Raw genomic sequence first — 230,686 nt, 5'->3', positions numbered from 1 at the left:
GCGTCAGGTCTTTACCGGCAATCACTTCACTGCCGTGAACCCGGAGTTGTTCTCCCGCGTTGAGCGTTACATTGCCCTGGCTGCTGCCGACCGTACTGCCTTTGCTGAGCTGGCTGTCGCTGTCGATGGTGACTTTCTGGCTGGCCTTGCCTAATGTGAAGCCAATCCCTCCGGTCCCCATCAGGCCCGATTTTTTCTCCTGCCGCAAATGGGTTTCACCGTGAGATTCTGCGGCGGTGGCGACGGTAAGCTGATGACCGGCGTTCAGGCTGACATCCTGCGTGCCCGCCACATTGCTGCCGCTGATATGCAGGTCTTTACCGGCCTGTAAAGTCACTTTATCACCGCTAAATGTGGTACTGAGCGCCTGCCGGTCGTGCACTTCATCGTGGGTTTCCACCGACGACTTGGACAGCCAGCCTTTGCTGGTTTGCTTACTGTGCTCCACTAAGTCGGATGAGGCGGTACCGGTTGTCAATGTCAGGTTATGCCCGGCCTGCGCCGTCAGGTGTTGACCGGCATTGACGTGAGCGGCGGCGGCGGTCAAATCCTGCCCGGCTTGCAGGGTCACATCACCGGCGCCGGTTATCTGGCTGCCGATATCTTGTTGTTGATTCAGATGGCGATAGTTATCTTTCCCCCAGTCGCCCTGTTCTGTACGGCGCGTGCTTAGGGTATCCAGCGTCAGGTTATGGCCTGCGGTTATCTCGGTGTGACCGTCTTTACCGGCGTTTTTGACGTCACTGGCGGTTAATTGCACATTATTGATGGCGCTCAGCGATAAGGCGCCTTTATCGTTCTGCACATAAATCCCCGCCGGACGGTCCAGCCAGCGGTTAGCCTCATCCCCGCGTAACGTAGACGCGCTGGTGATATCGCGACCTTTCAACGTTACCCGGTCATCCCCCTGAATCTGGCCGCCCCGGTTGGCGAGCGTCTGTTGGGCCGTCACATCCACTTTGCCGCCGCGAATAAAGCCGCTGTTGGTCAGGTTACTGGCCGTCAGTTGAGTGACGTCACGCCCGCTAATCGTGCCGCTGTTGGTAATATCGCCCTGATTGTTGAGCGCCACGGCATTACCGGCGAGTAAGGCGCCATCACTGCTCAGGTCGCCCTGACGGACACGCGCATACACCTGCGGCACGGTCACCACTTCAGTAGTCCCATCCGGCAAGGTCACGGTTTGGTTAGTCAGCCAGATAATGTCTGAGGTGAGCAGCGCCATCTGCGCCGGACTTAAGGCGACGCCCGGCGTTAATTGTTGCTGTTGGCCAAAGGCGATACCGGCATCCATCAGCGCTTTAAACTGCGCTTCGTCGTTATTGTAGCCGGGCAGATAGCGCCGACCGGTCAGTTGGGTGATTTGGTCCCGCACCAGTCGCTGTTCATAGAACCCATCGCCCAGGCGTTTGTGAACCAGCGCCGGGTCGTGCGTTAACTGTTGCCGCATATAATCCGAGCCTAACCACTGTTTATACTGGGTGAATTTCGGGTCGGTTTCGACCAGATAGTGGCTGTCGCTGCCCGGTTGCACGGTATACAGGCTGTTATCCGGCAGGCGGGTGTTGGGGGTCACTACACGTATCACCGGGTCGATTGTTTGCCCTTTCACCGTTTCCGGGGGCAAACTCAGTTCAAATGGCTGACCGGGGGGCAAAACCAGAGGCTGGTCGTTTATCCCGCTCACCGGTTTGACCGCCGTGGGAGCCGCGTGTATCTGACCGGTCTGTCGGTCCGTAATCGTGATATCGGTGTTCTGTGGACGGGTATGGTCCTGCCAGGCCAGCGTTTTCAGGTCAATCGTTTCTACCACCGGCGCCGGGTTATAACCACTGCGGCTTTTCCCCTGCGAGGTTTTGGTGCCGCGGAATCTGGGCTTAAGTCGTTTCTTTTTCGCATACCAGTGAGTCTGGCGACCTTTATCGGTGGTAATGCGTTCGCCCTGAGTCGCTATATTGTGCAGTTCACCGATTTCGCCGTTCAGCTCGCCGCCGGCGACAATTTGGCTGTCGTGATTAGTGACTTTCGCACTGTTGAGCGTGATATTGCCGCCGGCCAGAATTTTACCCGGGTCACTCTGTTTAACCTGCGTTTCCTTCACGGTGCGGGTGTACTGATATTCGTAAAAGTCATTACTGCGGCTGCCGTCCGGCATGATGGCATCGTGCACGCCGTATGAGTTGTGGCGGGAAGTGTCCACTTGCGACCAGTCATAGCGGGTGGTCCGGCCGCTCAGTACCGCGTCGTGATGTGGCGACTTTTCTGTTTCGACGACCTGCGTCACCAGACCGGCGTTGGTGTTATTAATCCGGTCGGCCTGAATTTTCAGGTTGTTCCCGGCCTCAATTGTCGCCGCGTGGTTATTGAGCTCACAGGCCTGACCAGTCGCCGTCAGGCTGTTGTCCAACTGGCCGCCAATGTGCATATCGCCCACGCTGTAAATCTGGGCATGGTGACTGTTGTTCAGTATCCCGGCGCCGATATCCAGCCGGTCACGCGCGGCAATCACGGCGGCTTTGCCGTCCTGTGCGCTGTTATTCAGGGTCCCCGTCTGGAGGGCAAGTTGGTCGCCGTAAATGCGCCCGGTGCCGGTATTGTTCAGGGTGTTGGCCGTGAGATGGGTCAGACCGCCGTCAATCAATCCGGTATTGTTCAGCGTATCGTGGACCTGGATTTGCGTTTGTCCGGCGCTGATTTCACCGGCGGCGCTGTTAGTAAGATTTTGCGCCCCAAGATGCAGCGCCCGACCGGCTTTTATCTGGCGGTCATTACGGAGATTGCCGGTGGTTTTCAGGGTCAGATTGCCATTGGCTGCGGTGTTGCCGGTATGGTGAAAATCCCCGGTTAAAGTGACTGCCATATCGCCCTGCGATAACAGTTGGCCGTCACCGCTGAGAGCTTCGGCGTTAATATCCACCTGTTTCCCGGCAATCAAGGTGCCCTGTTGGTTGTTAATCCTCAGATGCGGTTGCTGAGTCTCGCGGTTGATGGTGAGCTGTTTGCCTGCGGAGACCAGCCCCTGGGTATTATCCAGAGTCTGACGGATGTTCGCTTGCAGGTGGTCGGCTGCCCGTAAAGCGCCCTGACTGTTGTCCACCTGTTGGGCGTTGACCGTCAGGTTTTGCGCTTCCAGTCCTTTATCCGTCTGCGCCGTGTCGTGGTTAATCAGGTGAGCGGTATTCAGGGTCAGTTGCGCGCCACCACGGATAAGGCCGCCGGTGTTATCGGTTTGGGTTTTGACATTGAGTGTGGTGTCGCCCACGGCTTGCACCTGCCCGTGTCGATTATCGAGCCGCTGGGTTTTCAGGTTGAATGTACCGGCCGACAACAATTTGCCGTCCCGGTTATCGGTTTGCGCCTGTCGGGTGTCGATAACCAACTGTCCGCCTTGAAGATGGCCGTGGCGATTATCCAGCGGGCCGCTGGTGACGGTGGTTTTGCCCTCGCCAATAATCTGGCCCTGCTGGTTATCCAGTAACTGCCCGTCGGTATCCAGATTCAGGGCGTCTGCGGATTGTAAGGTCCCGTTGCGGTTAGTGAGTTGCTGACTGTGAATGTCTAGCCCGCCATTCCCGGCTATCTGTCCCTGAGTATTGTTGAGCGCGGTGCTGGTTAGCACAGTTTTGCCGTCCGCCGCTATCATGCCGCCAGTGTTATCGATGTCGCCGGTACGCAGGGTTAACTGCCCGCCGCTTAACAACCGGCCTGCTTTTTGGTCGGCATTGCGGGTATTAATGAGCCCATGCCCGTGGGTATCAACGGCCATCTCCCGGCCGGATTGTAACCGCCCCGCCGTATTATCCAGTTCACCACTGTTTAAGGTCAGGGTGTCCCCGGCTATCACCTGTCCCGCGGTATTGGTGAAGGGATGGCCGGTGGTCTGGCTGTTGATATGCTGCGCCAGCAACACCCCCTGAGTGTTATCCAGGGTCTGGCTGGTTGTAGTCAGTCGGGTTTTGGCTTCAAGATGGCCGTTAGCGTTTTGAATGGCTTTGTCAATGGTCAGGGTGGCGCTGTCCCCAGCGGCGACAAGGCTACCCCGGCGATTATCCAGTTGGGCGGCGCTGAGCCGGAGCGCATTGCCCGCTTCCAGCCGGCCCGCCTGATTGTCCAGCGTGTCTTTGACCGTCAGTGTCAGCGAGCCCTTGTCGGCAGCCACAAGGTTGCCATGACGATTATCGACGGTCGTTGCCTTAAGGTTCAGGTTACCGTTACCGGCAAGGGTGCCGTTCTGGTTATTTAGGGTGTTCACCGTCAGAGACAGCGTATCTTTGCCGCGTTGTTGCATCACACCGTGTTGATGGCTCAGGGTGTCAGCATTGAGGGTAATCTGCCCGGCCTGCGTCTCGGCCTGGTTGAGTTGCAGTTCCCCGGCCTGTATCGTCAGGGCACCGTTGGTGAGCAGTTTGCCTTTATCACCCAGCCAGTGTTGGCTGCTGAGTGCCAGTTTCCCGTTGCCTGCCAGTTGCACCGTGCCCTGAGTGTTATCTGCGTGACGCGCAATGAGATGCAGGTCCTCGCCCTGACTGGCAATGTTGCCCTGCTGGTTATTCAGTGTGTCTGTGGTAATCGTGAGTTGTTTGCTCTGGCTGAACAGGGTCCCGCCACGGTTATTCAGGGTGCGAGTATTGAGCGCCAGTTCACCGGTACCGGTCTGGTTAATTTTTCCCTGCTGGTTGGCGATATCCGGGGTCGTGAGGTGGATTTCCCGCGCCACTAACTGGCCGCCGTTGTTGTTAAACTGGCCCGGCGTTTTCGCAGTCAAACGGTTTGCGTTAACGGTGGCGCGAGCGGTACTTATCCCCGATTGGCCGGCGGTGAGTTGAATCTGGCTAGCGGCGGTCTGGCTGTCGCTCAGGTCAATGTGTTGACTGTGGATCGCCAGTGTGTCGGTCGCCAGATTTTTGCCATTGGCCTGAACGTGCTGCGCCGTCAGGGTCAATGAACCGGGGCGGGTGGTGTTGCCCTTATCATCCAGTCCGGCGGCCCAGACGCTGTCATGGCTGCTGTGTATGGTGCCTGCGGTAACGGTGGTATCGCCGCGGGCTTCCACCCGGCCCTGATTCTTTAACGCCCCGTTGGCTTGTAAATTCACCGTTGATTGTGACAGCAATTTGCCCGCGTTAGTGACATCGGCAGACGACGTTAATTGCAGCCCGTCACGGCTGCTGATGGCGCCGCGGTTTTCTATCCAGCCATCGGCGGTAATATGCACGTCCCCGGCTGAGGCCCCGATATTGCCGGCATTATGGACGCCCACCCCCGTTTCGGTGCCTATTAGCCTAATTTTATGGGCATACATGCCGCCCAGTGCCGCCACATCCAACGCAAACTCCGGCTGGTCAGTGGCCTCAGCGGATTTTTTCTCAATCTTCTGGTGTGCCGCATCCACCCGATTGCGCCCGGTGGTCACTTTCAGGTCTTGCGCGTGTAATTTGGCGTTAATCGCCACCGAACGGGCGATAATATCGGTGTAACTTTGCTGGGTGCTGTCCATGCCGTGCCCGTCAATCCGCACTTCCCCCTGATTGACATCAAACCCTTTCAATCGGCCCCGCTCCATCAGGGCTTGTCCGGTGGTGAGCGTGGTGCGATGCGCGTTAATAAACCCGCAACCGTTACAAGTAATACCGGCCGGGTTGGCAATAATCACCTCGGCTTTATGCCCGGCTACTTCAATCCAGCCGTTGAGGTGACTGCGGTCGTGGCTGTTGACTTCATTGAGGATAACGCTGGCGTCCCCTTTGGCTAACCACGGATTACCCGCCACCATACCACCGAGTTGCGTCTGCGTGGCCTGATGGCTGTTATTAAGGATAACCCCTTGTTTATCCACATCAAACTGACGGTAGCTGTTGTGGGAAACGCCATCAGAACCGGGCGTCTGAATATTCACCTGCGGCGTGCCGTTGGCGCTGCGGATAATTGTGGGTTGCTGACGTCCCGGCGCCTGTCCATCGGCCACAATCGCCGCCTGTGCGGTGAGTGAAATCCCGCCAAGGGCGAATAACACCCCAAACCGTAGCGCAGTAAGCCGACAACAACGTTGCGGTGAAGAGGGGCGACGAGTACGACGTCCGGTTCGTCCCTGTCCGGCACACACTATCTCGGCCACTACCATCCACATCTGACGGGCCTGATTAAAGATAATACGATATAACTGCGTGTTCATGATTTTTGCTCCACACAACACTACCCACTGGCAGTTTTGCTATTTGAATTAATACTGCCAATACAGGTTGAATCCGGCCGTGACCGGGGAGGTTTGGAAACCGGCGGGTTTCGGGGACAGACAGGTGAACCTCCGCAGGGGGTGGCGTTAACTGGGCTTCCAGGGCTTGCTGGCGGGTCTGTTGATGAATGAGTTGTTGATCTGCGATGTCGGCAGCTTGACTGCCTGAAACCATGCTACAAAAAACTGTTAATACTAAAATACTTCTTTTCATTGACTTTCTATTCCACAATGCCAGAGCGGTATTAACCACGAATTTAGCTTAGCAATCAATATTTAGGATTGATGATCAACTGGGCATCTAAAATAGGGAGGTTGGTTAAGATAGCAGCAAAAACAAGGGGTTATATTGCAGGCAAAAAACAGGCCAATGTGATTATTTTGTGGCAATATTGTATAAAAAACAGATTAATATTAGTCATTTAATAACCAATTCTAATAATTTCAAATCAATTTCATTTTTTGTGTTAATTATGTGATGTGTATCACATTTATAATGTTTGATTTTAGAATTGAATCACTGACAAAGTGATGCTTATCGTAAATTGGTGATGAAATATTATCTTTTCTGATGAGGTTAGATAATGACTTTTAGCTCAATTGGCAGAAACGCAAGCCGCCGTGAAAGTGTTATACGGGTTAAAGCAAAAGGTTAGGATTATCACATTCAACAACGGTTTGGTGTTTGCAGAGCATGAACTCATCAGTGAAAAATTAGAGGCACAAATTTACTTTTATCACACCCCTACTTACCTCTGGAAAAGAGGGGATCAATGGGTTAATCAGGCAATACTTTCCAAAGGAACCAAACTTAATGAAGTCTCTGAGCCGGAAATAAATTTCGTGGTAAACCGATTCAATAATCGCTACCGAAAAATTCGAGGGTAAAACACCCAATGAATTATTTAAAGGAATGCGGATATGTTTACTTCTAGAGTAACGATATTGTACTTATTATGTGAATATGCCAATTATTTTAAAATATATTAATTCTATTTTTACATAAAAATAATATATTTTTGTTATCGTATTAATAAAGGTATTAATAATGATTGGATATAAATGGATAGGTTATGTTTATAACGATATGTGATATCTTATAATATAGATAAAATGAGAGTGGGCATGTAAGCCAAGTACTGGCTTAATAGTGATATTTTAAATTAAGCATTGTCAACTGCATTAGGTATTAGTATAGTGAATCTAATTAAATTGCCTGAATAATCTATCGTTGAATTTTATTTTTAATAATATATTTATTCTAGCTTTAAAAATATGTTGTACAGTAAGGGATAATATTTTCATGTTAATATTGCAAGACAATAAATATGATAAAGAGATAATCATTTTATGTTGAAAAATTAACGGTTATCAGAGGGGTGGTAATTTGTGATCTACTTATAAAAATGTGACGATATAATGGCTTTTCATTATTTTATTGATGTACGTCAATGCTATTGTTACCCGTATCGTTTAATAGAAGTATTACGTCAACAAAACTAATGGATATGCCATGTCATTAAAAATAACTGTACTCCTGGAAAATAAAACATCTGATTCATATTTGATAGCCAAGCCTGGTTTGAGTCTTTTACTTGAGGATGGTGAAGAGAAGATAATTTTTGATACCGGTCCAGATGGTAGCTATATTGAGAATGCGAATAGGATGGGAATATCTATTGATGATATATCCAAAATTGTTATCTCTCATGGGCATTCTGACCATATAGGCGGCGTTAATTATTTTCCGCATAATGCTAAATTAATATGTCATCCTGATGCATTAAGTGAGAAGTATTACGGTGTTATGTTCAATAAAAAGAGTGTATTAAAGTTCAAAAAAATATCGGGTAAAATTAATAAAAGAGTTAAGAAGCGAGTTTTTTTTCGCTTAACCAAATCGCATATGAAAATAAGCGATCGATTTATTTTCTCAGGCGAAATAGCAAACAGTCATCGAAAATCCTATGGGTTAATTAGAAAAAGCTCTTGGGCTAATGACTATATACTTGATGATAGTGCATTAATTTGGAAGAGCGATAATGGACTGGTGATTATCATTGGCTGTGGTCATTCTGGTATTTGTGAAATTATTAACCACGCTAAAATGATTACTGGTGTAGACAAAGTATATGCGGTAATAGGCGGATTGCATTTAAGGAGAGCGTTACCGACAGAGTTATTGAAGATTAGAGAATTTTTCATAAAAGAAGATATAAAACAAGTTTATGGGTGTCATTGCACTGGTAGCTGGGGAAGACTTTGGTTACCGAATATCAAACAACTGAAAACAGGGCAAGTATTGTTAGTTGAATAACATAATGAAAATTATTGAGAAAACGGATGTTCATCGAATCATTACCCCATTTGCGACAGCGTTGGGGTTAATATTTTTTTCTGTTTTAAATAATTGGGATTATAATAACGATAGGTTAATATTTTTATTGCTAAATTTATTCGCATTTTTCGTTGCATTTTTTCATCATAGAGGATTTTATTCATATTTTATAAAAAATAATTTGTATAGCCAGTGTTTCACGCAAATAATTATTGCCACTTTTGGTAAGAAAGTGGCACCTCATATCAGTATATTATTATTTGCTTTAATATCAATTTATTGAATTTTAACTTTTTAATTCTGTTGGGTAAATTTGCGATATCTATATGTTTTGAAAGTTATGTGTTTATATATTCTTTATTGCTGAATTTGTTTTTTAGTTAAATGTGGAATTGAAAATTAGGTATGGTGCTAATTTTTAGGAAATGAGTTTTTGATTAAATTAAATAATGGTTAATAATATTGGTTAATTAATGGTGATTCTTGTATAAGAGGTTAAATGTGTTTGGTCTTATTTTTATTTATATGTTTTTTTACTGTTATCTAATTGAGATGGTGATTAATTAAGATAATTGTTAATGATGAGGAAAATAAAGGGTTAAATATAACGCCATTAAGATTGTTTATTGTTTTTCTTGATTAAAATAATTAATCCATAAAGGGTGTAAATAATGAGAATAAACTATGAGATAATTATCGATATTGTTTGGTTTATAATTTTATCTCCCTATTTTATTAGGGTAAATAATAACATATTGAGACCGAATACATTTAATCCGATAATGATAATTTCCTGTTTATTCGATTTATTTTAATAATCTATCTTAGATTGTTTTATTTCTTGTAATTCATCGAGTAATTAACATAGTAAAGGGATATTTCCGGTAACTGAGGAAAATGATAATAAGGTCTTTATTCTAATACATAGAGTTCTTAATGGAAAATTGAGTCGATGAATTTAGATTTATTTATCGTCTTGATGATGTTTAATTCATTAAAATAACAGGCTATTATATAAACCAAATGTTTGTATGTTGCCTGTATAAATAGGCGGTATGTAGTTGATCAATAGGTATGTGGTTGATCAATAGATATATAGTTGATTATGTCCGTTTGGTTTGAATTCAATATATTGATTTATACCCAATGGATTTCAAGAGGCATCGCGACGGCAAGGGAGCGAATCCCCGGGAGCATAGCGAACTATGTGACCGGGGTGAGTGAGCGCAGCCAACAAAGAGGCAACTTGAAAGATAACGGGTATATAGCGGGTATATAAAGTTATTCATTAAATCCTGCCACTAGTTGGTTGGAGTTAAGACAGAGGTTATGGTTATGAATCAAGGTCAATTCTGGCAACGACTAGGAAAAAACAAGCGTTATTTGGCGGTGATTTTGGCTTCTTTGTTGATGCTTTCTGGTTGTGACCAGTCTGATAGCACTGATAGTAAGCAAGCTGCTCAATCACAATCCTCAGAAATTCAAAGCGAAAAAGTACCTCAGCAATCAAATATTCCACCAAAATCAGCAAAACAGAAAGACACAGCATCACTGGCTGAATTAGCAAAACGTTATGCCGGGAAACAGGTGAGGATTTTGGATGCTTCTGAAGTTCAGCTTGATGGCGCTAGCGCAATGGTGGTGACATTTTCTGTTCCTTTAGATCCGAATCAGGATTTTGCGCAGAATGTCCGTTTGGTGGATGTCAAAGAGGGCAAACTTGATGGGGAGTGGGAACTGTCAGATAACATGATGGAGCTTCGCTTGCGCCATTTGCCGCCATCTCGTGAGTTGCAATTGACCGTAGATAAGGGTGTTAAAGGTATCAATGACCGTCAACTCGAAACGGTTTATGAGAAAACCCTGACGACCGCTACGATTTCCCCGTCTGTCGGTTTTGCCAGTAAAGGCTCCTTGTTACCCAGTAAGGTCGCTGAAGGTTTGCCGGTATTGGCTCTGAATGTTAATCGTGTCGATGTTAATTTTTTCAGGATAAAAGAGGCGGAGTTACCCGCTTTTATTGCACAGTGGCAATATCGCAACAATATGGGTTCTTGGGAATCTGAAGAGCTGCTCAAAGGTGCGGAACTGGTGTATACCGGCCGTTTCGATTTGAATCCAACACGGAATACTCGCGAAAAATTACTGCTGCCATTAAATAATATTAAAGAGTTACAGAAAGATGGCGTTTATCTGGCGGTGATGCAACAAGCGGGTAAATACACTGACACTAATCCAGCCACAATGTTTACCTTAAGCGACATTGGTGTTTCTATGCACAGTTATCTGGATAAAATGGATGTGTTTACCCAATCTTTGGCGCAAGGTAGCGGCCTGAAAGGGGTGGAAATACGTCTGTTGGATGAGAAAGGGCAGTTATTGTCGAAGGCGACAACAGACGATGATGGGCATGTCAGCTTGGCGAAAAATGCGAAAGCGAAACTGTTGCTCGCTACGCGCGACCAGCAAACCAGTATGATTGATTTGGTCTCGCCGGCGTTGGATCTGTCTGAATTTGATATCTCTGGCCCGCAAGGATACGGCAAACAGTTTTTTGTTTTTGGGCCTCGTGATCTCTATCGTCCAGGTGAGACGTTGATTGTCAATGGCTTGTTGCGTGATGGCGATGGCCGCGCAATAAAAAGTCAGCCAGTTAAAGTGGATGTATTGAAAACCGATGGTCAGGTCGTGCGTAGTTTTGTCTGGCAACCTGACAATGGATTGTATCAGTATCGTTATGCGATCCCTCAGTCAGCGGCTACCGGACTCTGGTCGTTACGTTTTGATCTGGGCGATAACAAACCTCGTTATTACAAATTTAATGTCGAAGATTTTATGCCGGAGCGCTTGGCGCTGGAGATTAGCAGTGAGTCGCAACCGGTGATGAAAGACCACAGTGTGGATTTCGCGATTAACGGCCGTTATCTGTATGGCGCGCCTGCTGCATATAATCGTCTGCAAGGGCAGTTATTCTTGCGTCCGGCCCGTAATGCGGTAGCAAAATTGCCCGGCTATGAGTTTGGCGCGGCTACGGAGGACAACCTTAGCCGTACATTGGATGAGTTTGACTTGGTTTTAGATAATGGCGGTAAAGCCGCGCTTAATGTCAGCGCCGACAACTGGAGTTCAGTCTCTTCGCCGGTAAACGTCATTGTACAGGCCAGTTTGCTTGAATCGGGCGGCCGTCCGGTGACTCGTCGGGTTGAACAGGCCGTTTGGCCGACAGAAAAGCTGGTTGGTATTCGTCCGCTGTTTAATCAGAAAGAGATTTATGACTATCGTATAGGTCGTTACCAAAGCCGTTACAATGTGGATGAAAATTCACTGGCGCAATTTGCGGTAGTGTATGCCGATGCTAATGGAAAAAAATATGCTGCGAAAGATTTAACTGCCCGTTTGGTTTATGAACGCCGCGACTATTATTGGCGTTGGTCGGATAGTGAAGGTTGGCAATCAGGCTATGACCAGAAAGATTTGGTGATGGCGGATGAACATATCCAGATTGCTCAAGATGGTACGGCAAAGATCAGTTTTCCGGTTGATTGGGGGTCGTACCGTATTGAAGTGGTTAATCCAGAAAATCAATTAGTGACCAGCGTTAATTTCTGGGCGGGTTACTCATGGCAGGATAATACCGGCGGCACAGGAGCTGTTCGTCCTGATCAGGTGAAGTTATCTCTGGATAAGCCCGCTTATCAAGTAGGTGAGAAGATAAAATTGCATATGGTCGCGCCACAGGCCGGTAAAGGTTATCTGTTGGTGGAATCCAGCGAAGGGCCGCTTTGGTGGCAAAAAATTGATGTGCCAGAGCAAGGTTTGGATGTGGAAGTGCCGGTAAATAAAGAGTGGCGTCGTCATGACCTTTATTTAACCGCTGTGGTAGTGCGTCCAGAGGATAAATCTCGTCAGGCGACGCCGAAACGTGCCATTGGCGTGTTGCACCTGCCGTTGGTTGATGAAAATCGTAAGCTGGATTTGACATTATCCGCACCGGAAAAGATGCGTCCGAATCAGAATTTGACCGTTAAAGTCAAGGCGGCGCCACAACAAGGGCGGAAATTACCCAAGCAGGTTAATGTGCTGCTTTCTGCGGTTGATACAGGGGTATTGAATGTCACGAATTTTAAAACCCCGGACCCCTATCAGGCTTTCTTTGGTCGTAAGCGCTACAGCGTCGATCAATATGATGTGTATGGTCAGTTGATTGAAGGTGAAGGCCGGCTGGCGAATCTGCGTTTTGGCGGTGATGGTGATGATAGCGCCCTTGATCGTGGCGGTAGGAAACCATTAACCGAAGTTAAGATTATCGCTGAACAAGCACAGCCAGTGACATTGGATGAGAATGGGGAAGGGCAGATAGTTTTGCCAATTCCTGATTTCAATGGTGAATTGAGGCTGATGGCTCAAGCGTGGAGTGACGATGAGTTCGGCCACGGTGAAAGTAAAATTGTCGTTGCTGCGCCGGTGGTTGCACAGATGGCATTACCTCGCTTTATGGCCGATGGTGATAGTGCATTGTTGTCGTTGGATTTAACTAACTTAACTGAACAGAGACAAGACTTGATCTTGAACTTTACCGCTAATGACTTGATTAAGTTAGAGGATGATGTCCGTCTAGAGATAACACTGGAAAAAGGCAAACGTACCACAGTAGATATTCCGGTCACGGCGCAGCATGGTGTTGGTCAAGGAGAGATTTCCCTGACGGTTGATGGTCTGAATTTACCCGGTGAGAATCTGAAACAGTATAAAAATAGTTGGCAGATTGGCGTGCGTCCGGCACAGCCAGCGGAAACGGTTCTGTTCGCTAATGTGATTCATCCGGGAGAGGAGTGGCAGTTGCCGTCAGATGCCTTATCGGGTTTATCACCAGAAGGGGCCGAGGGGCAGTTGTTACTGAGCAGCCGTCCGCCGTTACAGATTTCACGCTATATTCGTGAATTGTACGCCTATCCGTATGGCTGCCTTGAGCAGACGATCAGCGGGCTTTACCCGTCTCTCTATTCGAACAAAGCAGAGCTAAATAGTTTGGGGATCATGGCGGAAGATGATAATAAACGCCGGACAAGCATTGATGAGGGAATTATTCACCTGTTGAGTATGCAGCGTCATGACGGTAGCTTTGCTTTATGGGATAAAACCGGTGATGAAGAGTATTGGTTAACGGCTTATGCCACTGATTTTCTATTCCGTGCAAGTCAACGAGGTTATAGCGTACCGAAAGAGGTGTTGATTTCTGCCAATAATCGCCTGTTACGTTATTTACAGGATAAGAGTGTTATTAACTATCCCTACAGTCAGAATCAGGAAGCAATGCGATTCTCAGTTCAGGCTTATGCCGGGCTGGTGCTTGCCAATCAACAGAAAGCGCCATTGGGTGCTTTGAGACAAGTTTATGAACGCCGTCAGCAAGCCGGCAATGGTTTGTCACTGGTACAACTGGGCGTTGCACTGAAACTGATGGGGGATAATACCCGAGCAGATGAAGCGGTTCGTTTGGGGATCAGTAAAAACCGTAGTGATGATTTAGATTTAGGCGATTATGGCAGTGCCATTCGTGACAACGCAATGATTGTTGCTCTGTTGACTGAAAATAATATGCAGATAAAGGAACGTGACGAAAAATTGCTGGCGCTGTCGGATGAATTGACATCCCGCAATTATTTCTCAACACAGGAGAGTAATTCGCTCTATCTGGCGGGACGTTTCTTTATTGATACATCGGTGCAACCGTGGGAGGCTGTGATTAATCAGCGGACTTCACCAATAAGTAGAGACAAGCCTTATAGTGAGATGTTGTCTCCACAGGATATTCAGCAAGATGTGAGTATCAGTAATCTTGGTGACAGCACGCTCTATTCACGAGTCAATGTGGTGGGCTACCCGCTGCGCTCTCCAAAACCTTACGCTAATGTGCTGCAAATTCAGCGTAGCTACCTGGATATGCAGGGTAATCCGGTTTCCATTGACCATCTGAAAAGCGGTGAAATGGTGGTTGTGAAGCTGCTGGTAAGCTCAGATAAGCCCGTACAGGATGCTTTGGTTGTTGATTTATTGCCCGCTGGTTTGGAGCTGGAAAACCAGAATTTGGCTAACAGCAGCGCCAAGTTGAGTGAGAGTGCCGCTAATCTTCAGGAGTTGATTGGCGATATGCAGCAGGCGACGATTCGTCATATTGAATATCGTGATGATCGATATGCGGCGGCAGTCGCGGTTGATCCGTCTCAGCCGGTGACGTTGCTCTATCTGGCTCGTGCGGTGACGCCAGGAATCTACACAATTCCTGCGCCACAGGTGGAATCTATGTATGTGCCTTACTGGCGTGCGGTTGGTTCTACGCCTGAAAAACTGGAAGTTGTCCGCTAAATTTGTCAGCCCTTATGCTCAGGTGTAAGGGCTGATTTCTCATCAGGTATTCATCAATGAAGAAAACGCATCGCCTTATATGGCTGATTGTGCTGTTGTTGTTTCTGATCCCGGCGGGTTTATGGTTGGCGGATAAAATCTGGCCTTTGCCACTGCGTGAAATCAAGATGGCGCGTATTGTCGTGAGTGAGGATGGTACGCCGCTTTGGCGTTTTGCCGATGATGAAGGCGTTTGGCGTTATCCGGTGACGTTGGATCAAGTGTCGCCAGAATATATTCAAGCTTTGCTAACTTATGAAGATCGTTGGTTCTACCGGCATCCAGGGGTTAACCCGATTTCTCTGGTCAGGGCTGCCTGGCAGGATATTCGGGCAGGTAAAATTTTGTCCGGCGGCAGTACTCTGTCGATGCAGGTAGCTCGGTTGATTGACCCACATTCACGTACTTTAGGCGGGAAGCTGAAACAGATCTGGCGTACTTTGCAGCTTGAATGGCACTATTCTAAAGGTGAAATTCTTGAGATGTATCTAAACCGTGCGCCGTTTGGGGGCACGTTACAAGGCGTCGGCGCGGCGAGTTGGGCATATTTGGCTAAACCGCCGTCTGAACTCTCTGCGGGAGAAGCGGCTTTATTGGCTGTTTTGCCGCAAGCCCCTAGTCGTTTAAGGCCAGATCGTTATCCTGAACGAGCGCAGGTTGCTCGTGATAAGGTGTTGCAACGGTTGGCACACTATAAAATCTGGCCGGAACAGACAATTGCTGATATTCGGCAAGAGACGTTGTGGTTGGCTCCCCGGCAGGTGCCACAGCTTGCCCCGCTTTTTGCCAGACGAATGGCGAAAGGTACACGTCAGGAGATCATCAAAACAACCCTTGATGTGGGATTACAGCGCCAGCTTGAAGATATGGCGGTGAATTGGAAGTACCAGTTACCAGAAAAGACTTCGATTGGCGTGTTAGTGGTTGATCACACCGATATGGCGGTGAAAGCCTATATCGGTTCGCTGGATCTACGGGATGATAGCCGTTTTGGTCATGTCGATATGATAAGTTCATGGCGTTCGCCGGGATCAACCCTGAAACCGTTTCTGTATGCAATGGCGCTGGATGATGGGCTAATTCATGGGGAATCACTGTTACAGGATGTGCCTCGCCGCTTTGATTATTATCGTCCGGGAAATTTTGACAGCGGCTTTCATGGGCCGGTCAGCGCCAGTGAAGCGTTGGTGCGTTCACTGAATTTACCCGCCGTGCAACTGCTTGAAGCTTACGGCGCTAAGCGGTTTACCGCTAATATGCGTAATGTAGGAACCGTATTGCGTTTTCCTCCCGGTAGTGAACCCAATTTATCATTGATTCTTGGCGGCACGGCAACCCGGATGGATCAACTAGTGGCGGCTTACACGGCGTTTGCCCGTCAGGGGAAGGTTTCTCCCTTGAGATTCACTCCACAGCAAAAATTGCGTGATCGGCAACTTTTTTCCCCCGGCGCTGCATGGATAGTGAGGCGAATTATGGCTGGGGAAGCTCTGCCGCAACCTGATGATGTTTTATCGGCACAAGTGCCGCTGGCATGGAAAACCGGTACCAGCTATGGTTATCGTGATGCTTGGGCTATCGGTTTAAATGCGCGTTATACCATCGGTGTTTGGGTTGGTCGGCCTGACGGTACGCCGGTTGTTGGGCAATTTGGCTACGCTACGGCGATTCCCATCATGAATCAGATCAATAATCTGTTACTTGCCAATATGCGAAATGGGGCTAAACGTATCCCGGTTGATCCACGTCCGGCAAGTGTTAGTCAGGCGATTATCTGTTGGCCCGGAGGGCAAAGTTTGCCGAAAGGAGAGGATAATTGCCGTCAGCGGCGTCTGAGCTGGATATTGAATAACACTATTCCGCCCACGCTGCCCGCAGTGGGGCAAGAGGCCATTTCAGGCATCAATGAACAGGTATGGTTGGATAAAAACGGTTTGCGTGTGGCTCCTGATTGTCCCGGCGCTCATGCTAGAAATATCGCTTTGTGGCCGATTACCCTCGAATCATGGTTACCAGCACAAGAGCGACGGGCACAGCGTCTGCCGCCGGTTAATCCTCAATGTCCACCGTTAAAATCAGATGAAGCGCCGTTGTTGATCGTGGGTATTCACAACGGAGATGTATTGAAACGGCTCCCCGGTTTTGACAGCCTTGATTTACGTGTTACCACTCAGGGCGGTAGTGGCAGGCAACAGTGGTGGTTTCTGAATGGAGAACAGGTAATGACTACAGAAAAGAATCAGGGATTTGTTCAGACATTGACTCAACCGGGTAAATATCAGCTTAGTGTTTTGGATTTAGGTGGACAGGTTGATGCTGTCAATTTTACCTTGAAGTAAACGATTCAGGTAAAAATGTGATTTGTACGAAAAAATGGTAATTTTCGCTAAGAAAAATTTAATGGAATGTTATGTTTTCTGTAGGCAACTGCTATTCATGCCCCTATAATCAACGCCGTTTTTGTCTCCGCTAAGGTTGCGGAATGAGTATTAACCGATTAATTTATCGGGAATAGAAAATTAAAATTATCAGTTGCTGAAAGAAGAGCCAAGAGGTTATCCATGACGGTTGAACGTACTTTTTCTATTATTAAGCCTAACGCGGTAAAGAAAAATGCCATTGGGGCGATTTATGCTCGTTTTGAAAGCGCCGGGTTTAAAATTATTGCCGCCAAAATGCTTCACCTGACCCGTGAACAGGCTGAGGGCTTCTATGCGGAGCACAAAGGCCGTCCTTTCTTTGATGGTTTGGTGGAATTTATGACTTCTGGTCCGATTATGGTTCAGGTATTGGAAGGCGAGAATGCAGTACAGCGTCACCGCGACCTGATGGGGGCAACTAATCCTGATAATGCATTGGCAGGTACTCTGCGCGCTGATTACGCAGACAGCTTCACTGAAAACGCGGTTCACGGCTCTGATGCGGTTGAATCTGCAAACCGTGAAATTGCCTATTTCTTCACAGAAGATGAAATCTGCCCACGTTAATTGATTTGCGTTACCCGTAGCATCATTGCATTAAAGTTTGTACAATGCGGCGCCCCGTTGTTAATTCAACGGGGCGTTTATTATTTGTCACTATGCTAAACTGATAGTGATACCCGAATTGAAACTTCGCGTTGAATTCATCAACGCAGAGCCGAAAGTGTTACAACGAGGCGATATAAAAAAATGTCCCAACCAAATACTGCGGCACAGTTTGCTGCTTCTGTCGTGTCTGAAACTCCAGAAAAGAAAGGCGGTAAAATTAACCTGCTTGATCTGAATCGCAAGCAAATGCGCCAGTTTTTCCTTGATATGGGTGAAAAACCATTCCGCGCTGATCAGGTGATGAAGTGGATGTATCACTACTGTTACGACGATTTTGAGCAGATGACAGATATTAATAAAATTCTGCGAGCAAAATTGCAACAAGTTGCAGAGATCCGTGCGCCGGAAGTAGCAGAAGAGCAACGTTCAGCCGATGGTACGATTAAATGGGCGATCACTGTTGGCGATCAGCAGGTTGAAACGGTTTATATCCCGGAAGATGATCGAGCAACCTTGTGTGTCTCTTCTCAGGTAGGTTGCGCACTGGAGTGTAAATTCTGTTCTACTGCTCAGCAAGGGTTTAACCGTAATTTGCGGGTTTCTGAAATTATTGGTCAGGTTTGGCGCGCGGCAAAAATTATTGGTTCATTGAAATCTAGTGGTCGCCGCCCGATTACCAATGTGGTCATGATGGGCATGGGAGAACCTCTTCTTAATCTGAATAACGTGGTTCCTGCAATGGAAATCATGATGGATGATTTTGGTTTCGGTTTGTCAAAACGCCGCGTGACGTTATCCACATCCGGTGTGGTGCCAGCCTTGGATAAACTTGGCGATATGATCGATGTTGCTTTGGCGATTTCCCTGCATGCGCCGACAGATGATGTGCGGGATGACATCGTTCCTATCAACCGTAAATATAATATCGAGCAGTTCCTTGCCGGTGTGCGCCGCTATTTAACTAAATCCAATGCCAATCAGGGGCGTGTAACTGTGGAATATGTCATGCTGGATCATATTAATGACAGCGTGGAACAGGCGCATCAATTAGCTGAATGTTTGAAAGATACACCAAGTAAGATCAATTTAATTCCGTGGAACCCGTTTCCGGGGGCGCCATATGGCCGTAGTTCCAACAGCCGGATTGATCGCTTTGCGAAGGTGTTGATGGAATATGGTTTCACCACGATTGTCCGTAAGACGCGCGGTGATGATATCGATGCCGCATGTGGTCAGCTTGCCGGTGATGTGATTGATCGTACCAAACGTACATTGAAAAAACGTCAGGCCGGTGAACCTATTCAGGTAAGGGCAGTCTGATATAGGAATGTTGGTATATCCTGTCGTGCAGTAACTGAATTGATTGTTACAATTGCATATCTTTGGTCGGTGGGGATGGAATGATAAGGAAATCGTTATCGGAAATGATGGTTGTTGCCGTGGTGGTTGCTATGTTGTCGGCGGGATGTTCCAATCAACTAACAAACAGCAATCAACAGCGAAAAGTCGCGGCAGAAACCCGGATTCAATTGGGAATGGCCTATCTGGCTAAAGGTAATTTGCCTGCCGCCAGATATCACTTTGATAAGGTTTTACTGGCAAAGCCAGACCATTATCAGGCTCAATTAGGTATGGCGTTGTATGAGCAATATTCTGGTCAGCCGGAAGCAGCTCGTCAACGTTACAAAATGGCGATGCAGTACGAGCCAGGAAATGATACGGTATTGTATCATTACAGCGTTTTTCTCTGTGAGCAGGGGCAGTATGAAGAAGTCAAAACTCTGTTTGCTGGGAGCCATGTTAACAGGCGTGTTTGTTATCAGTGATTTGCCGCTAGTAAAATAGCAAATCTATTTCGCCGCGCAGGCTATTGTGTAATTTAAATATTATAGCAGGAGCCAGCGCGAAGTTTTTCACAACCTGAACAGAACCGCGTCTTCTTGCTAATGAATACAGAAACGACTCCAGAACAAGCTTATTTAACCGCAGGTCAGCTCCTGCGTCAGGCTCGTGAACAACACGGGCTAACCCAGCAGACTGTAGCTGATCGCTTGTGTTTAAAACTTTCTACTATCCGTGATATTGAAGAGGACAATATTCCAGCCACGATGGTACCGGCTTTCCTGCGTGGTTATGTTCGCTCTTATGCTAAGTTGGTACAAATTCCAGAAGCAGAAATTCTGGCGATTCTGGATAAGCATACCCCGGCAAAAACAGCGAAAGTTTCACCAATGCAGAGTTTTTCGTTGGGTAAAAAACGTAAAAAACGCGAAAGTTGGTTGATGTGGATTACGTGGTTGATTATTTTAGTTGTAATTAGTTTGACGGGAGCATGGTGGTGGCAAAACCACATAGCTCAACAGAAAGAATTGATTTCGATGGCTGATCATTCTGCGGCTAAAATTGCCCAGAAGAAAGCGAGTTCAGTGGATTCGTCCACTGAAAGTCACGATCAGGTGGTACGGTTACCAACCAGCGAGCAGGCAGTCAGTGGGCCGTCATCATCTGCTGCTGTAACCGGAAGCGCAGTGGGAGCGAATAATGCCAGTAGCCATCATGAGGAAGCTACTCAATCTGTGACATCAACTCAAAATCAGGTGGCGAAAACACCTGAAACTCAATTAGCTGGTAACGGGCCACAAACTCAGACTGCTCCTGCTCCGTTGCCAGCTAATCAAGGGACAGCTCAAGTACCGAGTGTGTCTGAAAATAATTTAACGGCAGTTGCTGACAGTGATAAGCTGATGATGAATTTTAAAGCCTCCTGTTGGTTGCAAGTTGTTGATGCAAATGGAAAAAAACTATTTAGTGGAACTAAATATAAGGGTGACCATCTGAGTCTCTCTGGCTCATTACCTTATGAGTTAACTATCGGTGCTCCGGCTGTTGTGGATGTACAGTTCCGGGGGCAAGTTGTCGATTTAAGCCGCTTTATTAAAGAGAGTCGTATCGCGCGTCTTAAAGTGCCATCAGCACAATAAAAGCCTGTTCTAGTAAGGGCATAGTTGTAGTTTTATCAGTAAGCACATGGAAGTATGGGAGAAATACCAATATGCATAATGAATCGCCGATAAAAAGACGCAAATCTACGCGTGTTTATGTAGGCAATGTGCCAGTCGGGGATGGCGCACCCATTTCGGTGCAGTCAATGACAAACACACGTACTACAGATGTGGACGCAACTGTTAAACAAATTAAATCGCTTGAGCGTGTTGGCGTTGATATTGTTCGCGTATCAATACCAACGATGGACGCCGCAGAAGCATTTAAGTTGATTAAGCAGCAAGTGAGTGTTCCTTTGGTTGCAGATATCCATTTTGATTACCGTATTGCGCTTAAAGTTGCAGAGTATGGTGTCGATTGTCTGCGTATTAACCCTGGCAATATCGGTAATGAAGCACGTATCCGCGAGGTTGTGGCTTCTGCCCGTGATAAAAATATCCCAATCCGCATTGGTGTAAATGGCGGATCATTGGAAAAGGATCTTCAGGAAAAATATGGCGAGCCAACCCCAGAAGCGTTGGTGGAATCGGCTATGCGCCATGTGGATATTCTTGACAGACTTAATTTTGACCAGTTTAAAATCAGTGTAAAAGCGTCGGATGTCTTTCTGGCGGTTGGCGCCTATCGCTTGTTAGCTCAGAAGATTGATCAGCCATTGCATCTTGGGATTACCGAGGCGGGCGGCGCCCGTGCAGGTTCTGTAAAATCAGCTATTGGCTTGGGTATCCTCCTGTCAGAAGGTATCGGCGATACCTTGCGTATTTCTCTGGCTGCTGATCCTGTCGAAGAAGTTAAAGTGGGTTTCGACATTCTGAAAGCATTACGTATTCGTTCCCGTGGTATAAACTTTATCGCTTGTCCAACCTGTTCTCGTCAGGAATTTGATGTTATTGGCACAGTTAATGCCTTGGAACAGCGCTTGGAAGATTTACTCACACCGATGGATGTTTCTATTATTGGTTGTGTGGTTAACGGACCCGGTGAGGCGGAGGTTTCTACTTTAGGTGTCACCGGCGCCAGAACGAAAAGTGGTTTTTATGAAGATGGCGTGCGGCAGAAAGAGCGTCTCGATAATGCTGATATGATTGATCAGCTTGAGGCGAAGATCCGTGCTAAAGCATCAATGCTGGATGAAAATAAGCGCATTGGCATAAGTCAACTGGACAAATAATGTACCTGACGCTGGCTCATCATAACGATGAGCCAGCGTTGTTTTGTTTGTTAATTGAAGCTCGTCGGTATTCGCTTCTATAATCAACATCATTTTTGAATCATTAACTAGAGATAAGACGTGGCAAAAAATATCCAAGCTATTCGAGGCATGAATGACTACTTGCCGGCAGATACGGTTATCTGGCAGCGTATCGAAACTATTTTGAAACGGGTACTGGCGGGTTATGGTTATAGTGAGATCCGCACACCGATTGTAGAGCAGACCCCGTTATTTAAACGAGCTATTGGGGAAGTCACTGATGTGGTTGAAAAGGAGATGTATACCTTTGATGATCGCAATGGTGAAAGTGTGACCCTACGCCCTGAAAATACCGCAGGTTGTGTGCGTGCCGGTATTGAACATGGTCTGCTGTACAATCAGGAACAGCGCGTATGGTATTTAGGGCCAATGTTCCGTTATGAACGACCACAAAAAGGCCGTTACCGCCAATTTTATCAGTTAGGCGCTGAAGTTTTTGGTCTTCAAGGGCCTGATATTGATGCTGAACTTATTTTATTGACTGCCCGCTGGTGGCGTGAGCTCGGTATTTATGAGCATGTGACGCTTGAACTCAATTCCATTGGTTCGTTGGCGGCACGCGCTAATTACCGTGAGGCGTTAGTGGCTTTTCTTGAGCAGCACAAAGATAAGCTGGATGAAGATTGCAAACGCCGTATGTACAGCAATCCATTGCGTGTTCTGGATTCAAAAAATCCTGAAGTTCAGCAACTTCTTAATGATGCGCCGGAACTGGTTGATTATCTTGATGCGGAATCAAAGGAACATTTTGATAGCCTGTGTGCGCTTCTTGATGGGGTGGGTATCAAGTATCGGATTAATCAGCGTTTAGTTCGTGGTCTGGATTATTATAACCGCACGGTATTTGAATGGGTAACGACGGCACTTGGGGCGCAAGGGACGGTTTGTGCTGGTGGTCGGTACGATGGGCTGGTTGAGCAACTGGGGGGCCGACCGACGCCTGCGGTGGGTTTTGCTATGGGGATGGAGCGTCTGGTTTTGCTGGTGCAGGAAATTAATCCAGCATTTGCCGCGGAGCGGTCAGTTGCAGATGTTTATCTCGCTTCTTTTGGTGAAGGTAGTCAGCAAGCAGCATTGGTTTTGGCTGAACAGGTACGTGATACGTTGCCCCAATTGCGTTTAATGATGAACCACGGGGGAGGGAACTTTAAGAAGCAACTGGGGCGTGCGGACAAACAAGGCGCCAAAATTGCACTGATCCTCGGTGAGGATGAAGTTCGTTCTGGTCAGGTAGCCATTAAAGATTTACGTACAGGTGAACAACAAACGTTGCCGCAAAGCGAAATTGCTGCTCATTTGGCTGAACTGTTAGGTTAAGGAGAGACTCTGTGGAAGTCTATACCAATGAAAACGAACAAGTAGACGCGATCCGTCGCTTTTTTGCCAATAATGGTAAGGCCCTGGTTTTTGGGCTGGTATTGGGTGCCGGGGCGCTGATTGGCTGGCGTTACTGGCAATCTCATCAGACAAATCAGTTGCAGGAAAGCGCAGAAGCTTTTGAACGGGTAGATCGAGGATTAATTGCCAGTACAAAAGAGAGTCATGTCGCTGCTGAAAAATTTGCCAGTGAAACTAATAACAGTTATGGCGTGATGACGCATATGCATTTGGCTCAACTTGCTGTTGAAAAGAATGAGTTAACTAAAGCAGATCAGTTTTTATCTGCGGCTGCTGGTCAGGCAAAAAATGAGGATTTGCAGGCTCTGGTGAATATTCGCTTAGCCAGGGTTCAATTGGCGGAAGATAAAGCGGATGCCGCGCTGAAAACATTGGAACAGGTCAAAGGTTCCGGTTGGGTTGCCGTCGCAGAGGATATCCGCGGTGATGCGCTGTTGAAAAAAGGTGATATTGCCGGTGCCCGTGCAGCGTATACCAAAGGTTTGAGCTCAGATTCGCCACAAGCGATCAAATCGATGTTAAATCTTAAATTGAATAACTTATCTAGCTAAGGGGATTCTTTCAATGCAACTGCGTAAAACACTCTTGGTTGGTTTGGTGGCTTCCGTTCTGCTAGCCGGTTGTTCAAGTGAGCAAGACACGGTAACGATGTCGCCATTGCCACAGGTCGAAAATCAATTTAATCCAAGCGAGGTTTGGGATAAATCTGTAGGTGATGGTGTAGGCCGTTATTATTCTCACTTGACGCCAACTTGGCAAGGCTCCGCTGTTTATGTTGCTGATCGTCATGGCATCGTTAAGGCGTTGGACATTGATAGCGGTAAAGAGATATGGTCGGTGAATCTGGCTGAAAAAGCGGGTTTCCTCTCTTCTCGTATACCTGCATTGCTCTCTGGTGGTCTGACCGTTGCTGGAGATCATCTCTATGTCGGTACTGAACGTGCCAAAGTTATTGCATTGAATACCAAAGACGGCCAAGTTGCTTGGCAATCTGACGTTGCCGGTGAAGCGTTGTCGCGTCCTGTGGTGAGTGATGGTCTGGTACTGATTCATACTAGCAATGGGATGTTGCAGGCATTAAGTGAGTCGGATGGTAAAGTGCAGTGGTCCGTTAATTTGGATACGCCATCATTATCATTGCGTGGTGAATCGGCTCCTGCTGTAGCTTACGGTGCTGCCGTCGTGGGGGGGGATAATGGTCGTGTCAACGCCGTCTTGATTTCTCAGGGGCAGTTGATTTGGCAACAACGTATTTCTCAGGTAACCAGTTCTACAGAAATCGGTCGTCTTAATGATGTTGATATGACACCGGTTATTTCTGAAGGCGTGATATACGCAATAGCTTATAACGGTAATCTGGTAGCGCTTGATATGCGTTCAGGTCAGATCCTCTGGAAGCGCGATTTGGGTTCAGTGAACGAGATGGTTGTTTCTGGTGATAATATCTATATTGTTGACCAAAACGATCGTGTTATGGGGCTGCGTCAAAGTGATGGCGTCACTTTGTGGACTCAGACAAAATTGCAACACCGTAATTTGACCGCGCCTGAAATGTATAATGGCTATCTGGTTGTCGGTGACAGTGAAGGTTATCTGCACTGGCTGAATATGGATGATGGCAAGTTCGTTGCCCAGCATAAAGTCGATAGTTCCGGTTTAATGAGCCGTCCGGTTGTCGCCAGTGATAAATTGATGGTACAGGCGAAAGACGGTACGGTTTATCTGTTTACCCGTTGAGTTTTGCTTACTGTCTGTTTACCGGAATATAGAGTAAAGCGTTAGTATAGTATTAGTTATAGTACAGTCCTACGGCTCCTGGAGAGAACAGGAGCCGTTTCGTCTTTTTAGTGTTCTATTGTGATTAACGCTGTATGAACAGTGGAATGCTAATTTCAAATTAAGTCATGAGGCATCAACAAATGATACCTGTCGTCGCTCTGGTAGGGCGCCCCAATGTGGGTAAGTCCACATTATTTAACCGTTTAACCCGTACAAGAGATGCGCTGGTAGCGGATTTTCCAGGTCTGACTCGCGACCGCAAATATGGTCGAGCTGAGGTTGAAGGGCAGGAGTTTATCATCATTGATACCGGTGGTATCGACGGCGCCGAAGAGGGTGTAGAAACCCATATGGCCGCTCAATCTTTGATGGCGATTGAAGAGGCCGATATTGTTCTGTTTATGGTAGATGCTCGTGCCGGACTGATGCCGGCAGATCACGCGATAGCAAAACATCTACGTAGTCGTGAAAGAGCCACTTTTTTGGTCGCAAATAAAACCGACGGTGTTGATATTGATACCGCTGTTGCTGAATTTTATTCCCTCGGATTGGGGGATATCTACTCTATCGCTGCTTCTCATGGTCGTGGAGTCACCCAACTTATTGAACGAGTACTGTTACCTTTTTCTGGTAAAGGCGAAGAAGAAGAGGTTGAGCTGACTGAGGAAGAAGCCAATGCAGCTTATTGGGCAGAGCAGGAACAGAATGAAATTGAGATGGTAGAAGAAGAGGAGGATTTTGATCCATCAACTTTGCCATTGAAATTAGCCATTGTCGGTAAACCAAATGTGGGTAAGTCTACGTTGACTAACCGTATCTTGGGTGAAGAGAGGGTTGTGGTTTACGACATGCCTGGCACGACCCGCGACAGTATTTATATTCCAATGGAGCGCAATGGCCGTGAATATATCCTTATTGATACCGCAGGGGTACGTAAGCGAGGTAAGATCACTGAAACGGTTGAAAAATTTTCAGTCATCAAAACCCTTCAAGCGATTGAAGATGCTAACGTTGTATTGCTAGTGATCGATGCGCGAGAGGGCATTTCCGATCAAGATTTGTCGTTATTGGGTTTTATTCTTAATAGTGGGCGCTCATTGGTCATTGCGGTCAATAAGTGGGATGGCATGTCGCAAGAAGATAAAGAGCGTGTGAAAGAGATGCTGGATTATCGTCTTGGTTTTGTTGACTTTGCCAGAGTACATTTTATCTCTGCTCTACATGGTAGTGGGGTGGGTAATCTGTTTGACTCGATTCTTGAGGCTTATGATTGCGCTACTCGTCGTGTCAATACTTCACTGCTAACCCGTATTATGCATATGGCTGAAGAAGATCATCAACCGCCGATGATCCGTGGTCGCAGGGTGAAAATGAAATATGCTCATGCTGGTGGTTATAATCCACCAATCGTTGTGATCCACGGTAATCAGGTAACCGATTTGCCTGATTCTTATAAGCGTTACCTGATGAACTATTTCCGTCGATCTCTGAAAGTGATGGGGACGCCGATTCGGATTCAGTTTAAAGAAGGGGCAAATCCTTATGCCGATAAACGTAATACGTTGACGCCAAATCAAATGCGTAAGCGTAAACGTCTGATGGCGCATCTGAAAAAGCGTTAATGTTAATTGTAAAGAAAAAGGGTGGTGATTAACCACCCTTGTTGTTGTCATTCCATATCTCAGTAATGATTTCTGGTGCATCTGGCTCTGGAAGGGTGAAGTGGTATTCTTCATTTCCATTGGCAATACTGAGCAGATAATACTGTTGATCGGGATATGGTGATGGTGGCATAGAATCAGAAAAATCTTGTTCTATGGCTTGAAGAAATAATTGCTGTTGGTGCGGAGACAATGATTTTAAATTCACTGTTTTATCTTGGTTAAGGTTAGGTGTAGTGACAAATCCTCCTTGTAGAGAAATTGTGATTTTACTATCAGTTGTGAGTTTCAGAGTTTTATTATTCATGATATACCAATTTTTTACGGTTATTTTTAGGTCTCTTTAGTATAGCGTGAAATTCGGCGTTAACAATTTTGGCATCTTCTATTAGATATATTTTTTACAAGTCAGGTATTACAAATAATAAAATATCGCTGGCGTTAAACCAGCGATATATTTATATATTAATCTTCAGTTTTGTCCTTATTCGCCGCCTTTTTCTTCCTTATCGCCGCCTTTATCCCCCTTATCGCCGCCTTTATCTTCCTTATCGCCGCCTTTATCGTCTTTGTCGCCGCCTTTATCTCCCTTATCGCCGCCTTTATCTCCCTTATCGCCGCCTTTATCGCCCTTGTCGCCGCCTTTATCATCCTTGTCACCGCCCTTATCGTCTTTATCTTCCTTCACTTTAACGCCCACTTCTGTCCAGCTATCAATTGTCGCTTTTTCAACATCCTCATCAAATAACTCACGAGCATGTTTAATTGTTAATTTAGCGAAGGATACGAAGTTAGCATCACGTGCAAGATCTTTATCCAACAATGTGTTGTACCATATTTTTCCTGCTTTCTCCCAGGAATATCCACCTAATTTTGTCGCCAGATTATAGAAGGCTTTATTAGGAATACCTGAATTAATATGAACGCCACCATTGTCTCTATAAATCGGCAGATCTTTATAATTATCCATATGACCAGGCTGTGGATCTTTACCGAGAGCTTCATCATCATATGCGCTGCCGGGGTTTTTCATTGAACGAATCCCTACACCTTTAATATCTTTGCCCAGTAACCCACTACCTATAATCCAATCTGCTTCGTCAGCTTTTTGTTTTAGATAATGTTGTTTTACTAATGAGCCAAAAACATCTGCTATTGATTCATTTAATGCTCCAGACTGGAAGAAATAGACCAGATCTGCTGTTTTCTCAATAACGCCATGAGATAATTCATGTCCTATCACATCAATAGATGTCGTGAAATCATTGAAGGTTTTGCCATCTCCGTCGCCAAATACCATTTGTCCATTGCCCCAGAATGCATTCATATATTCTTCGCCATAATGCACTGAGGCAATCAATTTCATTCCTTTATCATCTAATGAGTTACGATTAAATACTTCTTTATAGAAATTGTAAGTTGCTTCTAAATATCTATATGCGTTATCAACTGATTTATCTCCGTTATCTGGATCTCCTTCATCTCGTACTAATTTTCCTGGCAACTTGCGTTTATTTTCTGCATCGTGAATAGAACGATGTATAGTTGTATTGGTAACTTTATCGTCATCGCCGGAATCATCGGAAGATTCTCTAATAACATTGTCCAACATTAAACTCTGAGTGTGATTTAATGTCATTAATACTTTCTTCTTTTCATTGTCATTATTATAAATATTTTGAAGAATGTACGGCGGTATTACGCCTCTGTAGTTATTGTTTTGTATTTGCATAAAATATCTCCTGGAATAAATTTTTAGTTATTAATTAGAGGTACTCTTTAGGTACGGATTCATATTAAACACGTTTCCAGCAGATAGTCATCAGGTCCAACCTGCTTCTTTTATGTTAAGGGGTTGTTAACAATTTGTTAATGTTTTTTATGTGAGGGATTCTTGCATTGGCTGTAATAAAAATATAAATAGTTAGGAATAGTTTTTTATAATATTCCTAACATGATAAAAAATCATATCCAGTTTTTTACTGGTAGAAAGTCGATATATAAAGCGGCTTCCGCAGAGCCAGGTTCAGGGTGATAATCATATTCCCAGCGTACTAATGGCGGCATGGACATTAAGATAGATTCTGTGCGTCCTCCACTTTGTAATCCAAATAGGGTTCCCCTGTCCCAAACGAGGTTAAATTCTACATAGCGACCACGGCGATATAATTGAAATTGCCGTTCACGTTCACCCCATAATATTTCTTTCCTTTTTTCCACAATAGGTAGATAGGCTGAAAGGAAACCTTTACCTATATCTTGAGTAAAATTAAAACAATGTTCAAAGTCAGGCGTATTTAAGTCGTCATAGAATAAGCCACCAATTCCACGGGCTTCATTACGATGTTTAATATAGAAATAATTATCACACCATTCTTTATATTTTGGGTAAACATCTTCTCCATAGGGGCGACATATATCTCTGGCGGTGGTGTGCCAATGAATAGCATCTTCCTTAAAACCATAATAAGGCGTTAAATCAAAACCCCCGCCGAACCACCATACTGGCGCTTCACCTTCTTTTTCTGCAATAAAGAACCGAACGTTAGCATGACTGGTTGGTATATAGGGATTCAACGGATGAATAACCAGAGAGACGCCCATTGCCTGATAATGACGTCCGGCCAATTCAGGACGGTGAGCTGTTGCTGATAAGGGAAGCATGTCTCCTGATACATGAGAAAAATTAGCGCCTGCTTGCTCGAATATCGTGCCTTCTTTCATAATTCGACTACGGCCTCCGCCGCCTTCTTCTCGTTGCCAGCACTGCTCAGTAAATTTCGCTTTGCTATCTGCCTGTTCCAGTTGTTGGCAAATTTCATCCTGTAGTGAAAGGAAAAAAGACTTAATCTGATTAATGTTTGGTGTATTCATGATTCTTTTCCCATTATGGTATGGTGAGCGTTATATTATAGCTATTAGTGGAAGAGAATAGTGGAAGAGAACGCATTTTCGTATTGATTCCGGTGTTAAAGCAGAGATAATGAGAAAATAGTTATTTCAATAAAAACAGGTTGGTTAGGGATGGAAATTCGGGTATTTCGACAAGATGATTTTGAAGAAGTGATCACCTTATGGGAACGCTGCGATTTACTTAATCCTGGTGTTGATCCTGAAGTGGATATCGAGCGTAAATTGACTCATGATCCTGACCTGTTTTTAGTCGCGGAAGTGGCTGGTGAAGTGGTTGGGACGATTATGGGGGGCTATGATGGTCATCGTGGTTCAGCTTATTATTTGGGAGTTCACCCTGAATTTCGCGGTAGGGGGATTGCGAACGCATTAATTGCCCGATTGGAGAAGAAATTAATTGCCCGTGGTTGTCCAAAAATAGTTCTTATTGTTCCTGAAGATAATGATGCCACTATTTATATGTGTGAAAAACTGGAATATGAAGATCGTTATCAAGAGAGCGTTATTTTCAGTAAACGTTTGATTGGTGATCAGGAATATTGAGTTTAGATATGGCTGAGTGAAAGAATACCACTCAGCCACAAACGATTAGTTCAGCTTGGTGACTTTTTTCACATCAACTGTCATACCATTCCACTCTTTATCGACTTCACCTTCAAGACGGACTCTATCTTGAGGCGTTATCGTTTGACCATTCCAGTATTTATGATCAACTTCGACTTCAACAATTCCTGCATTATCGCGGAATATGAAGTGATCACTATGGATACGGGATTCAATATATCCTTCCAGCACGACCCAACTGTCATCTCTCATATTTTTAACTTGCTGGGTGGTGGAAACTCTTGCATTGTGATCGACAAAACCGCCTTGTGGTGCTGCTTGGACGGGAGGCTGCGCTGAATCAGGACCAGAAAAACCACCAAATTGCGTCTGTGAGGTTTGAGCCAGTGATGGCATACTGAACAAAGCAATCAAAGCGGTGGTTATAAGTGTTTTTTTCATCATATTGACCTTAATAATAGTGATGATTTTTAGGGGGGATAATGATACCGCTAAGTGGTATTTTATCAATAAAATATTAATCTAAAGTAATTAATTTAAGTATTCTCTGAAACTAACAATCAGATGTGATGTCTCAGCACCTATCTCTATATTGAGTTGAAGGGAGCTAATTATGCAGGAGTATAGTACGTTGTCAGGATTACGTTTTGTCACAATAGGCTGTGTGTTGTTACTGGCTGGTTGTGCGGGTTCATCGGGTTTTTCATGGTCGAATTTGTCTCCTTTTAGCTGGTTTGGCAGCTCCTTAAAAATCTCAGCTCAGGGCGTGGGCGAAATAGATGGTCTGACTGCAATGAATAAAGATGCAATAGAGAAGGGGTTGGATGGAAAGTACCGCTTACGCAGTGGCATGGAAACAGAAAATGGTCAATTGGTGACGGTATTTCAAGCAATGGATGGCGATCAATTGAAGATAGCGCTATTTGGTCAGGCCGATGGAAAAGTTAGCCGCATTGAAGTGTTGGATGAAGATATTGAAACCGTCTGGGGAACAAAGGTCGGCATGCCATTCTCGGAGCTTTATAGCAGGGCATTTGGTGCTTGCCAAAATACGGTGAGTGAGTCAGAGAAGAGCGCTATTGTTTGTGTATCCCCGCAGAGCAAACATGTTAGTTATCTGTTTACCGGTAATTGGAATGGCCCGGAAGGTTTGGTTCCTTCTGATGATGTGCTGAAAAACTGGAAAGTGGAACGTATTATTTGGAAGCGATGAGCGTTTCTGATTAGAACATAAACCGAGTCGGTTTGGTGAATTTGATGTTTCTCTTGCGGAGCCGTAACAGGCCCGCATTTTTCATTTAAAAACCTTACTGTTCCTGCCAGCTTATTGCGTTTCATGCTTTCTAATTGCAATTTGGTATATTAAACGGCGATAGTTATCTACCCTGTTATAAATAAACTGGATACATTAGTCACTGGCGCGTTATTTGATGAAATAACGGATAAGGTGAGAAATGAGAAAGTATTCAGTAAAAAACACGATACTAAATGGACTGGTAGTAGTGACTTTATTAGGCAGTAGTCATGCCTTTGCGGTAGAGCTGTTAAACAGCTCTTATGATGTTGCGCGTGAATTATTTTCTGCACTGAATCCTGAATTTGAAAAACAGTGGAATGAGCAGTATCCACAAGACAAATTGGTAATTAAACAATCCCACGCCGGTTCCTCCAAACAAGCACTGGCAATTCTCCAGGGATTACGGGCTGATGTGGTGACTTACAATCAGGTAACGGATGTGCAAATTTTGCACGATAGCGGCAGGCTGATCCCGGCTGATTGGCAGAACCGTCTGCCAAATAGCAGCTCACCTTACTATTCCACGATGGCGTTTCTTGTGCGTAAAGGTAACCCCAAAAATATTCATCATTGGGATGACTTAGTGCGTCAGGATGTCAAATTAGTCTTCCCAAACCCTAAAACCTCCGGTAATGGCCGTTATACTTATTTGGCCGCTTGGGGAGCTATTCAGCAGGAAAATGGTGGAGATCAGGGAAAAACTCGCGAGTGGATGGCACGTTTCCTGAAAAATGTCTCTGTGTTTGATACTGGCGGTCGCGGGGCAACAACTTCATTTATTGAACGTGGTTTGGGTGATGTACTGATCAGTTTCGAATCTGAAGTGAACAACATTCGCAAACAGTATGGTGATGATAAATATGAAGTGATCGTTCCATCGGTAGGTATTCTGGCAGAATTCCCTGTGGCTTGGGTTGATAAGCATGTTGCGAAAAACGGTACAGAAAAAGTGGCTAAAGCTTATCTAAATTATCTTTATAGCCCACAGGCACAGCAGATCATTACCAGCTTTAATTATCGTGTCAGTGATAAAAACGTGATGGCTCAACAGGGAACCCGTTTTCCAGAAACTAAGTTGTTTCGATTGGAAGATCAATTTGGTGGTTGGCCGCAAGTGATGAAAACTCACTTCAATACTGGCGGCATACTGGATCAATTGCTGGCCGAGGGGCATAAGTAATGTTTTCGAGATCCAGTAAGCGAGTATTGCCTGGTTTCGGATTAAGCTTAGGCAGTAGTTTGTTCTATACCTGCTTGATCTTATTGTTACCTCTGAGTGCATTAGTTGTGCAGCTTTCCAGTATGACTTGGGAACAGTATTGGCTGGTGGTTGCTAATCCCCAAGTTGTGGCGGCTTACAAAGTGACTTTGCTGGCGGCGGCGGTTGCCAGCTTGTTTAACGCGGTATTTGGTATGCTGATGGCATGGGTTTTAACCCGCTATCGTTTCCCTGGCCGTAGCTTATTAGATGGTTTAATGGATCTCCCTTTTGCGTTACCTACTGCGGTAGCGGGATTGACATTGGCAACGCTATTCTCTGTTAGTGGTTGGTATGGCTCTTTGCTTGGGCACTTTGATGTGAAAGTCGTGAATACTTGGTTGGGTATCGCAGTGGCAATGGCGTTCACAAGCTTGCCGTTTGTAGTGCGAACTATTCAGCCAGTACTTGAAGAGCTAGGGCCAGAATATGAAGAAGCAGCTCAAACATTAGGCGCTAATCGTTGGCAAACTTTCTGGCGGGTTGTATTGCCAGAATTATCTCCCGCTTTAATTGCCGGCACAGCACTCTCTTTTACTCGCAGCTTGGGGGAATTTGGCGCAGTGATCTTTATTGCTGGCAATATTGCATGGCAAACAGAAGTGGTATCGCTGATGATTTTCATCCGTTTACAGGAGTTTGATTATCCCGCGGCCAGTGCCATCGCATCAGTTATATTGGCAATATCCCTGATATTACTATTTAGCATTAATACTCTGCAAAGCCGCTTTGGTAAGCGGATTGGAGGGCATTAATGGTTGAGTTATCTGAATCTCATGTAGCGCAACGACCACCTATAAGCTGGGGTAAATGGACGTTGATCATGACAGGCGTATTGTTTTCAATCTTACTGTTAGTGATCCCCATTGTCTGGATATTTATGACTGCTTTTTCTAAAGGGATTGAGGTAGTCACTCAGAATCTTTTCGATCCTGATATGTTGCATGCCATCTGGTTAACGATACTGATTGCATTAATTACTGTTCCGGTAAACCTAATTTTTGGCGTCATGATCGCTTGGTTGGTAACGCGCTTTCAGTTTCCGGGGCGACAATGTTTATTGACGTTGATCGATATTCCGTTTGCTGTTTCGCCGGTCGTAGCGGGTTTGCTCTACTTACTGTTTTATGGTTCGAATGGTTGGGCAGGAAGTTTGCTGGAACCCTATGATATCCAATTGATGTTTTCCTGGCCGGGGATGGCCTTGGTGACGATATTTGTGACTTGTCCGTTTGTTGTTCGAGAGCTGGTGCCGATGATGCTTAGTCAGGGGAGCCAAGAGGATGAAGCTGCAATTTTATTGGGGGCGTCTGGCTGGAAAATGTTTTGGCGGGTGACGTTACCTAATATCCGTTGGGCGTTGTTATACGGTGTGGTTTTAACCAATGCTCGGGCTATTGGTGAATTTGGCGCTGTTTCAGTGGTATCCGGCGCTATTCGTGGTGAAACTTACACATTGCCGTTGCAGGTTGAACTACTGCATCAAGATTACAACACCGTAGGGGCATTTACTGCGGCGGCATTGTTGGCATTGATGGCAATTATCACTTTGATTGTTAAAAGTGCTTTGCAGTGGCGGTTAAGTCGCCAACATGGTTAAGGTAGGAGCAGAATATGAGTATTGAAATTAACAATATCAGTAAATATTTTGGTCGGACTCAGGTTCTGAGCGATGTCACTCTGAATATTTTTTCTGGAGAAATGGTTGCTCTGCTTGGTCCATCGGGCTCTGGTAAAACAACCTTGTTGAGGATTATTGCTGGTCTGGAACAACAAACCGAGGGGGAACTGAGTTTCCACGGGCAAGATGTTAGCCGTATGCATGCTAAAGATCGGCAAGTCGGATTCGTATTTCAGCATTATGCCCTGTTCCGGCATATGACCGTGTTTGATAATGTTGCTTTTGGATTAACAGTACTGCCACGACGTAAGCGTCCGAATATGGCGGCTATTCGCCGTAAGGTTATGGAGTTGCTGGAGATGGTGCAATTGACGCATTTTGCTGAACGCTATCCATCGCAACTTTCTGGTGGGCAGAAACAGCGGGTCGCGTTGGCAAGAGCATTGGCTGTTGAACCACAAATTCTATTACTTGATGAGCCATTTGGCGCCCTGGATGCTCAGGTAAGAATGGAATTACGCCGTTGGCTACGTCAGCTCCATGAAGAACTTAAATTTACCAGTGTCTTTGTCACTCACGATCAGGAAGAAGCGATGGAAGTGGCTGACCGGGTTGTTGTCATGAGACAAGGGAATATTGAACAGGTTGGTACGCCGCAAGAAGTATGGCGCTATCCGGCAAGCCGTTTTGTAATGGAGTTTCTGGGTGAGGTCAATCATTTTAGTGGTGAAATTAAAGGTTCTCAGCTATTGATTGGCGGGCAGCACTTGCCTCTTAATGTGACGCCAATCCATCAGGGGAATGTAGATGTCTTCTTACGTCCGTGGGATATCATGATGAACTCGCAACCGACACTTTCCAGTCCATTACCAGTACAGGTGACTGAGGTCAGTCCTAGAGGGCATTTCTGGCAGCTTTCGGTTCAGCCTCTAGGCTGGCATCATGAATCGGTTGCTGTTGTTTGGTTTAATGAGGCTTCAGTACCCACAAGAGGAAGCCGTTATTTTATTGGCGGCACTGAAGCGCGTTTATATGCGGGCGATAAACAATTGCAAACACTGAGTTTAGCCCAAACTGCCTGATAATTATTTAAATTTGGTTGGTACCATTTTGCTCATCTCCTTACCGCCAGGGATGGGCATTTTTTATTTAAAGTCTTGCGATATATTCCTGAATATGGTTATTTCGCATTTCTATTAAATAAAATTTGGGTAATAGCTGTGGCAAGCTTGGAACATTTTATAGGAAACACCCCGCTAGTAAAATTACAACGAATGACTGATGAGCTAGGTGTAGAAATATGGGTAAAACTTGAAGGTAATAATCCGGCAGGCTCGATAAAAGACAGAACAGCGTTATCAATGATTCAGCAAGCTGAATTGCGCGGTGAGATTTCTCCCGGTGATGTATTGATTGAAGCCACTAGCGGAAATACGGGAATTGCATTGGCAATGATTGCCGCAGTAAAAGGTTATCATCTTAAGTTACTGATGCCTGATAATATGAGCCTTGAGCGTCAGGCTTCTATGCGAGCTTATGGCGCAGAACTGATTTTGGTGAGTAAAAAGATGGGTATGGAAGGTGCGCGTGATTTAGCTCAACAAATGGAACGTAATGGTGAAGGTAAAGTTCTTGATCAGTTCAATAACCCGGATAATCCTTTAGCGCATTTTACGACGACAGGGCCGGAAATTTGGCAACAGACGCAAGGGCGTATTACGCATTTTGTTTCTAGTATGGGAACGACGGGAACCATTACCGGTGTTAGCCGCTATTTAAAAAGCCAATCTAACAATGTGCAGGTTATTGGTTTACAACCAGCGGAGAACAGCCATATTCCCGGTATTCGTCGCTGGTCGCCGGCTTATTTGCCAGGTATTTTCCGCAAGGAGTTAGTCGATCAAGTGCTGGATATCACTCAGAAAGAAGCTGAAGATACCATGCGTTTGTTGGCTCAGAAAGAAGGCATTTTCTGTGGGGTCAGTTCCGGCGGCGCTGTTGCCGGAGCATTAAGTGTTGCAGCACGAAATCCAGGTTCTGTTATTGTTGCTATTATCTGTGACCGTGGTGACAGATATCTTTCTACCGGAGTATTCAATTAATCTGGTTACATATTTAGCGTGAGTAGAGTAAAAGAGGCGATAAGCTCTGCTCACATTAGCCAATTTCTAATAGGGAAAATGGTGTAAATCGAAGATAAGGGATAAAAAAACAGCCGTGATTGTCGGCCGTTTTTTAAGATGAAAATGGTATTGTGACAGTTAAAGTGTTGCTACTTTTTAATACGCATAATGGGGGTTTCACCAACAGTGACGGAACCACTCAACTTGGATAACTCTTTAATTTCATCCATGTTGGAAATAACAACAGGCGTCAAGGTCGATTTTGCTCTTTCTTCAAGGAGTTTAAGATCGAATTCCAAAACTAAATCACCTTTTTGTACACGCTGACCTTCTTCAGCAATACGCTTAAAGCCTTCGCCTTTAAGCTCAACCGTATCAATCCCAAAATGGACAAATAGCTCAATACCGCTGTCCGATTCGATAGAAAATGCATGGTTGGTTTCAAATATTTTACCGATTGTTCCATCAACTGGTGCAACTATCTTGTTGCCGGCGGGTTTTATAGCGATACCGTCGCCGACAATTTTCTCGGCGAAAACAACATCTGGAACATCTTCAATATTGACAATCTCACCAGATAAAGGTGCGATAATTTCAATAGTGCCGCTGTTTTTTTTATCATCTGAAACTAGAGATTTCAGTTTATCAAACAGACCCATGAATCTTCTCCTAATTGTTTATACTGGACCGCGTTTTAACCGATATTGTTAGCAAAGTGTTTTTTCTTTGATGAAGGTATCAACCAATTCTATCAACCCCTGAGCGGTAGACTGAGACAGGGCTTGCTCAGCTAGCGCTTTTGCATCTTCGTAACGAGTATTACGAATGATTTTCTTGATGCGGGGAATAGAAATCGCACTCATACTAAACTCATCCAGCCCCATGCCTAATAGCAACAACGTAGCACGTTCATCACCTGCAAGCTCGCCACACATCCCCGTCCATTTACCTTCAGCGTGTGAAGCATCAATGGTTTGCTTAATCAGGCTCAATACTGCTGGTAGCATCGGGTTATAAAGATGAGAAATCAACTCGTTACCGCGGTCTACAGCAAGAGTATACTGAGTTAGATCGTTTGTCCCAATACTGAAAAAGTCAACTTCTTTTGCCAGGTGATGAGCAATAACTGCGGAAGCTGGTGTTTCTACCATCACCCCTACTTCGATCGCCTCATCGAATTTTTTACCTTCTTCGCGAAGCTGACCTTTCAGCAATTCAAGTTCTGCTTTCAGTGCCTGTACTTCTTCTACAGAAATAATCATTGGAAACATAACACGTAGTTTACCGAAAGCAGATGCACGTAAGATAGCACGTAACTGAGAATGTAAGATCTCTTTTCGATCAAGGCAAATACGAATTGCACGCCAACCAAGGAATGGATTCTCTTCTTTCGGTAGATTCATATAGGGCAGATTTTTATCACCACCGATATCCATTGTACGTATAATAACCGCCTGGCTGCCCATTGCTTCGGCGACGGCTTTGTAAGCTTGGAATTGTTCTTCCTCTGTTGGCAGCGCATCACGATCCATAAACAGAAATTCTGTACGGTATAAACCGACACCTTCGGCGCCATTGCGCTCAGCACCGATTACATCACGGACGGTACCGATATTGGCACAGACTTCAACCTGATGACCATCAAGAGTTATTGCTGGGAGATCTTTCAGCTTTGCAAGTTCAGCTTTTTCTGCCAGATATTCGTTTTTGGTCTTTTTTAGTTGTTCAATTTCTGCATCAGATGGATTGATATAAATATGGTTATTTACCGCGTCCAGGATTAGATAATCACCATTTTGGATTGTCGCCGTCGCTTGGGTGGTACCTACGATCGCTGGCAGTTCAAGAGAGCGGGCCATGATTGACGTGTGGGAGGTTCGGCCGCCTAAATTGGTAATAAAACCGAGTACTTTTTCCAGATTGAGTTGTGCGGTTTCCGATGGAGTCAGATCGTTGGCAACCAGAATAACTTCCTCTGAAATTGAGCCAAGATCAACGATGGGTATACCTAGAATGTTTTTCAGCAAGCGTTTACCGATATCACGCACGTCTGTGGCACGTTCTTTCAGGTATTCATCATCTAATTCTTCAAGGGCTTGGGCCTGAGTTTCAATAACGGAATAGACCGCGGCATCCGCAGTTTTGAAATCATTTTTGATTAACGAAATAATTTCTTGCTCAAGCTCTTCATCTTCCAATAGCATGATATGCCCTTCGAAGATTTCAGCTTTTTCTTCTCCGAGGTTTTTTGCTGCTATATTCTTGATGATTTCTAGCTGAGATGAGGCTTTTTCACGGCCTTGTTTGAAATAGGAAATTTCTTGTTCGACTTGCTCTTGGCTGATTTTTTTCTGATTGACAATAATTGGGTCTTCTTTCAGTAATAGTGCTTTACCGAAAGCGATGCCTGGTGATACTAATATGCCTGAAATCATGATGTTACCTAACTACTAATAATTATTCTTTAAAGAGCCAGCCCGCAGATGGTTTGCTGTTTTAGGACATACATTTAAACTGATATCCCCAGATAAAAGTTTATCCGGGGATGAGGAACGGCTAAGTGAATACCTGTTTATACCCGTTATCTTGCAAGTTGCCTCTTTGTTGGCTGCGCTCACTCACCTCGGTCACATAGTTCGCTATGCTTCCGGGGATTCGCTCCCTTGCCGTCGCGATGCACCTTGAAATCCATAGGGTATATTCACAATCTCTGAATCTTGACTGGCTTTGCGGTCAACGGAAAATTATTCCAGTTCTGCCATTAACTTAACCAGATGTTCGATTGCTTTTTGCTCATCTTCACCTTCAGCAGAAATGGTCACTACAGTGCCTTGAGTGAGTCCCAAAGTTTGTAGCTTAAACAGGCTTTTAGCACTGGCAGTTTTACCACCGGAAGTCAGTGTAATGTCGGAGGAGAAACTTTTGGCTTCTTTAACAAACTGTGCAGCGGGACGGGTGTGTAGGCCATTTGGCGCAGTAATAGTGACTTCTTGCTGGAACATAACGTTTCCTCAATAACTTAGATTTTTGCTGTGTAAGTTAAGAACTTGTAATGGACAAATTTTAACTTGAGTGTTTATTTACTGCCTATCCCATTCAAGACGATTTTTTTACCTAAAGAGTGAACTGGGTAATATTCTGGCAAAAGCGATAAATAGCTCCTGAACGCTCTTTAGTACGGCCCATAACTTCCGGGTCATGTGTGTGCTGCCTGTTTCACTTTTACTGATAAGAATGAACAGCGTTAACTACGTCTACTGAGATAGACTCTCAGGTCGATAATGTAATAAAAATTTTTATTCATTATCAAAAAAATTGTTCTTTTCGATGCTTCTGGTTGATAGTTTGAAGTAAAGATAGATCGCGGAACTACTTAACTGAAACTACTACTCCTGTTAATTAATTTCGAGCATCGAAATAATTATTATTGGTTAAATACTAGACCCATTGTAATAAATCATCTGGCAAAGTGTAAAAATTTGATCTACCACACAGAAAAAGCACCATTTAGGTGCTTTTTTATCAATAAATCTAAGTAACTTACTTAAAAACTTTTATTCATCAGACAAGTCAGTAAACAGTACGCTGCTTAGATAGCGCTCACCTGATGAAGCCAGAATGACGACAATATTTTTGTCTTTATATTCCGGTTCCTGAGAAAGTTTTACCGCTGCTGCAACGGCGGCGCCAGAGGAGATACCTGCCAGAATGCCCTCTTTTACCATAATTTCTCGCGCGGTTTTAATCGCTTCCTCATTGCTGATTTTGAAAACCCGATCAACCAGTGTCAAATCAAGGTTATCTGGAATAAAACCCGCGCCAATACCTTGGATCTTATGGGGGCCAGGTTTCACTTCTTCACCGGCTAGAGTCTGACTGATAACTGGCGAATCTTCAGGTTCTACAGCAACCGCAGTAATATTTTTACCTTTGGTATTTTTCAGGTAACGAGCAACGCCTGTTAATGTACCGCCAGTCCCTACACCGGCAACAAATACATCCACTTCGCCGTCAGTGTCTTCCCAAATTTCTGGGCCTGTGGTTTTTTCATGGATTTCTGGGTTTGCCGGATTGCTGAACTGTTGCAGGATAATATAACGATCGGGATCGCTAGCCTTAATTTCGTCAGCTTTCTCAATGGCGCCTTTCATGCCTTTAGCGCCTTCCGTCAGCACCAGTTGCGCTCCCAATGCTTTTAATAGCTTGCGGCGCTCAATACTCATGGTTTCTGGCATAGTCAGCGTTAATTTGTAGCCCCGAGCGGCGGCAACATAAGCAAGAGCTATCCCGGTATTACCGCTGGTAGGTTCTACCAACTCTTTCCCCGGTTGTAGGATACCGCGTTGTTCGGCATCCCAAATCATGTTGGAACCAATGCGACATTTTACACTAAAACTTGGGTTACGGGATTCTACTTTTGCCAGAATACGCCCATTGCCAAAGTGTTTTAGGCGAATTAACGGGGTACGACCAATAGTCAAAGAATTATCTTCGTAAATTTTACTCATACTCGTCTTTCAACTCCCTTTAGTGATATCCGGTCAACAATACGCCAACAACCGGTTAATGGAAATATAACTTAAATATATTTTTATTGTCTAAAAGAATAACTTAAATGAATATCATGGCATAATCCGGGGAACATGTTGGTCTCGATAGTGATCGACCCACATTGCCGTCGCTGCACATACGGCAATAGGCATGATCACCAAATTGACAATGGGTATCATGGTTAAAATACTTACTGTTGCGCCAAATTGCAGATTAATTATTTTGTTTTGGCGAAGGGCGTTACGCATTGTTGGAAAACTGACTTTGTGGTTATCAAAAGGATAATCACAATACTGAATCGATAGCATCCAGGCACTGAAAATAAACCAGAGCACAGGTGCGACAGTCTGTCCGATAACAGGAATAAAATAGAGTAGCAATAACACCAAAGCGCGTGGAATATAGTAGCACAGCTTGGCTAATTCCCGTTTCAGGACACGTGGGACATCTTTGAAGAGTGCTATAACACCGGTATCCGGTGCGGGGGTTCCTGTTAAATCCGCTTCCAGTTTCTCTGCCAGCAGGCCATTGAATGGCGCTGCGATGAAATTCGCTATCGTGCTGAAGAAGTAAGTAAAAATCAGCAAAACAGAGATCACGGCCAATGGCCATAAAATATAGCTGAGCCACTGCATCCAATCCGGTGTTTTGCTCACTATCCAATGAATCCAGTTCTCCAGTTTCTGATAGAGCCACCAAAATGAACCGCCGAGAAACAAAATATTTGCCAACAAAGGCAATAGGACAAATCGTTTAATGCCTGGGCGAGTAATTAATTTGCAACCTTGCATCAAATACTGAAAGCCGCTCAAATTTTTTGGCGATTTTGTCAAATTCAGCATACTTCCTATTCTCTCTTGTGTGATTGAAACGCTATCATATAGGGAGGATTTTCGACTGACTAGTATTGTTCTGTATAAAAAGAACGCAAAAGAGGCTTATTAGGCATCTTTCTGATAAGAAAAGCGTGTATAAGCTTGCACTTGTGTTATTTGACAAATACAGTTAATACAGAAAATATTCCGCCGTGGTGGCATACTTAATTAAACAACAGAGATAGCAATGATGCAGGATTTGCGTCTGATATTAATCATTGTTGGTGCGATAGCAATAATAGCTTTGCTGTTACATGGGTTGTGGACCAGCCGTAAAGAGCGTTCTTCGCTTTTTCGTGATCGCCCAGTTAAACGTCATAAACATGATCGTCAGAATAGTTTCATCGATGACAGTGATGATGAAGCGTTCGACAATCAGCAAAAGCCTTATGCCCATAAGCAGGTGAAATCTCATCATAATAAAGCTGAGCCAGCTATCGAGCGCCGTCAACAAAAGTTGACTGAAATTGATGCTGCAACATCTGAAGAAAGCGATGATCCATTGCTGACGGGCCGCCAGCCTGAGACGACAGCGAGAAGGGCAGTCATAGAAGAGCAGGAACCCCAACTCGGTCTGTTTGAATTCGAAGAGCAGAATGAGCCTGAAAAAGACAGATCTGCACTTGAAGAAAAGCCTCAGGAGGCGGTTGGCGAAAAAGAAGCTCAGACTAAAGTGAAAGAAATTGTTTTGGTTCTTCACGTAGCAGCACACCACGGCCAGGAATTGAATGGTGAACCTTTGCTGCAAAGTATTCTACAATCTGGCTTCCAGTTTGGAGAAATGCAGATTTTTCATCGTCACGTGAACCCATCAGGTAGCGGCCCGATACTATTTAGCTTGGCAAATATGGTGAAACCGGGTTCATTTAATCCTGAAACAATGGCTGATTTTACGACGCCAGGGGTTTCTATGTTTATGGTGGTTCCTTCTTACGGAGAATCTAGCCAGAATTTTAAGCTGATGTTGCAGGCGGCCCAACGTATTGCTTCTGATGTTGGAGGCGTGGTGCTTGATGATGAGCGAAAAATGTTGACGCCGCAAAAAATCGAATTATATAAAGCACGCATTCGCAGCACACTTGGTGTTCAGGTATAATCAATTTATCGAATGTTCAAGCCTCCGCCAGTCGGGGGCTTTTTATCGCTGGTTATAAGTCATGAAATCAACTGCTCAACAAATAGAAAAACTCAGAACAACACTACGTCATCATGAATATCTGTATCACGTTATGGATGCGCCGGAAATCCCTGATGCAGAATATGATCGGTTAATGCAGGAATTAAAAGATTTTGAAGAACAATACCCTGAGTTAATTACATCGGATTCGCCAACGCAGCGGGTTGGGGCTGCTCCTCTGACGGCTTTTGAGCAAGTCCGCCATGAAATTCCTATGTTGTCACTGGATAACGTATTTGATGAAGAGAGTTATCTGGCGTTTGATAAGCGGGTGCGTGACCGCTTGAAAGAAACTCAGAATTTAGAAGTGTGCTGCGAGCTGAAATTGGATGGTTTGGCGGTCAGCCTGTTGTATGAAAGTGGTGAATTAGTACGGGCTGCAACCCGTGGCGATGGTACAACAGGGGAAAATATTACATCAAATATACGGACTATATGTGCAATTCCACTGCGTCTATTCGGTGAAAATATTCCAGCTCGTATTGAAATTCGTGGTGAAGTTTTCATGCCGCAAAAAGGGTTTGAGAAACTGAATGAAGAGGCACGTCGCACGGGTGCAAAAGTATTTGCTAACCCACGTAATGCTGCGGCTGGCTCGTTACGTCAACTCGATCCCCGTATTACGGCTAAACGTCCATTGGCTTTCTTCTGTTATGGTGTTGGTGTATTGGAAGGGGGAGAGTTACCGACCAGTCACTATGAGCGATTGATACAGTTTAAGAAATGGGGATTGCCGGTCAGCGATAAAGTTAAAGTTTGTACCGATAGTCAACAGGTCATTGATTTTTATCATGATATTGTAAACCAGCGTTCTGCATTGGGATTTGATATCGATGGTGTCGTTGTCAAAGTCAATTCGCTGGAATTACAGGAAACATTAGGCTTTGTTGCCCGTGCGCCACGTTGGGCGACGGCATTCAAATTTCCTGCACAGGAGCAAATGACGATTGTTCGTGATGTTGAATTTCAGGTCGGTCGTACTGGCGCGATCACACCGGTAGCACGTCTGGAGCCAGTATTGGTCTCTGGTGTGACTGTCAGTAATGCAACATTGCACAATGCGGATGAGATTGAACGCTTAGGTTTGCGCATTGGCGATACGGTTATTATTCGCCGTGCTGGTGATGTGATTCCACAAGTTGTCGGTGTTTTGGAAGACAGAAGGCCACAGGACAGTAATGAAGTTGTTTTCCCTGAACATTGTCCGGTATGCGGGGCAGATATTGAAAGGATTGAAGGGGAAGCTGTAGCGCGTTGTACGGGGGGATTGGTGTGTGGCGCTCAGCGTAAAGAAGCACTGAGACATTTTGTTTCCCGTCGGGCGATGGATGTTGACGGCATGGGAGAAAAGATTATCGATCAGTTGGTGGATAAAGAGTATGTCGAAACTCCGGCCGATCTTTTCAGGCTGACGGCAGGCAAGTTGACTGGGCTTGATCGTATGGGGCCAAAATCTGCCCAGAATGTGGTAGATGCGTTGGAAAAAGCGAAAAAAACCACCTTTGCCCGTTTCCTTTATGCGTTGGGTATCCGTGAAGTGGGGGAAACGACCGCCGCTAATCTGGCAGCTCACTTTGGCGAACTGGGTAAATTACGTTCCGCTGATGAGGAAGCATTGAAAGAGGTTCAGGATGTTGGCGAAGTGGTGGCAAAACATGTTGTTAACTTCTTCAGTGAACCTCATAACCAAGCAGTCATTAATGATCTAATTGATAATATCGGTATCAACTGGGAGCCGGTTGTCGTAACCAAGGCTGAGAAGATTGACAGCCCGTTTTCGGGTAAAACAGTTGTGTTGACAGGTTCATTGCATCAGTTATCTAGAGATGAAGCCAAAGCTAAACTTGCTGCACTTGGGGCAAAAGTGACAGGTAGCGTTTCTAAGAAAACAGATTTGGTGATTGCGGGTGAAGCTGCCGGTTCAAAGTTAGCTAAAGCTAACGAGTTGAATATTCCGGTTATTGATGAAGAAGAAATGATCCGTTTATTGGGTGAATAATTTTTTGTTTACATACTGATTATTGAGAGTTTTGCTCAATAATCAGCTATGCGCGATTAAGGTGTTTTAAAATCTGGCTTTGTACGATTCAGCTAAAAATGTGATCGGACACATTAAGTAAAGATTTACAGTAAGAATTATTTCAGTTTAATGTGATACTTATCCTCATTTACTCACCTTTTATTACATAGAATGCATTTATAAAAACTCGCTTTCTATCGTGTTTGGAGTAGATATGTCTCAAATCTTGCATTTCTTTTTAGCTTTAATTGTCATTGGCGGCCTTGCTATTTTGGCGAGTAGTGACCGTAAAAGTATTCGGCCTCGCTATGTTATTCAATTGCTTGTTATTGAACTTATCTTGGCTTGGTTTTTCCTGAATTCTGGTATTGGTCAGGAATTTGTCATGGGATTTGCTGGCTTGTTTGAGCATTTACTGAAATATGCGGGTGAAGGGACTGAATTCATTTTTGGCGGCATGATGGATGCAAAACTGGCATTCTTCTTTCTGAATGTATTGTGTCCGATTATCTTTATTTCCGCGTTGATTGGTATTTTGCAGCATATCAAACTATTGCCAATCATCATCCGGGTTATTGGTACCCTGCTGTCTAAAGTCAACGGCATGGGGAAACTGGAATCATTTAACGCAGTCAGTTCTCTGATACTTGGGCAGTCTGAAAACTTTATTGCTTATAAAGATGTACTGGGAAAAATGTCTGAGCGTCGCATGTACACGATGGCTGCGACTGCAATGTCAACGGTTTCTATGTCGATCGTTGGGGCTTACATGACAATTTTAGCGCCTAAATATGTTGTAGCGGCATTGGTGCTTAATATGTTCAGTACCTTTATCATCCTATCACTGATTAATCCGTATGCTGTTGACAGTGAAGAAGATATTCAGATGAGCAATCTTCACGAAGGTCAAAGTTTTTTCGAAATGCTAGGTGAATATATTTTGGCGGGTTTCAAGGTAGCCCTCATTGTTGCTGCTATGTTGATTGGTTTCATTGCCTTGATTGCGGCTGTTAACGCGTTATTCAGCATGGTATTTGAGAAGAGCTTCCAGGAAATACTCGGCTATGTGTTTTATCCATTTGCTTGGGTAATTGGGATCCCTACAGATGAAGCATTGAAGGTTGGTAGCGTCATGGCAACCAAATTAGTTGCTAACGAATTTGTGGCAATGCACAGCTTACAGTCAATTGTGACGGAACTTTCTCCTCGTTCACAGGGTATTTTGTCGGTATTCTTGGTTTCTTTTGCTAACTTCTCTTCCATTGGGATTGTGGCAGGTGCGATTAAAGGTTTGAATGAGAAACAGGGTAATATCGTTTCCCGATTTGGTTTGAAACTACTATTTGGTTCAACGCTTGTCAGTTTCTTGTCTGCGGCTATTGCAGGTTTAGTACTGTAAAAGATATACCCTATGGATTTCAAGATGCATCGCGACGGCAAAGGAACGAATCCCCGGGAGCATAGATAACTATGTGACCGGGGTGAGTGAGTGTAGCCAACAAAGAGGCAACTTGAAAGATGACGGGTATAATGTTTTATCGTGGAATATTGCATCATGGATGATGCAGTTTCCCTTTCACATATTTCTCCTTATTAGACGTGTAAATTATGGAAAAAGAAAACCTGATAGAAATTGCTAATACTGCAATGCCGTTCGGTAAATACAAAGGGCGTATGCTTATTGACTTACCGGAAGAGTATTTATTGTGGTTCGCTCGTAAGGGGGAATTTCCACAAGGTAAATTGGGTTCGTTGATGGAGATGACTTTAGCAATAAAATTAGAGGGATTAAATTCGTTGGTGAAACCGTTGAAAAAAGGTTAACCAAGGAAAGAGTTTGTTTTTTATTCGATAATGGTGGTTAGATATGGTAACAACCAAAAGGCCCTGAAAGCATGGCTTTCAGGGCCTGATAATTTTGGTGGAGCTAAGCGGGATCGAACCGCTGACCTCTTGCATGCCATGCAAGCGCTCTCCCAGCTGAGCTATAGCCCCACGAGTGCGGTTTTCCTAATTTTAATACCAAACACCTTTCTTTAATAAGGATTTGGTGGAGCTAAGCGGGATCGAACCGCTGACCTCTTGCATGCCATGCAAGCGCTCTCCCAGCTGAGCTATAGCCCCAATCAAAATTAATGGAACGGGGCGCATAATATGAAACCCTGCAAATACTGTCAACGGCTAACTTATCATTCTCACAACAAGCGTTGAAAAAGCCATCAGTTTCATCATGAATTAACAAAAATAGAGGCTGAGCAATGGGTTGAAGTGAAATAGAGGGTGTTTGGAAAAGTAGTAAAAAGGTAGAGATTAAATGAGATTTTTTGAAAACAAAAAGGCATCACTTGTGATAAGTGACGCCTTTGATGCATTAATTAAGACTGAGTTTCACGTTGAGCAATGAATTCCAGCGCTTGATTAATACGGGATAGAGTACGAGTTTGCCCGATAGCGTGAATAGTGACATCCACACCTGGGGATTGACCTGCGCCGGTAGCAGCGACACGTAATGGCATACCGATTTTACCCATACCGACTTCCAGCTCATCAGCGGTGGATTGAATGGCATGATGAACATTTTCTGGTGTCCAGTCAGTAATTGAAGCTAGCTTTGCACGGACAACTTCAAGAGGTTGACGGGCAACTGGGCGTAAATGTTTCTTCGCCGCATCGGCATCAAATTCAGCAAAATCTTCATAGAAGTAACGGCAGGATTCAGCCATCTCTTTTAGAGTCTTACAGCGTTCGCCCAATAATTTAATCAGCTCAACCAACTGTGGACCATTACGGGTGTCGATGCCTTGTTGTTCCATGTGCCATGCCAGATGGACAGCCACTTTCTCTGGTGGAAGAGTATTAATATAGTGATGGTTCAGCCATTGCAGTTTTTCTGTATTGAACGCGCTGGCAGATTTATTAATAGCATCCAGGCTGAACAACTCAGTCATTTCTTCAATGCTGAAAATTTCTTGGTCACCGTGCGACCAACCCAGACGAACCAGATAATTCAGCAGTGCTTCTGGCAGGTAGCCATCATCACGGTATTGCATAACGCTCACTGCGCCGTGACGTTTGGACAATTTTTTACCGTCATCGCCCAGGATCATCGAAACGTGAGCATATTCTGGCACTGGAGCGCCTAGTGCTTTCAGAATATTAATTTGGCGAGGTGTATTATTGATATGGTCTTCACCGCGGATAACATGAGTGATCTCCATATCCCAGTCATCGATAACAACACAGAAATTATACGTTGGTGAGCCATCGGTACGACGGATAATCAGATCATCAAGTTCCTGATTGCTGAACTCAATTGGGCCCCGGATCTGATCATTAAAAACAACAGAACCTTCTTGTGGATTGCGGAAACGGACGACATGGGGTTGATCTGGGTTATGTTGACATAGATTGTCACGGCAATGGCCGTTATAGCGAGGTTTCTCGCCATTTGCCATTTGAGTTTCCCGCAATTCTTCCAGACGCTCTTTAGAACAATAGCAGCGATAAGCACTCCCTTGTTCTAACATTTGATCTATCGCCTGATTATAACGATCAAAGCGTTTCGTCTGATAATAAGGGCCTTCATCCCAATTCAGATTTAACCAGTTCATACCGTCCATAATGGCATTGATAGCTTCCTGAGTTGAGCGTTCAAGGTCAGTATCTTCGATACGCAATACAAATTCGCCTTTGTTATGGCGGCTATACAACCAGGAATAAAGTGCGGTACGAGCACCGCCAACATGGAGATAGCCAGTTGGGCTTGGTGCGAAACGGGTTTTGATTTTACTCATTGGGGATTGCCTTAATTACGTTTCACTTTTCAATGAACGTTATTGGTGATTTAAAGTAATAAAAGTGGGGGTTATTTTATCACTGCACCTTAATTCCTCAATGCTATTAACGGGAAGTTGTTGAGAAAAGTCAGAGTATTTGTCTAAACTGTACCCTATAGTGACGATAATTATCTCACCCTTGTTTAATTTTGAGACGAACGATATTTTTCTCTAGAAAAAGCGTTGACTCATTCTGAACTATCCCTATAATGCGACCCCATCACGACGGGGCGATTAGCTCAGTTGGTAGAGCATCTCCCTTACAAGGAGGGGGTCATCAGTTCGAATCTGGTATCGCCCACCATCTCGTTGTGATAAAAATGATTTTATGATTGGGCGATTAGCTCAGTTGGTAGAGCATCTCCCTTACAAGGAGGGGGTCATCAGTTCGAATCTGGTATCGCCCACCAATCATAAGCTCAGTGGTATAGATGCAGTAATAGTCATCATGAAGTGGGCGATTAGCTCAGTTGGTAGAGCATCTCCCTTACAAGGAGGGGGTCATCAGTTCGAATCTGGTATCGCCCACCACTTCATTAAGATTGTTTCAGGCGGTATCACTATCTTTGGTGCGGGTCGTTAGCTCAGTCGGTAGAGCAGTTGACTTTTAATCAATTGGTCGCAGGTTCGAATCCTGCACGACCCACCACTCCAAAAGATACAATTAGAGTAATTCTCCTATAGATGGGTCGTTAGCTCAGTCGGTAGAGCAGTTGACTTTTAATCAATTGGTCGCAGGTTCGAATCCTGCACGACCCACCATTCCAAAAGACATAATTAGAGTAATTCTCCTATAGATGGGTTGTTAGCTCAGTCGGTAGAGCAGTTGACTTTTAATCAATGGGTCGCAGGTTCGAGCCGAGCGAAGCGAGACAACAGCGCGTGAGCGCTGGCCCGAAGGGCGAGGCCATAGGCCGAGTCATCCTGCACGACCCACCATTCCAAAAGACATAATTAGAGTAATTCTCCTATAGATGGGTCGTTAGCTCAGTCGGTAGAGCAGTTGACTTTTAATCAATTGGTCGCAGGTTCGAGCCGAGCGAAGCGAGACAACAGCGCGTGAGCGCTGGCCCGAAGGGCGAGGCCATAGGCCGAGTCATCCTGCACGACCCACCATTCCAAAAGACATAATTAGAGTAATTCTCCTATAGATGGGTTGTTAGCTCAGTCGGTAGAGCAGTTGACTTTTAATCAATGGGTCGCAGGTTCGAGCCGAGCGAAGCGAGACAACAGAGCGTGAGCGCTGGCCCGAAGGGCGAGGCCATAGGCCGAGTCATCCTGCACGACCCACCATTCCAAAAGATATAATTAGAGTAATTCTCCTATAGATGGGTTGTTAGCTCAGTCGGTAGAGCAGTTGACTTTTAATCAATGGGTCGCAGGTTCGAGCCGAGCGAAGCGAGACAACAGCGCGTGAGCGCTGGCCCGAAAGGCGAGGCCATAGGCCGAGTCATCCTGCACGACCCACCATCTCAGAAGACAAAATTCAAATAATCTCCATTAAGATGAATCGTTAGCTCAGTTGTGAGATGATTAATAATTGCTCTTTGTGCATCTGATTGTAGTTTTATGGGAGTAATTAATTGAAAAAATAAAATAATTATCCTAGGATATGAATATTAAAGGCCATCGGGTGGTTAATCCGATGGCCTTAGCTACGTTTCCGTTATCTATTTCAGAAATGCACGGATCAATTCTAAAAGCGCAACTAACGCTTTGAGAACGATGATTGCAGTATCAATAAAGGCTTTGAATGCTTTCATCCGTTTTGCTCCTATTAGGGAGCGCGATTTACCCAACCATTGCCTTTACACTGCCTGTCCGGTTGGTTCTCATCAATGTTAGTTGAAGAGTAACGCGCTCTGACTGAGGCACTGAATCAGCACCACCTGTACTTCAGTCAGGGCTTAAGAAAACTTGCGTAGTAGATACACAGTCAGAACGCTACCCCTAAACTAACAGCCGTTGATTATAAGTTTATTTTGGTATGATTCAATGGATTAGAGCATGAATAGATAAAAACAAAAAAACCAACTGGTGGGGTTGGTTTTTTTGCATTTACCCTAAATAGTAGGGTAATTTGTCTTCAATGCTATTCGCAAGGTTGGTAGCCTCGGTTTTAGCGCGTTACTCTTCAACTAACATAGTTAGTCTACTTCCTAAAGCACAAAATATCAACATGAGGAGTGTTTATACTAAATGGATGATATTATCAGATAGATAAACTGCTAACTCAGTTGCTAGATGCAGTTAACTTTCAATTAACTGCTTGCCAGTCATTCACGGTTAAACGATCTATACCAATAATGCCAGATGGGATAAGCTTTACCTAATTGTTGTACTAGTCAATTATTAGGATATAAAAATGAATCTCTATGGATTAGTTGCTGATATTGGCGGCACCAATGCCAGATTAGCACTTTGCAATTTGGAAAATGGGGCTATTGAGCGGATTGAAACATATAGTGCGAAACAACACGCCGGATTAGAATCTATTATCCGTCACTATTTGGCGGAGCAAAAAACAGTAGTGACTTACGCATGTATTGCTATTGCTTGCCCGATAAATGGTGATTGGGTAGAAATGACCAATCATCAATGGGCATTTTCTATTAGTGAGCTGAAACAGACGCTTGGGCTAGAAAAATTAGATGTGATCAATGATTTCACGGCTGTATCTATGGCTATTCCAATGCTAACAGAAGAACACAAAGTTCAGTTGGGTGGAGGAGAAGCGGTTAAAGATAAACCGATAGCGGTTTACGGCGCAGGCACTGGCCTTGGCGTAGCTCATTTGATCAAGGTAGACAAGCAATGGGTCAGTTTACCGGGTGAAGGCGGTCATGTAGATTTTGCAGCGAATAGTGAAGAACAAGATGCAATATTGGCTGTTTTGCGGCGCAAATTTGGGCATGTTTCGGTAGAAAGAATCTTGTCCGGTAGCGGGTTGGTAAACCTTTATCAGGCCATTGCCATTTTGGATAATTGTCAGCCAGAAGATTTAGCACCAGAAACAGTGACGCAACGAGCATTGGATGAAAGTTGCCAATATTGCCATCGTGCGCTGACACTATTTTGTGAAATTATGGGGCGATTGGGCGGAAATTTAGCGTTAAATATGGGGACTTTTGGTGGTGTGTATATCGCTGGTGGTATAGTGCCGCGGTTTCTTGATTTCTTTAAGCAATCGAACTTTCTTCATGGATTTGAAGATAAAGGGCGCTTTAAACCGTTATTACAACAGATTCCTATTTATTTGATTACTCATCCGCAACCAGGATTATTAGGTTCAGGTACCTATTTACGGCAACAGCTTTCACTTATTGATTAAATTACAAATTCAGATATATACATATACATTTCGAAATTAATGGTTGTATATATCTGATTGGAATTTTTTATTGCAACTATGTATTAATATTGAAAGCAATGAAAATCTATTTTATTTATATGGTGTCTGGATTTCATAATAATGAAGCTGCTAATTTTTCCATAAAATTTATATGGTTGCGATTTTTTCTGGTAAATCATGAATATTATATGTAAATAAAAGGTGTGTAATTTATTAAAGCGCATTTTCTGTCAAGATTTACTAGTAACAAGCATACATCTCCATGAATTTAAACTATTTTACTGTCTATAATCAATCTTCCTGTGCGCTGCTTAATCTCCCTTGATTGAATTTATTATCGGCAATATTCCAACCAAGTTTTATGATTATTTGGATGTAATATCAGAATAAATTATTATGTGATTATCAACGCCTAAATAAGTGGTATTAAAAGATCGACATGACATGTGACAATGAGATTTATATTCACAATATTTATGTAACTGATTGATTTGTTTTAGATGAAAAGCGGATATTTTGTTATGTTGTTTTTCATATTTAAATACTTTTAAGTTATTGAAATTTTAATTGTTTTGTTTTCTCTTTTTATACTTTATAATCTGCAAAAATTTTTTATTTAGAACAGTACTGGATAGAAATGAAAACGATAGAAGTTGATGAAGACCTTTACCGCTATATTGCCAGCCATACACAACATATTGGTGAAAGTGCATCTGATATTTTGCGGCGAATGCTGAAATTTAACGCCGAGCAGCCAGTACAAAATGCGCAGCCTATCAGCGCTGCGGAGAAAGCGCCAGTAGCCCGCCAGCGTGATTCTGTTCGCGTGATACGAGAATTGTTGCTTTCAGATGACTATTCTGACAAGAAAAAATCTGTTGAGCGCTTTATGCTGATCTTATCTACGTTATACAGCTTGAATAGTGAAAGCTTTTCCCGGACGACTGATGCGATGCATGGTCGTACCCGTGTTTATTTTGCTGGTGATGAGCAGACATTGCTCGCCAGCGGTAAACAAACTAAACCTCGCCACATTCCGGGCACACCTTTTTGGGTAATTACTAACACCAATACTGACCGTAAGCGTAGTATGGTTGAGCAAATTATGCAGGATATGAAATTCACCGCCAATTTTATCGACAAAGTGTGTGGCACAATTTAACTGATTAAGGCTGTGCTGGCAGACAAAGTACAGCGCAGCTCTTGTCCAGGGGAGATTTAAAGTGGTAAATCATCCGCGCGCGGGACAGATTGCCCGCCAAAGTGATCTGATAAATGTAGCGCAGCTTACATCGCAGTATTACACCTTACATCCTCAGCCGGAAAACTCAGAGCATAAGGTTAAATTTGGTACATCCGGTCATCGTGGCAGCTCTCAGCGTCACAGCTTTAATGAAGCGCATATTCTGGCAATTACTCAGGCTGTTGCGGAAGTTCGCAAGCAGCAGGGAATCAATGGCCCTTGTTATGTGGGGAAAGATACCCATGCTTTATCGGAAGCCGCATTTATTTCCGTATTGGAGGTTTTAACGGCTAACAGCGTGAATGTGATTGTGCAGGAGAATAATGGGTTTACGCCGACACCTGCGATTTCTCATGCCATCCTTTGTTATAACCGCTTGGGGAAAGCGTTGGCTGATGGGATTGTGATTACCCCTTCCCATAATCCACCGGAAGACGGCGGGATTAAATATAATCCGCCTGATGGCGGCCCCGCAGATACGGATTTGACAGCAATTATAGAACGTCGTGCCAATGAGTTGCTGGCAGAAGGTTTGAAAGGTGTTAAGCGTTTGCCGTTTGTTCAGGTATTGAACAGCGAATATTTGCATCAGCAGGATTTAGTCGAACCGTATGTTAGCGCGTTGGGTGATGTGGTTGATATGGCTGCTATCCAGCGGGCCGGGTTGAAAATCGGCATTGATCCTTTGGGTGGTTCCGGCATTGCATTTTGGCAGCGTATCGGCGAGCGCTACAATTTGGATCTGACATTGGTTAATGATCAAATCGATCAAACATTCCGGTTTATGCACTTGGATCATGATGGCGTCATTCGTATGGATTGCTCGTCCCCTTGGGCAATGGCGGGTTTGTTAGCCATGCGCGATAAGTTTGATTTGGCTTTTGCCAACGATCCTGATTATGACCGCCACGGTATTGTTACCCCTGCCGGTTTGATGAATCCGAACCACTATCTGGCGACTGCGATAAATTACCTGTTCCGCCATCGTCCGCAATGGTCAGAAAGTGTTGCGATAGGTAAGACATTGGTATCCAGTGCCATGATTGATCGGGTCGTCGCGGATCTTGGCCGTAAATTGGTGGAAGTACCCGTAGGTTTTAAGTGGTTTGTTGATGGGTTACATAAAGGTGAGCTAGGCTTTGGCGGAGAGGAGAGTGCAGGGGCTTCTTTCTTACGTTTTGATGGAACGCCGTGGTCTACAGATAAGGATGGGATTATCTTGTGTTTGCTGGCGGCGGAAATGACCGCAGTAACAGGGGAAAATCCGCAGCAACATTACGATAAGTTGGCAGCCCGCTTCGGCACACCAAGTTACAGCCGTATTCAAGCGCCGGCAACTTACCAGCAGAAGGCATTATTAGCCAAGTTATCACCAGAAATGGTGAAAGCGGATAAGCTTGCTGGTGATTCAATCACAGCTCGGTTGACAAAAGCTTCGGGTAACGGAGCGTCAATCGGCGGTTTAAAAGTAATAACAGAAAACGGTTGGTTTGCTGCTCGCCCATCGGGGACAGAAGAAGCCTACAAGATTTATTGTGAAAGTCTCCTTGGTCCTGAGCACCGGCAGAAAATTGAGCAGGAAGCACTGGATATCGTTAACCAGGTTTTTGCCGCTGGTTGATCTTTTTGGCCGATTAAAAAGAATCCGCAATAGTGATAACAGCTTTTGCGGATTTTTTATTTTTCAGCCTAGAGCAACCATTAATGCACCGGCAGTAATTAATACAACACCGCCTGCGGCCATCAGTGATATTTTTTCACCGAATAAGATAACGGCCAAGATGACAGCAAACACGACACTGAGTTTATCAATCGGTGCAACCTGAGAAACATTGCCGTTTTTAATTGCCAGAAAGTAAAACAGCCATGACAATGCTCCCGCCACACCGCTTAAAACGATAAAAAGCAGCGCCTTGCGGTTTACCAGTATTTCACTAACCAGATTTAATTTTCCCTGCACTACAACCACGCCGACAAGAAACAGCGCCATAATGACTGCGCGTATCGCTGTTGCTGTGTTGGCATCAAGATTTTGCAAACCGATTTTACCGAAGATAGCGACCAAAGCGGCAGTAAACGCTGATAATAAGGCATAGATAAGCCAAGAACTCATACTCATCGCGAATAAATCCTGTTGTTATACCCGTTATCTTTCAAGTTGCCTCTTTGTTGGCTGCACTCACTCACCCCAGTCACATAGTTATCTATGCTCCCGGGGATTCGCTCTCTTGCCGTCGCGATGCATCTTGAAATCCATAGGGTATCGTATTAAATGAGTTGAGATGATAAGACAGTTCTCTTTGTTTGAATATACCATTACTCTCATTAAGGAAATTAAAGAATAAACTCATTACTAATCCTAATTTTAGTTGGTGAATATTTTGGGCCCGTGAAATAGTTTCCAGTTTTAATCTCAGATGGCTTCATATAAATCTATAAATAATAATTATCCCTACCGGAGTTTAGCTATTAAACTAAGATCCAGTTTTATTTATATATTTCACTTTGAATATAATATTACAGTTTATTTTAGGGTGAGATTAAGCTGAATTTCTCAGTTGATTGATGACTATTTGAATAGATAAATATTGAACTGAAAGGTTTTTATCTGAGATTAAAGGCCCTTTTTACCTGCGTTTTTGCCTGTTAAAGTACAAGGTACTTATGTCATTATGTTGCTTACTAACATCACTAGCATTTGCTCTACGTTTAACATGTAACAAAAATGTCATATTCTGTTTGCAATTAACATCTGTTTTGATAATATATTAAAGATAAATTATATACCATTGGGTTTACTTTATCGTACAGATCGTCCTAGTGCTTTCCTCTACATTTTATTTTTGTAGGGGCGAGTGGGTTTTATGTGATTCCATAAATATCTCAAATGATTGGTTTAAAAGATATCAATATAAATAATATAAGAACATAGCAATGAAAAATTTTTCTCTTAATAATTATACATCCATACCGGCATGTATATGGGGTCTATTCCTGGGGACTTTTGTAACAAGATCAACATCAATGATGGTATGGCCTTTTATATCCATCATATTATATACAAAGTTCAATTTTACTGCATCGATGATTGGATTAGTTCTCTCTTTATCCATTGCGATCTCATCAATATTAAGTTTTTATGCAGGTTACTTCTCTGATAAAGTCGGCCGGGCTAAAATAATTGTCATTGGATGTCTTATATCTTCATTGGCATATTTAATATTATGGTTATCTGAACATCAGTCTGGTTTTATTATTGGCACTTTATTAGCGAATATCTCCTGGGCGCTTGTAAATAATCCAATAAAAGCAGTTATCGGTGATATTATCGAGGAAAAGCAGGTAAGGGAGAATGCCATGTACTTAAGGTATTTATTTCTAAATGCTGGGGCGGTAGTCGGGCCTTATTTAGGAATAAAATTAAGTCTGGACATTAATTCTATTTCTTTTCTGATTGTTTCGGTATCCTATGTGATTTTTATGATCCCTGTCTATCTGTTTGGTAAGAAAATAAAAATAAACTTAACAAATAATGATGATTTTAAAGGAACGATAAAGGTTTTATTGAATGATCGTGTGTTTTTAATGCTGGTCATAAATAATATTCTCATGATGTTTGTTTTTGGTCATTTTGATTCAACTTTGCCACAGTTAATTACTTCATTAGGGTTTAATGGGTATACTGAGTTTATTGCTTCGCTTATTATGTTACATGCGATAACCATCGTCGTTATGCAGTTACCGTTTTCCATGTTAACCCAAAAAATGGAGTTGGAAACTAAAATAAATATAGGGTCTGTATTACTCATTTTATCTGAATTAATGTTCTTTATTTCATTCAAGTATTATGATGTTTATTTATTGTGGTATATAGCCGCGTTCACCATGAGTATCAGTCAAACTATTTTATTTCCATGTGTGAATGTTTTTATCGATCGTTTGGCGCCAAATGATTTACGTGGCGCATATTTTGGTGCAGCGTCACTTTATAGTATTGGCTTTTCTATATCTCCATTGGTTGGTGGTACTATTATTCAATTATTTAATGGTGGAGTGTTATTTCAATTATTAGCTATATTAAGTGTGTTGATGTTGGTAATTTTCTGTCGGATGTTTAAACTAAGGGATAAACATGAAATTAATATTAGAAGAAGTCTCAAATCTTAGACCAACTGAATTACATTGTCCTGTTCGTGTTGAGCAGTTAATAAAGAAAGTTAAACTTGAAGGTTTTTGGACTCAACCAATCTGGATTGATGAAGCAACGAATGTGGTTATTGATGGTCATCATAGACTTGAATTAGCCAAAACACTAAAATTAAGTTGTATTCCTTGTTTAGCATTTGATTATGAGAAGGAACTATTGGTTTATTCCCGCAATGAGGATAAAACAATTAATCACAGTGATGTTATTAAGGCGGGTTTGGATGGGCAACCTCTTGGTTATAAACAGACTCGTCATGAGTTTGCCGGGAATGTTATTGAAACACAAATTTCGTTAAAAATGTTAGGGTTTGTCAATGAATAAGCAGTTTTATGATGTGGTAATGTGTGGTGCGGGGCCTGCAAATATTTCATTAATCCCGGATTTATTAAAAGATGAAGCCATAAATAATTGCCTGATTTTAGAAAAAACAGAGATGGTTGGTTCTGGGTCATTAAAAAAATATAAGATTACCGCGAACTCTTTAGGTAGTGTATTTTTAGAGAAATTTGACGGCTGTGATGATGAACTGAGTCAATATATAAGATCAACATCAGAGTGGGAATATTTTAGCGCCAATAAAGATAAACCAGTAGAATTGAGATTTGTCGGCCAATATTTGGAGAGAATTGCACGCTTTATTCAGGAAAATAAATATGGTGATCGGTTTGACGTTTTAACTGGTGCGGAAGTAAAAAAGATTAAACAGAATGAAGATGGTAACTATGATATAACTTATCATAAAAATAATGAAGATTATATTGTATCAGCGCGAAAAGTACTGTTTAATATTGGTGGAAGTCCAAATAAATCCAGATTATTACATAATAGCAAGAATATTACATCAGGTGATTTCATTAAAGGTGTTTATGATGAGGCCATTAATAGCGATAGTGTAAGAAGTATATCAATATTGGGTTCGTCACACAGTTCTGTTTCTTGTTTGATTAGGCTTATAGAGCAATTAGAATTTGCAGGAAAAATAAATGTTTTTGTGAATAAAGATTTCAAGTTGTTTTTTGATTCACCTTTAAGTGCAGAATCTTATGATTATGACTTCACGCAGGAAGATATTTGTCCTTTAAGTGGTCGGGTTAATCGATATTCAGGTCTGAGATATGATTCTTTTGCTTTTGCACAAGAAATTAAAGAAAGAAAATATAACAATATTTCTATCTTGAATATTTCAGAAATTTCTGATGATGAAATTATTAAACTCATTAACTGTGATGATTTACTTATTCATTGCACAGGGTATCATTCTAAACTTGTTGAAATAATTGATGAAAATAATATTCCCATTGAATTTAAAAGTGATAGATATGGTTTGCTAACTAATGAAAAGTTAAATCCTATATCAACTTCTGGTGCAGCACTCAATGATTTTCACACATTCGGTCTGGGATCTGGTGTAAAGACTGGCGGTGAAAATGGTGGAGAGGCAAGTTTTCATGGAAGAATTGACGGGGTTTGGGTATATCAGCATGTTATATATGACATCGTATTTAATTGATATTTAATTCAATATCAATTTTATATCATTAACGGACTACATTTTAGGTTAATTCCTATTTAACAATAAAAATAACCTTTTAACAGCCATTTAAAATAATCAATTAAGACTGACTATGAATATAAAAACCGTAATACTTCTCTGTGCCGGAAGAGGCAGTAGATTATCAACTAGAACATCAAATAAACCAAAACCTTTGGTAGAAACAAATCAGATATCATTTATCGATAATGCGCTGAGGAATATCGAATCTGTCGGTATTGAAAAAGTTATTATTGTGGTAGGTTATAAGAGCGATGTTTTAATGTCTCATATTAAACAAAACGCATATAACTTGCATATTGAATTTGTTAATAGTGATAAGTGGGAATCGACGAATAATATCTATTCTTTATATCTCGCTAGAAATTGGATTAAGCAGGATACCCTGATTCTTGAAGGCGATATCTTCTTTACTAAGAAATGCTTAGAAAGTGTAATGTCAAAAGCGGGAGATCTTAATGTACTTGTTTCTCCTCTTAGCCCAAATATGGAAGGAACTTATGCAAAAGTCGATAATGATAAAATCGTTGCGCTAAATTCCACGAAAGATAACAACTATCAGGTTGAAGAAGGTCAATATAAGACGGTAAATATTTATAATATTTGCACCGCTAATTTTGCTGAATATGTTACTAAAGCGTTAGAAAGTTACGTTAATAGTGGAGCGACTGGGTTATATTATGAAGATATATTTAAACAGTCTTTGCTGAATAATGTGGCTGAATTTAAAGCCAGTATTGTTGATAATTCTCAATGGTATGAAGTAGATAATACTTATGATCTTGCTATTTGTGATTTCATTTCAAGTAATAATAAATTAGAACTTGTGCAAAACAGGCACGGTGGTTACTGGCGTTATCCCATTATTGACTTTGGTTTAATTTATAATTTCAACTTTCCACCTAAGAAATTGAAAGATGAAATAAAGAATAATTTTGATGAAATATTGTTAAATTATCCTGGCGGGAATCGTTTAGTCGAACATGCTTTGTCTGAATTTATTGGGATAGAAAGAACACAATTATGTATTTCAAATGGTGCCGCTGAGATAATTAAACGGCTTCCTGATGTTTATACAGGCAAAGTATTAGTCACTGTACCTTCATTTAATGAATATGCTAATTGCTTTGGAAAAGCAAGAACGATATATAGTTATACCAAAGAGCATCAGCATTTTGAGATAGATATTGATGAAGTACTAACTTTGGTAAAGGAAGAGCAACCAAGTGTGGTTGTTATTGAATCACCTAATAACCCGACAGGTAAATTGACAGCTATTGATAGCCTGTTATATTTGGCTGGCGAATTGTTGACATTAAATATCGACTTAGTTGTTGATGAATCTTTCTTAGATTTCTCTAAAATGCGTGATGACACAATGTTAAAGCATTTAGATAACTATAAGAATTTATCTGTTATTCGAAGCATGAGTAAAACCTTCGGGATTGGTGGTATTCGTATAGGATATATTGCCACGGCAAATCAAGAATTACTTAGTAAAATAAGAGCAGTGTTGCCAATTTGGAATATTAATGGTTTTGCCGAAGAGTTTCTATTAAGACTACCTCAATATAGAGAAAGCTATAAATTAAGCTGTGAACAAGTGATTAGTGATACGTTAAAATTACAGCAGGAATTAAACTCAATAGAGGGTATTACTGCATTTGAGACAGACTCTAATTTTGTTTACTGTAAATTGCACATTTCTGATGCAAATACTATTTCACGGTTACTTTTAGATATTCACGGGCTATATGTAAAAGAGTGTTCTGGTAAAGGAAATTCAGACTCTGATCTCTATTTACGTATTTCTTGCAGAACACAAAGCGATAATGAAATTTTAATAAATGCATTACGTACCATTATGCAATGGCAAATAAACATTAATGACATGAAGTCGATTAAAGAAGTTAAAGAGGTTTGCGAATGAATAATCCCAAAACAGTGGTAATTTGTGGTAAAGGAGAATTGGCAATTTTCATTTGTCAGTATTTCTTAAATCATAAAGACTATAAAGTATCGTATGTGGTGGCAGATAAATTCGAACCTGTAAGCACTGATCAGACGTTAATCGATTTCTGTTATCAAAATAATATTTCTGTTATTGAAGATAATAAGGTTGAAAATCTACCAGGCTATGAAAGTGGTGATTTCACTTGCGATTTATGTTTTGTCGTATTTCATAAGCGGATATTGCCTTTAAAATTCATTAATTCGTGTAAGAAAATATTAAATATTCATTTGTCTTATTTGCCTAAATATCGAGGCGTAAGACCGGTTAATTGGGCTTTGAAAAATGGAGATCAGTCTCATGGTGTGACGATCCATGAAATCAACGAAGGTATTGATGCTGGTCCGATTGTGAATCAGATCTCATTTTCTATTTACCCTGAATTTGAAGAGGTCATTGATACTTATACGCGGGCTATTAGCTATGCCAGACAATTATTTCTTGACACGATGCCAATATTGGAAAAAATAGCACCAAGACCTCAGATTGATTCAGAGGCAACAATTTATTATGAAAAGGATAATCATAGTCTGGAAGAACGGATGACATTTACCAAGCAGGCATCGCTCGAATTACTTAATAAAGCTTAGATAATATACCCTATGGATTTCAAGTTGCATCGCGACGGCAAGGGAGCGAATCCCCGGGAGCATAGATAACTATGTGACCGGGGTGAGTGAGCGCAGCCAACAAAGAGGCAGCTTGAAAGATGACGGGTATAACTAAATACTGGAACGCTCTATGTATAATCTCATTGCCACAGATCTCGATGGGACGCTTCTACTTCAAGGAGATACAATTGGTAAGTTTACCCGCAAGGTGCTTACTGATTTATCAAGTATGGGAAAGCAGATCGTATTTGCAACGGGTAGACATCATGCTGATGTAAATTCCATTATTGGTGATTTTGATATCCCTGTGCATTTGATTACGTCGAATGGCGCTAGATTAACCAGTGCTTGTAAGAACCTGGATATTAGCCAACATTTGCCAAGTCACGTAGTAAAAAGAGTGATTGAAGCAACTCAGGCGGATAATGACTTAGTGATCAATATGTATTGTGGCACTCAATGGCTAACCAGTGAAGTAAAGCATAATTTTAGCGATTTTAGTCAGAATGATAATTTCAATCCAATATTGAAGCATGTTGATGAAATGCCTTGTGATGCGGTTGAAAAAGTTTTCTTCATTCATAAGAGTAGAGATCATGATGCATTGGTTAAATTAGAACGTCATTTAATTGATCTCTTTTCTGATAATATTAATGTCGCTTTTTCATTCCCTTGGTGTCTGGAGGTAATGGGTAGTGGTGTTTCGAAGGGGCAAGCTTTAATTCAACTCGCTGGGTTTCTTGGTATCCCAATTGATAAAACGATTGCGTTTGGTGATGGTATGAATGATGTGGAAATGCTTTCAACCGTCGCTAAAGGGGTCATAATGGGAACGGCGCATAATAGGGTGAAACAAGCTCTTCCGGGTGCCGATATTATTGGTTCTTGCGGTGAGGAGTCTGTCGCCCATTATTTATCTGAGAATATGTGTCAGGCGAGTAGTTGTATTCTGTAATTGTCTGAGCTGAATTTCTTTAAAATAAGGGTGTTAATTGCCTGAGGTTCGAGCAACGTTTTTATCTGAAACGTTGTTCGTGGTCAGCCTCAGGTATTAAGGCATAAATCGATAACCAATACCGGTTTCAGTCAATAAATGTTTTGGTCTGGTTGGGTCGGTTTCCAATTTTTGCCGTAAATGCCCCATATAAATCCGTAAGTAATGGTTGTGTTCAACATAATTAGGACCCCAAACTTGGTTGAGTAATTGGCGTTGGGTGAGTACTTTGCCGCTATTTGCTAATAATTCGCCTAGCAACCGGAATTCAATCGGGGTGAGATGCAGTTCTTCATCATTTTTGGTAATTCGGCGGTTAACCAGATCGACAACCACATCAGAAAAATGGACGATCGATTCTTCTTTATTAGTTCTGGCAAAACGACGTAAGGCAACCCGGACTCTTGCCAATAGTTCACTGATGCCAAAAGGTTTACTCAGATAGTCATCGGCGCCAACATCCAATGCCGCAACTTTATCCGCTTCTTTATCACGGGCAGAGAGAACAATAACGGGAATTGAACTCCATTGGCGCAAGTCACGGATCAGATTAATACCGTCACCATCCGGCAAACCCAGATCAAGAATAATTAAATCAGGTTTACGAGTTCCTGCTTCAATCAGGCCCCGTTTCAGCGTATCACTGTCAAATACGCGATAGCCTTCGCCTTCCAACGCTAGCCGGACAAAGCGTCGGATCTCTTTTTCATCTTCAATAATCAAAATGGTGTTATTGCTGGTAATGGTTACATCTCCTCAGTCATCTCTTCAATTTCTGGTGGTTTTTCTAACGGTAAAACAAAGTGAAAACTTGCTCCACCTTTTTCGTTATTGGCCGCCCAAATCTTTCCTTGGTGGAGTTCAATGATTGCCCGGCAAATTGCTAATCCAAGGCCCACGCCCGGAATCGCAGATTCTTTGCGAGCGCGGGAGAATTTATCGAAAATTAACTGTTCTTGTTCCGGCGGAATGCCTTTACCTGCATCCCAAACTTCAATATGAATTTGATTTTTTTCTGTTATCGCTTTAATGCCCAGCGGTGTTTGCTCATCGGTATATTTGATTGCGTTTTCCAACAGGTTGATAAATACCCGTTCCAGTAAACTGGCATCGCAATGCAACAGTAAATCGGATGGTAGGGAAACCGCGACTGGATGACGATTGAGCGCATATTCCAGCGAACGCAAGGTACTGCCGACGATCTCTTCCAGCGATTGCCATTCCAGATTGAGCTGAATTCCTCCCGATTGGATACGCGCCATGTCCAGTAAATTGTTAACCAGACGGGAAGTGCTGAGAATTTGTTGGCGGATCTGATTCACCTGTTTGGTGTGTGGCGAGCCTTCAGCGGATAAATCCAGCATCAGGATTTCCGCTTGTCCGAATAGAACTGTCAGCGGTGTGCGTAGATCATGGGATAAAGCTGCCAGAAGCGAGTTACGTAACTGCTCCCGCTCTGTATCCAGTTTAGCGGATTCTGCCCGGCGCGAGAGTTGCAATCTTTCCAGTGCATTGGCGATCAGGCCGGTAAATGTTTGCAGTAATCGCTGTTGTTCAGGGATCAGTAACTGGCGCAAATAGGATGGTTCAATAGCCAATACAGCCAGTGTCTGAGAAGGTGTGGCGATAGGTTGTAGTTGGTAAGGTACGCTAGGTAGAGTATCTGTTCCCGCCCCGGCCGGCAGATTTTTATCAAAACTCCATTTTGCAATAGCGTCATCAATCAGCATATGGCCGCCATTATTTGTCGTCAGTTGATATAAGTTGCCATCCTTATTGGGTAAAAAGAGGCCAGTTTTAGCCTGAAAACCATTAGTAAGAAAATGGTAGCTGGTGCGGGCAATATCTTCTTCATTCAATGCCCGGCTTAGTTCACGAGTCATTTCATAGAGATTGCGGGTTCGTTGTTCGCGGTAACGGGCAATTCGCGCCTGATATCTCATGCCCGCGGTTAGGTTTCCGACGACGACACCCACTATCAGCATGACACTAAAAGTTAGCAGGTACTGCATATCGGTAACAGCAAGGGACCAGTGAGGCTGTACAAAGAAGATATCGAAGCTAATGACATTAATAAAAGCGGCAAATATTGATGGCCGGCGTCCGTAAAATAGCGCAATGATAACGACGCCAAGCAGATAAAGCGTGACAAGATTGGCTTTATCGAGGGTCAGTAAAAACGTTCGGGAGAATAGGGTGATCAGTGTGCAGAGCGCAATGGCGATCAGACAACCTTGAACCTGTGCTCGCCATTTTTCACTGACAGAGCGGTTGTCCTGCTCTTTATCTGATTGTCTGCGTTCTTCTAATGCGACAATGACCAGATCTAAATCTGGCCCCAGTTTTCCCAGTCGGTCAGCAAAACTTGGACGCCATTGCCAGCCAAATAGCTTCTGTTTGGATGTACAGCGACGGCCTATCAGAATTTTGCCGAGGTTATGCTCTCTGGCATAACGTAATACCGCTTTTTCTTTGTTTGAATCGGAAAGTGTCGCGGTTTCAGCGCCCAATTCATGGGCTAATCTGAGTGCTTTTAAAATAGTGCGCCGTTTACCTTCGGGTAATTGGTACAGTTTTGGGGTTTCAACATAGATTGCATGCCAGATACAACCTAATCGGGCGGCAAGGCGAGCGGCCGTGCGAATGAGTTTTTCATTACCTGAGCTGTTACCAATGCATAGCAAAAGATTATCACGGGTATGCCAGACCGGTTCATGCCCTTGTGTGTCGCGGAAAGCCCGCATTTGATCATCAACGCGATCGGCTGTACGACGTAAAGCCAGTTCCCGTAATGCAATCAAATTACCTTTGCGAAAAAAATGTTCAATGGCGCGTTCAGCCTGGCTAGGGATATAGACTTTACCTTCATTGAGTCGCTGGCGCAGATCATCTGGAGGCAGATCAACCAGGACAATTTCATTCGCCTGATCAAAGATATGATCAGGGACGGTTTCCCTGACCCGGATACCCGTAATATCACCCACAACATCATTGAGGCTTTCCAGATGCTGAACGTTGATGGTAGTTAGTACATCTATGCCAGCCTCAAGCAACTCTTCAACGTCTTGCCAGCGTTTGGGATGACGGCTGGCGTGGGGATTACTGAATGCTAATTCATCCATCAAAATGATGGCCGGGTGGCGGGCAATGGCAGCATCAAGATCAAAGGCGGTGATTCTGCGCCGTCGGTAGTGGATCTGTTTAAGGGGCAGTTGCGGCAGGCCAGCAAGTAAAGCGGCAGTTCCCTGCCGCTCATGAGTTTCTACTACGCCGATAACCACATCCAGCCCTTGGGCGCGCAATCTTTGCGCTTCTTGCAGCATGGCATAGGTTTTTCCCACGCCAGCGCAGGCACCGAAAAATATTTTTAATTTACCGCGCTGTTTCTCATTAACCAGCGTCAGTAATTCATCAGGGTCAGGGCGCTGTGGTTCGTGTTGATCCATATTCCAGCCTTACTGTTTTTTCTTTTGCAAATTATCAAGGGCAAAATTAAGTTTTAACACATTAATCACTGGCTCACCGAGGAATTCCGATGGTGGCGGCTCAATATTATCCCTGATTAATTGCTTTATCACTTTAACCGGTAAACGGCGTGCCTCAGCGACCCGCTGGGCTTGAAAGTCAGCGGCTGCGGGTGAAATATGGGGATCAAGGCCGCTAGCGGATGCGGTTACTAGATCAACCGGCACAGGAATGTCTGGTTGGCGGTTAAATTGACGCAGTTGCTCAACTCTGCGTTTGATTTCATCATCCAATATCGGGTTGGAAGTCGCTAAATCGCTGCCGCCAGAGGCCATTGTGTTATAGGGATAATCTACGGTAGCGGAAGGGCGTCCCTGAAAATAGATCGCTTTAGTGAACGGTTGACCAATCAGTTCAGAGCCAACGGTTTGACCATCGTGTTTTACCATAGAGCCTTGTGCTTGATAAGGAAACAGCAACTCTGACAAACCTGTCGCCAGCAATGGATAAGCTACGCCGGTAATCAGTGTCAGAAATATCAACAACACAACAGAAGAACGTAACCAAATCATTTTCATCACCTTTATTTAAGTATCAGCAAAGTCAGCAACATATCTATCAGTTTGATGCCGATGAAAGGCGCTATCAGACCACCCAAACCGTAAATCCACAGGTTGCGGCGTAAGAGCGACAAGGCATTCATTGGCCGATAGCTCACACCTTTTAGAGCCAATGGGATCAAGAAAATAATGATCAGTGCGTTAAAGATAACTGTCGATAAAACCGCCGAGGAGGGAGAGTGCAGATGCATAATATTCAAGATATTTAATTGCGGATAAGTGACAGCAAACGCCGCCGGGATAATGGCAAAATATTTTGCGATATCATTGGCGATACTGAATGTGGTCAGAGAACCACGTGTCATCAACATCTGTTTACCAATGTGGACGACTTCAATCAGTTTGGTTGGGTTGGAATCCAAATCCACCATATTGCCGGCTTCTTTGGCTGCCTGAGTGCCTGAATTCATAGCAACAGCAACATCGGCCTGAGCAAGTGCAGGGGCATCATTAGTGCCATCGCCTGTCATAGCGACCAGACGACCTTCGGATTGATATTGGCGGATCAGCGCCAGTTTGGCTTCGGGGGTAGCTTCTGCCAGAAAATCATCTACTCCGGCTTCTGCGGCAATTGCGGCCGCAGTCAGACGGTTATCGCCGGTAATCATAACGGTCTTGATTCCCATACGACGCATTTCACTGAATCGTTCTTTAATGCCGCCTTTGACAATATCTTTCAGTGCGACAACTCCAAGGACTTGCTGATTTTCTGCGACAACCAGCGGGGTACCCCCTTTACGTGCCACTGTCTGTACCAAAATTTCCACAGCTTCTGGGAATTTTCCGTGATTGACTTCAATATGGCGGCGGATGGCATCGACGGCACCTTTGCGGATCATACGGTTTTCCACATTAACGCCGCTCATTCGAGTCATGGCGGAGAAAGGCACAAAAGTCGCGTTCAGTGAGCGCAGATCACGTTCACGCAGATTGAATCGCTGTTTTGCCAGAATGACAATGCTGCGGCCTTCTGGTGTTTCATCGGCTAAAGAAGAGAGTTGGGCGGCATCTGCCAACTGTTGTTCCGTCACGCCGGGAACAGGTAAAAATTGGGATGCTTGGCGATTCCCCAAGGTGATGGTACCGGTTTTATCCAGTAGCAGCACATCCACATCACCCGCCGCTTCAACGGCTCGTCCGCTGGTGGCAATAACATTCGCGCCTAGCATGCGGCTCATGCCTGCAACACCAATTGCAGAAAGTAAACCACCAATAGTGGTAGGAATAAGACAGACTAATAACGCTATCAATACCGTGACGGTGATAGGTTGACCAGATTGGTTAGTTTCCACGCTGAATATTGAAAATGGCAGCAGGGTGGCACATACCAATAGAAAAATGATTGTCAGAGCCGTTAATAGGATAGTCAGTGCGATTTCGTTTGGGGTTTTACGACGTTTAGCTCCTTCCACCATTGAAATCATGCGGTCAAGAAAAGTTTCACCGGGATTAACTGAACATTCGACCACCAGCCAGTCAGATAGTACATGTGTGCCGCCAGTCACAGAGGAAAAATCACCGCCAGATTCGCGGATAACTGGGGCAGATTCTCCGGTGATTGCACTTTCGTCAACCGAAGCGCCGCCTTCGATAACTTCACCATCGCAAGGGATAGTTTCACCGGCTTCAATAATGACGATATCCCCTTTGCGCAGGCTGTCAGAAGGAACTTTCTCTCTGGCTGCATTACGATTGGTTGAGGTGAGTTTAGTCGCCCAATTGGTTTTCCTTACCCCTTTAAGGCTGGCCGCCTGAGCTTTGCTTCTGCCTTCTGCCAGCGCTTCGGCAAAGTTAGCGAATAGCACAGTAAACCACAGCCATAAGGCAATGCTGCCGGTGAATAACGCATTTCCCTTGAATTGACCTGCTAGCATAGCGATCCATAAAATGGTGGTTAACCCACTGCCTAGATAGACGACAAACATCACTGGGTTACGCCATTGTGCGGCCGGATGACATTTTTTGACTGAATCAATCAGGGCATTACGAATTAAAGCGGGCTCGAATAATGTCTGTTGCTTGTTTGTCATGATATTCCTCTCTTTGGCTCTTATCGGGCCATTAGCCAGATTTGTAAATGTTCAATTACCGGGCCAAGGATTAGAGCCGGAATAAAAGTCAACGCACCGATTAGCATGATGGTCAAAATCAATAGACTGATGAACAGTGTGCTGTAGGTGGGGAGTGTACCGTTGCTGGCAGGCTGGCGTTTTTTTACGACCAAAGAACCGGCAATAGCAAGCACTGGCAGGATCATGCCAAAGCGACCTAAAAATAAGATGATGGCTAGTAACAGGTTGTAGAACATACTGTTGGTACTGAGGCCCGAAAAAGCACTGCCATTATTGTTGGCAGCGGAGGAGAGGGCATAGAGCACTTCACTGAAACCGTGAGCGCCGGGGTTCAAAATACCGGCACGTCCACTGGTGGTGGATATGGCAAGCGCTGTTCCTAAAAGAGCCAGCGTAGGGGTAACCAAAATCGCCAGCGCCACCATTTTTATCTCGAATACTTCAATTTTTTTACCGAGATATTCAGGCGCACGGCCTATCATTAAACCGGCGATAAAAACGGTCAGCAGAACGAACAGTAACATACCGTATAAACCGGAACCCACACCGCCAAACACCACTTCGCCAATTTGTATCAACCACATTGGGATCATGCCGCCAAGCGCAGTGAAAGAATCATGCATAGCATTGACTGCTCCACAGGAAGCGGCGGTTGTTACTACCGCATAAATTGAGGTTGCGAGGATGCCAAAGCGATTCTCTTTACCTTCCATATTGATATTACTGTTGGCGCCTAACAGACTGAAATGGGGATTTCCTTTCAGTTCGGCATACATGACGCCTACGGCGGCAATGACAAAGATGATGCTCATTGCCCACAATAGAGCGTGCCCTTGACGGTTATCGCCAACCACTTGCCCAAAAGCAAAACAGAGTGCGCAAGGGATCAAGAAGATAGACAGTATTTGAATGAAGTTGCTGATAGCGGTTGGATTTTCAAAGGGGTGTGATGAGTTAGCACCAAAGAATCCACCGCCATTGGTTCCCAATAATTTGATGGCTTCCTGCGAGGCGACGGGGCCCATTGGGATTAATTGCTGTTGGCCTTCAATGGTATGGGCTAATTGATATGGTTCGAAATTCTGAATCACGCCCTGACTGACAAAAACTAGCGTGATAATCATAGACAGCGGTAACAGCAGATAAAGTGTGATACGTGTGATATCAACCCAGGCATTTCCTACGGTTTTGACGCCATGACGGGAAAATGCGCGTATCAGTGCGAATGCTACTGCAATACCGGTCGCCGCAGAAAGAAAGTTCTGCACGGTGAGACCTGTCATTTGGCTAAAGTAACTTAGTGTGTTTTCTCCATTGTATGCCTGCCAATCAGTATTGGTGATAAAGCTGACGGCTGTATTCAGCGCCAGGTCCCATTTGAGTCCTGGGAAATGTTCAGGGTTAAGGGGAAGCGCTTGTTGTGTGACTAAAAGCGTGAATAGCAGTAATAGTCCAGTCAGATTAAAAATAATGATGGCTAATGCGTATTGCCACCAGTTCATTTCTTTGACTGTGCCGCCGGGTTTCTGTAAGCCACAGCAACGCCAAAGGCCAGATTCTGCTTTAGTCAGCCCATGTGGAATATTATCGTCGATCATGTTGGCGATAACATTTCCGAGTGGTTTTGCCAGTACCATCAAAATCAGTAAGAAACTGGCGATCAATAAAAAAGCGGATGCTGCCATTTAAAAATCCTCCGCATGGAGTAGCGCATAAATCAGATAAACCAGTAACAGAGCTACTAATAACGTGCCGGAAATGAAGAATATGCTCACTGCTTATCTCCTGAAAACTTGGATGAATTAAAGATTAGGGAAGGAGGTGCAAAGAAGCTGATAAAAGAGTGAGGGGATGTGTAAAAAAAGTATAAAAATGACAATAAAAGGGTGTTAAGAGGGGCAGCAGTCAAAGGCTATCCCGTTTAGTACTACTCCGTTTAGTACTACTACCGTGTTTCCCTTTTTCAGCAGAAGATACATTTATAGGAAAGTTTAATATTATGGTAAAAGATTTAAGCACTGTTGAGTATTAATATGATTATTAGTATTTAGCAAAAAAATACTCTATATATTAATTTTTTTAAAAAATACTTAATTAACCTATGGCTTTTTTTCGGGAAAAATAAGCCATGGATTTTCGTCAATTTAAAGAGTTGACTATTTCTTCAAATGTTGTCTTTGAGTCTATTGTCTGATAGAAGCCATTTTCGACATGCATTGGCGTAATTATATTGGTATTTTTCAATATTGGTTTATTATTAAAGAAAACAGATAGTTTTTTTCCTACGTTTTTCTTTATAAGGAGATTAAATGGTTTACTGCAATGAGAGTTGTTTTTTACCTTGATGAAAATGGAATAGTAATTATCCCCTTTTTTCGGGGTGATTTCCTCTATGCATAATGGAGTCAAATGAAAAGTTTCGCCATTTGCTTTATAGTCAATAGAAAAAGAATGTTTTTTGGAGACGCAACCTGAAATATTTGTTATTAATATCAATAACATGATGGTTAATATCTTCATCTTTCCTCCTATTACCTGTTATAGTTAATCCACGATCATTCTGGAAAAATAGTATGCTTCAAAAGCTTACCTCATTTTTCCGTGCTCATATAATAATTATCAATGAAAATTTTCTATTGGCAATCTCAGCTTCTATTTCCAGAATCAGAAGGGTATTTTCACATGCCTATATTGTTATCTGTAGGCAATGGGATTATCTATTGAGTCCAATCCATTCCTTGAGCAGAGTGGAGCCAATGATGACAGGAGTAGAATCAAGGATTGTGAAAAAATTGACTCTTATTGCTATTAATAACATTTTCACTGATCGTTAATTAAATGTTCATAATTTGTTTGTAATATTACATCTTTACTCTATTTTGTGTAATAAAATTACATAAAATAGAAAATATAGCGATAATAACGGCTTAAAAGCGATCTGATTAAGTGGTAAATTTTCATTTCTTGCGATAAAATTTTAAACAATTTACAGATTGATTATTTTTAAGATTCTACGGAAAAGTGGGATCATTTTAAGGAGGACTAATATGTCTTCATATCGTGAGTATCCTTGGTATCAGGTTCTTGTACGCCGTATTGGCGCTGTCACTTTCGGTATCCTGGCATTACCGGTGATGTTGTTTCGTCGTGATCGCGTCCGCTTTTACAGTTATTTGTATCGCATATGGGTAAAAACCAGCGATAAACCCCTATGGTTAAAACAATCAGAGCAGGTTATGGCAGTCAGAAGTAGTTGACAACTGACAATTGGAGGCAGGTAACGGTATATTATTGCCATACAATCAATACACAGGACGAATATGATGCGTAATATTGAGCTGGAAAATGTGATTAATCGAGAACTGAAAATTGACGAGTTTCAGGATTATGCCCCCAATGGTTTACAAGTTGAAGGGCGTGCTCATATTCAGCGGGTTGTTACTGGCGTTACTGCTTGTCAGGCTTTATTGGATGAAGCGGTTCGTCATCAGGCTGATGCCATTATCGTTCATCATGGCTATTTTTGGAAAAATGAGCCAGCAGTGATTCGTGGTATGAAACATAATCGCCTGAAAACGCTGCTCTGTAATGATATAAATTTATATGGTTATCATCTGCCCCTTGATGCCCACCCATCATTGGGAAATAACGTGCAATTGGCCCATCAGATCGGCGCGAAAGTTGTTGGATTAATTGATGCATTCGTGCCGCATGGGGAATTTGAACAGCCGATAACACCGTTTGAGTTAACTTCACGTATTGAACAGGCGCTTGGTCGCAAAGCGTTTCATGTCGGTGACAATGCGCCTGCGGAGATTCGTACTCTTGCCTGGTGTACCGGCGGTGGTCAGAGTTTTATTCAACAGGCGACTGAATTTGGTGTTGATGCTTTCATTACCGGTGAAGTGTCAGAACAGACGGTTCATATCGCCCGTGAAATGGGGCTGCATTTTTATGCTGCGGGTCATCATGCCACTGAACGTTATGGTATTAAGGCGTTGGGTGAATGGTTGGCTGATAATCATGGGTTGGATGTCACTTTTATCGATATTCCAAATCCGGCTTGATCACGTTTTCTTAAGGCGGAAATAGACGAAGCCCACTAACCGTGGGCTTCAAAGCTTTTGACAGACTTTTCATAATTAACGTTTTTTTGTCAAAAACGTTATTCTATCCGATTCATAGAATTGTGTATTTTGATCTTGGTGATCTCGCTACACACGCAAATAGAGGCTACGTTTGATAATTTAGAGAGCAAGTCGCTAGTACCTACTCTTGGATAACGAGCATACACAAGGAAGGTGATGAGATCAATTTCTACGATGCTTTAAACCTTACGGGTATGGCATCAAATTTCACCGAATAATCTTTCCAATTAAATAAAGCTCTGACTATTAAGCTAGTAAAAACTGCCGTAAGCCCTTGTATCTTGAAAATTGATTATAATATCAACATGATTAGATTTGGCACAGTGTGTGCAGCCCGATGAACCTTTTCACATTCCAGCTTTGCCGCCGCTGAACTGAATGCCTCACGTAACGGGTGTATCATCCGTCCATCAAAGCGCTTTCGACGGGACTTTGTCGTGAATATCAAATGCACAACCCGTTGATATCTTCCTGTCACAGGCTAAAATGAAGGCACTCTCTCAATGAGCAATGAGCGCTGAATATGTTAAGAGCGACTAAAGTACGCATCTACCCGACACCCGAACAGGCCGCGTATCTTAACGGCCAGTTCGGTGCGGTCCGTTTTGCGTACAACAAGGCGCTGCACATCAAAAAGCATGCTTATAGACGTCACGGTGTGAGCTTAAATCCACGCAAAGACCTTAAACCGCTACTGGCGGTCGCGAAGAAATCACGCAAGTACGCCTGGCTCAAAGCATATGACGCCATCGCGTTACAGCAGGCGGTGATCAATCTGAATACCGCGTTTGATAATTTCTTCAATCCGAAGTTGCAAGCCCAATTTCCCACGTTCAAACGCAAATACGGCCGGCAATCCAGCTATCACTGTATTGGGGTGAAAGTGCTGGATGGCGCCGTGAAGATCCCGAAATTGTCACCGATAAAGGCGCGCCTACACCGAGAAATTGTAGGGCAAGTGAAGAGCATTACACTTTCCCGAACAGCTACGGGAAAATATTTCGCCGCTATCCTGTGTGACGATGGCCGGGATGTACCGGAAAAGCCGGGCGTTATCACCCGCGTGACAGGGTGCGATATGGGGTTATCCCACTATCTTATCCAGTCGGACGGGGAGAAGGTGAATAACCCTCGTCATCTTATCAACGCCGCCCGTAACCTGCGCCGCAAGCAGAAAGCCCTGTCCCGAAAACAGAAAGGCAGCGCCAACCGTCGAAAGGCACGTTTACAGGTCGCCGCGGTACACGAACGGGTAGCCAATGCCCGTGCCGATTTTCAACACAAACTCTCCCGGACAATGGTTGACGAAAACCAAGCGATCATTGTCGAGACGCTAAAATCGGCCAATATGATGAAGAATCACCACCTTGCTCGCGCTATCGGGGATGCGGGCTGGCATGGCTTCATCAAGAAACTGGAATACAAAGCCGCAGCGGCGGGCGTTCATCTGGTCAAACTGGATCAGTGGTTCGCCAGCTCGAAAACCTGCCATTGCTGCGGTCACAAAGTGCCGGAAATGCCGCTGCATAAGCGGATCTGGGAATGCCCTTGCTGTGGTGTCGAACATGACCGCGATATCAATGCGGCGATCAACATCCAGTGCAAGGGCACAACAGAATTACAGGCGGCGGGACTCGTCGTTTCTGCCCACGGAGGCTAGCGTAAATCCGTCATATCGACGGTGGCGGCCTGAGAAGTGGGAAGCCTCGCCGTTTGCGGCGTGGAGCAGTCACAGCTTCGCCCTTATCGTAATCGAATTTTATTATTATTTTTCAAGCTGGCTTTCGAAATCACGTTTTGTGTAGCCGGTATAGAGTTGACGTGGGCGAGCGATTTTCACGCCGGCGTCATGCATTTCGTTCCAGTGAGCGATCCAGCCGATAGTACGGGCAATGGCGAAAATAACAGTGAACATGGTGGATGGAATACCCATTGCTTTCAGGATAATGCCCGAGTAGAAATCCACGTTCGGATACAGTTTCTTCTCAATAAAATAGGGGTCGTGTAGAGCAATACGTTCAAGCTCCATAGCAACTTCCAGCAGGCTGTCATTCAGGCCGAGTTCATCTAGCACTTCATGGCAGGTTTCACGCATAACAGTTGCGCGAGGATCGTAGTTTTTGTAAACACGATGACCAAATCCCATCAGACGGAAAGCATCATTCTTATCTTTGGCCCGTTTAATAAATTCAGGAATGTGTTCAACTGACTGAATTTCTTCCAGCATACGCAGACAAGCTTCGTTTGCGCCGCCATGAGCAGGCCCCAAAGAGAAGCAATACCGGCGGCAATACAGGCAAATGGGTTGGCGCCGGAGGAACCTGCGGTTCGTACGGTTGAGGTGGACGCGTTTTGTTCATGATCCGCATGCAGGATAAAGATGCGGTCCATAGCACGTTCCAGTACTGGGTTCACTTTATATTCTTCACATGGTGTAGCGAACATCATGTTTAGGAAGTTGCCTGCATAGGAGAGATCATTGCGCGGATAAACGAATGGCTGACCGATAGAGTATTTGTAGCACATGGCGGCCACTGTCGGCATTTTTGACAGTAGGCGATATGCGGTAATGTCACGGTGACGTGGATTGTTCACATCCAGAGCATCATGATAGAAAGCAGCCAGCGCGCCGGTAACGCCGCACAGCACCGCCATCGGATGTGAATCACGGCGGAAGCCGTTGAACAGGCGATGGATCTGTTCATGGATCATGGTGTGACGGGTAACGGTTTTTTTAAATTTATCAAACTGCTCTTGTGTTGGTGTTTCACCGTACAGCAGGATATAGCAGACTTCCAGATAAGTAGATTTTGTCGCTAGTTGGTCAATAGGGAAGCCACGGTGCAGCAATACACCTTCGTTGCCATCAATGTAGGTGATCTTGGATTCGCAAGATGCCGTAGAAGTAAAACCAGGGTCGTAGGTATAGAAACCTTGGGTGCCGAGAGTACGAACGTCGATGACTTTAGACCCAAGGGTCGGTGTGAGCACGTCCAATTCAATAGCAACTGAACCGTCTGGGGTTAGAGTTGCTTTGTTATCTGCCATTACAGTCTCCTTAGCGCTTTCATTTTTATAACTCTTAACAACCACAGCAGAAAGACACCGTAATAGAGTCTATCTTATCAGGCTATTTTATCGACTATTCTTTGCCATCAAGAACGGGCTTGGACGGTGCTCTGACAAAAGCGGTCGCTTTTGAATGCACTTTGGTATGGCCCGCGCCGGTGAGCGATTTGTGGGTGAATCGCCTCTTACAGACTGTGCACACACTCCGGTTGCTGTGCAATCTGTGTTCCCAATTTATTGACAAGAATGGTCTATACCTATGATGCCTGGTGGAATAGGTTCTTATACTGTGTCCCCTGACACTGTACTACCAGGGAAAAGCTGAAATCAGGCCAATATCACATTTAAGGCTGAAATTTCACCCTGGACAACAATGGTTTTCAGGTTGTTAGCGAATTTTTGAGAGTTATGTTTTATGCATTGACTACAAAAATGATTATGATTCGTGCGGACTACACAGTTACATAACTTTAGCTTTGCTTGAGGTCTTTCCTCTTATCAAAAATCAATCTCAAAAGTGTTTTCAACCATATATGTAAGATAAATGTTTAAAGTTTGTCAAACAAGATAATTAATTTTGTGCAATATGTTTGAATCGTGATCTTAATCACTGTTCAGTGGAAATGTAGCTAATCATATTGTGTTGGAATTGTAATAATAATGTGAAGCACATATACTGCCGCCAGGTCTCCGGATTACCCTGCTGTAGGAGCACCCAGCGTAACTAAACCACAACATTTTTTAACATGAAGGATCTATCGTCTGATTGAATGTTGTGTCTTTGTATCCTCTTATCGCTGTCTGATTTCCGCCCAGGTCCGGAGGTAAGGAAAATAATAAAAGAGCTGTGTGGGCAAAATTGTGAAAAAACAAAGACCTGTCAACCTTGATTTGCAGACGATACACTTTCCAGTCTCTGCAATAGCCTCGATCTTGCACCGTGTCTCTGGCGTCATTACTTTCATAGCAGTAGGAATTCTCCTCTGGTTGTTAGGAATGTCTCTCTCCTCGCAAGAAGGGTTTCAGCAAGCCGCCGATATTATGACGGGATTTTTCGCTAAGTTTATTGTGTGGGGCATTCTGACCGCGCTGGCTTACCATATCTGTGGTGGTATCCGTCATATGTTGATGGATTTCGGCTACTTGGAAGAAAACTTAGCGGTCGGTAGTCTCTCTGCCAAAGCGGCAATCGGGATTGCTGTTATTCTGTCGATTCTGGCTGGAGTACTGGTATGGTAAGTAACGCATCTGCATTGGGTCGCACGGGTATCCATGATTGGCTATTATTGCGCGCGTCCGCAATGATTATTGTTTTATATGTTGTTTATATGTTGGGCTTTGTCGTTACAACGTCGGAAATCACTTATGAAGTCTGGCGGGGTTTCTTCGCTTCATCCATCACTAAAGTCTTCACTGTGCTGGCACTGTTTTCCATTCTGGCTCACGCCTGGATTGGTATGTGGCAAGTACTAACTGACTATGTAAAGCCGCTGGCGCTGCGTTTAATGCTGCAATTGGCGATTATCGTTGCACTGATGGCTTACTTGATTTACGGAACAATTGTGGTGTGGGGTGTATAGATGAAACTGCCAGTAAGAGAGTTTGATGCAGTCGTTATTGGCGCAGGCGGCGCTGGCATGCGCGCGGCACTACAGATTTCACAAATGGGATTATCCTGTGCTTTGATTTCCAAAGTATTCCCAACCCGTTCTCATACTGTATCTGCGCAGGGTGGTATCACCGTTGCGTTGGGTAACTCCCATGACGATAACTGGGAATGGCACATGTATGACACGGTGAAAGGCTCCGACTATATCGGTGACCAGGATGCGATTGAGTACATGTGTAAGACCGGGCCCGAGGCCATTCTGGAACTGGAACACATGGGGTTGCCATTTTCACGCTTGGATGATGGCCGTATTTATCAACGTCCATTCGGCGGCCAGTCAAAAAACTTTGGTGGTGAACAGGCGGCACGTACCGCCGCGGCGGCAGACCGTACCGGTCATGCCCTGTTGCATACGCTGTATCAGCAAAACTTAAAAAACCACACCACTATTTTTTCTGAATGGTATTCGTTGGATCTGGTTAAAAATCAGGATGGCAGTATTGTTGGTTGTACTGCGATTTGTATTGAAACCGGTGAAGTGGTTTATTTCAAAGCGAAGGCAACTATTCTGGCAACGGGCGGCGCCGGTCGTATTTATCAATCAACAACTAACGCTCACATTAACACCGGTGATGGTGTCGGTATGGCGCTGCGTGCCGGTGTACCTGTACAGGATATGGAAATGTGGCAATTCCACCCAACCGGTATTGCCGGGGCGGGTGTTCTGGTAACAGAAGGTTGCCGTGGCGAAGGCGGTTATTTGTTGAATAAAGATGGCGAGCGCTTTATGGAGCGTTATGCGCCAAATGCTAAAGATCTGGCTGGTCGTGATGTAGTAGCGCGTTCCATCATGATCGAAATCCGCGAAGGCCGTGGTTGTGATGGTCCTTGGGGGCCTCATGCTAAGCTGAAACTGGATCATTTGGGTAAAGAGGTGCTGGAATCTCGTCTGCCGGGTATTCTTGAATTATCCCGTACTTTCGCTCATGTTGATCCGGTAAAAGAACCTATCCCGGTTATTCCAACTTGCCACTATATGATGGGTGGTATCCCAACTAAAGTTACCGGTCAGGCGCTGATGGTTAATGCAAAAGGTGAAGATGTGGTTATTCCGGGCCTGTTTGCTGTCGGTGAAATTGCCTGTGTATCGGTTCACGGCGCTAACCGTCTGGGGGGTAACTCTCTGCTGGATTTGGTGGTGTTTGGCCGTTCTGCCGGTTTGCATCTGAAAGAATCGCTGATGGAACAAGGTACTAGCCGCGAAGCCAGTGAATCTGATATTGAAGTATCCCTGCAACGTCTGAACCGTTGGAATAGTACGCGTACTGGTGAAGATCCGGTTAAAATTCGTAAAGATTTGCAAGCGTGCATGCAGAACAACTTCTCTGTATTCCGTGAAGGTGATGCAATGGCGAAAGGGCTGGAAGAACTTAAAGTTATCCGTGAACGCCTGAAAAATGCACGTTTGGATGATACTTCCTCAGAGTTCAATACTCAGAGAATTGAGTGTCTGGAGCTTGATAACCTGATGGAAACGGCATTTTCTACGGCTGTCGCTGCTAATTTCCGTACTGAGAGTCGTGGCGCTCATAGCCGTTTCGACTACCCGGATCGTGATGATGCGAACTGGTTATGCCATACCCTCTATCTACCGCAAACTGAAACTATGACTCGTCGTAATGTCAACATGCAGCCAAAACTGCGTGAAGCATTCCCGCCGAAAGCGCGTACTTACTAATGAGTTGCTGATAACCCAGTTGCGGAGGAATAGATTATGAAACTTGAATTTTCGATTTATCGTTACAACCCGGATGTTGACAGCGCTCCTCATATGCAGGATTACACGCTGGAAGCAGAAGAAGGGCGTGACATGATGTTGCTGGATGCGTTGATCCAGCTTAAAGAGCAGGACCCAACACTCTCTTTCCGTCGTTCTTGTCGTGAAGGTGTTTGTGGTTCTGACGGCCTCAACATGAATGGCAAAAATGGCCTGGCCTGTATTACGCCTGTTTCGGCTTTGCGGCGCGGTAGCAAGAAAATTGTTATTCGCCCGTTGCCCGGCTTGCCGGTTATCCGTGACTTGGTTGTAGATATGGGGCAATTCTATGCGCAATATGAGAAGATTCGTCCGTATTTGCTGAATGACGGCAAAAACCCGCCGGCACGCGAACATTTGCAATCACCTGCACAAAGGGAAAAACTCGATGGTCTGTACGAGTGTATTCTGTGTGCATGTTGCTCAACTTCCTGTCCGTCATTCTGGTGGAACCCTGATAAATTTATCGGGCCTGCGGGCTTACTGGCAGCATATCGCTTCCTGATTGACAGCCGTGATACTGAAACGGCTTCACGATTAGACAAGCTGAATGATGCTTTCAGTGTTTTCCGTTGCCATAGCATCATGAATTGTGTCAGTGTGTGCCCTAAAGGGTTAAATCCAACAAAAGCTATCGGCCATATTAAATCTATGTTACTGAAACATAGCGCATAATAGGTCTGCCCTCCGCGAGATTTTCTTTGTGGAGGGCACAAAGAATTGAAGAGTATGAGTTGCCAACTGCTAATGATGACAAAAGCTTGAGGCGAGGAACCTTTAAAAACGATGGGGCGGTTTTTAAAGGTTCCTTGAAGGGTTCCGAAACCCAAAAGAGAACATGCATAAAGCACGTCCAAATGAACCTTTTATCGATACCGTATTTAAACGGTAATAGTTAACCACGGCGAAAACTAAAGCTTTTAAAGCTTAAGGGATCACAATGCAGAACGGCGCAATGAAGGACTGGCTGGATTCAAGCTTCCTGGCTGGTTCAAACCAGTCTTACATAGAGCAGATCTATGAAGACTATATAACCGATCCACACTCCGTTGATGCAAGTTGGAGAGAGATTTTCCAACAATTGCCGAATGCGGGACTCAACGGTGAGCAACTCCACTCGCAGACGCGTGATTACTTCCGCCGTCTTGCGAAAGATACCACGCGTTATCATTCCTCTGTCAGCGATCCAGCAATGGATGCAAAACAAGTTAAAGTTTTGCAACTCATCAACGCATTCCGCTTCCGCGGTCATCAAAATGCGAACCTTGACCCGTTGGGATTATGGAAACAGGATAATGTGCCTGATTTAGATCCTGCTTTCCATAATCTGACGGAAGCTGATTTTGAAGAGACGTTTAATATAGGTTCTTTCGCAGTCGGCAAAGAGACGATGAAATTGGCTGATTTGTATGAAGCGCTGAAACGCACTTATTGCGGTTCTATTGGCGCTGAATACATGCACATCACCAATACGGAAGAAAAACGTTGGATTCAGCAGCGTCTGGAGTCTGTGACTGTCAGCTCTCAGTTTAGCGTAGAGGAAAAGCGGCGTTTTCTGGCAGAACTGACGGCAGCGGAAGGCTTGGAGCGTTATCTGGGCGCGAAGTTTCCGGGAGCGAAACGTTTCTCTCTTGAAGGTGGTGATGCGCTTGTCCCAATGTTGAAGGATCTTATCCGCCATGCGGGTAAACATGACACACGAGAAGTTGTGCTAGGAATGGCTCACCGTGGTCGTCTCAACGTCTTGGTTAATATCTTAGGTAAAAAACCGGCTGATCTGTTTGATGAATTTTCCGGTAAGCATAAAGAGCACCTTGGTACCGGCGACGTGAAATATCATCAAGGTTTCTCGTCTGACTTTGCCACCGAGGGAGCTAAGGTTCATTTGGCATTAGCATTTAACCCATCTCACCTTGAGATTGTCAGCCCTGTGGTTATTGGTTCAGTACGCGCCCGCCGTGATCGTTTGGATGAAGGCCGCAGCAATATGGTGTTGCCAATCACTATCCACGGCGATGCTGCTGTTACTGGTCAGGGAGTGGTGCAGGAAACCCTGAACATGTCTCAGGCTCGTGGTTATGAAGTTGGCGGTACAATTCGTATCGTCATCAATAATCAGATCGGTTTCACAACGTCTAACCCGAAAGATGCCCGTTCAACACAATACTGTACCGATATTATCAAAATGGTACAGGCGCCGATTTTCCACGTTAATGCAGACGATCCAGAAGCGGTGGCATTTGTTACCCGCTTAGCACTGGATTTCCGTAATACCTTCAAACGTGATGTGATGATCGATCTGGTCTGTTACCGTCGTCATGGTCATAACGAAGCTGATGAGCCAAGTGCAACTCAGCCAATGATGTATCAAAAAATCAAGAAACACCCAACGCCACGTAAAATCTATGGCGACAAGCTGGCGGCGGAGAACTTGATATCAGTCGATGATGTGACCGAAATGGTTAACCTGTATCGTGATGCCCTCGACCGTGGTGATTGTGTCGTTGATGAGTGGCGCTCAATGGGGCTGCATTCATTTACTTGGGAGCCTTATCTTAATCACGAATGGGATGAAGAGTACCCACATAAAGTTGATATTAAGCGTTTGCAAGATCTGGGTAGACGTATCAGCTCTGTCCCGGAAGAAGTGACAATGCACTCCCGTGTAGCGAAAATTTATAATGACCGCGCAGAGATGGCAAACGGCGATAAATTGTTCGATTGGGGCGGCGCAGAAACATTGGCCTACGCGACTTTAGTGGATGAAGGGGTTCCAGTGCGTTTGTCTGGTGAAGATGCCGGTCGTGGTACTTTCTTCCATCGTCATGCGGTTATCCATAATCAGGCTAACGGTTCTGTTTATGTTCCTCTGGCGAACGTTCATAACGGTCAGGGAGCATTCGATGTTTGGGATTCTGTTCTGTCTGAAGAAGCGGTATTGGCGTTTGAGTATGGCTATGCGACAACGGAACCTCGTGCCCTGACAATCTGGGAAGCTCAGTTTGGTGATTTCGCCAACGGCGCACAGGTTGTTATTGACCAATTCATCAGCTCTGGTGAGCAGAAATGGGGCCGTATGTGCGGCTTGGTTATGCTGCTGCCTCATGGCTATGAAGGGCAGGGGCCTGAACACTCCTCGGCCCGTTTGGAGCGTTATCTGCAACTGTGTGCAGAACAGAACATGCAGGTTTGTGTGCCATCAACGCCAGCTCAGGTCTACCATATGCTTCGCCGTCAGGCTTTGCGCGGTATGCGCCGTCCGTTGATCGTTATGTCGCCAAAATCACTGTTGCGTCACCCATTGGCCGTTTCCAGCTTGGATGAGCTGGCTAACGGTAAATTCCAGACGGTTATTAGTGAAATTGACGATCTTGATCCGAAAGGCGTTAAACGAGTTGTACTTTGTTCAGGTAAAGTCTACTACGACCTGTTGGAGCAACGTCGTAAAAATGAACAAACTGATGTCGCTATCGTGCGTATTGAGCAACTATATCCATTCCCTCATCAGGATGTTCAGTCAACACTGGAACAGTATGCTCATGTACATGATTTTGTCTGGTGCCAGGAAGAGCCATTAAATCAGGGGGCCTGGTATTGCAGTCAGCACAACTTCCGTGAAGTGATCCCGTTCGGGGCTTCTTTACGTTATGCAGGTCGTCCTGCGTCTGCTTCCCCGGCAGTTGGATATACGTCAGTTCACCAGCAACAACAACAAGAGCTGGTTAATGACGCACTGAACGTTGAATAAATAAAGGATATAAAATGAGTAGCGTAGATATTCTGGTTCCGGATCTGCCTGAGTCTGTTGCTGATGCCACTGTGGCAGTTTGGCACAAAAAAGAGGGTGACCGTGTTGAGCGTGATGAAGTGCTGGTTGAAATCGAAACAGATAAAGTTGTGTTGGAAGTGCCGGCCAGTGAAGCGGGTGTTTTAGAAGCCATTTTGGAAGCGAAAGACGCCACTGTTCTGTCTCGTCAGCTTCTTGGTCGTATCCGTCTGGGCGATAGCACCGGCAAGCCGGCGGAAATAAAAGAGAAAACAGAAGCAACTTTGGCGAAACGCCAGACAGCGGGTTTAGAAGAAGAGAGCAATGATGCGCTCAGCCCGGCGGTTCGCCGTTTGATTGCAGAGCATGATCTTGATGCTAAAGCGATTAAAGGCAGTGGTGTTGGTGGACGTATTGTCCGTGAAGACGTGGAAAAATACATGGCTGATAACGAAAAAGCGGCTAGTAAGCCCGAAGAAGCCCCTGTTTCTGCCCAGGATTCTCTGTTGCCGCACCGCAGTGAAAAACGTGTTCCAATGACTCGCCTGCGTAAGCGTGTGGCTGAACGTCTGCTGGAAGCGAAAAACAACACCGCGATGTTGACAACATTTAACGAAGTTAACATGAAGCCCATCCAAGACATGCGTAAGCAGTACGGCGAGGCGTTTGAAAAACGCCACGGTGTGCGTCTGGGTTTTATGTCTTTCTATGTGAAAGCCGTGGTTGAAGCACTGAAACGCTATCCAGAAGTGAATGCTTCTATTGATGGCGCTGATGTGGTTTACCACAACTATTTCGATATCAGTATTGCGGTATCGACGCCGCGTGGCTTGGTAACGCCAGTCCTGCGTGATGCCGATGCATTGAGCATGGCTGATCTCGAAAAACGCATTAAAGAGCTGGCTATCAAAGGCCGCGACGGCAAATTGACCGTTGAAGAGCTGACGGGTGGTAACTTTACCATTACTAATGGCGGTGTATTCGGCTCCTTAATGTCTACGCCAATTATTAACCCACCACAGAGTGCGATTCTTGGTATGCATGCCATCAAAGATCGCCCAATGGCGGTTAATGGTCAGGTGGAGATCCTTCCAATGATGTACCTGGCACTGTCTTATGACCACCGTCTGATTGACGGGCGTGAGTCTGTAGGCTTCTTGGTGACCATCAAAGAAATGCTGGAAGATCCTGCACGTTTGCTGCTGGACGTATAGCAACATAATCAGGGCAGATACGCGCTAATATCTGCCCAGTCTGAAGTAAAAAATGTATATGTACAGCCAGTCTTTTCTTTGGACTGGCTATATCCAAAGCAACAAAAAAATCAGAGAGCAACTTATTTATTTTTGCTCTTCTCAGACTTAATTATGGATAGAACATCATGAATTTACACGAGTATCAGGCAAAACAGCTTTTTGCACGGTATGGTTTACCCGCTCCGGCTGGTTATGCCTGCACGACACCGCGTGAAGCAGAAGAAGCTGCATCTAAAATCGGCGCTGGCCCTTGGGTGGTGAAGTGCCAGGTTCATGCTGGCGGTCGCGGTAAAGCGGGCGGCGTGAAAGTGGTTAACAGTAAAGAAGAAATTCGCGCTTTCGCAGAGCAGTGGCTAGGCAAACGTTTGGTTACTTACCAGACAGATGCGCAAGGGCAGCCTGTTCGTCAGATTTTAGTGGAAGGGGCAACTGATATTGCGAAGGAGCTGTATCTCGGCGCTGTGGTTGATCGTGGTACACGTCGTGTAGTGTTCATGGCTTCTACTGAAGGTGGTGTTGAAATTGAAAAAGTTGCGGAAGAGACTCCGGAACTGATCCATAAGGCGATTATCGACCCGCTGATTGGTCCTATGTCTTATCAGGGGCGTGAACTGGCATTTAAATTGGGTTTAACCGGTAAACAAGTCAGCCAGTTCACTAAAATTTTCTTAGGATTGGCAAATCTGTTCCTGGAGCGCGATCTGGCTCTGGTTGAAATCAACCCATTGGTTATTACTACTCAAGGTGATTTGATTTGTCTGGATGGCAAACTGGGCGCTGATGGTAACGCATTGTTCCGTCAGGCCGAATTGCGTGAAATGCATGATCCATCTCAGGAAGATCCTCGTGAAGCTCAGGCGGCGCAGTGGGAGCTGAACTATGTCGCGCTGGATGGCAATATTGGTTGCATGGTAAACGGTGCAGGCTTGGCAATGGGAACGATGGATATCGTTAAATTGCATGGCGGTGCGCCAGCTAACTTCCTTGATGTGGGTGGTGGCGCAACTAAAGAGCGTGTGACAGAAGCGTTTAAAATTATCCTGTCAGATGAAAATGTGAAAGCGGTATTGGTTAACATCTTTGGTGGTATTGTTCGTTGTGACCTGATTGCTGACGGTATTATTGGCGCGGTGGAAGAAGTAGGAGTTCACGTACCGGTTGTTGTTCGTTTAGAAGGGAACAATGCTGATCTGGGCGCGAAAAAACTGGCTGACAGTGGTTTAAATATCATTGCCGCAACCAGCTTGACAGATGCAGCTAAGCAAGCAGTAGCAGCAGTGGGGGCAAAATAAATAATGTCTATTTTAATTGATAAAAACACCAAAGTTATTTGTCAGGGTTTCACTGGCAGCCAAGGTACTTTCCATTCAGAACAAGCCATTGCTTACGGTACTCAAATGGTTGGTGGGGTAACGCCGGGTAAGGGTGGTACTGAGCACCTGGGATTACCTGTTTTCAATACCGTTCGTGAAGCGGTAGAAGCGACAGGGGCAACAGCTTCTGTTATCTATGTTCCCGCGCCATTCTGTAAAGATTCTATTCTGGAAGCGATCGACGCAGGTATTAAACTGATCATCACCATTACTGAAGGTATTCCGACGCTGGATATGCTGGCGGTTAAAGTGAAACTGGATGAAGCGGGTGTGCGTATGATTGGCCCTAACTGTCCGGGAGTCATTACGCCAGATGAATGTAAGATCGGTATTATGCCGGGACACATTCACCAAGCAGGTAAAGTTGGCATTGTTTCCCGCTCAGGAACGCTGACTTATGAAGCGGTAAAACAGACAACGGATGCTGGTTTAGGGCAATCTACCTGTGTTGGTATCGGTGGCGACCCAATTCCAGGTTCTAACTTTATTGATATCCTGAAATTGTTCCAGGAAGATCCGCAAACAGAAGCCATCGTAATGATTGGTGAAATTGGTGGAACGGCAGAAGAAGAAGCGGCGGCTTATATTAAAGAACACGTCACTAAGCCGGTTGTTGCCTACATCGCCGGTGTAACTGCACCAAAAGGTAAGCGTATGGGACATGCTGGCGCCATCATCGCAGGTGGTAAAGGAACGGCGGACGAAAAATTTGCTGCTCTGGAGTCGGCGGGTGTGAAAACTGTCCGTAGCTTGGCAGACATCGGTGATGCAGTGAAAGATTTACTTGCTGGTAAGTAAAATCTGATAAAAAATCTTATCTATTAGGCCGCTGTAAAGTGGCCTTTTTATTTGTATAGACAGTATTCACCGCGATTAAATTCGTTAAATTTTATTTTCAATTTGTTATTCTCCAATTAAATTAAACTGAATTTCATTAATGCTATTTATTAAAATGAAATTTAATTAAAGGAAAAGTTAATAATAATATTTTCTTAAGGATGAAAATAACAAGTTAATTTTAAAAGTCATTTTACATCAATATAGAAATCAATATTTATCTAAATAAACAAATAATTAACAATATATCAACCAAAATGAAATAATGGACAAAGTAATTAACACTAATCAGAAAAAGATACCTAAAATCAAGTTATTACTATGGCATTATTGCTTTAATTTGCTTAAATTGACTTTGATCAAATTAATTCCCATTAAACAATAACTGCAATTCTTGACCTATATTCAGAATTCTAATCTGAATCACGTAAAACCTATTTATTGTATGGGAATATAAGCGTACTATACTATTAGTCTAATTAGTTTTTAATTTACTTGGTTATGAGTTGTTATTTTAAAGGCATTTATTGCTGGTAGTTATGAGGCTTCAGCATGAGTGTTTTGCGAAAAGTGCTTATATGAAGTCAGGTTGCCGCAAGTCGGTGTCTTCCTGCTAGGAGCAAGGAGTCAAGATGTTTGATATTGTCGAACTGTCACGATTACAGTTTGCCTTAACCGCGATGTATCACTTCCTATTCGTTCCGCTAACGCTTGGTATGGCGTTTCTGCTGGCGATCATGGAAACGGTATATGTGCTCTCCGGTAAACAAATTTATAAAGATATGACAAAATTCTGGGGCAAGTTATTTGGTATTAACTTTGCTCTGGGGGTTGCAACAGGGCTGACTATGGAGTTCCAGTTTGGGACTAACTGGTCATATTTCTCTCACTATGTCGGTGACATTTTTGGCGCCCCTCTGGCGATTGAAGGCCTGATGGCGTTCTTCCTGGAATCTACATTCGTAGGCTTGTTCTTCTTCGGTTGGGATCGTCTCAGTAAGACGCAACATCTGGCGGTAACTTGGTTAGTCGCATTAGGATCTAACTTCTCTGCACTTTGGATTCTGATTGCTAACGGTTGGATGCAAAACCCGATTGCTTCTGATTTCAACTTTGAAACCATGCGTATGGAGATGGTAAGTTTCTCTGAACTGGTGCTGAACCCGGTTGCTCAGGTGAAATTTGTTCATACCGTTGCCGCGGGTTATGTGACCGGGGCGATCTTCGTTCTCGGTATCAGCTCTTACTACCTGCTTAAAGGCCGTGATATTCCATTTGCCAAACGTTCATTTGCGATTGCTTCAAGCTTTGGTATCGCGGCTGTGCTGTCTGTTATTGTATTGGGCGATGAATCTGGTTACGAAATGGGCGATGTACAGAAGACTAAGCTGGCCGCCATCGAAGCTGAATGGGAAACCCAACCACCGCCGGCAGCTTTTACACTGATAGGTATCCCGGATCAGGATAAAATGGAAAACAAATATGCCATTCAGATCCCTTATCTTATGGGGCTGATTGCTACCCGTTCTGTTGATACTCCGGTCATTGGTCTGCGTGATTTGATGGACCAGCACGAGCAGCGTATTCGTAATGGTATAAAGGCTTATCATCTGTTGGAAGAGTTGCGTGCAGGTAACACCGACCCGACTGTTCGTATTGCATTCAATGAGAATAAACAAGATCTGGGTTATGGCATGTTGCTGAAACGTTATACCAGCAAAGTGACTGATGCCAGTGAAGAACAAATCAAAGCAGCCGCGAAAGATTCTATTCCTCGTGTTGCGCCGCTCTATTTTGCATTCCGTATCATGGTTGCAGCCGGCTTCCTGATGTTATTGTTGATCGGTCTGGCGTTTTGGAGTGTTATTCGTGGCCGTATTGGTAAACAAAAATGGTTGCTACGCGCAGCACTGTACAGTATTCCATTGCCGTGGATTGCCATAGAATCAGGCTGGTTTGTGGCGGAATATGGTCGTCAACCGTGGGCAATTGGTGAAGTTCTGCCAACGGCGGTGGCGAGTTCCAATTTAACTGCCGGCGATATCTTGTTCTCTATGGCGCTGATTTGCGGCCTTTATACCTTATTCCTGATTGCAGAAATGTTTTTGATGTTCAAATTTGCCCGCCTTGGCCCAAGTAGCCTGAAAACGGGTCGTTACCATTTTGAACAGAAAACAACTTCAGCACCTGATGCTCAGTAAACAGGAGTCCACTTATGTTTGATTATGAAGTATTACGATTTATATGGTGGCTACTGATTGGTGTATTGCTAATCGGTTTCGCGGTAACTGATGGTTTTGATATGGGAGTCGGTATCCTGTTACGTATCATCGGCAAAAACGATACTGAACGTCGCATCATGATTAACTCAGTGGCGCCGCATTGGGATGGTAACCAGGTTTGGTTGATTACCGCTGGTGGAGCGCTGTTCGCCGCATGGCCGATGGTCTATGCCGCGGCGTTCTCTGGCTTCTATGTTGCTATGATCTTGGTGTTATCTGCGTTGTTCTTCCGCCCGGTTGGTTTTGACTACCGCTCCAAACTGGAAGATCGCAAGTGGCGTAACATGTGGGACTGGGGAATATTTGTCGGTAGCTTTGTTCCACCATTAGTTATCGGTGTGGCATTCGGTAATCTATTGCAGGGGGTGCCGTTTAACGTTGATTCTCAACTCCGCCTGTTCTACACCGGCTCCTTCTTTGGATTACTCAACCCGTATGGTTTACTGGCGGGGGTGATCAGCTTGATGATGATTGTGACTCAAGGGGCAACTTATCTGCAAATGCGCACTACGGGTGAACTGCGTCTGCGTTCTCGTGCCGCAACTTATCTCTGTGCGCTGGTGACAATGGCGGCTTTCCTGCTGGCAGGCATATGGCTGATTTATGGTATTGATGGTTATGTTGTGACTGGCGGCTTGGATACAATGGCTCAGTCTAACCCATTACATAAAGAAGTTGCTCATCAGGCTGGCGCTTGGCTGACTAACTTTAACAACTATCCGTGGTTATGGGCGCTACCGGCGTTGGGTGTGGCTTCGCCTTTGCTGACGATGCTGATGACGCGTATGAATAAAGCTGGATGGGCATTCCTGTTCTCTTCAATGACAATTGCTGGCATCATTCTGGCCTGCGGTGTAACGATGTTCCCATTTGTGATGCCTTCAATCACTGATCCTAATGTCAGTTTGACGATGTGGGATGCGACTTCAAGCCTGATGACGCTGCGTGTCATGTCTGTAGTTGCATTGATTTTTGTCCCAATTGTTCTGGGATATACTATTTGGTGTTACTACAAAATGTTTGGGCGTTTGGATAAAAGCTTTATTGAAGATAACAAACATTCACTGTACTAAGGAGCATAAAGCATGTGGTATTTTGCTTGGATTCTCGGAACGCTCTTGGCTTGTAGTTTCGCTATAATCGCTGCCTTAGCTTTTGAGCATAATGAAGAAGAAAAAGCCGCTAAAAATGGCGAGAAATCGTGTTGATAGATAAAGGCCCTATTCGGGGCCTTATCCTTATTGCGGCATTAATGTTTGCTGCTTGTGTATTCTGGGACCCTGCTCGTTTTGCGGCTAACACCAGTTCATTGCAGATATGGCAAGGTGTTTTGCTAATATGGGCTGTATGTACAGGTGTGATTTTCGGGGTGGGTTTGCAGCCAAGAAATATCGTCTGGCGCATTTTTTTCTCCCCTTTGCCGGCATTCTTGATTCTGATTTGGGGTTTGTATCATTTCTTTATGAGTTAATTCTGTATGTTATCGGGCTTCTAACCCATAAATTTTTTATTTGCACATTATTCCAAAGCCGCATTGTCTTGAGTATAGTGGCAGCGTTAATTCGCCTTATGTAGGATTGAAAGTGAGTAATACGTTGTTCCGGTGGCCCATTCGTATTTATTACGAAGATACAGATGTGAGTGGGATAGTTTATAACGGTCGTTATGTCGTCTTTTATGAAAGAGCGCGTACTGAGGTGTTACGTCAGCATGGAATTCATCAACAGCGTTTACTTGATGAACAAATTGCATTTGTTGTTCGGCGTATAGTGGTTGATTACCGTGCCCCGGCCCGGCTTGATGATATGTTGGAGGTGCAGAGTGAAATTACGGATATTCGTAGAGCGTCTTTGACATTTATTCAACGCATTGTTGATGGTAATGGAACAATTATTAACAGCGCAGAAGTGTTAATCGCCTGCGTGAATACATCTCAAATGAAGCCGATTGCGCTTCCAAAGTCTATTGTCGCGGAGTTTAAGCAGTGACTGACATGAACATTCTAGATTTATTCCTGAAGGCGGGCCTTTTGGTGCAGCTGATCATGCTTATTTTGATCTGCTTTTCCGTTGCTTCGTGGGCGATCATTATTCAAAGGACCAAAATTCTCAATGCAGCAACCCGAGAAGCGGAAGCGTTTGAAGATAAATTCTGGTCGGGTATTGAATTATCACGCTTATATAAGGAAAGTCAGTCGCGTCGAGATTCTTTAGGTGGAACAGAACAAATTTTTTACTCTGGGTTCAAAGAATTTGCCCGTCTGCGTCATGCAAATAATCATGCGCCAGAAGCGGTGGTGACAGGGGCTTCACGTGCAATGCGTATCTCAATGAATCGTGAATTGGAATCGTTGGAAAGCCATATTCCATTCTTGGGGACAGTTGGCTCAATTAGCCCGTATATTGGTCTATTTGGTACGGTTTGGGGAATTATGCATGCATTTATCGCGTTAGGTGCGGTAAAACAGGCTACTCTCCAGATGGTGGCGCCGGGTATTGCAGAAGCGTTAATTGCAACGGCGATTGGTCTGTTTGCGGCGATTCCGGCAGTTATGGCATACAACCGCCTGAATCAGCGTGTTAATAAGCTAGAGCAAAATTACGATAACTTTATGGAAGAGTTTCTGGCTATTTTGCATCGTCAGGCTTTCGCTGCTGAAAATAAAGCAGAGAACAAATAGTAAGGGGAGAGGCTATGGCACGCACTCGTAGTCGCAAGCGTGAGCTGAAATCCGAAATCAATATCGTTCCCTTACTGGACGTATTGCTGGTTCTGTTGCTTATCTTTATGGCAACAGCGCCGATTATCACTCAAAGCGTAGAAGTTGATCTGCCGGATGCGGTAGATTCTAAAACGGTTTCCAGCTCCGATAATCCACCGGTAATCGTGGAGGTTTCTGGTGTCGGTCAGTACACCATGATAGTTAACCATGAGAGGTTGGAATTATTGCCTGAACCGCAGATTATTGCGGAAGCGCAGGCACGAATAAAAGAGAATCCAAAAACCGTTTTTTTGATCGGTGGTTCGAAGGAAGTGCCTTACGATGAGATTATTAAGGCACTCAACATGCTGCATCGGGCAGGTGTGAAATCCGTTGGTTTAATGACTCAGCCTATCTGAGTTTGGCCGGCAGTTGCTGTTATTTGAAGATCTTGGATATCGAGCGTGGGAAAGACAAACGGGCAAAACAATAAATTAAATCGCGCTGTTATCGTTTCGGTTGTGTTGCATATTATTTTGATCGGGTTACTTATTTGGGGTTCCCTGACACGAAAAACTGAAATGGGTGGCGGTGGTCAGGATGGTTCTGTTATTGATGCTGTTATGGTCGATCCGAATGCGGTAGTACAACAGTACAACCAACAGCAACAACAACAGGCTGATGCTAAGCGTGCAGAGCAGTTACGAAAGAAAAAAACGGAACAGCAGGCTGCTGAATTAAGGGAAAAACAGGCTGAAGAGCAGGAGCGTTTAAAAGCGGTAGAAGAAGAGCGAATTAAAGCGCAACAGGCAGCGGAAGAACAGAAAAAGCAAGCTTTAGAAGCCGCAAACAAAGCCCGTGAAGAGCAAAAACAGGCAGAAGAAGCGGCGGCAAAGGCTAAGGCTGAAAAAGAAAAATTGATTAAAGAGCAGGCAGAGGCACAGAAGAAAGCCGAAGCTGAAGCTAAGAAAGAAGCTGAAGCCGCTGCTGCTAAACAAAAAGCCGCGGAAGAAGCGAAAGCTAAAGCAGAAGCTGAGGCCAAAGCAAAAGCCAAGGCTGAAGAGGATGCTAAAGCCAAAGCTGAGGCAGATGCAAAGGCTAAAGCCAAGGCCGAAGCTGACGCCAAGAAAAAAGCTGCGGAGCAAGCCACTAAACAGGCAAGTGAAGTTGATGACTTACTGGGCGGTTTAACTTCCAATGCGCCTAAACAGCAAGGAGGGGCGTCTGCCGCGGGTAAAGGCGGCGGCAAGAAAAGCGGTGCTTCAAATGCTGACATTAATAACTATCTGGGACAGATCCAGATAGCGATACAGAATAAGTTTTACGATCCAAGCATGTATCGTGGGCGTACCTGTATATTGCGGATTAAGCTTGCTCCTGATGGCTTGTTAATTGATGTAAAACCAGAAGGGGGGGATCAGGCGTTGTGCCAAGCAGCGGTAGCGGCGGCTAAACAAGCGAAAATACCGAAACCGCCAAGCAAGGAGGTTTATGAAGCGTTTAAAAATGCTTCGCTGGAGTTCAAACCTCAATAAAAGTTGTTATTTAGGCATTATTAGTAACAAACAAAACCATTCTATATTATTAAGCTATCTGGTTTTGTTTGTTGACGTTTGTTAATATTCTGCGAATTATTGCGACTATTCCATCGTGATAAGGGAGAGATTAATGAGGCAGGCTTTTAAAGTAGTGCTAGGCATTTTAATGTTATGGGCCACGGTTGCTCAGGCAGAAGTTCGGATTGAGATTACCCAAGGTGTCGATTCTGCACGTCCTATTGGCGTTGTGCCATTTAAATGGACTGGCGCGGGCAATGCGCCTGAAGAGATAGGGGCGATCGTTGGGGCCGATCTTCGCAACAGCGGTAAATTTAACCCTATCGATGTCAGCCGTATGCCACAGCAACCGACGACGGCATCTGAGGTGACACCGGCTGCATGGTCGGCGTTGGGAATTGATGCTGTTGTTGTTGGGCAGATCCAACCAAGTGCGGATGGTGGTTTTTTAATCTCTTATCAGTTGGTTGATACTGCGAGTGCTCCGGGTACCGTGCTTGCTCAGGATCAATTTAAAGTAACCAAACAATGGGTGCGTTATGCTGCGCATACAGCCAGTGATCAAGTATTTGAAAAACTGACGGGCATCAAAGGGGCATTCCGTACTCGTTTGGCTTATATCGTCAAGACTAATGGCGGTAAATATCCGTATGAACTGCGTGTATCTGATTACGATGGTTACAACCAGTTCACTGTTCACCGTTCGCCGGAACCGTTGATGTCGCCGGCCTGGTCTCCTGATGGCGCCAAACTGGCTTATGTGACATTTGAAAGTGGCCGTTCTGCCTTGGTTATTCAAACCTTGGCGAGTGGTGAAGTACGTCAGGTTGCTTCCTTCCCGCGTCATAACGGTGCGCCTGCATTTTCCCCAGATGGCAGCAAATTGGCATTTGCTCTGTCTAAATCGGGTAGTTTGAATCTTTACGTGATGGATTTGAGTTCAGCTCAGATTCGTCAGGTGACAGATGGCCGCAGTAACAATACTGAGCCAAGTTGGATGCCGGATAACCAGACTTTGGTTTATACCTCTGATCAGGGTGGTCGTCCACAGTTATATAAAACCGATATTAATGGCGGTGCTCCGCAACGCCTCACTTGGGAAGGCACACAAAACCAGGATGCTGATGTAAGCGCGGATGGTAATTTTGTGGTGATGGTCAGCTCAGAGAGTGGTAAGCAGCACATTGCTAAACAAGATCTGGCAACGGGAGCCGTTCAAACTTTGACGGATACGTTCCTGGATGAAACGCCGAGTATCGCACCTAACGGCACTATGGTGATTTATAGCTCCACCCAAGGGTTGGGGACTGTATTGCAGCTAGTTTCGACTGACGGGCGTTTCAAAGCGCGTCTTCCGGCGACCGATGGACAGGTAAAATTTCCTGCTTGGTCGCCGTATCTGTGATGCATAATAAAATAATATGTATGGCAAATTTTAAAAGGATCAAAGAGATGCAACTGAACAAAGTGCTAAAAGGGCTGATGTTAGCTTTACCAGTTATGGCCGTAGCAGCGTGTAGTTCTAACAAGAATGCTGATAACGATCAGACTGGTGTAGGCACTGTTAACGAAACTAATGCGGGTCTGTCAGCAGAGGAATTAGCTCGTCAGCAAATGCGAGAGCTACAAAACAACAATATCGTATATTTCGGTTTTGACAAATACGATATCGGCTCAGATTTTACTCAACTGTTAGACGCTCACGCGGCATTCCTGCGCAGCAACCCATCTTACAAAGTTGTTGTAGAAGGACATGCTGACGAACGTGGTACTCCTGAGTACAACATCGCATTAGGTGAACGCCGTGCTAATGCAGTGAAAATGTACCTGCAAGGCAAAGGTGTTTCCGGTGAGCAAATCTCTATCGTCTCTTACGGTAAAGAAAAACCTGCTGTACTGGGCCACGACGAAGCCGCTTATGGTAAAAACCGTCGCGCAGTACTGGCATACTAAGAGTAGTTCATGAACAGTAACTTCAGACATCATTTTTTGGGTCTGTCGTTATTGGTTGGCGTAGCGGTTCCTTGGACCGCTATTGCCCAAGCGCCAATCAGTAATGTCGGCTCGGGTTCTACCGATGAGCGTCTGACCCAATTAGAGCGTATTTCCAATGCTCACAGTCAGCTATTAACGCAGCTCCAGCAACAACTTGCTGATTCCCAACGTGATATTGACATGCTTCGAGGGCAGATTCAGGAGAATCAGTATCAGCTCAATCAGATTATAGAGCGGCAGAAGGACATTTATCAGCAACTGGAAGGTGCTACCAGTGCTGAGGGGAGTAAGCCTACTGCAAACACAGCTTCTTCAACGGCAAGTCATAGCGGCAATCAAGCATCATCTGTTGGTACGGGCAGCGAGAAGGGTGATTATGACGCTGCTGTTCATTTGGCAGTGAATACCAAAGAGTATGATAAAGCGATTGTAGCCTTTCAGAGTTTTGTGAAGAGTTACCCGAAATCGAGTTACGTGCCTAATGCTAATTACTGGTTAGGGCAACTTCATTATAACAAGGGTAAGAAAGACGAAGCTGCTTATTACTTTGCTACGGTAGTAAAAGAGTATCCTAAGTCGCAGAAGAGTGGTGAATCGCTTTATAAAGTTGGTTTAATCATGCAGGACAAGGGTCAGAAGGATAAAGCGCGATCGGTTTACCAGCAGGTTATGAAACAATATCCTGGTTCGAATGCAGCTAAACTGGCAGAGAAAAAGCTTTCTACACTGTAATTATTAGCCCCGGAAGGGTGTAGTAATACATTTTCGGGGTTGATTGAGTGCTTAATAAGCATTTAAACATAATTTTAAAAAATAATCATTGCGTAGCGCGGAGAAATCAGTAATATATGCCGCCGTTGCCGAGAGAAGTCACAAGATGGGTCGTTAGCTCAGTCGGTAGAGCAGTTGACTTTTAATCAATTGGTCACAGGTTCGAATCCTGTACGACCCACCATCTTGAAGCTTCATTCAAAACAAATCCTCCTAGATGGGTCGTTAGCTCAGTCGGTAGAGCAGTTGACTTTTAATCAATTGGTCGCAGGTTCGAATCCTGCACGACCCACCATCTCAGAAGACAGCATTCAAATAATTTCCATTAAGATCAATTGTTAGCTCAATTAGTAGAGCAGTTGAATTTTAATCAATTGGTTGCAGGTTCGAGCCGAGCGAAGCGAGACAACAGCGCGTGAGCGCTGGCCCGAAGGGCGAGGCCGTAGGCCGAGTCATCCTGCACGACCCACCATCTTGAAGCTTCATTCAAAACCAATTCCCCCAGATGGGTCGTTAGCTTAATCGGTAGAGCAGTTGACTTTTAATCAATGGGTCGGAGAATTGAATTTGATGGCTTTTGACTCATATTTTGCTGGATCTAACTCGATAAGAGCAATAACTCCTCCATCCTCAGACAAACGAGGATAGCCAATGTAATCGGATGAGTCTTTAGGGGCAGGGACATAGCCGCCGTGTTCGGTTAAAACACTCATGTGCTGCCCAAATGCTTTTTCTGCATCACGGATCGCATCTTCTAAAGTATTGCCAGCAAAAAAACAGCCTTCGACATCGGGGAAGTAACCGTCAAACCCATCTTCTGTTTTAAATATAAAAAATGGATAAATCATAGTATTACCTCTTAATTTGATAATCAGCTTTGCAAATAAAGGGCGGTATAACTGCGCTTATTATGCCAGTTATCATAGTAATTTCAGCCCTGAAATACTTTGTGCCTGCCGGATGACGCCTTTTGATGAGTGTTTTCTTAGGTTTGGTATTTTGACACCTTCTGAAAGGAAGGGGCTTGCCGTGAAAAGCATGGTGAAACATGACAAACGTAAACCTGTTTATCCAATGGTTGGTTTAAGCGCGCACGGCGCAAGGGGTTCTGGCGGCGTTTATTTCACGATATTGGTGTAATGACGGCATTACTCAGTCAATGAGTGACTTGTTTTGATTTGGCGACTAATCAGATCGCAAAAATCGGACTGAGTTCCTTTCAAGTGATTTACAATTTTGAAATTTTATTTAGACGATATTCATCATTATTTTATTTACCAAAATATACCAATGTATAGCTCATAATTAATCTGACTAATTTTAATTCGGAGATTTAATATATTCAAGAAAATATTCTTCCTACAAATCATTTAATATTGATATGGCTTTGAGGTTATCTTATTATTTTTACATCACTGATAAAGTTCAATATTTAACTGCTTGTAGTAAATGCTAAGTTAAATTTAACCGATAAGGTCATATGCTATGTAGACAGTCAAATAACCGTAATAATAAGGAAACAATAAAATGGCACGAGTATATATAAACCCTAATCAGACTCTTGATATTTATAAGAATGGCAGTATATTAGTTCCTGCTCATCAACCTCATATAACGATAAAAAACGTTAGCTTAGCGCTAGTTAAAGTGAGTGGCTACTGGGCATCCTTAGTCGGAGATTATACTTTGTATAGTTCTATAGAGATCTACCCCGGCAGAAGTGAAATACTGATACCGCCTCCTAACCTTATTTACTACTATAAAGTTACAGCTACCAATCTCGCCGGCTATTTAAACGCAGAAATTGAAGTGGAGGTTGGGTCGAATAAGAATCCTCTCTTGTAACTACACCCAAATGGGACTTAAGAGTTAACTATATAAAAAGGCTTAGCCTAGCCTATATTAAACTCCAGTGCGCAGAATAGTAAGACTTTCATTTTCTGCCCTGAAAGCTTGCTCTCAGGCGCTGAGAGAATTCCACAAGTCAGCGTTAATAAACCGACACTATATTTCGGTCGGTTTTGGCGAGATGATTGAGAACAGTATCCAGTGCTGTTCACCTTAAAATTAGCGGAGAGTGTCGCAAGATATTCTCTGCTAATATCAAATGTGAGATAACTCGTTTAGATTTAAGGTTGTTGGCTTGGTATCTCAGATATAATCTTTTATTTTCAGCGTGATATCAAACCGTTCATTTTGTCATCCCGAAAATTCTGATCTATCGGCATCCTATGGCTATAGAAAGATCGTAACGAGCCATAACATAATTTGCCGGAGATGATTATCTTATTTCAATCTATTGAGGGACATAGCCTAGCATTAATAGTAACTATAATAAAATAAGAGAAAATAATTTCCAAATGTTAAATTATAATTTTTTAGATATATTTTAAATTTAAAAATGTTGAATTATTTATTACTGGAAATTATACAAAAACAGCTAGTATTTTAAGTAAGAAGAACATCGCATTATTTTTTTCTGAGCTAAACTTTAATTGGAGTACATTGTAGGAGGGGATTTTTACAATAATTCAATATGTTTATTATAAAATAACATTATTTAATATGAGGAAAGTATATGAGTCATAAGAATGATTTTAAGGCTTTTTCTATTAGTGATAATGCAAATATAGTTAGTCAAGAAAAATACGAAGAAAATGAGGGGTTACTGACTGGATTTCCACCTAATACTATTTCTATTGATTTATTAAATAAAGTCTTACGCCAGTCATCAATTATATCATCTGTAGTGGCTGATTTTATCGCTACACAATCTAACGATAATATTCTAGATGATGGTGATATAATTAAACTCACTGCTCAATTGAACAGAGCGTTAGAGCAAAAAATCACAGAGGAAGTGCCAAATGCCTCATTAACACAGAAAGGTATTGTTCAGCTTGCAGATGTAGTGGGTAATAGTGATACATTGGCTGTTACTCAAAAGCTAGCCCAGGAAATAATAAATTCATTGCGTGAAAATATTAATGATAGAGTGCCCAATAGCCGAAGGGTGAATGGAAAAACATTGTCTACTGACATTAATCTAGAGGCCGGGGATATAGGTGTATATACCAAGGAAGAAATTAATAATCTAATTAATGCAGTTAACAATATTCCTGTAGGTGTTCCTGTTCCCTGGCCGACAGTTATACCACCAGCCGGGTGGCTGCAATGTAACGGAGCAGAATTCGATAAAACAGCTTACCCACAATTAGCGTTAGCGTATCCTACAGGAAAATTACCTGACCTGCGCGGAGAATTTATTCGTGGTTGGGATGATACTCGAGGTGTTGATAGTGGTCGTATTATTTTAAGCGCACAGACTGACAACACAAAAAGAATACAACTTTCTCAAGGGAATGAGAGAAGAAAATACCTTTCTAATTATCAAGGACCTCTAGACGGATACCAGTACCCGCTCGGTAGGGATGTTATAGGTGGCGCAACTGTTACATCAATTGCTAACAATACAGGCGGTTATGAAACCCGTCCCCGCAATATTGCATTTAATTACATAGTGAGAGCAGCATAATAGCTATACCCGTCATCTTTCAAGTTGCCTCTTTGTTGGCTGCGCTCGCTCACCCCGGTCACATAGTTATCTATGCTCCCGGGGATTCTTTCCCTTGCCGTCGCGATGCATCTTGAAATCCATAGGGTATAAACAGAAATGTTCTTTGAAAGCCAGAAATATAAGAAGCCGCTTTATTTGAATGGAAGAAATATCGGGTATTGTTGAGCAGAGTAGATATTTTGCAAGTTTCCGATATTGGATAAACTGAGGTAGTAACAAAGCCGGTTAGCCCGGCTTTATCTTTTTAAATTTTGAGGTGTACCGGCTAGGGAAACCGGTTAGGATTACGATAGATTAAGACCCACACATAAAGTCATTAGAGCAATTCATAATGTTGAACTACTTATTGCTGCCAATGATACAAAAACGGTTAAACTTATAAGTAATAAGAACACAGTATTGTTTTTTTCCTGAACTAGACTTTGATTAGCATGAATTACAGGGGATTATTTTTACAATAATTTAAAATGTTGATTATAAAATAACATTATTTTATTTAAGGAAAATATATGAGTCCTAAAAATGATTTTAAAGCTTTTTCTATTAGTAATAATGCAAATGTAGTCAGTCAAGAAAAATATGAGGAAAATCAGGGTTTACAGACTGGATTTCCTCAAGATAATGTTCCCACACACTTTCTAAATAAGGTGTTACGCCAGTCATCAACCATATCATCTGTCGTCGCTGATTTTATCGCGGCACAATCTGGCAATGATGTTCTGGATGATGGAAATATAACTAAACTTAGTGCCCAATTAAATAAAGCATTAGAACAAAAAATTACAACAGATATTCCCAGTGCTTCGTTAACACAAAAAGGTGTTGTTCAACTTACAAATGTGATTGGCAATAGTGATACATTGGCAGTGACGCAAAAACTTGTTCAGGAAGAAATAAATTCATTACGTAAGTATACTTATACCCGTGAAGAGATAGATAACCGAATTAAAGTTGCCAGTGAAATTCCTGCGGGTTCTCCTATTCCGTGGCCGTTGCCTTATCCTCCTGTTGGTTACCTCACTTGTAATGGTGCATTTTTTAATAAATTACAGTACCCAAAGTTAGCGGAAGCTTATCCTGACGGTAGATTACCTGATTTAAGAGGTGAGTTTATTCGGGGATGGGATGATGGCCGTGGTGTTGATCCTGGTCGTGTATGTGGTTCGTGGCAAATAGATACAATGCAGAAATTAGGTGGGGCACTTGAAGGCGGTAATAACATCGGTATGATGACGCGGCCGCATGACAGCACGAGCGGTGTGTTTTCGGAAGGGCCGGCTCGCACAATCGTTTATCAGCTAGTTGCAGGTACCGGGTATGTAATCTATTTTGATAATTCAAATGTTGCAAGAACATCACATGAAAATAGACCCCGTAACATTGCATTTAACTACGTTGTGAGGGCAGCATAATTCTAGTGGCCGGAGTAGCTTGAAGTAAGAATAAAGCCGGTTAATCTGGCTTTATTTTTTTATTCTGAAAACAGAGAATTCAGAACTGGCGACTTAAATATATAGATGAGAACAATGAGCGTGTGTTTTATGAAGGCGGGGAACCCGGTGACATTCCAGAACATGATCACTTAAAACATAAGAGGTTACAGGATGAGATTGAAAGAATAAGAGAAAAATTATTTCCAAATGTTAAATATAAATTTTGGTAGTATATTTTCGATGATAAAATGTTGAACTACATTCTTTTTCTGAACTAGACTTTAATTGGAGTGAATTGCAGGAGGATTTTTTTTGCAATAATTCAATGTGTTGATTATTAAATAACATTATTTAATTTAAGGAGAAAGTACATGAGTCATAAAAATGATTTTAAAGCTTTTTCTATTAGTGATAATGCAAATGTAGTCAGTCAGGAAAGATATGAAGAAAGTAAGGGGTTGCTGACCGGATTTTCACCGGATAATGTTCCCACTCACTTGTTAAATAAGGTATTACGTCAATCGTCAACAATATCATCAGTCATTGCTGATTTTATCGCGACACAATCTGGTGATGACATTCTGGATGATGGTGATATAGCCAAACTTACCGCTCAATTAAATAAAGCGTTAGAACAAAAATTCGCGACAGAAATTCCTAGTGCTTCATTAATACAAAAAGGTGTTGTTCAACTGACTGATGAGGTCGGTAACAGTGATACATTGGCAGTGACGCAAAAATTGGCTCAGGAAATAGTAAGCTCACTGTATGAAAATATTAATGGCAGAGTGCCTAATAGTCGAAAAGTGAATGGTAAGGTGTTGACTGAGGATATAAATTTAAATGCGGCAGATGTGGGAACGTATTCTAGAGAAGAAATAGATAGGCAAAATAAAGAAGCTAGTAATATTCCTATTGGTATTCCAATTCCTTGGCCATTGCCCTATCCACCTATCGGTTATCTCACTTGTAATGGTGCATTTTTTAATAAGTTACAGTACCCAAAGTTAGCAGAAGCTTATCCTGACGGCAGATTACCTGATTTAAGGGGCGAGTTTATTCGTGGTTGGGATGATAGTCGAGGTGCTGATAGTGGACGTGGGATTTTGTCTTGGCAAGAAGGATCTTATTTAGTACAAGAAATTAATAATCCTCCTAATTGCGTTGTTAACTTCTCGCTAAATAATAGAGTAGAATTGAATTGGGATGTTCCAGCCGAGAATGTTAAAGTAAATGGACGAGGAGTAGGAGGAGCAGGGAATTGGATTACAGATGTAAATTTTTTTGGTGTCACCCGTCCCCGAAACGTTGCATTTAATTACGTAGTGAGAGCAACATGCAGCATAATGGCAGAACAAAAAGATTCTCTAGAATCTAAAGTGGCAGTATTAGGTAAAGATGGGTTGGCAGAAAAGGCCGGTTGGCTGACAATTTATCATGCAGCACCATATTCCCGTGAGTTCATTTTCGCTCGCCCGGAATATCTAATGGAAGGAGTAGGCCTACCAGCTAGTTCCTATATTGATGCGCCAGAGCTTCCAGATTCTGATAATAAAGTGGTTTGTCGTAGTGAAGATGGTAAGTATTGGGAAGTTGTACCCGATTATCGAGGCACAACAGCTTACAGCAAGGAAACTCGTTTGCCTGTTGAGGTAACAGAAATCGGTGAATTATCAGATATGCTAACATTCAAGAAACCAGCTACTCATTTTGATAAGTGGACCGGAGAAGAATGGATCGTTGATGAAGTTTCAGTAAAAGCCAGTCAGATTGAACAGGCGGAACAACAGCGAAATACATTGAGTCAACATGCAAATGAAGTAGTTACATTACTGCAACATACTGTTGATGTTGAAATGGCAACAGAAGCAGAGAAAGTAGCATTGATGGCTTGGAAAAAGTATTTTGTATTATTGAGCCGTGTCGATATTCTGCAAGCTCCTGATATTGAGTGGCCGGAGCAGCCAAGTAATTGAAGCCGGGTAACCGGCTTTACTTTTTACGTTTTTTATGACTAACGACTTAAATGTATCAATGAGAACAATGAACGTGTTTTTTATTAATATGGAAAACCCGATGATATTCCATAACACGGTTGCTTAGATATTCGTGTTAAAATGCCATAAGATTCTATCTGTAATTTAAAAAATAAGAAACTATAGGAAGGGATAGAAGAAATAAGAAAAAAATAATTTCCAGATATTAAATATAAATTTGGGAATGTATTTTCAAAGCTAAAATGTTGAACTACTTATTGCTGCCAATGATACAAAAACGGTTAACCTTATAAGTAATAAGAATACAGTGTTATTTTTTTCCTGAACTAAACTTTGATTTGCATGAATTGTAGGAGATTATTTTTATAGTAATTCAAGATGTTGATTATAAAATCACATTATTTAATTTAAGGAAAATATATGAGTCACAAGAATGATTTTAAGGCTTTTTCTATTAGTAATAATGCAAATGTCATTAGTCAAGAAAAATATGAAGAAAACCCGGGTTTGCAGACAGGATTTTCTCCGGAGAATGTTCCCACACACTTGTTAAATAAGGTGTTACGTCAATCGTCAACCATATCATCTGTCGTCGCTGATTTTATCGCGACACGATCTGGCAATGATGTTCTGGATGATGGAAATGTAGCCAAACTTACCGCTCAATTAAATAAAGCGATAGAACAAAAAATTACAACAGACATTCCCAGTGCTTCATTAACACAAAAGGGGGTTGTTCAGCTTACAAATGTGATTGGCAATAGCGACACATTGGCGGCTACACAAAAACTTGTTCAGGAAGTAATAAGTTCATTACGTGAAGAGATTAATATACCTGTGGGTTCTCCTATTCCCTGGCCGTTACTCACTCCACCTTTCGGTTATTTCGTTTGTAATGGTTCACCTTTTAATAAATTACAGTATCCGAAGTTAGCGGAGGCTTATCCTAGCGGTAGATTACCTGATTTAAGAGGAGAATTTATTCGCGGATGGGATGATAATCGAGGTGTTGATGGTGGTCGTGGTCTTTTGTCTTGGCAGGGAGATGCAATCAGAAATATTACAGGATCAACTCAAGCTATACATGCTCAGATGGGCGGTGCTCCCCAGACGCCTATTGTGAGTGGGGTCATGGCATCGTCGCGATATGCTACGGCAGATACACGTTCAGCAAATGGCGGCAGTAGTACTGATCTTACCTATTTTGACATTGATGCATCAAGGCAAGTCCCGACCGCTAACGAAAATAGGCCTCGCAACGTAGCATTTAACTACATCGTAAGGGCAGCATAATTCTAGTGGTTATAGCCGTTTGCAGTAAGAATAAAGCCGGTTATTCCGGCTTTATTCAGAGTGTTTAAAAACGCCTGCTGTATCTGTGAATCTTGTTGTTTATGCGACGGTATAATCTGGCTCAATATAAGGGATGAAACGTCCGTCACAGATGAGATTGGCACGAAGCACATGATATTGCTGAGAGGAATATCTACATTTCCCAGATGGAAATGTTCAGTATGTTTAAATGTTTTTTTAGTTATTTCAAGTGAATTTAATAAATCACCAATTTTACCTGAATTAGAATGCGATCTATGGCTTCCTGAAATAATTTCCAATTTCATTTCATCACGTTATATATTTTGAATACCTTTTAACACCAATATCAAAAACCAATTTTGCTATAAAAATTAAAACCAATGTGATCAGCGTTTGAATAAAAAACCATTTCATACTCATTATTCCACTTGCTACTGAAGCTGGAACACCAGTTATAAATAGACATGGAAGTATGAACATTAAAATAAAACGAACTACACCATGAAAAGATTGTTCAGGTCTGACCAATACTTTAAAACAAGGATTTGAGTTCTTAATACTAATTAATGAAGCTGTCCAAAATATTGTTGTCCTTATGATCCATGTAATTGAAGTAAGTATTAAGACCCCTTCTAATGCCATTATGAAATGTAAAAAAACTAAAAAAATATGAGTACCAAGGTAAATATGTACAGTAAAAAATAATACTAAAGATAGGAATGACAACAAAAAATGCTCAAATGCAATATTTGTAGCGATATATAAAAATTGCGTATTTATAGGTAACGCTAAATGAGGTTCTAACTTTAATGACTTGACTTTTTTAACCAGCAATAAGCTGCCTTTTCCAAATAAAAAAAGGTAGAAATTATCGACTAAGCATACCGTAGTAAAAAATATAATAACAAAATCATCAGATAAAATAGAACCTGAAGATTGTGAATTTAGAATAGCATACCAAAAAAAAGCTTGTGCTATATAGTAGCTGAAATTAACAAAAGCGGATAACCAAAAATTTAATGGGCTTTTTTTTGCTTCTGACAATCCACTTTTTAAACCAATAAGTATAACTTTAAGCATTACCATTATATCCTTGATTGTATTTTAACATATAATTCCAAATAAAATTAAAAATTATCATTAAACACACCATGACTAAAAATCCATTAAATATAAAATAAATAGATATTGAATTTGTTGCAATTTTAACTGGAATATAGGTAATATATTGAAATGGAATATAATTAAATATTGATTTTAAAGAATCACCAAATACGTCTAATGGTATTAACGCTCCTGAAAGGACCCATGACAAAGTATCTTTAATAATGATAAAAGAGTATGAGCCTCTAAATTTGAATGCCATACATGACAATATCATGGTTAAGTACAAGTTGATAAACAATCCTATACATAACGAAATAAATAGATATATAAAATTAGGAATGTCCTTTTGGTATATAATTATAAATAAAATTAACGGTGACATTATGAATAATCTAGCTAATATTTGTCCCAAAGCATACTCTGAATAATATGATAGTATTGATTTTGGCATTATAATGAGTCTATCTATACTACCATCTTCAATATGGAACGATAAATTTTCTGGAAATCCGGTAATACTTGTCAATTGAAATATAATAACAGACCATAATATATAAATTATTATTTCATCATGCGTATAGTTAACAAAACCATTTGATTTTGTCATAGTATCCCAAAAAGATAGTTCAACCCCATATAATGTTACAATTATAAATAAGTAACCAAATATTATATTCTTCGCTCTAATGGTTTCAATAAAAGAAAATTTAATTATCACAGAAAAGTCCTTCTAGATATAGCGCATTCTTTTCTTTCGAGTTATTTTTATTTAGATTTATTTTTGATATTTCACCATTTTTCAAGAAGATAATATCTTTGCAAACATCCGCAATATCTATCATATTATGTGAAGTAATGAGTATTTTACTTTCATTATTCTGAGCATAATCTTTTAATATATTACGCAATAGAATTTGTGATTCTATACCCAATGGATTTCAAGATGCATCGCGACGGCAAGGGAGCGAATCCCCGGGAGCATAGATAACTATGTGACCGGGGTGAGTGAGTGCAGCCAACAAAGAGGCAACTTGAAAGATGACGGGTATATATCTAATCCGATGGTTGGTTCATCTAATATCAGTAGTTTTGGTTTATTAAGAAAGTGTATTAATAAATTAGATTTCACAGATTGACCTAAAGAGCACGTTTTTGTAGGTTTTTTTGCTATACTTCTAAGGTTCAACATTTCTATCATATTCTCAATACTATTCTTATCATAATTACGTTTATATATCTTAGAAAAAAGCTCAATATTTTCATAGAGAGATAACTCCTCCCAAAGCATTGATTTATTGCCAAAAACGATACCAAGATTAGATAAAAGATTAAGAGGTCTTCCATTTGAATTAATACCAAAAACAGTAATATTCCCAGAGTTTGGAGTTAAAATACCGGAAATCAGTTTTATTAAAGTTGTTTTTCCGGCGCCATTCTTCCCCAGTAATCCTATAATCTTGCTATCGTCAAGTATTTCAATATTTATATTTTCAAATAAAACCACTTCGATTTCATTTAATGAAAATATATTTTTAAAAACATTTTTTTTAATTTCTCTACTTTTATAACTAAAGCATAAATCAGTAATTTTTATCATATATTACTTGTCTCTGTGCGATTTTAAAGGATAAGGAACGTTATTACGTACTTGTTTTTTCATTTTCATATTTTATCTCCAATTTAAATAAGTTTATTTGTAAGTCATAGGATAACATGATGTTAATTATCTGTCGCATAATTTGTATTAAAATTAACATTTGTTGTCAAATTAGAAAACATATTTGTTAACAAAAATTTTAAACCACATCACAGAACAGACTCCTTATTTTTAATTTTTTATCAAATTTGTTTTTTTTGGGGTTTTATTAAACGCGGAGGTAGAGTGGATTAACGCTCAATTCTTACATAATGCTATGAATACACAGAAAATTGTTATGATATTAAGCACCCTGCTCAATGTGAACTTACCTTTAAGGTAGCTATCACCGATAAAATATTTCGCGATAAATTGCTATAAATCGGCCATTTTGTTTAGTATATTAAACAAATTTGAGCGATTTTTCGGCCTGAAAACCAAAAATTTTGCTTTTTAAAACCATATACTAAACAGAGAGTCAGCATAATGAACCAGTATATTGATTTTAATTCAACCATTTACCCATTCCCACCTAAACCGGCTCTTCTCAGTAAGGATGAAAAAAAACATTGCCGTGAAAAAATTAAACACCTTCTGAAACAGCAAGATGCTGTTATGGTTGCACATTATTACACCGATCCTGAGATCCAGGCTTTAGCTGAAGAGACCGGCGGGTGTGTTGCAGATTCATTGGAAATGGCGCGTTTTGGCAATAATCATCCAGCCTCTACTTTATTAGTTGCTGGTGTGCGATTTATGGGAGAAACCGCCAAAATTCTCAACCCTGAAAAGCGTGTTTTAATGCCAACGTTGGAAGCTGAATGTTCGCTGGATCTTGGTTGCCCTGAAAAAGAATTTACCAAGTTTTGTGATGACAATCCTGACCGTACCGTGGTGGTTTATGCAAATACATCGGCAGCAGTTAAAGCACGAGCGGATTGGGTTGTGACTTCGAGTATTGCTGTTGAATTGATCGATTATCTGGATAGTCAGGGGAAAAAGATAATTTGGGCGCCCGATCGCCACTTGGGGAATTATGTCCGTAAACAAACAGGGGCCGATATTCTTTGTTGGCAGGGGGCTTGTATTGTCCATGATGAATTTAAAACTCAGGCTTTAATAAGGATGAAAGGTCTCTATCCTGATGCTGCGGTATTAGTTCATCCTGAATCGCCACAAGCTGTTATTGATCTGGCTGATGCTGTTGGTTCGACCAGTCAATTAATCAAAGCAGCGCACTCTTTGCCGCATCAGAAACTGATTGTGGCAACAGATAAAGGTATCTTTTATAAAATGCAGCAAGCATGTCCTGAGAAGCAGTTATTTGCAGCCCCTACGGCTGGAGAAGGCGCGAGTTGCCGTAGTTGTGCTCATTGTCCCTGGATGGCGATGAATGGCTTACAAGCTATCGTTCAAGGGTTGGAACGGGGAGGAATTCAGCATGAAATATTGGTTGCAAAAGAGTTGCGGGAAAAGGCGCTGATTCCTTTAAATAGGATGCTTGATTTTGCAACTCAGTTAAAATAGAAAATTGAATAATGAGAGTAATATTTTATTGTAGATAATAATAGGATATAACAGATGGATTTTTTCAGTATTAACAATATATTAGTCAATATACCTCTGGGAAAGGGAGGATATGATTTATCGTGGATTGAAGCAGTAGGTACGATCGCCGGTTTGTTATGTATTTGGTTTGCCAGTCAGGAGAAGATAATTAACTATTTGTTTGGACTAATTAATGTCACATTATTTGCTGTGATTTTCTTCCAAATTCAACTTTATGCCAGTTTATTGTTGCAGTTATTCTTCTTTGCGGCAAATATTTATGGTTGGTATGCTTGGAGCAGGGTTAATGATCAGCAGCAGATTGAACTTAAAATACGTTGGTTAAGTTTGAATAAGGCGGTAATAATTAGTCTGATTTCTGTGCTATTGATTGTCATTATGACTTTTAATATTGATCGGGTCTTTGGTTATCTGACTCAGATTGCCGTTACGATTATGCAAAAATTTGGCTTTAATGTTCAGATGCCGATGTTGGAGCCTGATGCATTTCCATTCTGGGATTCAACAATGACGGTGCTATCTATTGTGGCAATGGTTCTGATGACTCGCAAATATGTTGAAAATTGGCTGGTGTGGATGGTTATCAATGTGATAAGCGTTGTTATCTATTTCCATCAAGGCGTTCTGGCAATGTCGTTGCAGTATGTGATTCTCTTGGGCATTGCATTTAATGGTTCCCGTTTGTGGATTCAGGCAGCCAAGAAAAATCATTCTTTGCCATTATCTCATACGAAATAGTTTCCTAATTATGCCAGAGAATTGTTTTGTCGATTTCTGGCATATTTTTAGGTATTTACTTTGATAATTCTCATTTCTAGAGATATTTCAACCATAAGAATAGAGCTAACCACATTTGACTATATCTTGCTATGTCTTGAGTTAAGCATTGATTTATTTATTCTCTACAAAGAATATTTACAGTTTGGCTTCTAACAGTTAGATTAAAATCACAAGATTGTTTTAATTAAATATGTAAAGATGTTAGATGAGAGAGGGCTATGAATTATCAGAACGATGATATAAGAATTAAAGAGATAAAAGAATTATTACCTCCTGTGGCACTACTTGAAAAATTTCCAGCGACTGAAAAGGCTGCATTTACAGTACGTAAGGCTCGCAAAACGATTCATCAAATTCTGACGGGGGAGGATGATCGTCTGCTGGTTGTGATTGGGCCATGTTCTATTCATGATCCTAAAGCAGCAATGGAATATGCCGGGAGGCTGAATCTATTGCGTGAGGAGCTGAAAGAGGATCTGGAGGTTGTCATGCGAGTTTATTTTGAGAAACCGCGTACAACCATTGGCTGGAAAGGGTTAATTAATGACCCTCATATGAATCACAGTTTTGATATTAATGATGGTTTACGTTTAGCTCGTCAGTTGTTGCGGGATATTAATGACATGGGGCTACCGGCGGCGGGAGAATATCTGGATATGATTTCTCCGCAGTATTTAGCCGATTTGATGAGTTGGGGGGCAATTGGCGCTCGTACAACGGAATCTCAGGTCCATCGTGAGTTGGCTTCTGGTCTTTCTTGTCCGGTTGGTTTTAAAAATGGCACCGATGGTACGATAAAAGTCGCCATTGATGCGATTAATGCGGCAGGTTCCCCTCATAGTTTCCTTTCTGTTACTAAGTGGGGACATTCCGCGATTGTGAATACCAGCGGAAACAACGATTGTCATATTATCCTGCGTGGTGGTAAAGAGCCGAATTATAGTTCTGAACATGTTGCTGTCGTGAAGCAAGACCTGGAAAAAGCAGGGTTGCCGTCAAGGATTATGATTGATTTCAGTCATGCTAATAGTTCTAAGCAATTTAAAAAGCAGATGGATGTGTGTTCAGATGTAAGTCGGCAGCTTATCGCTGGGGAGAAAGCAATTATTGGTGTCATGGTAGAAAGTCATTTGGAAGAGGGAAATCAGAACCCGGACAGCGGCCTGCCATTGGTATATGGCAAAAGTATTACTGATGCTTGCATTGGTTGGGCTGACACTGAAATTTTGTTACGTCAATTGTCGTCGGCAATAAAAGCGCGTCGTGGCTGATAACATTTTTCCAATGTAAAAAAACCGGAATCGACAACTCCGGTTTTTTTATGTTTGCTGGGAAATAAGATGTCAGCAATTTTTTATAGCAAGGAAATTACTTTGCCTTACCTTGGTTGGCTACCGCAGCGGCTTTTGCTGCGATTTCATCAGCGTTACCCAGATAGTAATGCTTGATTGGTTTCATGTTTTCGTCGAATTCATAAACCAAAGGTACTGCTGTTGGGATATTCAGCTCAAGAATAGCTTCTTCGCTCATACCGTCCAGATATTTAACCAACGCGCGCAAAGAATTACCGTGTGCTGCGATAATTACTTTCTCACCTTGAGCAACACGCGGTTTGATAACTTCTTCCCAGTAAGGGATCACGCGTTCGATAGTTGTTGCCAGGCTTTCAGTCACGGGTAACTCTTCTGGTTTCAAGTTCGCATAACGTGGATCATGGCCTGGGAAACGTTCATCATCTTTAGTTAAATCTGGTGGGGTGATAGCAAAACCACGACGCCATAGTTTAACTTGATCATCGCCGTATTTAGCGGCGGTTTCTGATTTATCCAGACCTTGCAGAGCGCCATAATGGCGTTCATTCAGTTTCCAGCTTTTTTCAACTGGCAACCATTGTTGATCAACCTGATCCAGAATGTTCCATAGCGTATGGATAGCGCGTTTTAGCACGGAGGTGTAGGCAAAATCAAAAACAAAGCCTTCTTCTTTCAACAGTTGCCCTGCTTGTTGAGCTTCGGCGCGACCCTTTTCAGATAACGCGACGTCAGTCCAGCCAGTGAAACGGTTCTCTTTGTTCCACTCGCTTTCGCCATGTCTTACCAGAACCAGTTTAGTGACAGCCATAGCTTAAACTCCTTAAAAATCAAACTTAATGATAATTGAGCGCATTATATTGCTCTATGCGCCAGAACCGCAATCTATACCCGTTATCTTTCAAGTTGCCTCTTTGTTGGCTGCACTCACTCCGGTCACATAGTTATCTATACTCCCGGGGATTCGCTCCCTTGCCGTCGCGATGCATCTTGAAATCCATTGGGTATATAGTCTTGTTTCAAACTTTATTTGCTTGAAGATCTGAACTTCTTGCAGATGGCTGAAATAGACACCGGTCAAGTTTGGCACGTTATAATACGGTCACCAACTTGATTGGGTAAGTAAAGAACAGCAAATGGACCAAATTGAGCGCGAAATGGAACCCAACAGCGACCCACAGACGGCCACTCCACATCCATGCCAGCCCATATATTAATCCCGCAAGTGTGGCAAAAATCATCAATAGTGGACCGCCGACAAAGTGTGCGCCGCCAAACATTAAAGCGGTGATGATCAGGGCGAAATAGGGGTTAATCCACTGGCTCAATCTTTGCTGGATATAACCTCGGAATAGCGCTTCTTCCGCCAGAGAAACGAAGAAGATATTCGCCAATATAAACATCGGTAACCATTGTGGCATATGCAGTTCAACCGCTAGTCCTCCAAGAGCTGTTGCGATACTCAACAGGACGGGAATAGCAATAGCTAAGATTATCCATGCATAAGGCTGAATTTTGGCTAGTGGTTTTATTGTAAATAGGCCAGGCATGCAACATAGCAACAGAAAAGGAATGAGTGCTTTGTCAAAGTTGAAATAGAGTGAGAATGGGGCGCTATGAGGGCCTACCTGAATTTTATCGAGATATTTCAGGTTATTAAAACCGGGAAGCAGATGCAGAAATAATGCCGCTGCAAAGGCGAGTAATAGCAGTTCAGTGGTTATTTTAATGATGTTATTTTGCTGAAAATAGATACGTAGCGCACCTAACAAAAAAATAATCGCGATAGTGGCGATTGCCGGATAGATCAGAGTTTGCGTGACGAATCCGGTAATAACCGCAGCCAGTAGAACAATAAGTGCAGTAGTGCGGTGTATAGCTAATAACGCTAGTGATGTAGCAAGTAAACCCCAAATCATATAATTTCCCTTTATTTTTAACAAATTAAAAAACGATCTGAAAAGCAGACCAAAAATCGATGATGGATGTTATTTAGTGAGCAAAAAATAATAATGTATGATAGCCAAATTGCGATGCTTTTTTCACTGGTCGGAGAAGAAACCCATCGGTGACAATTATATTTTTGGTCAACAAAAAGCCGTGTTATTGGTAAGGCTTATGACTGACATGTACTATTATCCCCGTCATCTTTCAAGTTGTTTCTTTGTTGGCTGCACTCGCTCACCCCGGTCACTCCAGCCACCCGGTCACTCCAGCCACATAGTTAGCTATGCTCCTGGGGATTCTCTCCTTTGTCGTCACGATACATCTTGAAATCCATAGGGTGTAGATCTGATTCAATAGGGTATGAAAAATAAGCTTTATTAAGATATTGAACAGATCAGCCACTTGTATAAACAACGGGTGGCTGTCAGGTTGAGCTTGATCTAATACAAATTCGCTTATTCTCGTGTACTGATTTTAACCTCCAGCTTACCTTTATTATCTGTTAATCCGGCACCATAACGCCCTTTTAAGTCATCGTTGATACAAAGCTGTAATTCACCAGATGACCCACTCGGGACACTGGCTTCACGACTGATCAAAAAAACGGTTTCACCGACACGGCCTACCAGTGCGCCTACTGGCTGGCCTGGTAACGTGTAGTCTTCCTGGGCAATATGAGCCTTATCTCCTTCTGCCTGGCAATCGTTGTACTTTGGGTCAAAAGACCATGTGCCGCTGAGATAGGTAATTGTGGTTGTCTGATTTGTGTTGACTGTCACACCGCTATTCTGCCAAGCCTTATCCGCAAGTACAGACACAGTGATTGGATACAAAATATTGGCTGCTAACTCAGCTTCTTGGGCTTGAAAGCCAGCGACACTCAAGGCTGTGACTAATTCTGAGCGAGTTATCGCTGGATACACTTTAGGATTAAGCAACATTTGACCAACGTCTAGTGGAGGAAGCGTTGGGAAGTGCTTGTGCAGTGCAACTGCAATCTCGTTAGCAGGAAAGTCAAGCTCACGTAAAATAACAGCGATATCAATGGGGTAGAGTGGAGTCATTAACATCTCTTTGGAGACTAAAGTCATAGCAATACTCCTTATATCTGTTGACTAAATAAACTCGCGATACAACTACCGTCTACCATAAATTTCTAGCAGGACGGCTGTTGTTTCGCTGGCGCTGATGGATGGATAGGCTGATTTTAATCCTTGCCCGGTTTCTATTGCTGGATAACCCGCCAGCGCCATAGTGCGACCTAATGTTTTGGCTTGGGTTGCAGGATATTGAGTGATTAATGTCTGTCCACACTGACTGCCGGATAGGTGTTCGTCATACGCTTTCTGAGCCAATTGTTCTAGGGTTAATGCTTTGCCATATATAGCCAGTAGTATCTCGGTTATTTCGCTGGCGCTGATGGCTGGGTAGGCTGATTTTAATCCTTGTCCGGTTTCTGTTGCTGGATAACCTGCCATCGCCATAGCGCTGCCTAATGCTTTGGCTTGGATTGCCGGATATTCAGTGATTAATGTCTGTCCGCATTGACTGCCGGATAGGTGTTTGTCATACGCTTTCTGAGCCAATTGTTCTAGGGTTAATGCTTTGCCATATATGGTCAGTAGTATTTCGGTTATTTCGCTGGCGTTGATGGCTGGGTAGGCTGATTTTAATCCTTGCCCAGTTTCTACTGCTATATAGCCTACTTGCGCCATAGCTGCTGCGAGCATATGCGCCTTGAGATCAGGCAAGGATTTAATTATCAATTTGCCGCAATCATTGCCACTCATCTGTTGTTGATATGCCGACTGTGCAATTTGTTCTGGTGTTATTACCACTTCTATTGCCACTCCATCACTCCAGATACTTGGGATTGATGTTACGGTGGTATCCGGCATGCTAGCTAAATAAAGTTGATATGTTCCTGCAATCGGGATCGGTGGTAAAGCAATATGGGCTCGTCCAGTTGTGGAATTCACGGTTTGTTGTATCCATGAATTGTTTGGAGCCAGTAAGCTGAGTAAATAATGAGTAATATCGGGACAGCATTGCCATTGAATCTCTATGCCGCCAGATTGGTAATTAGCCTGAATTTGCTGAGGAGTATCCAGACGTGACCATTGCTGAACCTGACAGAATTCGCTGGCAATATAATTGGGGTTGTTCAATGCTGCTAATGAAAAACGATATTTCCCGGTAGGTTTCAGCTTATCAAAAATAATAGTCACTGAATTCTGTGGAGCGGCAATTGAGCGGTTTTCGATTTGTCCATTTTCCTCGATTTGTACGTTATAGTGACTGGCATCTGTTACCAAATTCCACTTCAATATAAGATTAATATCTCTTTCAATAATGGGTTTTGTTTCTAAATTGATGTTCAATTCCGGTATTGGCAGACGATGCTGGTGTAATTGATTTTCTGAGCTGATAAAGTCTTGCCTGGTGGCGGCGACTGACCAAGTATAAACGCCAGCGGCTAATTCCGGACTGATAGGTAAAATGACGGAATTATCGTTGTGATTCAGTTTCTTGTTGAATAATGTTTCGTTATTTGGCGCTTTTAATTTGACCTGATAACCGTCAGCATTTTTCGTATAGCCCCATGCGAATTTAGCCTTATGATCCTCATAGATTGCTGACAAATTTTCAGGCGGTTTGGGATCGGCAGGCTTGGGAGGATCGGGAGGTATTGGTTTGTTGTCAATTTCATCTTTAATTTTATTGATAATGTTACTTATGATAGCCGCTCCCGCAGCTCCTGCTGCTACGCCCCCGGCAGCGGCTAAGGCTTCTGCACCGCTCTGGACTGTTTCTGTTAGCGCGGCGTCAACCAATCCCTCACACAGTAACGTCATGGCATAATCGGCGGCTTTCTCGGCGGCTGTCAACGTCAGAAAGGCTGCGATAGCTTCACGATTTTCCAATAGCCCTTGAATGAAAGACTCAGCCGCGCTTTTCAGCGCTGCACCGATAGCATTAGGTAATTCCTCTAAAGAGAGGTTGTTTGGCAGCAAAAACTCTACGGTTTTTGGGAAGGAGAGAGTAACGAAATCCGTTCCTGCCATTGTCATGGTGTACTTACCGTTTAACACAAAATACAGTTGGTCGTTTTGGCTAGAATTATCCGTCTTAGTATCAAACGACGGGGAAATAGAAAACCGGGATGTGAGTAAATGTTCATTGACAAAGTGGGTTAATTGGCCGCAATTGGAACCTTTACTGCTTGAGAATTTTTTTAATTCTTCGATAAAGTTAATAAACTGGTTGTTATCTAAATTAAATGCAGGCCAGTCAGTGATTTTAAATCCTGCGCTTTTGCTATAGGAAAAACCTAATTTCGCTGAACTGGGTAATAACGGAGAAGAAATTTTGTCTGAGGACAATGAGCCACTGATTTTTAATTCCCCGGTTTTCTCTTTTATACCTGATATTTCTACATTTAAACCAAAATCATGTTTAAAAAACAGCAGCCCACAGCGAAGGCCGAATTTATTTTCCTTGACGGTAGAGAAAAACAGGGTTGGACCTGGATCTTGCCCAAAACCCGTAATTTGCAGTACAAATAATGAAATTGGATTAAGTAGCTGGATCTCTGCATTGACGCCTTCTTTGGTAATTTGTATATCCCCTTTGAGCGTCAAAGTTTCAATCAATGTAATGTCAAACAGGGCATAGAGGTGAAATCCTGGCTGATAATGGGTAATATCCTGATTTAATAACAGAGACTTTTCGGCTAAAGAGGAAATAATCGTATTTTCCTGTTTAATATCTCCATCTGTTTCGCGCCGATAATAAAGGTTGCTCCCCGGATGAAAAACGATATCGATAAAATTACTTGGCCAGGAGAAAAGGGGATTAGCAAATGATGCCTCAAATATATCATGTATCGATAAATCTTTATTAATAGCGACTGAAGCCAATATGGGGGTATTATCTAGAAAATAAAGATATCCACTTAATGCGGGTAATTTTGCATAATTAATTGTTCCCTTTACCCAATATAATCCAACTTTAGATTGTTTCTTTTCTGGCACGGCAAAGGTGTAATCAATGCCAAAAGATAAATCATCAAATGTGACGCCAGTCATTCTTCCGTCAAAGGGCTGTTCAATAGTGCTTTCTGAGCCTTTATGACAGATTTTTAAAGATGCCTGTACTTGCTTTTCATCTGCGCTTAAAGCCCCATCAAAACAATACGTTTTCTGGAACAAATCTAATGTGATAGTGCCTGCTATTTCATATTTTGCGTAATTATCAAACTGATATTTAAGTATTAAATTATTGAAGCCAAAAATCTTAAATAGTTTGAAATCAGGAAGAACGGCAGTATAGCGACTTTGTTTAATTGATTCACCTGCGGATATTCCCCGATCCAAACGCCCACTGAGTGAGATGTCTGCCTGTGGTAGATCGCCATTTTTAACGCCGACTTCAATTAAGTTGTTAAATAAATAATTCCCTTTTAAACGCAAGGTTAGCCAGAAGGTACAACTATGGGATACCGGCGTTTCCATTTCTGTCACTGACTTTGGTAAAGGTATTTGTGGAAAAATATTACACAGTTTCTCTGCTTCTGGTGGATTGGCATGATTGGAGAAAGTAAAAAAACCTGCATCCTGTATTAATAACGGGGCTTCTTTCTCAGGTAAGTTAAGATGAAAGGCGTGGTTAAGTAATTTAAAGATATTGAGATTGTCAGCTCCTGCCTGTTTTGCAGTCATATCGATATAGATTAAAGAATAACTATTGAATAAAGCAAGCTGGCATTGCATTGGGCTACGCATTTCGCCATCAAATATTTTGCACCAATCTAAATGGGCTTCAATCTCAAATCGTGTTCCCATATTTTACCTCAGATAGTGAGATGTATTGCTAAGGCTATGTTATTTATGGTTCTAAACGCATAGCCTTATGATTAATATTGAGCGGATAATTTAGGATTTTTTCTCTATATCAAATTTCTTGTCTGTTTTATTGTATTTACCTTCGGAAACGACAACATTAAGACTTTCCACTACCTTATCAACACCTGTTTCTTTCAATAATGAACCTGGTGGTGCAACGGCAATATAGATATGTTCTGAATTACCGATAGCGACTTCTAATAAAGTATTTGCAGGTTGTCCATCTTTTTCGGGTGAAACGACACTAAAAAGAAAAGGTGCTTCAGGAGCCGGGGTTGCCGATGGAATATTTAAATCAACGTTATAACTGTCTTTACCAAGTTTAAGCTTGACTGATATGACGGCGCTTAGACCACTCATTGTTATTCTCCTAATTGGTATGTAATAGCAGAGAATCCATCTTTAACCTGATGGAAAAATTTTGTCACTTTACTTCATAATAATAGTTTAATCTAAAGCCCAATTCACTAAGTAATCTATTTAATTAATGTGATGAATGTCTATATAATGATTGTAATCGTGAAATGGAATGGTTGAATGAATTAAATTTAATTTAGAGATAAATGATTACGGGATTGTTTTTATTGTTTTTGGCTATATGAAATTAATATTCTAATATTTAAATATATTATTTTTAAAATTAAATTATTTTACGGAGAAAAGATTAACGGGGGTATCTTTATGTTACTTGACTTTCTTGACACGTTATAATTGTTACGAATGGATAAAGCCAGCATGCTTGCATGTGTATTACTACTAGATTGACATAAACATACTTTGCAGTGCTGGCTTTTTTCAGTATTAATCTTATTTTAATATTTTAGTTATTGATTATTTCTGTTTTATAACGATATATGTCATCATCAGGAATAAATATCAGTCGGTGAGTGATGCATTGCGGCGCATCTTCCTGATGGTGAGAAACAAACAGTAGCTGAGTATCGCCATCAGCAATCATGATATCAATAAAACGTAATACTAATTGGCGGTTTAGGGGATCAAGCCCTTGCAGAGGCTCATCAAGGATCAATAAAGCCGGATGTTTAACCAGTGCGCGAGCGATTAGAACAAGTCGCTGTTGCCCCCATGAAAGGCTGTGAAACGGGCCGTTGGCAATCTGGGCAGATAATCCCAGTAAAGCCAGCCATTCATCAGCAAGTTGCTGCTGGCGATCTGATACTGTCTGGTAAAGACCAATTGAATCGAAGAAACCGGATAGAATCACATTACGAACGCTGATGCTGACACGATATTCCAGATGAATACTGTTGCTGACATAGCCAATATGACGTTTGATATCCCAAATAGTTTCGCCGCTGCCGCGTTGGCGACCAAAAAGGATCAGCTCATTACTGTAGCCTTGAGGATGATCTCCGGTAATCAGGCTCAAAAGCGTTGATTTTCCAGCACCATTTGGGCCAATAATTTGCCAATGTTCACCTGAATTCACTTGCCAATCTAGTCCATGCAAAATGGGCTGATCATTATATTGAACGATACCGTTACGCAGGATAATCAGCGGTTGATCGGGCGGTAGCTGATTATCGACAGGAAATTCATCTGTTTCAGGTAAATGAATACCGTCCAATTTTTCACTGTGTGCCAGTTGAGCCACCAAGGAATCTGCCATCACTTTTTCTTTGATGCCTATAGACGTTAGCTGGCAGTCCGCTAATACGCCAATCTGATTAACAAAATCTGGGATTTCACTGAACCGGTTAAGGATAAGTACTAGAACGATTCCTTTTGATGATAATTTTTCCAGTAATTCAGCGAGTTGACCACGGGCAAATAGATCAAGACCATTGAAAGGTTCATCAAGGATCAGCAAATCAGGTGAAGCCATCAGTGCCTGGCAAAGTAATGTCTTGTGGGTTTCACCGGTAGAAAGATATTTAAAACGACGGGAGAGTAAATCCATAATACCGAACTGTTTTGCCAGCTCCAGGCAAAGTTCATTATCTTTATGATAAAGCTGGATAATTTCTGCCGCAGTGCGGCCGGTATCATCTTCGTTATCACTGAGCATATCAGTATTATTGCGTTGCCATTCTTCTTCCGTCAGTTTTTGTAATTGTTCTTGAGAGACGCGGGCGCACCGGTGAAATGAGCAATTTCGTTCGCCGGAAAGTAGGATTAGTTCATTTGAAAGCGCGCGGGATAATGATGATTTTCCGCTGCCATTAGCGCCAATAAAAGCCCAATTTTCGCCGGAGGCTATTTTTAGTGATGATAACTGCAAGGTACGAGTATCACTTAAACGGAAACAGCCTTGCGTTATTTGCAATTCAGACATCTTTTATTCCTTTTTAAGCAACGCAAATATCTTCCAACAAATAAGCGGAATGCCGCGGAATGTCAATATTAACTTTTAATTAACATTTAATATTAGACACTAAGGGATGTGTGAGGTGCGTAATGCCATGATATTCCTTGATATTTTGAGTTGTTCGGTGATGGTAGCAGCAATTCTTAACACAGAGTTGCAATAATTACCTGGTCAGCATTAAAAAGTGCAGTGATTTTATCTCCAGGATGTAGTTTCAGGTCGTTTGCTTCTTGATTAGGCAGAGTAGAGCAGAGGATTGCGCCGCCATCAAGGGCAATAATAATTTCTGTACTCTCTTCGCCCGTTTCAAGTTTACTGATCTGCCCTGTCAGAGTATTGTCAAAATGACTGCTAGAGAACGGCTCTTTAGTGAGTTTCACCCAGGGTGCTTTAATGAGCGCCAATACCTCTTTACCTTCTACCAAGCCGAGACGGTTAGCGCTTTGTTCTGTTAATGCTGCATGCAGAGATGTTTGACCATCTGCCAGTAAGATGCGGACATGTTGCTGTACCGGATTATGGTCACGGTCAGTAATTGTGCCAAAGAATTGGTTACGGGCGCTGGTTTGCAGAGAAAAACGGGAAATAGCAGCTAATAGGCTATCAAGGGGAAGTTGGTCATCTTTTAGCACATCAAAAGCTTTTTGCTGAATTTGTGTCAGTAGATCGTAAAGTTGCAACAGACGTTCGCCATAATGGGTAAGATTTGCCCCACCTCCTCCTTTACCACCTGTAGCACGGTCCACCACTATTTCATCTGCTAACTGATTCATTTCATTAATAGCATCCCAGGCGCTTTTATAGCTGATCCTCGCCAGTTTTGCTCCCTGGCTGATAGAGCCCGTTACTTTAATCTGTTTAAGTAATAATATTCGCCGTGGATCTGCGAATAACCGTTGCTGTAATTTCAGTGTCAATAGAATTTCGGCTTGCATAATAGTTTTTTTCAGGAAATGTAATCGTAAATTTTTATTGGCTAACTCGGAAAAACGCACGTTTAGCCGGTTACTGTTGTTTGTCTTTTGTCTAGAATAGTACTAATTATAGCGGTATTGCCCGCTATAGTTAAAAATGTGTTATGTTTCTGGCTCATTTAATGAGCCACTATGTGAGGCTGCCATGTTTGAGTTGATTAAAAGTATGGCTTTTGCCCTGGTTATGGTACCGGTGGTGATGGTCGGAATTTTAGGTTTAATTTATGGTCTTGGGGAGCTGTTTAATATCGTTTCCCGTATTGGCCGTTCTGAAAAGTAAAATTAATATTTTTTTTACACCAGATGCTATTCTGATTACCCGGTAATTAACCGGGTAATTTGTCTTAATTAATCATAATCATTTCCATTTTATTCATTTGGTTTTTCTATTACAGTATTTTAATTCGAATTAAATTAGATAGTAAAAGTTGCTCACAATTTGCCGATTAATATTGGAACACTCTTCCATTTGACGTTATATCTTGCTATACACAACGAACTAATGGGTAAGAAACAGGTGGAAAACAAATGAAAAAGAGTTTTGGCAAACTGCTAGTCGGCGTTGTCGTTTCTTTTGCTTTGACGTGGCAAGTGTGGGCTACGGAAAAAGTCACGTTATTCGCTGCTGCCTCGTTGACTAATGCACTTGATGATATTGCGCTACAGTATAAGCAAAAGACAAAAGGTGAAGTGGTAGCTTCCTATGCTTCATCTTCCACTTTGGCTCGCCAGATTGAGCAAGGCGCGCCGGCAGATATTTTTATTTCGGCTGATCAACAGTGGATGGATTATGTGGCCGGGAAGAAACTGATTATTGATGAAACTCGGTTAACTATGCTGGGAAATCAATTGGTTCTGATTGCGCCGAAGGTGAATAGACTCAATAAAGTTGACATTAATAAACAAACCAAATGGAAATCCTTGTTAGAGGGCGGTCGCCTTGCGGTTGGCGATCCAGATCATGTTCCTGTGGGTATTTACGCTAAAGAGTCTCTGCAATATTTGGGAGCATGGGAGACGGTTAATCCGCTGTTGGCGCGTACCAGTAATGTGCGCAGTGGTCTGGCGCTGGTGGAACGCGCTGAAGTTCCGTTGGGTATCGTTTATGGTTCAGATGCCATTGCGAGTGATAAAGTCAAAGTGGTGGGGATCTTCCCAGAGGAGAGCCACAAGCCTATTGAATACCCAATGGCGATAATCAAAGACCATAGTAATCCCACCGTTATCAATTTTTATGCATATTTGAAAACCCCCGAAGCCGTTGCAATTTTTAAACGTTACGGTTTTCACCCACTTTAGGAATAGATTTTTTGGTTATGTTGAGTGAATACGAATGGCAAGCCATCATCCTGAGTCTGAAAGTTTCAGGTATGGCGGTATTACTGAGTCTGCCATTTGGGATCTTGATGGCGTGGATTCTTGCTCGTTTCCGGTTTCCCGGTAAATCATTACTCGACAGTATCATCCATCTGCCGCTGGTGTTACCGCCAGTGGTCGTGGGTTATTTGCTGTTGATCAGTATGGGACGTCGGGGATTTATCGGTGAATGGTTATATGACTGGTTTGGGATCAGCTTTGCATTCAGTTGGCGTGGCGCTGCTCTGGCTTCGGCTATTGTTGCTTTTCCGTTGATGGTTAGGGCGATACGTCTGGCGCTGGAAAGTGTTGATCAGCGGCTGGAACAAGCTGCTCGGACGTTGGGTGCGAATCCGTTTAAGGTATTTTTTACTATCACATTGCCGCTCTCTTTGCCTGGGGTCATTGTAGGTACTGTTTTGGCATTTGCCCGTTCATTGGGTGAATTTGGCGCAACCATCACTTTTGTATCCAATATTCCAGGTGAAACGCGGACGATCCCTTTGGCAATGTATACTTTGATTGAAACGCCTGGAGCAGAAACGGCCGCAGCTCGTTTGTGTATCATTGCCATTATTCTGGCGTTGATATCACTGATGGTTTCTGAATGGTTAACCCGTTGGGGAAGAAGACGTTTGGGAGCAACATGTTAGAGCTGGATTTTGAGCAACAACTTGGCGATCTTCATTTACAGGTCGATACACAGCTACCCACTGAGGGGATCACCGCTATTTTTGGCCTTTCAGGCGCCGGGAAAACTTCACTGATAAATGTTATTGCCGGTTTGATACGCCCACAGAAGGGGCGGATTGTCCTTAATGAGCATGTACTGGTCGATATTGAAAAAGGTATCTGCTTACCACCAGAGCAGCGTCGTATAGGCTATGTTTTTCAGGATGCCCGGCTTTTTCCTCATTATCGAGTAAAAGGTAATCTTCAATACGGAATGTCTTCGGTGATGAAGCCGGAATTTGATAGCATTGTTAGCTTGCTAGGGATTGAGCACTTATTATCTCGTTTTCCTTTTACCTTGTCCGGTGGTGAAAAACAGCGGGTTGCTATCGGTCGTGCTTTATTGACGGCACCTGAGCTGCTGTTGATGGATGAACCGTTGGCATCGTTGGATCTCCCCCGTAAAAGAGAACTATTGCCTTATCTTGAAAAGCTTTCTGAAGAGGTCAACATCCCGATTTTGTATGTCAGCCATAATCTGGATGAGGTTCTTCGTCTGGTAGAAAATGTCCTCGTCATGGATAACGGAAAAGTCAGAGCAACAGGAAGATTAGAAGAAGTTTGGGCCAGTAGCGCACTACGTCTTTGGTTACAAAAAGATACCCTTAGTAGCATTCTGAATGTTTCAATGGTTGAACATCATAATCGTTATGAAATGACCGCAGTAGCGCTCGCTGATCAGGCTTTATGGTTGCCGAAAATTGATGCTCAACCGGGAACCGATTTGCGTATCAGAATAGATGCTTCAGATGTTTCATTAATACTGGAACCTCCGCGCGGCAGTAGTATCCGTAATATTCTGGCGGTGAAAGTGGTTGAGTTTTTTACTGATAATGGGCAAATCGATGTCAAATTGGCACTGAGTGGCCACTATTTATGGGCGAGGATCACCCCGTGGGCAAGAGATGAACTTAATTTGCGGTCTGGGCAGTGGCTTTATGCTCAGATAAAAAGTGTTTCTCTTTATCGGCAACTGTAATTTCTGCCAAAAGTAATAACGGGGAGCCTATCGAAAGGTTCCCCGAACGGTGGTTTTGTCAGACAAGCGATTAAAGAACGTACTTGCGAATAACTTCGGCAATACCTGGCTGAGTATTGTCCAGCGTCACCAGATCGGCTTGCTCTTTAATGGCATCCCCACTATTACCCATAGCGACACCAAGTCCGGCGGCTTTCAGCATGCTCAGGTCATTAAAGTTATCGCCAAAGGCAATGACATCTTTCATGTTCATTCCCTGTGATTCAACCCACTGTTTCAAACGCATACCTTTACTGTTGCCTTTCTTGGTAATATCCACCTGATCGAACCATGACCATTCACACGAAAGATCTGTATCATTTTCGATTTGTGCAGTCACTTCCCGCAGCTTGACTAAATCAGGAGAGCTGGTGGCAAATTTCCAGATAGACTGTACTTCATGAATAGCATGTTGAAAGCTAGTAACATGTCGCATAGTTGGGCGTTGAGATTCAGGCAGGGTTTCAGACCATTTCATGGTACGGAGAACTGTGTCATATGGTTCCTCATATAACATGGCGTCATCCACATACATCAGACGGTGAATATCTGTGTTTTTTAAGTGGGTGAGAACTTTTATGGCTTCCTGAGATGACAGCGGATCTGAGGCTAATACTTTCTTTTCATGGTAATCATACAGATAAGTACCATTACAGCAGATGGCAGGAGTATCGAGTTGCAAAGCCTGATAAAAAGGGTGGATAGCGACATGGTGACGGCCAGTGGCAATCAGCACCTTAATACCAGCTTTACGTGCTTCATTTAATACAATGAGTGATTCGGGCAGGATATTTTTTTGAGGATCGAGTAGTGTACCGTCCAGATCCAGTGCAATGATGCGATATGACATAAATTAGCCTCATAACTATATATAATATAAGGATATTACATTGGAACTGAATAAAGCTACACCAATTGTGCGGTGAGTTTAACCGATAAAACCAATTAAGGAGTGAAGATGAAACAAGTGGTTTATACGGCGAGTCCAAACAGTTGTCAGATTCATGTTTGGAACCTGAATAATGAAGGTGAGTTATCACTGATTCAGATAGTTGATGTACCGGGGGAAGTACAACCAATGGTGGTTAGTCCGGATCGTAAACATCTTTATGTTGGCATCCGGCCGCAATTCAGTATTGTCACTTACCAGATTGGCTCTAGTGGGGAACTGGTACAACAGGGGATTTCATCAATACCGGGTAGCCCGACTCATATCTCTACTGATAAACAGGGCCGTTTTCTGTTCTCTGCCTCCTATAGTTATAACAATCTGAGTGTCAGCCTAATTGATGATCAAGGTATTGTGGGAGAGCCTGTTCATGTTATTGCAGGCTTGCAAGCGCCACATTCGGCTAATATTGACTGGGATAATAAACAACTATTGGTTCCTTGTCTGAAAGAAGATCGCATCCGTATTTTTGAGATGACAGAAGAGGGTTATCTGACAGAAAAACGTGCTGAGGAAATCACTACGGCAATGGGTGCGGGTCCTCGCCATATGGCGTTCCATCCGAATCAGCAGGTGATTTACTGTATTAATGAACTGGATGCTACGGTGGATGTTTATCGCAAGTGGGAAAAATACCGGGCTGTTCAGACGATTGATTCATTGCCGGCAGATTTAGCGGGTGTTCGTTGGTCTGCGGATATTCATATTACACCGGATGGCCGTCACCTTTATACCAGTGAACGGACTTCAAGTTTGATCAGCCATTTTGTTATTTCGCCAGATGGCTTTAATTTAACGTTGGTAGGGCACTATAAAACTGAAACTCAGCCGCGTGGTTTTGCTATTGATCACAGTGGAAAATACTTAATTGCATCCGGTCAAAAGTCTGACCATATTTCAGTTTCTTCTGTAGATAAATATACCGGTGAATTGACTGAATTAGCGCGTTATTCAGTTGGCAAAGGTCCGATGTGGGTTACGGTGCTGGCCTTGTGAATCTGGTAGACGTTCATGTAAATAATCGGTAATTATGTAACTGTTCGGTCATCTCACCTTGCTGTTATCTAATAAAGCAAGGTGAGTTCACCGGAGCCTTGCGAAGCTTCCGGTTTGTTCATTAATACGATTGAATTAGTTCTCCTAGAGAGCCTGATTCAATATCGAATGAAAATCTGAAATCTATCCCATTAATATGGATAAAAAAATACAATTCATTATTTATATAATAAACATCTGAAAAAATCACATCTCTAGTATTTAAAATTTCCTTAATATTCCATTTAAGTGAGTTATCTGGATTTAGAATATATGCTTGATTCTTAGATTTATTAAAAGGAGCTACAATCAAAGCTATTCCAATGGAATCTTTCAAAATAAGAGGTATAAGTTTATTGTCATCGTATATTTCTTGTCTTTTTCCTGCATATACCCATGTAATACCAGTAGGAAGTAATTCGAAAACACTTAATCCTTGAGGATTCCGTTCCTTATCATAGTCACCCAGAGTATCTATGACCTTAAAATCACTAATGATGTTCATTTAGCCTCCACATTTTTTAGAATAAATTCTTCTTGGTTCATCAATGGGTTTTAATTTTGCTCTATCTTCATAATTTAGGATTTGTATCTGGGTACCTCCACCTGAATAAATTTTCCCTCCAGAAGTCTGTGGACCGACCGGCCCTGTTTGTATACGAATTCCTTCTGGAACATGGAACTTCTGCACATGCGATATTTCAGGTTTGAATTCAGGAATTACGGCCAATTGATTTCTTACATAATCAACATTCGGAATATGATCTAAGGTTGCCCATCCTCCAGGTTTAATTTGCCCTGGAGACATAGCCATTTCAACAGTAACCCCACCTTTAGGGACTACTGTAGATTCTAATTTTGCGCCGTTCCCCCAAGGATCTAGAGATGTTGGTGCTGGTAATCTCAATGGATTCAATCCGAATGGGTCAATCCAGTTCGCCGGATTATGCACGTAACTGTAAGGATTTACTCCTCCGGCTAAGTTCAACGGATCAGGCGATAAGTACTGCCCCGTTTCACTCTCGTAATAGCTGTGCCAGTTGTAAAAGAACCGCTTTCTTTATCCGCATACTGCCCGCAGGACCACAGGTTGATACGAGCTTTAGTTATTAATGACGAAGAAGCGTATCAGATTAAGGGTGTGGTCTATAAGCTCCAGTGTGTGCTGGTTTATAATGGTTATGCGCCTTTAGATCATTGATAAAACCGGAAAATCACGGGGATATTTCCGGTTAAATAGAGTTACTTATAATGCTGGATCGTCACCACCATCAATATAGACATTGCATCTTTGGAAAATCATTATATCGAAGTCAAATTCTACACTCCAAGAATCAGATACTTGTTTTATGATATAGCCATCATTATGTTGAGCTATAAATAGCGGACTATAGTTAATATTCTTCAAATTCTTTATATTAACTGACTTGCCACCACGCCCAAGTAATTTTATGACAATGACATCATAATCTTTTCCCCAAACTCCCCACTTAACAATTTCCTTTTCGGGTCTTTGTTTCGTGTGAATATTTAAAGAAATTCTTCCTTCTACATCAAAACCAATTTGACCAAGAAAAACGTCTTCCGTTAAACCTAGAGGAAACAATTCCTTTAAAAACAAATTACTGTCAATAGCATCAATTATATTCATTTTATTATCCCTTCGGAAAATTATAATGTCCATGTGTTCCAGGCACATCGCCAGTACCCAAGTTAGTGATAGGTCTAACATTAAAATGAGGTTCAGCGCCATGCCCCGGAGTCGCTTTTTCATGTCCTAGACTATGTTCCTGAATGACTATAGGCTTACCATCTTTATTTGTGTAATGGTATTGTCTTACTTTTATAACTTGCCCATTTGAGCCAATAATTTTCTTTCCATTTCCATCTAACAAATCGACTCTATCAATTTTAGGCTGTTGAATATTGGGTATTCCAGTATCTCTCTTAGCCTGCCTTAATGCATCACGACGGCTTTTACCTTCATAGGTAGTTTTCTTATTTTTTGCCCCTGGACACCCCGCCAGCCCCAATGGGTCAATCCAGTTTACTGGATCATGCACATACCCGTATGGGTTAAATCCGCCACTAAGATTTAATGGATCGGCACAGAGGTATTGCCCGATCTCGTTATCGTAATACCTAAAGCGATTATAGTATAAACCACTCTCCGAGTCCTCGTACTGCCCACAAAACCGGAAATTACACGTCAGGTTCCGTGGGTCGTTGACCGTCAGCACCGGCCAGCGCTCCGGCTCGCCCCAGGTGAGCAGCCGGCCCGCCCAGAGCAGTTCCCCCGCTTCGGTCAGAATTTCCCGCACCGTCCCTTGGTGGTCGCTCACCACATAGTATAGCTGACCTTTTTGATACCGTGCCGAAGGGGTCAGGGCGCCCGGCTCATAGAGCCAGTGAATGCTCTGTTCATAGTCAACGGTGCCGTCCGCATACACCGGCGTCTCTTCAATCAGCTGCTCTCCGCTCCACAGGTAATCATAGCCGATTATCGTGGTCGGTTTGGCCGGCGGTCCGGCCGGGTCTGCTTCCTTCCGCTTGCTAATCCGCCGCCCGAAGGCGTCATAACAATAGCGCCAGCGCGTCCCTTCCGGGCTGATAACCCCGGTCAGCCGGTCGTGCGCGTCCCAGCGGTAGCGCCAGGTCCGCGGCCGGTGACCCCATCGCTGCTCGGTTTTCTCTGTCCGCCGCCCGTTTTCATCGTAGCGATAAGTGCAGGCCCCGTGCTGAACGACCCGGCCGGTCTGCTGGGTGTGGTAGGCCTGGCGCAGGTCTTCGCTGAGCCGTTCCGGCACCCGTTTGTGGTAATGGAGGTTCTGGCCGGCATCGTACACAAACTGTTCGTCACAGGCCCGCGGCCCGCCAAACTGGGCGGTCACCACCTGGTCGTTCGCATTGTAGCCGTAGCGCGTCTCGTCCCAGAGTGGGTCTTCAATGCAGGCCACGTTGTAGGCCGGGGTGTAATGCCAGCGCCGGGTGACCGCGCTGCCGAGCGGCGGATAATGCGGGTCGGCCTCGTACAGCGTCTGTTTGAACCAGTCTGAACTGCGCCCGGCGGCCTGATGGGCCAGCAGCCCGACCGGGGTGTAAGCCTGTGACTGAATAAAACCGGCGGCGCTTTCCCGGCCCAGCCCGTCATGCTGCATGTTCAGCGGGGCATGGCCGTCAAGCTGCCACTGCATCAGCCGGCCGTTAAGGCCGTAGTGCCAGCGTAAGGCGGGCAGGGCGTCTACCTGGCGTCCGGCGGGCAGGCCGCTTTGCGGGTCCCACTGATGGCGGACGGCGCGCCCGTTAATCGTCTCGGTAATCAGGCGGCCGGATTCATCGTATTCAAACGCCACCACGGCGTCCGGGTTGGCGGCGCGGACCAGCCGTCCCTGCGCGTCGTGGTCGTAGGCGGTGACTGACAGTAACGCGCACTGGTCGGCTGCTTCCTGCCACACTTCCTGACGGGTGAGGCGGTCGTCGTCGGTGTAGCACCAGCGCAGCAGCTGGTGATTGGGGTAACGGGCGATGAGGCGGCGCCCGGCGCGGTCGTACTGATAGTCAATCGTCCGGCCGGTAAAATCGGTTTCGCGGATAACCCGGCCGGCCGGGTCGCGGGTGTAACGGTAGGTGTCGCCGGTTGCGTTGGTCACGGTTTTCAGGCGGGTCAGCCTGTCGTAGCCGAAGGTCAGGGCCGAGCCGTCCGGGCGGGTGAGGCGGCTGAGCAGGTCAAAGGCGTCATAGGTATAGCGGGTGGTCCGGCCTTCGCCGTCGGTGACCGCCGAGACCCGGCGCTCGCTGTCGTAATCAATCGTCTGCCGCACGCCGTCCGGTAAGCAAATCTCGCTGACACTGCCGGCCGGGCTGGCATGAGACGGGCTGTGGTGATAGCGCGTCTGCTGGTACAGGGCGTCGGTGACCCGCCGCAGCCGGCCCAGGCCGTCGATGTCAAACCGGGTCCGGGCGCCGTCCGGGGCCTGAATTTCACTGAGCTGCTGCTGTTCATAGCCGTAGCGCCAGGCGCGGCCGTCCGGCAAGACCTGGCGCAGGATTTCCCCCTGCGGGCCGTACCGGGTCTCTTCCACCCGGCCCTGAGGGTCGATAACGCTGCTCAGGTTCCCCTGCTCGCTGTAATGCAGTCGCCAGCGGGCGCCATCCGGCTGAGTGACCTGGGTAAGCTGGCCGTATTCATCGTAATCGTAAGCGGTGACGTCCCCGGTGGGCGACAGCAAGCCGGTCAGCTCGCCGTAGGGGCTGTACTCATAAGCCGTGGTCCGGCCGAGCGGGTCGGTTTCGGCGACTTTGCAACTGAAATCCCATTCGGTCAGGGATGCATGGCCGAGGGGGTCGACTTTCCGGGTGACCAGCCCGTCGGCGTTATAGTGATAGCGGGTACAGCCGCCTTCGGCATCGAAATAGGTGGTGACGTTATTGTCATCATCGTATTCAAAGCGGTCCTGCCAGTACCCCTGCGGGGTGGCGGTGGCAGTCACCCGGCCCGCGTTGTCATAGTGCACGGTGACATCGGTTTTATCGGTGTCGTGCCAGCGGGTCATATGGCCGTGCGGATTGTATTCATGCCACAGGTGGTGAAACTGAAAGGCGTCACATTCGGCCAGATACCCCTGGTTATCGTAGCGGCAGGTCGCCAGCCGCTGGCGTTGTTCCGCGTGCAGCCAGTCAATGGCGGTCAGTTGTTGTTGCGTATAGCGCAGCGTCAGTGTCGCCGTGTCGGCATGCGTGAGATGAGTCAGGCGGTGGTGTTCGTCGTAATGAAAGACGGTCTGATTGCCGTTGCGGTCTTCTATCCGGGACAGGCGGCGTTTATCCCCCTGGACCTCGGTAAAACTCAGTATCTGCTGGGTGCGGCGGTTAAACAGGCGCAGCTCGCCGCTCAGTTGCCCGTACAGCAGATAATGGCCGGCATGGAGGTTGACCGAGAAGACGTTGTCCTTTGGGGTATGGAAGGTGTAAATCACCCCTTCGCCGTCGGTGAAATGGGTTTCCTCGCCGTCGCGGCGCAGGTGTTGCGACCAGTCATCGGCCCACTGGGGGCCGAACAGCCCGGCGAGATTGGCCGTCGAGCGGTAAGTGCGGTTCAGGGCCAGCGGCAGGACGCCCGGCAGGGCCAGCACCGGCCAGACCTGCAAGAAGTCGCCGGTCGCCACATCCACCGGCTCGCCGGCTTTGCTGCAAAGCTGACTGTCACAGCCGGTTTTTTTCACCGACGGGGCGGGGGTTTCATGCGGGCGGTTTTTGTTCCCTCTGGGCAGGGGAATGAAACCGGCCAGCGCCACGGCCCAGCGTAAGGCCCGGTCGTTGCTGATGAGGATGTCACAGACCCCCTGCGTTTCCTGGGTTATGGCAATCGATGCCGCGCCGCTGTTGATATTGGCGTCACAGGCGGTGCGGTGGCCCAGCCGGGCAATAGGCTTGCCGTTGGCGAACACGGTTTTGGCGCCTTCGGCAATCACCACCGGGCCGGGGTGGTCGCTGCACACAATTTTGTCCCCGGCCCGGGCCACCGGTTTGCCGTCAAAAAAGACATTGGGCGAGCCTTCAATGATGGTGCCTTTATTTTGTCCGTATTGTCCGATAGCGGCCCCGAGACTGGCGTAAGCGGCGCCGACAAAGCCGCCGGCTAATCCGGCCGCGGCGCCGGCGAGGATGGCGGCCCCGACGCCGGCAGTGGCGACCACAAAGGCGGCAGCGGCCACCGCCACCACGGCCCCGAGTAAGACGCCGCCCAGCGCGCCCCATAACCCGGCGCTTTTATTCTGATGGGCAATGGCATCCCCCAGCCGGGCGGGCGCATTGCCTTCGGTGGAGACGGTCTGCATGCCCAGCGCCTGCGCGACCTGATGGCCGATTTTATCGCCGACATAACTGCCGACATACGCGCCGACGGTCCCGGTGGCCAGGCCGGCGGCAAAGGGGGCGGCCGCGCCGGTGGCGACCGCATAGGCCCCGGCCGCGCCCAGCGTGGCTTTGTTGAAGGCGTCGCTTTCCAGAAACGCCAGCGCTTTATCTGAACCTGAGGTTGTCTTGGCGGTCCGGGGCGGCGGGCCGGCGGGTTTAGCCGGGGCGTTTGCCTCGGTATCGGGGGGCGTTTGCCGGGGCGGGGAGGCCGGCGTGCGGCGGGCCGCGCCGGCGCCCGCCCAGACATTCTGTAATAGACTCATCACAACTCCTTGGCATTAGGGTTTATCACCCGTGCGGGGCTGAAACGAGGTCATGATGGCGAGCATTTGTTTTAGTTGAGTTGAGGGCAGGTTGCATGTTAGCCCGTCAGCACTTTGAGTATTCAGGCGGTCAGCGATTTGTCCAGCGCTAAATCGCCTGCATTGGTTTTTTTGGAATGACATCACGCTTCCTTTATCATTTCTGAGGGTTTACAACGTACGGCACAGTTGTCCGACAGCGTTAATTGCGGCGCGTAGTGATAAATAAATCATCCAAGGGTTAAAAAGCCTCGGGTAAAGCACATCGAACTATGAGAGTGCTAGCAGTCTGTTGCTGATAGTCTTATTGATAACCTGTATTGAACAGGCAACATTGGGGATATTCTATTGTTGTTAAGATAACTGAACTGATAAGTAGTTTTATTTGTTTAATATCCAATCAAGAACATATAACAAAAAATTCATGTTGTCCCGCCTGTTTGTGTGATTAATATTTGATTAACTTAATAAATGTGACATAAATCCCAAATTTTTTTAACCAGCTGCGTTCACCAAAAATCCGATTTAAGTGAAGCTCAGGTTAATTAACCTGAATTTTGTTTAAACCGTCACTATACTATCCTCTTCAAAATAGAAAATATTTGGGGACGGTTTCTTCAATTTAAGGCTGTCAGCAATGAGTCCCCCTGAACTGTCAATAGAAATCCTTTTGTACTCCGGTGGCGTGAATGTTCTATCTGAGAAATCGTTTTTGGCTGCTTATTGCTCATTTCTATGATAAATCTCTTAATAATATTATTTTATCCCACTCGGCCAGCGTATCTGCTTTCATATTATGTCGCTTTTTAGTGATAAGGGTGATGCCAGTGTCTGCTAAATTGCCCTTGAGTTCCTGCTCAAATAACCTTTATTATTGTAAGGAGAATTTATACATCCTTAACTGCGAGTTCACGAACGGGTTCTTGAGCATCCATGTTGCCTGCGGTCACTTTAGCTGCCACGATTTCTCCCTGATGGTTAACAATCAAATGTTGCTCAAGTATACTTATTTAAGGCTTGCTTTACATTCTATGTGAAGCAGGAGTTGATGATTTGTTGGATAATCTTTGCCCAGAGGTAACTCTACTTGTGTAAGCACCCGCCCCCACTCATTACGAAGGTCGGGGTGTGGAGAAATTTTTCGAAAAAGGCTCCCGATTGGGGGCCTTTTTTGATCGAGTTGAAATGCAGCTTTACTGATTGCTCGCAATAAATTCAGAAAAATTTCTTCAATAACAAAAATTACAAATTAATTGCACCAGAGATGGCCTTTGTCAGGTGTGAAAGTTGCTCTGGTTGAATAATATAAGGCGGCATCAAATAAATCAGCTTGCCAAATGGTCTTATCCAAACACCTTGAGAAACAAAATGGTGTTGTAGCACCGCCATATTCACAGGCTGTTTCATCTCCACGACGCCAATTGCACCTAATACCCGAACATCAGCCACTTTTGCGTGATATTTTAGTGGCATCAACTCAGTATTTAATTGATTTTCAATTGATTTAACACGTTGTTGCCAAGGGCTTTGTAATAACAATTTCAAATTGGCTTCTGCTACGGCACAAGCTAATGGATTGCCCATAAACGTTGGGCCGTGCATAAAACAGCCTGCTTCGCCATTGCTAATCGTTTCGGCTACCTTACGAGTTGTCAGCGTTGCTGATAGTGTCATATAACCACCTGTCAGCGCTTTTCCTACACATAAAATATCTGGCTTAATTTCAGCATGTTCACAAGCAAACAATTTTCCTGTGCGGCCAAAACCAGTGGCAATTTCATCCGCAATTAATAGAACCTGATGCTGATCACAAAGCATTCTCACCTGACGCAGATATTCAGGATGATAAATTCGCATTCCTCCAGCACCCTGTACGATAGGTTCAAGGATCACCGCGGCAATATCACGGGAATGCTGCTCCAGCAAAGTACGGAATGGCATGATATCTCGCTCGTCCCACTGAGAATTAAATTCGCATTGAGGCGATTCGGCAAACAGATGAGGTGGCAGATAGCCTTTGTAAAGATTATGCATTGAATTGTCGGGATCACAGACAGACATAGCACCGAATGTGTCGCCATGATAACCGTGGCGTAATGTCAAAATACGCTGACGTTTCTCACCTTTTGCTTGCCAGTATTGCAATGCCATTTTTAGCGCCACTTCCACCGCGACAGAACCTGAATCCGCCAGAAAGACACATTCCAGTGATGATGGGGAAATTGCCGCTAATTGCCTGCAAAGTGCGATTGCGGGCGGATGGGTAATTCCACCAAACATGACATGGGACATTTGATCAATCTGAGTTTTAGCGGCTTGGTTCAGTACCGGATGGTTATATCCATGAATGGCAGCCCACCAGGAAGACATACCATCCACCAGCTTACGACCATCAGCCAACTCTAGTTCCACCCCAGAAGCTCCAACGACAGGGTAAACCGGAAGAGGGTTAGTCATGGAGGTGTAGGGATGCCAAATATGGCGTAGATCAAATTCAATATCGGAAGAGGTCATAAGGCTGATGTAAACTTATTTATTTAAAATTGGTTGACAGTATAACGGCATTATTTAAACTGGCTAGACTTTTTTCACACTGGAGATGTTATTGTGATTGAACGTAAGCAATGGACAATTAAGCAGGCGCAAGAGCTGTTTGATAAGCCTTTTTTCGAATTGTTATTTCAAGCGCAACAGGTTCATCGTATGTACTTTGACCCTCAGCAAGTACAGGTCAGTACACTACTTTCCATCAAAACCGGGGCTTGTCCGGAAGATTGCAAATATTGCCCGCAAAGTTCCCGTTACAAAACTGGTCTTGAAAAAGAGCGGTTGATGGAGGTGGAACAAGTCATTGATTCTGCTCGTAAGGCTAAAAATGCCGGTTCAACACGTTTTTGTATGGGTGCGGCGTGGAAAAATCCCCATGAGCGGGATATGCCTTATCTGGAGAAAATGGTTAAGGAAGTCAAAGCACTGGGAATGGAAACCTGCATGACGCTGGGCATGCTCAATGGTTCACAAGCGCAGCGGCTGGCGGATGCAGGATTAGATTACTATAACCACAACCTTGATACCTCGCCGGAATTTTATGGCAACATCATTACGACCCGGACCTATCAGGACAGATTGGATACTCTTGATAAGGTACGGGAAGCGGGCATAAAAGTGTGCTCTGGTGGTATTGTCGGTCTGGGCGAAGCGATCCGTGATCGGGCCGCGTTATTGGTACAACTGGCAAATCTGCCAAAACCGCCGGAGAGTGTGCCCATCAACATGTTGGTTAAAGTCAAAGGTACGCCACTGGCTGATAACGAAGATGTAGACGCTTTCGATTTTATCCGCACGATTGCGGTTGCCAGGATCATGATGCCGTCTTCTCATGTCCGGTTATCCGCAGGTCGTGAACAGATGAATGAGCAGACACAGGCAATGTGTTTTATGGCCGGAGCCAATTCTATTTTCTATGGCTGTAAGTTGCTCACTACGCCTAACCCGGCGGAAGATAAAGATTTACAACTGTTTTGCAAGTTGGGCATTAACCCTCAGCAGACTCAGACAGCATTCGGTGATAATCAGCAACAGCAGTATTTGGCAGAAGCCATTATTAATGCGGATAACGAACAATTTTATAATGCGGCATTATAATGGGCTGGTCATCTTATCTTTCTCGGCAATTATCTGAGCGTCGGGATACTTCGCTGTGGCGTCAGCGGCAGGTTAATCAGAAATCAGATGGGCGTTTCCTGTATACCAATGATGGTAGATATCTCAATTTTTCCAGTAATGATTACCTTGGGTTAAGTACAAATCCCGCAGTTATTTCCGCATGGCAGCAGGGAGCGGAACAATATGGTGTTGGCAGTGGTGGTTCAGGTCATATTACGGGTTATACAAAAGCCCATCAGCTATTGGAACAACAATTGGCTGACTGGTTAGATTATCCAAAAGCATTGCTGTTTATTTCTGGATATTCTGCTAATCAGGGAGTTATTGCCGCGTTAATGACGAAACAGGATCGAATTATTGCTGATCGTCTGAGTCATGCCTCATTAATGGAAGCCGCCATACATTCCCCCGCTCAATTATGGCGTTTTCTTCATAACCAACCTGAATCACTTACAGATTTATTGGCAAGGCCTTGTATTGGAAAGACGTTAGTGGTGACCGAAGGTGTGTTCAGTATGGATGGTGATTGCGCGCCGCTAGCAGATATTTATCAGCAAACCAGAATTTCTGGCAACTGGTTAATGGTAGATGATGCTCATGGTATTGGTATCTGTGGTGAACAGGGCAGGGGAAGCTGCTGGCAACAGAAAGTTAAACCGGAGATCTTGATTGTGACTTTTGGCAAAGCATTTGGGTTGAGTGGCGCCGCGGTGCTTTGCGATGAGCAGACAGCCGAATATCTGATTCAATACTCACGCCATCTTATCTACAGCACTTCTATGCCCCCGGCACAAGCGCAGGCTATTTCTGAAGCGGTTCGGCAGATACAATCTGGTGATGAATTGCGCCAACGATTACAACAGAATATCAATGATTTCCGTCGGCAGGCACAGAAACTGCCGTTCAATCTGACAGATTCAACCACTGCGATCCAGCCATTGATTGTTGGTAATAATGAATTAAGTATGTCTTTATCCCAATATCTGCAACAAAAAGGTATTTGGGTCAAAGCTATTCGTCCACCAACAGTACCTCCGGGTAGTGCCAGACTTCGCATCACTCTGACTGCCAGTCATACGCAGCAGGATATTGATATGCTGATGGAGGCATTGTATGAGTTCCGTAGCTGAATTTGTCAATAAACAGGCGATTGCCGGAGCGTTTGGGCGAGCGGCTGCCAATTATGATGTGGTAGCGAAATTACAGCAGCAAACTGGTGAATTTCTTATGCAACAAGCCGATGGACATCCTGGTCAGTTAATCTTGGATGCTGGTTGCGGTACAGGTTTTTTTAGTCACCGCTGGCGGCAACAGGGGAAGCAGGTTATTGGGTTGGATTTGGCATCAGGCATGCTGATTCATGCCCGTAAACAGTTGGCGGCTGATTATTATCTGCAAGGGGATATTGAACGTTTAGGGCTTGCTGACAGCAGTGTTGATATCTGTTTTAGTAATCTGGTTGTTCAGTGGTGCGATAATTTATCCGGCGCTTTAAGAGAACTTTATCGGGTAACTCGTCCTGGTGGATTGATTCTGTTTTCTACCTTGGCTAAAGGTTCATTACATGAATTGAAGCAAGCTTGGAGTGCGGTTGATAACTACCAACATATTAATCACTTCCTGCCACAACAGACGATTAAAGATGCTTGTCGGGGATTTCGGCATTGCCTTATTAGCCAGGTTTATCGCCAGCAATATTCTCATATATTGCCGCTATTGGGTTCGCTGAAAGGGATTGGCGCGACTCACCTTCATTATGGGCGACAGCAAGGACTGATGACGCGTGGACGGTTGACTGCTTTAGAGCAGGCTTATCCACGAGAAAATAAACATTTGCCTCTTAGCTATCAGGTTGTCTTTGGAGTGATTTATCGTGACTAAGCGCTGGTTTTTGACGGGTACAGATACCGAAGTGGGTAAAACAGTTGTAAGTTGTGCTTTATTACAAGCGGCAACTAAAGCAGGATATAAAACAGCAGGTTATAAACCCGTCGCTTCCGGTAGTGAAATAACGTCGGCAGGTATTCGTAATTCCGATGCGCTGGCATTGCTGGCAAATAGTTCTGTGCCTTTGCAATATGAAGAAGTAAATCCGTTGGTATTTATTGAAGCAACATCCCCCCATATTGCCAGTGATGACTTGAATCAGCCTATTGATTTTGCTGTTATGTCTACGGGGTTGCGTCAATTAGAAAAGAAAGCGGACTGGGTTTTAGTTGAGGGCGCTGGTGGTTGGTATACCCCTTTATCGCAATCGGCGACTTTTGCTGACTGGGTGGTTAAAGAGCAATTGCCGGTTATTTTGACAGTGGGGGTGAAACTGGGTTGTATTAATCACGCGATACTTACCGTGAAGGCTATTATAGATTCAGGGTTACATTTTGCAGGCTGGATAGCCAATGAGGTTGAACCCGCAGGCAAACGCCAACAAGAATATTTGGCAACATTAAAACGTATGTTACCCGCGCCTTTATTGGGTAAGATTCCTCATTTAATGCCAGAATATTTTAATCATTTAGGGGAATATATAGATTTAAAATTACTGGATAAGTGAATTGTTAATTTAATCTATCCGAGTGTTATTTTAGTGTTGTGATGGATAATTACAGTATTTATATCTTTGGTAATGAATATATTGATTTTACTGTTAATTATACATGGCGAATTATTTTAGAACAATATGCCGGAATGATGTTCCGGCATAAAAATGATATTTTTCAATAAGTTTTATATGTTCTAACAAAACTAAATCTCTATTTATACTTCAGCGAGTTTTTTATTGACTGGAGCATCTGTTGGTCGGTTTATATAATTCCTGAATATCTTTCTTACCAAATAAATAGGGCCTACACCCAGGATAGAATAAGCCACTTTAATGAGAAATTGGGCGATAATCATTTCTTTTATAATATCTATACCGAGAACACCATAGAAAGCAACTGAGCAGAATATTATACTATCAAATGCTGAGGCGATAACAGTACTAGTGATTACTCGTAGGAAAAGATATTTTGAATTGGTGAGAGATTTTATTTTGCAAAGGAGATATGAGTTTATATTTTCAGAGATAAAATAAGCAAGAGATGATGCCAGTAATACAGATACGATACTATTCACTATTCCATTATAAGTTGCACCAAACTCCCATCCAGGAACACCCGGCATCAGTGCGGTTCCCCAAAGCCCGAGAACAAATAATAAGTTCGCTGCAAAAGAGATAATAATTGTTCTTCTTGCCAGACGTAATCCATAGAATTCGTTAAGAATATCGACCAATAAGAAGGTAATAGGGTAAATAAAAACCCCAGGAGGCGTGACGATATCAAAGATCGGGATATGAATGGGTTTCACACCACATATGGTAGAGAAAATATAGATAACACTGAGCGCAATGCTAATCAGTAAATAGGCTTGCCATGAGCGTTCATGACGATCCCCAAGTTCATAAGCTGTGACAATATTACTGTGGCTGTATAGTTTCCGATATATCGTACTGAGCTCATGCCTGCTCAGATCTTCTGAAATATCACTGTCAGCTAGCTCTTTTAACCCCATAGTAATGGTCTTGCCTGTCGCGAGTACCATGACATTCGCCGATAATTTACCGTATCTTGTGAATCCCAGTAATTTAAACTTCTGATTTGCTGTCATTTATAGTCTTTCTCCTACGATATAGCCTAAGAAATGAGCATTTCTGTAGGGTTTCCTATCGAGACAGTCATCATTTTTCTCTTGCCGGATAAAGAACCCAATTCCCTTAGCGTAATACAATAATGGCGTATTGGTGACTAATGCGGGGGGACGTTTTATAAGGATCACCTCGCCTGGAATGAATGTATCTTCTATTGCCGATTCAACTTTAAGCGCCAGCATGTTTGATTCATCACCAAAGAAATAGGTAAGTGGATACTCGGTAACAAGCTGACCTATTTTTTTCTCAGAAACGGATAAGAATTCAGATTGTGGAACGATAGGGATAGCCGAAGGATTTTTATTGCCTTCGGTTGAGAGTGTTTCATTGAGACGTTCTAATTGTTCAAGGTCATAATATTCTATTTCTTCACAGGAAACACCGAAAAAATCGGAGATCCGAAGTACAGTAGATTGTTGAACGTTATTGACTTGTCCTTCCAGGATTTTATAAATGGTGGTACGGGTTAATCCAGTTCGATTGGAAAAAGAACTCTTGGTTTCTCCACGGGTACGTATCAAATATTCTATATTTTTAATGATATTCGTTTTTCGCTGTGCGTTAGACGTTTTCATGAGAATCCTTTATGTAAAGATAACAGCATTACTATATGTTACTTGATGATATTGTCCAGTGTGAAAAAACCACTCATTGTAATAATTTATTGATTTTACTTTTAATATTTTATTTTTCTGATTACTTATATTAGCACATCCCATATCAGAAAATGCTCATGGATTTACATTTATATTCTAAAAATGAAAGTTAAATCATGGAATTAAGGTAAATTCATTATAAAGTTTACACAAAACTGAACTTTATGTTTATTTTTGTGTTGACTTTATGGATTTTATTATAATAATGTTAAGTTGTGTTGATGTGTTTTTGGGTCATCAGATAGCATCAAACAAAATATTATTATTATAAATCTCTCGGGGAAAAGAGCTACTTTATCCGTCGAGTTTGAAAGTGGGTTATTTCTTTTAGCACTAGGGAATCTCCGGAAAACAGAGGAAGTGAAATAAACATTAGGACTAAATTAGTAAATTAATAAAATGATAACACAGTTAAAACACCAGGAAATGGCAGTATAAAGATGCTTTGGAACAGCAATCGATTGAAATTGTGAATGATAGATACAAAGTAGTTTTTCGATCGAAAATAGCCAGCAGAATATTGGACGTTTTATGAGGGCAGTGTCGATTTGATATTTGTGTATCTATCATTTTTTTTATGTATTCGTGATGGGGCATTTTGTAAAATAGGGGATATACTGATGTAAATTCATTAATTTATCAAGGATCTACCTTAATATCCTAATTAAAAATCGGGTTTTGTTCATGCCAATTAAGCCAGTTGTTGTTTTTTGGTAAATGTTTATTGGTGTTGCTTGTTGGCATAGTAAAAGTAATAAAAAACGCTGTCGATGATATTGAATCTGCTATTGCTGAAAGCGTAGAATCCTATTTCCGTTTAGTAAAACACAACTCTACCTCTTGAGTAACCGATTTCATACAGGAAACTGTTCATTGGTCGTCTCTTATTTGAATAAAAATTCTAATCTAATATCAATATTGTTTTCTGCTGCTTGATGGAGAAAATACAGTTTTTTTTCCGCCAGCATACAGAATATACCGATAATTATCTACCTTTAATGTTGTTAATATTGAACGAACATAATTTATTGATGTTTAATTTCAGTGAGAAAATTCTTACTTTTACAGCAAATTTATTCATTTTTTTGAGATGAGTAGCTGAGTATAAAGGTTAAAAAAATAGTAAAAATTTTTATCGGTAGACGATACCTATTTTGTGGCATGATGTTGCAACCTCGTACAGTTAATAGGGTTTGTAGAGTTATCCACTATTCCTGTGGATAACCTTGTGCATTAGACTTAGAAAAGTGACGCAACGCAAGAAAATACGCGGCTTGCGTCAAGGTTGATGTTATTCTCGTCTTTGTTTTAATTCTATTAAATATCAATAAGATAATTAAAATCAAGCCCTGTCTGGTTGGTGATGATGCCCCATGTTGTCACCTTTCAGCCGATCATATAGAAAATGGAAAAATCAAGATAATTTTGGGGATAAAATGGCATTTATTTTGATATCAACGCATGTTTAATTGATAGAGAAGTGACCTACTTGAGCCCATTTTTATAAAACTAACTTGAAGCTGGTTTTTTATCCAGTATTATAGGTGAGTTAATGTTAGGAAAGTGAGATACCGATGAATAAGGTGTTCAAATTACATTCTGACTTCCAACCGGGTGGTGATCAACCAGAGGCTATCCGTCAATTACAGGAAGGCTTAGAAGACGGGCTTGCCCACCAGACTTTGCTAGGGGTAACGGGGTCGGGTAAGACATTCACTATCGCTAATGTGATAGCTAATTTAAACCGACCAACGATGGTACTTGCTCCGAACAAGACACTGGCGGCTCAACTTTACAGTGAAATGAAGGACTTCTTCCCAGAAAATGCCGTCGAGTACTTTGTTTCTTATTACGATTATTACCAGCCTGAAGCCTATGTGCCGAGCTCCGATACTTTTATTGAAAAAGATGCTTCGGTAAACGAGCACATTGAGCAAATGCGTTTGTCTGCTACTAAAGCTTTGCTGGAGCGGCGAGATGTGATTGTTGTTGCGTCTGTCTCGGCTATTTATGGTTTGGGCGATCCCGATAGTTACCTAAAAATGATGCTCCACCTGACCAACGGGATGATTATCGATCAACGTTCCATTCTGCGGCGTTTGGCTGAATTGCAATATACCCGTAATGATCAGGCATTTCAGCGGGGGACATTTAGGGTACGCGGTGAAGTGATTGATATCTTTCCGGCTGAATCTGATGAGCACGCCCTGCGCGTTGAGTTATTTGATGATGAAGTGGAACGGTTATCACTGTTTGATCCGCTAACAGGGCAGATTCAATATCATGTTCCACGATACACCGTTTATCCGAAAACTCACTATGTTACTCCGCGTGAGCGTATTATTCAGGCAATGGAAGAGATTAAAATTGAGCTTGAGCAGCGGCGTAAAGTATTGCTGGCAAATGGTAAATTGCTGGAAGAGCAGCGTATTACGCAGCGTACTCAATTTGATTTGGAAATGATGAATGAATTGGGTTATTGCTCCGGTATTGAAAACTATTCCCGTTACCTTTCTGGCCGTGCTGAAGGGGAGCCGCCGCCGACACTGTTTGATTATCTCCCTGCTGATGGTTTGTTGGTAGTGGATGAATCGCACGTTACCATCCCGCAAATTGGTGGAATGTACCGAGGGGATCGCTCTCGCAAAGAGACGTTGGTGGAATATGGTTTCCGCATGCCTTCTGCGTTGGATAATCGTCCACTTCGGTTTGAAGAATTTGAGGCACTGGCTCCACAGACAATTTATATTTCGGCTACGCCGGGCAAATATGAATTGGAAAAATCCGGTGGCGACGTGGTGGAACAGGTGGTGCGTCCTACTGGTTTGCTTGATCCGGAAGTGGAAGTGCGTCCTGTCGCAACACAGGTTGATGACTTACTGTCTGAAATTCGCATTCGGGCGGTGAAAAATGAGCGGGTGTTGGTCACTACGTTGACTAAGCGCATGGCGGAGGATTTAACCGAGTATTTGGAAGAACATGGCGAACGGGTTCGTTATTTGCACTCGGATATTGATACTGTCGAACGTGTGGAAATTATTCGGGATCTTCGTTTAGGTGAGTTTGATGTATTAGTGGGCATCAATTTGCTGAGGGAAGGGCTGGATATGCCAGAAGTTTCTCTGGTAGCTATTCTGGATGCGGATAAAGAAGGTTTCCTGCGGTCTGAACGTTCATTAATTCAGACGATTGGGCGTGCTGCCCGTAACTTACATGGTAAAGCAATTCTTTATGGCGATAAGATCACTGACTCAATGGCGAAAGCCATTGGTGAAACGGAACGTCGGCGTGCTAAGCAGCAGGTATTTAATGAAGAACACGGCATTACTCCAAAAGGTCTGAAGAAGAAGATTGGTGATATTCTGCAAATCGGGCAGCCAACGGGTGGCAAAGGGAAGGGCAGAGGTAAAGCGGTTGCCACAACGGAAACATTCAGCAAACTGTCTGCTAAAGAGTTGGAAAGCAAAATCCGCGAGCTGGAAGCGAAAATGTACCAGCATGCGCAGGATCTTGAATTCGAACAGGCGGCGAGTGTTCGGGATCAGGTACAAACATTGCGAGAGCGATTTATTGCCAATTCTTAATTAACCAAGGTTTTGCAGGGTATTCTCTAACGCCTGATGCAGTAATTCACGGTCATGGCGGTAGGGAATATCCTGTGCTTCGAGTATTTGTTGAGTAATAATCCGGTCGTTAAGGTCACTGATATCTGTACAAGGGCCAACAATGACCGCATCAATTATCCGGCTGCCAATTTTGTTTTCCATTATTTCCAGCTTATCTTTTAGTGTCAGTTTAGCGGCAGCGGCGCTTAATTCTTTGCCAAGATTACCGATATAAATCATATTGGCGTTGCTACGGCGCAGCGCTTGGGTGAGATCTTCAAGCAGAAGTAATGGCATCAGACTGGTAAAGAAGCTGCCGGGGCCGATGATAATCAGATCTGCCTGAGTGATAGCATCCAGAGCCTCTTTTGTTGCCGTCGCAGGAGGATAAAGCATCAACTCCTGAGGAATACAGTGCAACTGATCAACATTAACTTCGCCATAAATGGTGTTGCCTTGATCATCTATCGCCATCAGGTCAACAGGCTGCTCAGACATTGGAATAAGATGAGCATTAACTTTCAGCAAACTGCGGATTAAATTAATCGCCTCAAGAGGTCTGACACTTAAATGATCTAGCGCCTTAAGCATCAGATTACCCAGATTATGCCCTGCTAGTTCTCCATTGCCGCCGAAACGGTATTCGAACATTGCCGATGCCACACTGGGTTCGGTAATAAGTTGATTTAAACAATTGCGGGTATCTCCCCAGGCAATACCGCCTTCAGAGCGCCGAATTCTGCCGGTTGAGCCGCCATTATCTGTCGTGGTGACAATGCCTGTTAGGCGGGAACCTAGTGATGAAAGAGAGGACATAACACGCCCAAGGCCATGACCTCCGCCTAAGGCAACTACCCGATCTAAATCGGCTAATGTGCGGTTTCGCATAGAATTCCTGTTGCTGACTGAACATATATTTACCGAATAATTCTAGCGTAATTTATTATAAAACACGATTAATCGGATAAGCGTTACGATTGGGCGCAATATTTTAATTGATCGCCAATAAGAAGTTGTTTGCGATTTGTTCTGAACATTTGATAAATCATTGTATATTCAATTATATAACGAAAGTAGGTATTCGCATTTTTCTTTATTAAGCGCTAGAATTTATACAGAGAATATCGTTTTACATTAAATTATATACCCTATAGATTTCAAGATGCATCGCGACGGCAAGGGAGAGAATCCCCGGGAGCATAGCGAACTATGTGACCGGGGTGAGCGAGTGCAGCCAACAAAGAGGCAACTTGAAAGATAACGGGTATAGATGTTGAAATTTAACTCCTAGCCTCTGCATCTAAGTCACTTTCTACACAGTGATATGATGTTTTGGCCGTGACCAGTGAGTCACCAGGATGTGAGGCAGAAATGCCTGCGTCTCCCGTGTTTGGAAAGGTGTTATTGTGGAACAACTTATAGACGCTTTTGCCCGTAAATTTTACTATTTGCGGCTATCCATTACCGATGTATGTAATTTTCGGTGTACTTATTGCTTGCCGGATGGTTATAAACCCCGTGGGCATCACTCCTTTTTGACATTATCCGAAATCCGTCTTGTTGGCCGGGCGTTTGCTGAGCTGGGTACAGAGAAAATCCGTTTGACGGGTGGCGAACCGACCATGCGCCGCGATTTCACCGATATTATTTCCGTTATACGTGAGAATAAGTTGATTAAAACTCTGGCGGTAACTACCAACGGTTATCGAATGGAACGGGATGTCGCTCAGTGGAAAGAGGCAGGTTTAACTGCGGTGAATGTCAGTATGGACACGCTTGATCCCCGCCAGTTTCATGCAATTACCGGACAGGACAAATTTTTTCAGGTGATGGGCGGTATTGATGCCGCATTTGCGGCGGGTTTTAATAAAGTGAAAGTCAACGTAGTGCTGATGAAAAATGTTAATGATATCCGCCTGCCGGCTTTCTTGCACTGGATAAAGGATCGTCCGATTCAATTAAGATTCATTGAATTAATGGAGACCGGTGACGGTGGCGAAATGTTTCGTCGATACCACATTTCGGGGGAAACTATCCGTGAACGTCTGTTGCTTGATGGTTGGCGCTTACTTCAACGTTCACGTAGTGATGGACCGGCACTGGTGTTTAACCATCCTGATTATCAGGGAGAAATTGGTCTGATTATGCCTTATGAGAAAGATTTTTGTCGAAGTTGTAATCGGTTACGTGTTTCTTCAATAGGTAATCTTCATTTATGCCTGTTTGGTGAACAGGGGATACCACTGCGTGACTTGCTGGCAAATGAAGAGCAACTCGATGATCTGAAATTGCGTATTCAGGGTGGATTGCGCCATAAACGGGAAACCCATTTTCTACATCAAGGTGATAGCGGAATCACCCCAAATCTTTCTGTTATCGGCGGTTAATTTACCGCTAGATATTGTTGTTTTTTCAGGAGCTGAGAATGTCTCAATTAACTCACATTAATTCTACCGGTGAAGCGCATATGGTTGATATTTCTGCTAAAGCTGAAACATCACGCGAGGCTCGGGCAGAAGCGTTTGTTGAAATGAAGCCGGAAACATTGGCAATGATTATTGAAGGTCGCCATCACAAAGGTGATGTGTTTGCAACCGCGAGGATTGCTGGTATTCAGGCAGCAAAGCGTACATGGGAATTAATTCCGCTTTGTCATCCCTTACAGCTAACTAAAGTGGAGATCCAGTTGGAAGCACAGACAGAATATAACCGGGTGAGAATTGAATCCTGTTGTCGTTTGACTGGAAGAACCGGCGTTGAAATGGAGGCACTGACAGCAGCATCAGTCGCAGCGTTGACAATTTACGATATGTGTAAAGCTGTACAGAAAGATATGGTCATTGGGCCAGTGCGCTTGCTGGAAAAGATAGGTGGAAAATTAGGCCATTTTAAGGTGGAGCAATGATTAAAGTACTGTTTTTTGCTCAGATACGTGAGCTGGTAGGTACTGATTCACTGGATCTTGATAATCGTTACACAACCGTTGATGGTTTGAGAAAGGCGTTAATAGCAAAGGGAGAACGTTGGGCCTTGGCGTTGGAAGATGGAAAATTGTTGTCAGCGGTAAACCAATCTCTTGTTCATGGCGGGCACCCACTACAGGATGGTGATGAAGTGGCCTTTTTCCCGCCAGTGACTGGGGGATGATAAATGAAAAACACCCGTATTTTCGTTGGGCCGGAAAATTTCAATGTAGAGGATGAATATCAATGGCTTGCTCAATGTGATGAAGATGGCGCTATCGTCACTTTCACCGGCAAAGTCCGCAATCATAATTTGGGAGATAATGTCGGGGCGCTGAGATTGGAACATTATCCGGGAATGACGGAAAAAACGTTACAGCGTATTGTCACCGAAGCACGCAGTCGCTGGCCGTTGCAGCGAATCAGTGTTGTTCATCGGGTTGGTACGCTTTCTCCAGGTGATCAGATTGTGTTTGTCGGTGTAACTGGCGCTCATCGTCATATGGCTTTTGAAGCGGCTGAATTTATTATGGATTATTTGAAAACGCAGGCGCCTTTCTGGAAAAAAGAGTTTTTGCCTGATGGTGAACGTTGGGTTGAATCCCGTGAGAGTGATCAGGAAGCCGCGAAACGTTGGTCATGAAAGTGTTAGCTAAATTCTGCGAAACGCTTCGAAAAAGGATTGAGTAAAAAGATTTCTATATGAGTAATTATTGAATAGTTAATATTCTATGATAATGTATAAAACTTGAGTGGGTTGTTGGTACTGAACAACCCAGGTCTTTAATATCGTTATATAAAGGTAAGCTTCATGGATCGATATCCACGCTCTAATGGTTCGATAATCCAGCAAGCTGGAACCGGCCTACAAACTTATATGGCCCAGGTTTATGGTTGGATGACTTGTGGTCTGTTGTTAACCGCATTTGTGGCTTGGTATGTGTCACAAAATCAGAATGTTGTTGAATATATTTTCTCAAACTCGGTGGTTTTCTATGGATTAGTTATTGCTCAATTGGGATTGGTTTTCGTCCTCTCTGGCATGATTAACCGCATGGGAGCTTCGTTAGCTACTGGGTTGTTTATGCTCTACTCAGCGCTGACTGGGCTAACGCTTTCCGGTATTTTTAAAATATATACTGGTGGTTCCATTGCCACTACTTTTGTCGTGACGGCGGGGATGTTTGGTGCGTTGAGTTTTTACGGCTATACCACCAAACGTAGCCTGAGTGGCCTTGGTAGCTTCTTGTTTATGGGGCTGATCGGCATCATTTTGGCTTCTCTGGTTAACTTCTGGTTAAAGAGTGAAGCGTTGATGTGGGCGGTAACCTACATTGGTGTCGTTATCTTTGCGGGCTTAACCGCTTATGACACTCAGAAGCTGAAAGAGATGGGTGAAAATCTGGATGTGAATGACAAAGAGAATTTGCGTAAATTCTCTATTGTTGGCGCACTGACCCTGTATCTGGACTTCATTAATATGTTCTTGATGTTATTGCGTATTTTTGGCGATCGCCGCTAGTCATTAATTTGCTTCTGATAAAAGCCCTGCACAGTAGTTAAGCGTAGCTAAAATGGTTAAGCATAGCTAAAATGCAGGGTCATTCTTGTTAAGCGATCTTCCGCCGAAATAACCAATAAGCAAGATTACCGGTTGTGGCAGTAATGGCTAAAAGCGGCCATAGACTCCTCCAGATAACCGTGAAATCGGCATCTTTGAGATAAATTTGCTTGGTGATGTCGTTAAAGTGCCAGATAGGATTAATCCAGGTGATATCTTGTAACCATCCGGGCATGTTTTCGACCGGAGAAATATAACCGGAGATTAAGATGGCGGGCATGATAAAGACAAATACGCCAATAAACGCCTGTTGTTGGGTGTAGCAAAGGGAAGAGATTAACAGGCCAAATCCTACCAGCGATAAACTGTAGATCAGCATGGCGCAGTAAAACAGCGTGAGTGAACCCGAAAAGGGGATTTGATAGCAGAAGATACCAATAGCTAACACCAAAGTTGCCTGAAAGGTAGCGACAATCACCGCAGGGACCGCTTTGCCAATGAAAATCTGCCAGGTAGTCATAGGTGAAACCAGTAGCTGGTCCAGCGTTCCCTGTTCCCTTTCACGTGCAATTGATAGCGCGGTGACGGTTAATATTCCAACCGTGGTAATTAGCGCCACCAAAGAGGGCACGACAAACCATTTGTAATCCAAGTTGGGGTTATACCAGTTGCGGATGACTAACTCGCTATTATTGGCTTTCGGCAGGTTACCCATCAGTTCCTGTTGATAGTTAAGGACAATTTCTTGGATATAGCCCGCTGCAATTTGAGCGCTGTTAGAATTGCGTCCGTCCAGCAATACCTGTAGGGAAACTGGGTCATGGCTGGCGATCTTAGCACTGAAATCTTGTGGGAAACGTACCAATAATAAGGCTTTCTGGTGATCGATTATCGGCTGAATTTCTTGTGAATGGTTTAGTAATATCACGTCAGGAAATGCTTTTGATTTTGCCAGCCGTTGGGTGAGCTCAATAGAAGCTTTACCTTTGTCTTCATCAAAAATAGCAATAGTCGCGTTAGTTACATCAAGGGTTGCTGATAGAGGAAATAAGATCATCTGGAAGATAACCGGCATAACCAAGATAGCCCGTGTTTGCGGATCTCTGAGTAGAGACTGCAATTCTTTAATAATCAGGGTGTAAAGACGATAAAACATGCTAATTCCTTCTTAATCCAGACGCCGCTGGGTTTTCCATGCAGTCAGGCCAATAAACACAATAGCGGAGGCGATCAGTAATAATAGATTTATCATCAATACCGTGCTGATATTTCCCGCCAGAAAGAGCGTATGTAAACTACTGACAAAATAACGAGCCGGGATGAAATAAGTCACTACCTGAATAAAGGCGGGCATGCTGTTTATTTCGAAGATGAAGCCGGAAAGCATAATTGCAGGTAGAAAGGCGACATTCAACGCTATCATTGCTGCATTAAATTGGTTGCGGGTTACCGTAGAGATCAAAAGCCCAATACCAAGGGCGGTAGCCAGATAGAGGCTAGTGATGGCGGACAATATCCACAGCGAGCCTCGGTATGGTACATCTAACACGAATACTGCCACCAGCATACAGAGCAGCATGGAGAATGAACCGAGCACTTGATAAGGCAAGAGTTTAGAGAGCAGTAATTCGGTGCGGGTAACTTGAGTAGAAAGCAGGGCTTCCATCGTACCGCGTTCCCATTCACGCGCAACCACCAATGACGTCAGAATGGCGCCAACCACGGTGATGATAATGGTGATTGCGCCGGGAATGATGAAATGCTGGCTAATTGTCGCCGGATTGAACCAATAACGGACCTGCATATCAATCAATGGATTAGCCGTGTTTCCTTGATCTTGCCCTCTTTGTTGTAGCCAAATCTGCCATACTCCTTTGGCATAATTTTGTACAAAGCTGGCGGTATTGGGTTCACTGCCGTCAGTGATCACCTGAATTTGTGCTTTACCATCGGAGCGAGCAAGTTGCGTATCGAAATTAACAGGAATGACAACCAGTCCACGTATTTCCCCTGATTGCATCATATTAATTAATTGCTGACGATTATCACTGATTTTAGGTTCAATATAGGGCGAACCGGCAAAAGCCTGTATCAACTCACGAGCATCTTTACTTTGTTGTTCTACCAGAATACCAAGACGGACGGTACTGGAGTCGAGATTAATACCATAGCCAAAGATAAATAGCAGAATCAATGGAATGACAATAGAAATTAATCCGCTGGTGGGATCGCGTAAGATCTGTTTTGTCTCTTTTATGCAAAGTGCTTTCAATCGCCACCAAGAGAAGCGGACAGCTTGCTGTGGAGCATGTTGCTTTGGGCTATTCATTGTGGCTCCTCATCATAATTGATGACCAGATCAATAAATGCCTGTTCCATTGATGGATCAGGATTTTCATCGGTAGCAACCAATTGTTTCAAATCATCAGGTGTTCCGGCGGCGATCAATTTACCGCGGAATACCAGCCCTATTCGGTCACAATATTCGGCTTCATCCATAAAGTGGGTGGTCACCATAACGGTGACGCCTTTATCTACCATCCCATTGATGTGTAACCAGAATTCGCGTCGTATCTGCGGATCGACACCAGAAGTCGGCTCGTCCAGGAACAGAATATCCGGTTCATGCATCAATGAACAGGAGAGGGCAAGGCGCTGTTTATATCCTAGAGGCAATTCGTCGGTGGTTTGATGTAAAACAGATTTGAGATTGAAAGCTTCGATCATGCCGTCAATTTTCTCTTTTTGTTTACGTCCTTGCAGGCCATAAATGCCGGAAAAGAATTTCAAATTCTGTTCAACCGTCAAGTTGCCGTACAGAGAAAATTTCTGCGCCATATAACCTAAATGTTGGCGAGCTTTCCCGGAGCTGGTTTTAAGATCCATTCCTAATACCAGTGCCTTACCGCTAGTGGGTACCATAAGCCCGCACATCATTTTGAATGTAGTGGATTTACCGGCGCCGTTCGGGCCAAGCAGACCGAAAATTTCTCCGCGCTTCACCTGAAAATCAACATGGTCAGTGGCCGCAAAATCGCCAAATTTTTTAGTTAAATCCTGTGCTTCAATCACGGTTTCTGTCGGGTTAGCTGCAATCCGCGGCATAATCTCTGCCAGTTCTGAACGACGGGTAGAGCCGCCGCCAAGTAAATCGATAAAAGCATCTTCAAAGCGGGGAGCGGCTTTAATGATTTCGGCATCTGGTAGCTCAAGCTGATTAAGTAATTGTTGCGGGGTAGCGTCAGGTTTGAGAATAAGGCGGACATATTTCCCCTGAATCACGCCATCTGTTACTTGTGGCAAGGTAAGGGCGTGTTGCAGTGTTTTTCTACGGGAATTCTGTTTGGTATCAAGTAGAAAAGAACGTCCGAACATCTTTTGGGTCAATTTTTGCGGCTGTCCATTGTAGAGCAACTTTCCTTGATTAAGTAATAGGACATCACGACACTGCTCAGCTTCATCCAGATAAGAAGTACTCCAGAGAATTAGCATGCCATCATCTGCCAGTTCATGAACCATGCGCCAGAGTTCGCGGCGGGCTATTGGGTCAACACCAACGCCAGGTTCGTCCAGCAGCAGAATTTTGGGTTTGCCAAGCAGAGTGCAGGCAAGCCCCAGTTTTTGTTTCATACCGCCTGAAAGTTTGCCTGCCAGGCGCCCGGTAAAACGGGTCAGATCGGTAAACGTAAGTAATTGCTCATAGGTTTTCTTACGTTCATCACCCAGTACGCCACGCAGATCTGCATATAAGTTCAGATTTTCTAATACGGTTAAATCTTCATACAGGCCAAATTTCTGCGGCATATAGCCCAATTCAAAACGCACTTGTACGCCATTTTTTATCGGATCAAGCCCCATTATTTCAATAGAACCACTATCGGGTTTCAGTAAACCCGCTAACATGCGTATCAGCGTCGTTTTTCCCGCTCCATCCGGCCCTACAAGGCCGGTAACAGAGCCGCCGTAGATCTCAGCGGTTAAGCTGGATACCGCAGGATGACTCAAGTTAGGAAAAGTTTTCTCGGCTTTTTCCAACTTTATCGTATATGCAGCGCTGCTCATGACAGCCCCTTATTTGTCTGAATCAGAAAAATGCAGGGTAACAGGCATACCTTGACGCAGGGCATCATCTGGGTCGGTGACAATAATGCGTAACCGATAGACGAGATCGGTACGTAGATCGAGGGTCTCTACATTTTTTGGCGTAAATTCGGCGGTGGGTGAAACAAAGCCAATTTTGCCGTGATAAGGTTTATCTTTGCGGCTGTCAGTATAGAGTAAAATTTCACGTCCGGGGGTTGCCTGCCCAAGATAGCTTTCACTGATATAAGCACGAACCCAAACCGGGTCAGTCAGAGAAAGCGTAAACACCGTATTGCCGGCTGCCAACATAGTGCCGGGTTCAATGGCGCGGGTTAGGATAGTACCCGGTGAGGGAGAAGTCAGTTGAGTATCTTGTAAATCCAATTCAGCCTGAGCGACCGCCGCTTCGGCTTGAGCAAGCTGGCCTTTAGCTTCTGCAATTTCTTCTTTACGATAACCGGTTTCGAACTGGTTCAGTTTATCTTTTGCTGCTTGTAAAGCCGCTAATGCCTGATTACGATTCGTTCTAGCATCATCTAATTCGTTGGCTGAAATAACTTTGCTTTGCCACAAGCCTTGCTGGCGTTTGAGGAAACTATCAGCGAAATGCCAGGCAGCTTCACGTTGTGCAACTTCCGAACGTACTTGGGCAATTTCTTCGGTGCGATAACCCTCTTCCATCATAGCCAAACGTGCTTTAGTGCTATTACGAGTGGCTTTCGCTTTATTCAGAGCATTAATAAATGGCCCATTATCCAGTTGGCCGATCACTTGATTAGCTGTAATGGTATCGCCTTCATCAACTTGCAGGTTGGCGAGTTTACCACCGACTCGGAAACTAAGATTAACAGTACGTATATCTACATTGCCATAGAGAGTTAGAGTTTTATCATTTTTACCTTGATAATAGTAACTTCCTAAAATAGCGCCAAGAATAATCGCGACCACTAATATTGCCAGTGTGAACTTTTTGTTGTACATGATATTCCCTGTTATTTTATTTATTCGAATTATGTTTTTTCAGTCCATTAAGTAATAAATCAATATGCTGGATCAGGATCTGATCAATCAATTTATATTCTTCGGGTCCAATATTATTCCAGCCGGTTTGACGTAATAAGGTTTCCCTTGCCATTCTGAAAGTGAGAATTTCTCCCATTAGTGCGTGGGCATGCAGCATGGTAGAGAGCTGATGTTCATCGGCGCCGATATAGCTGGCAATCAGTTTATTTAATCTGTTATGGAGGGGCGCTAGCGCTTGCTCATGGATTAGAGTATAGGCATCCGTTGGGGCGAGTTGTTCTCTGGCCATTATCCGGCTGATATTAATACTCTCTTTTTCAATCATCAGACGATTAACGCCAAGAAATCCTTCGTGAATTAATCTCAATATATTTTCCGGTGAACCTGTCGTTGATGATGAAAAAAAGTCATCAATTTCTTTAAAAAGATGAGTGAACTCCTTCTTGATTGTGTCAGTAATATACTGGGCGACTGCCTGATAAAGCCCTTCTTTAGAGCCGAAATAGTAGGCTATGGCTGCAATGTTCTGTTGCGCGCGCAATGCGATTTCCCTAGTTGTTGCACCGGTCAGTCCTGATTTACCGAAAATTTCAAGAGCTGCTTCGAGTAACTGTTGTTTAGCTTGTTCGCCTCTGGCGGTTTGGGTGTTGTTGACTGACATGGACATGAATCCTGTTGCAAATAATCAAAAGACTTAAACAAAATATCAATCATTGGTTAACTCTATACTTATAGTAAATCAATGTAAATTGCATAAAAATGTTATGGATCATGAAAATTACCGGGTAAATAGCTGTAGTTTTAGTTGCACCCTCAGAAAGTATATCTGATATAATAATTCAGATATGGAGCATTGCAGTTTGTGTTTTTTCCTTTGTGGTATTTACCACGTCTGATTTTCTTCCCATAAAACTGCCCCTGAATAGCGTTCAGGAATGGTGAAGTCTGGAGCATTTCTTATTTATGAGTTTTGAATCACTTGGCTTAAGTGCTGATATTTTGCGTGCCATTGAAGAACAAGGTTATTCAGTGCCAACGCCAATCCAACAACAGGCAATCCCTGTCGTATTAGCAGGTAAAGATTTATTAGCGAGTGCTCAAACAGGCACGGGTAAAACCGCAGGTTTTACCTTACCCATGCTGCAACGGTTAAATGATTCTCCTATTCAGGTGAAAGGGCGTCGGCCAGTCAGAGCATTAATCTTGACGCCAACCCGTGAATTGGCGGCTCAAGTGGGTGAAAATGTCCGTGATTACAGTAAATACCTCAGATTGCGTTCTCTGGTTGTTTTTGGCGGTGTTAGCATTAACCCTCAGATGATGAAATTGCGGGGTGGTGTGGATATTTTGGTCGCAACACCGGGTCGTTTACTGGATCTTGAGCATCAAAATGCCGTTGATTTATCGCGGGTAGAAATTCTGGTATTAGATGAAGCTGACCGTATGCTGGATATGGGGTTTATTCATGATATCCGCCGGGTGCTGAATAAATTACCGCCGAAACGGCAAAATTTGCTGTTTTCGGCCACTTTTTCTGACGATATCAAAAACTTAGCCAATAAATTATTGCATGATCCTATTAGTGTTGAGGTTGCGCGTCGTAACTCTGCTTCTGAACAGATTGAACAGTTTGTTCACTTTGTCGATAAAAAGCGTAAAGGTGAGCTGCTCTCTTTCTTGATCGGTAGCCGTAACTGGCAGCAAGTTCTGGTGTTTACTCGAACTAAACATGGCGCCAACCGTTTGGCAGAACAGTTAAATAAAGATGGTGTAACAGCTTCTGCCATTCATGGTAACAAAAGTCAGGGGGCGAGAACCCGTGCGTTGGCTGATTTTAAAGATGGCCGGATCAGAGTACTGGTAGCGACAGATATTGCTGCCCGTGGTTTGGATATTGATCAACTGCCTTATGTAGTGAATTTTGAATTGCCTAATGTCGCCGAAGATTATGTCCACCGTATCGGTCGTACTGGTCGGGCGGATGCGACAGGGCAAGCACTTTCTTTGGTCTGTGTTGATGAGCATAAATTGTTGAAAGATATTGAGCGTTTGCTAAAACGGGAGATTCCTCGTATGGCAATTCCCGGCTATGAGCCAGATCCGACCATCAAGGCTGAACCTATCCAAAATGGCCGTCAGGCACGTGGCGATAATCAGCAGAAGAATAGCCATCGTCGCTCTGGCGCACCTTCGCGTCAGCGTAGCCGCAATCGTGATGTATCCCATAAAGCCTAATGCTAGAGGTTAATGAATGCGGGTTTTACTGGCTCCGATGGAAGGTGTGCTGGACTCTTTGGTCAGGGAACTGTTGAGTGAAATCAATGAGTATGATCTGTGCATTACGGAATTTTTACGGGTTGTCGATAGCCTATTGCCGGTAAAATCTTTTTATCGGCTTTGTCCTGAATTACGTCACCAAAGCCGAACACCATCCGGCACATTGGTACGGGTTCAGATTTTGGGTCAATATCCGCAGTGGCTAGCAGAAAACGCGGCACGAGCAATTGAATTGGGATCTTATGGTGTTGATTTAAATTGTGGTTGCCCGTCAAAAACGGTCAATGGTAGTGGCGGTGGGGCAACGTTGCTGAAAGATCCTGAACTGATTTATCAGGGGGCAAAAGCGATACGTGAAGCGGTGCCTGCTCATTTGCCTGTGACGGTTAAGGTTCGCTTGGGTTGGGATAGCGGTGATCGGCAATTCGAAATTGCCGATGCGGTACAACAGGCAGGCGCGACGGAAATTACGGTTCATGGGCGAACCAAAGAGGATGGCTACAAAGCGGAGTGTATTAACTGGCAAGCGATTGGTGAAATTCGTCAACGTCTTTCTATTCCGGTTATTGCCAATGGTGAGATTTGGGATTGGCAAAGCGCGCAGGATTGCCTGAGTGTGACAAGTTGTGATGCAATCATGATTGGGCGAGGGGCGCTTCATGTTCCTAATTTGAGCCGAGTGGTGAAATATAACGAGCCAAAAATGTGCTGGCAGGATATTGTTCAACTATTGCAAAAATATATTCGGTTGGAAAAGCAAGGTGATACTGGGCAATATCATGTTGCTCGGATTAAACAGTGGCTTGGTTATTTGCGCAAAGAATATGAAGAGGCGACAATGCTGTTTGAGGAGATAAGAAAGTTAAAAACGTCTGCTGATATAGCACATGTTATCTCTTTGGTGTGACGGGTGATGAAGAGCAACTTAGAGCTTCCCATTAGGGCTATTATTTTGCTCTTTCTCTGCCATAAACATAAACTTGGGCAGTGCTCAGAAAAAAGCATGCCCATAAATATGCAAGGCAATTACTCTTTTTGAGGATTATTTTTATTCCACTCGTCGTGGGTTATTTCCCACGTTTCCGAGAGCATTCTTCCGCTAACAAAGTCTTTATTCTCTAGCTTTATTAATCGCATACCACTTTTAATTGATATTTTCCTTGAAGGGATATTGTCACTGGATTTGGGCGCTCTGAGTACTTTGCGATTTAAGGTATTAAACCAAAAATCAGTGACTACTTGGACTGCTTCGGTCATAAACCCGTTTCCATGCCATTGTGGATCTAGCCAAAAGCCTCTATTATTATTTTCTTGATCATATAGCGATATCATTCCTATTATTATTGATGGATCATCCTTCTTTCTTATAGTCCAAAACCATGCATTTCCTTCTGCCATTGATGGTAGCGCGATCTTATTTATATATTCCAGGGCGCCATCATCTGGGTAGGGCCACGGGGTGCTTGCTGTAAGATAACGAACAATTTCCCACTGAGGAAAGATCTTTTGAATTTGTATATAATCCTTACTTTCTAAAGGAGGTAATATTAATCTTCTGGTTTCTAGCTTTTTGGATTCCACTTTGGTTTCCTTTTGTCATGTTTGTTTTATGAAACGTCAGATGATAATGAATTTTATTACCATTACGTGATATTTTTGTCAAAAAAATTTTAATTAATATGATAATGGTCATCATGAATGATTTTGACAGAAAGATGACTTGTCGGAAATAACTTGGTGGGTAGTTAATTATCTGGAATAAATTTTTATTGTAGTAAATGGAACCTTTAATCAAGGTTCCATTTTGGTTAAGTTATAAAAGGGCTCAATACGATGAAATTATCAGGCATTATCTTCATCTTGAGTGAGAGATGATAAAAAGTTTCTAATATTGCGAGATTGACCATCGTTAATTACAACAATATCGTAATTAGTCGGTGGATTAGAACGATCATTAACTACAATAAAACTCATACCATACTCTTTAGCATAAGCATCAATGTGTTGAGATACGAGTTTTTCAATTAAACCTTGAGAAGGTTTTAAATCAGGCGCAGTAAAAGCTAAATCTGGCTTAAGTTGAGTATAATTCTTATCCTTCACGACTGAAATAAAACCGTTAACAATTAAAGTTGATATTGGATAGAGAACCTTAATTTCTTCTAATCCTTTTACACTCCAGGCTAGGGTAACGATATCTTTACGATTATGGATTCGGAGAAAATTACTTTCATAGCTAGATAGTAATGTTCCATTGAAAACAGATTCACTATAGGATGCAAAAACATCGTTACCGGCAGTTGGGGCAGCAAAGGAGGAAACATGAATACGAATATTATTGTTTCCTTTATCAATATAACGTCTCTTTAAATACAGACCAAGCGTAGAGGCCATCACACCGCCTAAACTGTGCCCTGTAAGAGTAATATTATGTACGCCTTCTTCCAGAGCAATTTTATCAACTGCCTCAATCAATGATTCTCCATAACCAGCAGGGTTATTGCTCTTTATTTGGTTAACAACGTAGTCTAAAGTTATGTGGGTTCCTTTTGAAATTTTAGCCTCTTTGGGGGCTTTTGAATCCCAAATTGACCAGTTTTCAGTTGTGCCTACATTGAAATTCTCATCAAACCAGTTAACAGCAGACCATGATCCGCGAATAACAATTCGATAATCGTTTGGATTGTTGAGATCTTTCACCATGAATAAAACGTGATCATCTTTTTTATCTGAAACGCTCTTTTTTTTATTAACATCAGCACTACCGACACGAAAAACAGCAGGTCCCCAAACGATAGAGAATCTATTTGCGGTTGCTTTACTACTTGCTAATGCTTTTTGAATATTTTCTGAAACGATAGCGGGTTCTGGTTGATTTGTTATTATACTCCCCGAGTTAATAATCAGGCCTAACGCAAGATTTATTTTTTGATCTTCAAGAGAAATTGTCATTTTTGTTTCCAATTTTTAATATAGTGAATGCTGATCTGATGTATTAGCTTAAACATCAATGATCAATACTTTGGGTTTTTACTTAAATAACAGAATAAAAGTTAATAATAATCTTTAAATCTGTTAAATGAGAGTATATAATTTTTTAAAGTTATTTTATTTAACAAAATAAATTATCTATTATGAACTTTAAAATAATCGATAAAAATTATGTTATGATTTTGTAAGATTATATTAGCCATTGGGAATGATAACATGAAGGGCATAGTTATATTGTTATTTGCGGAAAATAGTTTATTTTAGTATCTAAAAAGTGAGTGATAGTGAATTGCTGTAATTAGTGATAGGTCGGAAAAATAATTTATTTACTTTATTCAATTATACCCAATGGATTTCAAGATGCGTCGCGACGGTAAAGGAGCGAATCCCCGGGAGCATAGAGAACTATGTGACCGGGGTGAGTGAGTGTAGCCAACAAAGAGGCAACTTGAAAGATGACGGGTATATAATTTATTGCAATGAATGGAACCTTTATAAAGGCTCCATTTAAATCAAATATATACATAATAAGATAAATTTATGTAATATCGATTGTATTCTTAGTTAGAAACTTGAGGAGAGCAATAATACTTTCAGAGAGGCTATCATTAACTACAACTATATCGTAATCAGTCGGTATCTCTGGGCTATTATCAATTCGAATAAAACTCATGCCATATCCTCTGGGATATGCATCGATATGTTGATAACCTATCTTATTAAATAAGCCATGAATGGAGTCTGGAATTTTTGTAGTAAAAAAGTAGTCTGGAAAAATCTGGGTGTAATTTTTATCCCAAACAGAAAGAATAACAGCATCAACAAGTATTTTGATTGCTATATGTGGATAGATAGCCTTAATTTTCTTTAAATCTTTTATAGCCCATGCCAAGGGAACGATATCATGGTTATTATGAATTCTCAGAAAGTTACTTTTGTAATAATTATGCATTAATGTTCCGCTAAAAACAGACTCAGAATAGGATGCGAAAATTTTATTACCGGCAGTTGGAGCTGCAAAGGTACACACTTGAATATGAATATTATCGTTTCCTTTATTAAGATATCGTCTCTTCAAATATAAACCAATAGTAGAAGCCAATAAGCCGCCCAAACTGTGCCCTGTGACGGTAATATTCAGTATCTTATCTTTCCCTTCTTCTGTAGTAATTTTATCAATTTCATCGATTAGTGACAGTGATGTATTATCCTTATTAAGAGGCTTGCCATTAATCAGAGACTTTAATGCTAAGTCTGTTCCATAGGAGATCTTAGCGTCTTTAAATTCTTTAGGGATATTTGTGTCCCAATTTGACCAGTCTACAGTTGTAGCGACAAGAAGATCTTCATCAAACTCGTTAATCGTGGACCAAGTTCCCCGAATAACAAGGCGATAATCACTTGGATTATCGATATTTTTTACAATCATTACAACGTGATCATATTTTTTATCGTGGTGTTTTTCATCAATACGGAACACTGCCGGTCCCCAAATGATAGAGAATTTATCTGCCGTTGTCTTACTGTTTTTAAGTGATTTATTAATATCAAATTTGATGGTATTTATTTTGTCTGGTTTGTCAGATATTTCTCCAGAATTAATAATAAGGCCTAACGCGAGATTTAATTTTTGCTCTTCAAGAGATATAGTCATTTTTACTCCCTCTAATTTTTTCATATGGTAAATGTTGAACTGATGTTTAGGCTCAAACATTAAGGTTTGATTTTTTTAATCTTCCATTTAAATAAAAAACATAGTTAATTTTAAAGTTAATAATGAATTTTAAATCTGTCAAATGTGTGTAAGGAATTTTTTAATATTATTTTGTTTGTCAATATGTGAATTATTTATTACGGAATTAAAAACAGGTGATAAAAATGATGTGCTAAATAATCCCATAAAAATATCATTACATATTTGAAAGGTTATATAAGTGACTTTGTATATCATACTGCCTATGGAAAGTGGTTTATTGCAATGAATGGAACCTTTAATAAAGGCTCCACTTATGTTACTCATAATAAGATAAGGTTATTTAATACTGATTTTACCTTTGGTCAGAAATTTTAGGAGATCAATAATACTTTCGGATAGGCTGTCATTAACCACAACAATATCGTAATCAGCCGGTATATTTGAATTGTTATCAATGGTGATGAAACTCATGCCATACTCTTTGGTATAGGCGCGAGTATGTTGATTGCCAACATTAACCAGTAAATCATTAAACGACGCGATTGGTGATATTGGAATCTGTGAGTGAATAGGGAAATCTGGGAAAATTTGCGTATAATTCTTATCAAGGACGGAAAGAATAAGAGCATTAATTGTGACAGTTAACACTGGATAGATAGCTTTAACTTCCTCCAAACCTTTTATATACCAGGCCAAGGGAACGACATCTATACTATTATGAATTCTCAGAAAATTACTTTTATAACCGGCAACTGATATATCATTGAAAATAGATTCAGAGTAGGATGCGAAAGTATCGTTGCCAGCCGTTGGGCCTGCGAAAGCACAAACATTAATCCGAATATTGTTGTTTCCTTTATCAAGATACCGTCTCTTTAGATATAAACCAATGGTAGAAGATAGTACTCCTCCTAAACTGTGCCCTGTAATAGTAATGTTTTGTATCCCTTCTTTCTGTGCAATTTTATCAATAGCATCAGTGAGCGATTCTCCATAACCGGGAGGATTGTTGCTTTTCAATTGATTAAGAATATAGCCTAATGCCATGTCAGTTCCATAGGCTATCTTGGCATTTTTGGGTGATCTTGAATCCCATCGTGCCCAATCTTGCGTGTTACAGACAATAATATCTTCATTAAGCCAGTTAATATCGGACCATGATCCCCGAATAACCACACGGTAGTCATTTGGGTCATGACGATTTTGCGCAATGAATAGAACATGATCGTCCTTTTTGTCTATAATGCTTTTTTTCGCATTAACGTCATCAACGCGAAACACCGCAGGCCCCCAAATGATAGTGAATTTATTTGCTGTTGCTTTACTGCTTTCTAATGATCTTTGGATATTTTCCGAAACGATGCCCGGTTCTGATTTGCTAGTTTTTATACCTCCAGAGTTAATAATGAAGCTGAGCGCGAGATTTATTTTTTGATCTTCACGAGAAATAGTCATTTTTACTCCCTATTTTTTCATGTAATAAGTGTTAATACGAGGTATCTGTTTAAATATCAATATTTGATTCTTTTGCTCTTCCATTTAGACAAAAACAGATTTAAACTTAAAGTTAATAATAACTTTTAAATCTGTCAAATAATTACATGGTTTTTTTGATATTTTTTTCATTTGGAAAATATAAATTATTTATTTTGAAATTAAAAGTAAACTATCATAATTATATATTTAATAATCATGTGTAAATATTATTGTTATCTTTTTGGATTATTTTTTCTCAAGAATTATAATATATAAATAGCGTTGAGATTATCTCTGTGAATAATTTCATTGAAAATGATTGTAAATCATTGGTATTCACATGATATATTGGGGAAAGTGATTCTTTATTATATTTTAATAATTATCGTTTAATGGAACCTTTGTAATAAGGCTCCATTAAATTTAGATGAAATATAGGTAAAGTGTAATTAATTTATGCGACATTAATATTATCATTCAGGCAGAGGTATCTGTAAAAAATAATCTACAATATCTTGAGATAGGTTACTGTTAACAACCACAAGATCATCAATAGGTGGTTGAGTACCGTCATTAACTTCCACTAAATTCATGCCATATTGATTAGCGTAGGCTTTAATATGTTGAAAAACAACTTGCTTATTGAGATCTAATTTTAAAATAGGTGCCGTAAAAGATAAATCTGGCGTGAGTTTGGTGTAATTCTTATCTTTTACAAGCAGAACAATATTTTTAAATCTGTTAATTAGTTTCTCATCTAATTTAATTAATGGCTCATAGATAGTTGGAATTTTTTCTAATCCATCCAGGTTCCAGATGAGGGAAATGACATCTTTTTGATTATGAACCCTTAAGAAATGGCTTTTATAGCTGGTTGCTGACGAGTGGTTAAAAACAGATTTAATGTAAGAGGCAAAAACGTCATTACCGGTATTTGGATTGGCGAAAGAGCAAACATGAATACGAATATTATTGTTACCCTTATTAAGGTATAAGCGTTTTAAATATAATCCAAGTGTAGAGGCGAGAATACCACCTAAACTGTGCCCGGTGATGGTAATATTATGTATGCCTTTTTCCGAAGCAATTTTATTAATTGCTTCAATGAGTGATTCTCCATGACCAGGAATATTGTTACTTTTTACTTGATTAACAATATAGTTTAATGCTATGTGGGTTCCATAAGAGATCTTAGCGTCTTTAAACTCTTCAGGAATGTTTTGATCCCAAAGTGACCAATTCACAGTTTCGTGTATAGCGAAGTTTTCAACCTGCCAGTTGACATCAGACCATGATCCACGGATAACGATGCGATAATCGTGGGGAATTTTGCGATTTTTTACCATGAATAAAACGTGGTCGTCCTTATTATCTTTGGTGTTTTTTCCATTATCAACACGAAAAACAGCGGGTCCCCAAATAATAGAGAATCTATTGGCAGTGACTTTGCTCTTTTCCAATGATGCTTGAATATTTTCCGCAACCATAGTCGGTTCTGGTTTTTCGGTTATGATACTTCCTGCACCACTGATAAAGCTGAGTGCGAGATTTATTCTTTGATCTTTAAGAGAAATAGTCATTTTTACTCTCCATTTTTATGATATAAATGTTGATATTGTGTTTTGGTAAAAACATTAATATTCAACTCTTTCGGTACTGAGCGCATTAGGATGTTTTATTTTTCTTGCTTTGTCGTAAAGAGTTTAAATCTATTTTGATGTTTATCTCTTCACTGCTACTTCATGCCCACGATTTGTTGACAAGAATGACTTGCAATATTAATTCCTGTTGAAATAGTAGCTTAATCTTATTTTTAAATAAAAAACAGAGTTGAATTTTAAGTTGATAATAATAATATTTAAATTTATAAATATATTTGTTTCATTATTTTGTGTAACTCTGATTGACAAAAAATAATATTAACTGATAAGTGTAAAATGAAATTAATAAATAGGATGGTGAAATATAACAATATGGAAGTTATTTTTTTGGGAGACTGTTTGATTTTCTGTGAATATATCTATTTGTTTATATTGAATAATTAAAGGGCATAGAATAAATATGCCCTATGGCATTTAATTATTTTTCAAGCGGCAAAGCATCATCTGCTCCCCATTCAGCCCATGAGCCATCATATAAATAAACATCTTGCTTGCCGATGATATCCAAACCCAGTACCAAAACAGCAGCGGTCATACCTGAACCACAACTGGCAATAACTGGTTTGTTTAAATCGACATCTTGTTTATGGAAAATATTTGTAATTTCGCTTGCCGATTTAAAGTGACCATTTTCTACTAACATGTTCCACGGAACGTTTTTACTACCGGGAATATGGCCCATTCTTAATCCGGGACGTGGTTCAGGGGCTTTAGCTTGAAAACGGTCTGTTGCTCTGGCATCGACAATTTGGGTTTGTGGATCATTGAGCGAATCCAGAATGTGTTCCAGGGATTTCACTTTGTCAGCATCTAAATCGGCATTAAAGATCTGAGGATTGCGTTGTACTTCACCGGATTCTGTCGAAAATCCTGCTTGTTGCCAGCCTTGTAAACCGCCATCAAGGATACGGACGTTATGACTACCGAATATTTTAAATGTCCACCATGCGCGAGGGGCAGAGAACATATTGCCTTGGTCATAAATCACGACTAAATGATTTTCGCTGATGCCCATTGCGCCAACAGCCTGACTGAAAGTTTGTGGATCGGGCAGCATATGAGGCAATCCACTTTGATGATTGGCAACTTTGTCTAAATCAAAAAATTGGGCGCCGGGGATGTGGGTATCCAGCCAAAGTTTATGGCAATCAATTTGTTGAGGTGGTGGTGGGGCAGTTGCATCAAGGATGACGAGATTCTCATCATCAAGATGATCTTTTAGCCATTGTGGAGTGACAAAGTATGCGTTATTCATGGGGGTTCCTCACTTGACACGAAGATGAATTGGATACAAAGATAAAATGAGTGTCACGGCCTGTTATTGTTGTTGTATCGGCGCTGTGGTGGTCTCTTGCTGTTGACTAATTGGTGATTCTATCGGTGTGGTCGAGCGGGTATACATATTAAGACCCGCCAAGAATACGCCGCCAATTGAACCAAATGCAAAGATAGCGATGAAAATGATAGGGAACTTTTTCATTATTGTTCTCAGGTGTTGTAGAAAATAGGAAGTATATAGCGTTCTGAATAGCTGGCAAGGTGTTCACCAATTTAATGAATGTGTATTAAATTAGCGAGTTGGTTGATTGTCGCCTCGACATGAAGCTGATTTCATTTCTGCTCTGTGGGACAATAGCGCCCCGGTTGTATGGCAGAGAATTCAATGGCACTTTCTAATTCAATAAAAAATCAGATAAGTCAGTGGTATAAAGCATTACCTCAACATATTAATGGTTTTATTTCCCGTGCTCCTCAGCGACAGATGATTGCCGAAGTTGCAAAAACGCTTGCGGATCAAGAAGGGCGCCATTTGGTTATTGAGGCGCCAACCGGCATCGGTAAAACCCTTTCTTACCTGCTACCTGGCATTGCTATCAGTAGGGCGGAAAGTAAGCCATTGGTCGTAAGTACGGCGAATGTCGCTTTACAAGATCAGATTTACAGTAAAGACCTGCCACTGCTGCGTAAAATTATTCCCGATCTGAAATTTGCCGGTGTTTTTGGTCGTGGTCGTTATGTCTGCCCACGCAATCTTGAAGCTATCTGTGCAACCGATAGCGAGCAGATCGATCTGATGTTTTTGGTTGAAGACAAAACAGAGCTTGCTAATAGCGAAGAGAAGGAGTTGTGTCGTCAGTTGCGTAGTGACTACACAACTTTTGCCTGGGATGGAGTGCGTGATCACCATAAATTGGCTTTGTCTGATGCTTTGTGGGGGAAAGTGAGTACGGATAAAGCAAATTGTCTGGGGCGTAACTGTCAGTATTATCATCGTTGCCCATTTTTTATTGCTCGCCGTGAGATCGAAAATGTAGATGTGGTGATTGCTAACCATGCGTTAGTGATGGCGGCATTGGAGAGTGAATCGGTACTCCCTGATGCTAAAAATTTGCTATTGGTACTCGACGAAGGACACCATATACCGGATGTTGCCAGGGATTCTCTGGAAGTTGAGGGGGAAATCACCCTGTTTCAACTTAATGGTCAATTAGATACGTTTGTTCGTCATGTTGAGCAATATCTGGTGCAATTCCATCCGGCAAAGCCACCACGCTTAGCTAATGCCAGTCGCCTGAATGAACACAGTGAAAAGTTACGGGAGTGCTTTAAAGAACTCGCTATTATTACTCAGGCGCTGTTACCTGAAAAGAATGAAGTAGATGAGTATCTGTTCGAGATGGGTAAGTTACCGGATAACTTGCTACTTTGCTGCCAGCAGCTATTTAAACTGACCGACGGTTTACGGGGGTTGGCAGAAGCGATACTGAATGATTTGACTGAGCGAACGGCTAAACAGGATATTGTCAGATTGCATCGGTCTATTTTGCAGACCAGTCGCACACTGGGATATTTTGAAAATATGGCTAAGTTGTGGCGTTTAGCAGCGCTGGAACAGTCATCTGGGGCGCCGGTATCAAAATGGTTTAAGCGCCGTTATGAGAAAAATCAATCGCATCTCTACTTCCATTGTTCCGGTATCAGAGTCAGCGAACAGCTTAATCAACTGCTTTGGCGTAGTATTCCTCATGTAGTCGTGACATCGGCAACACTGCGTTCCTTGAATAGTTTTTCCCGTATTCAGGAGTTGACTGGGTTAACTGAAAAAGCAGGCGATCGTTTCGTTACATTGTCATCGCCTTTTGATCATATGCGACAGGGCAAACTGATTATTCCCAAAATGTCGTTGGAACCGACACTTCACAATGAAGCCGCTCATTTGCAAGAGATGGCGTGTTATTTCAGGGCTCAATTGCTGAGGCAGCAACATAAAGGTATGTTGATTTTGTTCAGCAGCCAGAGGGCAATGGATATCTTTCTCTCTTATGTGACAGATTTACGCCTGATGTTACTGGTGCAGGGGGATCAGCCACGTTATCGGTTAGTGGAAACTCATTGTCAGCGTATTAATGAAGGGCAGTGTAGCGTATTGGTCGGATTGCAATCTTTTGCGGAAGGGTTGGATTTAAAGGGGGATTATCTGTCCCAAGTTCACATTCAAAAAATCTCATTTCCGCCAGTGAATAATCCAGTCATTATTACTGAAAGCGAGTGGTTGAAATCACTTAAGCGTTATCCGTTTGAAGTGCAGAGTTTACCAAGTGCTTCTTTTAGCCTTATTCAGCAAGTAGGAAGACTTATCCGTAGTCATGAATGTTATGGTGATGTGGTGATTTATGACAGGCGTTTACTGAGCAAAAGGTATGGCCCAAGATTATTGCAGGCGCTGCCCGTTTTTCCTATTGAACAGCCGGAGGTTATTTCAGAGGCGGAAATTGGCAATATAAAAAAGATAACTGAAACTCACATCTAGCGGAAGCAAGGCGATTCTGTATGGTTTATGATAACTAGGCTATGAAGGTAATAATTGACAGAACCCAAGAATAAATCTACCCAAAATCGGAATTTATTTTCACTCTTAGCAAAAAATGCCACCCTCTTTATAGGGGCGGCTAATTTGGTAAATATAATTAATAAAAAAGGCGATTTATCCTACTTTTTTCAGAAAACAGGTTTTCAATACTAATCCTCTGATTTTATCTGTGTTACATTCGACTTCATCTTCACGATGAGTAAGACGGATATTTTTAATCAAAGTGCCGCGCTTTAACGTTGCTGATGTGCCTTTTACTTTTAAATCTTTGATGACCTGTACAGAATCGCCATCATTAAGTACGGTGCCATTACTGTCTTTTACTTCGTTATCCATTTTATTATTTCCTCAAGTTATTTCTGAAAATAAGTGTGGATTATAGACAATTTGTGCTGATTTTTAAAGAATATAGTGGAATTTGTCCATGTAGAGGGTTTTTTATGATGTTTTGCCGCATTGGAGTATTGGATAATGAAAGGCCAATATAAACAGGCCCCCGTTGTTAACAGGAGCCTGTAAGTCTTAGAGCTCTTAATATGACGGCTCTTTATATTTTACTGCTCAACGCTTGCTTCAATAAACCATAAGAATTTGTCGAGATCACGGGAGGCGGCGGTTAACATATCTGCGGTGTTTTCATCCTCAACTTCATCCATCGCTTTACGAATATCATTAGCGACAACAGCATAACGGTCGGCTAATGCTTTTAGATGATCCTGCACGTCATGGATATTTGTTGGGTAGCTTTTCAGTACAGTGTGTCTATTAACTTCTTGTACGATGCCGAGAGCTATTCCTCCAAGTTGTACGACTCTTTCGGCAAAAGTATCTGTATGTTCAGTAATTGTGGCGCGAAAGGTATCCAGCATTTCATGGATGGAAATGAAATTTCTGCCGCGCATGTTCCAATGTGCTTGTTTGGTAAGTAGCGAAAGATCAATAAATTGGATCACCATATGGTTCAGAATTTCAATTGTTTCCTGTTTAATATCATCATCGATATCATTACGCGTATAAAGTAGTGTGGATATCCCTGATTTGACTAATTTAGCTGTTTCCATAATAATTTTCTCTTGGTGTTGAAGGTGTGAATAATAGATTTTTTATTGATGAGATGAATGTAACTCGATATCAGATTTAAATCATATAGCTTATCCCTATTAAATCAATAGTTCATTTTTATAGGAAAATATTTACCATGAAATTTTTAGGATAATATTGAAAAATATAATAATTTATTAGGTGGATTTATGTAAGGCATTTAATCATGAATGATGATTTTTTATTGATAAAAAACCGGAGAATAATTTTATTACTCCGGTTTTCTTTTTATCTCGATTAAATGAAATGATTAATCGACTGAGGTGATTTTAGGTTTTCCTTTTATCGTTGATGTAGAACCGATAGAGGCGAAAATAATACAGAACAGCGCTAGCCATTGAGTCATAGTTAAATGTTCATTCAGAAACACAATACCGGATAGCGCACCTAGTGCGGGTTCAAGGCTCATCAGAGTACCAAATGTTTGTGCCGGTAAACGAGTCAGAGCGATCATTTCCAGTGTATATGGGAATGCAGTAGACAGAATGGCAATTGCCAGCGCCAGAGGGAGAATAGATATATCAAATAATAGTTCCGGCCCTGTTTGTATCAAACCGACAGGGAAAAATATCATAGCAGCGATAAATGAACCAATAGATACAGTTGCTGCTCCATAACCTGCACCAGCGCGTTGGCCGAAAATAATATACAGTGCCCAGCAAACACCCGCGCTAAGTGCGTAAATAATCCCTATGGGATCTAAACTATCAATATTATTATTGCCAATGGGTAGCAGGAAAGCTAAGCCGGCGATAACCAATGCCACCCAAAGAAAATCTATTGGCCGGCGCGATGAGAACATAGCTACAGCCAGTGGACCAGTGAATTCAAGAGCCACGGCAATGCCTAAAGGAATAGTTGTCAGCGCCATGTAAAATGTGTAATTCATTGCGCCAAGAGCAATACCATATGTAAGCAGCGGCATGATTGATTTTCGGCTAAAACGCAGGCGCCAGGGTTTAAAAATAATAAACAGAATGATAGTTCCAATACCCAGGCGCAGTGCGGTAACGCCCGGTGCGCCGATGACCGGAAATAGTGTTTTGGCAAGAGAAGCGCCGCTCTGAATTGATGTCATGGCAAGCAGTAACAGTATTACAGGTATTAATGGAAAGGTACTCTTTTGGAGCTTGGAAGAAGACATCCGGGCAAAACCTCAATTAAAATCAAGTGATGTGACTGATAATTTTCGCAGTGAAACGTAGATAACTCAATAGGTTTAGAGAATATAATTTTAGCGAAATATTTTTCATTTATCAGACCATATTATATGGTTATAATAAAATTAAACTTCATTATTGGAATATAATTCTAATATAAATTTACATTATATTTTAATATGTTGATAATTTAGGGATTATAAGTGATGAAGGAATTTAATACAATCTGGTTAATACTTGATTTTATATCATAATAATTAAGTATAAGTTATGATTAATGCTAATATATTGAATATGAAAAAACCATTCTGATTTTGTTTTTCTTGATATCAGCTTTATATACCCTATGGATTTCAAGATGCATCGCGACGGCAAGGGAGCGAATCCCCGGGAGCATAGAAAACTATGTGACCGGGGTGAGTGAGTGCAGCCAACAAAGAGGCAACTTGAAAGGTAACGGGTATAAGTGAGTTGTATGATGGTGATACTAACGTATAATTCTAGTTTTCATGTGAAGATAAAGTGGCAGGAGATGAGATAATGAAAAGTATTGCTGTTTATTGTGGTTCAAGTCTGGGTATATCTGAAATCTATAAAGAAAGTGTCATTATCTTCGCAAAAGAATTGGTTAAACGTAATCTTACGCTTATTTATGGCGGCGCCAGTGTGGGTATTATGGGAACTGTTGCTAATACGGTTTTGGCAGAGGGCGGGAGAGTGATTGGTGTTATTCCAACATTATTGGAAGCACGGGAAATATCACATAAAAATCTGACTGAATTATACGTTGTTGAAACGATGCATCAGCGTAAAAATAAGATGATTGAATTAGCTGATGGTTTTGTTGCTTTACCTGGCGGTTTTGGCACGTTGGAAGAGTTTAGCGAGGTATTTACCTGGAGTCAGATTGGGTTACATACGAAACCTTGCGGTATTCTTAATATTAATAACTTTTATGATCCGCTAATTGCTATGATTAATAAAATGGCTGATGAACAATTCTTGCATGAAAAATATCGTCATATGGCAATAATTGAGCAAGATCCTGCCATCTTACTCGATCGTTTTGATACTTATCGGGCGCCGTCGGTAAAAACATATTAAAAGTAGACTTATAATAAAAAAAGGGTGTTATTATGATAAGAATAAGTAAGAATTCATAATTGATTAAGATCGGAAAGAGATTGTCTCTCTATAAATAAACCATTCCTGTCGCATAAATATTTATTTAAATATTTTACTACAGGAATGGTTGTTAATATTAATGGTTAAATATTAGCTTACAATCATGTATTCTACTATTGGGTTGTTACCGCCATCTGCTGTATAGGACAAGTGTAAATCATCACCTAAATAATCGGTTGAGATTGAGTAGCTGCTGCTGCCAATCAAAGGATTGTTCCATGTAATATAGATACTATAAATTTCGCCTTTGTTATCTACAAATACATAGGTACAACGTCCTGAAACACCACCTAACAGGCTGTTTGAATCACTTCTCCAAATCGCTTTTCCAGGCGTGTTATCATTGCTTCTATTAATTACTTGAGGAGGAAGAGTGGTCCACTCACCTTGATCCAGACGGATAGAATCCTGAATAAGTTTAAGTTTATATATTGATTTGTTAGTTACTTTTGCAATAACGCTAATTGGCGCTTTTAAAGAAATTGCTTCGATCTCTGACATAATATTACCTCTTATAATTGATTTTAAAAGTATAATGAATAAATTCCAAGATTTTAATTCAACCTGTTATGGTTATATAAAATAACTTGGGATGGAACCAACTTTCTTAGCTATATTTGATAGCTTATTTTTACTTCTTATTAGAATTCCCTTTCTTCATGTTTCCTGAAATTAAATTTTTATATCTGAGTCTTTTTACTTATTACTGTCACCATTTTATTATCGTTTTTAATAATTTTATCCTTCTAAAAGATTAGAATTAAAAACAAACTATCTATTAAATGGTGTAGATAAAAAGCTTTATTTTGTCTCGATGTTTTTTAAGATACCTTTTCTCTCAGATAAAAGTCAATTTTTTTACTCTTTGTGTTTTATTATAAAATAACAACCGGTTAATTATATTTTTGTACTTAAAAACGTAGATGTAAATGATAAAATATGTCTATGTTTTTAATAAATAATATATAAAACAACTATAATGGCAAATAAAAATAGACCACTAGGTCTATGACGATTTAATAATAATTTTATTATTTTGAACATTAATTCATCATTATATTCATGAAATGTTAATGTATTGTAATATTGAATGAGTATAACTGAGTAACAGATTGTATTTATCTTGAATAGCTATAAACGTACTAATTTGATAAGTCTTTCTTATTGCTAAGAAGTTTACTGATTTATTGATTAACAGATATTTTGATAATGAGCTAATATTATATTCACTATAGGGACTATTACATCCTTGGTGAAAATATCATAGAAAAATAAAACTGTTATCAACGTAATGTCATTGGTTGTTAATATGTTTATTTGCGGTGTGGCATTATTGATTTTTCTTAATTTTTTTCTTCGTGTTTGATTTGAGGGCACACTCTGCATCAAATTAATCTGTGCTTCAGAACAACGCTATAAATCAGTAGGAAACGGGTAGCAAATGGTATTAGCGGAGAATTTCCTAACCCTTATTGCCGGCTGAAAACTTTTATTTTAAATTGTAGACGACTGGTCTAATTTGGTATAAGTTGTATCTATGCAAACGAATAAAAATCCCCAAGATATCCGTCAGCACATCCTTGATATTGCTCAACAAGTTATTGGATGTAAAGGCTTTTCAGCCGTCGGACTTAATGAAATTTTAAAAGCGGCAGAAGTGCCGAAAGGCTCGTTTTACCACTATTTTGCGTCGAAAGATGCATTTGGCGCCGCTATGCTTGAAGATTACTTTACCCACCATCTTGAAAGGATGGATAACATTATGGCGCGTAAGGAATGGACAGCGAAAGAGAACTTAATGCAGTACTGGCAAGGCTGGTTGGAGCCGTTGGGAGAAGACGGCACTGTCGGTGGGCAAAAGTGTTTGGTAGTTAAGCTCGGTGCTGAGGTGAGTGATCTATCCGTAGCGATGCGTCTGGTGTTGGAGGATGGGACAAAGAATATCATTATGCGTCTTGCCTCTGTAGTGGAAAACATTGTCCATGAGGGTGGATTGGATTGTGCTGTTGAGGAAGCTTTCCCGCTGGCTGAGGCGCTATATCAGATTTGGTTAGGAGCGAGTCTGGTGGCGAAGATCACCCAGAATAGCGCACCGTTACAAAGTGCTATGGCTACCACCAAGCGATTATTGAATGCATAGCGAATAAAAACACTGTTGGAAGTCACTATTCATCAGTGTTTTTTTATATCTAATGGTTAGACGACTGGTCTACTTTTTAGGTATCCCAATGACACTGACTTTAATGTTGAAGGAGAAGATGAATGTTTCAAACACAACAAACAAATCGCCGGATCGTCCTGGCTTCACGTCCGCATGGTTCCCCGACATTGACCGATTTTCGTCTGGAACAGCAACCTATCCCTGAAATAAAGGAGAAAGAGCTACTGTTACGCAGCGTTTTTCTTTCGCTAGATCCTTACATGCGTGGACGAATGAGTGATAAACCATCTTATGAGCCGCCGGTGGAGCTTGATAGCGTTATGGTTGGCGCAACAGTGAGTCGGGTAGTGTCTTCAAATCATTCGAGATATCAAGTTGGTGATTGGGTACTTGCATATAGTGGTTGGCAGGATTATGCCATTTCCGATGGTCGTGGCTTGATGAACTTAGGACAATCACCGGTTCACCCATCCTATAGATTAGGCGTATTGGGGATGCCCGGTTTTACAGCCTATCTGGGATTGTTGGATATCGGCCAACCTAAGGCCGGTGAAACGTTGGTTGTCGCTGCGGCAACGGGGCCGGTTGGCGCGACGGTTGGTCAGATCGGCAAGCTCAAAGGTTGTTATGTTGTTGGCGTAGCAGGTGGTACGGAAAAGTGCCGTCATGCTGTTGATGTATTGGGATTCGATGTTTGTCTTGACCACCATGCTCCAGACTTTGCGGATCAGTTGTCCAAGGTTTGCCCGAAGGGGATCGATATTTATTTTGAAAATGTGGGCGGCAAGATATTTGACGCTGTTTTACCGTTATTGAATGATTTTGCTCGCATTCCACTTTGCGGGATGGTGTCTCACTACAACGCCACTAGCCTCCCGGAAGGGCCAGATCGTTTGTTTTTGTTGATGGATCAATTACTGCGGAAACGAATTCGGATAGAGGGATTCATTATTTTGGATCATTATGCTCGGCGTTTTGGCGAGTTTTTACATGATATGTCCACATGGCTGGATGAAGGCAGGATAAAATATCGCGAAGAGGTGGTATCAGGTTTGGAAAATGCTCCAGAAGCGTTTATTGGCCTGTTACAAGGTCACAATTTCGGCAAGTTGGTCGTCCGCGTCGGCCCTGATAATTAAGTGCTACAAGCAAGCCTTTGAGTTGGAGGAGCGCCCAGGGTATTAGGGTTGCTCCTAAAGTTTTGAGTCTGTTTTAGTGAATAAATTTGCAGTATGATATAAGTTAAATAAGAAAAAATGTCTGAGTCAAAAATGGATAATCAATATCAGCAAGCATCGTATATTCAGTTGGAAAATAATCTCTATCAAATTGTCGTGAATAACAGCCATAATTTTGATGAATGGTTGTATTTGCGGAGTTCATTATGGCCCACGGCATCAAAAGAAGAGCACTGCGAAGAAATGACCTCGATTTTGCATTCTGATAACCAGATTGCTTTTATGATCCAATCGGATTTAGGTGATTTTTGCGGTTTTGCAGAAGCTTCATTGCGTTTTGAATATGTCAATGGGTGCAATTCCTCTCCGGTAGCTTACCTTGAAGGGATCTATATTTCCCCGGAATTCAGAAGAAAGGGTTTAGCAACCCGACTTATAGCGCATATTAAAAATTGGGCTAAGGATCATGGATGTACTGAAATGGCATCAGATGCTGATATAAATAATGAAGAATCACTGGCTCTTCATTTGTCTCTTGGGTTTGTTGAGACAGAAAGGGTGGTTTTTTTTAAGAAGTTAATTGAATAGGAATAAATGAAGAGAAAGGGGAGTTTCTATTAAATCAGTTAATGAGTGATTTGAAATATTTTTTATGGATTTTTTAATTTATTGAGAAGTATATTAAAGTTAATTTTCTATAATGATATTTTTAACTATTTTTATGTAATTAAAGGGGTTGTCCTAGATAAGTCATTTAATCTAGGACATCTAAATGAGAAAAAGTCGGATTAGCCAATACAAGCAAAAACGTTTTCAGGAGCTCTTTGCGGCGGGGGCTACAGTTCGCACTGTGGCAGAGTTAATTGGTGTCAACAAGACGACTTTTGCTTACTATTTTCATCGCCTAATAGTCCTTAGTGCTGATTATATCGATGAAAATTCTATGTTTGAAGGTCAAGATAGACGAAAGCTATTTCAGAGGAAAACAACTATAATATGGAGTTTGTAGATGCTAAAAATCGTCAAAACCATATCAATGGGATAGAAAATTTTTGGAACTAGGCCAAACATCATATGCGTAGATCTAATGCCATATTAAAGGAATATTTTGAGCTCTTTCTCAAGGAATGTGAGTGGAGATGTAATACACCGGGTGTAAAAAGCTAATTTTATATTCTAAAACAAATAGTTAAAGGTAAAATATAGTCATTATCTAGGGTAGCCATTTTTTTGTATGTAATAGGCTATTTTGTGAAATTATTTAATAAATTCAATTTAATATAATAAATAACATTTTGATATATTGTGCTTGTAATTTTTTTTGATTTAATTATTTGTAAATTCTTATTTGAGCATCTATGCTTTTAAAGCATTAGTTTGTACCAATTAATGCTTATTCTTTAATAATTAGTCTTATCCTAAAATCAGGAGAAACTAGCAATGAAGAAAATCGCTATTGAACCAACTTTATCTTATCAGTCAAATGACGCATATATCCTAACTGTAGGAAAAGCTGATTAATATACGTCAGGACTGAAAATATTTAATTTATATTAATATAATGGGCAATTATCAAATTCTAATTGCCCATTTATTTGAAGAGGATAATATGAATAACAAACATGATCCTTTATTTTTCATACGCTTTATTGAAGGAAAAACGATTCTTTGGGATTACCGTAGACATATTCAATATGAGATAGATGAAAAACATATAAAAAGAATAAAAGAAATTGTTAATGGTGAACAACTAACAGATTCAGAGATAGATCAAGAAATACATGAAAGTGGAATCCTTAGTAGTGATGATAGAGACTTTAAAAAGTGGGGATGGGATTGTTTATCTCAGATATTCCACATAGGAACACAAATTGTATTAGAAGACGGCATGGATCTTTCTAAAGATGATAGCTATGAAGGCTATATAGACTATTGTTCATCAATAGTAAAAAACATTCCTGAAATGGAATATAAACGAGATGGCGAGGTAACGCCTTTACCGCAAGCAAGTAAGGATTTTTTAACTAAAATTACTTTGGCTGATGCCTTGCTGAACCGTAAAACTAGTAGAGAGTTTAAAGAAGAAAAGGTTTCACTTATTGAAGTTTCTAATACCTTATATTGGACATTTGGAGCAATTCATGGATCAAAAAGACAGGATATGGAAAACGCAGGTCTACTGCCGGTAGGTTACTGTCGAACATCTCCTTCTGGCGGTTCTCTTCAAGCAAGTGAAGCTTACTTGGTTGCTTTAAATGTAGACGGGTTATTACCGGGTGTTTATCACTATCGTTCTCATACTCATGAGCTTACATTGGTAACTGAAGATATAAATGGAGAAAAACTTGGTGGTTTACTTTGTGCACAGATGTTTGCCAAGGACCTCGCCTTTGGTGTATTTGTAACATCACGTTTTAGTAAGATGTGGTGGAAATATCCTCATTCTAGGGCATATAGAGTTGCTTTATTAGATATAGGTTGCCTCACACAGACTTTCCAGCTTGTTACAACAGGGATGCAGTTAGGATCATGGCCGACAGGATATTTCTTGGATCGTGAAATAAATAAGTTATTGAAGATAGATGAAATTGAAGAATCAGTATTATTCTTTTTAGGTGCAGGCCCCAGTTCAGGATCTCCTTTCGCATTGAATCTTATAGAAACAGCGAAGAGAAAGACTATAAATAAGGGGGCTCAATCATGAAGATTATATCGTTCAAACCTGGTCATGATGGTCATATCTCGTATCTGAAAGATAGTACACTTGCATTCTCTTATGAGGCAGAGAAAGATTCAGGGCTTAGATATTCTCCTGTTACAGCCGAGCTTTTTATTGAAACATTATCCTGTATCAATGAAAAGCCTGATGTTATAGCTCTAAGTGGGTGGTCCGTTGGAGTAGACCCACGTGGTCGTAATATTGGTGCTGGATACTTAGGTTTAGAATATCCAAAACCCAATATAATAAGCTTCTTGGGTACTGATTTGTATTATTTCACTTCCTCACATGAAAGATCTCATTTACTTGGAGCCTATGGAATGTCTCCATTTCAGCAGGGGCAGCCTTGTTACGCTCTTTTATGGGAAGGCCATATCGGTTCATTTTATTATATAGATAAGGATATTATAATAACAAAGCTTGCTAATGTGCTTCTAGATCCTGGAATCCGTTATGCTTTTGCGTATGGACTTGCTGATCCAAAGTTCAACTTTGCTAAAGGGAAAATTAGGTTAGGAGATGCAGGAAAAATGATGGCTTTAGCTGCCTACAGTGATCGTAATATAAAAAGTATTGAAGATGAAATTCTCATTGATGAATTACTTAAACCAGAATCAGCTATAGATAGCCTTTATAAAGATAACTTTAAAAACTCTCCATACTATAATGTTGGCGTTGAAAGTGTAGCTTTTAAACAATTTGCTGGTCATTTTTCTGATAAAATTTTTGAGTTTTTCTATAACTCCATAAAACCCTTTGTAAGAGAACATATTCCACTTTTGATAAGTGGAGGTTGTGGTTTAAACTGTGACTGGAATAGTAAGTGGTTGAATTGTGGAATTTTTAGCGATGTGTTTGTGCCTCCGTGTACTAACGACGTGGGCTCAGCAATCGGAACTGCAATTGATGCTCAATACCACTTTACTAAAATTGCGAAAATTCATTGGGATGTATATAGTGGTCAAGAATTTATTGATGATTTAGATGGAGTAGATGGTTTCATTATCAGGAAGCTGAATTTTAATGAAGTGGCATGTCGTCTTTTTGAAGGTAAAATAATTGCTTGGGCTAAAGGTAAAGCAGAAATAGGTCCTAGGGCATTGGGTAATCGCTCTATTCTTGCTGCTCCATTTTTAAAAGAAACGCTTAAACGGCTTAATTTAATTAAGAAACGTGAATCATTTAGGCCTATAGCGCCTATATGTCTGGAAGAAGATTTTAAATTATACTTTAATCTAAATAAACCCAGTCCTTATATGCTTTTCTTTTCAATGGTTCTAGATGGAAGATTACAAGCTATAACGCACGTAGATGGTTCATCTAGACCTCAAACTGTTAATAAATTACAAAATAAGGATATACATGAACTATTATCCTCTTTCAAAGAGGTGTCAGGCTACGGTGTTTTATGTAATACTTCATTAAACTTTAATGGGACAGGTTTTATTAATAGAACGAGTGATGTTTACAAATATGCTAAAGAGAATGATCTTGATGGCTTTGTGGTAAATGATCGTTTTTATATGAAAAAGTAAATAAAGGGATATATTGAATGTTGAATTTATTTAGAGTTAGGGGGTATCCACCATTTTTCACTTCGCGCTTCTTTAACTCAGTTGCTACATGGGTTGATTTTATTCTTATTTTTACTGTTTTGAGTTTTTCGTTTAACTTATCTGTCCGTGATCTAGGTTTAGCAGCAGCTTTATATGGTTTCCCTGGCCTATTACTTGGTCCTTTAATAGGTCAGCTAGCTGATAGAAATTCTCCGGCATTAATTTTGCTATTAAGTTCTTTTTTCCGGTTTATTACATCTTTGATTCTCGCTACTGCTACTAACCCTGATGTTTTTTTACTTGCAGTTTTTCTTAAGGGTATAAGTAATTTAGGAATGATTCCATCTGAGCAAATTATAATTAGAAAAATTCTCAGTGATGAGCAAATTGTGCATACTACTGCTTTAACCACTATTGTTGATCAATGCACCAAGATAATTTCTCCACTTATTGGTTCATCATTGGCTATTATTGATTCGTCGCAAAATGGTTTCTATTTCACAGCAATACTTGCGTTAATGTCAGCAACTTTATGTTTAAGGCTGGCAACTGTAATAGGTTGGCAAAGTAATCCCAATGCTAACCGTAGCTTATTGCCAGATTTTAAGTTCCTTTATAAGATTATTAGGAAAAACCAACAGTTTTTTTCTGCTTTTTCTGTCGTATTAATATCTTCTTTGACCCTTGGTCTATATGATTCAATATTAACTATTTTACTAAGAGAGAAGGGGCTTTTGTCCAGTGCTTTTGGCATAATTGTAAGTTTCACAGCTATAGGTGCAATATTTTGTGGTAGCATTTATAAGAAAATAAATAGTAGCTTCAGTAACGTTTCTTTAATGTTACTGGGATTGGTAGGTTTCAGCGTGACGGTAATAACGGCAGGAATATTAAGTATTCTATTCACAAAGGTTTCACTTGTGATTTTTTGCATAATTTGGTTTGTTAACGGATTTTGTTATTCCTGTATAATAATGTCATATTCTATTCTCCTCCAACGAGAAGCTCCAACAGATATGTTAGGAGTTATTTCTTCAAGTGTCCGGAGCCTGCAACTTACAGCATTAGTAACTGGCCCAGTTGTTGGTTCTTGGTTTGCCCATTATTTCAGCGTATCATTTACTTTTATTGGTGCAGGAGGTTTAGGGCTAATCTCTGCTATCTATTTTATTAGAAATTATAAAATAGTATAAGAATTACCGCTTAGTAGAAATTTACTCAATATATTAATTTGAGGACGTTTGACTATGAATGGGACTTATTTTTCAGGATCTATATTATGTGTTTCATACTACAATATAACTATATATTGCATCTCCATTAGCTTAAAGAATACCCAAAACTTCCAGCGATCTCTTAACACTATTGTGGCATAATACGCCGCTATCGATTTTTCCGATTTCCCTTTTGTTTCTAAATGTAAGAGCGAATGCAGTGTTAAGTACAAACAACATCACTATGCAATTTGGCAGTAAGCCCCTGTTTGAAAACATTTCTGTCAAGTTTGGCAACGGTAACCGTTATGGTCTGATTGGCGCTAATGGTTCTGGTAAATCCACTTTTATGAAAATCTTGGGTGGCGATCTGACGCCTACTGCCGGTAATGTCAGCATCGATCCCAATGAGCGCATTGGTAAACTGCGTCAGGATCAGTTTGCTTTTGAAGAGTACACGGTATTGGATACCGTGATTATGGGGCACACGGAACTGTGGCAGGTAAAGCAGGAGCGTGACCGCATCTATGCGATGGCGGAAATGAGTGAAGAGGATGGCTATCGCGTTGCGGATCTGGAAGTCGCTTATGGCGAGATGGATGGTTATAGTGCCGAAGCGCGAGCCGGAGAGTTGTTGCTGGGTGTTGGTATTCCAGTAGAACAGCATTACGGTTTGATGAGCGAAGTGGCGCCCGGTTGGAAATTGCGTGTATTGCTGGCTCAAGCACTGTTTTCTAATCCTGATATTCTGTTATTGGATGAACCGACGAACAACCTGGATATTGATACGATTCGTTGGTTAGAGCAAATACTGAATGAACGAAATAGCACCATGATCATTATTTCCCATGATCGTCATTTCCTGAATACAGTTTGTACTCATATGGCCGATCTTGATTACGGTGAGCTGCGTCTGTTCCCCGGTAATTATGATGAATATATGGTTGCCGCCACTCAAGCCCGTGAGCGTCTGCTAGCTGATAATGCGAAGAAGAAAGCACAGATTGCGGAATTACAATCTTTTGTCAGCCGTTTTAGCGCTAATGCTTCTAAATCAAAACAGGCGACTTCCCGTGCTCGTCAAATTGATAAAATCCAGTTGGAAGAAGTTAAAGCATCCAGCCGCCAAAATCCTTATATCCGCTTTGAGCAAGATAAGAAATTATTCCGTAATGCTCTGGAGCTGGAAGGTTTGACTAAAGGCTATGACAATGGCCCTCTGTTTAAAAATCTCAACCTATTGCTGGAAGTTGGCGAGAAAATAGCCGTTATCGGCGCTAATGGTATCGGTAAAACGACCTTCCTGAAAACATTGGTTGGCGAGGCAGAGCCAAATAGCGGCACAGTTAAATGGTCTGAAAATAGCAGCATTGGTTACTATGCTCAGGATCATGCCCATGATTTTGACTGCGATCTGACGGTTTTTGACTGGATGAGTCAATGGAAGAGAGAAGGGGATGATGAACAAGCTGTTCGGAGCGTATTAGGACGTTTGTTGTTCAGCCAGGATGACATTAAGAAAAAAGTCAAAGTATTATCGGGTGGTGAAAAAGGGCGGATGCTATTTGGTAAGTTGATGATGCAACAGCCAAATATCCTAATAATGGATGAACCAACAAACCACTTGGATATGGAGTCCATTGAATCCCTGAACCTTGCGCTTGAATTGTATAAAGGTACTTTGATATTTGTTTCTCATGATCGGGAATTTGTGAGTTCCTTGGCAAGTCGAGTTATGGAAATTAAATCTGATAAGGTTATTGATTTCAAAGGTACTTATGATGAGTATCTGAGAAGTCAGGGAATTGTTGAGTAATAATCTTATGAGATAAAATCGCCCTGGTTGAAATAACCGGGGCGTATTATTTCTATCAGCGGATAAAATTAACTGTTGCATACTTCGCAATTAGGATCTTTAAGTAATTTAATATCACGAAATTGCATTGTCATTGCATCAAACAGTAAAACCTTTCCGCTGTTAACTTGACCGTATCCGGTAAGGAGTTTGATGGTTTCCATTGCTTGCAATGTACCGATGGTGCCGACCAATGGCGCCATAACCCCCGTTTCTACACATGTTAGATGGTTTTCACCAAACAGTCTGCTCAGGCAACGGTAGCAGGGGGCATCTGGCTGATAAGTAAATGTCGTTAGTTGTCCTTCCATACGAATAGCTGCGCCGGAAACCAGAGGCGTTTTCCTTACCAGACACAGGCGGTTCAGTTGTTCGCGGATCGCCACATTATCCGTACAATCTAAGACAATATCATTCTGGCTGATAAGTTCATTTAGCGCCTGATCTTCCAGTAATCCGTCAACGGTTTTAATCGTGACATGTGGATTTATTGCCCGGAGCGTCAATTGGGCTGAATGCACCTTAGCCATGCCGATACGTTCGTCCCGATGCAGGATCTGCCGTTGTAGGTTCGAGAGAGAAACGGTATCAAAATCCAGTAGTGTTATTGTTCCCACACCTGCTGCGGTCAAATATTGGGATGCTGCGCAACCTAAACCACCTGCGCCGACTATCAGAATCATCGAAGATTTCAATTTTTCCTGACCGTCAAAATCAAACCCGCGTAGAACAATCTGACGGTTGTAGCGTAGGATTTCTGCGTCTGTGAGTTCAATGGTCATTATTCATTTTTCAGTAAGTGATTGAACAGTTCGATTTCAACATTTTCACCAACTTCTACCCGCCCACGTTCACGTTCCAGAACAATGAAGCAGTTCCCCTGACTGAATGAACTAAATATATGAGAGCCTTGATGCCCCGTCGTACAAACTTCTAGTTCACCTTGTTCATTCACCGAAGCAATACCCCGTTGAAAATCCATTCTTCCCGGTGTCTTTTTCAATGGCGTGATGACCTTGGCGCGCATACGCATAGGGGGTTGCCATGCCGTAAAACCGGATAGGCGAGCGATTAAAGGTTGAACTAATTGATAGAAAGTGAGGACGGCTGAAACTGGATTACCCGGCAGACCACAGAACCAGACGTTTTTTAGTTTGCCAAACGCGAAAGGTTTACCCGGTTTAATTGCCAGTTTCCAGAAACAGATTTCGCCTAATTCATCCAGTATCTGCTTGGTGTAGTCTGCTTCACCCACAGAAACACCGCCACTGCTGATGACTAAATCAGCTTGTTGATCTGCTTGTGCGAAAACATGACGTAAAGCTTGGGGATTGTCTGCAATAACGCCTAAATCAATAACGTCGCAATCCAGTTTCTCCAGCATCAGTCGAACGGCAAAACGGTTGGTATCATAAATTTGCCCTTCCTTAAGTGGGTGACCGATAGCTTGCAACTCATCACCTGTCGAAAAAATAGCGACTTTCAATTTGCGAACCACTTCAACTTCGGCGATGCCTAAAGATGCAATCAGGGGTAATTGAGCAGTGGATAATTTGTTACCTGCCGGTAGTACCACCGCACCTTTAGTCATATCTTCGCCAGCCAGACGGATATTCTGACCTTGTTTGGCTGGTTGAGTGAAAACGATGCCGTCATCAGTAATTTCTGCGTATTCCTGCATAATAACTGTGTCAGCATCTGTGGGAATGGGTGCGCCAGTCATAATGCGGATACAAGTTGCAACCGGCCATTCTCCTTGAAAAGGCGTGCCTGCCAGCGCTTTTCCTGCCAGAGGCAGAGGTTTATTGTCATTTAAGTCGGCGTAGCGCACGGCATAACCATCCATTGCTGAGTTAGCAAAAGGGGGCACATTGATGGGAGAGATAATATTTGTTGCCGTGATGCGCCCTGATGTTTGCAGGAGGCTGACGGCTTCTGTATCAGTCAGAGGTGTAACTTGAGTCAGAAGTTTTTCCAACGCCTGCTGCAAAGAGATCAATCCAGAGGTATGACAGTGATCCATAATGATGCTCCCAGATAACGTTTTTTGTTAATGGCATTATGGCAGAGATCAACATATGTGTGAGTGATATTTGACTTTAATGAGTATCGTATATTCCATAAATGCGGCGATATTGGTATCGATTGTCCAAAACGCCGCGACATTGATAAGCATGTAGAGCATTACGGTTAACCTGGCGTCGGAGAATTTGCTGTTGTGATAGCCAGGTTAGAAAGCGAGTAATTGCTTATAAGGTTTGACCACTGTCAACGGTTATGATTTGTCCTGTCATTGATTCTGCGTTTAACAACATTAAGGTTATTTCTGCAACATCTTCTGGCGTTGAAATTCTTTCTAAGGGCAAATAAGTGCAAAGCGTATGCATTTTCTCTTCTCTCCCTTTCCACCATCTTGTTTCAACGGCACCCGGCGCTACGCAGTTAACCCTGACCGATGGAGCCAGCGCCCGAGCTAAGGATTTTGTCAGCCCGTGAACCGCTGATTTGGACGCGGCATAGGGGATACAAGAACCCAGTCCCGTTTCGCCGGCGATACTACCGACATTCACGATAGCACTCCCCGTTCTTGCTTTAAGATAAGGTGCGGCATACCGGCAACAATGAAATGTGCCTTTCACATTAACATCAATAATGGTATCCCAAATATCGCTAGATATGGCATCAAGATCTTCAAATTGAAGTTGTCTGGTTGTCGCCGCGTTATTTACCAGATAGTCGATCCCGCCAAATTTTTCCACGACGGTGTTTATCATTGCCTGCACAGCCGATTCGTCGGCAACATCCGCTTTTATTGTGATAGCTTGCCCTCCATCCTTGATAATGGTTTCTGTTGTTTCCAGAGCTTCAAGTTCACTTTGTGAATAGATCACGGCGACAGCGGCGCCTTGTTTCGCCAGCATAATACTGATAGCTCGTCCTATACCGGTTCCACCACCGGTAACAATGGCTGTTTTACCTTGAAATGCTTGATACATAAAAATGCTCCTCACTCATATTTGTACGTAACATGGCAAATGATATCTCTTATGAACAGGCTTGTTAGTACCATTTTGGCGTTATTGTGCGGAAACCTGGATAATTCAGCTAATGTTGTGCCTTTAGTCTTAGTTAAGGAGAATAAATTAGAGCTGAGCCAGAAGAGATATATATTCTGTTATCCCAGATACTGTAATTAATTGCTTACTGATTTTTTATTTATGGGCAGAAATAATTTACGTTTTTCTGGGAATTTTGTTAATTAAAAGTGTGTTCTGTATTTGATTTCTGTTACAGCTTATGAGAAATAAATTAAAAAAATAATATTTTATGACTATGAACAATTCAACTTCCCCGCAACAAAGTCACCGTTACCTAGCTTTTCATATTGCAATGAGTGGATTCTTAGCGCTGGTCGTCGCTATGGGAATTGGGCGTACTGCCTTTACTCCTCAAGTGCCTTTAATGATCGCAGAATTCCAGTTTAGTCTGACGGGGGCCGGTATCGTTGCGGCTTTTAACTATCTGGGATATCTGGCTGGCTCCTATGATGCAATGCGGGCGCGCCGTTTGATTGAATATCGGCTTTGGGCCGGATTATGGGGAGCGGTGATTATCACGCTGCTCTCTGCGCTACTGTATGGAGCGATATTGCACAGTATCGCCCGTTTTTTTATTGGTTGGGCGAGTGGTTGGACATTGGTATTAGTAGCGTCATGGGCCAATGAACAGTTGGCTAGATTGAATCGTCCTGCGTTGAGTGCTGCCATATTTGCGGGACCGGGAGTCGGGATATTCATTACGGGTATCTTGGCTATCGGTATTCAAGCATGGCAAGTGAGCGCTTCCGAAGCGTGGTTGTTATATGGCATTTTGGCGCTGATTTGTAGTATCTATATTAGTCGGCATTTGCCCCGTAATGGTGAGTTACATCGTTCACAAGCTGAGGTGAAGAAACTGACTTTGACGCCTGTAATTAAGCGGCTGGTATGGAGTTACAGTTTAGCGGGGTTTGGTTATATTTTACCTGCGACTTTTCTTTCGCAGATGGCAAGCGATCGTTTCCCCGGCAGCTTGTTTGCACAGTTTGTCTGGCCGGTATTTGGTGGCGCCGCAGTCATCGGTATTGGTATTGCTATTTTGACCCGTCATATGTTGACAACGCAAATCCGGCTGGCAATCACTTTATGGGTTCAGGCGGTGGGCATTCTTGTTGCTGAGATCATTCCGGGAATAGGTGGTCTAGCATTAAGCTCTGTGTTGGTTGGAGGTGGTTTTATGTGTGTAGTGCAAATGGCTTTTCAGTATGGGCGTGAATTAGCACCAGAACATAGCCGTTATATGGCTGGGTTATTAACCACCGGATATGCTATCGGACAACTAATTGGGCCGATGTTGTCAGCGATTTCTACCGCAATAACCGGGAGATTGGAGCCGGCGTTATATGTCGCATTGATTACCTTGGTCATTGCCGGGTTATTGGTTTGTAATAGGAATAAACCGACCAGTGCAGTACGTATGTAAAAAATTCATATCATTATGAAAAGCTATCACTGGATAATCACCACGTGCTCATTTACAGTGTGTGCAATAGTTGCCTGTTAGTAGTGAGTTGTTTCAGTTATGGTCTTCATGACTCGAATATCTATTTTACTACCCGCCAGATGATGAAAAGTAATGTCTTTGGAGAAAATAATGTCATCCTTAAGTAAAGAAGCTGAACTTGTGCATTCGGCGCTGGAAGCTCGTGGTCTTGAAACGCCTTTGCGTGGTCAGGCGTTGGTGCCGGAAGTGCGCAAAGCGCGTATTGAAGAGCATATGACGGAAATTATGAAACTGTTGAATCTCGATTTGCGTGATGACAGTTTGGCAGAAACCCCCAGTCGTATTGCGAAAATGTACGTCGATGAGATTTTTTCCGGGTTGGACTACAGTAATTTCCCAAAAATAACACTAATAGAAAATAAAATGAGAGTGGATGAAATGGTGACAGTGCGTGATATCACACTAACCAGCACCTGCGAACACCATTTTGTCACCATTGATGGCAAGGCGACGGTTGCCTATATCCCAAAAGATAAAGTCATTGGGTTGTCTAAGATTAACCGTATTGTGCAATTTTTTTCGCAGCGTCCACAGGTTCAGGAGCGCTTGACTCAGCAGATCCTGATTGCATTACAGACACTGCTTGGCACCAATAATGTTGCTGTATCAATTGATGCGGTCCATTACTGCGTGAAAGCGCGGGGCATCCGTGATGCAACCAGCACCACGACGACAACTTCCTTGGGTGGATTATTTAAATCTAGTCAAAATACCCGCCAAGAGTTTTTACGCACGACTCGCCATGTGTAATTTTTACATCGGGATATAAGAATGGCCTGCCAGAGAATTGACTCACTGGATAGTATTCGTGGTCTGGCAATACTGGGGATATTGTTACTCAATATCTCCGGTTTTGCTTTGCCATCCGCCGCTTATTTGAATCCGGCGTATAATGGTTCTGTTTCTTTAACTGATTTGATTGTCTGGTCTGTACTTAGCGTTTTTGTTCAGGGGAAGTTCCTGTGTATTTTGGCCCTCTTATTTGGCGCGACCTTGGAATTACTATTACCAAGGGGCAAAATCTGGAATTATCCACGATTAACGATACTTGCTCTTATTGGAGTGGGACATGGCATCCTATTCTGGGATGGGGATATTTTGCTCTCTTATAGTTTGGCTGGTTTTTTCAGCTTTCAATTGATTAGCCAAAATAGCGCCAGCAGCAAGTTATTTATGCAAGGCGCTATTTTTTATCTGATCGGATTAGCGCTATTGTTTATTCTTGGCTTTCTTTCCCGCGGCGAATCTAATGATGTTTCTTGGCAGACGACGGAATTCCATACGTTATACGAAACATATTGGAAAACGTCTGGTGGATGGTTAGCAGTAAAAGAGCGTTTTAATCAGGTCATATTGATGATGGTCATGCTATTTGTTCAATATGGCTGGCAGCTTATCGGTATTATGTTATGTGGCGCGGGATTAATCCGTAATGGTTGGCTAAAAGGTGAGTTTTCAGCGAACCATTATCGAAATGCGGCGCTATTGCTGATACCACTCAGTGTGGCTGTTCAGACATTCTCTGTCGTGTTCCAATCTGTCCATAATTGGGATTACTTTTGGTCAGGTATTGTCGGTTATATCCTTGCCGAGTTGGTAACGCCATTTCAGGCACTGGGTTATATCGCTCTGATATATGGTTTCTGGCCGGTCATTTCATACTGGCGAATTAATTACTGGCTCAGTCAGGTTGGACGAATGGCGATGAGTAATTACTTGCTGCAAACCTTAATCTGCACCCTGCTGTTTTATCATCTTGGTTTTTTTGGCCAATTTGACCGTTTGGAATTACTTGCATTTATCCTTCCCATTTGGGCGGTGAATATTCTTTTTTCATGCTGGTGGTTGCGCCGTTACCCGCAAGGGCCGGTAGAACAGCAATGGCGTAAAATTACTGCGGTATTGACCCGGTCCGCTTAAACGGGGTTTTATACCCGTCATCTTTCAAGTTGCCTCTTTGTTGGCTGCACTCACTCACCCCGGTCACATAGTTATCTATGCTCCCGGGGATTCGCTCCCTTGCCGTCGCGATGCATCTTGAAATCCATTGGGTATATCTATTTCCTGCAATTCTTCTGGGGTTACGGCGGGGTAATCAGTCATACCTTTCGGTACCTTATACGGAGCGGGAATAGGGATCAACGGGCCTAAGAAACGAGGTTCACGTTTCAGAATATAGAGATCAGTCAGGGCGCCAAGGCGGGCAATGATTTCGCGTAATCGAACGGTAATCATATTTTTAGGTGTCGAAACTGCATAACATTGAGCGGTAATTCCCATATGCATAGCGATAAATAGGGCTCGTTCGCAATGAAATCGTTGAGTGATGATGGTGAAATCATTGGTGTTAAAAACCTTCCGAGTTCTGACTATCGAATCAAGCGTTCTGAAACCCGCAAAATCCAGTACGATATTCGCGGTGGGAATACCCGCTTTTACTAAATCTCTGCGCATGGTTACCGGTTCGTTATAGCTTTGTTGAGCATTGTCGCCACTCAGTAATAAGTATTTAATTTTGTCGCTGTTATAGGCATTAATAGCTCCCTGAATACGGTACATATAATACTGATTTGGGGCGCCAGAGAGGTAATATTTAGCAGTACCAAGTACTATGCCGACTTCACGTTGAGGAAGTTGTTTGAGATCATCAAAGACATAGGGGGCTGTTTTCCAGCTAATCCAGCGGTCAAGTGCAATAGCTGTCAGTATCAGCATCCCTGTGATGAATAACAGACTAGTTATCAGGCGCTTCCACATGCTTTTGCCTTTTTATACACATTAATGACTGAATTTGTTAAAGGCTACTTTACCTGAAATTTCTAAGCAAGTTTTCTCTCTGAGAAAAAGCTTGTTAGTAAAAGTAAACTAACAAGCTTTTTAGGTATTTTTAGCGATACAAATCAGAATGAAGTACGTTTATACATGCGATATTCAGGTTTCCAGAAGTTGCGTTCAATCGCTTCATCCAGTGCGCCATCTGAGGTAACTGTGGCAACGCCCTGTATTTGTGCCTCTTTGGCGACTTGTTTCGCAATTTTGCGTGATACGTCCTGAATATCATCAATAAGCGGCAGTAACGGGCCTTGTCCCTGTTGGGCTAAGGGTGAACAATCCGCCAGTGTTCGACTTGCTGCCATCAACATACCGTCAGTAACCAGTTTGGCCCCTGACGCAATGGCACCCAGACCAATCCCAGGGAAGATATAGGCGTTGTTACATTGAGCGATCGGATATTCTTGATCTTTGTGTTTTACCGGATTAAATGGGCTACCTGTCGCCACCAGAGCGGCGCCATCTGTCCAGTTGATGATATCTTCTGGACGGGCTTCAACGCGAGAAGTTGGATTCGATAACGGCATGACGATTGGACGTTCACAGTGTTTATGCATCTCACGGATGATCTCCTCTGTAAACAAGCCTGACTGACCTGAAACACCAATCAATACTGTCGGTTTAGCATTACGGACAACATCGAGCAGCGAGATGGCATCGCTGTTTACATCCCATTTAGTTAATGAGTCGCTTTTCTGTACCAGCTTATTCTGGAAGTCCAATAGATTTGGCAATTTGTCTGTCAATAAACCGAAACGGTCAACCATGAAAATACGGGCGCGAGCCTGTTCTTCACTTAAACCTTCTGATTTCATCTGGGCGACGATCTGTTCTGCAATGCCGCAACCGGCGGAACCCGCGCCAAGGAAGGTAACTGTTTGATCTTTCAATTGACGGCCAGCCGCGCGGCTAGCGGCAATTAAGCTACCTAACGTAACGGCGGCGGTTCCCTGAATATCATCATTAAAGCAACAAGTCTCGTGGCGATAGCGGTTAAGTAGAGGCATGGCATTTTTTTGGGCAAAGTCTTCAAATTGCAGCAGCACATTTGGCCAGCGGCGCTTAACGGCTTGAATAAATTCATCTACGAATTCGTCATACTCTTCACCGGTGATACGCGGGTGACGCCAGCCCATATATAACGGATCATTCAGGCGCTGTGGGTTATTGGTGCCGACATCCAGGACGACTGGCAGCGTATAAGCCGGGCTGATACCACCGCAGGCGGTATACAAGGAGAGCTTACCGATAGGGATACCCATACCGCCAATGCCTTGGTCGCCCAAACCAAGGATACGTTCACCGTCGGTAACCACAATGACTTTGACATTTTGTTTGGTCGCGTTTTGCAGCATGTCATCAATATGGGCTTTGTTTGGATATGAGATGAACAGGCCGCGGGCACGGCGGTAAATATCGGAAAAGTGCTCACAAGCTTCACCAACGGTTGGTGTGTAGATGATTGGCATCATTTCGTTCAAATGTGCATCCAGCAGGCGGTAGAACAGGGTTTCGTTAGTGTCCTGAATATTTCGCAGATAAATGTGCTTATCTGCGTCATTTTTAAAGTCAAGATACTGTCGATAAGCACGTTCAGCTTGTTCTTCGATGGTTTCGACCGCTTCCGGTAATAAACCGTGAAGATTAAAGTTGCTGCGTTCTTCTTCAGTAAAAGCGCTGCCTTTATTCAGCAGGGGGAATTCCAACAGAATTGGGCCGGCATAGGGAATATATAGTGGACGTTTACTTTCGTGTTCCAGTTCCATGAATCTTACTCTTTGAACTAAATGGATAATAAGGTTTAGTACAGATCCTAAGAGATAGGAAAAATATGTACAGTAAATGTTACTTAATTAGAGGTATTATGAGCTAAAATGAGAGATAACATCCAGATTTGGCTAATAAAATGTTACGGTAATTGTTTTTTATAGCGGAAAACCCTCTATCTGCATAGAGGGTTTTCCGCTAAATTCAGAAAGTGTAGTAATCAAATTTGCTGCAACCGAGCGCAGCAAGTATGGATTGAGTCGCACTCCGTTGGGATAAATCGCAGTGTTTTCCCTCAACCAACACGGCTCTGTCGATAGCCAGGCAATCACCGCCAGAAATGTTCATCAGAATCAGCGCTGCTTGTAATGGCGGTAAGCTTGGGTTAAATGCGGCATTTTCTGCATAACGCCCAGGATAAATTTTTCCATCTTTTCCTAAAAGCGCGGTACCACTGTAGGAATTACTGTATGGAGCATAGCTCTGGTTTGCTGCATCTAGTGCAGTCAGTACTAATTTATCCGTGGTTTCTAGTTTATAACCATGATTGACCGGGTCCATCAACAAAGTCTTAATGCCCAGATCGTTTGGGCCAAAAGAATCTGGCAGATAATGACCTAATGTTGAATGTACCTGCTTTGGCAGGTGAATCTCTAATTGGGCGCCACTATTAAGTTCATTCATAAATTGACGACAGTGGCCGCACGGAGAGTAGTTCACAGTAACAGACGCCAGTTTTTTCTCGCCCAATAACCAGGCGTGAGTAATCGCACATTGTTCTGCATGGATCGTTTGCTGTAGTGGCACGCCAGCAAACTCCATATTCGCGCCAAAATAGAGGTTTCCGCTTTCACCGCGGGCAATGGCGCCAACATTAAAATGGGATATTGGTGTTAGGGAACATGCCGCTGCGAGTGGCAACAGGGCAACAGCCAGGGTGTTATCATCAAAACCGCAGGAGTTCTTAATAGATTCAGCTTGCTCAGCAGTAAGCATAGCAGGAAAGTCATTGTTCCCTGCGTAAGGTAAAAGAGCATCCTGTAATTTAGCGGGTAATTGTACCCAGATAGGGTGAAAACGAGCTTGCATAGTGTGATCTCCGAATTAACTTAAGATCATTCTAAGTTGTCTGATTAGATTTGTAATGTGATTAATGTCATATAGATGGGGGAGACTTATGCAATTGAAGTTGGTAATTAAGCGATTAATATCAAATTTCCTAAAGATAAACTAGCTAAATAGGTATAGCAGCACCGGGAATACAAAGGGGGCTGTTAGTGAAGTAATGATACCGCAGGTCATCAATGCCAATGAGCTGTATGCGCCTTCAACAAAATTGACCTCTGCACAGCGGGCAGTACCTAAAGCATGTGATGCCGTTCCCATTGCCAGGCCGCGGGATGCTTTAGTTTTTACCTGTAACAGATCGAACAGGTTGTGACCAAATATTGCTCCGAAAATGCCGACAAAAATGACGCAAGCAGCACTGATTGCAGGAATACCGCCAATGGCATCTGCTACTGCCATTGCTATTGGTGTTGTGACGGATTTAGGCAGTATCGAAGCGGCCATTTCAGGCGTTGCGCCCATCCATAAGGCAATGGCGGTGCCTGTCACCATAGCGACAATACTGCCGATAAAACAGATGCTGATAATGGACTTCCATTGGGCTCGGATCTGATGTAGCTGCTCATATAAAGGAAATGCTAGCGCAACCACGGCGGGTTGAAGTAGATCATTTAGAATTCGGCTGCCGGCAAAATAGTGTTCATAAGAAGTGTGGGTTATTAACAATATTGGAATAATGATGGCGATAGAAACCAATAAGGGGTTCAGTACGGGAATTTTGAATCGTAATGAAAGTTTTCTTGCGGTGTAGAATACAATCAATGTTAATGGCAGCGACCACCAAATATGACTTAACATTTTTATTTCTCTTGTTTCTGTTGTTCACTCTTAATTTCTGAGGCGGAACCCATAATTGGACGTTCACGATGAACATAGTGGGAACTGTAAGCAACGATAATCATAACAACTACGGTACTGATCAGGCATGAAAAAACAATTGGAATTATCTGTTGGCTGAGTTGATCGTAATAATTCATCACACCCACACCGATAGGCAGAAACAATAAAGTCATATTTTTTAGTAAAAAACTACAACCTGGTTTTGCCCAATGAACAGGAATGAGCTGGAAAGATAATAAAACGAACAAGATCAACATGCCGATAATACTGCCGGGAATAACGATGGGTAATAGGGAAGAAATGGCATTACCTGTCAGCAAACACAAATAAATCAGAACAAATGCTCGCAGGTACTGCCAACCAATAATCAGTACTTCACGAAACGACATAACAAAATTCCTAATTCCGGTGAAGTATTCATCATACAATTAACTTTGGGAATGTGCCATCCTTTCCTTCGAAAGGATGACAGAAATTTCGGCGGTTCTGGATTACAGCCCCGATAAAATGATTAGCAAGATTGGTAATGTGTGGTTTGATTTAATATGAGGTTTTCTAGAAAAAAGTGAACTTTATGGTAGCGTTGAAGTCCAACCATACGAAAACATACGCTATGGAAAAAATAGTAATTTAATCAATTGCAGGTTGGAATACAACTCGCAGATATATTATATGGGAATAACCATGCAAATTTGTAGGATGAATTATAACGACCTGTCCGATAATGGACGAAAGGCTAAATTTCATTGTTATGGCGTTGGTATATTTGACGTTTTCTCTGGTCAAGATCCATAAGTCAACAAGTCTGAATGTTCTTACATTGAGAAATCAGCAATTCCTCCAGGTCAGTATTGGATTGTTGATCGTCCGGTTGGTAGCATAGCGAACCAAGTCAGAGGCACAGCTCTTGATATGATTCATGGTACTAATCATTCTCAATAGTTTGGGTTATATAGTTTTCAGACAATGAATGATTATATATTCGTGAACGGTGTTCGACGCGGTGCATTTCGTCTTCATCCATTGCGTCCGAATGGTAGCGGCGAGTCTTGGGGATGTATCACCTTTTATCGTGTTTCTGACTTTAATATCGTGCGAAACGCTCTGCTCCGTACCCATAAGTTTAAAGTACCCGGCAGCTCATTGATGGCATACGGTAGAGTTGATGTTATGGGGAATACAAATTTTGGTGCGTGTAAAGTTTCTTAGCTTATTGGGTTATTTACTATGCCTGTTGATCGCACTGCTAGCGTTCCGGTTCATTACTCCATTAAACTTGGCTGTTTATCAGGTGTACCGCATGGTAGAACGTTTCCTGAACAGTATAAATTTGGGTTGGTTAGGAGGCAATTACGAGGATAGCTGGGTTGAATTTTTTATAGACATCTTTGTACTTTTAATAATAGCTCTAATTATACACAAAATCGCCAGTCGGATTTTTAATAGACTTCGATAAAATGCCGGATATTCCGGCGTTATTTCTTAGCGCTCTTTCCATGAATCAGAGTAAATAATATTACCATCAAGGTATTTCCACGTAATTTTCTCGTATCTAATTTCAACGGATTCCAGATGATTAAGGTGTTGATAAGACGGGTCTTTTATATTGTGCATTACTGGAGAAATTGAAACAATTTTCACTCCGCTCATAAGGATATGGAAATATTCCTCTTCCTGACCTGTGTTGTTTATTCTGTACCACTTGATATTAGCAGATTTTAACGTCTGTCCAGTGGCAACAGCTTTATAAAGGTATGGAGATGCCCGATCAAATTCTTTTTCGAAACTCATTGAACCATGTACGCGGGTACCTGTTAGTTTTCCTGTACTACTATCAGTGGGAATATATAGACTATGGTTAAAACTCAGGATTTCAATGCTACCCTCGCGATTTTGTACATCGACAGATCCCTTAATATCTGCACCACCATCATCTTGCAACCATATATATGCCGGTATGGCCATACTAACCTCCTAATAATTTTCCTACACATTGATTTACTTCAATTCCATTCTAAATTCGATGATAATTTAACTGAATTATCTCGCTATAACTAGTGATAATTTCATTAACTACTTTGAACTTTACTTTCTATTGAAGAAAATCCAAAGTGGATACTGGAGATGGAAATTTTCCATGTCACATATAATTAACCAATAAAAGAGGATCGAAACTAAGGTACGGTAGTTGATTTGTTCAACACAAAACAGCTAAAAAATCCAAGTGCAGGTCTATCTTCTATCGGCCCTTGTTCGACGATTAACGAAAAAGTTTGCCCAGAAAATCGATTCTTAAGGCACAAGCAGGATACCCGTCGCCTCAGTAATAGTCCCTACTGATAAGCAGCAAGTATTTTGAAATGAAGACTCTAATTTACTGGCAGCTTTCACTCCTTGCTTGCTGGCATGTTGAAAGTGAAGCTCTGGGTAAATCCAAGATACAAGGATGTCAAAGCTCACATTAAAAAAAGCGGGGATCATTGCTGATCCCCGTAGGTAAAGATATTAATGAAATAAATTGGCTATTATTTCACTTGCATACCGGGTTGTGCGCCGCTGTCTGGGCTGAGTAAGAAGATATCTTTTCCACCGGGTCCGGCTGCCATAACCATCCCTTCCGAAATACCAAAGCGCATTTTGCGTGGCGCCAGGTTAGCGACCATAATAGTTAAACGGCCTTCCAGCGCTTTTGGATCAGGATAACTGGAGCGGATACCAGAAAATACCTGGCGGGTTTCGCCGCCAAGATCCAACATTAGTTTCAGCAACTTATCTGAGCCTTCGACAAAATCCGCCTGTTTAATCAGGGCAACGCGCATATCAACTTTGGCGAAATCATCGAAGGTGATAGTGTCCTGAATCGGATCTTCCGCCAGTGGACCGCTGACTTTCTGTGGTGTGTTGATGCTCTCTTTAGATGCCGTAACCATCGCGTCCACTTTATCCATATCAATGCGATTGAACAGGGCCTTAAAGGCAGAAATTTGATGATCCAACAGCGGTTGTTCAATACCATGCCAGGTAAGTTCTGTATTTAAGAAAGCTTCTGCGCGTTCTGCCAGACTTGGCAAAACGGGTTTCAGGAAAGTCATCAAAACGCGGAACAGGTTGATGCCCATTGAACAGATAGCTTGAAGATCTGCATCACGGCCTTCTTCTTTTGCCACCACCCACGGCGCTTGCTCATCCACATAACGGTTTGCCAAATCAGCCAGCGCCATGACTTCACGGATGGCTTTACTGAATTCGCGGTTATTAAACTCTTCCGCAATCACCTTTGCCCCATCAATAAACTGTTGGTAAAGCGCCGGATCAGCCAGCTTATCCGCCAGCTTGCCGTTAAAGCGTTTATTAATGAAGCCTGCATTACGGGAGGCCAGGTTAACAACTTTATTAACGATATCGCTGTTAACACGCTGAACAAAATCTTCCAGATTCAGATCGATATCATCAATGCGAGCAGAGAGTTTGGCTGCATAGTAATAACGCAAACAGTCTGCATCCAGATGATCCAAGTAAGTGCTGGCTTTAATAAAAGTACCACGGGATTTGGACATCTTCGCACCGTTGACGGTGACATAACCGTGAACAAACACGTTGGTTGGCTTACGGTAACCGCTGCCTTCCAACATAGCCGGCCAGAACAGGCTGTGGAAATAAACAATGTCTTTACCGATAAAGTGATACAGATCGGCGGCGGAATCTTTTGCCCAGAATTCATCAAAGCTCAGATTTCCGCGTTTGTCACACAGGTTTTGGAAAGAACCCATATAGCCAATGGGAGCATCCAGCCAGACATAAAAATATTTGCCCGGCGCATCAGGAATTTCAAAACCGAAATAGGGGGCATCACGGGTGATATCCCACTGTTGTAAACCGGATTCAAACCATTCCTGCATTTTGTTAGCAACTTGTTCCTGTAATGCGCCGGAGCGGGTCCAGGCTTGCAACATGTTGCTGAATGCGGGTAGATCGAAGAAGAAGTGTTCTGTTTCACGCATTTCTGGCGTCGCGCCGGAGACAGCTGAACGTGGGTTGATCAGTTCAGTTGGGCTATAGGTTGAACCGCAAACTTCACAGTTATCGCCATACTGGTCTTCTGACTTACATTTCGGGCAGCTACCTTTCACAAAGCGATCCGGCAGAAACATATTTTTCTCAGGATCGTATAACTGAGAAATAGTACGACTCTTAATATGGCCGTTTTTCTTCAGTTCGAAGTAGATTTTAGTTGAGAACGCTTGGTTTTCTTCGCTATGCGTAGAGTGATAGTTATCATAGCTAACTGAAAAGCCAGTAAAATCCTGATGATGCTCTTGGTTCACCGTTGCGATCATCTCTTCAGGAGCAACCCCCATTTGCTGAGCTTTCAGCATGATTGGAGTTCCATGAGCGTCATCGGCACAGATAAAGTGAACCTCTTTGCCGCGCATTCGCTGAAAACGGACCCAAATATCTGCCTGGATATGTTCCAGCATGTGACCGAGATGGATTGGACCGTTAGCATATGGCAACGCGCACGTCACCAATAATTTTTTTGCGACTTGAGACATAATAAGGATCTGACTTCCAATAAGTGAAAAAGGGAGTTTGATGTTAACCGATCAAAAAAATTGTCGCTAGGGTAAGACTTCATCTTAGTGAGTTTTGTTGGATAAAAACTGAATCGGTGAACGGGAAGCGGGTTTTTGTCGCTAATCTTATCCGAACGCATTGGGTTCTGTTATTATGGCAAGATGGTTTTTCGCTAATTGATAATCATCAAAGGAGCCGGGATGAACTCACAATCCCCCGAGCAGACCAATCCTGACCTGCTGAAATCTCAGGTAACAAAAATACTTGCTGCTTTTACCCATCCGACGCTAGAACGTGATTTGATAACGTTGAAGGCTTTACATCACTGTACGATGCTTGATGGCGTCTTGCATATTGAGTTGCTCATGCCGTTTGTCTGGAAGCGTGGGTTTGAAGCATTGAAAGAAGCGACAACGGAAACATTACGGGCGGTAACCGGCGCAAAATCGGTGGCGTGGAAATTGATCCATGATATCAGCACATTACGTCGCGCTAATGATCTGCCGGGAATTAATGGCGTCCGTAATATTTTGGCTGTCAGCTCGGGTAAAGGCGGGGTGGGTAAATCCAGCACTGCCGTAAACCTAGCGTTGGCGTTAGCTCAGGAGGGGGCAAAAGTTGGTATTCTGGATGCCGATATCTACGGCCCTTCTGTTCCGAGTATGTTGGGAACTTCCAAAGAGCGGCCGACTTCCCCGGACGGACAGCATATGGCGCCGATTATGACGCATGGTCTTGCCACTAACTCTATTGGTTATTTAGTAACGGATGATAATGCAATGGTGTGGCGTGGTCCGATGGCTAGCAAAGCATTGATGCAGATGTTACAGGATACATTATGGCCGGATCTTGATTATCTGGTTATCGATATGCCGCCAGGAACCGGTGATATTCAGCTCACTTTGTCACAGAACATCCCGGTAACGGGGGCGCTGGTGGTAACAACGCCTCAGGATATTGCCTTAATTGATGCAATGAAAGGTATTGTCATGTTCCAGAAAGTGAAGGTACCGGTACTGGGTATTGTTGAAAATATGAGTGTACATATTTGCGGCAATTGTGGTCATTTGGAACCTATTTTTGGTACGGGTGGAGCAGAAACATTAGCTGCTAAATATCACTGTAAATTATTGGGACAAATCCCTCTGCATATTTCACTGCGTGAAGATCTTGATCGTGGTCAGCCAACGGTTATCAGTAATCCTGATAGTGAATTTACCGATATTTATCGCGAAATTGCAGCAAATATTTCAGCTCAGATGTATTGGCAAGGTGAGAAGATACCAACAGAAATTTCGTTCCGTGCTGTTTAATGCGGGTAGTTGATTGATGATAACGGGTGGTGGATGCTTTCATTGCCCGCTTTTTATATGGGGAGATTTTGTATGGAGAAATTTTGCATGGCGAGAAGTATGCTTGCCCGATTTCTCTTGTTAGGATTTCCTTCGTTACATGGTTTTTATGCGAAACGCCTCGAAAAAAATGAGACTTATCTCGTTTACACTGGAACAGATACCATTAACTCCCTATAATCTCGCCAAACTTAGCGCTCATAAGTGCTTTGTTCCCATTTTTTTCTAGAATCAGGTTATCGCTATTATGGCTGACGAAGCATATCAGTGCACAATTGTAGGAATTTCCGGTGCATCTGCCTCAGGTAAAAGTCTCATTGCTAATACACTTTATCGTGAATTACGCGCTCAGGTTGGTGATCACAATATCGGTATTATACCAGAGGATTGCTATTATAAAGATCAGAGCAATCTATCAATGGAAGAGCGTTATAAGACTAATTATGACCATCCAAGCTCAATGGATCACAATCTGCTGTTTTCTCACCTGCAAGCGCTGAAAATGGGTGAATCAATTGAATTACCGCAATACGATTATGTTGCTCATACTCGTAAACCAGAAGCGATTCATTTTGCACCGAAAAGGGTTATTATTCTGGAGGGTATTCTGTTATTGACTGATAAGCGCTTGCGTCAGGAGATGGATTTCTCTATTTTTGTTGATACGCCGCTGGATATTTGCCTTATGCGTCGTATTAAACGGGATGTACATGAACGGGGACGCTCTCTGGATTCGGTTATTGAGCAATATCATAAAACTGTGCGCCCAATGTTTCTGCAATTTATTGAACCATCAAAGCAATATGCAGATATTATTGTACCGCGCGGAGGTAAAAACCGAGTAGCGATTGATATATTGAAAGCCAAAATTGGTCAGTTCTGCGAATAATAAAACTTTGCTTGTCAGACATTGATAAGCATCATCGTATTTGAGAGGAAATAATGCGACTCTGTGACCGCGACATTATTAAATGGCTTGATGAAGGTAAATTGGTCATTGCTCCACGTCCGCCGATTGAACGCATTAACGGGGCAACTGCTGATGTGCGCCTTGGGAATCAGTTTCGTGTTTTCTGTGGTCATACTGCGGCATATATTGATTTGAGTGGTCCGAAAGATGAGGTCAGCGCTGCGCTTGATCGCGTGATGAGTGATGAAATTATCCTGTCTGACGATGAGGTTTTTTTCCTCCATCCTGGCGAGTTGGCACTGGCTGTTACGCTGGAATCCGTCACATTGCCAGACGATTTGGTGGGCTGGCTTGATGGCCGTTCTTCTCTTGCTCGCCTTGGGCTGATGGTGCATGTGACAGCACACCGGATTGATCCGGGCTGGCATGGTCAGATTGTTCTCGAATTCTATAACTCCGGTAAATTGCCTCTGGCGTTACGTCCGGGTATGGTCATTGGGGCTTTGAGTTTTGAGCCATTGTCTGGTTCCGCTGACCGTCCATATAACCGTCGTCAAGATGCGAAATATAAAAACCAACAAGGTGCGGTGGGTAGCCGTATTGATGAAGATTAATATTTTTATCGGTTGTTGAGTTGCATTGACTGTTTTTGACAAAAAAAGCTGAGGAAGTCATGAAGAGATTACTGACGACACTGATTATTTTGCTGGTTGTAATTATTACCGGTCTGGCAGCATTAGTCATGTTAGTAAATCCGAATGACTTTCGTGCTTATATGGTCAAGCAGGTGCAAAAGAAGAGCGGCTACCAACTCGTCCTGCAAGATGGTATGCGCTGGCATGTCTGGCCAAAACTGAGCATCATTTCCGGGCGTATGTCATTAACGGCGCCAGGAGCGGCGCAGCCAACAGTGACGGCGGAAAATATGCGTCTTGATGTGGAGTTGTGGCCGCTTCTTTCTCATCAGCTTGCCGTTAAAGAGGTGATGTTGAAAGGGGCGATATTGAGAGTCACCCCGGAGAGTCAGCCTCAGAAAAAAGAGAATACTCCTATTGCGCCAACAGGGAGTACAGCCAATCCTGTTGCGAAGGATGAGGGTTGGAAGCTTGATATCGCCAGAATTAAAGTCGCAGATAGTTTGCTCATTTGGCAGCGTGGTGAGCATGATCAGTTAAATGTCCGCGATATTAATCTGCTTATGGCGCGGGATAACCAAAACCATATCAGCGTGGAGTTAAGTAGCAAAGTCAGTAAGAATCAGCAAGACTTGGCTTTTAATCTTAGCGCTGATGTCGATATTACTGATTATCCCTATCGTGTTGCTGGCAATATTGACTCTTTTGATTATCAACTCCAGGGCGCAGGTATACCTACGGGAGGAATTAGTGGTTCAGGAAAAGTACATGCTGTTTATCAAAAAGAGACGGCAGATGGACCGCAAATAATTTCTTTACAGACGCTAAGTTTCACGGCTAATGAGAGTGAACTGCACGGCAGTATAAAAGCAATGTTGGGGGCTCACGCGGATTATCAAATAGATTTATCTTCCCAAAAACTGAATTTAGATAATCTGATGGGATGGGACTTGCTTTCTAAAGAAGGCTCAGAGGTTAAGCGTTATTACCGGATGGAGAATAGTTCAGCTAAACCTGTGATCGCCGTTTCAAGCCCTGCTCAGCCTGATTATAACGCTGCATTTCTAAATGATTTTAATGCTAATGTGACTATTAATGCGGATAAATTTGTTTATCGAGGAATGGAGATCGATAATCTGATATTGAAAGCGACAAGTAATAGTGGTATCGCTGAAATTTCTACGCTGAATGGCAAATTATTTGGTGGTGATTTCTCTATTCCGATTTTTTTAGATGCAACGGGTAATCAACTTAAGTTACACGCAAAACCTTTACTGAGGAATATAGAGCTGGAGCCGGTACTCAAAGCGTTTTCTTTACCACCGGCATTTAGTGGTAAATTCAATCTGAATGGGGATCTTTCTGGTAAAGGATATGATGGTTATGCTATTTCGCATATTTGGCAGGGTGATCTTAATTTCAGTTTAGTTAATGCCAAAATGTATGGATTAAATATCCCCCAATTAATCCAGCAATCCGTTGCTCGTGCAACGGATAAAGTGAATATCCCTGATAATATGGATGACTTTACCCGTGCCAAAAAGCTTGATGTTAAAGCGGTACTGAATCGAGGTGATATAAAAATCAGCCGACTTCATGCGGTATCCGATCTGCTAAATATTGATGGACAAGGTAAGGCTAATCTACTTAAACAAAATGTTGATGTCGCTTTAAAAGTACAGATAACACAAGGATGGGGCAAGGATAATGAATTGGTTAGTCGTCTGCGAAAAATGAAAGTACCGCTGCGGGTTTACGGTAATTGGAGTAATCTGCAATACAACTTGGATATTGAGCAACTGCTACGTAATGAGTTAGAGGGCAAGGTAAAACAAGTTATTAACGATTGGGTTGAACGTAGCAGTAATTAGCTGTATTAACTCATGCCTGATTTGACCGCTCAATTCTGACAGTTGATTATTATGCTTAATCAAATGTTTAAATGAATGCTTATAGTTGTCTAAGCATAGTTGCCTGAGCAGTCAATTTCAGTACAAAGGTGGGTTTGCGATTGTGAGTTAAATTTTAATAATTGCTAACATCTCTTCATTTTCTTCACTTATGCCGACTTCAACAAAGCCAAAACTGGCGTAAAAGTTTCTTGCCACAGCATTGCTTGACTTATAACAGATTTCTATTTCTTTTAATTCATTTAAAAAATCCCGGTACAGTTTAAACTGACCGGGCTTTTTTTTGTTTCAGAGGAAAAACTCAGTGATGGCAAATACGATTAGTGATCAATAACACAGAGTTATTCTTTATTTTCTTCCTCTGACGCCAGAGGAGTAATTTTTACCTTATTAATTCGGTGACTGGTCACTTCCAGCGGTTCAAACAGATAATTATCAATCTGTAATTGTTCACCTTGTTGTGGAATATGTTGTGAATGTTCCATCAACAAACCTGCCAAGGTTTGATATTCACGCTTTTCGTCCAATTGCAAAGGGACATAAAGGATCAAATCATCCAGCGGCATATAACCATTGGCAATCCAGCCGCCATTTTCAGTCGCTTGAATATCATGGCGGGCATCAGTTTCTTCGCCGTCTACCGGCAAATTACCGGCGATAGTTTCCATTACGTCGGTCAAAGTCACCACACCTTCCACAGAACCAAATTCGTCGACAACAAATGCGAAGTGAGTTTGTGCTTGGCGGAACTGCTCCAATGCTTGGAGTAGTGAAAGCTGTTCAGGGAAAATCAGCGGTTGTTTTATCAGCGAGTGTAAATCAAAAGGCTGTTGGTTGAGTTGTTGATTCAATAAATCAATAACATGAACAACACCTAATGGTTCGTCACTGATATTTTCGTCTGTTACCACAATGCGTGTATGAGGACTTTTACTCAGTATTTGCGTCAGATTTTCGGTTGGCGCATGAATATCAAGGTATTCCACGTCGTGACGGGAAGTCATGATACTGTTAACGTTACGCTGCGCCATGCCCAGAACTCTGGCAATCATTTGACGTTCTTGTGGATCAAACACTTCCTGATTATCAGAAATCAGATTGGATGTATGATTGTCCAATTCTGCCTTTTCATGCTTACCACTAAGGATACGTAAAACGGCTTCCGCTGTTCTTTCACGTAGTGAACGGGAAGCAGTAAGAAATCTGCGGCGGTTAAACTGAGCAAATTGGTTTAAGGATTCAATCATAATGGAGAAGCCGATAGCGGCGTACAAGTAACCTTTGGGGATGTGATAACCAAAACCTTCGGCTACCAGACTGAAACCGATCATCAACAAGAAGCTCAAACAGAGAATAACGATAGTCGGGTGAGCATTAACGAAAGTGGTCAACGGTTTACTTGCCAGTATCATCAGGAACATCGCAATGGTGACTGCCGCGATCATGATACCGATGTTGTCTACCATACCAACAGCAGTAACCACCGAATCTAGTGAGAATACAGCGTCAAGGACAATTATCTGAACGACAACTGTCCAAAATTTAGATGTTTTACGTTGTTGTCCTGAATGGATATCTTTACCTTCCAGCCGTTCATTGAGCTCCATTGTCGCTTTAAACAGTAAGAAAAGACCGCCTAACAGCATAATCAGGTCGCGGGCGCTAAATGGATGTTCCCAAAGCGTAATTAATGGATGAGTTAGCGTTATCAGCCAGGAAAGACTAAAAAGCAGTACGATACGCATCAGTAACGCACAACTTAGACCTGTAATTCTTGCTTTGTCTCTTTGTTTTTCAGGAAGTTTATCTGCCAGAATGGCAATAAAGACCAAGTTGTCGATTCCGAGGACAATTTCTAGAACGATAAGAGTAACCAGTCCTGCCCATATCGTCGGATCAGCGATCCATTCCATACAGTTTTTTTTACCTTTTAATATGACGGCTCATGCCGAATAATGAATAATGGGCATTGACTCATCAAATTTCAATAGTTGATTTTTCATATGAGGAAGTTTTTTCCAAAAAATGAGGTGTAGCAGTATCGATGGCGCCAATAACTATCCAATAGGACTCATCCTGAGTTAACATGTGATCACATTAACAAATTGCGCACTAATTATTAATGGTGAGCAAAATTATCATCAGACAGGAGTTATTCATGTCCAAGCAGCAGATTGGTGTTGTCGGTATGGCGGTGATGGGGCGTAACCTGGCATTAAATATTGAGAGCCGTGGTTATTCCGTATCTATATTTAACCGTTCAAGTGATAAAACTGACGAAGTGATCGCCGAAAATCCGGGGAAGAAATTAGTTCCAAGTTACACTATCGAAGAATTTGTCGATTCACTGGAAAAACCGCGTCGCATTCTGCTAATGGTTAAGGCTGGCGAAGCAACTGATAAAACTATTGCTTCACTGGCTCCACATCTGGATAAAGGTGATATTTTGATTGATGGGGGTAATACCTATTTTCAGGATACTATCCGTCGTAATCGAGAGCTTTCTGCCCAGGGTTTTAATTTTATTGGCACCGGGGTTTCCGGTGGTGAAGAAGGGGCATTGAAAGGACCATCTATTATGCCTGGCGGCCAGAAAGAGGCATATGAATTGGTTGCGCCAATTCTGCAAGAGATTGCGGCTAAAGCGGAAGGTGAACCTTGTGTGGCCTATATTGGACCGGATGGCGCCGGCCATTATGTGAAAATGGTTCACAATGGCATTGAATACGGTGATATGCAGCTCATTGCTGAAGCCTATTCTTTATTGAAGAATGCCCTAAATCTGAGCAATGAAGAATTGTCTGAAATTTTCACTGACTGGAATAATGGCGAGTTGAGCAGCTATTTGATTGAAATCACGGCTGATATTTTCCGTAAGAAAGATGAAACAGGCCAATATTTGGTTGATGTGATTTTGGATGAAGCAGCAAATAAAGGTACGGGTAAGTGGACCAGCCAGAGCTCTCTGGATTTAGGTATTCCAGTGACGTTGATCACAGAATCGGTATTTGCACGTTATATTTCTTCTCTAAAAGATCAACGAGTTGCTGCGGCTAAAGTGTTGAGCGGGCCGGAAGCACAGCCATTTAAAGGTGATAAGGCTGAATTTATTGAGAAAGTTCGCCGTGCGCTTTATTTGGGTAAAATTGTCTCTTATGCTCAGGGTTTTCAGCAATTGAAAGCGGCGTCTGATGAGTACCAATGGGATCTCAATTACGGTGAGATTGCTGGGATTTTCCGCGCGGGTTGTATTATTCGCGCTCAATTCCTGCAAAAAATTACTGACGCATATAACGAAAATGCGGATATTGCTAACCTACTGCTAGCGCCTTACTTTAAGAAAATTGCTGATGAATATCAGCAAGCGCTGCGTGATGTCGTGTCGTATGGGGTGCAGAATGGTATCCCAACCCCCACGTTCTCTGCTGCTATTTCTTACTACGATAGTTATCGTTCTGCTGTATTGCCCGCTAATTTAATTCAGGCTCAACGTGATTATTTTGGCGCTCATACCTATAAGCGTACTGATAAAGAAGGTATTTTCCATACTGAATGGATGGAGTAAGCCCGATTATTATCGATTGACCAGGAGCGTGGAGAGGCCATATTAGATGTAATGCGGTCTCAGTTTCCGTGATCGTCTGGGATACGCTGTTGCGGTTTTTTAACAAATATACCGCAACGGCGTAGCTTAAATTTCAGAATATGATTTATCTGAGAGTGATGATTGTCACATTAATCCCGGATTAAGCAATAGGATCAGTACTGGTAATGTGAAAATCAAAACGATTATTTCCTACATGGACCAATTTCAAGTTCTTAGGGAAATTGAGTCCTTCATCAATAGTTGCAATGCCAATAGCATCATAAGAAAAATAGAATGACCCGTTACCAATATATTCTCCGGTGTTGACGTTTCTTACATAAATTGAAGTGACTATCTCTTTCTGTACCAATAGTTCATTAACGACAATATAGTTATCATCTGTTGTGGCGTTAACGTCGATTGTTTCTTGTTCTTCTCCATTAAATATCTTAACGGTCATGGAGAATTTTGTATCTGAATGAGTATCATCGATAACTCTTAGTGCAACCAGTTTTGTATCTTTCTGCATAATTCTGAATTTAGATAACCCTCTAATTTCTCTATCGATATCTGGATTATCGACTACCCATTCATAATATTTGCTTTCTGGATCGTTATAATGGCGCCACGCATGGACTTTTGATAATTTACCGATTTTTACTGAACGGAATTTATCGTTAAGGTTGGAAGGGAGAGAGATAATTTTATCGAGCTCTGGGTAATCATGTGATTTACCCTGATAGTTTTTCTCTTCAAAAAACGTGACGCCTGTAATTAATTCTTTTATCATTTTTTTACTCCTTAAAGTTAATGTAAGTAAATATATAGGTTGCCAAGAAAAAATGTTTCTGTTAATAAACTCCTATGTAATGCTTTGCTGGAAGTATGCCTGGTTGTATTAATGCGATATATCCAGTCAAAAAAGGAATAATATTCGATAGGTTAATATTAAAATTAGCATAAAAATGCGTAAAGTAAAGCTGTTTAAAAAGTACCGAATAATATCCTTATAATTATATAAATATAGCCAAACTAACTGCTTGAAATATGAAAATTTGATACTTTTAGTGAGTATTGTATATTAAGCTTAGTATTCAATTTAATTGTGAATATTTTTCATGTTTAGTATTTTTAATAGGTGTTATAAGATTGATTTTTATTAATAATATTATGAAAATATCTAGAATAGGATGTGTAATAATATAGTTGTTGTGTTTTATATAATTTTTAGGATTAATCGTTAGGGAAGTGTTTATCTCAAAGTAAATAGCTTGTGACCATTATTGCTAGTGGATCTCAATTTAATATTTTTTTAAATTAAAAAACTGTTTGATTTTTTAGTTATAAATTTTATGAAAAAAAGATTCATAATAGTGAATGGCTAATTAATTGTTAAAAAATTATTGTCTTGGTAGAAATGAATACACCGTTGCGGTTTCTAATGATATTCCGCAACGGTGCTGCTTAAATTTTCAGAACGTAGCCTGTCTGAAAACGACGGTTAATTATCGTTACATTATGACCGGATTAGTTAGAAAATTCGGTACTGATAATATGAATATCAAAACGATTGCCACCTACATTAACTATTCTGAGATTTTTAGGGAAGTTAGCTTTCTCATCAATAGTAACAATACCATTTGCATCACGATAGAAATAGAATGATCCGTTATTAATATATACTCCAGTACTGGTATTTCTTATTGCAATGGCAGTGACTAACTCTGTCTCAAATGGCAGTATACCAACTAGCGCATAATCATCATCAGTTGTTGTTTCAACTGGACCCACGCAATGTGTATTCGTGAACATTGAGAATTTAATACCTGAATAAGTATCATCAATAAGTCTTAATGCAACCAGGCAGGTATCTTTTGGCGCCACTTTAAACTTAGATAATCCTCTAATTTCTCTATCAATATCTGGATGATCATATTCCCATTCACGATAGCGTTGACCGGGTTCACAATCGGTCTGATGACGCCATGCATAAACTTTTGATAATGTTCCAATTCTTACTGAGCGGAATCTATCGTTAAGATCATAAGGCAATGGAATAATAATATCATTTTCTGGATAATGGTGCGCTTCACCCAGAAAGTATTTTCTATCGAAAAAAGTTGCACCTGTAATTAACTTATCAGTCATATTTCTCTATTCCTTAAACTTTATTTTGAAAAAACGTCATCTTTCTTTTTGAAAGCGATATGAGAATACAGTGAGTGTGGAGTCTTGTATTTAATAAAATATAATGAATAGGCATATTAAATTGTTGCAAATATAACATTAATATAATTGACATGTCATTTTATGCTGATATTTGAAATAAAGATTCTGAAATTAAAAATAATTGAAAATTCCTATCAACAAACACCTTTATTGGGGTAGGGAATTATCCCCTAATGTAATTGATAATTTCTTGTATATGACTCAATAGTGAATAATTAGATATTCATGGTATTTGATAATTATACCTCTCTATTTAATGTTTACATGATGTAGCAATAATAATTTTATCTAGTGATATAAATTTATGGAGGCGGGATAGTTACCACCTTAAATGAATATGTTTAATAATAATGCAGAATTATTCCCGTAAATTCTTATCGATAGTGAAACGAACTTTTAGGATTAGAAGGGAAATGGGAAAAAAACAGTTCAGTAGTCTGAAATAGCCTACTTTTATAGGCTATTTTGACAAAGATCATTTTTCGCAATGATATTTATTCTATCCGACGAAAAATTACTAATTCAGGTTGTGCAATTCGGAAATAATCTTGAGTGTTAAGAATCACTGAGCGTTCAAGGCTGCCGGCATTGAACGCCAATTCATCAAAACGTTCAAACAATAGAGGGTCTGCAACCAGTTTCAGGGCTGGATGGAAACTGAAAGGTGGAATAGCGCCAAACACACATTGAGTCAGCTCAAAAACTTCTTTGGGGCTTGCTAGTGAGGCGCGGCTGCCGCCGATCTGTTTTGCCAGTAAAGAGAGGTCTGCTTGTTGATCCGCTGGCAGTACAGCGAGTACATATTGGCGAAATCCTTCTCCCTTAACATGGCAAATTAATCCTTTTGCTCCTTGTCCAAGTTGTGTACCACGAATTTTTGCAACCTCTTCAGAACGTCCGGCGGTTGGATGTTCCATTATCCGATAGCTGGCATGATGATTATCCAGTAATGCGGTCAGGCGGTTAAATATTTCGTTAGAGGACAAAATAAACTCCTAAGTAAAAATTTGGTGAATTGATATATTAATCTTCTCGATTATTGTATTTATTATATTGCCAATTGCATATATTACCAATAGGGAAAATTATCAAATATCTATTTTAATAAGCATCATATAACTCTACCGATGTATATATTTATATTTTTTGAATTATGTGGTTTAAATAGAACTATTATGTATATTTGTTGCAATAGAATGATCTGTAGTTCCATTAGGTGATTTTTAAATTTTAATTTTTATATATTTTCATTATAAAACTATTTTAATATTAAGGAACTATCAATAATGACTACAAATTTTTTTATGCCGTCAGTAAATATGCTTGGTGTGGGCTGTCTGGTTGAAGCAGTAAATGCAATGAAAAGTGATGGTTACAAGCGGGCACTGATTGTGACTGATCGTGTTTTAAATGAAATTGGAACAGTAGCGAAAGTTCAATCTTTATTATCTGATGTTGATATTGAGAGTACAGTTTATGATGGTACTAATCCGAATCCGACGACAGTTAATGTTGAAGAAGGTTTGGATATGCTGCATCAGCATAATAGCGATTGTGTTATTTCCTTAGGTGGCGGTTCGCCGCATGATTGTGCAAAAGCCATCGTATTGGTCGCGGCTAATGGGGGAGATATCCGGGATTATGTAGGTATTGGTTGTTCATCTAAACCGCATTTGCCATTAATCTCTATCAATACGACTGCGGGTACTGCGTCAGAAATGTCACGTTTCTGCGTCATTACTGATACAGAATGTCACATTAAAATGGCCATTGCTGATAAGAAAATAACACCTGTTTTGTCTGTGAATGATCCAGAATTAATGGTGGGCATGCCGAAAAGTTTAACCGCAGCGACTGGAATGGATGCAATGACGCATGCGGTTGAAGCTTACCTCTCTAAAATGTCCAATCCAATAACCGATGCTTGCGCACTGAAAGCGATCACGATGATTAGTCATTCTTTACGCCAGGCAGTCGCAGATGGGAACAATATAGAAGCACGTGAAAACATGGCCTATGCACAATTCTTGGCGGGTATGGCGTTTAATAATGCATTACTGGGATATGTTCATGCCATGTCTCACCAATTGGGTGGTACTTATAATTTGCCGCATGGGGTATGTAATGCCATTTTGTTGCCACACGTTCAAGAGTTCAATGCCAAAGCGGTTGCGGGTCGTTTGAAAGATATTGCCGCGGCGATGGGGATAGATGTCAGCGCTATGAATGATCAGCAAGGAGCTGCGGCATGTGTTGCTGAAATTCGTAACTTATTAAAAGATATTGGTATTCCGTCGGGTTTAGCGGAATTGAATGTCAAACTGGAAGATTTACCCATGTTGGCAACTAATGCTTTGAAAGATATATGTTGTTTGACTAATCCCGTTGAGGCTACCCATGAAGAAATTGTTGCAATCTTTAAAGCGGCCATGTGATTTGTTAGCTCTCATTTTATTCATGTAAATACCTATGCCTAATTGGGCGAGGAGCAGTCATTAAAAGGCGACGTGGATGTCTGCGTCGCCTGATAGTCGTTTTTCGTACAGAATGTTTATATTGTCAGGCGACCTCGTAGCACGTGAACTGCACTTAAGAAGTACCATCCGGTTACCAGATCGATTTGAATAAGCTATTAATTATTCTTCATTCACATTAATGATGCGATCTTGTTTAGGATAAGCAATGGGAGATTTTTCAGCGAAATTCCAGATTAATAAATTCATGCCGAAAATTATTTTATAACTGATAACGGAATAAAGGATATGGCTGTTACCGGGATAATTTATACCCGGCAACACAACTTTATTTAATGGAAAGAACTATTTTCTTTGTACGAAAGACTAATACAAGTCCTGACAAGATAGCTACCATACCGAGCAGACTGAGAGCCGGTAATGCATTTCCCAAAAATAAATAATCCATTACGGCGGTAACACCAGGAACGAGATAAAATAGACTTGTTACATTCACCAAATTACCACCTTGAATAAGCCGGTAAAGTAATAGTTGAGCGACAACTGAAATCACTAACCCAAGCCATAATAATGAAATAATAAAGCCAGGCGCCAGTTGAAATTCAAAAGGCTGGAAAGGAACAAACAACAAACAAAGCAGTAAACTGACACTATATTGCAGAGGTAAAACCGCAGAAGGAGCTTGATGAATTCGTTTCTGTAAAATCGCGCCAGAACTCATACAAGCTAATGCTGCTAAGGCAAAAGTAATACCCGCAAAGGAAAACCGGGACAACACAAGGCTTTGATACACCACTAATATCAAGCCCAATAACGCTAATAATAAACCCGCTAAACGTACAATCGAAAAACGGCGTTCAATCACCAGCAGTGTGATAATCGGTTGAATTCCCATCACGGTAGCCAGAACGCCAGGTGTGATCCCGTTATCCAAAGCAAAAAAATAACAGATAGAATAGCCGCCAATTAATAAAACACCGGTACCAGCTATCTGTTTGCGTGTCCCATGTACAGGCAGACAATGAGCATTACGCCTGAATAATAATCCCAGAAATATCAAAAAAATAAGCGCAATAGCAAAACGCATCGTGAGAATGGCAAATGCGGTACTGTGATCAAGTCCCCATCGAGAAAAAATCGCACCACTGCTCCACAATAAGACAAAAAGCAAGGTCGAGCTATAAGAGATCCATTGAGTTTTAGAAATCATAGGAATTCATACCTGTTTTACATTTAACGTACCCAAGCCAACGCAGCCAGCTAAATCTGGCAACACGTTGAATGTTAACCATCCCTCAGAGACGACATATTACATGGTTATGGATAATAAAGGAGGTGGAGCAGCAACAGGAGAAACGAAAGCAAAACGCATGCACACATTTGCTTTGGCTAATACCAGCCAGGTAAGCGTAATCAGTGTGCATGCGAGTAATGGCATAATCTGTATCTTTAACATTTACATTAATCATTTTTAAATGTAGATGTATATTCCGCTATGGTCAAATATTTGTGAGCAATTTTCAATATCATGCACACGTCTATGTCCACCAAATAAGATCACCATTTTGCTGTAATCCTATAAAACAGCTCACGAGTAAACGCCGTTCCGGTGAAAAGATAGCATTACCATTCAGTACCGCATGGATTAAATTCCCATTCAGCAATACCAAATCCCCCGCATCAATATTAATCACCATACTTGCATGATCTCCCAATAATTCAGATGGATATGGAAAACCGCTGTAAGTTAAACCAAGGGCACTACGTGATTGATCATCAGGCTGAATATTCCATACTTTTAACTGTCCCCCATTTTGGGGAACGTCAGCGTAAAAATTTACCGCCATGACATGATTAATTTGTTGGATCTCAAAATCACTCTGGCGTGGATCACTCAGTTGTGCAAGATCATCATGAGGTAATAAAAGAAATTCACCGAAGTTATTCCAATACAAAATTTTTGCATTTCCCGCAGCAACACCATGATACATGGCAGGACGAATTGCCTGTGAGTTATTACCACTAAAATGAGTTATTTGTTTAATGAAATGATCCATTGGATTGATTGTATCCTGAAACATCTCATCAATTGCTGAACGAAAATTTTCTGCTTCTTCTATATATTGACGGGTGTCTTTTTCAATATGAGATGCCCCAATAAAATACCCCTCAACACCATCAATACCTCCACCATAACGGGGAATGCGAGCTGGAGAACGCCAAAAATTCTCAATTATTCTCTTTCTTTGTTCTGGTGGAAGAAAATGACGAACCCGACAAGCCGCAAGGTGACCATCCAAAAGGTCATAAACCGCATCCATTGATATATCGTTCGACGTTTCGTATACAATAAATTCTGATTCTGCCAGCTTTGTTCCTTTAATACTGGATTCTTCTTGTATCATAACAGATTCCCCAATAGTAAATTGATCGGGCTATCTATTAAACCTGTTCTGATTAACTAGGATTATTTTTGCCTTATAGCTCTGTGCAGCAGAGATCTACGCCTATGTAAAAAACCTAATATCGCAGGTACCGGACTAATAATCCTCTTCTGAGCAGCGAGCTGGGTTGAATATTTCCTGCGTAAATCAGGTAACAGCTTCCAATGGGTGCCGCCTGAGATATGATGCTCTTGATGATAGCCATCATTAAACATGAATAAATTATAGATACGTCCATAATAGCTCACTGAGTTTGCAAATCTGTTCTCCGGCTGTGCGCCATAATGTTCGTAGTAGTTTTGAATATTAACCAGGACAAAGGCAAAATAGAGAGAGGGTAAATAACAAAATAAAGCCCATTCCCAAGACAGAGTGAATAAGATAATAATCCACCCCGCCTGGAACAATCTATCTAACCTCAATTGCCATAATTCTTTAATTTTACTGGTTCTGGCATTAGAAAGAAGTTTTTCATACCCTTTATCAGCTTTACTAAGTGGTTTATGCCAGATAAATAGAGACCAGCACATACGCACAAAACTATTATAAAAGGTAGATGCTGCTCCAAGGACAGAATAGTACCAAAGAGTACTATGCTCGCCATTTATAAAGGTAGAAGAGGTATCCAAAGGTCCGTTTTCACCTACTCCCCGATCATTATTATATTTGTGGTGATTACGGACATGGGACAGGTGATAAGACTGTACAGACTGCCCAATATTCATTGAATTCAATATCGACACAAACATATTCATTACACGAGAAACGAACCAGGGAGTATGGGTGAAAAAATGCGATATCACTATTATATTGTAAGTTGTCATCAGTGTAAGAAGCACAATGTTGACTAACCACCCCATAATAGTGAAATGATCCCAATACATGACCAGTGTAACCGTGGCTACCGTATGCGAAATACTTAATATAAACATGACTGCATCCCAAGCGGAATATTTCCAGATAGCCATCATTATTCTCCTAGTCAAGATAAGATTGTAAACTTCCGCGCCGCCTTACATTCACTGTTGCACAATGGAAGGAGCCGCCGAAAGAGTTAAAGTTCCTGAAATTACATGGGATCGGAGTAAAGCCCCAACGTTTCATTGCAGCGATCATAGGTTCATCCTGCTTTTCAACAATCACCCGCTTCTCATCCAGCATTAAAATATTCATGTTGATCCATTTACTGGTCATATACAGAGGATGGTTGTCAGGAATAACCGGTTCAGGCGCATGCAGCACATCCCATCCTTTAAACAGCTCAGGAACTTTTAACACCTTTTTCGGGTTAATTAATAGTTTCCCAGGCGACATAGGAACAAATGTGGCATCAATGTGCATAGGATTATCATCATTAAATTTAAAAATGTGAATACGATAATCATCACCTAAATACAGTTAAAAGTTTTATTTTTTCATTGTGAAATATTAAATTACTGCAATAATATTATAATTACACAATGCTTTTATAAACCTAAACTGACGCTATAAATTTACCTGCCTACAATAATAATATATAGACCTTTAAATTTGTAAAGGCATTAGGTTTAAGCACTGTGAAATAGAGCACATGTTATTGCTAGCTACATTATTATTTACTTATAAAACATTACCGTAGATGCAACCTGCTTATTATCTTGACTGTCATTTACTGGAAAAGGGCTGTGGATCGTGATTGCAGGAGAGACAAAATAGACAAAACCGTATGTATTTGTACCTATTTCGTCGGGCGTGATTAATAAAATAACCCAACGAAATAGGTTGTTAATTATTCTTCGTTCACATTAATGATGCGATCTTGTTTAGGATAAGCAATAGGAGATTTTTCAGCGAAATATTTCATTACAGCGTCAACATCTGGCACGCTATATACGGGATCAATACCCTCGTTAAATACAGAGAAGTTATCTCCCCCTGTCGCTAAAAATTCGTTAGCAACCACACGGTATGTTCCATTTAATTCAATAGGTTCACCGTTGATTTTCATTGAGCGGGTAATAACACGATTACCTACAGGTTTGGCGCTATCCCACTGATATTCAAAACTATGAGAAACCGCCAAGATTTGCGAACGTGAACGATCCCATTGCTGTTCCAGCAGACGTTTAATTTGTTCACCCGTTAGTGTCTTGGTTAATAATACATTAGAGAATGGCTGAACAGCGTAGATAGCATTGTAAGTTACTTTACCATTGGTCATGTCAGCACGAATACCGCCGCTGTTTATAAATGCAATTTGGGCGCCGCCACTTTCTTTAGGAGCAGCAGTATACAAATGTGCATCTGCAATTACTTTACCCAGTGAAGATTCACCAGCACGATTAGTTTTCCTATTCAGATTGCTATCTAACTTACCAATGACCTGGTTTGCCAATGGAGCGGCTATTTTCTCATATATATCCAGCATCTTAGTCACTTCTGGATCTTTTTCATATTTACGGTTATCAACCCAAATATTTTCCGCTTTAAAATCCATAATATCCTTAGTGGATTTGTTCAGTTTTAGATCCAGGTTAGTTATTAACGCGCCATTAGCCTGTGCAGAGGTGACTGGCTTACCATTAATCACACAGTTATATGCCTGATGCGTGTGACCAGTAATAACGAAATCAATCTCCTTATCCAATTGATTAACAATATCCAACACTTCACCGGTTAAAGTATTGCAGGCATTCACATCAATCGGTTTGCCATCACTTTTTTGTTCAGCACCTTCATGAATCAGAATGCCTATTGCTTTAACACCTTGTTTTTGTAGCTCAGGTACTAAAGTATTAATGGTTTTAACTTCGTTAGCGAAGCTCAAACCTTCGGTTCCGCTTGGCGTCACGATCTCTGGAGTATTTTCCAGAGTCAGGCCAATGAAAGCCATCGGAATGCCTTCAAATTTTTTAATGATATATGCAGGAAATAGTGTCTTACCCGTTTGATTGACGGTGACATTTGCTGCCAGATACTGAAATTTCGCCCCCGGAAATGGCTTTGGCCCCTGACAGCCAGTCACAGGATGACAGCCGCCATTCTGTTTACGCAGCAGTTCATCCTTACCTTTATCAAACTCATGATTGCCAACAGCAGTTGCTTCCAAACCTACTTTGGATAGCGTTTCAATCGTTGGCTCGTCATGGAACATTGAAGAGAGTAATGGGCTTGCGCCGATCATATCACCAGCGCCAACGACAATATTGTTAGGTTTCTCTTTCTTTAGTTCCTTGATTAGCGTGGACATATGTTCAATGCCGCCGGGTTTGTTGGGATTTGGTGTTTTCAGCGCACCGTGAAAATCATTCATCGCTAAGATACGAACATCAATAGTATCTGCTTTATCATGACCGGGTTTAACGACACATCCGGCTAACAGGGCACTACTAATCGCCAAAAAAATTAATTTGTATTTATTATTCATCTTATTATCTCTTGGTGTTGAGTTCACGTTTTATACCCGTTATCTTTCAAGTTGTCTCTTTGTTGGCTGCGCTCACTCACCCCGGTCACATAGTTATCTATGCTCCCGGGGATTCGCTCCCTTGCCGTCGCGATGCATCTTGAAATCCATAGGGTATAGACAGTCAATCACATCTAATTATTTGCTGTAACAAATGTAATCCTCATCACGATTAATCTGATTTGAACAGACGCAGATTATTGTACTTGGAAATGGCAAAACGTTTACCTAAATCAATAGTGTAAGTTTATTTTTTATAATTAAAGGTATTTGTATTTCCATCATGTAGGTAGTAATTTGCATATATATCACTTTTGATGTTATCCCAGTGCCATTTTATACTAATATCGTACAAATATGTTTTCCAAATAAAATTGGTTTTTCTTGGTCGAAAGTTTTTATATTGGAACAAGTGTTTAGTTCAATTTTTTATTCAGAGTTCAAAGTTAAGATTAATTACCAGAATTCAATTTAAATGATAATTGATTAGATTTATAGGGAGTAACTATGATTAAAAATAGAAAAATTAGGATGAACTATTGTAATATCAATACGACTAAACTATTTATATTTATACCCGTCATCTTTCAAGTTGCCTCTTTGTTGGCTGCACTCACTCACCCCGGTCACATAGTTATCTATGCTCCCGGGGATTCGCTCCCTTGCCGTCGCGATGCATCTTGAAATCCATAGGGTATACTCCAAGTATCCGTTAATTTACCCAAATCAAACGCATAATATAATAGAAATTATCAATTCCACTGGGTAATACAAAATCGCCTCTCAACCCTATACGCTAATCCGTATCAAGGCTTTTCGTTCAAATTCCTATCTTTTTAATTTAATGCAGAATCGATTACCTCCCTACAAACCTATAATGGGTTGCATCTGAAGATAGCTGATTTTCAAATCAACTATTTTCAGACGAAGTTGTTTTTCAATGGTGACGCTGGTGTAAATGGAAAATCAACCGTGTTGATGAGATAAGGATCTGAAATTAATCTGACATCTGACATCTGCCTCATCTTTCCCGTAATCGACGAATAACACAGCTAAGATCCAGCTCTTGATCCTGTAGTAAAACCATCAAATGATACATCAGGTCTGCTGCTTCATTCGTTAGCTCTTCTCTATTATTAACTGCTGCGGCTAAAGCAGTTTCCAACCCTTCTTCACCTACTTTCTGAGCGATTCGTTTAGTACCGCTGGCATATAACTTTGCGGTGTATGAGTTGTCGGGGTCGGCTGTTTTGCGACTTGCCAGCAATTGTTCAAGCTGATAGAGAAATCCCCATTCAGTTTGTGCCGAAGCAAAGCAACTGTGTGTACCAAAATGGCAGGTAGGGCCGATTGGGTCAGCGAGTGCTAACAGAACGTCATTGTCACAATCAGGATAGATGTTGACCAAATTAAGAAAATGGCCGGAGCTTTCACCCTTGGTCCACAGACGTTGTTTACTGCGGGAAAAGAAAGTAATTTTGCCTGAACTGATAGTGACATCCAGTGCTTCTTTATTCATATAGCCCATCATGAGAACATCACCGGATATAGCATGTTGCACAATAACCGGCATCATATAAGCGACTTTTTCCCAATCCAGTTTTTCGATTTGTTGTGCGGTCAGCAAGTTCTTATCTCCACGCCGTGTTGTGAAAGGTACTGTTTTAATTCACCAATATTAATAATCTGTTTATGAAATACAGATGCTGCGAGTGCGCCATCGACATTTGCCTGTTTAAAGGCATCAAGAAAGTGTTCTGGCGCGCCTGCGCCGCCAGAGGCAATGAGAGGAACATGACAAACGTCGCGTACCTGTTTTAGTTGAGTCAGATCGTAGCCATTGCGGACACCATCCTGATTCATCATATTGAGTACGATTTCACCTGCGCCACGTCGTTGCGCTTCTTTTACCCAATTGAGGGTTTGCCATTGGGTGGCTGTTGTGCGTTTTTCGTCACCGGTAAACTGATAAACTTGATAGCGACCCGTACCTTCATCAAACCAAGTGTCAATCCCTACGACAATGCATTGAACGCCATAACGGTCGGCCAGACGGGTAATTAAGGTTGGATCGGCCAGTGCAGGGGAGTTGATAGAGATTTTATCTGCCCCAAATGAGAGAATTTGCCCCGCGTCTTCGACGGTTTTAATCCCTCCGGCAACGCAGAAAGGAATGTCGATTACTTCCGCAACTTTGGCGACCCAACTTTTATCAACTACCCGTCCATCCGATGAGGCAGTAATATCGTAGAAAACCAGTTCATCTGCGCCTTCCTTTGCATAACGTTGAGCGAGCGGCACAATATCACCGATAATTTCGTGATGACGAAATTGAATGCCTTTAACCACTTGCCCGTCACGAACATCAAGGCAAGGAATTATGCGTTTTGCCAGCATTGAATTGCCTCCGTCAGGGTGAATTTCCCATCAAGTAATGCGCGACCAATAATAACCCCGGCTACACCGCTGGCAGGTAGAGAGGCGATATCATTTAACGTGCCGATGCCACCCGACGCCTGAAACGCGATTTGTGGATAGCATTGGCAAATTGCCCGATATAATTCGACATTGGAGCCATTTAGCGTGCCATCGCGGGAGATATCTGTACACAGGACATATTTCAACCCGCAAGGCAGATATTGCTCAATAACCTGTTCCAGAGTGACGGAGGAATTCTCCCGCCAGCCATTGATGGCAACCTGTTTCATGCCTGTATCATTAATGCGGACATCCAGCGCCAGCACAATATTTTCCGCACCATAACGTTTAAACCATTGGGTAACTAGCGCCGGTTGCTTTATGGCGATAGAGCCGATCACTATCCGGTTGGCGCCTGCATCAAGCAATGTTTTCACATCTTCTTCTGTACGGATGCCGCCGCCAACTTGAACAGGTATAGAAACTGCGGCAAGTAATTTGCGTAGTAAAGGAATCTGGCGGGCGGATGGATCTTTAGCGCCGGTCAGATCGACCAGATGAAGCCGTTTTGCTCCCTGTTGTTCATATTGTTGAAAGTGGGACAGAGGATCGTGTTGATAATCCCGTTGCTGAGCATAATCCCCCTGATGTAACCGTACTACTTTGCCATCAATCAAATCTAATGCGGGTATAATCATTGTGCCTACATCTCCAGAAAATTCTTTAATAGTCTGGCTCCGGCAGCACCGGAACGTTCAGGGTGAAACTGCACGCCAAAGAAGTTGTCTTTGGCGATTGCGCTGCTGAAAGTATTGCCATATTCGGTTTGCGCAATGGTGTCGGTATTCAGCGGGATCGCGTAGCTATGGACAAAATAAAAATAGGCATTGTCTTCAATACCACGGAATAGCGGGTGTCCGGCTTTTGGCAGAACTTGATTCCAGCCCATGTGTGGCAATAGCAGTCCATGAGTAGTCATTTTTTGCACGGGAGAATCAATAATTTCGAGTAAGGTGACATTATCACCTGTAACATTATCGCTTTCTTCGCTGGTGGCGGCGAATAGCTGCATGCCAAGGCAAATACCTAACACAGGTTGGCTAAGTACTTTAATTAACGGTATCAGTTCCCGTTGTTGCAATTGATCCATTGCCGCACTGGCAGTGCCGACGCCAGGCAAAAGTAATTTATCTGCTGCCAGAATCGTTGCGGTTTCCTGACTGATTTCAGGTTGATAGCCTAATTTTCGGATGGCATAAGCTACCGATGCCAAATTGGCGCAGCCAGTATCGAGAATGACGACTTTCATCACAAAACCCCTTTGGAACTAGGCAATGTATTGCCTTCTACCCGAATCGCCTGACGTAGTGTTCGGCCAAAGGCTTTAAACAGGCTCTCCGCTCTGTGATGATCGTTGCTGCCTTTCGTTTTCAGATGAAGTGTACAGGCCATTGCATAAGAGAGTGATCGAAAGAAGTGCTCAATCATTTCAGTACTTAAATCACCCACCCGCTGGTGTTTGAATTCAGCTTTATATTCCAGATGAGGGCGACCGGATATATCGAGAGCACAGCGGGCAAGGCATTCATCCATTGGCAACACAAAACCAAAGCGACAGATGCCCCGTTTATCTCCCAAAGCCAGTTTCAATGCTTCCCCCAGTGCCAGACCGGTATCCTCAACAGTGTGATGATCATCAATACAGAGATCGCCTTTAACCTGAACATGCATGCGGAAGCCGCCGTGAGTAGCAATCTGATCCAACATATGGTCAAAAAACCCGACACCGGTATTGATATCGCTGTCGCCTTCATGATCGAGCCAAACGTCAATATTGATGGATGTCTCTTTAGTGATACGTTGAACATGAGCGTGACGGTCTTGACGGGTTAGTCGTTCGCTGATGGTGGACCAGCCAAGGTTTTTCGGATGATAACGTAACCCCTGAATGCCCATATTTTTTGCCAGTTGCAGATCGGTTTCCCGGTCACCAATCACATAGCTGTTAGCGGTATCCATCATGCTTTCTGCCAGATATTTTTCCACCAGTTTTATGTTTGGCTTACGGCAATGACAGTTCTCTTCTGGTTTGTGAGGGCAGATTAAAACTTCATCAAAACGGATGCCTTGAGAATTGAAAATCTGCATCATCAGGTTATGCGGCGGTTCAAACTGTTCTAATGGAAAACTCTCTGTGCCAAGGCCATCCTGATTGGTGATCATAATCAGCTTGAACCCCGATTTTTGCAGGGCAAGCAGAGCAGGAATAACCTCGGTTTCCAGTGCCAGTTTATCCAGACGATCAACCTGAAAATCTGTTGGCGGTTCAGTGATCAGCGTACCATCCCGATCAATAAAAAGGAGTTTCTGGTTCATCAGCTTGTTGTCTCCTTTGGTTGTTCATTTGGTTGTTTATTTACAGTGGAAAGGGTGCTGATGGCTTCAACCACCTGCTCGCATTCTTTACGGCTGCCAATGGTGATCCGCAGGCAACCCTCTAAACCAGGCTGTTTGCGCTGATCGCGCAGGATGATGCCCTGATGCCATAATGTTTTGAAAACAGTTTCTGCGTCATAGAATTTCACCAATATATAGTTGGTTTCACTGGGAAATACCTTTTCAACGATAGCTAACTTATTCAAGGTTTGCTGCAAATAATCGCGGTTCTTCCTGGTCTCAATAACACGTTTTTGCATAATGGCGATGCCTTCTGCTGTTAGTGCTTGTGCTGCAATATCCGCAACGGGAGTAGAAAGCGGGTAAGGCGCGATCACTTTTAACAACAGCGTGATGATATCCACAGAAGCAAGCGTAAATCCACAACGCAAACCAGCTAAAGCAAAAGCTTTCGAGAGGGTTCGCAAAATGACTAAATTTGGATAGTTTTTTAGCCAACTTGCGATACTATTTTCCGGGCAGAATTCAATATAGGCTTCATCGATGGTGACAATGGCGCGGTTGGCGGCCAGTTTCAGGATTTTACGTAATGAATCTGGATTAATTGCGTTTCCTGTTGGGTTATTAGGGCTACAGATATAGATCAATTTTACTCGATCAAGGTTATTTTCGATCGCTTCGATATCCAGTTGCCAATTTTCCAGTGCGGGAATTTTCTTTTGTTCGACACCAAAAGTTTCAGCGCTGACACTGTACATACCATAAGTCGGAGGGCAAAACAGAACCACATCTTGTCCGGGTTCACAAAATACGCGGATTAGAAGTTCAATGGCTTCATCAGCACCACGGCAGGCTAGCACTTGCTCAGGTTGTAAGCCGGCATAGGCTGCATAACGGCAGATAACCGAGGCGGGCTGGCAGTCAGGATAACGGTTTAATGTTTGCCCAGTGTATTGGAAATCAGGTGCTAGTGGGTATTCATTGGCATTCAACCAAACATCGCCATTGCCGCCGAGGCGACGAGCAGACATATAAGGGGTTAATTTGCGGATATTTTCTCGTGCCAACAGCTTGGCGTCAAAAATGTTATTCATAATTTACTCCTTACCGGCAGTGTTCAATGCAGCCACACGTAAAGCGACAGCGTTTTGATGAGCGATCAGTTGTTCTGCTTGCGCCAGTGTTTCAATGGTCTGAGATAAGTTCAGTAGCCCTTGCGGCGTCAGTTGCTGAATCGTCATACGTTTTAGGAAATCTGCCAGACCAAGGCTGGAATAGGTTGAAGTGTAGCCATAAGTGGGTAATACGTGATTGGTTCCTGAGGCGTAATCTCCCGCAGATTCCGGCGACCAGTCGCCGAGGAAAACCGAACCAGCGCTGGTGATTTTTTCAACCAATTGTTCTGGCTGACGGGTTTGGATAATCAGGTGCTCTGGGCCATAGCGGTTGCTGATTTCCACACACTGTTGCAGGCTTGTTGTCACAATAATCCGGCTGTGTGCTAATGCTTTGGCGGCAATTTGATTACGGGGAAGCCGGATAAGCTGTTTTTCGATTTCCGCTATCACTTTTTTGGCCAATACTTCATCAGGTGTAACTAATATCACTTGTGAGTCAGGGCCATGTTCTGCTTGTGAAAGTAAATCGGCAGCCGTAAAGACGGGGTTTGCCTCCGCATCGGCGATAATAAGCAGTTCCGATGGGCCGGCAGGCATATCAATGGCGGCACCATCTACGCGCTGACTAACTTGTCTTTTGGCTTCGGTAACATAAGCGTTGCCTGGGCCAAAAATCTTATCTACTTTGGGTACGGATTCTGTTCCGAATGCCATAGCGGCAATGGCTTGAGCGCCGCCAATCTGGAATATTTCCGTAATTCCACACAGGGTGGCTGCATAGAGAATTTCATTGGCAATCGGCGGTGGGGAGCAAAGTACAACTTTATGACAACCCGCTATTTGAGCAGGTGTTCCGAGCATCAAAACGGTAGAAAGTAATGGTGCGGAACCGCCGGGGATATAGAGTCCGACAGAATCAATAGGCCGTGTTACTTGTTGGCAATGGACTCCCGGTTGGGTTTCTACTTCGATCTTCATAGGCTTCTGCGCTTCGTGGAAAACGCGGATATTATTCATTGCTTGTTGCATTGCCTGTTTAATGTCGTCATTCAGGCTGTTTTCCGCAGCGGCGATCTCTTCCGGCGAAATACGGATATTTTTAATAACCGTTTTGTCGAAACGGCGGCTGAATTCACGCAGAGTGTGATCGCCATACTCTTTTACCGCATGCAGAATTTGCTCCACGGTACGGGAGATTTCTTCGGAAGCCGAAATAGCAGGACGTGTCAGTAAAGCGTTTTGTTGTTCATCATGGCATCCCTGCCAATAGATCAAGGTATCGAAACGGTGAGTCATTTTCGTTTACTCCATCATCTTTTCAATCGGCAACACTAAAATGGAGCTGGCGCCAAGGGATTTAAGTTTCTCCATCGTTTCCCAAAACAGTGTTTCGCTGCTTACCATATGCATGGCAACGCGGTTTTGATCCCCCGCCAGCGGTAGAATCGTTGGACGTTCTGCCCCGGGCAGCAGAGCAATCACTTCTTCGAGTTTTGCACTGGGTGCGTGCAACATGATGTATTTGGATTCACGGGCCTGAATCACCCCTTGAATGCGGGTCAACAGTTTTTCAATCAGTTGCTGTTTATCGGCGGGCATTTCACCATCACGTTGAATAAGACAGGCCTTGGAACGATAGATAATTTCTACTTCCCGCAGACCATTCGCTTCCAGTGTTGCGCCAGTTGAAACCAGATCGCAGATGGCATCGGCCAACCCGGCGCGGGGGGCAACTTCAACCGAGCCATTTAGCAGACAGGATTTAAAGTGGATTTTTTTCTGATCGAGATAACGTTTTAACAGGTGAGGGTAAGAGGTTGCGATACGGGCATTTTGTAAACATTCGACGCCGGTATAGTTGTAGTCTAGAGGCGCGGCCAGTGAAAGGCGGCAGGTGCCGAAATCAAGACGGCGTAAGGTGAAATAACGTGGATCTTCTCCTTGAGCGCGACGGCTTAATAGCTCTTCTTCCAGCACGTTTTCACCGATAATACCCAGATCGACGACGCCATCCATAACCAACCCTGGAATATCGTCATCACGTACCCGCAAGATATCAATGGGCATATTTTCTGCGAATGCAATTAGGCGTTGTTGTTGCAGATTGATTTTGATACCACAGCGAGCCAGTAATTCTCGTGAATCTTCGCTTAATCGGCCTGACTTCTGCATTGCGATACGTAAACGTGATTTATCTAACATTTTTATCCCCACTTAAAATCGGAAACATAAAAAAACCCTCGGAAGGATTCTTCCGAGGGTTTTTATCGCATTCATGCCACCGGAAGACCCGCTAAACGTCTTCCAGCACACAACCGCCTGAAAGACTAATCAGGATGATGATGGTGGTAATGGCTAAATTGAATGCGGATCATAATGGTTTCTCTTTATTTATTGTTGCTATTGGTGACTGTTTGCTGCCGGTTTTTTACTCACTAACCAGCAGAGATTAAATTTTTTGCTCGCTATTCAACCTATACGATTTGATGCTCTAAAAGCAATCTATTTTTTTAACAATAAATTTATATTGTAATAATGTTTTGTTTTTACTTGAAAAATTGTTTTTTATGGGAGAAATACAGTACCAATAATAACAGTGGCTTAATGTTCAAATTGTTTGCATAATCAAAATAATATCAGGCATAGAAGGAGTGGTGATGAAAAAAGTTTCCATTATCGGTCTGGGTTGGTTGGGGATGCCATTAGCTAAGGCGTTGAGTCGTAGTGGTATGCAGGTTGTTGGCAGTAAAACGACGCCGGATGGTGTAGAGGCAGCGCGTATGTCTGGTATCGAATGTTATTTGTTACAACTGGAGCCTCAGATCAATTGCGCGCTTGATGATTTAGAGCAACTGATGGTAGCCGATGTGATGGTCATCACTTTACCGGCAAGCTACACTGCGGGTGGCGGTTATAACTATGTTAGGGCAGTTCAGTTAATTGTCGATACTGCGCTTTCATACTCTGTGCCAAGGATTATTTTCACCAGTTCTACTTCTGTTTATGGTTTTGTGGCTGGCAATCTCAATGAAGATGCGCCTTTTTGCCCTGAAACATCTTCCGCTCAGGCGTTGGTTGAATTAGAGAATTGGTTGCACAAACTGCCCAATATTTCCGTTGATATATTACGTTTAGCTGGTTTGGTAGGCAGTGGTCGTCATGCCGGGCGTTTTCTGGCGGGAAAAAAGGAAGTTAAAGGGGGTAATCAGCCGGTCAATTTAGTTCATCAGGATGATGTTATTTCAGCCATTAATTTGTTAATTCAGCGGACTAAAGGTGGGCATGTTTATAATTTATGCGCGCCTGTTCATCCAACCAAAGCTGAATTTTATCCTAAGGCCAGTAATCAGCTTGATTTAGTTCCACCTGAGTTTTCCAGAGAGGAAACTCAGGTGGGAAGCAGAATTGTTGATGGTAGCCGTATTTGCCAGGAGTTAGGATTTAAATATCAATATCCCGATCCTGGATGGATGCCAATGAGCTGATTTTTTTCAACTTAACTCAATCATGACAATTTCTTTGAACGCTGGTCTTTCTGCCATTAACTGATACCAGCGTTCAATATTTGGCAGAAATGGACGTTTGATTGGAATATTAAGCCAGGGATAAATCATGGGCCCTAAGACAATATCAGCCATGCCGAATTTATCGCCAGAAAGATATTTCTGTTCTGCCAGGATATTATCGAGCACTTTCATTAGTTTTTCGATTTCAGTCAGGGTTTGCTCTATTTGTTTTTGATCCCGTTCTGCTTCCGGTGTGCGAATGAAACCGATCATGAGTTGTCTGATATGGGGAAACAGATGTGAACCAACCCAATCCATCCATTTATCTGCATTTGCTCTTTCTTGTAGATCTTGTGGATAAAGTCCATTTTTACCAAATTTTGCGGCAAGATAACGAACAATGGCGTTAGATTCCCACAAAATAAAATCGCCCTCCTGTAAACAAGGGATTTTTCCATTCGGATTCATTTTCAGATATTGTGGGTCATCCAGTTTGCCAAATTTACCGCCAATATCTACTTGATTATACGGCACATTAAGCTCTTTCAGACACCAGAGCACTTTTTTTACATTGGAAGAGTTTTTACGGCCCCAAATGGTCAGCATGGGCTTCTCCTTGAATCGGGATAAGTAAGAAAGTTTTTTACTTGCTACCAATAATGCTCTATCAGATTAAATGAGAACCAATGATCAGCACAATCTTTACACTGTTTACGTTGGTTTCTTGTCGTACAACATTTTATATTAATAAGAATTTGACATTTTTTCTTATTAAATAAAGGGGAACGATGATGATGAAGAAAAGTCTGGCGATGACGATGAAATGTGTTATTGCGGTGCTGACAGCGGCATCAATGGTAAGTACTCGTGTTTATGCATCGGATGAACCTATCGTTCCACCCGTGGATGCTAGAGCTTATGTGTTAATGGATTATGATAGCGGTAAAATTCTGGCGGCGGGTAATCCCGATGAGCGGCTTGATCCCGCCAGTCTGACAAAAATTATGACCAGCTATGTTGTTGGTCAGGCGATAAAAGCGGGAAAAATCACGTCGGAAGATATGGTTACAGTGGGAAAGGATGCCTGGGCGACGGGTAATCCCATACTGAAAGGTTCTTCTCTCATGTTTCTTAAACCCGGCGACAGGGTAAAAGTGATCGATTTGAATCGTGGCGTTGTTATTCAGTCTGGCAATGATGCCAGCATTGCTTTAGCTGATTATGTGGCGGGTGGTCAGGATGTATTTGTTAGTTTGATGAATAATTATGCAAAAGCGCTTGGGTTGACTAACACCCATTTTCGCACGGTTCATGGATTGGATGCTGAAGGCCAGTTCAGTACTGCTCGTGATATGGCGATATTGAGTCAGGCCATGATCCGTGATGTTCCTGATGAGTATGCCCTGCATAAAGAGAAAACATTCACTTTTAATAGAATCCAACAGCCTAACCGTAATCGATTGTTGTGGAATAAGAATATGAATGTTGATGGTGTGAAAACAGGATATACCAGCGGCGCCGGTTATAACCTGGTTGCTTCAGCGACAGAGGGACCTATGCGGCTGATTTCTGTTGTGTTAGGCGCGCCAAGTGATCGGGTTCGTTTCGCCGAAAGTGAAAAATTACTTGCATGGGGACTCCGTTTTTATGAAACAGTGACGCCCATTAAAGCTAGCGAACCGTTTGTTTCAGAAAAGGTTTGGTATGGCGATCGTTCAGATGTTGCTCTTGGCGTGGAAAAAGATGCGGCGATCACCATTCCTCGTGGGCAGCTCAAAAATTTGAAAGCCAGTTACACGTTAAATCAGATGCCATTGACAGCGCCTTTGGCGAAAAATCAGGTTGTCGGTGTGATTAATTTCCAATTGGGGGACAAGGTGGTTGAACAACGTCCTTTGGTGGTTAAAGAGGCGGTGGAGGAAGGTGGCTTTTTCAGTCGTATGTGGGATTTGATTGTGATGAAAGTGGGTGGTTGGTTTAAGGCGATTTTTGGTTGATTTGACGTTAACATGTGCTTTGTGTGGAAGATTAGGTGGGATTATATTCTCCCTAATCTAGGGCGCGGCATTTTGCCGCGCACGTTTTACACTTATTTTTTTCCATCTAGAGAGCAACGTTTGCTACTTTTTTTTACCGCAGATCCGTTATACCGGCCTTTGAATAACAAGACACCATCAGGTTTATCTTGCCAGTAAGCCCATAATTCGACCTCAGTTCTAATATGATGCCCAATATTTTCGTAACGAATGTGTGTAGGTGATAAACCTCGATAACTGCGGGTTGACGTTCCTTCATATCGAAGTTCATAGCTATTAGCGAATCCTGTTAAATCGCCACTTCTGAATAGAATACAGGTTGCTACGTCATGAAATTCTACCCATCCATTAAGCGGTTTATTTTCACCTTCAGTTTCTATTTCAAAAACAATGACATTTTTGCCAGTTTCAGTTTTACCAAATACCATCAGCTTTCCATCTTCAATGGGGCGTAATAAGGATATTGAATTCCTTTCTGGATCTGTAATCAAACCACCATATTCAACTCCATTGACACTGGCTGTGTAGTTGGAAAAACGACTAACGTTGCCTCCGCCGAAAATAACAAGAGGTTCCTGAGGATTTGAAACATCAAGTTCACCGGCAAAAGGTCGGGTAGCATCACCGTCAGAAAAAATCTTTTCACTTTCTCCACTGCCAATAGCACCATATATTTCTATTTTACTGTTCCAGGCAACTTCATCTTTTGCTATAGGAACGATAATGAGGTTCTCAGAAACTAAGATTGGTGGAGATTGGTAAGTAATCCCCTCAAAAATAACATCGTAAACATCAAAAAATTCAACACTGCCCTCAACAAATTTGACGGCTCTATGCCATGCTCCATCGTAGAAATGATCTGTTGCATAACCTGAGGATGGCTTTTTAATACGTTGGCTTTCTTCTGACATTTGATCACCTATTAGAAGAGAAATGAGTGAGAGAAAAATATACCCGTTATCTTTCAAGTTGCCTCTTTGTTGGCTGCACTCACTCACCCCGGTCACATAGTTATCTATGCTCCCGGGGATTCGCTCCCTTGCCGTCGCGATGCATCTTGAAATCCATAGGGTATAGATATTCAAGTATTAAAAATAGTAGTAAGTGTTATTGATATTTGTCAAGAAAATGGGTTTTTACTATTTTATAGGTAATATTAGGTAGGGAATTAATTCTAAAAAATTAAAATATAAACATTTAGAAATAGATTTAATACAATTGTTTTAATATGTTTTTATTGGGTGTATTAAATGTATGATCAATGGATTTATTAGGATTAATTTTAGTTCTATTATTGTCTTTTTATTACTCTTGTAGGTTTTTGTTTTCTATTTTAAATGATTTTTAAATTAATTTTATATAGATTAATGACATTAAAATAGCATTATTGAAATAAGATACTATTTATTAATTATCGTGAATTTAAAGTGGTGTTATTAGAACAGGCAGAACCTTGAGATTAAGATTCTGCCTGGATATGGGAATCTCTGGTAGAAAATACTTTTGGCTTTTACCCAATATCAGCTTCGTTCTACCAGAGAAATACTACACTTAATTTCTATTGCAACAATAAGGAATTAGGTGCAGCTATTTAGCAATTTATGACTTTATATTAAGAAGCCAACAGAGTTGCGTTGTAGATATAATTGTAACCACCAGGAGAAACCGCTGATGAAGAAGTTATATTTACACGTTTGTTATTACTACAAGCGTTCAGAAGAAGATGATACAGTGCTGCGCCTCTGTAGTCCTGTGCATTCCACCATAACAGATAGTTAAATTTGCCGTTAGGGAATTGCATGGTTACAGTCACTTGCAATTGGTTTTGATCGGGAGCAGCCTGAACTGAAGTTACTGTACCAACAGCGAAATAATAATTAGGAGTTGGAGAAGTTTGGTCAGGTTTATTTTCTGTTACCACTTCATTAGAAGTAGGACTTACATAGTTCATCGTGTTAACCTTTTAATTTAATGTAATTGAAAAATAGAATTTTTTACCAAAGTGTGCAGAGCAGTAATTTGCCTGCCGAAGAAATATAAGATAATTGGTAATTGTAATCCATATTAAAAGTTTATCTGTGTTATATAATTATTGATGCTGTTGAAATGTTGCTAATAATATATTTCCCCTAAATGGTTATAATAATCAAAGGCATCACTCTAATCAAAAAATAATATTGATATTTATTTCGTGTCGTTGGAATGGAAAAATTAACAATCTGTTCCAATGGGAATTATTTATGCAGGATATTCTTATTAATAGAGTGTGGGTAAGAAAGAGGCCTTAAGCATTGGAACGTATAGGCAGTA

At 42.4% G+C, this 230,686-nt stretch carries 188 protein-coding genes, 14 tRNA genes, 1 other RNA gene, 12 pseudogenes, 1 riboswitch and 1 other annotated feature (1 of these 217 cut by a window edge); of the genes and pseudogenes, 119 read left to right on the top strand and 96 right to left on the bottom strand.

Going from position 1 to position 230,686, the window contains the following annotated elements; genetic code table 11:
- On the bottom strand, positions 1-6,172 hold the 5' portion of the coding sequence (locus tag TI10_RS12080) for a two-partner secretion domain-containing protein (protein ID WP_080985040.1). 2,693 nt of this gene lie to the left of the window's left edge; the window shows 6,172 of its 8,865 coding nt (coding positions 1-6,172); its start codon is at positions 6,170-6,172; its stop codon lies beyond the left edge, outside the window.
- The gene (locus TI10_RS25985) at positions 6,141-6,446 is read right to left on the bottom strand and encodes a hypothetical protein (RefSeq protein ID WP_049583595.1); all 306 of its coding nucleotides are present in this window, start codon (positions 6,444-6,446) and stop codon (positions 6,141-6,143) included. The genes TI10_RS12080 and TI10_RS25985 overlap by 32 nt, the downstream gene beginning before the upstream one ends.
- A 398-nt stretch (positions 6,447-6,844) precedes the next feature.
- On the opposite strand from TI10_RS25985, the pseudogene TI10_RS12070 reads away from it, so the two are divergent.
- The 14 genes and pseudogenes from TI10_RS12070 to der form a co-directional block, all read left to right on the top strand.
- Positions 6,845-7,172: pseudogene (locus tag TI10_RS12070) on the top strand (IS30 family transposase); the annotation flags it as partial.
- Between the two features lie 573 nt (positions 7,173-7,745).
- The gene (locus tag TI10_RS12065; protein WP_049583593.1) at positions 7,746-8,549 is read left to right on the top strand and encodes an MBL fold metallo-hydrolase; all 804 of its coding nucleotides are present in this window, start codon (positions 7,746-7,748) and stop codon (positions 8,547-8,549) included.
- Between the two features lie 4 nt (positions 8,550-8,553).
- Positions 8,554-8,853 carry a hypothetical protein gene (locus TI10_RS12060; RefSeq protein WP_049583592.1) on the top strand — a complete coding sequence of 100 codons (300 nt, stop codon included), beginning with the start codon at positions 8,554-8,556 and terminating at the stop codon, positions 8,851-8,853.
- Between the two features lie 1,052 nt (positions 8,854-9,905).
- Positions 9,906-14,936: an alpha-2-macroglobulin family protein gene (locus TI10_RS12055; RefSeq protein ID WP_049583591.1), complete on the top strand. Its 5,031-nt coding sequence runs from the start codon at positions 9,906-9,908 to the stop codon at positions 14,934-14,936.
- A 56-nt stretch (positions 14,937-14,992) separates the two neighbouring features.
- Positions 14,993-17,314: a peptidoglycan glycosyltransferase PbpC gene (gene pbpC / locus TI10_RS12050; protein ID WP_049583590.1), complete on the top strand. Its 2,322-nt coding sequence runs from the start codon at positions 14,993-14,995 to the stop codon at positions 17,312-17,314.
- Positions 17,315-17,536: 222 nt separating this feature from the next.
- Positions 17,537-17,962: a nucleoside-diphosphate kinase gene (ndk, locus tag TI10_RS12045; RefSeq protein ID WP_036781631.1), complete on the top strand. Its 426-nt coding sequence runs from the start codon at positions 17,537-17,539 to the stop codon at positions 17,960-17,962.
- A 183-nt stretch (positions 17,963-18,145) separates the two neighbouring features.
- Positions 18,146-19,324 carry a bifunctional tRNA (adenosine(37)-C2)-methyltransferase TrmG/ribosomal RNA large subunit methyltransferase RlmN gene (locus TI10_RS12040; RefSeq protein ID WP_049583589.1) on the top strand — a complete coding sequence of 393 codons (1,179 nt, stop codon included), beginning with the start codon at positions 18,146-18,148 and terminating at the stop codon, positions 19,322-19,324.
- A gap of 80 nt (positions 19,325-19,404) precedes the next feature.
- Positions 19,405-19,830, top strand: a complete 426-nt coding sequence (locus tag TI10_RS12035; protein ID WP_049583588.1) for a tetratricopeptide repeat protein — start codon at positions 19,405-19,407, stop codon at positions 19,828-19,830.
- A gap of 120 nt (positions 19,831-19,950) precedes the next feature.
- On the top strand, positions 19,951-20,985 hold the full coding sequence (rodZ, locus tag TI10_RS12030; protein ID WP_049583587.1) for a cytoskeleton protein RodZ: 1,035 nt from the start codon (positions 19,951-19,953) through the stop codon (positions 20,983-20,985).
- Between the two features lie 71 nt (positions 20,986-21,056).
- Positions 21,057-22,178: a flavodoxin-dependent (E)-4-hydroxy-3-methylbut-2-enyl-diphosphate synthase gene (gene ispG, locus TI10_RS12025; RefSeq protein ID WP_049583585.1), complete on the top strand. Its 1,122-nt coding sequence runs from the start codon at positions 21,057-21,059 to the stop codon at positions 22,176-22,178.
- Positions 22,179-22,298: 120 nt separating this feature from the next.
- Positions 22,299-23,576 (top strand): histidine--tRNA ligase, encoded by a 1,278-nt coding sequence (gene hisS, locus TI10_RS12020; protein ID WP_049583584.1) that lies wholly within the window; start codon positions 22,299-22,301, stop codon positions 23,574-23,576.
- A gap of 11 nt (positions 23,577-23,587) precedes the next feature.
- Positions 23,588-24,208 carry a YfgM family protein gene (locus TI10_RS12015; protein ID WP_049583583.1) on the top strand — a complete coding sequence of 207 codons (621 nt, stop codon included), beginning with the start codon at positions 23,588-23,590 and terminating at the stop codon, positions 24,206-24,208.
- A 13-nt stretch (positions 24,209-24,221) separates the two neighbouring features.
- Entirely contained in the window at positions 24,222-25,394 is a 1,173-nt protein-coding gene (gene bamB / locus TI10_RS12010) for an outer membrane protein assembly factor BamB (RefSeq protein WP_049583582.1), read from the top strand.
- 182 nt (positions 25,395-25,576) lie between these two features.
- Positions 25,577-27,058 (top strand): ribosome biogenesis GTPase Der, encoded by a 1,482-nt coding sequence (gene der, locus TI10_RS12005; protein WP_049583581.1) that lies wholly within the window; start codon positions 25,577-25,579, stop codon positions 27,056-27,058.
- A 28-nt stretch (positions 27,059-27,086) separates the two neighbouring features.
- Here der and TI10_RS12000 read toward each other — a convergent pair whose 3' ends face one another.
- The 3 genes and pseudogenes from TI10_RS12000 to hemF form a co-directional block, all read right to left on the bottom strand.
- Positions 27,087-27,404, bottom strand: coding sequence for a protealysin inhibitor emfourin (locus tag TI10_RS12000; RefSeq protein WP_049583580.1), 318 nt, complete (start codon positions 27,402-27,404; stop codon positions 27,087-27,089).
- 342 nt (positions 27,405-27,746) lie between these two features.
- A pseudogene (prtS, locus tag TI10_RS11995) lies at positions 27,747-28,829 on the bottom strand (metalloprotease PrtS); the annotation flags it as partial.
- 233 nt (positions 28,830-29,062) lie between these two features.
- The gene (gene hemF, locus TI10_RS11990) at positions 29,063-29,971 is read right to left on the bottom strand and encodes an oxygen-dependent coproporphyrinogen oxidase (RefSeq protein ID WP_049583579.1); all 909 of its coding nucleotides are present in this window, start codon (positions 29,969-29,971) and stop codon (positions 29,063-29,065) included.
- Between the two features lie 150 nt (positions 29,972-30,121).
- On the opposite strand from hemF, the gene TI10_RS11985 reads away from it, so the two are divergent.
- The gene (locus TI10_RS11985; protein WP_036781605.1) at positions 30,122-30,553 is read left to right on the top strand and encodes a GNAT family acetyltransferase; all 432 of its coding nucleotides are present in this window, start codon (positions 30,122-30,124) and stop codon (positions 30,551-30,553) included.
- A 45-nt stretch (positions 30,554-30,598) separates the two neighbouring features.
- Here the strand turns inward: TI10_RS11985 and TI10_RS11980 are convergent, their stop codons facing one another.
- Positions 30,599-31,015, bottom strand: coding sequence for a YgiW/YdeI family stress tolerance OB fold protein (locus TI10_RS11980; RefSeq protein WP_049583578.1), 417 nt, complete (start codon positions 31,013-31,015; stop codon positions 30,599-30,601).
- A gap of 172 nt (positions 31,016-31,187) precedes the next feature.
- Between TI10_RS11980 and TI10_RS11975 the strand changes: the two genes are divergently transcribed.
- The 6 genes from TI10_RS11975 to cysM all read left to right on the top strand — a co-directional run bounded on the left by TI10_RS11975 (position 31,188) and on the right by cysM (position 36,852).
- Complete coding sequence (locus TI10_RS11975; RefSeq protein WP_049583577.1) at positions 31,188-31,787, top strand: RpoE-regulated lipoprotein; 600 nt, start codon at positions 31,188-31,190, stop codon at positions 31,785-31,787.
- Between the two features lie 241 nt (positions 31,788-32,028).
- Positions 32,029-33,051: a sulfate ABC transporter substrate-binding protein gene (locus TI10_RS11970; protein ID WP_049583576.1), complete on the top strand. Its 1,023-nt coding sequence runs from the start codon at positions 32,029-32,031 to the stop codon at positions 33,049-33,051.
- A complete protein-coding gene (cysT, locus tag TI10_RS11965; protein ID WP_049583575.1) occupies positions 33,051-33,884 on the top strand; it encodes a sulfate/thiosulfate ABC transporter permease CysT in 834 nt (277 codons plus the stop codon). The genes TI10_RS11970 and cysT overlap by 1 nt, the downstream gene beginning before the upstream one ends.
- Positions 33,884-34,729: a sulfate/thiosulfate ABC transporter permease CysW gene (gene cysW / locus TI10_RS11960; RefSeq protein WP_049583574.1), complete on the top strand. Its 846-nt coding sequence runs from the start codon at positions 33,884-33,886 to the stop codon at positions 34,727-34,729. Before cysT ends, cysW begins: the two co-directional genes overlap by 1 nt.
- 14 nt (positions 34,730-34,743) lie before the next feature.
- A complete protein-coding gene (gene cysA, locus TI10_RS11955) occupies positions 34,744-35,832 on the top strand; it encodes a sulfate/thiosulfate ABC transporter ATP-binding protein CysA (protein ID WP_049583573.1) in 1,089 nt (362 codons plus the stop codon).
- 138 nt (positions 35,833-35,970) lie between these two features.
- Positions 35,971-36,852: a cysteine synthase CysM gene (gene cysM / locus TI10_RS11950; RefSeq protein WP_049583572.1), complete on the top strand. Its 882-nt coding sequence runs from the start codon at positions 35,971-35,973 to the stop codon at positions 36,850-36,852.
- A gap of 170 nt (positions 36,853-37,022) precedes the next feature.
- On the opposite strand, the gene crr is transcribed toward cysM, so the two are convergent.
- The 5 genes from crr to cysZ all read right to left on the bottom strand — a co-directional run bounded on the left by crr (position 37,023) and on the right by cysZ (position 42,266).
- Positions 37,023-37,532, bottom strand: coding sequence for a PTS glucose transporter subunit IIA (gene crr / locus TI10_RS11945; RefSeq protein WP_015833547.1), 510 nt, complete (start codon positions 37,530-37,532; stop codon positions 37,023-37,025).
- Positions 37,533-37,580: 48 nt separating this feature from the next.
- On the bottom strand, positions 37,581-39,308 hold the full coding sequence (ptsI, locus tag TI10_RS11940; protein ID WP_049583571.1) for a phosphoenolpyruvate-protein phosphotransferase PtsI: 1,728 nt from the start codon (positions 39,306-39,308) through the stop codon (positions 37,581-37,583).
- Between the two features lie 309 nt (positions 39,309-39,617).
- Positions 39,618-39,875, bottom strand: coding sequence for a phosphocarrier protein Hpr (ptsH, locus tag TI10_RS11935; RefSeq protein WP_021323875.1), 258 nt, complete (start codon positions 39,873-39,875; stop codon positions 39,618-39,620).
- Positions 39,876-40,427: 552 nt separating this feature from the next.
- Positions 40,428-41,381, bottom strand: a complete 954-nt coding sequence (gene cysK, locus TI10_RS11930) for a cysteine synthase A (RefSeq protein WP_049583570.1) — start codon at positions 41,379-41,381, stop codon at positions 40,428-40,430.
- Between the two features lie 114 nt (positions 41,382-41,495).
- Positions 41,496-42,266 carry a sulfate transporter CysZ gene (cysZ, locus tag TI10_RS11925; protein ID WP_049583569.1) on the bottom strand — a complete coding sequence of 257 codons (771 nt, stop codon included), beginning with the start codon at positions 42,264-42,266 and terminating at the stop codon, positions 41,496-41,498.
- Positions 42,267-42,486: 220 nt separating this feature from the next.
- Between cysZ and zipA the strand changes: the two genes are divergently transcribed.
- The 4 genes from zipA (at position 42,487) to TI10_RS11905 (ending at position 47,320) form a co-directional block, all read left to right on the top strand.
- On the top strand, positions 42,487-43,395 hold the full coding sequence (gene zipA, locus TI10_RS11920) for a cell division protein ZipA (RefSeq protein ID WP_049583568.1): 909 nt from the start codon (positions 42,487-42,489) through the stop codon (positions 43,393-43,395).
- A 61-nt stretch (positions 43,396-43,456) separates the two neighbouring features.
- Positions 43,457-45,475: an NAD-dependent DNA ligase LigA gene (ligA, locus tag TI10_RS11915; protein WP_049583567.1), complete on the top strand. Its 2,019-nt coding sequence runs from the start codon at positions 43,457-43,459 to the stop codon at positions 45,473-45,475.
- Between the two features lie 235 nt (positions 45,476-45,710).
- A complete protein-coding gene (locus TI10_RS11910) occupies positions 45,711-46,895 on the top strand; it encodes a NupC/NupG family nucleoside CNT transporter (RefSeq protein ID WP_049583566.1) in 1,185 nt (394 codons plus the stop codon).
- Between the two features lie 209 nt (positions 46,896-47,104).
- Entirely contained in the window at positions 47,105-47,320 is a 216-nt protein-coding gene (locus tag TI10_RS11905; protein WP_049583565.1) for a DUF3820 family protein, read from the top strand.
- A 95-nt stretch (positions 47,321-47,415) separates the two neighbouring features.
- Here TI10_RS11905 and TI10_RS11900 read toward each other — a convergent pair.
- The 3 genes from TI10_RS11900 to gltX form a co-directional block, all read right to left on the bottom strand.
- Positions 47,416-47,491 (bottom strand) — tRNA-Ala (locus tag TI10_RS11900).
- A 53-nt stretch (positions 47,492-47,544) separates the two neighbouring features.
- Positions 47,545-47,620, bottom strand: a tRNA-Ala gene (locus tag TI10_RS11895).
- Positions 47,621-47,871: 251 nt separating this feature from the next.
- Positions 47,872-49,290, bottom strand: a complete 1,419-nt coding sequence (gltX, locus tag TI10_RS11890; RefSeq protein ID WP_049583564.1) for a glutamate--tRNA ligase — start codon at positions 49,288-49,290, stop codon at positions 47,872-47,874.
- Positions 49,291-49,560: 270 nt separating this feature from the next.
- Here gltX and TI10_RS11885 point away from each other — a divergent pair.
- From TI10_RS11885 to TI10_RS25035, 9 genes are all read left to right on the top strand, one after another.
- A tRNA-Val gene (locus tag TI10_RS11885) sits at positions 49,561-49,636 on the top strand.
- A 30-nt stretch (positions 49,637-49,666) separates the two neighbouring features.
- Positions 49,667-49,742, top strand: a tRNA-Val gene (locus TI10_RS11880).
- A 45-nt stretch (positions 49,743-49,787) separates the two neighbouring features.
- A tRNA-Val gene (locus TI10_RS11875) sits at positions 49,788-49,863 on the top strand.
- A gap of 42 nt (positions 49,864-49,905) precedes the next feature.
- A tRNA-Lys gene (locus TI10_RS11870) sits at positions 49,906-49,981 on the top strand.
- A 37-nt stretch (positions 49,982-50,018) separates the two neighbouring features.
- Positions 50,019-50,094: transfer RNA gene (locus TI10_RS11865), tRNA-Lys, on the top strand.
- A gap of 37 nt (positions 50,095-50,131) precedes the next feature.
- A tRNA-Lys gene (locus TI10_RS25050) sits at positions 50,132-50,271 on the top strand.
- A gap of 37 nt (positions 50,272-50,308) precedes the next feature.
- Positions 50,309-50,448 (top strand) — tRNA-Lys (locus tag TI10_RS25045).
- 37 nt (positions 50,449-50,485) lie between these two features.
- Positions 50,486-50,625: transfer RNA gene (locus TI10_RS25040), tRNA-Lys, on the top strand.
- Between the two features lie 37 nt (positions 50,626-50,662).
- Positions 50,663-50,802: transfer RNA gene (locus TI10_RS25035), tRNA-Lys, on the top strand.
- A 200-nt stretch (positions 50,803-51,002) separates the two neighbouring features.
- Here TI10_RS25035 and dinQ read toward each other — a convergent pair.
- On the bottom strand, positions 51,003-51,095 hold the full coding sequence (gene dinQ, locus TI10_RS26345) for a damage-inducible type I toxin DinQ (protein ID WP_272482622.1): 93 nt from the start codon (positions 51,093-51,095) through the stop codon (positions 51,003-51,005).
- Positions 51,096-51,697: 602 nt separating this feature from the next.
- Here dinQ and glk point away from each other — a divergent pair.
- The 3 genes from glk (at position 51,698) to pgm (ending at position 55,548) form a co-directional block, all read left to right on the top strand.
- Positions 51,698-52,663 (top strand): glucokinase, encoded by a 966-nt coding sequence (gene glk / locus TI10_RS11840; protein ID WP_049583563.1) that lies wholly within the window; start codon positions 51,698-51,700, stop codon positions 52,661-52,663.
- 658 nt (positions 52,664-53,321) lie between these two features.
- Entirely contained in the window at positions 53,322-53,846 is a 525-nt protein-coding gene (seqA, locus tag TI10_RS11835; RefSeq protein WP_049583562.1) for a replication initiation negative regulator SeqA, read from the top strand.
- A 61-nt stretch (positions 53,847-53,907) separates the two neighbouring features.
- The gene (pgm, locus tag TI10_RS11830) at positions 53,908-55,548 is read left to right on the top strand and encodes a phosphoglucomutase (alpha-D-glucose-1,6-bisphosphate-dependent) (protein WP_049583561.1); all 1,641 of its coding nucleotides are present in this window, start codon (positions 53,908-53,910) and stop codon (positions 55,546-55,548) included.
- 63 nt (positions 55,549-55,611) lie between these two features.
- On the opposite strand, the gene TI10_RS11825 is transcribed toward pgm, so the two are convergent.
- Positions 55,612-56,040 carry an EamA family transporter gene (locus tag TI10_RS11825; protein ID WP_049583797.1) on the bottom strand — a complete coding sequence of 143 codons (429 nt, stop codon included), beginning with the start codon at positions 56,038-56,040 and terminating at the stop codon, positions 55,612-55,614.
- An 821-nt stretch (positions 56,041-56,861) separates the two neighbouring features.
- On the opposite strand from TI10_RS11825, the gene TI10_RS11820 reads away from it, so the two are divergent.
- The 6 genes from TI10_RS11820 (at position 56,862) to TI10_RS11795 (ending at position 63,263) form a co-directional block, all read left to right on the top strand.
- Positions 56,862-58,094: an MFS transporter gene (locus TI10_RS11820; protein WP_049583560.1), complete on the top strand. Its 1,233-nt coding sequence runs from the start codon at positions 56,862-56,864 to the stop codon at positions 58,092-58,094.
- On the top strand, positions 58,060-58,455 hold the full coding sequence (locus TI10_RS11815; protein WP_049583559.1) for a ParB N-terminal domain-containing protein: 396 nt from the start codon (positions 58,060-58,062) through the stop codon (positions 58,453-58,455). Before TI10_RS11820 ends, TI10_RS11815 begins: the two co-directional genes overlap by 35 nt.
- Positions 58,448-59,644 carry a SidA/IucD/PvdA family monooxygenase gene (locus tag TI10_RS11810; protein ID WP_049583558.1) on the top strand — a complete coding sequence of 399 codons (1,197 nt, stop codon included), beginning with the start codon at positions 58,448-58,450 and terminating at the stop codon, positions 59,642-59,644. The genes TI10_RS11815 and TI10_RS11810 overlap by 8 nt, the downstream gene beginning before the upstream one ends.
- A 115-nt stretch (positions 59,645-59,759) precedes the next feature.
- Positions 59,760-61,616 (top strand): aminotransferase class I/II-fold pyridoxal phosphate-dependent enzyme, encoded by a 1,857-nt coding sequence (locus TI10_RS11805; RefSeq protein ID WP_049583557.1) that lies wholly within the window; start codon positions 59,760-59,762, stop codon positions 61,614-61,616.
- A complete protein-coding gene (locus TI10_RS11800) occupies positions 61,613-62,287 on the top strand; it encodes a formyltransferase family protein (protein ID WP_049583556.1) in 675 nt (224 codons plus the stop codon). Before TI10_RS11805 ends, TI10_RS11800 begins: the two co-directional genes overlap by 4 nt.
- A gap of 151 nt (positions 62,288-62,438) precedes the next feature.
- Positions 62,439-63,263 (top strand): Cof-type HAD-IIB family hydrolase, encoded by an 825-nt coding sequence (locus tag TI10_RS11795; RefSeq protein ID WP_049583555.1) that lies wholly within the window; start codon positions 62,439-62,441, stop codon positions 63,261-63,263.
- Between the two features lie 96 nt (positions 63,264-63,359).
- Here TI10_RS11795 and kdpE read toward each other — a convergent pair whose 3' ends face one another.
- From kdpE to TI10_RS11760, 7 genes are all read right to left on the bottom strand, one after another.
- Complete coding sequence (gene kdpE, locus TI10_RS11790; RefSeq protein ID WP_175445347.1) at positions 63,360-64,025, bottom strand: two-component system response regulator KdpE; 666 nt, start codon at positions 64,023-64,025, stop codon at positions 63,360-63,362.
- Between the two features lie 23 nt (positions 64,026-64,048).
- Positions 64,049-66,748 (bottom strand): two-component system sensor histidine kinase KdpD, encoded by a 2,700-nt coding sequence (kdpD, locus tag TI10_RS11785; RefSeq protein ID WP_049583553.1) that lies wholly within the window; start codon positions 66,746-66,748, stop codon positions 64,049-64,051.
- A 9-nt stretch (positions 66,749-66,757) separates the two neighbouring features.
- A complete protein-coding gene (kdpC, locus tag TI10_RS11780) occupies positions 66,758-67,339 on the bottom strand; it encodes a potassium-transporting ATPase subunit KdpC (RefSeq protein ID WP_049583552.1) in 582 nt (193 codons plus the stop codon).
- Between the two features lie 11 nt (positions 67,340-67,350).
- Positions 67,351-69,417 (bottom strand): potassium-transporting ATPase subunit KdpB, encoded by a 2,067-nt coding sequence (kdpB, locus tag TI10_RS11775; RefSeq protein WP_049583551.1) that lies wholly within the window; start codon positions 69,415-69,417, stop codon positions 67,351-67,353.
- Between the two features lie 20 nt (positions 69,418-69,437).
- Entirely contained in the window at positions 69,438-71,144 is a 1,707-nt protein-coding gene (kdpA, locus tag TI10_RS11770; RefSeq protein WP_049583550.1) for a potassium-transporting ATPase subunit KdpA, read from the bottom strand.
- On the bottom strand, positions 71,145-71,234 hold the full coding sequence (gene kdpF, locus TI10_RS11765; RefSeq protein WP_049583549.1) for a K(+)-transporting ATPase subunit F: 90 nt from the start codon (positions 71,232-71,234) through the stop codon (positions 71,145-71,147).
- Positions 71,235-71,598: 364 nt separating this feature from the next.
- The gene (locus TI10_RS11760; protein WP_049583548.1) at positions 71,599-71,979 is read right to left on the bottom strand and encodes a hypothetical protein; all 381 of its coding nucleotides are present in this window, start codon (positions 71,977-71,979) and stop codon (positions 71,599-71,601) included.
- 527 nt (positions 71,980-72,506) lie between these two features.
- Here TI10_RS11760 and TI10_RS11750 point away from each other — a divergent pair.
- Complete coding sequence (locus TI10_RS11750; protein WP_049583546.1) at positions 72,507-72,716, top strand: YbfA family protein; 210 nt, start codon at positions 72,507-72,509, stop codon at positions 72,714-72,716.
- 66 nt (positions 72,717-72,782) lie between these two features.
- Complete coding sequence (locus tag TI10_RS11745) at positions 72,783-73,526, top strand: type 2 GTP cyclohydrolase I (protein WP_049583544.1); 744 nt, start codon at positions 72,783-72,785, stop codon at positions 73,524-73,526.
- A 427-nt stretch (positions 73,527-73,953) separates the two neighbouring features.
- Here TI10_RS11745 and TI10_RS26650 read toward each other — a convergent pair.
- A pseudogene (locus TI10_RS26650) lies at positions 73,954-74,064 on the bottom strand (IS200/IS605 family transposase); the annotation flags it as partial.
- Positions 74,065-74,130: 66 nt separating this feature from the next.
- On the opposite strand from TI10_RS26650, the gene TI10_RS11740 reads away from it, so the two are divergent.
- Positions 74,131-75,267, top strand: coding sequence for an RNA-guided endonuclease InsQ/TnpB family protein (locus tag TI10_RS11740; protein ID WP_049583543.1), 1,137 nt, complete (start codon positions 74,131-74,133; stop codon positions 75,265-75,267).
- Positions 75,268-75,372: 105 nt separating this feature from the next.
- Here TI10_RS11740 and TI10_RS11735 read toward each other — a convergent pair.
- Positions 75,373-76,655 (bottom strand): annotated as a pseudogene (locus tag TI10_RS11735) (citrate synthase).
- 870 nt (positions 76,656-77,525) lie between these two features.
- Between TI10_RS11735 and sdhC the strand changes: the two are divergent.
- The 23 genes from sdhC to TI10_RS25025 all read left to right on the top strand — a co-directional run bounded on the left by sdhC (position 77,526) and on the right by TI10_RS25025 (position 97,224).
- The gene (gene sdhC / locus TI10_RS11730; protein WP_049583542.1) at positions 77,526-77,915 is read left to right on the top strand and encodes a succinate dehydrogenase cytochrome b556 subunit; all 390 of its coding nucleotides are present in this window, start codon (positions 77,526-77,528) and stop codon (positions 77,913-77,915) included.
- Complete coding sequence (sdhD, locus tag TI10_RS11725) at positions 77,909-78,256, top strand: succinate dehydrogenase membrane anchor subunit (RefSeq protein WP_049583541.1); 348 nt, start codon at positions 77,909-77,911, stop codon at positions 78,254-78,256. The genes sdhC and sdhD overlap by 7 nt, the downstream gene beginning before the upstream one ends.
- A complete protein-coding gene (gene sdhA / locus TI10_RS11720) occupies positions 78,257-80,023 on the top strand; it encodes a succinate dehydrogenase flavoprotein subunit (protein ID WP_049583540.1) in 1,767 nt (588 codons plus the stop codon).
- 36 nt (positions 80,024-80,059) lie between these two features.
- Complete coding sequence (locus TI10_RS11715; RefSeq protein WP_011145734.1) at positions 80,060-80,776, top strand: succinate dehydrogenase iron-sulfur subunit; 717 nt, start codon at positions 80,060-80,062, stop codon at positions 80,774-80,776.
- Between the two features lie 265 nt (positions 80,777-81,041).
- The gene (sucA, locus tag TI10_RS11710; protein WP_049583539.1) at positions 81,042-83,849 is read left to right on the top strand and encodes a 2-oxoglutarate dehydrogenase E1 component; all 2,808 of its coding nucleotides are present in this window, start codon (positions 81,042-81,044) and stop codon (positions 83,847-83,849) included.
- A gap of 14 nt (positions 83,850-83,863) precedes the next feature.
- Positions 83,864-85,081 (top strand): 2-oxoglutarate dehydrogenase complex dihydrolipoyllysine-residue succinyltransferase, encoded by a 1,218-nt coding sequence (gene odhB / locus TI10_RS11705; RefSeq protein ID WP_049583538.1) that lies wholly within the window; start codon positions 83,864-83,866, stop codon positions 85,079-85,081.
- Between the two features lie 167 nt (positions 85,082-85,248).
- The gene (gene sucC, locus TI10_RS11700) at positions 85,249-86,415 is read left to right on the top strand and encodes an ADP-forming succinate--CoA ligase subunit beta (protein WP_049583537.1); all 1,167 of its coding nucleotides are present in this window, start codon (positions 85,249-85,251) and stop codon (positions 86,413-86,415) included.
- 3 nt (positions 86,416-86,418) lie between these two features.
- Positions 86,419-87,294 (top strand): succinate--CoA ligase subunit alpha, encoded by an 876-nt coding sequence (gene sucD, locus TI10_RS11695; RefSeq protein WP_049583536.1) that lies wholly within the window; start codon positions 86,419-86,421, stop codon positions 87,292-87,294.
- Between the two features lie 671 nt (positions 87,295-87,965).
- Positions 87,966-89,534 carry a cytochrome ubiquinol oxidase subunit I gene (gene cydA, locus TI10_RS11690; protein WP_049583535.1) on the top strand — a complete coding sequence of 523 codons (1,569 nt, stop codon included), beginning with the start codon at positions 87,966-87,968 and terminating at the stop codon, positions 89,532-89,534.
- A 14-nt stretch (positions 89,535-89,548) separates the two neighbouring features.
- Positions 89,549-90,688 (top strand): cytochrome d ubiquinol oxidase subunit II, encoded by a 1,140-nt coding sequence (gene cydB / locus TI10_RS11685; protein WP_049583534.1) that lies wholly within the window; start codon positions 89,549-89,551, stop codon positions 90,686-90,688.
- Positions 90,689-90,700: 12 nt separating this feature from the next.
- A complete protein-coding gene (gene cydX, locus TI10_RS23750; protein WP_074525015.1) occupies positions 90,701-90,823 on the top strand; it encodes a cytochrome bd-I oxidase subunit CydX in 123 nt (40 codons plus the stop codon).
- Complete coding sequence (ybgE, locus tag TI10_RS11680; RefSeq protein ID WP_279615323.1) at positions 90,817-91,086, top strand: cyd operon protein YbgE; 270 nt, start codon at positions 90,817-90,819, stop codon at positions 91,084-91,086. Before cydX ends, ybgE begins: the two co-directional genes overlap by 7 nt.
- 112 nt (positions 91,087-91,198) lie before the next feature.
- Positions 91,199-91,603 (top strand): tol-pal system-associated acyl-CoA thioesterase, encoded by a 405-nt coding sequence (ybgC, locus tag TI10_RS11675; protein ID WP_049583531.1) that lies wholly within the window; start codon positions 91,199-91,201, stop codon positions 91,601-91,603.
- Positions 91,600-92,295 carry a Tol-Pal system protein TolQ gene (gene tolQ, locus TI10_RS11670; RefSeq protein ID WP_036812848.1) on the top strand — a complete coding sequence of 232 codons (696 nt, stop codon included), beginning with the start codon at positions 91,600-91,602 and terminating at the stop codon, positions 92,293-92,295. Before ybgC ends, tolQ begins: the two co-directional genes overlap by 4 nt.
- A gap of 14 nt (positions 92,296-92,309) precedes the next feature.
- On the top strand, positions 92,310-92,735 hold the full coding sequence (gene tolR / locus TI10_RS11665) for a colicin uptake protein TolR (RefSeq protein ID WP_049583530.1): 426 nt from the start codon (positions 92,310-92,312) through the stop codon (positions 92,733-92,735).
- 45 nt (positions 92,736-92,780) lie between these two features.
- A complete protein-coding gene (tolA, locus tag TI10_RS11660; RefSeq protein WP_049583529.1) occupies positions 92,781-93,851 on the top strand; it encodes a cell envelope integrity protein TolA in 1,071 nt (356 codons plus the stop codon).
- Between the two features lie 133 nt (positions 93,852-93,984).
- Positions 93,985-95,277: a Tol-Pal system beta propeller repeat protein TolB gene (gene tolB, locus TI10_RS11655; RefSeq protein WP_049583528.1), complete on the top strand. Its 1,293-nt coding sequence runs from the start codon at positions 93,985-93,987 to the stop codon at positions 95,275-95,277.
- A 47-nt stretch (positions 95,278-95,324) separates the two neighbouring features.
- The gene (gene pal, locus TI10_RS11650) at positions 95,325-95,825 is read left to right on the top strand and encodes a peptidoglycan-associated lipoprotein Pal (RefSeq protein ID WP_049583527.1); all 501 of its coding nucleotides are present in this window, start codon (positions 95,325-95,327) and stop codon (positions 95,823-95,825) included.
- 9 nt (positions 95,826-95,834) lie between these two features.
- Positions 95,835-96,599, top strand: a complete 765-nt coding sequence (cpoB, locus tag TI10_RS11645; RefSeq protein WP_049583526.1) for a cell division protein CpoB — start codon at positions 95,835-95,837, stop codon at positions 96,597-96,599.
- Positions 96,600-96,746: 147 nt separating this feature from the next.
- A tRNA-Lys gene (locus tag TI10_RS11640) sits at positions 96,747-96,822 on the top strand.
- 35 nt (positions 96,823-96,857) lie between these two features.
- A tRNA-Lys gene (locus TI10_RS11635) sits at positions 96,858-96,933 on the top strand.
- A gap of 44 nt (positions 96,934-96,977) precedes the next feature.
- Positions 96,978-97,110: non-coding RNA, RtT sRNA (locus tag TI10_RS25030), on the top strand.
- Between the two features lie 34 nt (positions 97,111-97,144).
- A tRNA-Lys gene (locus tag TI10_RS25025) sits at positions 97,145-97,224 on the top strand.
- Here TI10_RS25025 and TI10_RS11625 read toward each other — a convergent pair.
- Positions 97,199-97,486, bottom strand: a pseudogene (locus TI10_RS11625) (type II toxin-antitoxin system HicB family antitoxin); the annotation flags it as partial. The gene TI10_RS25025 and the pseudogene TI10_RS11625 sit on opposite strands and share 26 nt — an antisense overlap.
- A 1,142-nt stretch (positions 97,487-98,628) precedes the next feature.
- A pseudogene (locus tag TI10_RS25975) lies at positions 98,629-98,820 on the bottom strand (IS4 family transposase); the annotation flags it as partial.
- A gap of 396 nt (positions 98,821-99,216) precedes the next feature.
- On the opposite strand from TI10_RS25975, the gene TI10_RS11615 reads away from it, so the two are divergent.
- The 6 genes and pseudogenes from TI10_RS11615 (at position 99,217) to TI10_RS11600 (ending at position 104,938) form a co-directional block, all read left to right on the top strand.
- Positions 99,217-100,173, top strand: coding sequence for a tail fiber protein (locus tag TI10_RS11615; RefSeq protein ID WP_049583524.1), 957 nt, complete (start codon positions 99,217-99,219; stop codon positions 100,171-100,173).
- Between the two features lie 176 nt (positions 100,174-100,349).
- A pseudogene (locus tag TI10_RS26645) lies at positions 100,350-100,418 on the top strand (tail fiber assembly protein); the annotation flags it as partial.
- A gap of 306 nt (positions 100,419-100,724) precedes the next feature.
- Positions 100,725-101,627 (top strand): tail fiber protein, encoded by a 903-nt coding sequence (locus TI10_RS11610; protein WP_049583523.1) that lies wholly within the window; start codon positions 100,725-100,727, stop codon positions 101,625-101,627.
- Positions 101,628-102,019: 392 nt separating this feature from the next.
- Positions 102,020-102,770: pseudogene (locus TI10_RS11605) on the top strand (phage tail protein); the annotation flags it as partial.
- Between the two features lie 224 nt (positions 102,771-102,994).
- The gene (locus TI10_RS24445) at positions 102,995-103,624 is read left to right on the top strand and encodes a tail fiber assembly protein (RefSeq protein WP_080985049.1); all 630 of its coding nucleotides are present in this window, start codon (positions 102,995-102,997) and stop codon (positions 103,622-103,624) included.
- A 441-nt stretch (positions 103,625-104,065) separates the two neighbouring features.
- Positions 104,066-104,938: a phage tail protein gene (locus TI10_RS11600; RefSeq protein WP_049583522.1), complete on the top strand. Its 873-nt coding sequence runs from the start codon at positions 104,066-104,068 to the stop codon at positions 104,936-104,938.
- A gap of 2 nt (positions 104,939-104,940) precedes the next feature.
- Here the strand turns inward: TI10_RS11600 and TI10_RS25970 are convergent, their stop codons facing one another.
- The 4 genes from TI10_RS25970 to TI10_RS11575 form a co-directional block, all read right to left on the bottom strand.
- On the bottom strand, positions 104,941-105,264 hold the full coding sequence (locus tag TI10_RS25970) for an NADPH-dependent FMN reductase family protein (RefSeq protein ID WP_049583521.1): 324 nt from the start codon (positions 105,262-105,264) through the stop codon (positions 104,941-104,943).
- A 4-nt stretch (positions 105,265-105,268) separates the two neighbouring features.
- A complete protein-coding gene (locus TI10_RS11590; RefSeq protein ID WP_049583520.1) occupies positions 105,269-106,039 on the bottom strand; it encodes an ABC-2 family transporter protein in 771 nt (256 codons plus the stop codon).
- A complete protein-coding gene (locus TI10_RS11585) occupies positions 106,032-106,784 on the bottom strand; it encodes an ABC-2 family transporter protein (protein WP_049583519.1) in 753 nt (250 codons plus the stop codon). The genes TI10_RS11590 and TI10_RS11585 overlap by 8 nt, the downstream gene beginning before the upstream one ends.
- A 270-nt stretch (positions 106,785-107,054) precedes the next feature.
- Complete coding sequence (locus tag TI10_RS11575) at positions 107,055-107,663, bottom strand: ATP-binding cassette domain-containing protein (protein WP_244161577.1); 609 nt, start codon at positions 107,661-107,663, stop codon at positions 107,055-107,057.
- 525 nt (positions 107,664-108,188) lie between these two features.
- On the opposite strand from TI10_RS11575, the gene nadA reads away from it, so the two are divergent.
- The 3 genes from nadA (at position 108,189) to aroG (ending at position 111,322) form a co-directional block, all read left to right on the top strand.
- A complete protein-coding gene (gene nadA / locus TI10_RS11570; RefSeq protein ID WP_049583517.1) occupies positions 108,189-109,229 on the top strand; it encodes a quinolinate synthase NadA in 1,041 nt (346 codons plus the stop codon).
- Positions 109,230-109,283: 54 nt separating this feature from the next.
- The gene (gene pnuC, locus TI10_RS11565) at positions 109,284-110,009 is read left to right on the top strand and encodes a nicotinamide riboside transporter PnuC (RefSeq protein WP_049583516.1); all 726 of its coding nucleotides are present in this window, start codon (positions 109,284-109,286) and stop codon (positions 110,007-110,009) included.
- A 260-nt stretch (positions 110,010-110,269) separates the two neighbouring features.
- Positions 110,270-111,322: a 3-deoxy-7-phosphoheptulonate synthase AroG gene (aroG, locus tag TI10_RS11560; RefSeq protein WP_049583515.1), complete on the top strand. Its 1,053-nt coding sequence runs from the start codon at positions 110,270-110,272 to the stop codon at positions 111,320-111,322.
- Positions 111,323-111,419: 97 nt separating this feature from the next.
- On the opposite strand, the gene gpmA is transcribed toward aroG, so the two are convergent.
- From gpmA to modE, 7 genes are all read right to left on the bottom strand, one after another.
- Complete coding sequence (gpmA, locus tag TI10_RS11555) at positions 111,420-112,172, bottom strand: 2,3-diphosphoglycerate-dependent phosphoglycerate mutase (protein WP_049583514.1); 753 nt, start codon at positions 112,170-112,172, stop codon at positions 111,420-111,422.
- Between the two features lie 280 nt (positions 112,173-112,452).
- Entirely contained in the window at positions 112,453-113,277 is an 825-nt protein-coding gene (locus TI10_RS11550; RefSeq protein ID WP_175445348.1) for a CPBP family intramembrane glutamic endopeptidase, read from the bottom strand.
- 486 nt (positions 113,278-113,763) lie between these two features.
- Entirely contained in the window at positions 113,764-114,399 is a 636-nt protein-coding gene (locus TI10_RS11545) for a hypothetical protein (RefSeq protein ID WP_049583512.1), read from the bottom strand.
- Between the two features lie 45 nt (positions 114,400-114,444).
- Entirely contained in the window at positions 114,445-118,152 is a 3,708-nt protein-coding gene (locus TI10_RS11540) for a hypothetical protein (protein WP_049583510.1), read from the bottom strand.
- Positions 118,153-118,242: 90 nt separating this feature from the next.
- Complete coding sequence (locus TI10_RS11535) at positions 118,243-118,572, bottom strand: hypothetical protein (protein WP_049583509.1); 330 nt, start codon at positions 118,570-118,572, stop codon at positions 118,243-118,245.
- Positions 118,573-119,032: 460 nt separating this feature from the next.
- On the bottom strand, positions 119,033-120,508 hold the full coding sequence (gene modF, locus TI10_RS11530; protein ID WP_049583507.1) for a molybdate ABC transporter ATP-binding protein ModF: 1,476 nt from the start codon (positions 120,506-120,508) through the stop codon (positions 119,033-119,035).
- Positions 120,509-120,684: 176 nt separating this feature from the next.
- A complete protein-coding gene (gene modE / locus TI10_RS11525; RefSeq protein WP_049583793.1) occupies positions 120,685-121,476 on the bottom strand; it encodes a molybdenum-dependent transcriptional regulator in 792 nt (263 codons plus the stop codon).
- 184 nt (positions 121,477-121,660) lie between these two features.
- Between modE and TI10_RS23725 the strand changes: the two genes are divergently transcribed.
- From TI10_RS23725 to modC, 4 genes are all read left to right on the top strand, one after another.
- Positions 121,661-121,795, top strand: coding sequence for an AcrZ family multidrug efflux pump-associated protein (locus TI10_RS23725; protein ID WP_074525014.1), 135 nt, complete (start codon positions 121,661-121,663; stop codon positions 121,793-121,795).
- Positions 121,796-122,043: 248 nt separating this feature from the next.
- Positions 122,044-122,814 carry a molybdate ABC transporter substrate-binding protein gene (gene modA, locus TI10_RS11520; protein ID WP_049583506.1) on the top strand — a complete coding sequence of 257 codons (771 nt, stop codon included), beginning with the start codon at positions 122,044-122,046 and terminating at the stop codon, positions 122,812-122,814.
- A gap of 17 nt (positions 122,815-122,831) precedes the next feature.
- Positions 122,832-123,524 carry a molybdate ABC transporter permease subunit gene (modB, locus tag TI10_RS11515; RefSeq protein WP_049583505.1) on the top strand — a complete coding sequence of 231 codons (693 nt, stop codon included), beginning with the start codon at positions 122,832-122,834 and terminating at the stop codon, positions 123,522-123,524.
- Complete coding sequence (modC, locus tag TI10_RS11510; protein WP_049583504.1) at positions 123,518-124,582, top strand: molybdenum ABC transporter ATP-binding protein ModC; 1,065 nt, start codon at positions 123,518-123,520, stop codon at positions 124,580-124,582. The genes modB and modC overlap by 7 nt, the downstream gene beginning before the upstream one ends.
- 70 nt (positions 124,583-124,652) lie before the next feature.
- Here the strand turns inward: modC and TI10_RS11505 are convergent, their stop codons facing one another.
- A complete protein-coding gene (locus TI10_RS11505; RefSeq protein ID WP_049583503.1) occupies positions 124,653-125,471 on the bottom strand; it encodes a pyridoxal phosphatase in 819 nt (272 codons plus the stop codon).
- Positions 125,472-125,579: 108 nt separating this feature from the next.
- Between TI10_RS11505 and pgl the strand changes: the two genes are divergently transcribed.
- Positions 125,580-126,566: a 6-phosphogluconolactonase gene (gene pgl, locus TI10_RS11500; protein ID WP_049583501.1), complete on the top strand. Its 987-nt coding sequence runs from the start codon at positions 125,580-125,582 to the stop codon at positions 126,564-126,566.
- A gap of 121 nt (positions 126,567-126,687) precedes the next feature.
- On the opposite strand, the gene TI10_RS11495 is transcribed toward pgl, so the two are convergent.
- Together TI10_RS11495 and TI10_RS25965 are read right to left on the bottom strand one after the other, a co-directional pair.
- Positions 126,688-127,110: a hypothetical protein gene (locus tag TI10_RS11495; RefSeq protein WP_049583500.1), complete on the bottom strand. Its 423-nt coding sequence runs from the start codon at positions 127,108-127,110 to the stop codon at positions 126,688-126,690.
- Positions 127,111-127,419 carry a hypothetical protein gene (locus TI10_RS25965; protein ID WP_244161583.1) on the bottom strand — a complete coding sequence of 103 codons (309 nt, stop codon included), beginning with the start codon at positions 127,417-127,419 and terminating at the stop codon, positions 127,111-127,113. It lies immediately after the preceding gene.
- Between the two features lie 219 nt (positions 127,420-127,638).
- Between TI10_RS25965 and TI10_RS26805 the strand changes: the two genes are divergently transcribed.
- Positions 127,639-127,806 (top strand): DUF7706 family protein, encoded by a 168-nt coding sequence (locus TI10_RS26805; protein ID WP_422615683.1) that lies wholly within the window; start codon positions 127,639-127,641, stop codon positions 127,804-127,806.
- A gap of 45 nt (positions 127,807-127,851) precedes the next feature.
- On the opposite strand, the gene TI10_RS11485 is transcribed toward TI10_RS26805, so the two are convergent.
- From TI10_RS11485 to bioA, 4 genes and pseudogenes are all read right to left on the bottom strand, one after another.
- Positions 127,852-128,256 carry a hypothetical protein gene (locus TI10_RS11485; protein WP_049583498.1) on the bottom strand — a complete coding sequence of 135 codons (405 nt, stop codon included), beginning with the start codon at positions 128,254-128,256 and terminating at the stop codon, positions 127,852-127,854.
- Positions 128,257-128,260: 4 nt separating this feature from the next.
- Entirely contained in the window at positions 128,261-132,784 is a 4,524-nt protein-coding gene (locus tag TI10_RS11480; RefSeq protein ID WP_080985036.1) for an HNH/endonuclease VII fold putative polymorphic toxin, read from the bottom strand.
- Between the two features lie 600 nt (positions 132,785-133,384).
- Positions 133,385-133,815 (bottom strand): annotated as a pseudogene (locus tag TI10_RS25955) (transposase); the annotation flags it as partial.
- A gap of 250 nt (positions 133,816-134,065) precedes the next feature.
- A complete protein-coding gene (gene bioA, locus TI10_RS11475) occupies positions 134,066-135,337 on the bottom strand; it encodes an adenosylmethionine--8-amino-7-oxononanoate transaminase (protein ID WP_049583497.1) in 1,272 nt (423 codons plus the stop codon).
- 93 nt (positions 135,338-135,430) lie between these two features.
- Between bioA and bioB the strand changes: the two genes are divergently transcribed.
- Genes bioB through bioD form a run of 4 tightly spaced genes read left to right on the top strand, consistent with a single transcriptional unit; the run spans position 135,431 to position 139,043 of the window.
- Positions 135,431-136,468, top strand: coding sequence for a biotin synthase BioB (gene bioB, locus TI10_RS11470; protein WP_049583496.1), 1,038 nt, complete (start codon positions 135,431-135,433; stop codon positions 136,466-136,468).
- The gene (bioF, locus tag TI10_RS11465; protein ID WP_049583495.1) at positions 136,468-137,619 is read left to right on the top strand and encodes an 8-amino-7-oxononanoate synthase; all 1,152 of its coding nucleotides are present in this window, start codon (positions 136,468-136,470) and stop codon (positions 137,617-137,619) included. Before bioB ends, bioF begins: the two co-directional genes overlap by 1 nt.
- Entirely contained in the window at positions 137,603-138,370 is a 768-nt protein-coding gene (bioC, locus tag TI10_RS11460) for a malonyl-ACP O-methyltransferase BioC (RefSeq protein WP_049583494.1), read from the top strand. The genes bioF and bioC overlap by 17 nt, the downstream gene beginning before the upstream one ends.
- Complete coding sequence (gene bioD / locus TI10_RS11455; protein WP_049583493.1) at positions 138,363-139,043, top strand: dethiobiotin synthase; 681 nt, start codon at positions 138,363-138,365, stop codon at positions 139,041-139,043. The genes bioC and bioD overlap by 8 nt, the downstream gene beginning before the upstream one ends.
- Before the next feature lie 203 nt (positions 139,044-139,246).
- On the opposite strand, the gene TI10_RS11450 is transcribed toward bioD, so the two are convergent.
- Together TI10_RS11450 and TI10_RS11445 are read right to left on the bottom strand one after the other, a co-directional pair.
- On the bottom strand, positions 139,247-140,140 hold the full coding sequence (locus TI10_RS11450; protein WP_049583492.1) for a queuosine precursor transporter: 894 nt from the start codon (positions 140,138-140,140) through the stop codon (positions 139,247-139,249).
- On the bottom strand, positions 140,141-140,755 hold the full coding sequence (locus TI10_RS11445) for a helix-turn-helix domain-containing protein (protein WP_049583490.1): 615 nt from the start codon (positions 140,753-140,755) through the stop codon (positions 140,141-140,143).
- A 1,655-nt stretch (positions 140,756-142,410) separates the two neighbouring features.
- Between TI10_RS11445 and uvrB the strand changes: the two genes are divergently transcribed.
- Positions 142,411-144,420: an excinuclease ABC subunit UvrB gene (gene uvrB, locus TI10_RS11440; protein WP_049583489.1), complete on the top strand. Its 2,010-nt coding sequence runs from the start codon at positions 142,411-142,413 to the stop codon at positions 144,418-144,420.
- Here uvrB and yvcK read toward each other — a convergent pair whose 3' ends face one another.
- Positions 144,421-145,329: a uridine diphosphate-N-acetylglucosamine-binding protein YvcK gene (gene yvcK, locus TI10_RS11435; protein ID WP_049583488.1), complete on the bottom strand. Its 909-nt coding sequence runs from the start codon at positions 145,327-145,329 to the stop codon at positions 144,421-144,423. It abuts the gene before it with no gap.
- 384 nt (positions 145,330-145,713) lie between these two features.
- Positions 145,714-145,858: riboswitch (molybdenum cofactor riboswitch) on the top strand.
- On the opposite strand from yvcK, the gene moaA reads away from it, so the two are divergent.
- The 5 genes from moaA (at position 145,845) to TI10_RS11410 (ending at position 148,926) form a co-directional block, all read left to right on the top strand.
- Positions 145,845-146,828 carry a GTP 3',8-cyclase MoaA gene (gene moaA / locus TI10_RS11430; RefSeq protein ID WP_175445344.1) on the top strand — a complete coding sequence of 328 codons (984 nt, stop codon included), beginning with the start codon at positions 145,845-145,847 and terminating at the stop codon, positions 146,826-146,828. Its footprint overlaps the riboswitch before it by 14 nt.
- Positions 146,829-146,866: 38 nt before the next feature.
- Positions 146,867-147,346, top strand: a complete 480-nt coding sequence (moaC, locus tag TI10_RS11425; RefSeq protein ID WP_049583486.1) for a cyclic pyranopterin monophosphate synthase MoaC — start codon at positions 146,867-146,869, stop codon at positions 147,344-147,346.
- Positions 147,343-147,588, top strand: coding sequence for a molybdopterin synthase sulfur carrier subunit (gene moaD / locus TI10_RS11420; protein WP_049583485.1), 246 nt, complete (start codon positions 147,343-147,345; stop codon positions 147,586-147,588). The genes moaC and moaD overlap by 4 nt, the downstream gene beginning before the upstream one ends.
- A gap of 3 nt (positions 147,589-147,591) precedes the next feature.
- The gene (moaE, locus tag TI10_RS11415; RefSeq protein WP_049583484.1) at positions 147,592-148,047 is read left to right on the top strand and encodes a molybdopterin synthase catalytic subunit MoaE; all 456 of its coding nucleotides are present in this window, start codon (positions 147,592-147,594) and stop codon (positions 148,045-148,047) included.
- A 168-nt stretch (positions 148,048-148,215) separates the two neighbouring features.
- Positions 148,216-148,926, top strand: coding sequence for a Bax inhibitor-1/YccA family protein (locus TI10_RS11410; RefSeq protein ID WP_049583483.1), 711 nt, complete (start codon positions 148,216-148,218; stop codon positions 148,924-148,926).
- Positions 148,927-149,014: 88 nt separating this feature from the next.
- On the opposite strand, the gene TI10_RS11405 is transcribed toward TI10_RS11410, so the two are convergent.
- Genes TI10_RS11405 through cecR form a run of 5 tightly spaced genes read right to left on the bottom strand, consistent with a single transcriptional unit; the run spans position 149,015 to position 154,732 of the window.
- Positions 149,015-150,121 (bottom strand): ABC transporter permease, encoded by a 1,107-nt coding sequence (locus TI10_RS11405; RefSeq protein ID WP_049583482.1) that lies wholly within the window; start codon positions 150,119-150,121, stop codon positions 149,015-149,017.
- A 12-nt stretch (positions 150,122-150,133) separates the two neighbouring features.
- Positions 150,134-151,294, bottom strand: coding sequence for an ABC transporter permease (locus TI10_RS11400; RefSeq protein ID WP_049583481.1), 1,161 nt, complete (start codon positions 151,292-151,294; stop codon positions 150,134-150,136).
- Positions 151,291-153,027, bottom strand: a complete 1,737-nt coding sequence (locus TI10_RS11395; protein WP_049583479.1) for an ATP-binding cassette domain-containing protein — start codon at positions 153,025-153,027, stop codon at positions 151,291-151,293. The genes TI10_RS11400 and TI10_RS11395 overlap by 4 nt, the downstream gene beginning before the upstream one ends.
- A 9-nt stretch (positions 153,028-153,036) precedes the next feature.
- Positions 153,037-154,029 (bottom strand): secretion protein HlyD, encoded by a 993-nt coding sequence (gene hlyD / locus TI10_RS11390; protein ID WP_049583478.1) that lies wholly within the window; start codon positions 154,027-154,029, stop codon positions 153,037-153,039.
- Between the two features lie 16 nt (positions 154,030-154,045).
- The gene (cecR, locus tag TI10_RS11385) at positions 154,046-154,732 is read right to left on the bottom strand and encodes a transcriptional regulator CecR (RefSeq protein WP_049583477.1); all 687 of its coding nucleotides are present in this window, start codon (positions 154,730-154,732) and stop codon (positions 154,046-154,048) included.
- A 302-nt stretch (positions 154,733-155,034) separates the two neighbouring features.
- On the opposite strand from cecR, the gene rhlE reads away from it, so the two are divergent.
- Both rhlE and dusC read left to right on the top strand, forming a co-directional pair.
- A complete protein-coding gene (rhlE, locus tag TI10_RS11380; RefSeq protein ID WP_049583476.1) occupies positions 155,035-156,306 on the top strand; it encodes an ATP-dependent RNA helicase RhlE in 1,272 nt (423 codons plus the stop codon).
- A 16-nt stretch (positions 156,307-156,322) separates the two neighbouring features.
- On the top strand, positions 156,323-157,255 hold the full coding sequence (gene dusC, locus TI10_RS11375) for a tRNA dihydrouridine(16) synthase DusC (protein ID WP_049583474.1): 933 nt from the start codon (positions 156,323-156,325) through the stop codon (positions 157,253-157,255).
- A gap of 119 nt (positions 157,256-157,374) precedes the next feature.
- On the opposite strand, the gene TI10_RS11370 is transcribed toward dusC, so the two are convergent.
- The 7 genes from TI10_RS11370 to TI10_RS25625 all read right to left on the bottom strand — a co-directional run bounded on the left by TI10_RS11370 (position 157,375) and on the right by TI10_RS25625 (position 165,652).
- Positions 157,375-157,929, bottom strand: coding sequence for a GNAT family N-acetyltransferase (locus TI10_RS11370; RefSeq protein WP_049583473.1), 555 nt, complete (start codon positions 157,927-157,929; stop codon positions 157,375-157,377).
- Positions 157,930-158,190: 261 nt separating this feature from the next.
- On the bottom strand, positions 158,191-159,300 hold the full coding sequence (locus tag TI10_RS11365; protein ID WP_049583472.1) for a lipase family protein: 1,110 nt from the start codon (positions 159,298-159,300) through the stop codon (positions 158,191-158,193).
- Positions 159,301-159,877: 577 nt separating this feature from the next.
- Complete coding sequence (locus tag TI10_RS11360; RefSeq protein WP_049583791.1) at positions 159,878-160,993, bottom strand: lipase family protein; 1,116 nt, start codon at positions 160,991-160,993, stop codon at positions 159,878-159,880.
- Between the two features lie 378 nt (positions 160,994-161,371).
- The gene (locus TI10_RS11355) at positions 161,372-162,490 is read right to left on the bottom strand and encodes a lipase family protein (protein ID WP_049583471.1); all 1,119 of its coding nucleotides are present in this window, start codon (positions 162,488-162,490) and stop codon (positions 161,372-161,374) included.
- Between the two features lie 494 nt (positions 162,491-162,984).
- Positions 162,985-164,091, bottom strand: a complete 1,107-nt coding sequence (locus TI10_RS11350; protein WP_049583470.1) for a lipase family protein — start codon at positions 164,089-164,091, stop codon at positions 162,985-162,987.
- A 499-nt stretch (positions 164,092-164,590) separates the two neighbouring features.
- Positions 164,591-165,427, bottom strand: a complete 837-nt coding sequence (sseA, locus tag TI10_RS11345) for a 3-mercaptopyruvate sulfurtransferase (RefSeq protein WP_049583469.1) — start codon at positions 165,425-165,427, stop codon at positions 164,591-164,593.
- A 63-nt stretch (positions 165,428-165,490) separates the two neighbouring features.
- Positions 165,491-165,652 (bottom strand): hypothetical protein, encoded by a 162-nt coding sequence (locus TI10_RS25625; protein WP_167337841.1) that lies wholly within the window; start codon positions 165,650-165,652, stop codon positions 165,491-165,493.
- Between the two features lie 183 nt (positions 165,653-165,835).
- On the opposite strand from TI10_RS25625, the gene dinG reads away from it, so the two are divergent.
- Positions 165,836-167,983 (top strand): ATP-dependent DNA helicase DinG, encoded by a 2,148-nt coding sequence (gene dinG / locus TI10_RS11340; protein WP_049583468.1) that lies wholly within the window; start codon positions 165,836-165,838, stop codon positions 167,981-167,983.
- 174 nt (positions 167,984-168,157) lie between these two features.
- Here dinG and TI10_RS11335 read toward each other — a convergent pair whose 3' ends face one another.
- From TI10_RS11335 to rhtA, 3 genes are all read right to left on the bottom strand, one after another.
- Entirely contained in the window at positions 168,158-168,379 is a 222-nt protein-coding gene (locus TI10_RS11335) for an alkylphosphonate utilization protein (protein ID WP_049583467.1), read from the bottom strand.
- Between the two features lie 218 nt (positions 168,380-168,597).
- Positions 168,598-169,104, bottom strand: coding sequence for a DNA starvation/stationary phase protection protein Dps (gene dps / locus TI10_RS11330; RefSeq protein WP_049583466.1), 507 nt, complete (start codon positions 169,102-169,104; stop codon positions 168,598-168,600).
- A 290-nt stretch (positions 169,105-169,394) separates the two neighbouring features.
- Positions 169,395-170,288 (bottom strand): threonine/homoserine exporter RhtA, encoded by an 894-nt coding sequence (gene rhtA, locus TI10_RS11325; RefSeq protein WP_049583465.1) that lies wholly within the window; start codon positions 170,286-170,288, stop codon positions 169,395-169,397.
- 556 nt (positions 170,289-170,844) lie between these two features.
- Here rhtA and TI10_RS11320 point away from each other — a divergent pair.
- The gene (locus TI10_RS11320) at positions 170,845-171,408 is read left to right on the top strand and encodes an LOG family protein (RefSeq protein ID WP_049583464.1); all 564 of its coding nucleotides are present in this window, start codon (positions 170,845-170,847) and stop codon (positions 171,406-171,408) included.
- Between the two features lie 171 nt (positions 171,409-171,579).
- Here the strand turns inward: TI10_RS11320 and TI10_RS11315 are convergent, their stop codons facing one another.
- Complete coding sequence (locus tag TI10_RS11315) at positions 171,580-171,990, bottom strand: hypothetical protein (RefSeq protein ID WP_049583463.1); 411 nt, start codon at positions 171,988-171,990, stop codon at positions 171,580-171,582.
- A 1,036-nt stretch (positions 171,991-173,026) separates the two neighbouring features.
- Between TI10_RS11315 and TI10_RS11310 the strand changes: the two genes are divergently transcribed.
- The 9 genes and pseudogenes from TI10_RS11310 to TI10_RS11275 all read left to right on the top strand — a co-directional run bounded on the left by TI10_RS11310 (position 173,027) and on the right by TI10_RS11275 (position 182,133).
- Positions 173,027-173,629, top strand: a complete 603-nt coding sequence (locus TI10_RS11310) for a TetR/AcrR family transcriptional regulator (protein ID WP_049583462.1) — start codon at positions 173,027-173,029, stop codon at positions 173,627-173,629.
- 122 nt (positions 173,630-173,751) lie between these two features.
- Positions 173,752-174,789: an NADP-dependent oxidoreductase gene (locus TI10_RS11305; RefSeq protein ID WP_049583461.1), complete on the top strand. Its 1,038-nt coding sequence runs from the start codon at positions 173,752-173,754 to the stop codon at positions 174,787-174,789.
- A gap of 132 nt (positions 174,790-174,921) precedes the next feature.
- On the top strand, positions 174,922-175,416 hold the full coding sequence (gene aac(6'), locus TI10_RS11300; protein ID WP_080985048.1) for an aminoglycoside 6'-N-acetyltransferase: 495 nt from the start codon (positions 174,922-174,924) through the stop codon (positions 175,414-175,416).
- 184 nt (positions 175,417-175,600) lie between these two features.
- Positions 175,601-175,744, top strand: a pseudogene (locus TI10_RS26640) (IS1595 family transposase); the annotation flags it as partial.
- A gap of 104 nt (positions 175,745-175,848) precedes the next feature.
- Positions 175,849-175,995 (top strand): annotated as a pseudogene (locus tag TI10_RS25950) (IS1595 family transposase); the annotation flags it as partial.
- A gap of 442 nt (positions 175,996-176,437) precedes the next feature.
- Positions 176,438-177,532 carry a SagB/ThcOx family dehydrogenase gene (locus tag TI10_RS11290; protein WP_049583460.1) on the top strand — a complete coding sequence of 365 codons (1,095 nt, stop codon included), beginning with the start codon at positions 176,438-176,440 and terminating at the stop codon, positions 177,530-177,532.
- The gene (locus TI10_RS11285; RefSeq protein ID WP_049583459.1) at positions 177,529-179,082 is read left to right on the top strand and encodes a carbamoyltransferase C-terminal domain-containing protein; all 1,554 of its coding nucleotides are present in this window, start codon (positions 177,529-177,531) and stop codon (positions 179,080-179,082) included. Before TI10_RS11290 ends, TI10_RS11285 begins: the two co-directional genes overlap by 4 nt.
- 17 nt (positions 179,083-179,099) lie before the next feature.
- Entirely contained in the window at positions 179,100-180,296 is a 1,197-nt protein-coding gene (locus TI10_RS11280; RefSeq protein ID WP_049583458.1) for an MFS transporter, read from the top strand.
- A 241-nt stretch (positions 180,297-180,537) separates the two neighbouring features.
- A complete protein-coding gene (locus tag TI10_RS11275) occupies positions 180,538-182,133 on the top strand; it encodes an ABC-F family ATPase (RefSeq protein WP_049583457.1) in 1,596 nt (531 codons plus the stop codon).
- A 68-nt stretch (positions 182,134-182,201) separates the two neighbouring features.
- On the opposite strand, the gene moeB is transcribed toward TI10_RS11275, so the two are convergent.
- The 3 genes from moeB to TI10_RS11260 form a co-directional block, all read right to left on the bottom strand.
- Positions 182,202-182,954, bottom strand: a complete 753-nt coding sequence (gene moeB / locus TI10_RS11270) for a molybdopterin-synthase adenylyltransferase MoeB (RefSeq protein ID WP_049583455.1) — start codon at positions 182,952-182,954, stop codon at positions 182,202-182,204.
- Positions 182,954-184,195 carry a molybdopterin molybdotransferase MoeA gene (moeA, locus tag TI10_RS11265; protein WP_049583454.1) on the bottom strand — a complete coding sequence of 414 codons (1,242 nt, stop codon included), beginning with the start codon at positions 184,193-184,195 and terminating at the stop codon, positions 182,954-182,956. The genes moeB and moeA overlap by 1 nt, the downstream gene beginning before the upstream one ends.
- 226 nt (positions 184,196-184,421) lie before the next feature.
- On the bottom strand, positions 184,422-185,168 hold the full coding sequence (locus TI10_RS11260; protein WP_049583453.1) for an SDR family NAD(P)-dependent oxidoreductase: 747 nt from the start codon (positions 185,166-185,168) through the stop codon (positions 184,422-184,424).
- Between the two features lie 337 nt (positions 185,169-185,505).
- Between TI10_RS11260 and TI10_RS11255 the strand changes: the two genes are divergently transcribed.
- The 3 genes from TI10_RS11255 to yeiB all read left to right on the top strand — a co-directional run bounded on the left by TI10_RS11255 (position 185,506) and on the right by yeiB (position 188,694).
- Positions 185,506-186,693, top strand: a complete 1,188-nt coding sequence (locus TI10_RS11255; RefSeq protein ID WP_049583452.1) for a YbfB/YjiJ family MFS transporter — start codon at positions 185,506-185,508, stop codon at positions 186,691-186,693.
- Between the two features lie 171 nt (positions 186,694-186,864).
- On the top strand, positions 186,865-187,524 hold the full coding sequence (gene folE / locus TI10_RS11250; protein WP_049583451.1) for a GTP cyclohydrolase I FolE: 660 nt from the start codon (positions 186,865-186,867) through the stop codon (positions 187,522-187,524).
- Positions 187,525-187,545: 21 nt separating this feature from the next.
- Positions 187,546-188,694 (top strand): DUF418 domain-containing protein YeiB, encoded by a 1,149-nt coding sequence (yeiB, locus tag TI10_RS11245; RefSeq protein WP_049583450.1) that lies wholly within the window; start codon positions 187,546-187,548, stop codon positions 188,692-188,694.
- Positions 188,695-188,769: 75 nt separating this feature from the next.
- Here yeiB and sanA read toward each other — a convergent pair whose 3' ends face one another.
- The 5 genes from sanA to TI10_RS11220 form a co-directional block, all read right to left on the bottom strand.
- Positions 188,770-189,531, bottom strand: a complete 762-nt coding sequence (gene sanA / locus TI10_RS11240) for an outer membrane permeability protein SanA (protein WP_049583447.1) — start codon at positions 189,529-189,531, stop codon at positions 188,770-188,772.
- Between the two features lie 143 nt (positions 189,532-189,674).
- On the bottom strand, positions 189,675-191,372 hold the full coding sequence (locus tag TI10_RS11235; RefSeq protein ID WP_049583446.1) for an NAD-dependent malic enzyme: 1,698 nt from the start codon (positions 191,370-191,372) through the stop codon (positions 189,675-189,677).
- Between the two features lie 205 nt (positions 191,373-191,577).
- Positions 191,578-192,462 (bottom strand): cytidine deaminase, encoded by an 885-nt coding sequence (cdd, locus tag TI10_RS11230; protein ID WP_049583445.1) that lies wholly within the window; start codon positions 192,460-192,462, stop codon positions 191,578-191,580.
- A gap of 141 nt (positions 192,463-192,603) precedes the next feature.
- Positions 192,604-193,299, bottom strand: coding sequence for a CidB/LrgB family autolysis modulator (locus tag TI10_RS11225; protein ID WP_049583444.1), 696 nt, complete (start codon positions 193,297-193,299; stop codon positions 192,604-192,606).
- 2 nt (positions 193,300-193,301) lie between these two features.
- Positions 193,302-193,730, bottom strand: a complete 429-nt coding sequence (locus TI10_RS11220; RefSeq protein ID WP_049583443.1) for a CidA/LrgA family protein — start codon at positions 193,728-193,730, stop codon at positions 193,302-193,304.
- Positions 193,731-194,295: 565 nt separating this feature from the next.
- Here TI10_RS11220 and TI10_RS25945 point away from each other — a divergent pair.
- Positions 194,296-194,550: pseudogene (locus tag TI10_RS25945) on the top strand (tlde1 domain-containing protein); the annotation flags it as partial.
- 273 nt (positions 194,551-194,823) lie between these two features.
- Here the strand turns inward: TI10_RS25945 and TI10_RS11210 are convergent.
- Both TI10_RS11210 and metG read right to left on the bottom strand, forming a co-directional pair.
- Positions 194,824-195,306 (bottom strand): Hcp family type VI secretion system effector, encoded by a 483-nt coding sequence (locus tag TI10_RS11210; protein WP_049583441.1) that lies wholly within the window; start codon positions 195,304-195,306, stop codon positions 194,824-194,826.
- Between the two features lie 560 nt (positions 195,307-195,866).
- Positions 195,867-197,894: a methionine--tRNA ligase gene (gene metG, locus TI10_RS11200; protein ID WP_049583439.1), complete on the bottom strand. Its 2,028-nt coding sequence runs from the start codon at positions 197,892-197,894 to the stop codon at positions 195,867-195,869.
- Positions 197,895-198,116: 222 nt separating this feature from the next.
- On the opposite strand from metG, the gene apbC reads away from it, so the two are divergent.
- The 4 genes from apbC to asmA all read left to right on the top strand — a co-directional run bounded on the left by apbC (position 198,117) and on the right by asmA (position 202,684).
- The gene (gene apbC, locus TI10_RS11195) at positions 198,117-199,229 is read left to right on the top strand and encodes an iron-sulfur cluster carrier protein ApbC (protein WP_049583438.1); all 1,113 of its coding nucleotides are present in this window, start codon (positions 198,117-198,119) and stop codon (positions 199,227-199,229) included.
- 286 nt (positions 199,230-199,515) lie between these two features.
- A complete protein-coding gene (udk, locus tag TI10_RS11190; RefSeq protein ID WP_036777923.1) occupies positions 199,516-200,157 on the top strand; it encodes a uridine kinase in 642 nt (213 codons plus the stop codon).
- Positions 200,158-200,210: 53 nt separating this feature from the next.
- Positions 200,211-200,792 (top strand): dCTP deaminase, encoded by a 582-nt coding sequence (gene dcd, locus TI10_RS11185; protein ID WP_036777925.1) that lies wholly within the window; start codon positions 200,211-200,213, stop codon positions 200,790-200,792.
- 59 nt (positions 200,793-200,851) lie between these two features.
- Entirely contained in the window at positions 200,852-202,684 is a 1,833-nt protein-coding gene (asmA, locus tag TI10_RS11180; RefSeq protein WP_049583436.1) for an outer membrane assembly protein AsmA, read from the top strand.
- A gap of 380 nt (positions 202,685-203,064) precedes the next feature.
- Here asmA and TI10_RS11175 read toward each other — a convergent pair whose 3' ends face one another.
- Complete coding sequence (locus tag TI10_RS11175) at positions 203,065-204,636, bottom strand: TerC family protein (RefSeq protein ID WP_049583435.1); 1,572 nt, start codon at positions 204,634-204,636, stop codon at positions 203,065-203,067.
- 245 nt (positions 204,637-204,881) lie between these two features.
- On the opposite strand from TI10_RS11175, the gene gndA reads away from it, so the two are divergent.
- Entirely contained in the window at positions 204,882-206,288 is a 1,407-nt protein-coding gene (gene gndA, locus TI10_RS11170) for an NADP-dependent phosphogluconate dehydrogenase (protein ID WP_049583434.1), read from the top strand.
- Between the two features lie 181 nt (positions 206,289-206,469).
- Here gndA and TI10_RS11165 read toward each other — a convergent pair whose 3' ends face one another.
- From TI10_RS11165 to TI10_RS11155, 3 genes are all read right to left on the bottom strand, one after another.
- Positions 206,470-207,099: a beta/gamma crystallin domain-containing protein gene (locus TI10_RS11165; protein ID WP_049583433.1), complete on the bottom strand. Its 630-nt coding sequence runs from the start codon at positions 207,097-207,099 to the stop codon at positions 206,470-206,472.
- Between the two features lie 737 nt (positions 207,100-207,836).
- The gene (locus TI10_RS11160; protein ID WP_049583432.1) at positions 207,837-208,457 is read right to left on the bottom strand and encodes a beta/gamma crystallin domain-containing protein; all 621 of its coding nucleotides are present in this window, start codon (positions 208,455-208,457) and stop codon (positions 207,837-207,839) included.
- Positions 208,458-209,032: 575 nt separating this feature from the next.
- Positions 209,033-209,524 (bottom strand): YbaK/prolyl-tRNA synthetase associated domain-containing protein, encoded by a 492-nt coding sequence (locus TI10_RS11155; RefSeq protein ID WP_049583431.1) that lies wholly within the window; start codon positions 209,522-209,524, stop codon positions 209,033-209,035.
- Positions 209,525-209,821: 297 nt separating this feature from the next.
- On the opposite strand from TI10_RS11155, the gene yiaY reads away from it, so the two are divergent.
- Complete coding sequence (gene yiaY, locus TI10_RS11150) at positions 209,822-210,973, top strand: L-threonine dehydrogenase (RefSeq protein WP_139180526.1); 1,152 nt, start codon at positions 209,822-209,824, stop codon at positions 210,971-210,973.
- A gap of 367 nt (positions 210,974-211,340) precedes the next feature.
- Here yiaY and TI10_RS11145 read toward each other — a convergent pair whose 3' ends face one another.
- The 15 genes from TI10_RS11145 to hisL all read right to left on the bottom strand — a co-directional run bounded on the left by TI10_RS11145 (position 211,341) and on the right by hisL (position 225,209).
- Complete coding sequence (locus tag TI10_RS11145; protein WP_049583429.1) at positions 211,341-212,222, bottom strand: DMT family transporter; 882 nt, start codon at positions 212,220-212,222, stop codon at positions 211,341-211,343.
- A 99-nt stretch (positions 212,223-212,321) separates the two neighbouring features.
- Positions 212,322-212,468: a hypothetical protein gene (locus TI10_RS25005; RefSeq protein ID WP_155416476.1), complete on the bottom strand. Its 147-nt coding sequence runs from the start codon at positions 212,466-212,468 to the stop codon at positions 212,322-212,324.
- Between the two features lie 82 nt (positions 212,469-212,550).
- The gene (locus TI10_RS11140; RefSeq protein WP_175445343.1) at positions 212,551-213,417 is read right to left on the bottom strand and encodes a 2OG-Fe(II)-dependent halogenase WelO5 family protein; all 867 of its coding nucleotides are present in this window, start codon (positions 213,415-213,417) and stop codon (positions 212,551-212,553) included.
- A gap of 62 nt (positions 213,418-213,479) precedes the next feature.
- Entirely contained in the window at positions 213,480-214,424 is a 945-nt protein-coding gene (locus tag TI10_RS11135; RefSeq protein ID WP_049583428.1) for a fatty acid desaturase family protein, read from the bottom strand.
- A gap of 10 nt (positions 214,425-214,434) precedes the next feature.
- A complete protein-coding gene (locus TI10_RS11130) occupies positions 214,435-214,797 on the bottom strand; it encodes a hypothetical protein (protein WP_244161575.1) in 363 nt (120 codons plus the stop codon).
- 427 nt (positions 214,798-215,224) lie between these two features.
- A complete protein-coding gene (locus TI10_RS11125; protein WP_049583427.1) occupies positions 215,225-216,862 on the bottom strand; it encodes a bifunctional metallophosphatase/5'-nucleotidase in 1,638 nt (545 codons plus the stop codon).
- A gap of 1,060 nt (positions 216,863-217,922) precedes the next feature.
- On the bottom strand, positions 217,923-218,528 hold the full coding sequence (gene hisIE, locus TI10_RS11120; protein WP_049583426.1) for a bifunctional phosphoribosyl-AMP cyclohydrolase/phosphoribosyl-ATP diphosphatase HisIE: 606 nt from the start codon (positions 218,526-218,528) through the stop codon (positions 217,923-217,925).
- Positions 218,522-219,298 (bottom strand): imidazole glycerol phosphate synthase subunit HisF, encoded by a 777-nt coding sequence (gene hisF, locus TI10_RS11115; RefSeq protein WP_049583425.1) that lies wholly within the window; start codon positions 219,296-219,298, stop codon positions 218,522-218,524. The genes hisIE and hisF overlap by 7 nt, the downstream gene beginning before the upstream one ends.
- Positions 219,280-220,017: a 1-(5-phosphoribosyl)-5-[(5-phosphoribosylamino)methylideneamino]imidazole-4-carboxamide isomerase gene (gene hisA / locus TI10_RS11110; protein ID WP_049583424.1), complete on the bottom strand. Its 738-nt coding sequence runs from the start codon at positions 220,015-220,017 to the stop codon at positions 219,280-219,282. Before hisA ends, hisF begins: the two co-directional genes overlap by 19 nt.
- Positions 220,018-220,022: 5 nt before the next feature.
- Positions 220,023-220,628, bottom strand: coding sequence for an imidazole glycerol phosphate synthase subunit HisH (gene hisH, locus TI10_RS11105; RefSeq protein ID WP_049583422.1), 606 nt, complete (start codon positions 220,626-220,628; stop codon positions 220,023-220,025).
- Entirely contained in the window at positions 220,628-221,695 is a 1,068-nt protein-coding gene (gene hisB / locus TI10_RS11100) for a bifunctional histidinol-phosphatase/imidazoleglycerol-phosphate dehydratase HisB (RefSeq protein ID WP_049583421.1), read from the bottom strand. Before hisB ends, hisH begins: the two co-directional genes overlap by 1 nt.
- A complete protein-coding gene (hisC, locus tag TI10_RS11095) occupies positions 221,695-222,810 on the bottom strand; it encodes a histidinol-phosphate transaminase (RefSeq protein WP_049583420.1) in 1,116 nt (371 codons plus the stop codon). The genes hisB and hisC overlap by 1 nt, the downstream gene beginning before the upstream one ends.
- A 3-nt stretch (positions 222,811-222,813) precedes the next feature.
- A complete protein-coding gene (gene hisD / locus TI10_RS11090) occupies positions 222,814-224,130 on the bottom strand; it encodes a histidinol dehydrogenase (protein WP_049583419.1) in 1,317 nt (438 codons plus the stop codon).
- Between the two features lie 6 nt (positions 224,131-224,136).
- A complete protein-coding gene (gene hisG, locus TI10_RS11085; protein WP_049583418.1) occupies positions 224,137-225,036 on the bottom strand; it encodes an ATP phosphoribosyltransferase in 900 nt (299 codons plus the stop codon).
- Between the two features lie 26 nt (positions 225,037-225,062).
- Positions 225,063-225,186 (bottom strand) — a sequence feature (His leader region).
- Positions 225,162-225,209 (bottom strand): his operon leader peptide, encoded by a 48-nt coding sequence (hisL, locus tag TI10_RS26635; RefSeq protein WP_109791964.1) that lies wholly within the window; start codon positions 225,207-225,209, stop codon positions 225,162-225,164. It overlaps the preceding feature by 25 nt.
- A gap of 282 nt (positions 225,210-225,491) precedes the next feature.
- On the opposite strand from hisL, the gene TI10_RS11080 reads away from it, so the two are divergent.
- Positions 225,492-226,319, top strand: a complete 828-nt coding sequence (locus TI10_RS11080; RefSeq protein ID WP_049583417.1) for an SDR family oxidoreductase — start codon at positions 225,492-225,494, stop codon at positions 226,317-226,319.
- 6 nt (positions 226,320-226,325) lie between these two features.
- Here TI10_RS11080 and TI10_RS11075 read toward each other — a convergent pair whose 3' ends face one another.
- Complete coding sequence (locus tag TI10_RS11075) at positions 226,326-226,946, bottom strand: glutathione S-transferase family protein (protein ID WP_049583416.1); 621 nt, start codon at positions 226,944-226,946, stop codon at positions 226,326-226,328.
- A gap of 185 nt (positions 226,947-227,131) precedes the next feature.
- Between TI10_RS11075 and TI10_RS11070 the strand changes: the two genes are divergently transcribed.
- Positions 227,132-228,337, top strand: coding sequence for a serine hydrolase (locus TI10_RS11070; RefSeq protein WP_162202264.1), 1,206 nt, complete (start codon positions 227,132-227,134; stop codon positions 228,335-228,337).
- 92 nt (positions 228,338-228,429) lie between these two features.
- Here TI10_RS11070 and TI10_RS11065 read toward each other — a convergent pair whose 3' ends face one another.
- Positions 228,430-229,287: a hypothetical protein gene (locus TI10_RS11065; protein ID WP_049583414.1), complete on the bottom strand. Its 858-nt coding sequence runs from the start codon at positions 229,285-229,287 to the stop codon at positions 228,430-228,432.
- Between the two features lie 701 nt (positions 229,288-229,988).
- A complete protein-coding gene (locus TI10_RS11060; RefSeq protein ID WP_049583413.1) occupies positions 229,989-230,327 on the bottom strand; it encodes a hypothetical protein in 339 nt (112 codons plus the stop codon).
- Between the last annotated feature and the right edge of the window lie 359 nt (positions 230,328-230,686).

It is taken from the genome of Photorhabdus luminescens subsp. luminescens, from assembly GCF_001083805.1.
In the GTDB taxonomy this organism is placed as follows: domain Bacteria; phylum Pseudomonadota; class Gammaproteobacteria; order Enterobacterales; family Enterobacteriaceae; genus Photorhabdus; species Photorhabdus luminescens.
This window is presented reverse-complemented; position numbering and strand designations above follow the sequence as displayed.

Bases quoted from the DNA above. Each gene is read 5' to 3' on its own strand.
- TI10_RS11355 (WP_049583471.1), bottom strand. From the start codon at position 162,490: ATGACTATTTCTCGTGAAGATCAAAAAATAAATCTCGCGCTCAGCTTC.
- pal (WP_049583527.1), top strand. From the start codon at position 95,325: ATGCAACTGAACAAAGTGCTAAAAGGGCTGATGTTAGCTTTACCAGTT.
- yeiB (WP_049583450.1), top strand. From the start codon at position 187,546: ATGGCCTGCCAGAGAATTGACTCACTGGATAGTATTCGTGGTCTGGCA.
- TI10_RS11135 (WP_049583428.1), bottom strand. From the start codon at position 214,424: ATGGCTATCTGGAAATATTCCGCTTGGGATGCAGTCATGTTTATATTA.
- sucA (WP_049583539.1), top strand. From the start codon at position 81,042: ATGCAGAACGGCGCAATGAAGGACTGGCTGGATTCAAGCTTCCTGGCT.
- TI10_RS11445 (WP_049583490.1), bottom strand. From the start codon at position 140,755: ATGAAAACGTCTAACGCACAGCGAAAAACGAATATCATTAAAAATATA.
- TI10_RS11985 (WP_036781605.1), top strand. From the start codon at position 30,122: ATGGAAATTCGGGTATTTCGACAAGATGATTTTGAAGAAGTGATCACC.
- tolB (WP_049583528.1), top strand. From the start codon at position 93,985: ATGAGGCAGGCTTTTAAAGTAGTGCTAGGCATTTTAATGTTATGGGCC.
- TI10_RS11545 (WP_049583512.1), bottom strand. From the start codon at position 114,399: ATGACTTTAGTCTCCAAAGAGATGTTAATGACTCCACTCTACCCCATT.
- dps (WP_049583466.1), bottom strand. From the start codon at position 169,104: ATGGAAACAGCTAAATTAGTCAAATCAGGGATATCCACACTACTTTAT.
- TI10_RS11535 (WP_049583509.1), bottom strand. From the start codon at position 118,572: ATGAGTGGTCTAAGCGCCGTCATATCAGTCAAGCTTAAACTTGGTAAA.
- ligA (WP_049583567.1), top strand. From the start codon at position 43,457: ATGAAATCAACTGCTCAACAAATAGAAAAACTCAGAACAACACTACGT.
- TI10_RS11395 (WP_049583479.1), bottom strand. From the start codon at position 153,027: ATGAGCAGCGCTGCATATACGATAAAGTTGGAAAAAGCCGAGAAAACT.
- TI10_RS11975 (WP_049583577.1), top strand. From the start codon at position 31,188: ATGCAGGAGTATAGTACGTTGTCAGGATTACGTTTTGTCACAATAGGC.
- TI10_RS12035 (WP_049583588.1), top strand. From the start codon at position 19,405: ATGATAAGGAAATCGTTATCGGAAATGATGGTTGTTGCCGTGGTGGTT.
- TI10_RS11740 (WP_049583543.1), top strand. From the start codon at position 74,131: ATGTTAAGAGCGACTAAAGTACGCATCTACCCGACACCCGAACAGGCC.
- TI10_RS11285 (WP_049583459.1), top strand. From the start codon at position 177,529: ATGAAGATTATATCGTTCAAACCTGGTCATGATGGTCATATCTCGTAT.
- cydB (WP_049583534.1), top strand. From the start codon at position 89,549: ATGTTTGATTATGAAGTATTACGATTTATATGGTGGCTACTGATTGGT.
- TI10_RS11065 (WP_049583414.1), bottom strand. From the start codon at position 229,287: ATGTCAGAAGAAAGCCAACGTATTAAAAAGCCATCCTCAGGTTATGCA.
- TI10_RS11610 (WP_049583523.1), top strand. From the start codon at position 100,725: ATGAGTCCTAAAAATGATTTTAAAGCTTTTTCTATTAGTAATAATGCA.
- TI10_RS11175 (WP_049583435.1), bottom strand. From the start codon at position 204,636: ATGGAATGGATCGCTGATCCGACGATATGGGCAGGACTGGTTACTCTT.
- TI10_RS11800 (WP_049583556.1), top strand. From the start codon at position 61,613: ATGAATAATCCCAAAACAGTGGTAATTTGTGGTAAAGGAGAATTGGCA.
- TI10_RS11805 (WP_049583557.1), top strand. From the start codon at position 59,760: ATGAATATAAAAACCGTAATACTTCTCTGTGCCGGAAGAGGCAGTAGA.
- TI10_RS11160 (WP_049583432.1), bottom strand. From the start codon at position 208,457: ATGACTGATAAGTTAATTACAGGTGCAACTTTTTTCGATAGAAAATAC.
- cydX (WP_074525015.1), top strand. From the start codon at position 90,701: ATGTGGTATTTTGCTTGGATTCTCGGAACGCTCTTGGCTTGTAGTTTC.
- gndA (WP_049583434.1), top strand. From the start codon at position 204,882: ATGTCCAAGCAGCAGATTGGTGTTGTCGGTATGGCGGTGATGGGGCGT.
- glk (WP_049583563.1), top strand. From the start codon at position 51,698: ATGAATCTCTATGGATTAGTTGCTGATATTGGCGGCACCAATGCCAGA.
- zipA (WP_049583568.1), top strand. From the start codon at position 42,487: ATGATGCAGGATTTGCGTCTGATATTAATCATTGTTGGTGCGATAGCA.
- TI10_RS11140 (WP_175445343.1), bottom strand. From the start codon at position 213,417: ATGATACAAGAAGAATCCAGTATTAAAGGAACAAAGCTGGCAGAATCA.
- TI10_RS11485 (WP_049583498.1), bottom strand. From the start codon at position 128,256: ATGAATATAATTGATGCTATTGACAGTAATTTGTTTTTAAAGGAATTG.
- modE (WP_049583793.1), bottom strand. From the start codon at position 121,476: ATGCAAGCCGAAATTCTATTGACACTGAAATTACAGCAACGGTTATTC.
- TI10_RS11210 (WP_049583441.1), bottom strand. From the start codon at position 195,306: ATGGCCATACCGGCATATATATGGTTGCAAGATGATGGTGGTGCAGAT.
- TI10_RS11400 (WP_049583481.1), bottom strand. From the start codon at position 151,294: ATGAATAGCCCAAAGCAACATGCTCCACAGCAAGCTGTCCGCTTCTCT.
- dinQ (WP_272482622.1), bottom strand. From the start codon at position 51,095: ATGAAAGCATTCAAAGCCTTTATTGATACTGCAATCATCGTTCTCAAA.
- bioC (WP_049583494.1), top strand. From the start codon at position 137,603: ATGAGTTCCGTAGCTGAATTTGTCAATAAACAGGCGATTGCCGGAGCG.
- TI10_RS11235 (WP_049583446.1), bottom strand. From the start codon at position 191,372: ATGGAACTGGAACACGAAAGTAAACGTCCACTATATATTCCCTATGCC.
- dcd (WP_036777925.1), top strand. From the start codon at position 200,211: ATGCGACTCTGTGACCGCGACATTATTAAATGGCTTGATGAAGGTAAA.
- sdhA (WP_049583540.1), top strand. From the start codon at position 78,257: ATGAAACTGCCAGTAAGAGAGTTTGATGCAGTCGTTATTGGCGCAGGC.
- cecR (WP_049583477.1), bottom strand. From the start codon at position 154,732: ATGTCAGTCAACAACACCCAAACCGCCAGAGGCGAACAAGCTAAACAA.
- cysK (WP_049583570.1), bottom strand. From the start codon at position 41,381: ATGAGTAAAATTTACGAAGATAATTCTTTGACTATTGGTCGTACCCCG.
- TI10_RS11615 (WP_049583524.1), top strand. From the start codon at position 99,217: ATGAGTCATAAGAATGATTTTAAGGCTTTTTCTATTAGTGATAATGCA.
- TI10_RS11305 (WP_049583461.1), top strand. From the start codon at position 173,752: ATGTTTCAAACACAACAAACAAATCGCCGGATCGTCCTGGCTTCACGT.
- cysZ (WP_049583569.1), bottom strand. From the start codon at position 42,266: ATGCTGAATTTGACAAAATCGCCAAAAAATTTGAGCGGCTTTCAGTAT.
- TI10_RS11450 (WP_049583492.1), bottom strand. From the start codon at position 140,140: ATGACAGCAAATCAGAAGTTTAAATTACTGGGATTCACAAGATACGGT.
- TI10_RS11480 (WP_080985036.1), bottom strand. From the start codon at position 132,784: ATGAGTCTATTACAGAATGTCTGGGCGGGCGCCGGCGCGGCCCGCCGC.
- hisD (WP_049583419.1), bottom strand. From the start codon at position 224,130: ATGACTCACCGTTTCGATACCTTGATCTATTGGCAGGGATGCCATGAT.
- ispG (WP_049583585.1), top strand. From the start codon at position 21,057: ATGCATAATGAATCGCCGATAAAAAGACGCAAATCTACGCGTGTTTAT.
- TI10_RS11970 (WP_049583576.1), top strand. From the start codon at position 32,029: ATGAGAAAGTATTCAGTAAAAAACACGATACTAAATGGACTGGTAGTA.
- kdpD (WP_049583553.1), bottom strand. From the start codon at position 66,748: ATGGATCAACACGAACCACAGCGCCCTGACCCTGATGAATTACTGACG.
- TI10_RS11260 (WP_049583453.1), bottom strand. From the start codon at position 185,168: ATGTATCAAGCATTTCAAGGTAAAACAGCCATTGTTACCGGTGGTGGA.
- TI10_RS11410 (WP_049583483.1), top strand. From the start codon at position 148,216: ATGGATCGATATCCACGCTCTAATGGTTCGATAATCCAGCAAGCTGGA.
- TI10_RS11745 (WP_049583544.1), top strand. From the start codon at position 72,783: ATGCGTAATATTGAGCTGGAAAATGTGATTAATCGAGAACTGAAAATT.
- hisB (WP_049583421.1), bottom strand. From the start codon at position 221,695: ATGAACCAGAAACTCCTTTTTATTGATCGGGATGGTACGCTGATCACT.
- nadA (WP_049583517.1), top strand. From the start codon at position 108,189: ATGAACCAGTATATTGATTTTAATTCAACCATTTACCCATTCCCACCT.
- TI10_RS11600 (WP_049583522.1), top strand. From the start codon at position 104,066: ATGAGTCACAAGAATGATTTTAAGGCTTTTTCTATTAGTAATAATGCA.
- cydA (WP_049583535.1), top strand. From the start codon at position 87,966: ATGTTTGATATTGTCGAACTGTCACGATTACAGTTTGCCTTAACCGCG.
- moaC (WP_049583486.1), top strand. From the start codon at position 146,867: ATGTCTCAATTAACTCACATTAATTCTACCGGTGAAGCGCATATGGTT.
- TI10_RS11590 (WP_049583520.1), bottom strand. From the start codon at position 106,039: ATGCTTAAAGTTATACTTATTGGTTTAAAAAGTGGATTGTCAGAAGCA.
- ptsI (WP_049583571.1), bottom strand. From the start codon at position 39,308: ATGATTTCAGGCATATTAGTATCACCAGGCATCGCTTTCGGTAAAGCA.
- TI10_RS11760 (WP_049583548.1), bottom strand. From the start codon at position 71,979: ATGAAGATATTAACCATCATGTTATTGATATTAATAACAAATATTTCA.
- yvcK (WP_049583488.1), bottom strand. From the start codon at position 145,329: ATGCGAAACCGCACATTAGCCGATTTAGATCGGGTAGTTGCCTTAGGC.
- rhtA (WP_049583465.1), bottom strand. From the start codon at position 170,288: ATGTCTTCTTCCAAGCTCCAAAAGAGTACCTTTCCATTAATACCTGTA.
- TI10_RS11810 (WP_049583558.1), top strand. From the start codon at position 58,448: ATGAATAAGCAGTTTTATGATGTGGTAATGTGTGGTGCGGGGCCTGCA.
- uvrB (WP_049583489.1), top strand. From the start codon at position 142,411: ATGAATAAGGTGTTCAAATTACATTCTGACTTCCAACCGGGTGGTGAT.
- hemF (WP_049583579.1), bottom strand. From the start codon at position 29,971: ATGAATACACCAAACATTAATCAGATTAAGTCTTTTTTCCTTTCACTA.
- moeA (WP_049583454.1), bottom strand. From the start codon at position 184,195: ATGGATCACTGTCATACCTCTGGATTGATCTCTTTGCAGCAGGCGTTG.
- modF (WP_049583507.1), bottom strand. From the start codon at position 120,508: ATGTCTGAATTGCAAATAACGCAAGGCTGTTTCCGTTTAAGTGATACT.
- TI10_RS11310 (WP_049583462.1), top strand. From the start codon at position 173,027: ATGCAAACGAATAAAAATCCCCAAGATATCCGTCAGCACATCCTTGAT.
- kdpA (WP_049583550.1), bottom strand. From the start codon at position 71,144: ATGGCAGCATCCGCTTTTTTATTGATCGCCAGTTTCTTACTGATTTTG.
- TI10_RS12060 (WP_049583592.1), top strand. From the start codon at position 8,554: ATGAAAATTATTGAGAAAACGGATGTTCATCGAATCATTACCCCATTT.
- TI10_RS11125 (WP_049583427.1), bottom strand. From the start codon at position 216,862: ATGAATAATAAATACAAATTAATTTTTTTGGCGATTAGTAGTGCCCTG.
- TI10_RS23725 (WP_074525014.1), top strand. From the start codon at position 121,661: ATGTTTGAGTTGATTAAAAGTATGGCTTTTGCCCTGGTTATGGTACCG.
- bioA (WP_049583497.1), bottom strand. From the start codon at position 135,337: ATGACCTCTTCCGATATTGAATTTGATCTACGCCATATTTGGCATCCC.
- tolR (WP_049583530.1), top strand. From the start codon at position 92,310: ATGGCACGCACTCGTAGTCGCAAGCGTGAGCTGAAATCCGAAATCAAT.
- TI10_RS11165 (WP_049583433.1), bottom strand. From the start codon at position 207,099: ATGATAAAAGAATTAATTACAGGCGTCACGTTTTTTGAAGAGAAAAAC.
- gpmA (WP_049583514.1), bottom strand. From the start codon at position 112,172: ATGGCTGTCACTAAACTGGTTCTGGTAAGACATGGCGAAAGCGAGTGG.
- TI10_RS25005 (WP_155416476.1), bottom strand. From the start codon at position 212,468: ATGTTAAAGATACAGATTATGCCATTACTCGCATGCACACTGATTACG.
- modC (WP_049583504.1), top strand. From the start codon at position 123,518: ATGTTAGAGCTGGATTTTGAGCAACAACTTGGCGATCTTCATTTACAG.
- TI10_RS11575 (WP_244161577.1), bottom strand. From the start codon at position 107,663: ATGATAAAAATTACTGATTTATGCTTTAGTTATAAAAGTAGAGAAATT.
- TI10_RS11315 (WP_049583463.1), bottom strand. From the start codon at position 171,990: ATGTCAGAGATCGAAGCAATTTCTTTAAAAGCGCCAATTAGCGTTATT.
- cdd (WP_049583445.1), bottom strand. From the start codon at position 192,462: ATGCAAGCTCGTTTTCACCCTATCTGGGTACAATTACCCGCTAAATTA.
- cysW (WP_049583574.1), top strand. From the start codon at position 33,884: ATGGTTGAGTTATCTGAATCTCATGTAGCGCAACGACCACCTATAAGC.
- TI10_RS11505 (WP_049583503.1), bottom strand. From the start codon at position 125,471: ATGTCATATCGCATCATTGCACTGGATCTGGACGGTACACTACTCGAT.
- kdpB (WP_049583551.1), bottom strand. From the start codon at position 69,417: ATGACAAACAAGCAACAGACATTATTCGAGCCCGCTTTAATTCGTAAT.
- cpoB (WP_049583526.1), top strand. From the start codon at position 95,835: ATGAACAGTAACTTCAGACATCATTTTTTGGGTCTGTCGTTATTGGTT.
- dinG (WP_049583468.1), top strand. From the start codon at position 165,836: ATGGCACTTTCTAATTCAATAAAAAATCAGATAAGTCAGTGGTATAAA.
- hisH (WP_049583422.1), bottom strand. From the start codon at position 220,628: ATGAAAGTCGTCATTCTCGATACTGGCTGCGCCAATTTGGCATCGGTA.
- TI10_RS11145 (WP_049583429.1), bottom strand. From the start codon at position 212,222: ATGATTTCTAAAACTCAATGGATCTCTTATAGCTCGACCTTGCTTTTT.
- TI10_RS11495 (WP_049583500.1), bottom strand. From the start codon at position 127,110: ATGAACATCATTAGTGATTTTAAGGTCATAGATACTCTGGGTGACTAT.
- TI10_RS25985 (WP_049583595.1), bottom strand. From the start codon at position 6,446: ATGAAAAGAAGTATTTTAGTATTAACAGTTTTTTGTAGCATGGTTTCA.
- der (WP_049583581.1), top strand. From the start codon at position 25,577: ATGATACCTGTCGTCGCTCTGGTAGGGCGCCCCAATGTGGGTAAGTCC.
- asmA (WP_049583436.1), top strand. From the start codon at position 200,852: ATGAAGAGATTACTGACGACACTGATTATTTTGCTGGTTGTAATTATT.
- TI10_RS12055 (WP_049583591.1), top strand. From the start codon at position 9,906: ATGAATCAAGGTCAATTCTGGCAACGACTAGGAAAAAACAAGCGTTAT.
- TI10_RS11130 (WP_244161575.1), bottom strand. From the start codon at position 214,797: ATGCACATTGATGCCACATTTGTTCCTATGTCGCCTGGGAAACTATTA.
- TI10_RS11750 (WP_049583546.1), top strand. From the start codon at position 72,507: ATGTCTTCATATCGTGAGTATCCTTGGTATCAGGTTCTTGTACGCCGT.
- modB (WP_049583505.1), top strand. From the start codon at position 122,832: ATGTTGAGTGAATACGAATGGCAAGCCATCATCCTGAGTCTGAAAGTT.
- TI10_RS11365 (WP_049583472.1), bottom strand. From the start codon at position 159,300: ATGACAATTTCTCTTGAAGATCAAAAAATAAATCTTGCGTTAGGCCTG.
- pbpC (WP_049583590.1), top strand. From the start codon at position 14,993: ATGAAGAAAACGCATCGCCTTATATGGCTGATTGTGCTGTTGTTGTTT.
- TI10_RS25965 (WP_244161583.1), bottom strand. From the start codon at position 127,419: ATGGCTATGTCTCCAGGGCAAATTAAACCTGGAGGATGGGCAACCTTA.
- crr (WP_015833547.1), bottom strand. From the start codon at position 37,532: ATGGGTCTGTTTGATAAACTGAAATCTCTAGTTTCAGATGATAAAAAA.
- TI10_RS11320 (WP_049583464.1), top strand. From the start codon at position 170,845: ATGAAAAGTATTGCTGTTTATTGTGGTTCAAGTCTGGGTATATCTGAA.
- bamB (WP_049583582.1), top strand. From the start codon at position 24,222: ATGCAACTGCGTAAAACACTCTTGGTTGGTTTGGTGGCTTCCGTTCTG.
- pgl (WP_049583501.1), top strand. From the start codon at position 125,580: ATGAAACAAGTGGTTTATACGGCGAGTCCAAACAGTTGTCAGATTCAT.
- pnuC (WP_049583516.1), top strand. From the start codon at position 109,284: ATGGATTTTTTCAGTATTAACAATATATTAGTCAATATACCTCTGGGA.
- sdhD (WP_049583541.1), top strand. From the start codon at position 77,909: ATGGTAAGTAACGCATCTGCATTGGGTCGCACGGGTATCCATGATTGG.
- TI10_RS11060 (WP_049583413.1), bottom strand. From the start codon at position 230,327: ATGAACTATGTAAGTCCTACTTCTAATGAAGTGGTAACAGAAAATAAA.
- bioF (WP_049583495.1), top strand. From the start codon at position 136,468: ATGGGCTGGTCATCTTATCTTTCTCGGCAATTATCTGAGCGTCGGGAT.
- moaE (WP_049583484.1), top strand. From the start codon at position 147,592: ATGAAAAACACCCGTATTTTCGTTGGGCCGGAAAATTTCAATGTAGAG.
- TI10_RS11825 (WP_049583797.1), bottom strand. From the start codon at position 56,040: ATGAGTTCTTGGCTTATCTATGCCTTATTATCAGCGTTTACTGCCGCT.
- TI10_RS11405 (WP_049583482.1), bottom strand. From the start codon at position 150,121: ATGTTTTATCGTCTTTACACCCTGATTATTAAAGAATTGCAGTCTCTA.
- gltX (WP_049583564.1), bottom strand. From the start codon at position 49,290: ATGAGTAAAATCAAAACCCGTTTCGCACCAAGCCCAACTGGCTATCTC.
- TI10_RS11360 (WP_049583791.1), bottom strand. From the start codon at position 160,993: ATGACTATATCTCTTGAAGAGCAAAAATTAAATCTCGCGTTAGGCCTT.
- TI10_RS11225 (WP_049583444.1), bottom strand. From the start codon at position 193,299: ATGTTAAGTCATATTTGGTGGTCGCTGCCATTAACATTGATTGTATTC.
- moaD (WP_049583485.1), top strand. From the start codon at position 147,343: ATGATTAAAGTACTGTTTTTTGCTCAGATACGTGAGCTGGTAGGTACT.
- TI10_RS11905 (WP_049583565.1), top strand. From the start codon at position 47,105: ATGGAAAAAGAAAACCTGATAGAAATTGCTAATACTGCAATGCCGTTC.
- TI10_RS11980 (WP_049583578.1), bottom strand. From the start codon at position 31,015: ATGAAAAAAACACTTATAACCACCGCTTTGATTGCTTTGTTCAGTATG.
- TI10_RS11910 (WP_049583566.1), top strand. From the start codon at position 45,711: ATGTCTCAAATCTTGCATTTCTTTTTAGCTTTAATTGTCATTGGCGGC.
- TI10_RS11335 (WP_049583467.1), bottom strand. From the start codon at position 168,379: ATGGATAACGAAGTAAAAGACAGTAATGGCACCGTACTTAATGATGGC.
- TI10_RS11350 (WP_049583470.1), bottom strand. From the start codon at position 164,091: ATGACTATTTCTCTTAAAGATCAAAGAATAAATCTCGCACTCAGCTTT.
- sseA (WP_049583469.1), bottom strand. From the start codon at position 165,427: ATGAATAACGCATACTTTGTCACTCCACAATGGCTAAAAGATCATCTT.
- sucC (WP_049583537.1), top strand. From the start codon at position 85,249: ATGAATTTACACGAGTATCAGGCAAAACAGCTTTTTGCACGGTATGGT.
- TI10_RS25970 (WP_049583521.1), bottom strand. From the start codon at position 105,264: ATGAAATTGGAAATTATTTCAGGAAGCCATAGATCGCATTCTAATTCA.
- TI10_RS12000 (WP_049583580.1), bottom strand. From the start codon at position 27,404: ATGAATAATAAAACTCTGAAACTCACAACTGATAGTAAAATCACAATT.
- hisC (WP_049583420.1), bottom strand. From the start codon at position 222,810: ATGAATAACATTTTTGACGCCAAGCTGTTGGCACGAGAAAATATCCGC.
- hisG (WP_049583418.1), bottom strand. From the start codon at position 225,036: ATGTTAGATAAATCACGTTTACGTATCGCAATGCAGAAGTCAGGCCGA.
- folE (WP_049583451.1), top strand. From the start codon at position 186,865: ATGTCATCCTTAAGTAAAGAAGCTGAACTTGTGCATTCGGCGCTGGAA.
- TI10_RS11255 (WP_049583452.1), top strand. From the start codon at position 185,506: ATGAACAATTCAACTTCCCCGCAACAAAGTCACCGTTACCTAGCTTTT.
- rodZ (WP_049583587.1), top strand. From the start codon at position 19,951: ATGAATACAGAAACGACTCCAGAACAAGCTTATTTAACCGCAGGTCAG.
- rhlE (WP_049583476.1), top strand. From the start codon at position 155,035: ATGAGTTTTGAATCACTTGGCTTAAGTGCTGATATTTTGCGTGCCATT.
- hisF (WP_049583425.1), bottom strand. From the start codon at position 219,298: ATGCTGGCAAAACGCATAATTCCTTGCCTTGATGTTCGTGACGGGCAA.
- kdpC (WP_049583552.1), bottom strand. From the start codon at position 67,339: ATGATTTGGTTACGTTCTTCTGTTGTGTTGTTGATATTTCTGACACTG.
- TI10_RS11795 (WP_049583555.1), top strand. From the start codon at position 62,439: ATGTATAATCTCATTGCCACAGATCTCGATGGGACGCTTCTACTTCAA.
- TI10_RS11070 (WP_162202264.1), top strand. From the start codon at position 227,132: ATGATGAAGAAAAGTCTGGCGATGACGATGAAATGTGTTATTGCGGTG.
- dusC (WP_049583474.1), top strand. From the start codon at position 156,323: ATGCGGGTTTTACTGGCTCCGATGGAAGGTGTGCTGGACTCTTTGGTC.
- TI10_RS11280 (WP_049583458.1), top strand. From the start codon at position 179,100: ATGTTGAATTTATTTAGAGTTAGGGGGTATCCACCATTTTTCACTTCG.
- TI10_RS11080 (WP_049583417.1), top strand. From the start codon at position 225,492: ATGAAAAAAGTTTCCATTATCGGTCTGGGTTGGTTGGGGATGCCATTA.
- cysA (WP_049583573.1), top strand. From the start codon at position 34,744: ATGAGTATTGAAATTAACAATATCAGTAAATATTTTGGTCGGACTCAG.
- hisA (WP_049583424.1), bottom strand. From the start codon at position 220,017: ATGATTATACCCGCATTAGATTTGATTGATGGCAAAGTAGTACGGTTA.
- ndk (WP_036781631.1), top strand. From the start codon at position 17,537: ATGACGGTTGAACGTACTTTTTCTATTATTAAGCCTAACGCGGTAAAG.
- aroG (WP_049583515.1), top strand. From the start codon at position 110,270: ATGAATTATCAGAACGATGATATAAGAATTAAAGAGATAAAAGAATTA.
- ptsH (WP_021323875.1), bottom strand. From the start codon at position 39,875: ATGTTCCAGCAAGAAGTCACTATTACTGCGCCAAATGGCCTACACACC.
- apbC (WP_049583438.1), top strand. From the start codon at position 198,117: ATGAACTCACAATCCCCCGAGCAGACCAATCCTGACCTGCTGAAATCT.
- TI10_RS25625 (WP_167337841.1), bottom strand. From the start codon at position 165,652: ATGAAAAAGTTCCCTATCATTTTCATCGCTATCTTTGCATTTGGTTCA.
- TI10_RS11820 (WP_049583560.1), top strand. From the start codon at position 56,862: ATGAAAAATTTTTCTCTTAATAATTATACATCCATACCGGCATGTATA.
- seqA (WP_049583562.1), top strand. From the start codon at position 53,322: ATGAAAACGATAGAAGTTGATGAAGACCTTTACCGCTATATTGCCAGC.
- TI10_RS11220 (WP_049583443.1), bottom strand. From the start codon at position 193,730: ATGTCGTTTCGTGAAGTACTGATTATTGGTTGGCAGTACCTGCGAGCA.
- TI10_RS12040 (WP_049583589.1), top strand. From the start codon at position 18,146: ATGTCCCAACCAAATACTGCGGCACAGTTTGCTGCTTCTGTCGTGTCT.
- cysT (WP_049583575.1), top strand. From the start codon at position 33,051: ATGTTTTCGAGATCCAGTAAGCGAGTATTGCCTGGTTTCGGATTAAGC.
- udk (WP_036777923.1), top strand. From the start codon at position 199,516: ATGGCTGACGAAGCATATCAGTGCACAATTGTAGGAATTTCCGGTGCA.
- odhB (WP_049583538.1), top strand. From the start codon at position 83,864: ATGAGTAGCGTAGATATTCTGGTTCCGGATCTGCCTGAGTCTGTTGCT.
- TI10_RS11715 (WP_011145734.1), top strand. From the start codon at position 80,060: ATGAAACTTGAATTTTCGATTTATCGTTACAACCCGGATGTTGACAGC.
- hlyD (WP_049583478.1), bottom strand. From the start codon at position 154,029: ATGTACAACAAAAAGTTCACACTGGCAATATTAGTGGTCGCGATTATT.
- TI10_RS11540 (WP_049583510.1), bottom strand. From the start codon at position 118,152: ATGGGAACACGATTTGAGATTGAAGCCCATTTAGATTGGTGCAAAATA.
- sanA (WP_049583447.1), bottom strand. From the start codon at position 189,531: ATGTGGAAGCGCCTGATAACTAGTCTGTTATTCATCACAGGGATGCTG.
- TI10_RS24445 (WP_080985049.1), top strand. From the start codon at position 102,995: ATGGCAGAACAAAAAGATTCTCTAGAATCTAAAGTGGCAGTATTAGGT.
- TI10_RS11290 (WP_049583460.1), top strand. From the start codon at position 176,438: ATGAATAACAAACATGATCCTTTATTTTTCATACGCTTTATTGAAGGA.
- TI10_RS12065 (WP_049583593.1), top strand. From the start codon at position 7,746: ATGTCATTAAAAATAACTGTACTCCTGGAAAATAAAACATCTGATTCA.
- sucD (WP_049583536.1), top strand. From the start codon at position 86,419: ATGTCTATTTTAATTGATAAAAACACCAAAGTTATTTGTCAGGGTTTC.
- TI10_RS11075 (WP_049583416.1), bottom strand. From the start codon at position 226,946: ATGCTGACCATTTGGGGCCGTAAAAACTCTTCCAATGTAAAAAAAGTG.
- TI10_RS11815 (WP_049583559.1), top strand. From the start codon at position 58,060: ATGAAATTAATATTAGAAGAAGTCTCAAATCTTAGACCAACTGAATTA.
- modA (WP_049583506.1), top strand. From the start codon at position 122,044: ATGAAAAAGAGTTTTGGCAAACTGCTAGTCGGCGTTGTCGTTTCTTTT.
- metG (WP_049583439.1), bottom strand. From the start codon at position 197,894: ATGTCTCAAGTCGCAAAAAAATTATTGGTGACGTGCGCGTTGCCATAT.
- moeB (WP_049583455.1), bottom strand. From the start codon at position 182,954: ATGACCATTGAACTCACAGACGCAGAAATCCTACGCTACAACCGTCAG.